The 228,389-nt window shown below is 58.6% G+C and carries 207 protein-coding genes and 4 pseudogenes (2 of these 211 cut by a window edge); 93 read left to right on the top strand and 118 right to left on the bottom strand.

Annotation, left to right across the window (positions count from 1 at the left end):
- The 4 genes from LOY36_RS17325 to LOY36_RS17310 form a co-directional block, all read right to left on the bottom strand.
- On the bottom strand, window positions 1-1,976 hold the 5' portion of the coding sequence (locus LOY36_RS17325) for a hypothetical protein (RefSeq protein ID WP_258669201.1). The gene continues 238 nt to the left of window position 1, outside the view; only the first 1,976 of its 2,214 coding nucleotides appear in the window; its start codon is at window positions 1,974-1,976; its stop codon lies off the left edge, out of view.
- A 41-nt stretch (window positions 1,977-2,017) separates the two neighbouring features.
- Entirely contained in the window at window positions 2,018-3,256 is a 1,239-nt protein-coding gene (wecB, locus tag LOY36_RS17320; protein WP_258674197.1) for a non-hydrolyzing UDP-N-acetylglucosamine 2-epimerase, read from the bottom strand.
- A gap of 711 nt (window positions 3,257-3,967) precedes the next feature.
- Window positions 3,968-4,288 carry an isochorismate lyase gene (locus tag LOY36_RS17315; protein ID WP_258669192.1) on the bottom strand — a complete coding sequence of 107 codons (321 nt, stop codon included), beginning with the start codon at window positions 4,286-4,288 and terminating at the stop codon, window positions 3,968-3,970.
- Between the two features lie 58 nt (window positions 4,289-4,346).
- Window positions 4,347-5,255 carry a LysR family transcriptional regulator gene (locus tag LOY36_RS17310; RefSeq protein WP_258669186.1) on the bottom strand — a complete coding sequence of 303 codons (909 nt, stop codon included), beginning with the start codon at window positions 5,253-5,255 and terminating at the stop codon, window positions 4,347-4,349.
- A gap of 92 nt (window positions 5,256-5,347) precedes the next feature.
- Here LOY36_RS17310 and LOY36_RS17305 point away from each other — a divergent pair, with 92 nt between their 5' ends.
- Window positions 5,348-6,355 carry an aldo/keto reductase gene (locus LOY36_RS17305; RefSeq protein WP_064618683.1) on the top strand — a complete coding sequence of 336 codons (1,008 nt, stop codon included), beginning with the start codon at window positions 5,348-5,350 and terminating at the stop codon, window positions 6,353-6,355.
- 116 nt (window positions 6,356-6,471) lie between these two features.
- Here LOY36_RS17305 and LOY36_RS17300 read toward each other — a convergent pair whose 3' ends face one another.
- The 5 genes from LOY36_RS17300 to LOY36_RS17280 form a co-directional block, all read right to left on the bottom strand.
- Window positions 6,472-9,567, bottom strand: coding sequence for an efflux RND transporter permease subunit (locus LOY36_RS17300; protein ID WP_258669183.1), 3,096 nt, complete (start codon window positions 9,565-9,567; stop codon window positions 6,472-6,474).
- Window positions 9,564-10,676: an efflux RND transporter periplasmic adaptor subunit gene (locus LOY36_RS17295; RefSeq protein WP_258669181.1), complete on the bottom strand. Its 1,113-nt coding sequence runs from the start codon at window positions 10,674-10,676 to the stop codon at window positions 9,564-9,566. The genes LOY36_RS17300 and LOY36_RS17295 overlap by 4 nt, the downstream gene beginning before the upstream one ends.
- Window positions 10,677-10,706: 30 nt before the next feature.
- Complete coding sequence (locus tag LOY36_RS17290) at window positions 10,707-12,212, bottom strand: efflux transporter outer membrane subunit (protein WP_258669179.1); 1,506 nt, start codon at window positions 12,210-12,212, stop codon at window positions 10,707-10,709.
- 117 nt (window positions 12,213-12,329) lie between these two features.
- Complete coding sequence (locus tag LOY36_RS17285) at window positions 12,330-12,545, bottom strand: hypothetical protein (RefSeq protein ID WP_258669177.1); 216 nt, start codon at window positions 12,543-12,545, stop codon at window positions 12,330-12,332.
- A 276-nt stretch (window positions 12,546-12,821) separates the two neighbouring features.
- Window positions 12,822-15,722, bottom strand: coding sequence for an AAA family ATPase (locus LOY36_RS17280; protein WP_258669174.1), 2,901 nt, complete (start codon window positions 15,720-15,722; stop codon window positions 12,822-12,824).
- 232 nt (window positions 15,723-15,954) lie between these two features.
- On the opposite strand from LOY36_RS17280, the gene LOY36_RS17275 reads away from it, so the two are divergent.
- The 7 genes from LOY36_RS17275 to LOY36_RS17245 all read left to right on the top strand — a co-directional run bounded on the left by LOY36_RS17275 (window position 15,955) and on the right by LOY36_RS17245 (window position 24,717).
- Window positions 15,955-17,622 (top strand): bifunctional 3-(3-hydroxy-phenyl)propionate/3-hydroxycinnamic acid hydroxylase, encoded by a 1,668-nt coding sequence (locus tag LOY36_RS17275; protein ID WP_258669171.1) that lies wholly within the window; start codon window positions 15,955-15,957, stop codon window positions 17,620-17,622.
- Window positions 17,623-17,624: 2 nt separating this feature from the next.
- Complete coding sequence (locus LOY36_RS17270; protein ID WP_258669168.1) at window positions 17,625-18,269, top strand: TetR/AcrR family transcriptional regulator; 645 nt, start codon at window positions 17,625-17,627, stop codon at window positions 18,267-18,269.
- A gap of 235 nt (window positions 18,270-18,504) precedes the next feature.
- Window positions 18,505-19,119 carry a TetR/AcrR family transcriptional regulator gene (locus LOY36_RS17265; RefSeq protein WP_019580165.1) on the top strand — a complete coding sequence of 205 codons (615 nt, stop codon included), beginning with the start codon at window positions 18,505-18,507 and terminating at the stop codon, window positions 19,117-19,119.
- A gap of 84 nt (window positions 19,120-19,203) precedes the next feature.
- A complete protein-coding gene (locus LOY36_RS17260) occupies window positions 19,204-20,295 on the top strand; it encodes a VOC family protein (protein ID WP_258669164.1) in 1,092 nt (363 codons plus the stop codon).
- 82 nt (window positions 20,296-20,377) lie between these two features.
- Entirely contained in the window at window positions 20,378-21,334 is a 957-nt protein-coding gene (locus tag LOY36_RS17255; protein ID WP_258669163.1) for a fumarylacetoacetate hydrolase family protein, read from the top strand.
- On the top strand, window positions 21,334-23,235 hold the full coding sequence (locus LOY36_RS17250) for an acyl-CoA synthetase (protein WP_258669160.1): 1,902 nt from the start codon (window positions 21,334-21,336) through the stop codon (window positions 23,233-23,235). Before LOY36_RS17255 ends, LOY36_RS17250 begins: the two co-directional genes overlap by 1 nt.
- Before the next feature lie 162 nt (window positions 23,236-23,397).
- Window positions 23,398-24,717, top strand: coding sequence for an outer membrane protein transport protein (locus LOY36_RS17245; protein WP_258669158.1), 1,320 nt, complete (start codon window positions 23,398-23,400; stop codon window positions 24,715-24,717).
- Between the two features lie 12 nt (window positions 24,718-24,729).
- Here LOY36_RS17245 and LOY36_RS17240 read toward each other — a convergent pair whose 3' ends face one another.
- Together LOY36_RS17240 and LOY36_RS17235 are read right to left on the bottom strand one after the other, a co-directional pair.
- Window positions 24,730-25,041, bottom strand: a complete 312-nt coding sequence (locus LOY36_RS17240) for a hypothetical protein (RefSeq protein ID WP_258669155.1) — start codon at window positions 25,039-25,041, stop codon at window positions 24,730-24,732.
- 160 nt (window positions 25,042-25,201) lie between these two features.
- Window positions 25,202-26,263 (bottom strand): alpha/beta fold hydrolase, encoded by a 1,062-nt coding sequence (locus LOY36_RS17235; protein WP_258669153.1) that lies wholly within the window; start codon window positions 26,261-26,263, stop codon window positions 25,202-25,204.
- Window positions 26,264-26,468: 205 nt separating this feature from the next.
- On the opposite strand from LOY36_RS17235, the gene LOY36_RS17230 reads away from it, so the two are divergent.
- Window positions 26,469-26,933 (top strand): VOC family protein, encoded by a 465-nt coding sequence (locus LOY36_RS17230; protein WP_258669151.1) that lies wholly within the window; start codon window positions 26,469-26,471, stop codon window positions 26,931-26,933.
- Window positions 26,934-27,124: 191 nt separating this feature from the next.
- On the opposite strand, the gene LOY36_RS17225 is transcribed toward LOY36_RS17230, so the two are convergent.
- From LOY36_RS17225 to LOY36_RS17200, 6 genes are all read right to left on the bottom strand, one after another.
- On the bottom strand, window positions 27,125-27,385 hold the full coding sequence (locus tag LOY36_RS17225; RefSeq protein ID WP_258669149.1) for a hypothetical protein: 261 nt from the start codon (window positions 27,383-27,385) through the stop codon (window positions 27,125-27,127).
- Between the two features lie 990 nt (window positions 27,386-28,375).
- Window positions 28,376-28,684: a hypothetical protein gene (locus LOY36_RS17220; protein WP_258669147.1), complete on the bottom strand. Its 309-nt coding sequence runs from the start codon at window positions 28,682-28,684 to the stop codon at window positions 28,376-28,378.
- 54 nt (window positions 28,685-28,738) lie between these two features.
- Window positions 28,739-29,101, bottom strand: a complete 363-nt coding sequence (locus tag LOY36_RS17215; protein WP_258669143.1) for a hypothetical protein — start codon at window positions 29,099-29,101, stop codon at window positions 28,739-28,741.
- A 736-nt stretch (window positions 29,102-29,837) separates the two neighbouring features.
- On the bottom strand, window positions 29,838-30,707 hold the full coding sequence (locus LOY36_RS17210; protein ID WP_258669138.1) for a GyrI-like domain-containing protein: 870 nt from the start codon (window positions 30,705-30,707) through the stop codon (window positions 29,838-29,840).
- Between the two features lie 129 nt (window positions 30,708-30,836).
- The gene (locus tag LOY36_RS17205; RefSeq protein ID WP_258669136.1) at window positions 30,837-31,355 is read right to left on the bottom strand and encodes an isochorismatase family protein; all 519 of its coding nucleotides are present in this window, start codon (window positions 31,353-31,355) and stop codon (window positions 30,837-30,839) included.
- A gap of 315 nt (window positions 31,356-31,670) precedes the next feature.
- Window positions 31,671-33,047, bottom strand: a complete 1,377-nt coding sequence (locus LOY36_RS17200; protein WP_258669133.1) for a hypothetical protein — start codon at window positions 33,045-33,047, stop codon at window positions 31,671-31,673.
- Between the two features lie 349 nt (window positions 33,048-33,396).
- Here LOY36_RS17200 and LOY36_RS17195 point away from each other — a divergent pair, with 349 nt between their 5' ends.
- The 3 genes from LOY36_RS17195 to LOY36_RS17185 all read left to right on the top strand — a co-directional run bounded on the left by LOY36_RS17195 (window position 33,397) and on the right by LOY36_RS17185 (window position 35,684).
- A complete protein-coding gene (locus LOY36_RS17195) occupies window positions 33,397-33,981 on the top strand; it encodes a DUF4157 domain-containing protein (protein ID WP_258669131.1) in 585 nt (194 codons plus the stop codon).
- An 82-nt stretch (window positions 33,982-34,063) separates the two neighbouring features.
- Window positions 34,064-35,191: a saccharopine dehydrogenase family protein gene (locus LOY36_RS17190; RefSeq protein WP_258669125.1), complete on the top strand. Its 1,128-nt coding sequence runs from the start codon at window positions 34,064-34,066 to the stop codon at window positions 35,189-35,191.
- A gap of 1 nt (window position 35,192) precedes the next feature.
- Entirely contained in the window at window positions 35,193-35,684 is a 492-nt protein-coding gene (locus LOY36_RS17185) for a DUF2269 domain-containing protein (RefSeq protein WP_258669114.1), read from the top strand.
- Window positions 35,685-35,698: 14 nt separating this feature from the next.
- On the opposite strand, the gene LOY36_RS17180 is transcribed toward LOY36_RS17185, so the two are convergent.
- Window positions 35,699-36,067 carry a DoxX-like family protein gene (locus LOY36_RS17180; RefSeq protein ID WP_258669112.1) on the bottom strand — a complete coding sequence of 123 codons (369 nt, stop codon included), beginning with the start codon at window positions 36,065-36,067 and terminating at the stop codon, window positions 35,699-35,701.
- Window positions 36,064-36,516 (bottom strand): thiol-disulfide oxidoreductase DCC family protein, encoded by a 453-nt coding sequence (locus LOY36_RS17175; protein ID WP_258669110.1) that lies wholly within the window; start codon window positions 36,514-36,516, stop codon window positions 36,064-36,066. The genes LOY36_RS17180 and LOY36_RS17175 overlap by 4 nt, the downstream gene beginning before the upstream one ends.
- Window positions 36,517-36,656: 140 nt before the next feature.
- On the opposite strand from LOY36_RS17175, the gene LOY36_RS17170 reads away from it, so the two are divergent.
- Window positions 36,657-37,013 (top strand): VOC family protein, encoded by a 357-nt coding sequence (locus LOY36_RS17170; RefSeq protein WP_258669108.1) that lies wholly within the window; start codon window positions 36,657-36,659, stop codon window positions 37,011-37,013.
- 181 nt (window positions 37,014-37,194) lie between these two features.
- The gene (locus LOY36_RS17165) at window positions 37,195-37,902 is read left to right on the top strand and encodes a tRNA (adenine(22)-N(1))-methyltransferase TrmK (RefSeq protein ID WP_309475215.1); all 708 of its coding nucleotides are present in this window, start codon (window positions 37,195-37,197) and stop codon (window positions 37,900-37,902) included.
- A 45-nt stretch (window positions 37,903-37,947) separates the two neighbouring features.
- Here LOY36_RS17165 and tssI read toward each other — a convergent pair whose 3' ends face one another.
- Together tssI and LOY36_RS17155 are read right to left on the bottom strand one after the other, a co-directional pair.
- The gene (gene tssI, locus LOY36_RS17160) at window positions 37,948-39,243 is read right to left on the bottom strand and encodes a type VI secretion system tip protein TssI/VgrG (protein WP_258669103.1); all 1,296 of its coding nucleotides are present in this window, start codon (window positions 39,241-39,243) and stop codon (window positions 37,948-37,950) included.
- Window positions 39,244-39,488: 245 nt separating this feature from the next.
- Complete coding sequence (locus LOY36_RS17155) at window positions 39,489-40,592, bottom strand: polyamine ABC transporter substrate-binding protein (RefSeq protein WP_258669100.1); 1,104 nt, start codon at window positions 40,590-40,592, stop codon at window positions 39,489-39,491.
- Between the two features lie 138 nt (window positions 40,593-40,730).
- Between LOY36_RS17155 and LOY36_RS17150 the strand changes: the two genes are divergently transcribed.
- The gene (locus LOY36_RS17150) at window positions 40,731-41,522 is read left to right on the top strand and encodes a response regulator transcription factor (protein WP_258669097.1); all 792 of its coding nucleotides are present in this window, start codon (window positions 40,731-40,733) and stop codon (window positions 41,520-41,522) included.
- A 123-nt stretch (window positions 41,523-41,645) separates the two neighbouring features.
- Here LOY36_RS17150 and argC read toward each other — a convergent pair whose 3' ends face one another.
- Window positions 41,646-42,575, bottom strand: coding sequence for an N-acetyl-gamma-glutamyl-phosphate reductase (gene argC, locus LOY36_RS17145; protein WP_258669094.1), 930 nt, complete (start codon window positions 42,573-42,575; stop codon window positions 41,646-41,648).
- A 114-nt stretch (window positions 42,576-42,689) separates the two neighbouring features.
- Between argC and LOY36_RS17140 the strand changes: the two genes are divergently transcribed.
- Together LOY36_RS17140 and LOY36_RS17135 are read left to right on the top strand one after the other, a co-directional pair.
- Entirely contained in the window at window positions 42,690-43,574 is an 885-nt protein-coding gene (locus LOY36_RS17140) for a LysR family transcriptional regulator (RefSeq protein ID WP_258669087.1), read from the top strand.
- 129 nt (window positions 43,575-43,703) lie between these two features.
- Window positions 43,704-44,021 (top strand): hypothetical protein, encoded by a 318-nt coding sequence (locus LOY36_RS17135; protein ID WP_009048737.1) that lies wholly within the window; start codon window positions 43,704-43,706, stop codon window positions 44,019-44,021.
- Between the two features lie 121 nt (window positions 44,022-44,142).
- Here the strand turns inward: LOY36_RS17135 and LOY36_RS28985 are convergent.
- From LOY36_RS28985 to LOY36_RS17125, 3 genes and pseudogenes are all read right to left on the bottom strand, one after another.
- Window positions 44,143-44,232: pseudogene (locus LOY36_RS28985) on the bottom strand (twitching motility protein PilT); the annotation flags it as partial.
- 16 nt (window positions 44,233-44,248) lie between these two features.
- Window positions 44,249-44,863: a LysE family translocator gene (locus tag LOY36_RS17130; RefSeq protein ID WP_258669074.1), complete on the bottom strand. Its 615-nt coding sequence runs from the start codon at window positions 44,861-44,863 to the stop codon at window positions 44,249-44,251.
- A gap of 97 nt (window positions 44,864-44,960) precedes the next feature.
- Window positions 44,961-45,821 carry a LysR family transcriptional regulator gene (locus LOY36_RS17125; protein WP_258669072.1) on the bottom strand — a complete coding sequence of 287 codons (861 nt, stop codon included), beginning with the start codon at window positions 45,819-45,821 and terminating at the stop codon, window positions 44,961-44,963.
- A gap of 193 nt (window positions 45,822-46,014) precedes the next feature.
- Here LOY36_RS17125 and LOY36_RS17120 point away from each other — a divergent pair, with 193 nt between their 5' ends.
- Entirely contained in the window at window positions 46,015-47,541 is a 1,527-nt protein-coding gene (locus LOY36_RS17120) for an MFS transporter (protein ID WP_064618602.1), read from the top strand.
- Window positions 47,542-47,629: 88 nt separating this feature from the next.
- Here the strand turns inward: LOY36_RS17120 and LOY36_RS17115 are convergent, their stop codons facing one another.
- The 11 genes from LOY36_RS17115 to LOY36_RS17065 form a co-directional block, all read right to left on the bottom strand.
- Window positions 47,630-48,370, bottom strand: coding sequence for a Mut7-C ubiquitin/RNAse domain-containing protein (locus LOY36_RS17115; protein ID WP_258669069.1), 741 nt, complete (start codon window positions 48,368-48,370; stop codon window positions 47,630-47,632).
- Between the two features lie 125 nt (window positions 48,371-48,495).
- Window positions 48,496-49,260 (bottom strand): ABC transporter ATP-binding protein, encoded by a 765-nt coding sequence (locus LOY36_RS17110; RefSeq protein WP_019580188.1) that lies wholly within the window; start codon window positions 49,258-49,260, stop codon window positions 48,496-48,498.
- Window positions 49,261-49,276: 16 nt separating this feature from the next.
- A complete protein-coding gene (locus LOY36_RS17105) occupies window positions 49,277-49,987 on the bottom strand; it encodes an ABC transporter permease (protein ID WP_258669067.1) in 711 nt (236 codons plus the stop codon).
- Entirely contained in the window at window positions 49,984-50,712 is a 729-nt protein-coding gene (locus LOY36_RS17100) for an ABC transporter permease (RefSeq protein WP_258669065.1), read from the bottom strand. The genes LOY36_RS17105 and LOY36_RS17100 overlap by 4 nt, the downstream gene beginning before the upstream one ends.
- Before the next feature lie 55 nt (window positions 50,713-50,767).
- A complete protein-coding gene (locus tag LOY36_RS17095) occupies window positions 50,768-51,550 on the bottom strand; it encodes a transporter substrate-binding domain-containing protein (protein WP_258669063.1) in 783 nt (260 codons plus the stop codon).
- 429 nt (window positions 51,551-51,979) lie between these two features.
- Window positions 51,980-52,639, bottom strand: a complete 660-nt coding sequence (locus LOY36_RS17090; protein WP_258669060.1) for an aspartate/glutamate racemase family protein — start codon at window positions 52,637-52,639, stop codon at window positions 51,980-51,982.
- Window positions 52,640-52,690: 51 nt separating this feature from the next.
- On the bottom strand, window positions 52,691-53,458 hold the full coding sequence (phnE, locus tag LOY36_RS17085) for a phosphonate ABC transporter, permease protein PhnE (RefSeq protein ID WP_258669057.1): 768 nt from the start codon (window positions 53,456-53,458) through the stop codon (window positions 52,691-52,693).
- Window positions 53,455-54,282 carry a phosphonate ABC transporter, permease protein PhnE gene (phnE, locus tag LOY36_RS17080; protein ID WP_019648577.1) on the bottom strand — a complete coding sequence of 276 codons (828 nt, stop codon included), beginning with the start codon at window positions 54,280-54,282 and terminating at the stop codon, window positions 53,455-53,457. The genes phnE (LOY36_RS17085) and phnE (LOY36_RS17080) overlap by 4 nt, the downstream gene beginning before the upstream one ends.
- A complete protein-coding gene (locus LOY36_RS17075) occupies window positions 54,276-55,073 on the bottom strand; it encodes a phosphonate ABC transporter ATP-binding protein (protein WP_028941348.1) in 798 nt (265 codons plus the stop codon). The genes phnE (LOY36_RS17080) and LOY36_RS17075 overlap by 7 nt, the downstream gene beginning before the upstream one ends.
- Complete coding sequence (locus tag LOY36_RS17070; protein WP_019580195.1) at window positions 55,070-55,921, bottom strand: putative selenate ABC transporter substrate-binding protein; 852 nt, start codon at window positions 55,919-55,921, stop codon at window positions 55,070-55,072. The genes LOY36_RS17075 and LOY36_RS17070 overlap by 4 nt, the downstream gene beginning before the upstream one ends.
- 250 nt (window positions 55,922-56,171) lie before the next feature.
- Window positions 56,172-56,942, bottom strand: coding sequence for a DeoR/GlpR family DNA-binding transcription regulator (locus tag LOY36_RS17065; protein WP_258669053.1), 771 nt, complete (start codon window positions 56,940-56,942; stop codon window positions 56,172-56,174).
- Window positions 56,943-57,212: 270 nt separating this feature from the next.
- Here LOY36_RS17065 and LOY36_RS17060 point away from each other — a divergent pair, with 270 nt between their 5' ends.
- The 3 genes from LOY36_RS17060 to LOY36_RS17050 all read left to right on the top strand — a co-directional run bounded on the left by LOY36_RS17060 (window position 57,213) and on the right by LOY36_RS17050 (window position 60,242).
- Complete coding sequence (locus LOY36_RS17060; protein WP_258669050.1) at window positions 57,213-58,493, top strand: HAD family hydrolase; 1,281 nt, start codon at window positions 57,213-57,215, stop codon at window positions 58,491-58,493.
- A gap of 268 nt (window positions 58,494-58,761) precedes the next feature.
- The gene (locus LOY36_RS17055; protein WP_258669048.1) at window positions 58,762-59,391 is read left to right on the top strand and encodes a hypothetical protein; all 630 of its coding nucleotides are present in this window, start codon (window positions 58,762-58,764) and stop codon (window positions 59,389-59,391) included.
- A 272-nt stretch (window positions 59,392-59,663) separates the two neighbouring features.
- Complete coding sequence (locus tag LOY36_RS17050) at window positions 59,664-60,242, top strand: hypothetical protein (RefSeq protein WP_258669046.1); 579 nt, start codon at window positions 59,664-59,666, stop codon at window positions 60,240-60,242.
- On the opposite strand, the gene LOY36_RS17045 is transcribed toward LOY36_RS17050, so the two are convergent.
- The 7 genes from LOY36_RS17045 to LOY36_RS17015 all read right to left on the bottom strand — a co-directional run bounded on the left by LOY36_RS17045 (window position 60,231) and on the right by LOY36_RS17015 (window position 66,610).
- Window positions 60,231-60,542, bottom strand: coding sequence for a hypothetical protein (locus tag LOY36_RS17045; protein WP_081628191.1), 312 nt, complete (start codon window positions 60,540-60,542; stop codon window positions 60,231-60,233). The two genes, LOY36_RS17050 and LOY36_RS17045, sit on opposite strands and share 12 nt — an antisense overlap.
- A 52-nt stretch (window positions 60,543-60,594) precedes the next feature.
- A complete protein-coding gene (locus LOY36_RS17040; RefSeq protein ID WP_258669044.1) occupies window positions 60,595-61,626 on the bottom strand; it encodes an HlyD family secretion protein in 1,032 nt (343 codons plus the stop codon).
- A 6-nt stretch (window positions 61,627-61,632) separates the two neighbouring features.
- Complete coding sequence (locus LOY36_RS17035; protein WP_258669042.1) at window positions 61,633-63,129, bottom strand: MFS transporter; 1,497 nt, start codon at window positions 63,127-63,129, stop codon at window positions 61,633-61,635.
- Window positions 63,130-63,200: 71 nt separating this feature from the next.
- A complete protein-coding gene (locus LOY36_RS17030; RefSeq protein ID WP_258669041.1) occupies window positions 63,201-64,727 on the bottom strand; it encodes an efflux transporter outer membrane subunit in 1,527 nt (508 codons plus the stop codon).
- Between the two features lie 106 nt (window positions 64,728-64,833).
- Complete coding sequence (locus tag LOY36_RS17025; protein ID WP_019580213.1) at window positions 64,834-65,235, bottom strand: cupin domain-containing protein; 402 nt, start codon at window positions 65,233-65,235, stop codon at window positions 64,834-64,836.
- A gap of 73 nt (window positions 65,236-65,308) precedes the next feature.
- The gene (locus tag LOY36_RS17020) at window positions 65,309-65,788 is read right to left on the bottom strand and encodes a carboxymuconolactone decarboxylase family protein (RefSeq protein WP_258669036.1); all 480 of its coding nucleotides are present in this window, start codon (window positions 65,786-65,788) and stop codon (window positions 65,309-65,311) included.
- A gap of 72 nt (window positions 65,789-65,860) precedes the next feature.
- Complete coding sequence (locus LOY36_RS17015) at window positions 65,861-66,610, bottom strand: SDR family oxidoreductase (RefSeq protein WP_258669033.1); 750 nt, start codon at window positions 66,608-66,610, stop codon at window positions 65,861-65,863.
- A gap of 226 nt (window positions 66,611-66,836) precedes the next feature.
- Here LOY36_RS17015 and LOY36_RS17010 point away from each other — a divergent pair, with 226 nt between their 5' ends.
- Both LOY36_RS17010 and LOY36_RS17005 read left to right on the top strand, forming a co-directional pair.
- The gene (locus tag LOY36_RS17010) at window positions 66,837-68,411 is read left to right on the top strand and encodes a winged helix-turn-helix domain-containing protein (protein WP_258669032.1); all 1,575 of its coding nucleotides are present in this window, start codon (window positions 66,837-66,839) and stop codon (window positions 68,409-68,411) included.
- A gap of 13 nt (window positions 68,412-68,424) precedes the next feature.
- Entirely contained in the window at window positions 68,425-69,858 is a 1,434-nt protein-coding gene (locus LOY36_RS17005; RefSeq protein ID WP_258669031.1) for a mechanosensitive ion channel family protein, read from the top strand.
- 16 nt (window positions 69,859-69,874) lie between these two features.
- Here the strand turns inward: LOY36_RS17005 and LOY36_RS17000 are convergent, their stop codons facing one another.
- Window positions 69,875-70,747: a LysR substrate-binding domain-containing protein gene (locus LOY36_RS17000; protein ID WP_258669030.1), complete on the bottom strand. Its 873-nt coding sequence runs from the start codon at window positions 70,745-70,747 to the stop codon at window positions 69,875-69,877.
- A 135-nt stretch (window positions 70,748-70,882) separates the two neighbouring features.
- Here LOY36_RS17000 and LOY36_RS16995 point away from each other — a divergent pair, with 135 nt between their 5' ends.
- Genes LOY36_RS16995 through LOY36_RS16980 form a run of 4 tightly spaced genes read left to right on the top strand, consistent with a single transcriptional unit; the run spans window position 70,883 to window position 75,101 of the window.
- A complete protein-coding gene (locus LOY36_RS16995) occupies window positions 70,883-71,935 on the top strand; it encodes an agmatine/peptidylarginine deiminase (protein ID WP_258669027.1) in 1,053 nt (350 codons plus the stop codon).
- Between the two features lie 4 nt (window positions 71,936-71,939).
- Window positions 71,940-72,848 (top strand): N-carbamoylputrescine amidase, encoded by a 909-nt coding sequence (gene aguB / locus LOY36_RS16990; RefSeq protein WP_258669026.1) that lies wholly within the window; start codon window positions 71,940-71,942, stop codon window positions 72,846-72,848.
- Between the two features lies 1 nt (window position 72,849).
- Window positions 72,850-73,953 (top strand): extracellular solute-binding protein, encoded by a 1,104-nt coding sequence (locus tag LOY36_RS16985; protein WP_258669025.1) that lies wholly within the window; start codon window positions 72,850-72,852, stop codon window positions 73,951-73,953.
- 23 nt (window positions 73,954-73,976) lie between these two features.
- Window positions 73,977-75,101, top strand: a complete 1,125-nt coding sequence (locus tag LOY36_RS16980) for an agmatine/peptidylarginine deiminase (protein ID WP_258669024.1) — start codon at window positions 73,977-73,979, stop codon at window positions 75,099-75,101.
- 44 nt (window positions 75,102-75,145) lie between these two features.
- On the opposite strand, the gene LOY36_RS16975 is transcribed toward LOY36_RS16980, so the two are convergent.
- Window positions 75,146-75,625 (bottom strand): VOC family protein, encoded by a 480-nt coding sequence (locus LOY36_RS16975; protein ID WP_258669023.1) that lies wholly within the window; start codon window positions 75,623-75,625, stop codon window positions 75,146-75,148.
- Between the two features lie 909 nt (window positions 75,626-76,534).
- Entirely contained in the window at window positions 76,535-77,965 is a 1,431-nt protein-coding gene (locus LOY36_RS16970) for an IS1182 family transposase (protein ID WP_258669020.1), read from the bottom strand.
- A 736-nt stretch (window positions 77,966-78,701) separates the two neighbouring features.
- Here LOY36_RS16970 and LOY36_RS16965 point away from each other — a divergent pair.
- Window positions 78,702-79,106 (top strand): DUF6632 domain-containing protein, encoded by a 405-nt coding sequence (locus tag LOY36_RS16965; protein WP_258669018.1) that lies wholly within the window; start codon window positions 78,702-78,704, stop codon window positions 79,104-79,106.
- A 280-nt stretch (window positions 79,107-79,386) separates the two neighbouring features.
- Window positions 79,387-80,817 carry an IS1182 family transposase gene (locus tag LOY36_RS16960; protein ID WP_258669015.1) on the top strand — a complete coding sequence of 477 codons (1,431 nt, stop codon included), beginning with the start codon at window positions 79,387-79,389 and terminating at the stop codon, window positions 80,815-80,817.
- Window positions 80,818-81,139: 322 nt separating this feature from the next.
- Here the strand turns inward: LOY36_RS16960 and LOY36_RS16955 are convergent, their stop codons facing one another.
- The 4 genes from LOY36_RS16955 to LOY36_RS16940 form a co-directional block, all read right to left on the bottom strand.
- Entirely contained in the window at window positions 81,140-82,153 is a 1,014-nt protein-coding gene (locus LOY36_RS16955) for an alpha/beta hydrolase (protein WP_258669013.1), read from the bottom strand.
- Between the two features lie 32 nt (window positions 82,154-82,185).
- Complete coding sequence (locus LOY36_RS16950; protein WP_258669011.1) at window positions 82,186-82,605, bottom strand: organic hydroperoxide resistance protein; 420 nt, start codon at window positions 82,603-82,605, stop codon at window positions 82,186-82,188.
- A 204-nt stretch (window positions 82,606-82,809) separates the two neighbouring features.
- Window positions 82,810-83,211, bottom strand: coding sequence for a helix-turn-helix domain-containing protein (locus tag LOY36_RS16945; RefSeq protein WP_258669009.1), 402 nt, complete (start codon window positions 83,209-83,211; stop codon window positions 82,810-82,812).
- A gap of 164 nt (window positions 83,212-83,375) precedes the next feature.
- A complete protein-coding gene (locus tag LOY36_RS16940) occupies window positions 83,376-84,062 on the bottom strand; it encodes a hydrolase (protein WP_008020170.1) in 687 nt (228 codons plus the stop codon).
- Window positions 84,063-84,321: 259 nt separating this feature from the next.
- On the opposite strand from LOY36_RS16940, the gene LOY36_RS16935 reads away from it, so the two are divergent.
- Entirely contained in the window at window positions 84,322-84,783 is a 462-nt protein-coding gene (locus LOY36_RS16935) for a RidA family protein (protein WP_258669004.1), read from the top strand.
- Between the two features lie 20 nt (window positions 84,784-84,803).
- Here LOY36_RS16935 and LOY36_RS16930 read toward each other — a convergent pair whose 3' ends face one another.
- Both LOY36_RS16930 and LOY36_RS16925 read right to left on the bottom strand, forming a co-directional pair.
- Window positions 84,804-85,772 carry a LysR family transcriptional regulator gene (locus LOY36_RS16930; RefSeq protein ID WP_008020168.1) on the bottom strand — a complete coding sequence of 323 codons (969 nt, stop codon included), beginning with the start codon at window positions 85,770-85,772 and terminating at the stop codon, window positions 84,804-84,806.
- Window positions 85,773-85,980: 208 nt separating this feature from the next.
- The gene (locus LOY36_RS16925; protein ID WP_258674196.1) at window positions 85,981-86,259 is read right to left on the bottom strand and encodes a helix-turn-helix domain-containing protein; all 279 of its coding nucleotides are present in this window, start codon (window positions 86,257-86,259) and stop codon (window positions 85,981-85,983) included.
- A gap of 134 nt (window positions 86,260-86,393) precedes the next feature.
- Here LOY36_RS16925 and LOY36_RS16920 point away from each other — a divergent pair, with 134 nt between their 5' ends.
- Window positions 86,394-86,945 carry a carboxymuconolactone decarboxylase family protein gene (locus LOY36_RS16920; RefSeq protein ID WP_258668998.1) on the top strand — a complete coding sequence of 184 codons (552 nt, stop codon included), beginning with the start codon at window positions 86,394-86,396 and terminating at the stop codon, window positions 86,943-86,945.
- A gap of 265 nt (window positions 86,946-87,210) precedes the next feature.
- On the opposite strand, the gene LOY36_RS16915 is transcribed toward LOY36_RS16920, so the two are convergent.
- From LOY36_RS16915 to xylA, 4 genes are all read right to left on the bottom strand, one after another.
- Complete coding sequence (locus tag LOY36_RS16915; RefSeq protein ID WP_258668994.1) at window positions 87,211-88,347, bottom strand: sugar ABC transporter permease; 1,137 nt, start codon at window positions 88,345-88,347, stop codon at window positions 87,211-87,213.
- Window positions 88,348-89,904 (bottom strand): D-xylose ABC transporter ATP-binding protein, encoded by a 1,557-nt coding sequence (gene xylG / locus LOY36_RS16910; protein WP_258668991.1) that lies wholly within the window; start codon window positions 89,902-89,904, stop codon window positions 88,348-88,350.
- Between the two features lie 77 nt (window positions 89,905-89,981).
- A complete protein-coding gene (gene xylF / locus LOY36_RS16905) occupies window positions 89,982-90,983 on the bottom strand; it encodes a D-xylose ABC transporter substrate-binding protein (RefSeq protein WP_019648608.1) in 1,002 nt (333 codons plus the stop codon).
- A 142-nt stretch (window positions 90,984-91,125) separates the two neighbouring features.
- Complete coding sequence (xylA, locus tag LOY36_RS16900; RefSeq protein ID WP_258668986.1) at window positions 91,126-92,442, bottom strand: xylose isomerase; 1,317 nt, start codon at window positions 92,440-92,442, stop codon at window positions 91,126-91,128.
- A gap of 175 nt (window positions 92,443-92,617) precedes the next feature.
- Between xylA and LOY36_RS16895 the strand changes: the two genes are divergently transcribed.
- On the top strand, window positions 92,618-93,793 hold the full coding sequence (locus LOY36_RS16895; protein ID WP_086944903.1) for a XylR family transcriptional regulator: 1,176 nt from the start codon (window positions 92,618-92,620) through the stop codon (window positions 93,791-93,793).
- Between the two features lie 68 nt (window positions 93,794-93,861).
- Here LOY36_RS16895 and LOY36_RS16890 read toward each other — a convergent pair whose 3' ends face one another.
- The 3 genes from LOY36_RS16890 to LOY36_RS16880 are packed head-to-tail and all read right to left on the bottom strand — an operon-like array spanning window position 93,862 to window position 95,856.
- Window positions 93,862-94,347: a MaoC family dehydratase gene (locus tag LOY36_RS16890; RefSeq protein WP_258668983.1), complete on the bottom strand. Its 486-nt coding sequence runs from the start codon at window positions 94,345-94,347 to the stop codon at window positions 93,862-93,864.
- A 20-nt stretch (window positions 94,348-94,367) separates the two neighbouring features.
- Window positions 94,368-95,210 carry a 3-methyl-2-oxobutanoate hydroxymethyltransferase gene (gene panB / locus LOY36_RS16885; RefSeq protein WP_258668981.1) on the bottom strand — a complete coding sequence of 281 codons (843 nt, stop codon included), beginning with the start codon at window positions 95,208-95,210 and terminating at the stop codon, window positions 94,368-94,370.
- A gap of 28 nt (window positions 95,211-95,238) precedes the next feature.
- A complete protein-coding gene (locus LOY36_RS16880; RefSeq protein WP_019648612.1) occupies window positions 95,239-95,856 on the bottom strand; it encodes a LysE family translocator in 618 nt (205 codons plus the stop codon).
- A 189-nt stretch (window positions 95,857-96,045) separates the two neighbouring features.
- Between LOY36_RS16880 and LOY36_RS16875 the strand changes: the two genes are divergently transcribed.
- The gene (locus tag LOY36_RS16875; RefSeq protein WP_019648613.1) at window positions 96,046-96,498 is read left to right on the top strand and encodes an Lrp/AsnC family transcriptional regulator; all 453 of its coding nucleotides are present in this window, start codon (window positions 96,046-96,048) and stop codon (window positions 96,496-96,498) included.
- A 164-nt stretch (window positions 96,499-96,662) separates the two neighbouring features.
- Window positions 96,663-97,646, top strand: a complete 984-nt coding sequence (locus LOY36_RS16870; protein WP_258668979.1) for a GlxA family transcriptional regulator — start codon at window positions 96,663-96,665, stop codon at window positions 97,644-97,646.
- An 84-nt stretch (window positions 97,647-97,730) separates the two neighbouring features.
- Here LOY36_RS16870 and LOY36_RS16865 read toward each other — a convergent pair whose 3' ends face one another.
- The 3 genes from LOY36_RS16865 to LOY36_RS16855 all read right to left on the bottom strand — a co-directional run bounded on the left by LOY36_RS16865 (window position 97,731) and on the right by LOY36_RS16855 (window position 100,571).
- Window positions 97,731-98,657, bottom strand: a complete 927-nt coding sequence (locus LOY36_RS16865) for a sugar ABC transporter substrate-binding protein (RefSeq protein ID WP_258668975.1) — start codon at window positions 98,655-98,657, stop codon at window positions 97,731-97,733.
- 106 nt (window positions 98,658-98,763) lie between these two features.
- Window positions 98,764-99,552: a TIM barrel protein gene (locus LOY36_RS16860; protein ID WP_258668972.1), complete on the bottom strand. Its 789-nt coding sequence runs from the start codon at window positions 99,550-99,552 to the stop codon at window positions 98,764-98,766.
- Complete coding sequence (locus tag LOY36_RS16855; protein ID WP_258668970.1) at window positions 99,549-100,571, bottom strand: Gfo/Idh/MocA family oxidoreductase; 1,023 nt, start codon at window positions 100,569-100,571, stop codon at window positions 99,549-99,551. The genes LOY36_RS16860 and LOY36_RS16855 overlap by 4 nt, the downstream gene beginning before the upstream one ends.
- A gap of 194 nt (window positions 100,572-100,765) precedes the next feature.
- Here LOY36_RS16855 and LOY36_RS16850 point away from each other — a divergent pair, with 194 nt between their 5' ends.
- Window positions 100,766-102,781 (top strand): sigma-54-dependent Fis family transcriptional regulator, encoded by a 2,016-nt coding sequence (locus LOY36_RS16850; protein WP_258668968.1) that lies wholly within the window; start codon window positions 100,766-100,768, stop codon window positions 102,779-102,781.
- A 177-nt stretch (window positions 102,782-102,958) separates the two neighbouring features.
- Here the strand turns inward: LOY36_RS16850 and LOY36_RS16845 are convergent, their stop codons facing one another.
- On the bottom strand, window positions 102,959-104,020 hold the full coding sequence (locus tag LOY36_RS16845) for a LacI family DNA-binding transcriptional regulator (protein WP_258668964.1): 1,062 nt from the start codon (window positions 104,018-104,020) through the stop codon (window positions 102,959-102,961).
- A gap of 183 nt (window positions 104,021-104,203) precedes the next feature.
- Between LOY36_RS16845 and LOY36_RS16840 the strand changes: the two genes are divergently transcribed.
- The 4 genes from LOY36_RS16840 to LOY36_RS16825 are packed head-to-tail and all read left to right on the top strand — an operon-like array spanning window position 104,204 to window position 107,780.
- Window positions 104,204-105,316, top strand: coding sequence for a fatty acid desaturase family protein (locus tag LOY36_RS16840; RefSeq protein ID WP_258668962.1), 1,113 nt, complete (start codon window positions 104,204-104,206; stop codon window positions 105,314-105,316).
- Window positions 105,317-105,352: 36 nt separating this feature from the next.
- Window positions 105,353-105,673: a MocE family 2Fe-2S type ferredoxin gene (locus LOY36_RS16835; RefSeq protein ID WP_019648621.1), complete on the top strand. Its 321-nt coding sequence runs from the start codon at window positions 105,353-105,355 to the stop codon at window positions 105,671-105,673.
- Between the two features lie 18 nt (window positions 105,674-105,691).
- Complete coding sequence (locus LOY36_RS16830; protein ID WP_258668960.1) at window positions 105,692-106,933, top strand: NAD(P)/FAD-dependent oxidoreductase; 1,242 nt, start codon at window positions 105,692-105,694, stop codon at window positions 106,931-106,933.
- Window position 106,934: 1 nt separating this feature from the next.
- On the top strand, window positions 106,935-107,780 hold the full coding sequence (locus tag LOY36_RS16825) for a sugar phosphate isomerase/epimerase (protein WP_258668958.1): 846 nt from the start codon (window positions 106,935-106,937) through the stop codon (window positions 107,778-107,780).
- A gap of 9 nt (window positions 107,781-107,789) precedes the next feature.
- Here the strand turns inward: LOY36_RS16825 and LOY36_RS16820 are convergent, their stop codons facing one another.
- Entirely contained in the window at window positions 107,790-109,331 is a 1,542-nt protein-coding gene (locus tag LOY36_RS16820) for a diguanylate cyclase (RefSeq protein ID WP_408981093.1), read from the bottom strand.
- Window positions 109,332-109,457: 126 nt separating this feature from the next.
- On the bottom strand, window positions 109,458-110,696 hold the full coding sequence (locus LOY36_RS16815; protein ID WP_258668957.1) for an SGNH/GDSL hydrolase family protein: 1,239 nt from the start codon (window positions 110,694-110,696) through the stop codon (window positions 109,458-109,460).
- A gap of 109 nt (window positions 110,697-110,805) precedes the next feature.
- Here LOY36_RS16815 and LOY36_RS16810 point away from each other — a divergent pair, with 109 nt between their 5' ends.
- Both LOY36_RS16810 and LOY36_RS16805 read left to right on the top strand, forming a co-directional pair.
- Entirely contained in the window at window positions 110,806-111,711 is a 906-nt protein-coding gene (locus LOY36_RS16810) for a LysR family transcriptional regulator (protein ID WP_258668956.1), read from the top strand.
- A 128-nt stretch (window positions 111,712-111,839) separates the two neighbouring features.
- Entirely contained in the window at window positions 111,840-112,790 is a 951-nt protein-coding gene (locus tag LOY36_RS16805; RefSeq protein ID WP_258674194.1) for a helix-turn-helix domain-containing GNAT family N-acetyltransferase, read from the top strand.
- Here LOY36_RS16805 and mug read toward each other — a convergent pair.
- Window positions 112,702-113,241, bottom strand: a complete 540-nt coding sequence (mug, locus tag LOY36_RS16800; protein ID WP_258668955.1) for a G/U mismatch-specific DNA glycosylase — start codon at window positions 113,239-113,241, stop codon at window positions 112,702-112,704. The two genes, LOY36_RS16805 and mug, sit on opposite strands and share 89 nt — an antisense overlap.
- An 8-nt stretch (window positions 113,242-113,249) precedes the next feature.
- Entirely contained in the window at window positions 113,250-113,876 is a 627-nt protein-coding gene (locus tag LOY36_RS16795) for a TetR/AcrR family transcriptional regulator (protein WP_258668953.1), read from the bottom strand.
- Between the two features lie 260 nt (window positions 113,877-114,136).
- Here LOY36_RS16795 and LOY36_RS16790 point away from each other — a divergent pair, with 260 nt between their 5' ends.
- From LOY36_RS16790 to LOY36_RS16770, 5 genes are all read left to right on the top strand, one after another.
- On the top strand, window positions 114,137-115,264 hold the full coding sequence (locus LOY36_RS16790) for an HlyD family secretion protein (protein WP_018930073.1): 1,128 nt from the start codon (window positions 114,137-114,139) through the stop codon (window positions 115,262-115,264).
- Window positions 115,264-116,748: a DHA2 family efflux MFS transporter permease subunit gene (locus LOY36_RS16785; RefSeq protein ID WP_258668952.1), complete on the top strand. Its 1,485-nt coding sequence runs from the start codon at window positions 115,264-115,266 to the stop codon at window positions 116,746-116,748. Before LOY36_RS16790 ends, LOY36_RS16785 begins: the two co-directional genes overlap by 1 nt.
- 19 nt (window positions 116,749-116,767) lie before the next feature.
- Entirely contained in the window at window positions 116,768-118,258 is a 1,491-nt protein-coding gene (locus LOY36_RS16780; protein WP_258668950.1) for an efflux transporter outer membrane subunit, read from the top strand.
- A 31-nt stretch (window positions 118,259-118,289) separates the two neighbouring features.
- Window positions 118,290-119,240, top strand: coding sequence for an aldo/keto reductase (locus tag LOY36_RS16775; protein ID WP_258668949.1), 951 nt, complete (start codon window positions 118,290-118,292; stop codon window positions 119,238-119,240).
- A gap of 67 nt (window positions 119,241-119,307) precedes the next feature.
- On the top strand, window positions 119,308-120,252 hold the full coding sequence (locus LOY36_RS16770; RefSeq protein ID WP_258668948.1) for a LysR family transcriptional regulator: 945 nt from the start codon (window positions 119,308-119,310) through the stop codon (window positions 120,250-120,252).
- A gap of 52 nt (window positions 120,253-120,304) precedes the next feature.
- Here the strand turns inward: LOY36_RS16770 and LOY36_RS16765 are convergent, their stop codons facing one another.
- The 3 genes from LOY36_RS16765 to LOY36_RS16755 form a co-directional block, all read right to left on the bottom strand.
- Window positions 120,305-120,577 (bottom strand): DUF2790 domain-containing protein, encoded by a 273-nt coding sequence (locus LOY36_RS16765; protein ID WP_258674193.1) that lies wholly within the window; start codon window positions 120,575-120,577, stop codon window positions 120,305-120,307.
- Window positions 120,578-120,847: 270 nt separating this feature from the next.
- The gene (locus tag LOY36_RS16760; protein WP_258668947.1) at window positions 120,848-122,563 is read right to left on the bottom strand and encodes an amidase; all 1,716 of its coding nucleotides are present in this window, start codon (window positions 122,561-122,563) and stop codon (window positions 120,848-120,850) included.
- A 252-nt stretch (window positions 122,564-122,815) separates the two neighbouring features.
- Window positions 122,816-123,514 (bottom strand): hypothetical protein, encoded by a 699-nt coding sequence (locus LOY36_RS16755; RefSeq protein WP_258668945.1) that lies wholly within the window; start codon window positions 123,512-123,514, stop codon window positions 122,816-122,818.
- Window positions 123,515-123,812: 298 nt separating this feature from the next.
- On the opposite strand from LOY36_RS16755, the gene LOY36_RS16750 reads away from it, so the two are divergent.
- The 5 genes from LOY36_RS16750 (at window position 123,813) to LOY36_RS16730 (ending at window position 130,961) form a co-directional block, all read left to right on the top strand.
- Window positions 123,813-124,934 (top strand): AAA family ATPase, encoded by a 1,122-nt coding sequence (locus LOY36_RS16750; RefSeq protein ID WP_258668942.1) that lies wholly within the window; start codon window positions 123,813-123,815, stop codon window positions 124,932-124,934.
- On the top strand, window positions 124,931-125,365 hold the full coding sequence (locus LOY36_RS16745) for a hypothetical protein (protein WP_258668940.1): 435 nt from the start codon (window positions 124,931-124,933) through the stop codon (window positions 125,363-125,365). The genes LOY36_RS16750 and LOY36_RS16745 overlap by 4 nt, the downstream gene beginning before the upstream one ends.
- Window positions 125,365-127,197, top strand: a complete 1,833-nt coding sequence (locus tag LOY36_RS16740; protein WP_258668938.1) for a hypothetical protein — start codon at window positions 125,365-125,367, stop codon at window positions 127,195-127,197. Before LOY36_RS16745 ends, LOY36_RS16740 begins: the two co-directional genes overlap by 1 nt.
- Complete coding sequence (locus LOY36_RS16735; protein WP_258668937.1) at window positions 127,190-130,102, top strand: bpX6 domain-containing protein; 2,913 nt, start codon at window positions 127,190-127,192, stop codon at window positions 130,100-130,102. The genes LOY36_RS16740 and LOY36_RS16735 overlap by 8 nt, the downstream gene beginning before the upstream one ends.
- A 70-nt stretch (window positions 130,103-130,172) precedes the next feature.
- A complete protein-coding gene (locus LOY36_RS16730; RefSeq protein WP_258668936.1) occupies window positions 130,173-130,961 on the top strand; it encodes a nucleotidyltransferase domain-containing protein in 789 nt (262 codons plus the stop codon).
- Between the two features lie 64 nt (window positions 130,962-131,025).
- Here the strand turns inward: LOY36_RS16730 and LOY36_RS16725 are convergent, their stop codons facing one another.
- Window positions 131,026-131,862: an SDR family oxidoreductase gene (locus LOY36_RS16725; RefSeq protein ID WP_258668935.1), complete on the bottom strand. Its 837-nt coding sequence runs from the start codon at window positions 131,860-131,862 to the stop codon at window positions 131,026-131,028.
- An 80-nt stretch (window positions 131,863-131,942) separates the two neighbouring features.
- Between LOY36_RS16725 and LOY36_RS16720 the strand changes: the two genes are divergently transcribed.
- Entirely contained in the window at window positions 131,943-132,836 is an 894-nt protein-coding gene (locus tag LOY36_RS16720; RefSeq protein WP_258668934.1) for a LysR family transcriptional regulator, read from the top strand.
- A gap of 8 nt (window positions 132,837-132,844) precedes the next feature.
- Here the strand turns inward: LOY36_RS16720 and LOY36_RS16715 are convergent, their stop codons facing one another.
- The 13 genes from LOY36_RS16715 to LOY36_RS16655 all read right to left on the bottom strand — a co-directional run bounded on the left by LOY36_RS16715 (window position 132,845) and on the right by LOY36_RS16655 (window position 147,559).
- Window positions 132,845-134,014 (bottom strand): carboxymuconolactone decarboxylase family protein, encoded by a 1,170-nt coding sequence (locus LOY36_RS16715; RefSeq protein ID WP_258668932.1) that lies wholly within the window; start codon window positions 134,012-134,014, stop codon window positions 132,845-132,847.
- 17 nt (window positions 134,015-134,031) lie between these two features.
- On the bottom strand, window positions 134,032-135,084 hold the full coding sequence (locus LOY36_RS16710) for an alpha/beta hydrolase (RefSeq protein WP_258668929.1): 1,053 nt from the start codon (window positions 135,082-135,084) through the stop codon (window positions 134,032-134,034).
- A 63-nt stretch (window positions 135,085-135,147) separates the two neighbouring features.
- On the bottom strand, window positions 135,148-136,242 hold the full coding sequence (locus tag LOY36_RS16705; RefSeq protein ID WP_258668927.1) for an alpha/beta fold hydrolase: 1,095 nt from the start codon (window positions 136,240-136,242) through the stop codon (window positions 135,148-135,150).
- A 163-nt stretch (window positions 136,243-136,405) separates the two neighbouring features.
- Complete coding sequence (locus tag LOY36_RS16700; RefSeq protein ID WP_258668926.1) at window positions 136,406-137,971, bottom strand: amino acid permease; 1,566 nt, start codon at window positions 137,969-137,971, stop codon at window positions 136,406-136,408.
- A gap of 143 nt (window positions 137,972-138,114) precedes the next feature.
- Complete coding sequence (locus LOY36_RS16695; protein WP_258668925.1) at window positions 138,115-139,275, bottom strand: iron-containing alcohol dehydrogenase; 1,161 nt, start codon at window positions 139,273-139,275, stop codon at window positions 138,115-138,117.
- Window positions 139,276-139,278: 3 nt separating this feature from the next.
- The gene (locus LOY36_RS16690; RefSeq protein WP_258668924.1) at window positions 139,279-140,670 is read right to left on the bottom strand and encodes an aldehyde dehydrogenase family protein; all 1,392 of its coding nucleotides are present in this window, start codon (window positions 140,668-140,670) and stop codon (window positions 139,279-139,281) included.
- Between the two features lie 7 nt (window positions 140,671-140,677).
- Entirely contained in the window at window positions 140,678-142,051 is a 1,374-nt protein-coding gene (locus LOY36_RS16685) for a glutamine synthetase family protein (protein ID WP_258668923.1), read from the bottom strand.
- A 434-nt stretch (window positions 142,052-142,485) separates the two neighbouring features.
- Complete coding sequence (locus tag LOY36_RS16680; protein WP_258668922.1) at window positions 142,486-142,848, bottom strand: DUF6124 family protein; 363 nt, start codon at window positions 142,846-142,848, stop codon at window positions 142,486-142,488.
- Window positions 142,849-143,285: 437 nt separating this feature from the next.
- Window positions 143,286-144,962 (bottom strand): MFS transporter, encoded by a 1,677-nt coding sequence (locus LOY36_RS16675; protein WP_258668921.1) that lies wholly within the window; start codon window positions 144,960-144,962, stop codon window positions 143,286-143,288.
- Between the two features lie 225 nt (window positions 144,963-145,187).
- A complete protein-coding gene (locus LOY36_RS16670; protein ID WP_258668919.1) occupies window positions 145,188-145,568 on the bottom strand; it encodes a RidA family protein in 381 nt (126 codons plus the stop codon).
- A gap of 170 nt (window positions 145,569-145,738) precedes the next feature.
- On the bottom strand, window positions 145,739-146,065 hold the full coding sequence (locus tag LOY36_RS16665; RefSeq protein WP_258668917.1) for a hypothetical protein: 327 nt from the start codon (window positions 146,063-146,065) through the stop codon (window positions 145,739-145,741).
- Between the two features lie 64 nt (window positions 146,066-146,129).
- Window positions 146,130-146,429: a hypothetical protein gene (locus tag LOY36_RS16660; protein ID WP_018930089.1), complete on the bottom strand. Its 300-nt coding sequence runs from the start codon at window positions 146,427-146,429 to the stop codon at window positions 146,130-146,132.
- 56 nt (window positions 146,430-146,485) lie between these two features.
- A complete protein-coding gene (locus LOY36_RS16655; RefSeq protein ID WP_258668916.1) occupies window positions 146,486-147,559 on the bottom strand; it encodes a LacI family DNA-binding transcriptional regulator in 1,074 nt (357 codons plus the stop codon).
- A gap of 138 nt (window positions 147,560-147,697) precedes the next feature.
- On the opposite strand from LOY36_RS16655, the gene LOY36_RS16650 reads away from it, so the two are divergent.
- The 4 genes from LOY36_RS16650 (at window position 147,698) to LOY36_RS16635 (ending at window position 151,998) form a co-directional block, all read left to right on the top strand.
- On the top strand, window positions 147,698-148,621 hold the full coding sequence (locus LOY36_RS16650) for a sugar phosphate isomerase/epimerase (RefSeq protein ID WP_258668913.1): 924 nt from the start codon (window positions 147,698-147,700) through the stop codon (window positions 148,619-148,621).
- Window positions 148,622-148,646: 25 nt separating this feature from the next.
- Complete coding sequence (locus LOY36_RS16645) at window positions 148,647-149,816, top strand: Gfo/Idh/MocA family protein (protein ID WP_258668911.1); 1,170 nt, start codon at window positions 148,647-148,649, stop codon at window positions 149,814-149,816.
- Window positions 149,817-150,094: 278 nt separating this feature from the next.
- Window positions 150,095-151,315: a helix-turn-helix domain-containing protein gene (locus LOY36_RS16640; RefSeq protein WP_258668909.1), complete on the top strand. Its 1,221-nt coding sequence runs from the start codon at window positions 150,095-150,097 to the stop codon at window positions 151,313-151,315.
- A gap of 50 nt (window positions 151,316-151,365) precedes the next feature.
- A complete protein-coding gene (locus tag LOY36_RS16635) occupies window positions 151,366-151,998 on the top strand; it encodes a PQQ-binding-like beta-propeller repeat protein (protein WP_064618500.1) in 633 nt (210 codons plus the stop codon).
- An 18-nt stretch (window positions 151,999-152,016) separates the two neighbouring features.
- On the opposite strand, the gene LOY36_RS16630 is transcribed toward LOY36_RS16635, so the two are convergent.
- Entirely contained in the window at window positions 152,017-152,286 is a 270-nt protein-coding gene (locus LOY36_RS16630; RefSeq protein WP_258668908.1) for a hypothetical protein, read from the bottom strand.
- A gap of 281 nt (window positions 152,287-152,567) precedes the next feature.
- On the opposite strand from LOY36_RS16630, the gene LOY36_RS16625 reads away from it, so the two are divergent.
- Both LOY36_RS16625 and LOY36_RS16620 read left to right on the top strand, forming a co-directional pair.
- Window positions 152,568-153,656, top strand: a complete 1,089-nt coding sequence (locus tag LOY36_RS16625; RefSeq protein WP_258668907.1) for a hypothetical protein — start codon at window positions 152,568-152,570, stop codon at window positions 153,654-153,656.
- Window positions 153,657-153,672: 16 nt separating this feature from the next.
- Window positions 153,673-154,026, top strand: a complete 354-nt coding sequence (locus LOY36_RS16620; protein ID WP_018930098.1) for a DUF1428 domain-containing protein — start codon at window positions 153,673-153,675, stop codon at window positions 154,024-154,026.
- 13 nt (window positions 154,027-154,039) lie between these two features.
- Here LOY36_RS16620 and LOY36_RS16615 read toward each other — a convergent pair whose 3' ends face one another.
- The gene (locus tag LOY36_RS16615) at window positions 154,040-154,234 is read right to left on the bottom strand and encodes a hypothetical protein (RefSeq protein ID WP_018930099.1); all 195 of its coding nucleotides are present in this window, start codon (window positions 154,232-154,234) and stop codon (window positions 154,040-154,042) included.
- A 125-nt stretch (window positions 154,235-154,359) separates the two neighbouring features.
- Here LOY36_RS16615 and thpR point away from each other — a divergent pair, with 125 nt between their 5' ends.
- Window positions 154,360-154,899, top strand: coding sequence for an RNA 2',3'-cyclic phosphodiesterase (gene thpR / locus LOY36_RS16610; protein WP_258668906.1), 540 nt, complete (start codon window positions 154,360-154,362; stop codon window positions 154,897-154,899).
- 275 nt (window positions 154,900-155,174) lie between these two features.
- On the opposite strand, the gene LOY36_RS16605 is transcribed toward thpR, so the two are convergent.
- From LOY36_RS16605 to LOY36_RS16585, 5 genes are all read right to left on the bottom strand, one after another.
- A complete protein-coding gene (locus tag LOY36_RS16605; protein ID WP_258668905.1) occupies window positions 155,175-156,272 on the bottom strand; it encodes a polyamine ABC transporter substrate-binding protein in 1,098 nt (365 codons plus the stop codon).
- Between the two features lie 256 nt (window positions 156,273-156,528).
- On the bottom strand, window positions 156,529-157,413 hold the full coding sequence (locus tag LOY36_RS16600; protein ID WP_258668903.1) for an ABC transporter permease subunit: 885 nt from the start codon (window positions 157,411-157,413) through the stop codon (window positions 156,529-156,531).
- Window positions 157,410-158,291 (bottom strand): ABC transporter permease subunit, encoded by an 882-nt coding sequence (locus LOY36_RS16595; RefSeq protein WP_258674192.1) that lies wholly within the window; start codon window positions 158,289-158,291, stop codon window positions 157,410-157,412. Before LOY36_RS16595 ends, LOY36_RS16600 begins: the two co-directional genes overlap by 4 nt.
- A gap of 29 nt (window positions 158,292-158,320) precedes the next feature.
- Complete coding sequence (gene potA / locus LOY36_RS16590) at window positions 158,321-159,463, bottom strand: polyamine ABC transporter ATP-binding protein (protein WP_018930104.1); 1,143 nt, start codon at window positions 159,461-159,463, stop codon at window positions 158,321-158,323.
- Window positions 159,464-159,707: 244 nt separating this feature from the next.
- On the bottom strand, window positions 159,708-160,469 hold the full coding sequence (locus LOY36_RS16585) for a gamma-glutamyl-gamma-aminobutyrate hydrolase family protein (RefSeq protein WP_019580263.1): 762 nt from the start codon (window positions 160,467-160,469) through the stop codon (window positions 159,708-159,710).
- A gap of 279 nt (window positions 160,470-160,748) precedes the next feature.
- Here LOY36_RS16585 and LOY36_RS16580 point away from each other — a divergent pair, with 279 nt between their 5' ends.
- The 4 genes from LOY36_RS16580 (at window position 160,749) to LOY36_RS16565 (ending at window position 166,062) form a co-directional block, all read left to right on the top strand.
- Window positions 160,749-162,125, top strand: a complete 1,377-nt coding sequence (locus LOY36_RS16580; protein WP_007938775.1) for a glutamine synthetase family protein — start codon at window positions 160,749-160,751, stop codon at window positions 162,123-162,125.
- 188 nt (window positions 162,126-162,313) lie between these two features.
- Window positions 162,314-163,804 (top strand): aldehyde dehydrogenase, encoded by a 1,491-nt coding sequence (locus LOY36_RS16575; protein ID WP_258668899.1) that lies wholly within the window; start codon window positions 162,314-162,316, stop codon window positions 163,802-163,804.
- A 52-nt stretch (window positions 163,805-163,856) separates the two neighbouring features.
- Window positions 163,857-165,152 (top strand): FAD-binding oxidoreductase, encoded by a 1,296-nt coding sequence (locus tag LOY36_RS16570; RefSeq protein WP_019648644.1) that lies wholly within the window; start codon window positions 163,857-163,859, stop codon window positions 165,150-165,152.
- A 361-nt stretch (window positions 165,153-165,513) separates the two neighbouring features.
- Entirely contained in the window at window positions 165,514-166,062 is a 549-nt protein-coding gene (locus LOY36_RS16565; RefSeq protein ID WP_008011722.1) for a cupin domain-containing protein, read from the top strand.
- 115 nt (window positions 166,063-166,177) lie between these two features.
- On the opposite strand, the gene LOY36_RS16560 is transcribed toward LOY36_RS16565, so the two are convergent.
- Window positions 166,178-167,995 (bottom strand): di-heme-cytochrome C peroxidase, encoded by a 1,818-nt coding sequence (locus tag LOY36_RS16560; RefSeq protein ID WP_258668898.1) that lies wholly within the window; start codon window positions 167,993-167,995, stop codon window positions 166,178-166,180.
- 387 nt (window positions 167,996-168,382) lie between these two features.
- Here LOY36_RS16560 and LOY36_RS16555 point away from each other — a divergent pair, with 387 nt between their 5' ends.
- The 7 genes from LOY36_RS16555 (at window position 168,383) to LOY36_RS16525 (ending at window position 184,642) form a co-directional block, all read left to right on the top strand.
- Window positions 168,383-170,089 carry a ShlB/FhaC/HecB family hemolysin secretion/activation protein gene (locus tag LOY36_RS16555; RefSeq protein ID WP_258668897.1) on the top strand — a complete coding sequence of 569 codons (1,707 nt, stop codon included), beginning with the start codon at window positions 168,383-168,385 and terminating at the stop codon, window positions 170,087-170,089.
- 24 nt (window positions 170,090-170,113) lie between these two features.
- The gene (locus tag LOY36_RS16550) at window positions 170,114-178,657 is read left to right on the top strand and encodes a filamentous hemagglutinin N-terminal domain-containing protein (protein ID WP_258668896.1); all 8,544 of its coding nucleotides are present in this window, start codon (window positions 170,114-170,116) and stop codon (window positions 178,655-178,657) included.
- 785 nt (window positions 178,658-179,442) lie between these two features.
- A complete protein-coding gene (locus LOY36_RS16545) occupies window positions 179,443-179,925 on the top strand; it encodes a hypothetical protein (protein WP_258668895.1) in 483 nt (160 codons plus the stop codon).
- A gap of 262 nt (window positions 179,926-180,187) precedes the next feature.
- Window positions 180,188-180,832 (top strand): amidase, encoded by a 645-nt coding sequence (locus tag LOY36_RS16540; protein ID WP_258668893.1) that lies wholly within the window; start codon window positions 180,188-180,190, stop codon window positions 180,830-180,832.
- Between the two features lie 310 nt (window positions 180,833-181,142).
- Window positions 181,143-182,138 carry an isocyanide synthase family protein gene (locus LOY36_RS16535; RefSeq protein WP_019648646.1) on the top strand — a complete coding sequence of 332 codons (996 nt, stop codon included), beginning with the start codon at window positions 181,143-181,145 and terminating at the stop codon, window positions 182,136-182,138.
- Entirely contained in the window at window positions 182,138-182,854 is a 717-nt protein-coding gene (locus LOY36_RS16530) for an HAD family hydrolase (protein ID WP_258668892.1), read from the top strand. The genes LOY36_RS16535 and LOY36_RS16530 overlap by 1 nt, the downstream gene beginning before the upstream one ends.
- A 27-nt stretch (window positions 182,855-182,881) precedes the next feature.
- Complete coding sequence (locus tag LOY36_RS16525) at window positions 182,882-184,642, top strand: L-tyrosine/L-tryptophan isonitrile synthase family protein (protein ID WP_258668891.1); 1,761 nt, start codon at window positions 182,882-182,884, stop codon at window positions 184,640-184,642.
- 72 nt (window positions 184,643-184,714) lie between these two features.
- On the opposite strand, the gene LOY36_RS16520 is transcribed toward LOY36_RS16525, so the two are convergent.
- Window positions 184,715-185,008 (bottom strand): fructose-bisphosphate aldolase, encoded by a 294-nt coding sequence (locus LOY36_RS16520; RefSeq protein ID WP_258668890.1) that lies wholly within the window; start codon window positions 185,006-185,008, stop codon window positions 184,715-184,717.
- Window positions 185,009-185,610: 602 nt separating this feature from the next.
- Here LOY36_RS16520 and LOY36_RS16515 point away from each other — a divergent pair.
- Complete coding sequence (locus tag LOY36_RS16515) at window positions 185,611-185,925, top strand: hypothetical protein (protein WP_258668889.1); 315 nt, start codon at window positions 185,611-185,613, stop codon at window positions 185,923-185,925.
- Between the two features lie 114 nt (window positions 185,926-186,039).
- Here LOY36_RS16515 and LOY36_RS29160 read toward each other — a convergent pair whose 3' ends face one another.
- Window positions 186,040-186,807, bottom strand: coding sequence for a methyl-accepting chemotaxis protein (locus tag LOY36_RS29160; protein ID WP_408981127.1), 768 nt, complete (start codon window positions 186,805-186,807; stop codon window positions 186,040-186,042).
- 87 nt (window positions 186,808-186,894) lie between these two features.
- A pseudogene (locus LOY36_RS29155) lies at window positions 186,895-187,980 on the bottom strand (cache domain-containing protein); the annotation flags it as partial.
- A gap of 367 nt (window positions 187,981-188,347) precedes the next feature.
- Between LOY36_RS29155 and LOY36_RS16505 the strand changes: the two are divergent.
- A complete protein-coding gene (locus LOY36_RS16505) occupies window positions 188,348-188,770 on the top strand; it encodes an HD domain-containing protein (RefSeq protein WP_258668885.1) in 423 nt (140 codons plus the stop codon).
- 100 nt (window positions 188,771-188,870) lie between these two features.
- Here LOY36_RS16505 and LOY36_RS16500 read toward each other — a convergent pair whose 3' ends face one another.
- Window positions 188,871-190,286 (bottom strand): cytosine permease, encoded by a 1,416-nt coding sequence (locus LOY36_RS16500; RefSeq protein ID WP_258668884.1) that lies wholly within the window; start codon window positions 190,284-190,286, stop codon window positions 188,871-188,873.
- Window positions 190,287-190,746: 460 nt separating this feature from the next.
- Here LOY36_RS16500 and LOY36_RS16495 point away from each other — a divergent pair, with 460 nt between their 5' ends.
- Window positions 190,747-191,658 (top strand): LysR family transcriptional regulator, encoded by a 912-nt coding sequence (locus LOY36_RS16495; RefSeq protein WP_019648652.1) that lies wholly within the window; start codon window positions 190,747-190,749, stop codon window positions 191,656-191,658.
- 15 nt (window positions 191,659-191,673) lie between these two features.
- Here LOY36_RS16495 and argE read toward each other — a convergent pair whose 3' ends face one another.
- From argE to LOY36_RS16470, 5 genes are all read right to left on the bottom strand, one after another.
- Entirely contained in the window at window positions 191,674-192,825 is a 1,152-nt protein-coding gene (gene argE, locus LOY36_RS16490) for an acetylornithine deacetylase (RefSeq protein ID WP_258668883.1), read from the bottom strand.
- Window positions 192,822-193,499, bottom strand: coding sequence for a DUF1028 domain-containing protein (locus tag LOY36_RS16485; protein ID WP_258668882.1), 678 nt, complete (start codon window positions 193,497-193,499; stop codon window positions 192,822-192,824). Before LOY36_RS16485 ends, argE begins: the two co-directional genes overlap by 4 nt.
- Window positions 193,500-193,592: 93 nt before the next feature.
- Window positions 193,593-194,009 carry a RidA family protein gene (locus LOY36_RS16480; RefSeq protein WP_018930235.1) on the bottom strand — a complete coding sequence of 139 codons (417 nt, stop codon included), beginning with the start codon at window positions 194,007-194,009 and terminating at the stop codon, window positions 193,593-193,595.
- A gap of 24 nt (window positions 194,010-194,033) precedes the next feature.
- Window positions 194,034-195,344 (bottom strand): NAD(P)/FAD-dependent oxidoreductase, encoded by a 1,311-nt coding sequence (locus LOY36_RS16475; RefSeq protein WP_258668881.1) that lies wholly within the window; start codon window positions 195,342-195,344, stop codon window positions 194,034-194,036.
- Between the two features lie 686 nt (window positions 195,345-196,030).
- Complete coding sequence (locus LOY36_RS16470; protein ID WP_258668880.1) at window positions 196,031-196,825, bottom strand: NAD(P)H-dependent oxidoreductase; 795 nt, start codon at window positions 196,823-196,825, stop codon at window positions 196,031-196,033.
- Window positions 196,826-196,910: 85 nt separating this feature from the next.
- Between LOY36_RS16470 and LOY36_RS16465 the strand changes: the two genes are divergently transcribed.
- The 5 genes from LOY36_RS16465 to LOY36_RS16445 all read left to right on the top strand — a co-directional run bounded on the left by LOY36_RS16465 (window position 196,911) and on the right by LOY36_RS16445 (window position 199,809).
- Window positions 196,911-197,804, top strand: coding sequence for a LysR family transcriptional regulator (locus LOY36_RS16465; protein WP_258668878.1), 894 nt, complete (start codon window positions 196,911-196,913; stop codon window positions 197,802-197,804).
- 95 nt (window positions 197,805-197,899) lie between these two features.
- Complete coding sequence (locus tag LOY36_RS16460; RefSeq protein ID WP_258668875.1) at window positions 197,900-198,688, top strand: DeoR/GlpR family DNA-binding transcription regulator; 789 nt, start codon at window positions 197,900-197,902, stop codon at window positions 198,686-198,688.
- Between the two features lie 61 nt (window positions 198,689-198,749).
- A complete protein-coding gene (locus tag LOY36_RS16455) occupies window positions 198,750-198,986 on the top strand; it encodes a hypothetical protein (protein ID WP_019648658.1) in 237 nt (78 codons plus the stop codon).
- A gap of 123 nt (window positions 198,987-199,109) precedes the next feature.
- Window positions 199,110-199,346, top strand: a complete 237-nt coding sequence (locus LOY36_RS16450) for a hypothetical protein (RefSeq protein ID WP_081628196.1) — start codon at window positions 199,110-199,112, stop codon at window positions 199,344-199,346.
- A 64-nt stretch (window positions 199,347-199,410) separates the two neighbouring features.
- Window positions 199,411-199,809, top strand: a complete 399-nt coding sequence (locus LOY36_RS16445) for a DUF5329 domain-containing protein (RefSeq protein ID WP_258668873.1) — start codon at window positions 199,411-199,413, stop codon at window positions 199,807-199,809.
- Between the two features lie 70 nt (window positions 199,810-199,879).
- On the opposite strand, the gene LOY36_RS16440 is transcribed toward LOY36_RS16445, so the two are convergent.
- Entirely contained in the window at window positions 199,880-200,731 is an 852-nt protein-coding gene (locus tag LOY36_RS16440; protein ID WP_258668869.1) for a CAP domain-containing protein, read from the bottom strand.
- Between the two features lie 182 nt (window positions 200,732-200,913).
- Between LOY36_RS16440 and LOY36_RS16435 the strand changes: the two genes are divergently transcribed.
- Complete coding sequence (locus LOY36_RS16435; RefSeq protein ID WP_138867799.1) at window positions 200,914-201,534, top strand: cell wall hydrolase; 621 nt, start codon at window positions 200,914-200,916, stop codon at window positions 201,532-201,534.
- 35 nt (window positions 201,535-201,569) lie between these two features.
- Here LOY36_RS16435 and LOY36_RS16430 read toward each other — a convergent pair whose 3' ends face one another.
- Window positions 201,570-202,916: a PAS domain S-box protein gene (locus LOY36_RS16430; RefSeq protein ID WP_258668868.1), complete on the bottom strand. Its 1,347-nt coding sequence runs from the start codon at window positions 202,914-202,916 to the stop codon at window positions 201,570-201,572.
- Window positions 202,917-203,433: 517 nt separating this feature from the next.
- Between LOY36_RS16430 and LOY36_RS16425 the strand changes: the two genes are divergently transcribed.
- Window positions 203,434-205,335, top strand: coding sequence for a potassium transporter Kup (locus LOY36_RS16425; protein WP_258668867.1), 1,902 nt, complete (start codon window positions 203,434-203,436; stop codon window positions 205,333-205,335).
- Window positions 205,336-205,392: 57 nt separating this feature from the next.
- On the opposite strand, the gene LOY36_RS16420 is transcribed toward LOY36_RS16425, so the two are convergent.
- The gene (locus tag LOY36_RS16420; protein ID WP_007904567.1) at window positions 205,393-205,977 is read right to left on the bottom strand and encodes an isochorismatase family protein; all 585 of its coding nucleotides are present in this window, start codon (window positions 205,975-205,977) and stop codon (window positions 205,393-205,395) included.
- A 110-nt stretch (window positions 205,978-206,087) separates the two neighbouring features.
- On the opposite strand from LOY36_RS16420, the gene LOY36_RS16415 reads away from it, so the two are divergent.
- The gene (locus LOY36_RS16415; protein WP_258668864.1) at window positions 206,088-206,969 is read left to right on the top strand and encodes a LysR family transcriptional regulator; all 882 of its coding nucleotides are present in this window, start codon (window positions 206,088-206,090) and stop codon (window positions 206,967-206,969) included.
- A 173-nt stretch (window positions 206,970-207,142) separates the two neighbouring features.
- Here the strand turns inward: LOY36_RS16415 and LOY36_RS16410 are convergent, their stop codons facing one another.
- The gene (locus LOY36_RS16410; protein WP_258668863.1) at window positions 207,143-207,403 is read right to left on the bottom strand and encodes a DUF6429 family protein; all 261 of its coding nucleotides are present in this window, start codon (window positions 207,401-207,403) and stop codon (window positions 207,143-207,145) included.
- A 260-nt stretch (window positions 207,404-207,663) separates the two neighbouring features.
- Between LOY36_RS16410 and LOY36_RS16405 the strand changes: the two genes are divergently transcribed.
- Together LOY36_RS16405 and LOY36_RS16400 are read left to right on the top strand one after the other, a co-directional pair.
- Complete coding sequence (locus LOY36_RS16405; protein ID WP_258668862.1) at window positions 207,664-208,278, top strand: hypothetical protein; 615 nt, start codon at window positions 207,664-207,666, stop codon at window positions 208,276-208,278.
- Between the two features lie 285 nt (window positions 208,279-208,563).
- Complete coding sequence (locus LOY36_RS16400) at window positions 208,564-209,613, top strand: alpha/beta fold hydrolase (RefSeq protein WP_258668861.1); 1,050 nt, start codon at window positions 208,564-208,566, stop codon at window positions 209,611-209,613.
- Window positions 209,614-209,748: 135 nt separating this feature from the next.
- Here the strand turns inward: LOY36_RS16400 and LOY36_RS16395 are convergent, their stop codons facing one another.
- Complete coding sequence (locus tag LOY36_RS16395) at window positions 209,749-209,910, bottom strand: DUF2986 domain-containing protein (RefSeq protein WP_018930247.1); 162 nt, start codon at window positions 209,908-209,910, stop codon at window positions 209,749-209,751.
- A 228-nt stretch (window positions 209,911-210,138) separates the two neighbouring features.
- On the opposite strand from LOY36_RS16395, the gene LOY36_RS16390 reads away from it, so the two are divergent.
- Complete coding sequence (locus LOY36_RS16390; RefSeq protein ID WP_019648671.1) at window positions 210,139-210,864, top strand: tetratricopeptide repeat protein; 726 nt, start codon at window positions 210,139-210,141, stop codon at window positions 210,862-210,864.
- A gap of 87 nt (window positions 210,865-210,951) precedes the next feature.
- Here LOY36_RS16390 and LOY36_RS16385 read toward each other — a convergent pair whose 3' ends face one another.
- Window positions 210,952-211,350, bottom strand: coding sequence for a hypothetical protein (locus LOY36_RS16385; RefSeq protein WP_081628219.1), 399 nt, complete (start codon window positions 211,348-211,350; stop codon window positions 210,952-210,954).
- A 367-nt stretch (window positions 211,351-211,717) separates the two neighbouring features.
- Between LOY36_RS16385 and LOY36_RS16380 the strand changes: the two genes are divergently transcribed.
- Window positions 211,718-212,623 (top strand): hypothetical protein, encoded by a 906-nt coding sequence (locus tag LOY36_RS16380; protein ID WP_258668860.1) that lies wholly within the window; start codon window positions 211,718-211,720, stop codon window positions 212,621-212,623.
- Window positions 212,624-212,715: 92 nt separating this feature from the next.
- Here the strand turns inward: LOY36_RS16380 and gfa are convergent, their stop codons facing one another.
- The gene (gene gfa / locus LOY36_RS16375) at window positions 212,716-213,294 is read right to left on the bottom strand and encodes an S-(hydroxymethyl)glutathione synthase (RefSeq protein ID WP_258668858.1); all 579 of its coding nucleotides are present in this window, start codon (window positions 213,292-213,294) and stop codon (window positions 212,716-212,718) included.
- A gap of 301 nt (window positions 213,295-213,595) precedes the next feature.
- On the opposite strand from gfa, the gene LOY36_RS16370 reads away from it, so the two are divergent.
- The gene (locus LOY36_RS16370) at window positions 213,596-214,174 is read left to right on the top strand and encodes a DUF4337 domain-containing protein (protein WP_018930261.1); all 579 of its coding nucleotides are present in this window, start codon (window positions 213,596-213,598) and stop codon (window positions 214,172-214,174) included.
- Between the two features lie 308 nt (window positions 214,175-214,482).
- Here LOY36_RS16370 and LOY36_RS16365 read toward each other — a convergent pair whose 3' ends face one another.
- Window positions 214,483-215,484, bottom strand: coding sequence for an AraC family transcriptional regulator (locus LOY36_RS16365; protein WP_019648676.1), 1,002 nt, complete (start codon window positions 215,482-215,484; stop codon window positions 214,483-214,485).
- 359 nt (window positions 215,485-215,843) lie between these two features.
- Here LOY36_RS16365 and LOY36_RS16360 point away from each other — a divergent pair, with 359 nt between their 5' ends.
- The 4 genes from LOY36_RS16360 to LOY36_RS16345 all read left to right on the top strand — a co-directional run bounded on the left by LOY36_RS16360 (window position 215,844) and on the right by LOY36_RS16345 (window position 220,062).
- The gene (locus LOY36_RS16360) at window positions 215,844-216,656 is read left to right on the top strand and encodes an SDR family NAD(P)-dependent oxidoreductase (RefSeq protein WP_258668857.1); all 813 of its coding nucleotides are present in this window, start codon (window positions 215,844-215,846) and stop codon (window positions 216,654-216,656) included.
- Between the two features lie 60 nt (window positions 216,657-216,716).
- Window positions 216,717-217,013, top strand: a complete 297-nt coding sequence (locus LOY36_RS16355; RefSeq protein WP_258668856.1) for a YciI family protein — start codon at window positions 216,717-216,719, stop codon at window positions 217,011-217,013.
- Window positions 217,014-217,120: 107 nt separating this feature from the next.
- Entirely contained in the window at window positions 217,121-217,894 is a 774-nt protein-coding gene (locus LOY36_RS16350) for an SDR family oxidoreductase (RefSeq protein ID WP_019648679.1), read from the top strand.
- A gap of 308 nt (window positions 217,895-218,202) precedes the next feature.
- Complete coding sequence (locus LOY36_RS16345; RefSeq protein ID WP_258668848.1) at window positions 218,203-220,062, top strand: ABC transporter ATP-binding protein; 1,860 nt, start codon at window positions 218,203-218,205, stop codon at window positions 220,060-220,062.
- A 22-nt stretch (window positions 220,063-220,084) separates the two neighbouring features.
- Here the strand turns inward: LOY36_RS16345 and LOY36_RS16340 are convergent.
- From LOY36_RS16340 to LOY36_RS16305, 8 genes and pseudogenes are all read right to left on the bottom strand, one after another.
- Window positions 220,085-220,204: pseudogene (locus LOY36_RS16340) on the bottom strand (cysteine hydrolase); the annotation flags it as partial.
- 263 nt (window positions 220,205-220,467) lie between these two features.
- The gene (locus LOY36_RS16335) at window positions 220,468-221,397 is read right to left on the bottom strand and encodes a hypothetical protein (protein WP_258668846.1); all 930 of its coding nucleotides are present in this window, start codon (window positions 221,395-221,397) and stop codon (window positions 220,468-220,470) included.
- A gap of 622 nt (window positions 221,398-222,019) precedes the next feature.
- Window positions 222,020-222,220 carry a WYL domain-containing protein gene (locus LOY36_RS16330; RefSeq protein ID WP_258674191.1) on the bottom strand — a complete coding sequence of 67 codons (201 nt, stop codon included), beginning with the start codon at window positions 222,218-222,220 and terminating at the stop codon, window positions 222,020-222,022.
- Complete coding sequence (locus tag LOY36_RS16325; RefSeq protein ID WP_258668844.1) at window positions 222,145-222,732, bottom strand: YafY family protein; 588 nt, start codon at window positions 222,730-222,732, stop codon at window positions 222,145-222,147. Before LOY36_RS16325 ends, LOY36_RS16330 begins: the two co-directional genes overlap by 76 nt.
- A 159-nt stretch (window positions 222,733-222,891) precedes the next feature.
- Window positions 222,892-223,745, bottom strand: a protein-coding gene (locus tag LOY36_RS16320; RefSeq protein ID WP_258668842.1) for an IS5 family transposase whose coding sequence is annotated in 2 segments (ribosomal slippage) — window positions 222,892-223,397 and window positions 223,397-223,745 — 855 coding nt in all. Because the reading frame shifts where the segments join, the coding sequence is not laid out codon by codon here.
- Between the two features lie 69 nt (window positions 223,746-223,814).
- A pseudogene (locus LOY36_RS16315) lies at window positions 223,815-223,916 on the bottom strand (cysteine hydrolase); the annotation flags it as partial.
- 307 nt (window positions 223,917-224,223) lie between these two features.
- Window positions 224,224-224,649 (bottom strand): N-acetyltransferase, encoded by a 426-nt coding sequence (locus LOY36_RS16310; protein ID WP_258668841.1) that lies wholly within the window; start codon window positions 224,647-224,649, stop codon window positions 224,224-224,226.
- A 47-nt stretch (window positions 224,650-224,696) separates the two neighbouring features.
- Window positions 224,697-225,551: a LysR substrate-binding domain-containing protein gene (locus tag LOY36_RS16305; RefSeq protein WP_258668840.1), complete on the bottom strand. Its 855-nt coding sequence runs from the start codon at window positions 225,549-225,551 to the stop codon at window positions 224,697-224,699.
- Between the two features lie 103 nt (window positions 225,552-225,654).
- On the opposite strand from LOY36_RS16305, the gene LOY36_RS16300 reads away from it, so the two are divergent.
- Window positions 225,655-226,296: an FMN-dependent NADH-azoreductase gene (locus LOY36_RS16300; RefSeq protein WP_258668839.1), complete on the top strand. Its 642-nt coding sequence runs from the start codon at window positions 225,655-225,657 to the stop codon at window positions 226,294-226,296.
- 20 nt (window positions 226,297-226,316) lie between these two features.
- Here the strand turns inward: LOY36_RS16300 and LOY36_RS16295 are convergent, their stop codons facing one another.
- Window positions 226,317-226,784, bottom strand: a complete 468-nt coding sequence (locus tag LOY36_RS16295) for an Lrp/AsnC family transcriptional regulator (RefSeq protein ID WP_258668837.1) — start codon at window positions 226,782-226,784, stop codon at window positions 226,317-226,319.
- A 139-nt stretch (window positions 226,785-226,923) separates the two neighbouring features.
- On the opposite strand from LOY36_RS16295, the gene LOY36_RS16290 reads away from it, so the two are divergent.
- Complete coding sequence (locus LOY36_RS16290; RefSeq protein WP_258668836.1) at window positions 226,924-228,189, top strand: Zn-dependent hydrolase; 1,266 nt, start codon at window positions 226,924-226,926, stop codon at window positions 228,187-228,189.
- 74 nt (window positions 228,190-228,263) lie between these two features.
- Window positions 228,264-228,389 carry the 5' portion of a diaminopropionate ammonia-lyase gene (locus LOY36_RS16285; RefSeq protein ID WP_258668835.1) on the top strand. The gene runs 1,089 nt beyond the window's last position, so the window shows 126 of its 1,215 coding nt (coding positions 1-126); the start codon lies at window positions 228,264-228,266; its stop codon lies beyond the right edge, outside the window.

The raw sequence follows: 228,389 nt of genomic DNA, 5'->3' as shown, positions 1-228,389 counted from the left end.
GGGGCGTCGGTGCCCAGTGTGCGATAGACCAGACCGTGCTGGCCGCCGCTTTCCACGGCTTGCAACGAAGCCAGGTGGTTGAGGGGATGCACGTCGAGCAACACCTGATCCTTGTGATTGATACGCAGGCGGCCCTGCTCGTCGACCTGCACCGACTCTTTACTGTCCTTGATCGGCAACTCGAAGGCCAGGAAGGCTTTGTCTGGCGTGACTGAGACTTTCGGGTCTGCGCTGATATTCAATTGCGCACGCAGCGGCGAAACACCGGCGGCGTCAGCCACCGAAATCACCTGCGGCAAACTGCTTGCCGGGTGTTCGAGGTAGGCCTGCGGCACGAGGATCTGCGCGTTCACGGCAAAGCGTGCAGCCATGCCGGAAAAGTCATCATCCAGCGCAGTCTTTTCCAACACGATATGGCTGGTCGGCAGCACCGAGACCGGGAAGGCTTGTGGCGTTTCGAGGCAGCGATCACTGACCGGCTGGCGCTGGAACGACACACGCAGCACGTTGGTCGAGCCCACGGCGTAACGTGGTATCCGCGCTTCAATGCGTTGCTTTTCTCCGTTGGCCACGAGCTGTTGTGCGCCAATCAGATAATCGTTGAGAAACAGCGAGGCCACCGGCGCGGTGTCCGAGGCGCCGGGTGCGGCGGACACATCGATCACCGCCTTCACCGGCAGACGTCCGTCGTAGGCCACGCTGCCCAGAGGGAACGAGGTGCTCCAGTCGGATTTGGCCAGCACGTCGATCGCGCCGGGTTTGCCGCCCAGGCGCGACAAGGCCACACGGCCGTCGGCGCTCAATGGCAACTGTGCTTCGCTGACGGTCAATTGGCGGCTGCGTGCCAGTGTGTTCCAGGCCGAGCTGAACAAGGCCAAGGCCTTGCCGGTCGCTTGCGGCGCGATCGTCAGCACTGGGCGTGTCCCCAGCAATGCCAGTCGCACATTGTCCGTGCCGGTGGCGGCCAGGCCTGCATTGATATGCCGTACACGCCATTGCGCGAAGGCGCTGGCTGCGGTGGCGTCGAGACCTTGAATCTGACTTTGCAGCGCATCCAGAGACTCATTGACGGCCTTGAGCAGTTGCGGGTCGTTGATGGCCAGATCCGCCTGGACGTTCGGGGTTTGCCCCAACATCAGCAGCGCGCCGATTTGCGCCGGGTTCTCCAGGACGTGCGGGCCTTTGCCGTTGAGGCTGGCGAACGCTGGAATAGTTTGCAGTTCGGCCGGGATGCGCAGGCCGGTCAGGTCAACGCTGTCCTGTACGGCGGGAAAGGGCAGGATGTGGCTGTGCTTGCCGATCCGTTCCAGTGCCACGCCCAGACGCCAGGCGGCGTCGTAGCTTTCGGCGGATAAGGTGCCCGGCGCAACCATGATCCCCGGTTTGCCAGGTAATGCCGTCCAGGCCGCACCAACGTCCTGTAACTGGCTGGCGTCGTAGCTGTAGTTGAGGCGGGTGTCCGGTTCGATACGCAATACGTTGCCGATGGCGCGTTCGTCTTCGCACAACACGCGGGACACGATCGACGACCAGGCAATACCCAGGCGCACCGAACCGCTGTCACGCGCGGTCTTGTCCACGCCCAGCGTGGCGCTGGCGTCACCTTGAGCTTCGCTGAGCCCTTCGGCGCGCACCGGATAACCGTCCAGCGACAGCAGCAAGGTGTTACGGCCGCCTTCGCCGTTGAGGTAGCTGGCGTCGAAATTCAGCGTGGCATCGGTCAGTGGTACACCCGCCGGCACGGGTAAATACAATTCGCGCCGGGCATCGGTGGAACCCAGGATGATGGGGGCGTCGATCCCCAGATCGCTCAAGCGGATCTCACGCTCCTGCCGAGTGTCGGCGTTGAGTCGGTTGATCGCCTGGGTGAGCGGGCTGTCCGCGGCCAAGGCGAAGGTCGGCATGAGCGCGAGCAGGCTCACGCCACAGGCAAGGGCGCTGAGCGCACCCGTATGGATGGCAACGGAAGACTTCATTCAGGTAGATCTCGAGCTGATAAGGGGAGGAGCGGTTCGGTTTAGAGAGAGGTGAAAGCCGGGTAATTTTCCTCGGGCACAGGCACCGCTGTCGGGTAATGCAGGAACTTGGGCAATGACTGCCGAGCGACGACGAACTCATCGACCGGACGCCCCATCAGCGCGTCGACGATGCGCGCGCTGGCGCTGCCATCGCCGTATGGGTTGGCCGCCTGGGAGCATCGACGCCACAGCAACTCGTCATCGAACAACGCGTTGACACTCGCGATGATCGAGTCCGGCGAGGTCCCGACCAGGCGCACAGTGCCCGCCGCGACCGCTTCGGGGCGCTCGGTAACGTCACGCATGACCAGCACGGGTTTACCCAGTGAGGGGGCTTCTTCCTGCACACCACCGGAGTCGGTGAGGATCACGTGTGCCCGTTGCATCAGTCGCACGAAAGCCAGGTAGTCCAGTGGCTTGATCAGGTGCACATTGGGCAGGTCGCCCAACTGCTCGGTGACCGGGCCCATGACATTGGGGTTCAAGTGCACCGGATAGACGATCTGGATGTCGGCACGCCGGGCCAAATGGCTCAGGGCCTTGCAGATGTCGAGGAAGCCTTCGCCGAAGTTTTCCCGACGATGCCCGGTGACCAGCAATACCTTGCGGCCGGGTTGCAGGAACGAGAATTGCTCATCCAGGCCTGCACGCAGGTCAGCGTCCTGTTCGATGCGCTGCGCGGTCATCTGCAAAGCGTCGATCACCGTATTGCCGGTCACGAAAGAGCGCCCCTGCAAGTGCTCGTCGAGCAGGTTTTTTTGCGACTCGTGGGTCGGCGCAAACAGCATGTCTGCACCCAGGTCGATGCAGCGACGATTCATTTCTTCCGGCCACGGGCTGTAGATGTCACCGGTACGCAGGCCGGCTTCCACATGGCCGACCGGGATGCGTCGATGGAACGCAGCCATCGCGGCCACCATGGCCGAGGTGGTGTCGCCATGTACCAGCACCCGGTCCGGGTGGGCCATTTCCAGCACGGGATCAATCGCCTCGTAAAGCGCCGCGGTCAGCGAATTGAGCGTCTGGCGCGGCGTCATCACATCGAGGGTGTAATCGGCCTTGAGGTTGAACAGATCCAGCACCTGTTTAAGCATGCTTTGATGTTGGCCGGTGATGCATATCTGCGAATGAATGCCAGGTTCCGCAGCGAGGGCTTTGACTAAAGGCGCCATCTTGATGGCTTCAGGACGGGTACCGAAGATCGAAAGGACTTTAAGCCTTGAATGATGGCGGACGATGATGCCTTCCTCGCGCAGTTCTAGTGCGCAACACAAAAGCTGCCCCAAGTTATATTGAAACTTGAGCCACGCTAGCGTTATTTGAGTTTAGTAAAGGCCGGGATAGTCAGCGTGAGCGCTGATGTTCACTTCATGTGAGAGGGGACGTCGCCTGGAAACCCGGAAGCTGCCGGATTATTAGCATCAAAGGTGAATATTTTAAAGCGTTATGTGTGGGTTTTTATTTAATTATAAAGTTTGAAACTTTTATATTCGTGGTCGGTCACTTATGGTTTTTAATGATTTTATGAGGTTTTTATTTAAGTATTATTTAGGATTTATATTGTTGATTTGTATGGCTATTTTATATTCTTACTCCGTTCGTCAGTGCGTATGAATTGTTCATGGGTTGTAACGGTCGCGTCGGCGCTGTTAAGGGTCTGTCTCTCTGAAGAATGGTGGTTGTAGCGGTCACTTAAATGACGCCTGAATATTGTCGCGATGCAGTAGGGTAATAAGTTTTTGTGAAAGGGTAAATAACGTATTAATAGGGGATGATGTTTGAAGAAAGTGTTCGTCAGTGTAATTGGCCTGTATTTCAACAGAGTCAGCCGATAGCAGTTCCTTTGCCATCAGCGATTTCTGTGAGTCGAGCGCAAGTCCGCTCCAGGCCTATCGCAGCCTGTCATGGCTGACAAAAATAGACCTTGGCGGACAGTCAGGACACTAGCGTCAGGCTTCGGATTGATGAGCCGCCCAGTGTTTCATCTCTTCGGCAATGAAGTGGTTCACCAGGTCGCTGTACATCTTCTCGATGGCATCCGGGCTCAGGCCCTCGGCTTCGGCCCATTCGCGTCGTGTTGCCAGCATGGCCTTGAAACGCTCCGGAGCGCGCACCGAAGTCACCGAGGTCTTGAACTTCGAGGCGGCCAGCACGTAGTGAAAACGCTTGCCCAGCAGCTTGATAACGGCCTGATCAAGGGTGTCGATTTCGCGTCGGATATCTTCCATGCCTGCACACTCTGCGGGCTGCAACTGATTGATGACTTCCATGTAGGTGACTCCGTTTGTTGGAAAAAATCGTGGGTTCAAAGTTCTGATTTGACGACGGCTACTCAGCCTCGCGAGCTCGGCCCGCTCTGATAAATTCGATGAGCGCTTTCAAGGTCGGTGGCACATGCCGCCGGCTGGAATAATAAAGAAAGAATCGGCTTGGCGGTGCTTTCCACTCCTGGAGTATTTCTCTGAGATGCCCGTTCCGGAGATCGTCGCGCACCAGCTCCTCGTAGACATAGGCAATACCAGCGCCATCTTTCGCTGCCTGGATCATCAGCGCATCATCTTCCAGAATCAGCGGGCCGGTGACGGACAACCGTATCGGTTGACCGTCGGCTTGATACTCCCAAGCGTAAAGTTTTCCACTGGGAAAACGCCTGGCAATGCACGCATGGTCGAGCAAGTCGCGGGGGACGTGCGCGGTTCCCTTCGCGGCCAGATAGGCGTCCGCAGCGACGGTCACGAACGATTGAGGTGCGCCGACAGGGACTGCGATCATGTCACCGGCCAGGCTTTCACCGAAGCGGACTCCAGCGTCAAATCCCTCATTGACGATATCGGTCAATCCATCATCGGTGATCAGGTCCAACTGAATACGTGGATACCTGGCCACGAAGGGCGCGAGCACTTTCGCAAACACAATGCGAGCCGCCGGGCGCGCCACGTTGAGGCGAAGTTTGCCAGCGGGCACTTCCTGCATTGAGGTCAATTGCGCCAATGCATCGTTAACCTGGTGCAGGCTCGGGACCAGCGTCGCCAATAGCTGCTGGCCGGCCTCGGTCGGGGTCACGCTACGAGTGGTTCGGTTCAGCAGTCTGATGCCCAAACGTGCTTCCAGCGCTCGCATTGCGTGACTCAACGCGGAAGCTGAAACGCCACGCTCGTCGGCGGCTTTGCGAAAGCTGCGATGGCGAGCGACGGCGGCAAAGGCGTCGAGTTCAGAGAGATCGGGGTGATAACTCATGAGTTTTATTCAGTAGTTCAAATACGATTACCTATCTTATCGTCATGAGACCTCTGCCGGATACTTCCTCCATCATTGGTGGAGAGCTCGCTATGCAAAACAATCGTCTTGGATCATCGGATTTTCTGATTTCGCCGATTGGCCTGGGAACCTGGGCAATCGCCGGCACCGGCTGGGAGTACAGTTGGGGAGCGCAGGATGACAAGGACAGCCTGGGCGCACTTGAATATGCCGTCGAACGCGGCGTGAACTGGATTGACACCGCTGCGGTTTATGGCTTGGGCCATGCAGAGCAATTGGTGGGGCAATTGCTGCGGCGGGTGCCGGCGTCACGGCGTCCTTTGGTGTTCACCAAAGGCAGTTTGGTCTGGGACCCGGTCACGAAGAAGATTTCGCATTCACTGGCCCCTCAATCCTTGCTCGCCGAGATCGACGCAAGCTTGCGCCGGCTTCAAGTCGAGACGATCGATCTTTATCAGATCCACTGGCCTGCTTTTCCTGCCGACGCCAGCAGTGAAGGCATTGAAGTGGCGCTTTCGGCTTTGGCCGCCGCGCGCGATCAAGGAAAGATCCGCGCGATCGGTGTATCGAATTTCGATGTCGCTCAACTCAAGCGGGCGCAGGCGGTGACGGAGATCGTTTCGCTCCAGCCGCCGTACTCGGCCTTGATGCGGGACATCGAGCAGGACGTTCTGCCATTCTGCGAGCAGGCCGGGATGGGTGTGCTTGCCTATTCCACACTTCAATCAGGGCTACTGTCCGGCAGCATGACGCGCGAACGCATTTCGCAACTACCCGAAGACGATTGGCGCAAGGCCCGAAGTGCTGATTTCCAGGAACCCCGTTTGAGTGCGAACCTGGCATTGGTTGACGTCATGGCACGTATTGGAGAAAGGCACGGGGTGAGCGCTGCTGCGGTCGCCATCGCCTGGGTACTTCGCAAACCGGTCGTGACGGGCGCCATTGTCGGAGCCCGCCATCGCGCACAAGTAGACGGGCTGATTGCAGCCCTGGAGTTGCGCCTCAGCGCTGCGGAAATCGATGAAATTCGACCGTTCCTGCCGGCGGGCATGGGAACGAATGTCCCTGGTGCCGCCTGACACTATTGAGCGGAGGGTGAGGGTTCGCTCCTGCATATTGAATGCAGGCATTCGATGGGTAGCAGAACGGTCGATCAAGATCGCAATGCTACCCATCACATGGGCGGGGGCACTCGTCACTCAGAAGCGAGCGCGGCATCCCCCAGTTCCTGCCGGGGGTCAGCGGCCGTCTGGCGATCCACCTTGAACCATGCGGCGTACAACGCCGGGACGAAGAAGATCGTCAGTAGCGTCGCCACGGTAAGGCCGCCCATGATCGCAATTGCCATTGGTCCCCAGAACACACTGCGCGTCAGCGGAATCATTGCAAGCACGGTGGCCAACGCCGTCAGCATCACCGGACGGGCCCGGTGAATGGCGGCATCCAGCACGGCATTCCACGGGTCGCGCCCTTCGGCGATCTCGGTTTGCACCTGGTCGATCAGGATCACCGAATTGCGCATGATCATGCCACCCAGTGCGATGATGCCCAGGATCGCGACGAAGCCCAGCGGCGACTGGAACACCAGCAGCGCCGGCACCACACCGATCAAGCCCAGCGGCGCGGTCAGCACCACCATCCACATGCGAGAGAAGTTCTGCAGTTGCAGCATAAGCAGCAGCAAGATGCTGATCATCATCAGCGGGGCCACCGCCAGCAGCGCCTTGTTGGCCTTGTCGCTTTCTTCCACCGCGCCACCCACGTCGATGCGGTAGCCCGACGGCAGCTTCGCTTCGATCTCCTTGAGCAACGGCTGGATCTCCTGCGTCACCGATACACCTTGCTCGCCATCCTTCACGTCGGCACGCACCGTGATCGCCATGTCGCGGTTGCGGCGCCACAGCACCGGCTCTTCCAGTTCAGAGCGCACCTGTGCGACTTGCGACAGTGGCACCACCGTGCCCTGGCGCGTATAGAGGTTGATGTCTTTGAGTGTGTCGAGGTTCAAGCGCTCCTCAGGCACGGCGCGGGCCACGATGTCGATCAGGTCCTCGTGCTCACGCAGCTGCGACAGGGTTGCGCCGTTCATCACGGTCTGGGTCGCCAGCGACACGTCGGCCGGCGTGAGGCCCAGCGCGCTCGCCTTGTCCTGATCAAGCTGCACTTTCAGCGTACGCACCGGGTCGTTCCAGTCGAGCTGGAGGTCACGCACCTTCGGGTTGGACGCCACCACCTTCTCTACATTGCGAGCGATCCGGCGCACCACCTGGGTATCGGGGCCTACGACGCGGAACTGCACCGGGTAGCCGACAGGCGGCCCCAACTCGAGCCGGGTCACCCGCACCCACGCCTGCGGGAATTGTTGGTCGGTCGAGGTCATCAGCCGTGCACGGACTCGCTCGCGTGCATCCAGGTCCTTGGTCATCACAACGAACTGGGCAAATCCAGGATTCGGCAACTCGGGGTTGAGCGAGAGATAGAAGCGCGGTGCGCCGGCGCCGGTGTAGGCAGTATAGAAACGCACGTCTTCGTCCTTCGCCAGGATTTCCTCCATGTGCTTGACCTGCTCGGTCGTCGCGGCGAACGAGGAGCCTTCCTTGACGCGCAGGTCAATCACCAGTTCAGGGCGCGAGCTGTTGGGGAAGAATTGCTGCGGCACTAGCTTGATACAGGCCAGCGCCAGCACCAGGGCGCCAAACGTCGCACCGATGACCGCCCAGCGGTGCTCGATGGCGGCGTCGATCAGGCGGCGCAGGCTGCGGTAGAACTTCGTGTCATACAAATCACCGTGCTGGTGCTTGCCCAAATCGTTGGGCAGCATCTTCACTGCCAAGTACGGTGTGAAGATGCCGGAGCAGATCCACGAGAACAGCACCGCGGCACCGACGATCCAGAAAATGCCTCCGGCGTACTCGCCGGTGGTGGATTTCGAGAGGCCGATCGGCAGGAAGCCCACGACGGTGATGAGTGCGCCGGTCAGGCGCGGCATGGCGGTGGACTGATAGGAGAAGGCGGCCGCCTTCACGCGGTCCATGCCGGTTTCCATCTTCGCCACCATCATCTCGATGGCGATGATGGCGTCATCCACCAGCAGCCCCAACGCGATAATCAGCGAGCCGAGTGAGATACGTTCGAGGTTCCAGCCCATCGCCAGCATCACCAGCGCCACGCCGCCCAGCACCAGCGGCACCGTGGTCGCGACCACGAGGCCGGCGCGCCAGCCCAGGCTGGCCAGGCTCACCGCGATCACGATGATCAGCGCCTCGGCCAGCGCATGACCGAAGTCCAGGATGGCGTCCTTCACCGTGGTGGGCTGGTCGGCCACCAGCTCCAGCTCCACGCCGTGTGGAAGTTCGGACTGGATCTTGGCGACTGCCGTATTCATCGCCTTGCCAAGGTCCACGATGTTGCCGTCGCTGGTCATCGTGATACCGAGCATCAGCACTGGCTGGCCGTTGTGGCGTACCGTGTAGGTGGGCGGATCTTCGAAGCCACGGGTAACGGTCGCAATGTCGCCGAGCTTGATCAGTCGACCGCCCGCAGTGATGGGCACGTTGCGGATAGCTTCTTCACTGGCGAATTGGCCGCTTACGCGCACCATCACGCGGTCGCCTCGGGTGTCGATCTGGCCTGCGGGCAACAGGGCGTTCTGGCTCTTGAGGCTTTCGGCGATGGCCAGCGGAGTAATGCCCAGCGCTGCCAGGCGCTCGTGCGAGAACTCGACGTAGACACGCTTGGCCTGTTTGCCGATGAGGTCGATCTTCTTGACCATCGGCACCTTCAGCATCTGGCGCTTGATGTCTTCGGCCGCGTCCGACAGGTCGGCGTGACCGATGCCGTCGCCCTTGACGGCGTACATCAGGCCATACACGTCGCCGTACTCGTCGTTTACGATCGGCCCGATCACGCCGTCAGGCAGCTCGAGGCTCAGGTCGTTGAGTTTTTTACGCGCCTGATACCAGGCCTCGCGCTGGTCAGCCTTGGAGGTGCCGCCGCGCACGGTGAGCGTCATGCCCGCGTAGCCTTGGCGTGCATAGGTGACCACCTTCTCGAAGTTGTCGATCTGCTCGAATTTCTTCTCCATGCGGTTAAGGACCTGATCCTGCATCTGCTGGGCGGTAGCGCCCGGCCAGATGACCATGGTGGTCATGGAGGGCACGGAAAAATTCGGGTCCTCGAGCTGACCGAGCCGGGTGAAGCTGAAGGCACCGGCCACCGCGACGAGGATGAGCATGAACAGGACGATGGCGCGGTGACGCAGCGCCCAGTCGGTGAGGTTGAAGTTGTTCATCGGGCGGCCTGCTGCGTGGTGTTCGCATCAACAATCGACGCGCCGGGAAGCGCGACTTTCAGTCCGGAGGACATCTTCTGCACCCCGGCGGTGACGACCAGTGCGCCGGCCTGCGGTCCGGAGACGAGCACCTCGTCATTGCGATAGCCCCACACCGCCACCTGCACCAGTTCAACGATGCCCGCCGGACCCTTGCCCTCGGGCGTGACCACCCACAGCGCTGGCTGGGCGCCGATTTGTGTCAGTGCCGTGGCTGGCACCGCCGCCACGGAGACATTTGTCATCATCCGCTCGGCGGTAACCGTGGCAGTGGCGCCCAGTGGCAGCGCCTGCACCGGCTTGAGCCGCGCGCGATAGGTGCGCGTCTGCGCCGCAGCCTGCGGCGACAGTTCACGCAGGGTGACATCGAAGACTTCGTTCGGCGCACTGGTCAGCGAAGCCTTGAAACGCGCCTCCTTGAAGACCGACAGCTGATCCTCGGGCACATCGATGACGATCTCGGATTCATCCGGATTCGCAACCGAGACGACCGGTTGACCCTCCGCCACGACCTGTCCCGCCTCAAAGCGCACAGCTGTGACGACACCGCTACGCGAGGCGCGCAGCACGGTGTATTTGAGCCGGTTGCGCGCGAGTTCGAGCTTTCGTGCCTCGGCCTCGGCGGTCGCATGCGCGGTTTGGGCGTTGGTCTGCGCGCGCTCGTCATCCGCTGCACTGACCGAGCCGTCAGCCTTCAGCGCGGTCAGGCGCTGGCGGTCCGAATCGGCCTGGTGCGTCTGCTCGACGGCAACCGTCCATTGTTGTCGCGACGCGTCTTCAGCGAGGCGGTAGTCGCTGTCATCCAGCACAGCCAGGATGTCGCCGTCGTGCACATACTGGCCGACATCGACCTTGCGCTGGGCGACCTTGCCGCCCACGCGGAAGGCCTGGTCGACTTCGTGCCGCGACTGTACGGTGCCGACATAGCGACTGATATCGCGGGCATTGTCGTAGCTGATTTCAGCGGTGCGAACCGGTCGTGGTGCCTGCACGGTGGGTTGCTCCGGGCTGCACGCGGACAGCATGACGGCTACGGCCAGGGCGCCGGCCGCAGTAAGGGAGGTTTTCAAGGCGGTTCCTCTTTGGAAAACGACAGATTCTTAGGAAAGTGGTGGCCGGTCGGCTTCGATGGTTGCGGTGGGAGTAGCGGGGTGTTCGAACACCTGCCAGCCTCCGCCCAAAGCCTTGTAGAGCTGCACGCTGTCGAGCAGCAGGCGGGTGTTGCTTTCGTTGGCGTTCAGGCGAGCCGCCAGACGCGCTCGCTGTGAATCCAGCAGCGGCAGCAGATCGATCTGCCCGCGGTTATAGAGCGACTGGGCGCGGTTCTGCGCAGACTCCGCGGATGCGGCGGCCAATTGCAGCGACCCGGAGCGGCGCCGTTCCTGCGCCAGCGTGACGAGGGCGTTCTCCACATCTTCGAGCGCTTTTACGATGCCGTCTTCGGCACGCAGCACTGCCTCTTGTTGAGCACTTTCGGCAGCCTCGTTGATCGCTTGCGTGCGCCCGGCGTTGAAGATCGGCATCGCCAGCAGGCCCGCCACGTTGGTGAAGCGCGCAGCGCCGAGACTCGCGCCGTTCAGGGTCAGGCCCTGTTGGCCGAAGGACGCGCCGAGGAAGAGCCGCGGGAACCACTCGGCCGCGGCCTGCTGACGGCGCGCGTTGGCTGCGTCGAGCTGCGCCATCAGCGCCAGTACGTCAGGTCGGCGTTGCAACAGTTCGGCCGGCTGGCCCGGCTTGGCTTCGGGCACCGCCGCATCGCCGTTCGAGGGCTGGATGTTCGCGGTATTGAAGGACTGATCGGCGATCAACACCGCGATACGATGGCGCGATATAGCCGCCAGCGTTTCCAGCGGCGGAATCTGTGCCCGCGCCGACAAGGCGTCGGTCTGCGCGCGCTCGACGTCGAAGGCGGATGCCAGCCCCACCTGCTGGCGCGCGGTGACCAGACGCAGCGTCTCGTCCTGCATCGCCGAGATGGCGCGCAGGGTCGCGACCTGGCGCTGCGCGCCGACCAGTGTGAAGTAGTTGCTGACGACGTCACTCATCACCAGCAGGCGCACGCCGCGCATGCTGTGCTCCGCAGCCAGCGCATCGGCGTCGGCCGCTGCTGCACCAGCGCGCAGACGCCCGCTCAGGTCGAGCTCCCACGAGACGTCCAGGCCCACACTGGTGGTCTTGGTATCCGGATAACCCTGTTTCGTGGCCGAGTTGTAGCCGCTGCTGCGATCGCTGCCGGAGGCGGATGCGCCAACGCTCGGGAACAGCCAGGAACGGCTGACCGTTTCGCCGGCACGCGCGGCGCGCAGACGCTCGGCGGCAATCTTGACGTCGCGGTTCTCGCGCGCTGCCCGGCGCACCAGATCTGTCAGCATCGGGTCGTGGTAGACCTCCCACCACGCTGCCTCGGGTTCCATCTCGGAGGCCGTGCTCGCGGCGTAGTTGCTCGGCAGGTCGACCGACGGCTTGACGACTGGCGTGGAGCAACCGGCCAGGGCAAGGGCGATCGAAGTGGAAAGGGCGGCCGCTACAACGGCGAGCCCGGTCCGTTGCAAGGTCGTCCGACCGGTGTGGAGGGACAGTGGAAAGGAAACTGGAAGTCGCGGCATCGCATTGGACTCGTGTAGATTCGAGGTGGCATCAGCGTAGGGCCCGGTGTGTGCGAAGTCGTCAGCGAAGCGTCGCCGTTCGGTCGCCATATCGAGTGTTGATTCAGGTTGGAGGTGTCATTCGCTGTCGGCATCTGCCGCGTGCTCGCCGGTCGCTGACGCGAGGTCGGAGTCAATCGACTCCAGCAACGCTTCGGCGGACGAAAACTCGCTTTGACGCCCGGTGACCAGGTTTTCGAGGCGGCCCACGAGCGCCCCGGGCGTGGCGTCGCTACGCAGCTTCACGACATATGAGCGGCGGTTCGGGTACTTGGATTCAGGGTTCAGGCTCATTGCAGACCAGGGGATCAGAAAGTTCGACGACAGCGTAGGCCGTCCCCCTGGTCGAGTCGTAAGCGAAAGGTCGTACTTCGGTCGGGACCACTGCAGCCCTTGTGGGAGCCTGCCTCTGTGGCGAGGGGGCTTGCCCCCGTTCGACTGCGAAGCAGTCGTAAAACCGGTCGCCGCTTTCTAACTCAAAATCGCGGTGACTGGATTCGGGTGCGCTTCGCGCCCCAACGGGGGCAAGCCCCCTCGCCACACACGCTCGCTCCCACAGGTTTTGCGTCTTTAATTCACGGGCTTTGCAGCCTGAAGCAGCGAGCGCGCACGTTTCACCAGCTCGGTTCCATCGGTTTCGGGCAATTGCTCAACCAGCGCCGCCAGGACCTGGCGGTCCTCGGCAGCCGCGTCGTGGTGCTCGCACAACTCGACCAGCGCGAGCAGCTCCAGCCCCGGTGCCGCCTGGGCGCGCGCTTCCTCAATTGCCCGCCGCGCTGCGGTGTTGCCGGCATCGAGCCGGCCCTGCATCCGCGCAATCGCTGCCTCCAGCAGCAACAGTTGCGGCAGGTACACGCGCTCGCCCAGTTCTTCCCCCACTCGCAGTGCTTCCTGTAGCTCGACTTGCGCAGCGTTTAAATCACCCGCCAGCAGCAGCGCCTCGGCGGCGTAGCCGAGCACTTCGCTGGCACCGGAGCGCATGCCGAGTCCGGTGTGTTCGTCGTAGGCTTCGCGGATGCTGCGGTAGCCGTCACGTGGAGCGCCATTGCGCGCCTCGGCCCAGCCGCGCCACCAGCGACAAGCCGTGCGCCCCAGTGCCAGCGAATACTCGTCGACCAGCGCCTGCATGTCGTCAGCCAGCGCTGCCACCCGCACAGGGTTGCCCATCCGCACCTCGATCAACACCTCTTGCCAGGTGGCGACCAGCCAGGTCATGGGCTGGCGAAGCGCCTGTGCGCGGGTTCGCGCCTGCTGCATGTGGTCCCGGCCTTGCACAACAAGACCGGAGCGCACGAGTTCTATGGCCAACATACCGTGCAGCATGACCTGAGGATCGGCCGCAAAGATTTCGTTCGCCCCGATATCCAGCGGCTCGGCGATTGCAAGCGCGCGCTCCAGCCATTGGCGGGTCTCTTGTGTACGCCCCTGAAGATGATGCACCTCGCCCTGTACGATGCATGCCACCAGCATGAGTGTTGAATCATTCGCCTCGCACGAGAGGGTTTCGGCGCGTTCTGCTACCGCCAGCGCCTGCGCATAGTCGCCGCGCAGCCCGAGCAGATAGCCGAAGCCGTGCAGCAGGCGCCCGCGCATCGGATGTTCGGGTAGCTCCGCTAGCCGCGTGTACGCGCGTTCGAACGCGTTCCTGGCTTCGTTGCCGACACCGAGCGTATGGAACGCCGATACGCCCTGCAGCGTCGCCAGGGTAATTTCGAGCGTATCGCGCTCGATCCCTTCCGGTGCTTGCCGCAGCAGGACCAGCGCGCGCTCGGTGAGACCGATGCACAAGGCCGGGCTGAAGTGCAGCAGCGCGGCTTCCGCGGCTTCGGCGTAATAACGCAGCGCGATCATCGGCTGCCGAGCCCGGTCGAAGTGTGTCGCCAGTTCCGAGGCCGCCACCGGCACGCCGGCCATGCGTTCGTGTTCGAGCGCAGCGCCAACCTGGTGATGAAGGTGGGTGCGCAACGAGCGCGGCGTGCGGTCGTACAGTACCTGGCGGAAGAGGGCATGGCGGAACGAGTAGGGCAGCTCCGCCATTTCATCAGGTTCGGCGACCCGCGACCGCGTGAGCCACATCTGCTCACGCACCAGTTCCTCGCAGGTGTCGACCACGCAAGCGAGATCGCGCTCGAGGGCCAGCGAAACCGTCTCGACCCGAAATTCGACGCCGCAGACTGCTGCCGCCGAGAGCAGCGCACGCTGCTCGTGCCCGAGCCTGGTGATGTAGTGATCAATGATGGCCGCGAGGTTTTCGGGAACCGCCATTCCCGCCAGTCGGGCTTCGATGGTGGCGTCGTCGTCCGCAGGGTCCATCACTTCACTGATGACTGACGACACGAACAGCGGCACACCGTCGGTGCGCTCGTGCAGGGCACGCACGAAGGATTCATCGCGCGCCAGCGACGTCGAACGTAGCGCGACATAGTCAGCGACTTCGGTTTCCGAGAACGGATCGAGCACCACTTCCTCGCACAGACGTTGTTGGCGCAGTTCGTGGCGCAATGAGTTAAGCGGATGTTCGAGCGCTACCACCTCGGCGACACGGAAGCTCGACAGCCACATAAGCCGCGCGCGGCCACGTCGCCGCGCCACATAGTCGATGAGCTGGACCGTTGCCCGATCGCTCCAGTGCAGGTCTTCGGTCACCAGCAGCAGCGGTCGCTGCTCCGTGTAGCGGTCCAACAGTTCGCCCATTTCTCGCAGCATGCGATCCGGGCCGATGCCGGCAAGCTCGCGCCGCAACGCGTCTCGCTCTTGCGCTGTGCTCAGCCACGGCAGTTGCAGCAGCCAGGTCGGCGCCACGGTGCGCAGCAGTGCCGGCAGGGCAGGGTCGCTGCGGCACAGATCGGCCAACGCCTCCAGCACCGGCAGGTACGGTTCGCCGGGGCCGTAATGCTCCACGCAGTGGCCGCGGGCACAGGCGATGCCGCCTAGGCTCGCGAGGAAATGCTCGATCAACGTGGTCTTGCCAATCCCAGGTTCTCCGGCCAGCCAAACCACTGCACGCTGCCCGCCGCAAGCCCGCTCCCATACCCGCTGCAGTCTTGAGAGTTTGTCGGTGCGACCAATGAATGGTGTCGACGGATAGGCAACAACCGCCGGCACCGTCGTGGATGCAGACGGTATCGAAGGGGCAGGGGATGGCCCGGCGATGAACCGATAGCCGCGCCGCGACACCGTCTCGATGAAGCGGGGCTGCCTGGGGTCGTCGCCCAGCACCTTGCGCAGATCGCTGATGGCCGTCTTCAACACTGAATCGCTGACAAACCGATGTCCCCACACTTCATCCAGCAAAGCATCTTTGGTCACCAGCGATCCCGGCTGGCGTGCAAGTGCACAAAGCAGCATGAAGGGCGTTGGCGCCAACGCCACGGCTTCTCCATTACGAGACAAGCAGGCGTTGGTTTCGTCGAGTTCGAACTCGACGAAGCGGAGCTGGACCGGGTTCGGATGGGACTGCGGACGTGCCACGTTGGATTCCTGAGAACTGAAACAGAGTTATGCGCCGTGAGGCATGGCACGTGGTCACTCCAATAACAACGCTGATCGGCTCGGAAGCCAAGCCTCGTCGGTCGGAAACTGGTGCCGGAAAATTAATGACGAGAATTTCAATATTGAAAAATGTTTCAATTTTACATACCTTCACCTTGCCTGACGATGAGACCTGCGTGTCTCACGACTTCAATCACAACAAGGGCTCGAGATGAACAACAACAAGAAAGGTTCCGAATTGCCTTCCACCGCTGTCGACGTGCTGGTTGTCGGTAACGGTCCGGTAGGGGCGACAATCGCGGCGTTGCTCGGCCGCTATGGTGTAAAGACGCTGGTATTGGACAAGTCCCATGAGGTCCTGCTGATGCCCCGCGCCATTGCCCTGGACAACGAGGCGCTTCGCATCCTGCAACTCGCCGGATTGTCGGAGGATGCTTTCGAGAAGATCGTTATCCCTGAAGTGAAGATGCATTCCCCGGTCCTCGGGCAATTCAGTCGGGCCAATACCGCAGGGTGCATCGACGGTCATCCCAAACTGGTGACGTTCTATCAACCCGACCTTGAACATGCGATGCGCAACCAGGTCTCCCGACTGAAGACAGTGACCAGCCTGGGTGGATTCGAGCTTGAGAATCTGGTCGAGGAGTCGGAGGGTGTCGTGGCCTCCGTACGGGACCAGGATGGCCATGTGCATTCCGTTCGCGCCCGATACCTGATAGGTGCCGATGGTGCAAGTTCCAGGGTCAGGGCGTTGATTGGCCAGGAATTCGAAGGACAAACCTATGCAGAGGATTGGCTGATTGTCGATACCAGGAACCGGCATCAATCAGCGATTGATCACGTTGAATTTATCTGTGATCCACGGCGCCCGACACCGCACATGCCAGCTCCTGGCGGAAGGGAACGTTGGGAGTTCATGCTGCACCCCGGCGAATCCCGGGAAGAGCTGGAAAGCCCGGAAAGCCCGGAAAGCATCGCCCGGCTGATCGCGCCATGGATCAATCCGCAGGAGCTGGAAATCGAGCGCAAGGCGGTGTATCGATTCCACGCGCGCTGCTGCAACCGATTCAGCAAGGGGCGAGTCTTCCTTGCAGGGGATGCGGCCCACATCACCCCGCCCTTTGTCGGGCAAGGTCTCGTCGCAGGACTTCGAGATGGCGCCAACCTAGCCTGGAAACTGGCCTGGGTCCTTCACGGGCAAGCCGCGCCTTCAATACTCGATACCTATGACATGGAGCGTCGTCCCCATGCCCAGGCGATGATCAATCTGGCGAAACTCATGGGCCGCCTGGTGATGCCGAGAAACAAGGTCGCCGCTTTCTTCATCCACGGCATGATGCGCACGCTGGCGTTGACGCCCGCGTCCAGAAAATACTTCGAACAGCTGGACATCAAGTCGAAGAACATCTTCAAGCAGGGTCTGTTCATGCAGCATCGTCGTGGCGACAAACTGGTTCGTGGCAGTCTGTTTCCCCAGGCCTGGGTGCGCAACACGCAACAGCGGATCCAGCTGAGTGACGATGCGCTGGGACATAACCTGACCCTGGTCGGGTTCGGTGTTGACCCGTTATCACTGCTGAGCACTGCTCAAGTCTTTTCCTGGATCAAGATGGGCGGTCACTTCTTGCAGATCGGGCCCTGCGGTCAGCGCTCCGACAGCGGTTGCGACTTCATCGAAGACCTGAACCATGAGATCCTGCCGCTGGCTGGCAAAGGCACGCTCGTTGCGATTCGCCCCGACCGTATCATCATGCACCACGCTCCCGGCACAGAGGCAGACAGTCTGGTTCGAGAGTGCCAGATCCTGATGGCCAGCGTCGATTCCACTGCCGATAGCGTTTCCATTACCATCAACGAGCCCCCTCGATTAAGAGCGTGAAGATGCCGTCCCCCACTTTTCCTTCAGAAGAAACTGCGCAAGAACCTCTCACTCGAGGTCACAAGAAGCGTGAACGCACCCGTCGCGGCCTGGTGGACGCGGCATTGCGTCTTGTTGCGCGCAAGGAGGTGGGGGAGATTGCACTGCTCGAGGTCGCCGCAGAGGCTGCGGTATCCAACGGCACCATCTACAACTATTTTCGAACGCGCGACGAAGTGCTCGAGGCGGTTGGCATCGCCATGGCGTCCGAGTTCTCCGATGCCATTTCCGCCTTGAGCTCGGACGTGCATTGCGGCGCACAGCGGCTTTCGATCGGCGTGCGCATGTTCGTCCGTCGGGCTGCCTACGACCATCAATGGGCTAACGCACTGCTGCGCATCATCCATTCCGATCAGGCCATGCGTTCGCGCTTGGCTGACCATGTGCTGGGCGACCTGCGTGACGGTCTGCGCGCGGGCACTTTCGCTTACGAGGACGAAGGGGGCGCCCTGGACATGGTCGTATCGTGCACAACCGGAGCCATGCGCTCGGTTGTCGAGGGGCGTGCGGCGGCAGAGCACGATCTGCTGGTCGCCGAGATGATTCTCAAGGCGCTGGGCGTAACACCGGCCAGAGCCAAGAAAATCGCCGGTAAGCCGCTACCTTAGCCCCTGATGTCATTCTCGATTCGCCAGGCCTTCTGCTGAACATTCATGTTCATTTTTGTTGGTGAATAGAACTCCAAATCTTTTCGTGGACCTTGAAAAAACATTCGAGGAATCCGTTTTTATGCGGCATAGAACGGTTTTCCTGGATGGATTCGTTCTTGATTCAAAAAACCTTGTTGACTGCGACTGAACACGAGTGTTCAATTGAGCCATAAGGTAATTTTGGAGAGAGAACGTGGAATCCCTGAATCCGACACAGCGCCGCATTCATCAAGCCGCTTTCCGCCTGTTCGCTGAAAGAGGTACCTCCCAGGTGAACATCCTTGACCTCGCACAAGAGGCAGGAGTAGCGCGCGGAACGATCTACAGCAACATCGACAGCATGGAAAACCTGTTCGAGGCAGTTGCCAGCCATCTCGCCAGGGAGATGCATGAGCGCGTCAACAAGAGCTTCGACGCTCTCACCGATCCGGCTCAGCGTCTTGCCAATGGCATTCGACTCTTCATTCGTCGCGCTCATGAGGACTCCCATTGGGGGGCGTTTATCCATAAGTTCGCCATGAGCAATGCTTCGTTGCGCGAAATGTTCAGCAGCCAGGCGACTACCGATCTTCTGAGTGGACTTGCCAGTGGGCGGTACACGTTTGCGCAGGAGCAATTGCTCTCAGTTTTGACGCTGATATCGAGCAGTGTGCTGGGCTCGATTTTCCTGGTGCTGGAAGGGCATAGAACGTGGCGCGAATCGGGCTCTGACACGGCCGAGCTGGTGCTGCGGGCATTGGGTGTGGCACCAGAGGAGGCTCGTGCGCTGGCGACTACAGAGCTGCCAACACTTCCTTCTCTCGACTAGTTCGTAAGCCGATTCAACTAAACGCCTCTGGATTTTCAGGGGCGCGGGGACGGCTTTACCCTAAAAACCCGGAAAACAAGAACAATGAACAACAAAAACCAATTGCACCGGTTGGCAACGCAACAACCCGCCCGGCATCCGCAGCCGACGGTGAAGGCCCAGGGGCTGACTCACCTGATCTTTCAGCGGCCGGACTTGAACGAGGCGGCGCGGTTTTTGACCGATTTCGGCCTGACAGTCAGTCAGCAGGACGCCGATACGCTTTATCTGCGCGCCACTGATCCCACTGCATACTGTTACCGAGTCCATCGTGCAGAACAGGCACGTTTTGTCGGGTTCGGATTGGCAGTCCAGTCGCTCAAGGATCTGCAGAAACTGACGCGAATCCCGGGCGCGTCAGCGGTCGAGAAATCGGAACATCCGGGTGGGGGGTATTACGTCAGACTGACCGATCCTTCCGGTTTCATCGTGGAAGCTGTTTGTGAGCAGATTCCAGGTAAAACGCTGGTACACAGAGCGCCTCTTGCCTGGAATCTGGCGCACGAGCAACCGCGAGTCAACGCCACGCAGCGTCCGCCGATCGCTCCCCCTGAAGTACTCAGACTCGGTCACATCGTCATCGAAGTGGCCGACTACCAGGCGACCTGTGCCTGGTATACCAAGCATTTCGGGTTCATTCCCAGCGATGTGCAGGTGCTCCCCGATGGCACACCTATCGTCACTTTCATGCGCCTTGACCTCGGTGAAGTTCCCGCCGCTCACCATACGCTCGCGATAGCACAAGGGTTCATGGCCACCTATAGCCATAGCGCCTATGAAGTTGTCGATGCCGATGCGGTGGGAATGGGGCAGCGCGTCCTGCGCGAGCGCGGTTGGGAGCACTCATGGGGCATTGGCCGGCACATTCTGGGCAGTCAGATCTTCGATTACTGGCAAGACCCTTGGGGCGATAAGCACGAGCATTACTGCGACGGGGATGTGTTCACGGCCGCACAGCCTACGGGTATTCATCCCGTAAGCCCCGAGGCAATGGCGCAGTGGGGGCAGCGCATGCCCAAGAGCTTTACAAAACCCAGGATGAGTTTGAGCAAGCTGCGTGCGCTGATCCGGAATCTGCGACGCAGCCCCGACCTGACCCTTCGCAAGCTGGTAACACTCATGCGGATGTTCGGGTAGGGCTGCCAGCCTTTCCACAGAACAACACCACAGATCTCGCGCCGCCGCGGGCGGGACAAACGCTGCTCCAGGAGTACCTTCAATGTCTGCTGTACACGTAGTCCGCTTTGAATTTCAGAACGGTATCCACTGGGGCGTGCTACGCCAGGGCCGTATCACGGTTGTCCCCGGTGTTTTTGAAACCACCGGTGATTTCATTCGCCAGAACAGCCTCGACGACCTTGCTCAAATAAAAGGTACGGAGCTTGCGGAGGGCGAAGTGAAACTGCTGTCGCCGATCACCCGTAACCAGCAGTTCGTCTGCCAGGGCGCCAATTACCGTCAGCACATGATCGAGTCGGGCATGGACCCGGATGCGAAGAAATTCAACATGATCTTCACCAAGGCGACCAGTTGCCTGGTGGCGGCGGACAGCGACCTGATCAAGCCGCGCACCGTGCGCTTCCTTGATTACGAGATCGAACTGGGGCTGGTGATGAAACGCGCGATCACCGGCGCTGTGGCTGTTACCGACGCCAATCTGCATGAGTTCATCGCAGGCGTCGTCATCGTCAATGACTACTCGGCTCGTGACATTCAGATTCCTCAGATGCAGTTCTACAAGGGCAAGAGCTTCCGCACATTTGGCCCGGTCGGCCCGTATCTCTGCCTTCTGGATGCCAAGAGCATGCCTTACCTCAAGGCATTGCAGTTGCGCCTGACGGTCAACGACCAGGTGCGCCAGAACGACAGCACGGCCAACCTGGTTTACGGCCCCGCCGAAACCCTTACCGAACTCTCCGCCGTGCAAGACCTCGCCGTTGGAGACCTGATTGCCACCGGTACGCCCGCCGGCTGTGCACTGACCGTTCCTTCGCCTGCCAAACAGCGGATTGCGGCCCTGATGCCAGAAGCTGCCAAGTGGAAGCTGTTCCTCAAGGCGCAGGAAAGCCGGATGCAGTATCTCAAGCCAGGTGACGTGGTCGAGGCGCGCATTCGCAGCGCTGATGGTGTGATCGACCTCGGCGTGCAACGTAACCGAGTCGTGGAGGAAGCCTGATGACAGTGCAGACCCTGAGTGACATCGAAAGTCTCGAACAAGTCCCCTTGTCGGAGCGTGGCCTGGCATCCAGCACCTATGAAGCGCTGCGGCAGGCCGCCAAGTGCACCCCTCGGGCGCCGGCGCTGAGCTTCTTCGCCAATGCCGCCGATTTCAAGCGCACCTGCGAGTGGAACTACTCCCAGCTCTTCGCGGATATCACCCGCGCGGCGAATGCCTTCCATGACCTGGGCATCAAACCGGGTGAGGTGCTTGCCTTCATCCTGCCCAACCTGCCGGAAACCCATTTCACCATATGGGGCGGGGAGGCGGCTGGCATCGTCATGGCGATCAATCCTCTGCTCGAGGCCAAGCAGATGGCCGGCTTGCTGAATGCCGCGAAGGCCTCCGTGGTGGTGACGCTCGCACCGACTCCGGGTAGCGATCTGTGGCCAAAACTGGCTTCGCAGCTGGATCAGTTGCCCGCGGTCAGGTCTGTCGTTTGGGTCAGCATGGAGCCCTATGTCGCCGAACCGGTGCGCGGGATCCTGCAAGCCATGGCACTGAAGGAGCGAGACTTACACAGCGGTATCGCGATCCACGATTGGCTATCGTTGATGAATACTCAGCCGCACACACACCTGATTAGCGGTCGACAAATCCGCCAGGATGAGTGCTCTTCCTACATCTGTACGGGTGGTACCACCGGGCTCCCCAAGATCGCTGCGCGAACCCATGGCTCGGAAGTATTCAATGCATGGGCCATGGCCGCTCACATGCAACCTCGCACGAGTGGCCAGGTTATCTTTTGTGGCCTGCCGCTGTTTCATGTCAATGGACAAATGGTGACGGGACTAATGCCTTGGACCCAAGGCGACCATGTGATCCTCGGGACGCCTCAAGGGTATCGTGGCGAGGGGGTGATCCCGCGATTCTGGGAGATGGTCGAGCACTTCGGTATCAACTTCTTTTCCGGCGTGCCAACGGTCTATGCCGCACTTCTGCAAAATGAATGGCAGGGTCGCGACCTGTCCAGTCTTCGCTACGCAATGTGTGGCGCGGCGCCCATGCCGGCTGAGCTTCTGCGAGAGTTCGAGCGCCGGACCGGGTTAAAGATCCTTGAAGGTTACGGTCTTACCGAGGGCGCCTGCGTTTCCTCAATCAATCCGCCCCATGGCGAGCGCCGCATCGGTTCCATCGGGATACGGATCGCCTACCAGAATATGCGCGCGGTCGTGCTCAATGACGCGGGTGAATACCTGCGCGATGCCAACGTGGATGAAATCGGGCTCATCACGATCAGTGGTCCGAACCTCTTCGATGGCTATCTGGAGGAGCGTCATAACCAGGGCCTCTGGATCGATATCGACGGTCAGCGCTGGCTGAATACGGGTGATCTGGGTCGCCAGGATGCGCAGGGTTACTTTTGGCTAACCGGGCGCAAGAAGGAGTTGATCATTCGCGGCGGCCACAACATCGATCCCAAGCAAATCGAAGAGGTTCTGCAGGCGCATCCCGCCGTCGCCCTGGCCGCTGCAATCGGCAGCCCCGACGTCTACTCGGGGGAGGTGCCGGTGGCCTACGTTCAGTTGCGCCCCGGGCAAGTTTGCAAGGCCGAAGAATTGGAGGCGTTCGCCCATCTCCACATCAGTGAGCGGGCCGCCGTTCCCAAGCGCATTGAAATCCTCGAAGCATTGCCACTGACGGCCGTGGGCAAGATATTCAAACCTGCTTTGCAGCAGCGGGAGATTGCCAGAGTCGTCCAGCAGGAAGCGGGGCGCCTGGGGCTTGCGGATATTGCTGTCGAGGTCGTGCAGGACACTCGTCGTGGGCCTGTCGCCTGCATCCGGGCCGGAGCCGACCAGGAAATCCTGGCGCCGCTCTTGGGACACTACAGCTTCCAGATCGAGTGGCTTACTTGAGTCTCTGATTCGCATCTGTCAGTCCAGCAGCCATGCCCTGGCGCTGTTCCGCCAGGGTCTTTTACACAACTTCGATTCAACTCCAACCGGTGCTGAAAAGTTCACAGGAAGGCGAAGCCTTGCCTGCGTGCAATCAACAAAAACAATAAACAGAGGTGGAAAATGAAACTGAATAGCCGTGTGATTCCGTGTCTTTCTGTTCAGCGAAAGTGTGCTGTCTGGATTAAGTTCGCCAGTGCCATGGCACTGCTCAGCGCCTCGACCATTGCCGGCGCCAATGGCATTGGTCTCAACGAACAAAGTGCAAGCAGTGCGGGAACTGCTTATGCGGGACGGTCGTCATCGGCGCTGGACGCCAGCACCATTTACGGAAACCCCGCAGGCCTGACCAAGTTGCGGCGCAGTGAGATTTCCGGCGGGGCCGCAATCGTCTCGGTGAGCGACGACATCAGTGATGCACAGAGCAGTGCCACAGGAACGAACAAGGGGGATTCGGTTCCTTTGGGGGTCGTGCCCTTCGCCTATCTGTCGACACCGCTTGATGATCGTTTTTCGATGGGGCTGGGCCTGTATGCGCCGAGTGGTCTGATCAATGACTACGAGAGCACTTTTCAGGGTCGTTACCATGGTTCCTACAGCACGACCAAGGAGATAACCCTGCAGCCCACACTGGCCTATCGGATCAATGATTACGTGTCCATTGGTGGCGGACCGACCCTGAACCATTTCGATGCAAAGCTTCAGAATTACATGGCAACCGGCGCCTTGAACAACGGCCAGGACACTCTGGTCACCATCAAGGGCGATGACACGGCCATTGGCTACAACGTCGGCCTCCTGGTTGACTTTAGCGAGGCCACCCGTTGGGGGATTACTTATCACTCGAAAGTGAGCTATCACCTCAAAGGGCATACCGAGGTTTCCGGCTCCCCGAGCGTTATCCCGCTGGACGGAAACTATGACACCCGGATAGATCTGACGATGCCCGAAAAAGTGGATACGTCCATCACCCATCATTTCAATAGTCGCTGGACCGGATACCTGGGGACCACCTGGACGCGTTGGAGCCGGATCCAGAAGGTCGAGGCAATCAACAGTGGTGTTTCCGCCATGGGCCAGGCTGCCGGCCTGGGGAATGTGGCCGAACAAATGAACTGGCACGACACATGGTCCACCGCGGTTGGCGCCTCCTATCAATTGAACCCGCAATGGCTGATACGCGCAGGCTATGCCTATGACCCGGCGCCTGTTGGAAATGCCGATCGCAGCGTGCGTGTTCCGGTCGGCAATCGCCAGGCGGTGACCTTGGGCGGCGCTTATTTGCCGAATCCCGATCTGACGATCGACTTTGCCTATGGTTATCTCTGGGATTCAAAAGCCTCCGTAACACACTCGAACGACTCCGGTCTTCAACCGGAATACAGTGCCCATTACAAAAACAGTGCGAATGGAATTTCAGTGCAGGCAACGTATCGGTACTAATTGCCGCTCCTATCAGTTTTTGCACTCCGCCATCACCACATGACAGGTCGTCGGCGTGCCACCGGATTGGCCGGCATAGCGTATGCAATTATCCATGGACTTTTGGCGAGCCATGTCCAGGGTCGAGCCCCAGGCCAGGCCGCCCTCGCCAGCAGTGGGTAGCGCTTTTGCATAGCAACTTGAGCTTGCGCTTGAGTCTGTACTTGAGGCCGAGTAGCGGGCCGTGGAAGTTTTGCCCGCACAGCCCGCGGTCAGGGCCAGGTTGATGGCGAGCAGGGAAGGGAGGATCCATGACGAGCATTGGCGTGCTGTTTTGCCGATCATCCCGTTTCCCCTGTATCAAGAGGCTGGAGGCGTGTTTGTGGTCGTGTTCTATTTAGATTAGACGGTGTTGCGCCTGCCTTGGTTAAAACGGCTCGTTAAATAAAACGAGCCGTTGCTGTGAAGGTGTTCATCGGGGCAAGTGCATGGATTTCAGATCACCTCAAAGGTGATCCGCATCAATCACAGCCTTGGCGAACGCCTGCGGATCTTCCTGCGGCAGGTTGTGGCCGATGCCGCCGCTGATCAGCCGGAACTCGTATTTGCCGGTGAAGCGCTTGGCGTAATCCTCGGGGGCCGGGTGCGGCGCACCGTTGGCATCGCCTTCAAGGGTGATGGTCGGCACGCTGATGGAAGGCGCCGTGGCCAGTTTCTGCTCCAGCGCTTCGTATCGGCTCTCGCCCTGGACCAGGCCCAGGCGCCAGCGGTAGTTGAACACGGTGATGTCGACATGGTCGGGATTTTCCAGCGCCTTGGCGCTGCGGTCGAAAGTGGCGTCGTCGAACGCCCATTTCGGCGAAGCCAGTTGCCATATCAACTTGGCGAAGTCGTGGGTGTTTTTCTCGTACCCGGCGCGACCGCGATCGGTGGCGAAGTAAAACTGATACCACCACTGCAATTCAGCCTTGGGTGGCAGCGGGTTCTTGCCGGCCGCCTGATTGCCGATCAGATACCCGCTGACCGAGACCAGCGCCTTGACCCGTTCTGGCCACAGCGCCGAGACGATGTCGGCCGAGCGTGCGCCCCAATCGTAACCACCGAGCACGGCTTGTTTGATCTTCAGCGCATCCATGAAGTCGATGACGTCACTGGCCAGCGCAGCCGGTTGGCCATTGCGAACGGTTTTATCGGACAGAAAATGCGTATCGCCATAGCCACGCGCATACGGCATCAGCACTCGATAGCCCTTCGCGGCAAGCAACGGGGCGACCTCGTCATAGCTGTGAATGTCGTACGGCCAGCCGTGCAGAAGAATCACCACTGGCCCATTAGCCGGGCCTGTTTCGGCGTATGCCACGTCCAGCAGGCCGGCGTTGACATGCTTGAGCGGGCCGAACGGGGAGGGTGTTGCATGAGTGGCGCCAGCATCGATCGCGGTTGGCTGCGCGGCGGTCGTTTGTGCGTGGGCCGCGCCGAGAATACCGAACAGGGTAAACGCGAGGATCGATGAACCGAGCAGGCGGTGGCGGGTTTTGCCGGTTTTGTTCTGCAGTGCCATCTTCATGTGATATCTCCGTTGCAAGCCGTTGGCCAGGGGTTCTGGCTGATCCCCTCGAAACCTTGCTTGCATTTGAACGCGGCGACGTATCTGGCCTGTGTCGAATCGCAGGCCAAGTGAAAAGCCATGTATCGAGAGGCTAATCAGACACACTGTGATACATAGGGAGAGATCTCGGTATCAAATCGCATATCTGAAGAAGGTGGGGCCATTGAAATTAAAGTTCAGCCACGTTGATGTTCTCGTCAAAGACCTCGAGGAAGCGTGCAGGTATTACGCCCGTGTCTTCAGCGCCAGAATTTCAAAGACACTTGATTGGCAGCGCGACGGTTTGCATGTGCGCTATGCGATCGTCATGTTTGGTACGGAGCGCCTTATGCTGGTGCAACCGTTTACCGGAAATCTCAAGGCTCTGATGGACGCCAACGGCGAAGGCACCATCTACCGGCACTGCTATTCCACACCGGACATCGAGGCAGCCTACGACGAATTGATCGACGCAGGCGTCCAGCCGGAAGATGAAAACGGCAAGCCGCTGTCTCGCGATAACCTCCAGACGCCAAGTGGGACACGCATACTCTGGTTACCGAAACGCTTCGGGCATTTTTCTATTGAGTTGCTTGAAGAGAAAGAGCTGGAGGCATTTATCAAGGATGCATTTGCCGAGGAGGGCTGAGGGAGGGCGCTCGGCATTGCCACGCTGACTAGCCGATTGGTCCAGGCTCTACGTGGTCACTGCGAGCGGATGTCGAGACTGACCCCCATAAACCGTGGCGCTAAGGAAGAGCGTGGGCCATCGACTGTCGTAGAGTGAAATTTTGCTGGTTAGCGCCATGGTGCTTCTTCATTGTGTCCACTGGCAACAAACTATGGTCGCTTGCTCCCGACAAAATAAAAAACAGCGCTGAGCAGGAAAAACACTATGCCAGCGATGATCAAACCGTACAAAAAGTAATGCTCATGGGACGTTAGATATACAACCGAACCGTGCGTATCCAGCGGGTAGGTTTTTCCACTTTGAAGATCCGGCGTTCTCAGTCCGTGAGCATCAAAGTAATTCCAGGCAAAAAATGAAGAAAACCAAAAGCCTAAGGCCAGTACTCCCACGACGCATTTAAGTGCATTCATTCTCTCGCCTCCCAGATTTTGTATCGCCAGATTGCCTCTGATTACAGATTGATCTTGTGAGCCGCTATCGGTATATCCCTCTCCTTCGGTGGTTTCGTCTTTTAATTACAGTGTAGAAGATAAAGAAGATGGACGCAGCGTGCTCGATGGAGAATGCAATAAAGAAAAAGTTGTCAGTCATTGGGTGCGGCATAGAAGTGATTATTGTGTAAGCTTCCATTTGTCCGAATGTCACTGCGAAAATGGTCGCAATAGATACGGCTCCTCCTATTAATCTTTTCAGAAAATTGTCACGTAATCGCCGCAATGAACTCACATACCAAAGCAAAACGCCCCACTGAACAAAGGCAAATGGCAGGATTGCCAGCCTTCCGATAAATAAGTGTTCGCTTCCGTCGGTCATTTTTACACCCTGACTTTGATGGCTCACTTTCGCCCGCTAGCACCGCACCAATTGCGGGCAAGCCAATGGCCGGGCCGGACATGCTTTCTGATCTGGAAGCTCGCCGGGGTGGGGTATTTCCATGCAGATGCCAAGAGTGATCTCCATCTGTGTGTATTTTTTTTATAAGTTATTTATCAGTCCCCATGTTAAGAAAAAAGACATTAGAAGAGCTAATGCGCCAACTGATCTAAGAATATATAGATAATTGCTTGACCTGATCAGGCTCTTGAATGGGTAATTTTTTGATGCGCCTGCCCGGTCAATCAACTTGATTATAATGCCTTGCGTTTTCTCAGAAAAAAACAAGCACATTATTCCCAGTAAGCACATTGATATAATAAAAACTAACAGCCCAATACTCTTCATTCTCACCATCCTGATCCAATCTTCCATGCAGCCTGGAAGGAGTAGTTGTAATTAGCACCTAGTTGTGGAGAAACGAATCCAAACCCTGATGCGGACCCATTACCTAGTGACCACGAATCAGAAACGCCCCCCCAGCAGCCAGCGGTAGCGTTAATTCCATTTCCCGACAAGCGACGCCCTTACACACCACCACCAAAAAAAATAAAAACCGTAAAAATAGCGATGAATTGAATCGGTATAAAAACAATCAACAACCAGTTCGGCAGCTTTTTTGAGAAGGTCAGCATTAAAGCGCTAATAAGAACTGATGCGGCTGGAAATAATACATAAAGCTTAAGTTGGCCGGAATTGGGGTAGCCAACGGCTTTTTGTGGTGCAATTCCAGAATACAGCTCAATGCCAATAAAAAAAACAATGCATGTCAATAACAAGACAATAGTTAATGCAATACGGAGTCCTACTTTGCTCCTTTTTTCTAGTTGACTCATGGTCCAGTTCCTGCACTAGGATTAAGCGCGTTTCAAAGAGCAGTACATGGCCAGTTATGGCGATGCCCAATAAGCTTTCTTAACTACTCGGCCACCTTCATCCAGTTCTACCGACCATGCTTCTATATCAAAGGATAAACGGTTTTCAAACCATAGTCGCTCAACGCAAGGATGTTGACAGTGGTGCGATGCGTAGCGGGTAAATAAAGTGCTTGGTTTTTCTACATGAGAAGGGATCCCGAGTCGGTTGATAACAACCCCTTGTGTATCGCCAATATTGATTGCTTCAAAAGCTATGCTTTTCTGTTTTGAAATAAATATGCATGATGTGACGTATGATGTTGTGGCGAGTAGTAGCATCCAAAGCAGTATTTTTTTGATAGTGGTTTTTGGTGCGCTGCCTTTAATAGTATTCATCATTTTCTCTTCGCATCATTGCCCGCTGTACTTGGGGAGTGCATACAGTACAGGTCCATGAATCGGGCCACCTTGGGGGATGAAAAAGGTGGTTGTGCCTAGTATTGACTGTACATCTCGAGCAGTACCTCCGGGAAATGGAATGTCATCAGCCATAACCATGCCGGCAGGCAGGCAACAACACTAGGCACATGCTCAGGCAGTGCACTCTGCGCATGCTCAATTACTGGTACGTAGCGGGCTGAAATAGGGAGCCAGGATGCGAGGGGAGGTAGGGGAGAAAAGCAGAATGTTTTATATCAATACATTGGTGAATACTCAGCATTTGCTGCCGAGACTTTAGACCTGAAGCCACCATAAGCACCTCCCTGTGAACCGGAGCCATTGGGCTCGTCGTACACGTCGTATGCACAGCGGTTGGAACACTTGTGTGTTCACGATGGGGTCTTCATTCCATGACCTTGGGGGAGATCGAACGTCCGCGATCCCGAGCATCCAGCACGAGATGACAGTAGTACAGGGTTTGAAAACTTGCCAATGGGACTGGAAAGCGACCGGTCAGGATGGCTTTCTGCAGTCGAGGATTTCGCGGGTTTGCGCTTTCCCCTCGTTGACTTTGTCGCGAAGCGTTAACAGGCCCTGGGTTACGGGCAAAGAAGCTGTCGTCGTTGATGCGGATGCCAACCCTGAGCGGACACTCGTCAATGTCCGTCAGGGTCGAAAGCTGCTTGCTCCGCTATTGAAGCGGAATATACACGTCAGTTTGCCATTGATCCTGCGGCGTCTCGGGATAGACGCTCAGGTAATTGAAGAACAACGGGTGGTCACGGAGTTCCTCGCCACTGGCAGGAAGCCAATCGCGGTAAATCGGATAGATCGTTTCGCCGATGTGATCCGGTGACCCCGTATGTCGCACCACGACGCAGCGACCGCCAGGAATGACGATCTCGCGTACGCCGAACTCATTCGGCGCCACAGCCTCGTGAATCTCGCCGCAGATGGCGAAGCGGAATGCTTGTGCAGGTGTCGTGTCGGGGTTGCCATAGGGAATGCCAAAGCTGCGACTCGATGCCACCGGCGACTGTCCGCTCTGCATGCGCCACTCGATGAACTTGCGCACGCTCTCATTGACTAGCCCGGGTGGTCCGCAGTGCTCAAGCGCTGCGACCCTGACTTCTGGGAATTCCACGATTCGTACTTGCATGATGATAGTCCTGGAAAAATGAGGGATTGCGAATACCGCATTCCAGACCTGCCAGTTCGGTTCCTTCCTGAACGCACTCGGGGTCATACCGAACGCCCGCCTGAACGCCCTGCAAAATGCCTCGGGGCTTTCAAAGCCGGCACCGAGTGCCGCGTCCAGTACCGAGTGATCAGCGAGGGAGGCCAGGCGATGTGCCGCGCGTCGTAGCCGCATCAGTTGCACATAACGTGAGACCGGCACACCTGCGAACGCGCTGAATTGTCGATGGAAGTGAAACACCGAAAAGTTCGCCACATGACTCAACGTCTTCACCGACAAGTCACCTTCAAGATTGGCATCGATGTAGGCGAGTACGGCGTTGAAGCGTTTTGTGTAGGCGAAGTTGCTCGGCATGTCAGACACTGGGAAAAGGCTCCTGGAAGTACGGTCGGCAATAGAATCGACTATAACGGTGTAAACGCGCCTAGCCGCGTTTGCTCAAGGTACGTTTTGGGTTGGCCGATGCGGTTTCTTCCACGGCGATGTAAACGGTTAAAAATGCCAGTCCTCAGCGCGAACGACGCGACAGAATGGACCCGCCAGGGTCGCATTGTGATGAGCGATGATATGTTCGGCCTTCAACTCAGGGGTATCGGTGCAGGTATGACCATCGGCGATCAGTACTGCATCGAATCCAAGATCGCGTGCGGCGCGGCAGGTGCTGTCGACACAATACTGGGTCTTCATTCCGGCAATAACCACACCTTGAGATCCACAAGCCTTTAGCCGATCGGCCAGGTCAGTCATGGCGAAAGCGTTGGGTCGGTTTTTTTCGAAGATTACTTCGTCGCCTTGTAGCAGCAGTTCCTGTACCAGTTGCGCCAACGGGCTTGCAGGTTCGATTGGCGAGCCAGGTGGGCCGACGTGGCGAGCAAGGAAAATTGGCGCGCCAGCCGTGCGGGCCTTGCTCAACAGGTTATTCAAAGTGTTCAGCAGCGCTTCGCCAGCCCATGGTTTATCCGGACCATGAAACAATCCAACCTGCATATCGAGAATCAACAGTGCGTACATAGTGCTTTCCTTGCGTTTGGACCAGCGACACAAGGGCAAAAGAAAAGGCCCTGTCCATCGCTGGCGGGCCTTTGAAGTTCGTGCGTTATTGGCTCACGACACCTCTCACGACCCGCCTTGGGCGGTCGTGGTCGTGGTGGTCGAGGCAATGCGTGGCTGATTCATAAAGTGGACAGTATCTGCACGGTATCTGGTTGGCAAGGGGGCGTGACCTGCGTGGCGGTTACTGCTTGTATTGATCGTTGAGGTCCGTTTCTAGTCGGTGACGTCTGTTGCGAAGGGCTGCAATCGACCCAATACGCCCGTGATTGCGCATTATTCTGCCGCCCTGAGTGTGTTGATCTGGACTATGAGTTTAGAAATATCGGCGGTTTCCACGAACAGATCATAGGCCTCTAGATAGAGGTATTCGTTACTTGTCTGCAGGGCATTATTGGTGACGCAAGTAACCTTGCGGGCCATGCCTTGCAGTGAGGCGACTGTATGTGTGGCGGGAAGGGATTCGCCTACCGAACACTCAAATTTCTGCACGAATGGTTTGCCGGTGCTCTGAGTGAAGTGTTTGCTGTAAGTGACAACACTCCCAGGTTTGAGTTTTTGCCAATCACCATCCAGGTCGATGTTCGTGAGGGTGCTTTGCTGGTCGGTTTTGCCAGCGAGCTCAGTGCTGCTCGTCGCGGCGAGTTCGATCAGCCCACGCCAGCGTAGGCTTACACGCTGGCTGCCCAGTGCTCCCGTCGCTTGCTCGCGCCATATGCCGCGGGCCGGGCCCGATTGCAAATACAAGTCCATTGGATGGTCGTTGACCACGGCGCGCGGCACGAGCGGAGAGCTAGCGTTGTAGGTGAATTGCAGATGGTTGAGCGTGTGGGTCGGTTGTCCCAGGGGTAGGGCGCTGACCTGTGTCAACAATGTCGCCGGTAGCTCCGGTGTACGCATGTCCGGCGGCAATTTTTGCCGAGTGACTGGCGTGGCGAGTTTCGCCAGGTTGGTGGGCTCGGCGCACACGGCGCCAATTAGCCGGGCACGTTGTTCAGTGTCCAATGCACTGTCGATTGGCTTAACGGGCGGCGGCAGCAAAATCTGATCGCCTAAACGATAAGCCTGGCGAGTGCTGGCCTGGCGGGTTGCACAGTCCACCTCGACACGCTCGAACTGGCGGTCGTAGGGCTTTCCTTCGCTTTCGTCCAGACGGGTGCGCCTGAAGTCGATGCCCGCCCAGATCGAGCGTCGGGAATTCACGATGCCCAGGGTGCCAGGGTCCAATAACAAAAGGTCTTCGCTGTCACCGGGAAGCTGCTTCCAAACGCTGTCTCGGAGCGCTTGGCACATCTGCTGAGCGATGTTCCGCGCCTTGTCTGCTGGCAGAACATAGGGACTGCTCCACCTCTTTGCCTGTCGATAATCCATCGCCAATGTCAACGAACCGCAGGTCGCGAAAAGCCGGGCCCGGGTAGCTGGCTCGGTGCCTTCAGCCGGTACGTCAACCGTCAGCACGGCAGTTTGGTCGAGTCTGAAAGTGCTATCCAACGGCAGCGGCCGGGATTGTACTCGGGTCGCCATGGCTCGATTTTGCGCCTCCTGCTCGGCAGCCTCGCGCTTATAGTAGTTGGCCATCCCGTTGCCTTGCAGGGCACAACCCGCCAGGGTCACAGCGATGGCAACACCCGCCAGGCGAAATAGAAGATTCACTGCAAACAGCTCCTTGGCGCACCCGTAATTCATCGTGATAGCGGATGCATCTTGTGAGGGGATCGAGGTTTTGACATTGTTGCGACGTGGTCGAGACAATGTCCGTGGTAGTCGAAGGCCAAGAAATATCGAGGGGAGACGGTCCTTCGTCGGTATCTGAGTATCGAGTTCATCTGATCGGCTTGACCATCAAAACCTTTAGGACGGGGAGAGGGCGAGGCTCGAGAGAGGCTTCTCCGGGCGGGCAGCAAACGACCCCAAGCATCCATCGAAAAGAGACCCGACAGGGATACGCTAAAGTTATGCGGGTCGTCGATTGTCCGCCCTGCTTCCGTCCCTGGAGGGTCCGATGCCGCCCATCATTACATGCTTGGTGGCGCTGTCTGTTCTTGGCCTGACTCCTGTAGTGCAAGCCCAGACTAACGCCTGCCCACCTGGCGAGAAACAAGTGTGCCTGAACGGCTGCATCTGCCTGCCAGATTTGGGGCAGATGCCTGATGGCGTCTACCAGGTCGCGGCACCTGCCTTGGCGCTGTGGCTGACCCAGGCACGCGCTGAAGCAGCCAGCGCCGAGATCCAACCCATTCCACCGCACATCCGGGAGCAACTGCTGCGCTGGTACGACCCCAGCGTCCTCGATGCCGCGCACTACAAAGTGAGCGACAACGGCCAATTCAGCGCCGCCACTTCCATGCTGCAAAACCCCGACGTCGGTGCCGTGACGCTGATCGACATCATCCTCTTCCGGGACACTCAAACCGCAGAACAGGACATCGCGCTCTGGGCTCACGAACTGAAGCACGTGCAGCAGTTTCGGGAATGGGGGGTAGAAGGATTTGCCCAGCGCTATACACAAGATTTCAACGCTGTGGAGGCGCCGGCTTATGCCATACAGGCTGAGGTTCGACGGTCGGTGCGGGGAGAGGCTCACTGAAGGGTAGCGAAGCCGCCTGACATAACAGGCATAAAGCAGTCATTATTGGCTGAAAGCAGCCTGTCAGTTAGGGAAGAGTTGAATGGTGTTCAGGGTGATGGTGGTCGGTGGCTACGGAAACTTCGGTAGCATCGTTTGCAGGCATTTGGCGGTGATGCCAGATGTGGAACTGGTGATCTCGGGCCGCGATCCACACAAGTTGCAGCGCAAAGTCGATGAGTTGAAGAGCCAATCGGGCACTGTCGCCGAAAGTTGGTGCGGCAATGCCATGGGCACTGAGTTCAAATCCGTTTTGCGCTCGATGGACATCCAGTTGGTTATCCATACCGGCGGCCCGTTTCAGGGGCAATCCTATGCGGTCGCCGAGAGCTGCATCGAGGCTGGCGTGAACTACTGCGACCTGTCTGACTGCCGAACCTTCGTCAACGGCGTTGGCGTACTCGATGCCTTGGCGAAACAGGCAGGAGTGGCGATCCTCAGTGGCTGCAGTTCGGTGCCGACGCTATCGTCAGCCATCATCGATCAGCAGCGCTATCGCTTCAGTCGTATCGACTCGATCGAGCATGGCATTTCCTCTTCGGCGAAGATGCCGGGATTGTCGACTGTCGAAGGCGTACTCGCCTACGCAGGTAAACCGATCAGGCAACTCAAGAATGGCAAGGTGCATGAAGTGTCGGGTTGGCAGGATCTGACGCTGCGCAAGATGCCGCGTCTGGGCACTCGCGTGCTGGCCAACGTTGATGTGCCGGACATGGATATTTTCGCCAGCCGCTATGGCGCGCAAACCCTGAGCTTCAAGGCCGGCGCGGGCTTGAAGCTGGGTGGTGTCGCCAACTATCTGCTGGCTCAGGCGTTGAAGATCGGGCTGGTTCGCGACCATGCCCTTTGGGCCGCCAGACTGCATCGGCTGGGGACCCGGTTTGAACGTTTCGGCGATGGCAAAAGCGCGATGTACATCGACGTTCAGGGCAGGGGAGTTGACGGGAAACCGCTGGCCATGACGGTGCAACTGACGGCCATGAATGACAAGGGGCCGCAAATCCCAAGCTGCGCATCTGTAGCCTTGGCCGCAAAAATGGCCCAGGGGTATGTGCCGCAACCCGGTGCCAGGGCTTGCGTGGGCGAAATTACCGTCGATGATTACATGGCAGCGATCAACGATCCGGACAATTTGAGCCTGTCCGTGCAGTTCTCTGGCGGGCCCCGCTGACATGCTCTATCTGTGCTTGAAGTACCTCCACGTCATTGCCGCGATTTTCCTGTTCGGATTCGGCATGGGCTCCTACCTCTACCTGATCGCCGCCAGCCGCACGGCCAACCCTCAAGTGATCGCGCATGTGGCCCGAATGGTCGTGCGCTTCGACACCTGGATTACCACGCCGGCAGGCTTTGTACAGATCATCACGGGTTACCTGCTGATGAGGCTCGCCGGACTTCCCATGACCACGGAGTGGGTGCTGACTTCGTTGATTATCTTCTTCTGCGTGGGTTCGCTTTGGCTGCCGGTACTGGTGTTGCAGAAGCGGCTGTACCTGATGGCGTCGTGCGCAGTTGAGGCCGGAAGCGGACTCGATGATGAATACCGATCCGTGTACAAAAAATGGTGGTGGATGGGGGTAGTCGGATTTGTCGGGATGTTTGTGATTGTGCTGATGATGGTGACGAAGATGACGCCGGTGCAACTGGTTGGGCTATTGGGATAGCAGGATCGGCTGGCTCAAGTCTTGGTGTTCCAGGCCACTGCGCACAGGGTAAGTCCCGCCACATTCAACGAGACTGGATTGAAGGCCTCCTTGAGCATTGATGGATTGAAAATTGCTACATCCAGCAGCAGGCCAAACAGCGCCGTCGCGGCGACGGCAAGAGGCCAGGCACTGCGCGGCGCGATCAGTATCCATAAGGCCAGCGCAATTTCTGCGACCCCGGCAATATTGGCGAACAGCTCAACCTGAGTGATCCCGTGAGACTGGATCATTGTTCGCTCGCCAGGGCTCAGCCACAGCAACTTGGGAATCAGACCGTGGTAGCCAAACATGAACGCCAGCCCCCCACGGGCGATCCAGTTAATACGTGTGAGGGTGTTCATAGGGGCGCTTTCAAAAAGCGCTGTTCATGATCAGGATCCGGCAACAGGCACGTGTCGTATTTCCCGAAGAGCCGATAACGATTAAGCGCAATGCGGTCGTATGCCCAATCTCGAAGCATGCGAGGGAAGATGCGCAACAGGTTCACTGGGCGCCAGAGTGCGGGTAACTGGGCGATGACTTCGAAAAATGCATCCGAACGCTCCCAGTAGTGTCGGTCGCGGATCACCGCCATGGTGTCGAATTGATCCACGGGTAAACCTGCCCACGCGAGCAGGACTTGTCCCTCGGGGGACTGAACCGCCGCTAACCGCACGCGCTGCTGGCGGTCATGGCGAATCAAGAACCTCGCCCAACCATTGCACAGCTTGCAGACACCGTCGAACAAGACCACCGTCTCTCCTGGTTTGAGCAGCGGCGCGGGTGAGGGGCGGATTTTCGAGGTGGGCATAAGCGTGGATCCAAGGGAACCTGATTATCCCGGATCATAACCGCGTGCCAGCGTTAAAGTCTGCATTTCGCCGAAGGGGGCTGCTCCTTGCCGACAGCTGCAATATCATTGTTCCTTTGAAATCAGCCAAGGAGGCATCCATGAGTGTGCGTGGTAAAGACCGGCAGATCGACAATATTGAATTTAATGTTGACGACATTGCCCGCAGCAAAGCTTTCTACGGCAGTGCGTTCGGCTGGACATTCATCGACTACGGCCCGACCTATACGGAATTCAGTGATGGCCGCCTTACCGGTGGCTTCACTACGGGAGAGCCGGTTCGACCTGGTGGCCCTTTGATCATTTTGTATTCGGATGATCTCGATGAGGCGCAGCAACGCCTCAGAGCCTTGGGCGCTGTTATCACCCGCGAAATATTCTCGTTCCCTGGTGGAAGCAGATTCCACTTCATTGATCCGGATGGCTATGAACTGGCCGTTTGGACAACTCAGCAGTAGGGCTCAGGTCGGCCCAAAGCGGTCCATTACCAGGGGTCGCTTTGGGCCGATACTCAAGCGGTAGGTGCGGGTCGAGCCATGACCCTGGTCGCATAAATTTGAAATGCACAGCGTTGCTCGCCAGAATCGCGGGCCGATCCGGTCAAAGGTGCCGGACGCTCGTGGTGAAAAGGGGCAGCAGTTGAACCAACAGACATTGTCCATGCGCCTGGAACGCGTGGCGGCACATGTGCCAGCAGGTGCGCGCCTGGCCGATATCGGCTCGGATCACGGCTACCTGCCTGTGGCATTGATGCGCCGTGGCGCCATCGTGGCGGCGGTGGCCGGAGAGCTGGCATTGACGCCATTTCGCTCGGCCGAACGCACCGTGCGCGAGAACGACCTGGACCAGTGGATCACCGTGCGCCTGGCCAATGGCCTGACGGCAATCGAGCCGGGAGACGGGATCACGGCAATCAGCATCTGCGGCATGGGCGGCGAGACGATCCGCGACATCCTCGACAGCGGCAAGGCACGTCTGAGCGGCCAGGAGCGGCTGATCCTTCAACCCAACGGCGGCGAGCAGCCACTGCGCCAATGGCTGATGGAAAATGGTTACTGCATCCTCTGCGAGGAAGTGCTGCGGGAAAACCGCTTCGACTACGAAATCATCGTCGCCGAGCGCACCGGGCCGGTGATGTACACCGCCGAGGAGCTGTATTTCGGTCCGCTGCAGATGCGGGCACGCAGCTCGGCATTCCTGATCAAGTGGCAGCGCCTGTTGCGCGAGAAGCAGCGGACCCTGAGCAACTTCGCCAAGGCGCGGCAGGCCGTGCCCGAGGAGAAGGTGCAGGACGTCGCCCGGCAGGCCCGGTGGATCACCGACCTGCTGGCTTGTGCCCTTGACTAAGTAATTATTTCAACCTGACTGTTGCTGCCCTTATAGGGTTTGCGGTTAGCGGCAGCACAGGCAACCGCTGATCAGCGGTTGGTCGGGGTCGTTTTCGAGAAATGTAACCATGACTTCCATGCCCGTTCGGGGGGGCGTCATTTCACAACTCCAATTGGAGGTCCCCCTCAGCCAACAACAACTCTTGTCGTCAAATCTACCTTCGCGGTCCCAGGGGAACTTGACCTTGACCCTTCCGAGGCGCCTATCACCCTGGATCTCCTCGTCTTCCAGAGCGATGACCACAGCGGTGTGGTTGCTTGGTGCCTGAGGTTTCTTGTGAGCCAAAGGCGGACGATAGGACACCTCCCACGGAAGAACGATAAAGCGGTTGCGGTAACCCTGATGAAAGTCATCCTCGTTGTCTGTGCTGCCACTGGCGACGTTCTCGCTCAATACCTGTGGTTGCTTGCCTTCGTGGATGACCTGAGTCAGTAACCATAGGTCGTTCCATTCCTGGCGCGGGTGGCCAGAGATCTTCAGAACATGGCCACTGACTAACCGGGTCTGGTCACCTTGCCCTTCAGCTTGACGATAAGCCGCGTGGCGGCGCTCCATAGCACGCAGACTTATCTGCTTGCCGTGCTCATGGCTTGTGAAAGGCTTCAGCTTGTTATCGTTTTCCATGCCTGGCTGTTGCTCGTTTCTCCCCAGGCGTAGGTTGAAGCGCTTGATCAGTGGCTCGTTGGCCACTCTATCGCTCTCTTGTCCATAAGCAGTGGGTTGCCCAATCCTGGGAAAAACTGCCTGATCATCGCCAAAGACCAGCACGTGGCCTTGGGCGCTGTGTTGGAAGTGGAAGTGGATACCTTCTTCTTCGCACAAGCGCTGAATAAAGTGCAAATCCGTTTCATCGTACTGGGTACAGTAGTCACGCTCGGGGTAGGTCGACCCCAGATGAAACCGATAAGCCTCACCCACAATCCCGTGTTCTTCCAGTATCAAGGCGACGATTTTCGGCACCGAGAACTGTTGATAGATCCTCTGGTTGATGCGGTGGCGCAAGTAGGACAGGTGCGGTACGAGGGCCAGATTGTAGCGTGTCAAACGCTGATCCTTACCGCTTTGGGCGATGTGATAAACCCGTCCGTGGATGCCGTTGCCCTTCGTGTCGAAGGTCAGAAAAGCCTCTACGTCGAAGAGGCTTTCGAGATCCAGGTCAGACCGCTCGCTAACAAGCTCCACGTTGAAGAGGTAAGGCCTGCTGATCGCCTCATCTCCGGTGAATGCGAGTACTTGAAAATCGTGCGCAAAACCGTCGATGGTCAAACTGAAAGGCGTCTGATTGGCTGGGCTGAACATCCACTGTTCTCTTCTTGCATAAGGTGTTGAATCGGCGCTGTCGCAGATGTCAATGTCAGGAAGCCGGGTAAGCCCAGCTCAGGGCAAGAGCCTATAACAGGCACTAACCCACTAATTTGGCGCCCCTGTATATCGGCGTTTGCGTCTTACTTTCCGGACATAATTAGCCTCAGCCTGCTGCTCACAGCATGTCCGCGTATAAAACAAAGACATGCATGGAGCAACAGGTGACAAATCAAGTCAGATTACACACCACTCTTCACTTTGGTCCAAATCCGTGTGCGGATTCGCTCCAGCTTCAATGGCAATGGCTCAAGTGGGATAAGTGTGGCAACAGTCTTTTTGTCTGGATAAATCCAGGGGTTGTCTCGCAACTTCTGTTCGACAAACTCAGCGGCATCTTTGTTAGCGTTAGGGTAGAGAGTGTGGTTTGAGGTCTTGGCAATAATTTCTGGCCGCAACATGTAATTAATAAACGCCATGCCTTCCTTTGGGTGGGGCGCGTCTTTTAGAAGAACCAGATTTTCCGACCAGACCAGCGCTCCTTCGCGAGGAAGGCTGTAGGTAATCTTGCGTCCAGTGTTGGTCTTCTCGTTTATGGCCTGCGCAGCAAGGGCACCATTAGCCCATCCCACGACTGCACAAATATTGCCGTCAGCCAGGTCAGCGTCAATTCGGGAGGAGTCGAAATAGAGGACGTAGGGACGGATTTTTAACAGTAGGGCTTGAGCTTTCTGGTAATCATCCGGGTTCCTGCTGTTGCTGGGGAGCCCAAGGTAATGCAAAGCAATCGAAATGATCTCACTTGGAGAGTCAAGCATTGCCACACCACACGACTGGAGCTTGCTGATGTTTTCTTCTTTGAAGATCAAATCCCAGCTATTCACCGGAGCATTATCACCCAATGCCGCTTTGACTTTGTCAACGTCATAGCCAATGCCGGTAGTGCCCCATAGATAGGGCACGGCGTAGCGATTACCAGGATCATTGACCGCGACCTGGGACAAGATATCAGGATCGATATGGGACAAATTACTCAGTTGATTACGATCCAGCGGCTGAAGTACTCCCGCCTGGATCAGGCTTGGCAACACATTGGAGGTGGCCACAACCACGTCATACCCCGTGCGCCCAGCCATTACCTTGCTCTGCATGATTTCGGCGCTGTCGAAAGCATCCATATGCACTCTGGTGCCGGTTGCCTGCTCAAACTCCTTTGGGGTCTCCGGTGCGAGAAGCCCGAACCAGTTGTATAGATACACCCCAGGCTCTACAGCCCCCACTGATGTGCTCATCCCAGCACAGAGAAGCGAGGCCGAAAAAAGGGTTCGCAAACGTGATTTTCTCATGCAACATCCTTGTCAAGACGATGTGCCCTCATGGCCATCGTAAGTCCTGCTAGCGAATATACCGGGCGTTACCGAATAGTAAATACCTACGAATACTTATCTCTGACCTACGAATCCCTAACCCTAAAGGGGTAGAAAATGCCGTTCGACCTTCATAGCCTGGCTTGGCACCGATCGATTGGGAAGCTGATCATGCAGTTGAACCGTCCAGAATTCTGGAGTTCGCTTGTTCGTATATTAAACGAATACGTGCAAATCGATAATTGGGTTGTATTGATCTTTAGCAATCAACAAGTGCAAGTTGTAAGTCTTCCTGAGGTCGCGGATGTCGAAGAGGTAGACGCGTTCATTCATCGCTATGTGAAGGGGCTTTACCTGCTGGATCCATTTTATATAGCTAATCGAGAAAACCCCCAGAGCGGTTTCTTTCATTTGCTGGATATTGCGCCGGAATACTTTCTTGAAACTGAGTATTATCATCAATATTTTGCACAATATATCTCTGTGGATGAGGCTCAGTACAACGTTCAGCTCGACGCCGATAGAACGTTATGCATTTCCGTGGGTAGCAAAGTCCGTTTTAATCAAGAGCAAATAACGATGCTTGATATTATCAAGCCGTGGGTGACTGCATTAATGCATCAGCGCATGTGTTTTGAAATTGATGTAGAGAAAAATCTCACTGAACCACCTCTATGGCCAGAAACGATTACCCAGCTTGGCACGCAAATAACAGCGCGCGAAAGCGATGTGCTCAGATTGTTGCTCAGTGGCTTCTCTAATAAAGAGATAGCCGGAAAGCTTTCCCTCTCGGTGGAAACGATAAAGGTTCATCGCCGTAACATTTATGCAAAATTAAATATCAAGTCGCAGTCCGAGCTGTTTGCTCGATTTTTTATGCCAAAACAAGATGTTTTCTCTACAAGTTGAAGTCGGTGTTTTAGTCTGGGTATTACCGTTAAATGGGCTCACGGCTTCAGGTGCGAACCTGGCCTGACCTCTAATCCTGGCTCGGGATGAGGGCATCACGCTAATTCGCGCGGGTAATCGGAGTCATGTTCCTGCAAGCATCAGATCCAGATTCTGCACTGCTGCTCCAGCGGCTCCCTTCCCAAGATTGTCAAATACCGCAGCCAACAAAACCTGCCCCGTCTCATCATTCTCAAACACTGACAATCGCAAATCATCAGTCCCGTTAAGTGCTTGAGGATCAAGGTACGTCAACCCTTTAGCCTCCTGCATCGACATCACCTGTACATGGCTCGCATCGACGTAGTGCCGCATCAGACACGCATGCAACTGCACCGCACTCACACCTGGCGCCAACAACCGGGTTTGCAAGGGGATGGTCAGTACGATCCCCTGCCGAAAAGCGCCATAGGCCGGCACAAACATCGGCGGCTCCGTCAGACCGCTTTGCTGCTGAATCTCCGGAATATGTTTGTGTGCCAGCCCCAGCCCATAGACCTGAAACGCCGACGCCTGTGCTGCGCCTTCTCCCTCATGCTCTTCCACCCCGACACGTCCTTTCCCGGAATAACCCGACACGGCATGAATGTTCATCGGGTAATCCTTGGGCAGTAATCCGGCCTCCAGTAAAGGGCGCAGCAACCCTATCGCCCCCGTTGGATAGCAACCGGGATTGCTGACCCGTCGTGCGGCGGCGATGCGTTGGCTCTGCTGCGGATTCATCTGCGCGAAACCATAGGTCCAGTCTGGATGGGTGCGGTGCGCCGAACTCGCATCGATCACCCGAACGGCGGGGTTTTCAATGGTCGCTACTGCGTCGCGCGCGGCTTGGTCGGGCAAGCAGAGAATCGCGATGTCGCAGTTATTGATGGCTTCGGCGCGACGTTGCGGATCCTTGCGATATTCGCGGCTGAGCGTGATAAGCCGCAGATCGCTCCGGTTGGGTAGGCGTTGATGGATTTGCAACCCGGTGGTGCCTTGGTCGCCATCGATGAATACAAGGGGACTTGCCATGGAATGCTCTCGGACGTTGGAAATCAGGAGTTCCAATCTTCAGTGAGGCGCTAAGATAGGAAAAGTTGAATTTATAAACGATGAAATTCAGTTTTTCTGAACGAGGAGTCACTCATGCGCGAAATCAGCCTGGACCGTCTGCGCACGCTGGTGGCGATTGCCGACCTGGGTTCGTTTGCCGAGGCGGCCCGTGTGCTGCACTTGGCGCCGCCCACGGTCAGTTTGCATATCGCCGACCTGGAGGCGCGCGTGGGCGGCAAGCTGTTGTCGCGCACGCGTGGGCGCGTTCAGCCTTCGGCGATTGGGAACACACTGGTGGAACGTGCGCGGCGCCTGTTGGCGGATGCGGAGCAAGCGCTTGAGAACGTGGAACGTCAGGTACAGGGATTAGCCGGGCGTGTGCGGCTAGGCGCCTCCACGGGGGCCATCGCACAGTTGATGCCGCACGCTTTGGAGACGTTGAGCCAACGCCATCCCGCTATCGATGTGCAGGTCGCGGTGCTCACGTCGCAGGAGACTTTGAAGAAGCTTGCCGAGGGCGCTTTGGAGATCGGTTTGGTCGCGCTGCCGCAGTCCCCGGTGAAGGGCTTGCGGATCGAGCCATGGCGACGGGACCCGGTTATGGCCTTCCTGCCGGCTCGCTGGGAATCCCCGGAGGTTGTGACCCCCGACTGGCTGTCCACTCAGCCATTGATTCTGAATGACAACACCACTCGTCTTTCGCGTTTGACTGCGGAGTGGTTCGCCAGTGGTGGGCCGCAGCCTGCGCCGCGTATTCAACTGAACTACAACGATGCGATCAAAAGCCTGGTGGCGGCTGGCTATGGTGCGACGTTGTTGCCGCATGAAGCCTCCACGCCATTGCCCGATACCAGGATCGTCATGCGGCCATTAAAGCCCTTATTGTGGCGGCAACTGGGTATTGCCCACCGTAGTCGAGACATCGAACGGCCTACGCAACATGTGCTGGATGTGCTGTGGGAATTGAGTGCGGGGTAGGGGATTTTGTCAGAGGAGGGACAGCTTCTGGCCGGTTCCGGCCTGTCTCGACCGCAATAAAACGGCAAAAAAGCAGATGCTTGATTATGAAGCAGTTAAATCCAAAATTTTTACTAAAAGAAAATGTACATGAAGAAGCTAAGTAATGATTTCAGTGGAGCACTCCGAACGTTTGCATACTTCATGGCAAGTGGAAGCCATTACATGCTTGAAAACGTTGAGTACCTCGACATTTATGGCTCTGAGCCGAGTGCAATTGAGATGGTTTTCGCGATATTCGCGAACGTGATAGAGATGGACAGTGAAGGCAACGTGCTCAATTTCACCTACGCCCAAAGGAGAGCGACTGACTACTTAAGGTCATACTGCGACCCATCTTTCAAAGTAACGCCACCTCTTGAAGACTGGGAAACTGAGCTCTATGGGCCGCCCTCACTCGGACGCTAAGAAATGGCGTTAGCTCGCAGACACGAGGAACCGGAAAGGGTCGAAAGTATCTAGCCGAATGGCTGCTTTTGGCCGTTATCTACCTGATGCAAAAGCCAGTTTTCCCTGACAACGCAGCCGGCTATCGGTCCTGCAGAGGTGCCAGCAGTGCCGCGCCAGTGCGAACCTCCCAGTAAATCCGTTGGCGGGCGTCGCAGCGCAGGAAGTGCGAATCAATCGTGGGATTGCTAAACCAACTGGCGGACCCCCAGAGACAAAATCAAACCGCCGCACAGTCGATCGATAGCTTTTTTCCTCCCTTGATACGCGGACGCAATCTTGGGTTGCGAAAGAGTGATTGCAACCATTCCATACCAGGTCATTGAAATCACCACGACAACTGCCAGCATCGACAAAAACGTGCCTGGTGAAACGTGGGCGGGGGCTGCTGCTGAAAAAACAGCGGCATAGAAGGCCATGGACTTGGGGTTGCCGATGTTGGTAACCACCCCCTGAATGAAGGACTGCCGGCAACTACCGGCGACGGAATCATTTAGCGGGCCAAGCGCATTCTTCCCCGCGTTGATCAGCAGTCGGAATCCGAACCACATCAGGTAGGCGGCGCCCAGAACTTTTACAACAAGCGCAGCCCAAGGGAGCGCAGCAAATACAACCCCGAGACCTGCAATTGCACAGGTGGACCAGAACAAATTGACCAGTACGATGCCTGCTACCAAGGCCAGAGCTTCTGACCGTGTAGCAGCTACCGCTTTATGGACCACTGCAACGAAATTTGGCCCAGGGATAACGACACCGGCCAGGTAGACCAAAAAGACCGTCAAAACGGCGGAACCATCAATCATGTGTTTCCTCGCGAGTCCTGTGGACGGTGTTCATTACGCAAATGAGTGTTCTAAGAGCAGGGCACTTACCTGAAATGCCAATGGTAGTCAGTTTGTTCTAGATCGATGGCAACTCAGACATCTCCACCAGCAGTTGTCCAAATGCATTGGCCGCGGGCGTCTTTCCCGTGACACTCCATATCAGTCTGAAATCAGCATCCAGCAGCGGTGGCAGGCCATGTTGGCCGTCAATGACCACCATGCCAGGCTCTAGATCGCCCAGCGGTAGAGCGGTGACGGCAAGTCCCGCCAATACCGCCGCTCTCAGTCCTTGTTGACTTGGAGAGGTAAAGGCGACCCGCCAATCTACGGTGGAACTCTCCAACGCATCTACGGCCACCTGGCGGTGCAAGCAGGGTGCTGGGGCAAACGCCAGTGGCAAAGGGGCATCGCCGGTAAATTCGAAATTCTGCGCAGCGGCCCAGACAAACCGGGTTTCGCGCAGCACGGTACCGCCGGCCTGGCTGCCCGGCAATGCCATGACCACGGCCAGATCGAGCCCGTCGGCATCAACCAGTGCGCGCAGATCGAGGTAGGTGCCGACGGTTACATCCAGGCGTACGGCGGGAAATTGTCTGGCGAACCGAGTCAGTAACGGCGGCAGGCCGTCGCCGATAAAGTTTTCTGGCACACCGAAGCGCACGGCCCCGAATACCGACGACGCTTCGAAACGTCGGGAGAGGGCGTCTTGTGCTCTGAGGATTTGTTCGGCATGGCGCAGAAAATCTTCACCATCTTCCGTCAGTGTCAAACGTCGGGTAGTGCGTACCAATAGCGTGGTACCGACCTGTTCTTCCAAACGCCGGATCTGATGACTGATCGCTGACTGGCTCAAATGCAGCCGCTCTGCGGCACGAGTGAAACTACCGGTGTCCTTGATCGCGAAAAAAGCACGCAACAGAGCTGGGTCGAAGTCCATTAAGTCAACTCATGACGAATATTAATAAAACCTACGAAATTAAATCATTTCTGTCATTTTTTAATTGCTTCCAGAATGCGGCCGGTCACTTGGACTTGTGCCGGGTGACGCTGGCGAGGCTATCGCGTCTCTACTCCTGACGGCGTTCAGAGCGGTCTTGCCAGTGCCCATCAACTTGATCTGGAAGATCACGATGCAGTTCTCTTCTTCGCAAAAGGATATTTTCACCATCGCCGCCGTGTGCCTGGCGTCGCTGATGTTCGGCTTGGAAATCTCGAGCGTGCCGGCAATCCTGCCGACTCTTGAATCGGTTCTGCACAGCGATTTCAAAGATATGCAGTGGATCATGAATGCCTACACCATCGCCTGCACCACGGTGCTGATGGCCACCGGCACATTGGCGGATCGGTATGGGCGCAAGCGAGTGTTTGTCATCAGCCTGGTGCTTTTCGGCATTACCTCACTGGGCTGTGGATGGGCACAAAGCGCCAGTGTGTTGATCGCAAACCGTTTCCTGCAAGGTATGTCCGGTGGTGCCATGCTGATCTGTCAGGTGGCCGTGCTGTCTCACCGGTTCCAGTCGGGAGTTGCGCGCGGAAAAGCGTTCAGTGCCTGGGGAATCGTGTTCGGTATCGGTTTGGGGTTTGGCCCGATAATCGGCGCCGTTATCGTGGCGTTGTCGAGTTGGGAATGGGTGTTTCTGGTGCATGCGCCCATTGCCGTGCTCGCGCTGGTGCTGGTGATCGCCGGTGTCGATGAGTCACGTGATCCGCAGCGTCGCAGGCTGGATGTGTTGGGCATTATTTCGCTGTCACTGGCAGTGTTTGGCCTTTCCTGGTTCATCACCCAGGGCGCGGGGGAGGGTTTCTCCAGCGGTTCGGCCATCACTTGTCTGGTTGTGGCAATGCTCAGCTTTATCGTCTTTGTCGTTGCGCAGCGACGCTATGTCGATCCGATGTTCGACTTCTCGGTATTGCGCATCCGTCGCTTCTCGGGTGCCTTGCTAGGGTCGGCAGGCATGAACTTCAGCTTCTGGCCGTTCATGATTTACCTGCCGCTGTACTTTCAAAATAGCCTGGGCTACGCCAGTGTCGGCACCGGTCTGGCACTGCTGGCCTATACGCTGCCGACGCTGGTTGTTCCCCCGTTAGGTGAACGGCTGGCGCTGCGCTATCGACCTGACGTGGTGATTCCCGCAGGTTTGTTCACCATAGGATTGGGGTTCCTGCTGATGAAATGGGGCAGCAGTGTCGCGCACGCCAGCTGGCTGACGATGCTTCCAGGCTGTCTGATCGCCGGAATCGGACTGGGGCTGACCAATACACCTGTGACCAATACCACCACCGGATCGGTGCCCAGTGAACGTGCCGGCATGGCATCGGGCATCGATATCAGCGCTCGCATGATCAGCCTTGCAATCAATATCGCGCTGATGGGATTCATCTTGGTGGAAGGTATCCTGTCTTCCCTGCGCAACCAGTTGTCTGGCTCGCCCGATGATGGGCAACTGAGATGGCTGGCGGAGAATATTTCGGCCGGCAACTCTGCCGTGTTGGTGCCGACTGGCCAAGGGATCACGATTCCGGTCGATGTCGCCAACGCAGCTTTGGCGCATGGGTTTGGCTGGGTGATGCTGTATGGCGGTATTGCTGCATGGGTGCTGGTGGTGGCAAGTTACCTGGTCTTTCGTTCGAGCAAAGCCGTTCATTCTCAGCGCTGACTGTCATTCGAAGGACTGCTTCTGGCCGTTATCCATCTGATGCAAAAGCCAGTTGTCCCTGACCATGCAACCGAGCCGATGCGCTCGACTATCGGTCCAGTAGAGGTGCCAACAGCGCACACATGCCGCGCCAGTGCGAGCCCTCCCAGTAAATCCGTTGGCAGGCATCGCAGCGCAGGAAGTGCGAATAGAGGACGCCAACGCGTGGCGGCACTTGCGGCCGGGCCAGTTCCGGGCTGATCTCGTGCAGCGGCAGGTTGCAATGGAGGCACAGGCTGAATGGCCGTGCGCTACGCGCCAGGTCGAGGCGCTCGTACAATTCGCGCAGCTGCAGCGACGGTTTCAGGGCATGCACGTAACAGCCGTGGCTGATGATCCGCCGCTTGAGCAGTTCGCGGTCGCGGGTTAGCACGATGCGTCCTTGCTGCGCGGCGATTTCGGCGATCTCGGCATCGTCGAAGCCATTGTCGTAGAGGGTGTCGAAGCCGCTCATGCGCAGCAGGCTGGCCAGCCCGCCAAGGTGCGCATCAGCAACGAAGCGCAGCACCCGTAAAGGTTGTGCACGAACCTTGAGCAACGGACTGATGTCCAGCGTTTCGAACTTGGGATACACCGCCAACCGGTCACCGTCGAAGATCACCCGCTCGAAGCCCACCGACTCGCCGTTGAGCAGCACCATCTCGACTTCGGTGTGCGGTATCCCGAGCGCCTCGATCATGTGCTTGACCGTCGCCCCTCGCGCGCACTCGCAAGTGAAGGACTGCCGCCGTCGCTCGGCCGGCAGGAAATCGTTGAGCTCCTCGTAGAAGCGGAAAGTTGCACGGGTCATGCTGAACAGTATGGCAGGGCTGCAGGAAGAATGAGTCCAGCTGCTCGGCAGAGGGCAGGAGGGATGGACTATCAGGTTGAGCCAGCGCCTTCGAGCGACCCTGCGATCGCTCGAAGGCGCTCCGGTTACTTCAGGTTGCCGCTGAGGAATTGCTGCAGGCGCTCGCTCTTGGGGTTGCCCAATACGTCCTCGGGCGCACCTTGCTCTTCGACCCGCCCCTGGTGCAGGAACAGCACCTGGTTCGACACTTTGCGCGCAAAGCTCATTTCGTGGGTCACCATGATCATGGTGCGGCCTTCTTCGGCCAGACCCTGGATCACCTTGAGCACTTCGCCCACCAACTCCGGGTCCAGGGCCGACGTCGGCTCGTCGAACAGCATGATTTCCGGTTCCATGCTCAGGGCACGGGCAATGGCAACCCGTTGCTGCTGACCACCCGAGAGAAACGCCGGGTATTGATCAGCAACCCGTGCCGGCAAACCGACCTTGTCCAGGTAGCGCCGGGCGCGATCCTCTGCGTCCTTCTTGCTGACACCCAGCACCCGGCGTGGAGCCATGGTGATGTTTTCCAGCACCGTCATGTGGCTCCACAGATTGAAGTGCTGGAACACCATCGCCAGGCGAGTGCGGATGCGTTGCAGTTCGTTGGCGTCGGCCACGCGCATGCCGTGGCGGTCATGGACCATTCGAATCGGCTGGTTGTCCAGACTCATGGCACCGTCGTTGGGTGTTTCCAGGAAGTTGATGCAACGTAGAAAGGTGCTCTTGCCCGAACCACTGGCGCCGATCAGGCTGATCACATCGCCGGTCTTGGCGTTCAGCGAAACGCCCTTGAGGACTTCATGGTTGCCGTAACTTTTGTGCAGGTTTTCAACGGTCAGTTTGTACATGAACAAGCATCCTGAATTAGTGAGCCGGGCCGAGGAAGGACAACCAACGGCGTTCAGCCAGGCGGAACAGACCGACCAGGGAGAAAGTGACTGCCAGGTAGATCAACGCGGCGAGGCCGAACGACTGGAAGGTCAGGAAGGTCGCCGAGTTGGCGTCCCGCGCGACTTTCAGGATGTCCGGGATGGTCGCGGTGAAGGCCACGGTGGTCGAGTGCAGCATCAGAATCACTTCGTTGCTGTAGTAAGGCAGCGAGCGACGCAGGGCGGACGGCATGATCACGTAGGTGTACAGCTTCCAGCCGGTCAGCCCGTAGGCTTTGGCCGCTTCGACTTCACCGTGGTTCATGCTGCGAATCGCCCCGGCGAAGATCTCCGTGGTGTAGGCGCAGGTGTTCAGGGCGAAGGCGAGGATGGTGCAGTTCATCGCATCGCGAAAGAACGCATCCAGTACTGGCTGAGCCCGCACCGCGGCCAGGCTGTAAATGCCGGTGTAACAGATCAGCAGCTGAATATAGAGCGGCGTACCGCGAAACAGGTAGGTGTAGAACTGCACCGGCCAGCGCACCCAGACATTGCTTGAGACCCGGGCGATCGACAGCGGGATCGACATCACAAAACCGATGAAGATCGAAGCACTGAGCAGCCAGAGGGTCATGGCCAGTCCGGTGATGTGATTACCGTCCTGGAACAGAAAAGGTTTCCAGTATTCCTGCAGTAGCTCGATCATCGAACGGCCTCCCGGGTGCCTGCGGCGTAGAAGTTTTCCATCCGGCGCAAGACGTAGTTCGAAACGGTGGTGATCACCAGATAGATCAAGGCGGCCAGAATCAGGAAGAAGAACAGCTGATAGGTGCTCTTGCCCGCGTCCTGGGCCACCTTGACCAGATCGGCCAGGCCGATGATCGACACCAGCGCGGTGGCCTTGAGGATCACCATCCAGTTATTACCGATGCCCGGCAGGGCAAAACGCATCATTTGCGGGAACACCACCAGGCGAAAGCGCTGAGCGCGGGTCAGGCCGTAGGCGGTAGCCGCTTCCATCTGACCTCGCGGTACGGCAAGGATGGCGCCACGGAAGGTTTCGGTGAAATAAGCCCCGTAGATGAAACCCAGAGTAATGACCCCGGCGCTAAAGGGGTTGATCTCGATGTATTCCCATTCCATGAAGTCGGTAAACAAGGACAGCCAGGTTTGCAGGCTGTAGAAGATCAACAGCATCAGCACCAGGTCCGGCACCCCGCGAATCAGCGTGGTGTAGGCCTGCGCAGGGACGCGCAGCAGTGCCGATTTCGAAAGCTTGGCGCTGGCGCCGATCAGGCCCAGGCCAACGCTCACCAGCAAGCACAGAAAGGATAATTTGACAGTCATCCAGGAGCCTTGCAGCAACAACGGGCCGAAACCCTGAAGGCTAAAGTCTGACAGCCCAAGAATCTGCAATAGGTTTTCTAGCATTGAGCAGCCCTACGTCAATCAAAAAAGAGCCCATCCGGAAATGGGCGCAGGGTCATTATTTGCCGCTGTAGAGATTCAGATCGCCAAAGTGCTTCTGCTGGACAGCCGCATAGGTGCCATTGTCGTGCAGTGCCTTGATACCTTTGTTCAGCAAGGCCTGGAGCTCGGCGTTGCCTTTGACTAGACCCACGGCGGTCTTGGCTGGAAGCAGGGGATTTTCGACCGGCTCGCTGACTTGGAAGTCGGCGCCTGGTGGCGATTTCAGGAAGCCCAGTTCGGCTTGCAGCATGTCCTGGATCGAGGCATCGAGGCGTCCGGAGATCAAGTCAGCGTACACCTGGTCCTGGTTGGCGTAGGCCTGTGTCTCTACCCCGGCCTTGTCCAGCACGGCCTTGGCGTAGGCTTCCTGGATGGTGCCTTGCTCGTAACCGACTTTCTTGCCCTTGAGGGAGGCCGGATCGGTGCCGATGGCCGCGCCTTTCTTGAATACCAGCGCGGTCGGGCCAGAGAACAGCTCGTTCGAGAAATCGATGACTTTCTCACGCGCCGGCGTGACGGTCATGGAAGAGATCACGCCATCGAACTTGTTGGCCTTGAGGCCGGGAATCATGCCGTCGAAGTCGCTTTCAACCCACTTGCACTTGACCTTCAGCTCCGCGCAGATCGCGTTGCCCAGGTCGATGTCGAAGCCCACCAGGCCGCCGTCGGCGGCCTTGGATTCGAACGGCGCATATGAGGGGTCGACGCCAAAGCGCAACTCCTTGTACTCCTTGGCCAGCGCAGAACCGGCAGCCACACACAAAGCCAATGCAGAAAGAGTGAGAAATGCTTTTTTCATTATTTTATTCCCAGGGACCATCGAAAGCGCTTGTGCCGCAAGAGCGCGTGTACTGCGTTGCGAAATGTCCTATGCACACGCAAGTACTTGTACAGACAAGCATATGCAATCACCCGGCCAATTCGCCGATTGGGCGTTTGAGAAAACGCGTACAGCGCTCTGGGATGGGCTTGGCAGGCAGGTGAGCGCAGGGGGTGAGGCAGCCTGTGAGGCTGTTACCCAAGCAAGTTTTTACGCCCGGCTGGGGTATGCGGTAACAAATTGTGAGAGGGGTCCCGACTTCCTGGCTCAATCCTTGATGTGAACAAAAAAATCCCGGAAACATTTTCTGTTTCCGGGATTTTTCGTTGTTACGCAGGGGAGATGCGGTGATCCCGTCGGCCGTGTTGGCGCGCGGGCGATTTATTCATTTTATGTTTTGCACAAGCATCACGCTTCCAGAAGGCTACGAAGTTTCAAGATGGCACTGTCGGGCGTGGTCAGAACGGGGAGGCCGCTTGCCTGACTTGCCTGTTGCGCAGCACGGGCCATGGAAAATTGCGCGAAGCACAGCAGTTCGCCGTTTGTGACCGTACGAGCCATATCCGTAATCAATTGGTCATGACGATCGGCGTTACCCTTGCGCAATTCGTCGAATGCCTCAGGGCAGACATGTGCAGAGAGTTCGCTCGCTACGCCTTGTTGCCGCGCGAAGCTTTGAAACTCCTCGGTCATGGAAGTGATTGCCAGAGGGAATGTCGACAGGATGGAGATTTTCCGGCTTCGTTGAATGGCCTCCTCGATCATGGCTTCGTTCGGTTTGAGGATCGGGATACTCAGGGAGCGTTTACACAAATCAATGGCATCGCCGAATGCCGAGCAGGTAAACAAAATGGCATCTGCGCCTGACTCAGCGGCATAAGTGGCGAGCTTCAAAAACCGTTGGCTCATCGCCGGAGTGAGTTCACCGGCGTCTGCCAGATCGCGGGAAAGAGAGTCTTCCAGCAGATTCGCCAATCTGGCCTCAGGCCAAAGCCGAGAGAAGGCCTCGGTTATCGGCGCGATGGACAGAGGCGTGGCATGGATCAAATAGATGAGCGGTGCAGGCATGACGTTTCCCAGGGCTGTAGGGGGGCAGATATATCCGTTCCGCGAAAACACTCAGGCCTTGACCCAACGCTGACGGCTCCAGCTGCTCAATGTATCGACAGCCAATACCAGTAACAACATCGCCAGGATAACCGTGCTGGCTTGAGCTTCCTGAAACAGGCTGAGGCTGACATAGAGCATTTGCCCCAAACCACCGGCGCCGACGAAGCCGAGCACACTGGCCATGCGGATGTTGTTTTCCCAGCGGTACAGGATGTACGCCAGTAGCTGTGGCAACAGGTTGGGCAGGGTGCCGTAACAGAAAGCCCATACGGCATTGGCGCCCTGCAGGCGGATCGCGTCGGCCGGTTCCGGAGGGGTGTTTTCCAGTGCTTCGGCGAACAACCGGCCGAGCACGCCGGTGGTGTGCAGGGCCAAGGCCAGGGTGCCGGCGTTGGGGCCGAGCCCGGCGGCCAGGACCATCAGTGCGGCCCATACCAGTTCCGGCACCGCGCGCAAGGCGTTGAGCACCAGGCGTGACGCGCTCTGCAAAGGCCAGCCGTAGCGCCCGGCTGCGGGCAATGCCAATAACAGGCCGAACACCGCCGCGAGCAGGGTGCCAAGGGCCGACATGGCCAGGGTTTCCAGGGCGCCGTGGCCGATGGCTTGTAGATGGCTCGAGCTCAGGTCCGGGCTGAGAAAACGCTGGGCATAAGCGCCCATCTGCTTCAGGTTGCCGGCGCCGCCGAGCTCTCCGAGGTCGATGCCCAGGTAGTTGAACGAGGCGATGACCGCTGCGCCGATGCACAGAAGCAGTGCCAGGTTGAACAGGCGATTCATGTCAGCCTCCAGCGCAGCAGGCGGCTGAGTTGATCGGCGAGCAGCACCAGGACGAGGAACGTCAGTAACAGACTGGCCACTTCACCGCCGGCGAACATACGCAACGACAAATCCATTTGCTGGCCCAGGCCGCCGGCACCGACGAAGCCCATCACCACCGAGGCGCGGATTGCGCATTCCCAGCGGTACACCGTGTACGACAGCAGTTCCGCAGCGACATTGGGCAGGATTCCGTAGCAAAAGGCAGCAAGCCGTCCACTGCCGGACTGCAGTAGCGCGTGTACCGGGCGCTGGTCGACCGACTCGAAAATTTCCGCGTAGACCTTGCCCAACATGCCGCTGTAGGTGATGGCAATGGCCAGTACTCCGGCAGTCGGGCCGAGGCCGACGGCGCGCACGAACAGCAAGGCCCAGACGATTTCCGGCACGCTGCGCAGGAAGATCAGTAAACCGCGTATGGGCCAACGCAGCAGTTGGCCCCAATAGCTCGGGTGGCCAGCGCGGGAGGCGGCAGACAGCGACAGAGCACGACTGGCGAGCAGGCCGGCGGGAACAGCCAACAGCAACGCCAGGGCCATGCCGGCCGTGGCGATGGCCAGGGTCTGCAGGGTGGCCTGCAACAACAACTGGATGAACTCGTCGCCATGGGCCGGTGGCCAGAAGGCGGATACAAACCGGCCCATCTCGCTCTGACTATCACTCGCCGCCAGTACACGGAGGTCCAACTCGCTGAAGCGGATGCCGGGCCACAGCAAGGCAAGGGCCAGCAGGGTGAGCAGCAGACGGGGCAGGGCGGCCGGATCGCGGGTGTCAGACGTCAGCATCGGGGGATCTGCACACTCAAGGGAGCCGGAGGAATCGGCGAGGATTGCAACTGCTCATTGGCGTAGAGCTTGTCGAGCAGCTCGCGATCGACGGCGCTGGCCGCAAGGTCGAACAGGATCTGTCCATCACGCAAGCCGATGATGCGCGAAAAGTGCGCCAGGGCGAGGTCCACCGCGTGCAGGCTGGCGACCAGGGTGACGTTCTGCTCCCGGGCATGGCGGCACAGCACCGAAAGCGTGTGCTGGGCCAACACCGGGTCCATGGCCGATACCGGCTCATCGGCCAGCAACACCTCGGGCGCTTGATATAACACGCGGGCAATGCCTACGCGCTGTAGCTGTCCACCGGACAGTTGCTGGCAATGCGCGAACAACTTGTCACTCAGATCCAGCCTGGCCAATGCCGCGCGTGCGCCCGGAACATCCAGCGGATGCAGCAGGTTCAGCAGGCTCTTGCCCAGACCCCACTGACCCAGCTTGCCGGCCAGCACCGCGGTGACCACGCGTTGGCGCGGGGGCAGGGGAGGCGCCTGATGGATAAGGCCGATGCGCGCGCGCAGCCGCTGGCGTTGACGGGCAGAAAGCTGCCAGACACGCTCGCCGAGCACCTGCAGCTCGCCGTTGCCCGGTCGCAGGGCGGTGGCCAGCAGGTTGAGCAGGCTCGACTTACCCGCGCCGGACGGGCCGATGATCGCGACCTGTTCGCGTGCACCGATGTGCAGATCCACGCCACGCAGCGCCTGGACACCGTTGGCGTGGGTAAGGCTGACCTGGGTCAGATGCAATGTCATTTGAGCAGTTCGGCGGCGCGTGCGGCTTCCTCGATACCCTTGTAGTTCTCAGGCTTGGTTTCGATGAAGCGGCTGGCGGCCTGCAGGTCCAGAATCTCCTTGTCTTTCGGGTTCGCCGGATCGAGTGCAAGGAAGGCTGCCTTTATCTTGGCTGCCAGTGCCGGGTCGAGGGTTCCGCGCACCGTCCAGTTGTAGTCGAAGTACGCTGGGGTGGTCGAAAACACTTTGACCTTGGTGGTATCGACCTTGCCGGCAGCGACAAGTTTTTCCCACACGCTGGCGTTGAGCACCCCGGCGTCGACCTTGCCGGCCTGGACCCAGGCAACGGTGGCGTCATGGGCGCCGGAGTAGCCCACGCGGCTAAAGTACGTTTCCGGCTTGATGCCTTCCTTGAGCATGAAATAGCGCGGCATCAGACTGCCGGAAGTGGAGGACACCGAGCCGAAGGCAAAGGTCTTGCCCTTGAGATCGGCGAGGGACTTGACGGCTGGGTCGGCGGTGATGAATTTGCTGGTGAATTGGGCGTCCTGTTCGCGCTGCACCAACGGAATGGCATTGCCGGTTTTCAGGCGTGCCTGCACGAACGTGAAGCCGCCTAGCCAGGCCAGATCGATGCGATCGGTAGCCAGCGCCTCGACCACCGCCGGATAGTCGCTGACAGGTACGAACTCGACCTTCATGCCTAATTGTTGTTCCAGATAGGCGCCAAGCGGCTTGAACTTGCGCAGCAGTTCGGTAGGGGCCTCATCGGGAATCGCGCTGACTTTCAGGGTCTCGGCGGCTTGCGCCAGCAGGGTGCAAAAAGACAAGGACAAGCCGACGGCCAGTGCCAGGGTACGCTTGAGCATGGAAGATCTCCGGTGCATTTACGGAAGAATGTCGAGGCGCCTGGCACAAGGTGATTGCTGCGTGGCGCTTTGTGAGGGTAGCCGAAATGGAGCGAAATTGACTGCTTTTGGGCTATTGCTGTTTATTGCGAAGGGCGGCATACGGCCCATCGCGGACGTTGGCAGGATCCCGAATCGGCTGTGGATTCAACCGGTCGACGCACTAGAGCATCACGCTGCGTCAATGCCTGTTGCAACCGCCGAGCCACTGCTACGCCAGGACAATACGTTTGAGCTTGGCGTTCAGTGCGGCGAACGCCGCTTCGGTACTGGCCTTGTGGTTGGTGATAAGCACGTCGATGCGTTCTGGCGGGCAGAAAGCGACGCGGCTCTCCACGCCGATCTTGCTGTAGTCGGCGAGGATGACCACGCCTTCGGCATTGTCGGCCATGGCGCGCGCCACTTCGGCTTCGCGGTGGTCGTAGTTGCTGGCACCGCGCTGGGCGTCGATGCCGACGGGCGATAACAGCGCGAGGTCGGCCCGATAGCGGCCAATTTCCGCCACCGTGGTGCCGCCAACCGTAGCGGGAGCACGGTCGGCGAGCGAACCGCCCAGTACGATCACCTCGTTGTGCTGGCCGCCTGGCACAGCGGGATTACGCAATTGCAGCGCCACGTTGAACGAGTTGGTGATCACGGTCAGCCCTCCCAGCTTGGCCAGCTCTTCGGCGAGGATGACGGTGGTGGTGCCCGCGTCGATAAACACAGTCTGTCCGTGCGACAGCAGACTGACCGCTGCGCGCGCGAGGTCACGCTTGAATTTGACGTTGATGTTCGCCCGCTCGGCGATGGGCGCTTCGTCCTCAACGCGGATGGCGCCGCCGTGTATCCGCTTCAACTCCCCCTGTTCTTCCAGAGCGACCAGGTCGCGTCGCACCGTCTCGCGTGAAACGTTCAGCTCCGTGACGATGCGGTCGGTGGTGACGCGCTGCAAAGTCGATAGTAGTGCTCGGATCCGCTGGTAACGCTCTTCTTGCCACATACCGGGTGTCCCTGCTGTTCGAGTCGCTGTCCGAGCACGCATTGTGGAGGGGCGTCAGTCGCTGTCAAGTTTGGCGCGGCCTCATGATCATTGGGCTGGCGCAGCCTGCGCGTCATATTTGTGCGATGTTAAGGCATTATTGTTTTTTTGTGTATTTGGAGCTAGCCTCGTGGCCGGGCGGTTTCTTCCCCTCGTCCGCATTTCGAAACACGCTTTCGCTTTCGCCATCGCCTCGGTTGCAACCTCTCATCTAGAAGTAGGAGCTATGCCATGCAGCGTCGCCAGTTTCTGAACACCCTCGCCACCGTTTCCGTTGTCAGTCCGCTGTTGTTGTCATCCCGCATAACGCAAGCCGCCACGCCCCCGGCCACACCAAGTGCGCTGGACCCGGCGCGCTGGTCGCCGCTCAACCAAAAGCGTCTGCAGGCGGTGATCGATGAGCACGGCGTCAAGAGCGCGTCCTACCGCCCTGACCAGCGCCCGTACGCGGTGTTCGACTGGGACAACACCTGCATCATGAACGACTGTGAAGAAGCGCTGCTGGTCTACCAGATCAATCATCTGCAGTACAAGCTGACGCCCGATGAGTTCGCTGAGGTGGTGCGTCAGGACGTGCCGAACGGCGCGTTCATGAAGGACTACACCACGGTGGACGGCAAGCCGGTCAAGATGGAAGACATCGCCAGCGACGTGGAAGCGGATTACCGCTGGTTGCACGCCAACTACAAGGGACTCGCCGGCGACAAGAGCCTGGAAGAGATTCAGGCCAGCGAGCAGTACAAGGATTTTCTCGCCAAGCTCTACTTTATGTACGACGCGATCTGCGACAGTTACCCGGTGGAGATCGGCTATAAGTGGATTCTGTATTTCTACAAGAACATGACCACGGCTGAGTTGCAGGCGATGGCCGAGGCTTCCAACAACTACGCCATCGGCGACGCGCTGCGCAAGGTCAAGTACGAGAGCTCACGCACGTTGCCGGGCAAGGCCGGGGTGGTGGCGGATACGCACTTTCATGGCATCCGCATCCATGAGGAAATCCGCGGCCTGATGCACACGCTGCGCGCCAACGGCATCGACGTCTATGTCAGCACCGCCTCGATCGACGATGTGGTACGCGTGTTCGCGGGCAATCCTCATTACGGATACGGCGTGCCGCCTGAGAACGTGATCGGCCTGCGCATGGCGATGGAAGGCGGCAAGTACACCACTCGTTATCAGCCGGACTGGCACTTCAACTACGGGCCGGGCAAGACCGTCGGCATCAAGAACGTGCTGGTTAAACAGAAGGGCTATGGCCCGGTGTTGGTGGCTGGCGACAGCGATGGCGATGCCTGGATGTTGCGCGACTTCAACGATACGGCGGTGGGGGTGATCGTCAACCGCATGAAGAAGGGCGAGATCGGCGCCGACAGCCAGCAGGCCGCTACCCAGTTGGGCACCCCGAACGCCCGCTTCATCCTGCAGGGGCGCAACGAGCACACTGGCCTGATGATTCCAGACGAGAAATCGCTCAAGTACGGTAAAGACGAGCTTAAGCTGCTGGCTTGATGGCACTGGCTCGCGGGTGGCCGGCGGCCATCCGCGAGCCGCAGTGCAACTCGCCTTGTACCTGCGGGAATGATGATTCTGCGTCGGAAAGTCGATACCACTACCGGCCCGAGTGAGTCAGTCGTATCGAGTCAAAATTGTGAGTGGCCCTGGAATTACGAGGCGCGCCCCACGGACCGCTTTTGGCCGTTTGCAGCCGGTCGCGAAGGGCAGAAATTCATCGCGTTCACTAAGATCTGAGGTGTTGGTAGTCAAACGGAGGCGCGCAATGAATCGGTCATCGCTATTTTTCGGATCGTTCAGCATCGCCTTTAGCGCGACAGCCGCTGTTCCACCGCCCATGGGCCCATTCGATGTGATCGAATGGCCGGCCACTCTGAAGGAGGCCCCTTCGCAAGGCGCTACACTTGGGGCGTTCGTCATTCAATTCGAGAAAACAACGCTAGCGCAGGTGATGAGCGAAGCTTCCGTTGGCACCCTCGCACATCGAGGCGATGCAGGTGCAAGTGTGTATTGGTTGTGCTTCACCCAGCCAAGTGTCGGCGTGCGGATATGGATCATCTCGAATGCCGAGATGGGCGGGGACAGCCACTATGTGACCAGTGTCGTCGCCGAAAAACTCAAGACTGCACAGCCGAGCAGTGACTGTCCTGCGTTACCGGCACCGTTGCATCCTGTGTCATTTGCCAATCACCTATGGCCAGGTTCTACAGATATAGATATTCAAAGAGTGCTCGGGATGCCTTCACATCAGAATGGCGCATGGCGGACTTTCGACTTCCAGGGCAGAAAGCAAGGCAAGTGCGAAGGCGGATACGACGTGTATAACTGGCTGTGGACCCGGTCGGACAACGGGCGCATCAACAGGATTGATGCGGGTCAAATAACTAGCTGCTAGTCGCACTTTTGATACCGCTTCTGATCAGAGGCAGCTTCACGTAGTGAGGCAGTCAGACAACGGATATGGCCACCTTGAACGGCCGCCTATGAGCTAGAGGCAGGATGAATAAGCCAGGCATATTGCGCAAGCAGTGCCGCAATCAAACCGATGTATGCGGGTGACGGACTTATGAAATAGTGCTTTGTAAAGGCGTACGGGCTCATGTGTCATAGTCATGTGAACCCCGCATGAGGCGGCTCTCAACCCAGTATGGATGCGACGGACACACAATGAACACTGCTCAACTATCGATTCGACAGTACATCAAAGCCAAGGACGGCAACCGTCCACATTTGTTAGACCAGGCCTTTGCGCCGGACGCGATCCTGGACATGGTCGTGCGCACCGGATCCATCTCGTTTCCACCCCACGTCGAAGGCCTTGGGCCTATCGGTGATGTGCTGGTCAGGCGGTTCGGCCAGACCTTCGAAAACGTCTATACCTTCTGCCTGGGACACCCACCTGAACCGCAGGCCAAAACATTTCAGTGCAAATGGCTGGTCGGCATGTCCGACAAGCACTCCGGCGACGCCCGGGTCGGTTGCGGTCTGTATGAATGGCAGTTCAGCCCCGAGTCGGGGCTTGTCCAGAGGCTCACTATCACCATCGAGCACATGAAAACCCTGCCAGCGACTGATCTGCACTGCATCATGGAGTGGCTATCGCATCTGGATTACCCATGGTGCTGCCCGCAAGCGTTAGTGAGCAATGCTCCAGACATAGACTCGCTTGAAGAGGTGATCCAGTACGTTACGGCCAATATTCCAACTCGCTCCTCGCCGGTGGACGGGGCGTCGCTATCTCAATAGTCGCTCAACCTGTGCCAACTCCCAGGTGCTCAGCAAACTGACCGGGTCAGTGCCGTAACGCCAGGCCTGGAGCGTGCCTTCGCGACCGTCCGGACTTCGGCAGTGTTGGCAGTGGTGCAAGCGGTTGCCGTCGAAGTCGAGGGTCAGACGCCAGCCTTCGATATCGACCTGTACCTGACCGGGTTCACTCGGTTCGTGGAGGCGCCGCAACGGGAGGACTTCCAGGGCGGCGTCTCGCAGGCGTTGGCAGACTTCGCGGGCGGTGAGGGCGGGTATCGGGGTTAGGCTCTGCAAGGTCATTCTCATTCTTGGGAGTAGCTTTTGGAGCATTGTAAGACACGCCGGCGTCATATCACCGGATACGGATTTTCGGTGTCACGGACATGCCGACTCGCAGCTTCGCCGCCGCGGGCTGATCGGGATCGATGCGAATGCGTACAGGCAAGCGCTGGACGATTTTCGTGAAGTTGCCAGTGGCGTTGTGTGGCGCAATGGCGGAGTAGGTGACTCCGCTGGCCGGTCCCAGGCTGTCCACCGTTCCTTGCAGCGTCTCGCCGGGCAAGGCATCCACCTCGATATCCACGGCTTGACCCTTTTGTACGCGCGCCAGTTGCGTCTCCCTGTAGTTGGCCGTGACATAGACGGCATCGAGCGGAACAATCGCCAGCAAGGGTTTCCCTGCATTGACGAAGGCGCCGATACGTACCGATTTCTGCCCGATCGTGCCGCCGATCGGCGCAGTGATGCGGGTATAGGAAAGTTTCAGCTCTGCGGTGCCTTGTGCGGCTTGCGCGTGGGCAAGAGCCGCCCTGGCTTTCTCCAGATCAGCTTTCAGGATATCCACTTGCTGCCGAGCGGCCTGTAAACCCGCCTGGCTCGTTTCCCCACGGGCCTGTTGAATGCTCAGTTGCGCTTCGGCCTGTTGCCGCGCTTGCACCGTTCCCGAGCCGTCGGTGGCCAGGTTGCGATAACGGGTCTGATTGACGCTGGCCAGCTTGAGCGCAGCATCATCTGCGGCAACGGCCGCTTGGGCCTGGCGGATGGCGGTTTCCTGCTGAATCAGGTGCGCTTGCAGGCTGGCGATGCCGGCCCGGGCACTGGCGACCTCGGCCTTCGCCGCGTTCAGGGCCGCAACGAAATCACGGTCGTCAATGATCGCAAGCAGATCGCCTTTCTTGACCAGCTGGTTGTCTTCGACCATCACTGAGTCGACCGTTCCCGACACCTGCGGTGCGACCGTGGTGAAGTCGGCGTGGACGTAGGCATCATCCGTGGACTGGGTCGATGCGCTGGATTCGGGGCGATTGAGATAGAGAACACCGCCGATCGTCACTGCAAGCAGTAGCACCGCGCTGATGATCCTGGCTTTCTTTGGCAAGGCCATGATGGGTTATCCGTGTGAGGAAGATGAAGAAGAGGAAGAGGGCGAGGCCACACGCACGTCGGGTGCGGGGATGTAGGTCAGCCGCAGCACCAGAGGAATCAATACCAGCGCCAGAATGCCCAGCACGCGATAGGCGTCGGCGATCGACAGCACCTGCGACTGCTGTCCGATGAGGTCCATCAATTGGGACGGCTCAAGCGCCAGGGCGTTATCTGCCAGGGCTGCATGGTCCAGCAGCATTTCCCCATGGAAACGACCGCGCACGGTCATCAGCTGTCCGACCACTGCCGCACCGGCCAGTGAACCGAAGGCGCGCAGGGTGTTGATGGTGCCGGACACATAAGGTCCTTCGGGGGGCTGCACAACGCTGGTGACCAGAAACAGCATCGATACCACCGCCATTGGCTGGCCGAACGCTTGCAGCGTTTGCACCACGACGAACTGCTCGCGGTTCCAGTCGGAGGTCAATTGCGCGCCGTAAAAGCATGCCAGTGCGATCAACAACAACCCCAACGTGAACACGATGCGCGCATCGACCCGCTTCTGATACAGCAGCAGCGCCACGACTGGCCCCAGGACCAATTGCGGCAAGGCGACGATCAAACCGATCGATGCCATTTGCAAGGGCCGGTAGTTCTGCAAAGGGCCGAGATAACTGGCCGGCAAGAGTGAGCTGGACATCAGCACCACCAACAGGCAGACGAACAGAATGCAGCCCAGCCCCAGGTTGCGGCGTCCGAGAATCTGCAGTTTGATGAACGGTGAGGGGTGATACCACTCGGTCAGCAGGTAGACGGCCAGCAGGGCCAGCCCGGCCACCAGCGATAAGGTGATCAAGGGCGAATGAAACCAGTCCAGCCGTACGCCTTGATCCAATGCAACGGTGATCAAGCCGAGCGCGGGCACACCGCAGGCCATGCCGGACCAATTGGCCTGCCCAAAGCGTGCGATCTGGATGGGCTCCCGAGGCAGTCCCCATCCGACCAACAATCCGGCGATGAGGGTCAGGGGAATGATCTGCCAGTACACCCAGCGCCAGTCAAACAGCCCATCCGTCCAGTACCCGGCCAGCCAGATCGAGAGATTGGGCGCGAAGGTCGCGGTCATCGCATACAACGCCAGCCCATACAGCCGGATGGGCGGTGGCAGGAATTTCAGCGCCGCCATCATCAGCAGCGGAATCGTCGTGCCGCAGGCAATGCCTTGCACAAACCGCAAGGTCAGCAGCAGGTTCAGATCGTGGATGAAGGGCAGGATCACCGCCAACAGCGCACAACTGCCGAGCATCCACAGTTCGAAGCGACGCAGCGTAAGCGTAATGGCGAACCACGCCGCAAAGGGCATGGCAATCAATTCCCCGGCACTGTACGCCGTGGTCAGCCAGGAGGCATCGTCGAGGCCAAAACCGAGTGCACCGCGTACATCGGCCAACGCCAATGCGCCGACGCGGGTGTTCAAACCCGCCATCATGGCTGCGATGAAAATCCCGACGAGACCTGCCATTGGGCGTATCGAGGGATTGGCCACGGGCGTTGTGGTAGCAGGGACGTGCGCTGGCGACAATGCGACTCCGTTCATTGGTCGGCCTTCGAAGGTGAAACGACCGGAGACGCGAGGGCAACCGATGAAGGTGCCGTCGGATGATCGATACCAGCCTGCGGGTCCCAACCGCCACCCAGCGACTTGTAGAGGTTGACCACGGTGAGCGTGGCGTTGGTCGCGCTGTCGTTGAGACTGGTTTGGCTGGCAAGCACATTGAGCTGCGCCGTCAGTACGCTCAGATAGTCCGTAGCACCTTGCTGATAGCCGCGTTCGGCAGACTGCAGTGCTTGCTTGTTCTGTTCATACGAATCCAGCAATTCAGCGTGCCGGCGTTGTTGTGCCGCCCAGGCATCCAGGGCGTTGTCCACTTCATGCCAGGCTCGCAATACCGTTTGCCGATAAGCCAGCGCGGCGGTTTTTTGCCGTGATTCGTTCAGGGCCAGACGCTGCATCAACCGTCCCCCCTGGAAGATCGGAAGGTAAACCGTCGGGCCTACGGAAAAGAAGCGCGAGTCCCAACTCGCGAGATCGCTGCTTTCAAAAGCTTCCACACCGACTTTTCCTTTCAAACCGATGCGTGGGTAGAAATCAGCCTTGGCCACACCGATGGCGGCTGTCGCGGCATGCAGTTGCGCTTCGGCACGCAGAATGTCGGGTCGCCGGTGAGCCAATTCCGAAGAGACACCGACCGGTACGCGGGTCGGCAGCGAAGGCAAGGGCATGGCGTCACGCAGTTGCGCATCGAGTGCGCGAGGCGGTTCTCCCAACAACAACGCCAACGCATTCATCAGGGCGTTGCGACGCTGGATCAGTTCGGGGACCAAGGCCTTGATCGTCGCCAATTGCGCGCGAGCGGACGAGGTTTCGAAGCGCGTAGCGACGCCGTTGCGCTCGCGGCTTTCGGCCAGGCCGAGGGTGCGTTCGGCAATCCTCAGATTTTGCTGCGCAATGTCCAGTTGTGCCTGCGTTCCGCGCAACTGCAAATAGGTGCGCGCCACTTCGGCGGACAAAGCCACCCGTGCCGCTTCGCGGTCATACACCGTGGCTTCCAGGGTCGCCGCAGCACCTTCGCGCGTGCGCTGGGCTCGGCCCCACAGATCGAGTTCCCAACTGGCATCGAATCCAAGTTGCCAGAAATTATCGGGGGCAGTAGGCGCTCCCAGGGCGGCGAACTTGCCATGTTCGCTGAGCCCCTCACGCGCGTAGCTGGCGTTGGCTGCTACGCTGGGCAGCAACTGCGAGGAGGCAATGCCCAGTTGTGCCCGGCTTTGTTCAATGCGTTCGGAGGCTATTTGCAGATCGAGGTTGTCAGCCTGCGCACGTGATTGCAGCTCGGCGAGCACGGCGTCGTTGAACAACAACCACCACTGGGAGGGCACTGCGGCGTCGGAAGTCAGGGCGGCGTTTGGGTAGTCCTGTCTGGGCGCTAGCACCGTTTGGTGAAGACCGTTTTCAGGCTTCACGAAGTCGGGGCCGACCATGCAGCCGGCCAGCGAAACTGCGCCTAGGGTTGCGATTGCGCACTGCCGAAATTGTGAAAGCAGCCGTTGAGAAGTCATTGCAGCGTCCTGTCGAGGAAGGGATCGCCCCAGGCCGATATCGGATGATGTCGGCCGAGCAGGGCGTCACCGAGCACGCAGCTGGCCGCGTGTGCGGGCGGTGCTGTCAGTGCACCGGAGTAAAAATGGGCTTGCTCTTGTCCTTCAACAGGACGACCAGAAACTTGGCGGGTTTGGTGAGACTGGCGTTGCGCCCGACCGTGTGGACGTCGTCCGGGCCTTCGTAGAAGGTCTGGCCCGGTGTCAGCGTGACGGATTCGCCGCCGCGCACGCCCATCACAATCGAACCCTCCAGCACATAGATGAATCCGTGTGCATTGTGCCGATGCACGGGATCGCCTCCACCCGGTGGAAACTCCACCGTGATCATCACCGCTTCCTTGCCGGGATAGTCCGCCAGTGCTTTGGTCATCAGCGGTGTTACCTGCGCCGGTGGCAATGCCTCCTGTGCGCCGGCGGTGCCGGTGGTCAACAGGAGCCCTATGGCGAAGGTTCTGAAAATGGACATGGCGTGTTCCTCGTTGTCGATTAGTAGATGGCGCAGCACCCTGGCGGGGCTGCGCCTGTGTGCCGATGCCTGATCAGGACAGGCCGGACTTGTCTACGCCGAATGCCTTGTCGTACGAGCCGGGCACGACCTGGAAGCCCACGTTGATGCGATTCCAGGCGTTGATCGACATGATCAGGAAGGTCAGGTCCGATATCTCCTTCTCGGACAGTTGTATACGAACACGCTCATAGAGCTCATCAGGCACGCCATGGGCGGGAATCTGGGTGAGGATTTCGGTCCATGCCAAGGCCGCGCGTTCGCGTGGGCTGAACAGCGTTGACTCACGCCAGATGGCGACATGGTGCATCCTGAGCGGCCGCTCGCCATGGATCGTGGCTTCCTTCACGTGCATGTCCACGCAGAAGGCGCAGCCGTTGAGTTGCGATGCCCTGATATCCACGAGATCGCGCAGCGACTCCTCGATGGCGCATTGCTTGAAGGCAAGGCTGAACTCGACGAACTTCTTGAACAGCTCGGGGGATTGCTTCTGGTAATCGATGCGCTGGGTCATGGTGAATCCTCTGTGTGAGAAATACGTAGGTGGAGATTCGATAGCGTCCTGCCTGGCTGACTGGCGCGGTCCTTAAGCCGATGTGCGGCTGAGCCAGTTCAGGAAGCGTGTCGGACCGATGTGCGCGTCGTCGCCCGCGACCAGGGATCGATCATTCAACTCATCGCCGAAGTAGCGCGCATGCACGTCGGCGATGACCTGCCGCTTGTCGTGGTGCGCGGCAAGAAACTTGCGTGCCAGTTCGTCGAGAGGAAAGCGATCGGGGCCGCCCACCTCGACGATGCCATTGACCGGTGCCCCGACCGCAAGATCGGCCAGCACCGCCGAGACGTCATCCGATGCGATGGGCTGGATAAGGGCAGGCGAGAGGCGAATCGTGTCGCCGTCGGCACCCGAATTGACAATGCCTTCGATGAACTCGAAGAACTGCGTCGAACGCAGGATGGTGTAGGGGATCTTCGACACCTTGATCAACGCTTCCTGGGCGACTTTTGCCCGGAAGTAACCGCTTTGCGGAAGACGATCGGGGCCTACGACAGAGAGCGCGACATGGTGCTCCACCCCAGCGGCCGCTTCGGCTGCAAGCAGGTTTCGACCGGACGTTTGAAAGAACTCCATGACGGCCCGGTCTTCAAATGAGGGGGAGTTCGCCACATCGACGACGACCTGGGCACCGGCAAGCGCTTCGGCCAGCCCCTCGCCGGTGAGGGTGTTCACGCCCGTACGTGGCGAGGCCGCCACCGTCTCGTGTCCATAGAGACGTAGCCTGCTGACAATGTTCGACCCGATCAGTCCGCTACCGCCAATAACGACAATTTTCATGTCCCGCTCCTCGGTTGGGTGTCGATCAAATTCGTTGCAGTGATCGATGTAGGGAGCATGCTCGCCAGCCGGGCGCGATACTTTGTCGAAGCCTTGGGTTTCCATTGAATTTGGCTTGGCTATTTGTCCAGGAACCCGTGTTATAAATCACGTCACCTGGTCGCCAATCGTCGGCCGGTAACCACGGGCATGTGCCCGGCGCGTGAGTACGGGACAGGAGCCCTGAATGCTATTGGTGTTTGATGACTGCGTGCTCGACCTGGACCGGCGCGAACTCCTTCGGGCCTCCCAGGTCGTTGCCACTGCGCCCCAGGTTTTCGACCTGCTGGTTTACCTGGCGCAGAACCGCGAGCACGTCGTTAGCCGGGACGACCTGATCAATGCGATATGGACTGGCCGAATCGTCTCGGAGTCGACCCTGGCCAGCCACATCAATGCGGTGCGCAAGGCGGTCGGTGACAACGGTCAGCAGCAGCGTGTGATTCGAACGGTGGCCCGCAAGGGATTCCGGTTCGTCGCCGACGTCAAGTCGCTGGATTGCGTTGGCCTTCCAGGCACCGAATCCGCCCCCTCGGTTCAAGCCTCTGCATCCGAGCCGGCGCTGCCAGCCAAACCGTCCATCGCGGTTTTGCCGTTCGTGAACTTGAGCGGGGACGAAGAGCAGGACTACCTGGCCGACGGCGTGGTAGGGGACATCATCGCGGCGCTGTCGCAGTATCGCTGGCTGTTTGTCGTCGCGCGCAACTCGAGCTTTACCTACAAGACCCGTACGGTGGACGTGAAACAAGTCGGTCGCGAACTGGGCGTTCGCTATGTGCTGGAGGGCAGTTGGCGCAAAGCCAACAATCGCGTGCGCATCACCGCCCAGCTGATCGATGCGACAACCGGGGCTCACCATTGGGCGGGTCGTTTCGAAGGTGTGCTGGGAGACATCTTCGAACTGCAGGACCAGATCACCGAAAGCGTGGTTGGTGCGATCGCGCCAGAGCTTGAGCGGGCGGAGATCGAACGTGCGAGGCACACGCCCACCGAAAGCCTCGACGCCTACGATTACTATCTGCGCGCAATGGCCAAGCTTCATCATGGCACCCGGGAGGCCATCGACCAGGCGCTGCCGCTCTTCCATAGGGCCATAGAGTTCGACCCGGATTTTGCATCGGCCTATGCGATGGCGGCCTGGTGTCATAGTTGGCGCAAAGCCAATCGCTGGATGACTGATCACCCGCGGGAGGTCGCGGAGGGTATCCGACTTGCTCGCCGGGCAGTGGAGTTGGACAAGGGCGATGCGGTCGCTCTCACCAGAAGCGGCCATACGCTTGGCTATCTTGCCGGCGACCTGCGGGGTGGCATTGCATTGCTGGACAAGGCACTCGTGCTCAATCCGAACCTCGCCGCCGCGTGGTTCCTCGGCGCGTTCCTCAGGCTCTGGCACGGCGAAACCGATGCAGCCATCGAGTACTTTACGCACGCCATGCGGTTCAGTCCCCTCGACCCGGAGCTGTACAGAATGCAAGCCGGAATGGCAGTCGCGAATCTCTTCGTGGGGCGCTTCGATACGGCGTCGTCATGGGCGGAGAAAGCACTTCGGGATTTGCCAGGTTTTCTGTTGGCCGTCGCCATCCTCGCAGCGAGCCATGCGCTTGCCGGACGGATGGCCGAAGCGCAGCGTGCGATGGACCATTTGCGTAAGCTCGATCCTGCGTTGTGCCTCAGCAATATCTCTGATTGGCTACCGATCCACCGGCCGGAGAATCTCGCCACACTGGTGGACGGTCTACGCAAAGCGGGACTGCCGGAATAAAGGAGAATCATCCATGTTCACGTTCTTGCAGGCTCACCCCTTGATCTGCGCCGCCACCCTGATAGTGATTGAACTGGCGCTCTGGCAGTTCATTGGTGCCTCGCGGCGCAACCTGCGGATGTGTGTGCGCGTCGGTATTTTTGTGCTGTTCTGCTGGGTCATGCTGTCTGTCGGTATCAGCCCCTTGCAGCCACCACTCTGGCCGGAGGATCCAGTACTGAACCTGATCGCCACGGTGTTGGGCATCAGCTGGTGGCTGTTTGCGGCCAGAGTACTGACCGTGATCCTGGGCAATGGCCTGATCTCTCGCGCCGGTCACAATGCTCGATTTCTCTACGATCTGATGGGGGCGTTGATTTTCCTGATCGGCATTGTCGGCGCCGCGGCCTATGTCTTGCAGCTGCCGGTCAAGGGCTTGCTGGCAACTTCCGGGGCGATGGCGGTCATTATCGGTCTGGCGGTGCAAAGCACATTGAGCGATCTGTTTTCAGGCATCGTGATCAACACCACCAAGCCTTACCAACTGGATGACCAGGTTTCCATTGATGGCACCCAGGGAAAGGTCGTTGAGATTGACTGGCGCTCGACGCATCTGATCACCGAGATGGGCGGCATGGCGGTGGTCCCCAACTCTCTGGCAGCGAAAGCGCGAATTATCAATTTCAGTCGTCCCGGAAATGTGCACGGGGTCAGTGTGATCATTGCAGTACCCAGCAGCGTGCGTCCGCGTCGCGTCATTGATGCCCTGGAAAAAACCTTGCGTGGGACTCAGGCTTTGTTGCCCGGGTTGTCCGCTAAAGTTTCGGTAAAGAGCTCTCATCTTGAGTACACCGAGTACGAACTCAAGGGCTATATAGCGTCGGATCAGAACAAGACCGAAGTGTGCAACCTGATGTTCGACCTCGCCCACCGTCACCTCGAAGCGGCGGGTGTCTCCTGGGATGCCGGTCAGGAAAACCAACCCTGGAACCGTCAACGCCAGTTGCTCGAGGACGTGCGTATTTTCCGCTCGCTGAGCAGCGATGAGCGTGAACGGCTCGCCAGTGACATGACCCCGGTGGACTATCAGGCTGATGAGGTGATTCTGGCTATCGGTGAGGTTGCCGATTGCCTGATGGTCATCAGTACCGGGGTGGTCTCCGTCTCGATTCACGACGGCGAAAAACTGATTGAAGCGATGCGTATGGGGCCGGGGGAGGTCATGGGCGAAGAGGGGATTCTCGCCGCAGGTCCTTCGCGAGCGGAGTTTCGCAGTATCACCAGTGGCCGACTTTTCAGGATTGAAAAAACCACGCTCGAAAACCAGTTGGAACACCTCAGCGATTTGAAGTCTGCCCTGAGCACTCTACAAGACAAGCGCCTGGAAATCCGTCAGGCCGTGGTCATGCAAAAGCCCGTAGAGATCAAGAAAAGCGGGTTGTTGCACTGGTTGCTGCAACGGAAGTGAAAATCGCCGCCAGTCGTCAGACTGTCGGACTTGCAACCTCCAGATTATTCAGCAGCCACTCGCTGAAGCTTCGCGCCAGCACATTGTTTTCACTGTCGCGATGGGTCAGCAAGGCCCAGTTCGGGCCGCGAATGGTTTGCTCCACCAAAGGTTGCAACAGCCCGTTGGCGCGCGCCTGCCGACTCAGTAATTGGCTGACCAGGGCGATACCGAGCCCCGAGCACGCGGCATCCAGCAGCAGGCCGGGGTCGGAGAAATTCAGCCCCTGATCTTTCTGGCCGACATCGATGCCGGCTTCTACTGCCCAGTGACTCCAGTCCATTTCTCGCTCGCCATGAAGGGTGGTGCGTTGCTCGCGTGGCACCGCCAACAGGCTCGGATGACAAGCCGGGTAGAGGCGGTCTGCGTGCAGCACCTTGAAGCTGCATTCGGCTTGAGAACTGATGTCGTCACGCACGGCGAGGTCGATGGTCTGGCTGATCATGTCCGGGACTTCATCGGTACTGAAAATCCACAGATCGACTTCCGGATGTTGACGGCGAAAATCCCCCAGGCGCGGCAGCAGCCAATGACGGGCGAACGCCGGAGTGGTGTTGAGCACCAGTTGATTGGGTTTCTGATACTGCCCAAGCCGGCGTATGCCGACGGCCAGTTGTTGCAACAGCGCCTGGGTGGTACTGAGCAGATCGTGACCCGCATCGGTCAGGCTGACGCTGCGGCCACTGCGAAAGAACAAGGGCTGTTCAAGGTACGCCTCAAGGCTGCGGATTTGCTGACTGATTGCCGATTGGGTGAGGTTCAGTTCGGCAGCAGCCTTGTGAAAACTGCCCAGCCGGGCAGCGGCTTCAAAGCCGCGAAGGGTGCTGAGAGGCGGCCAGTGCTTGAGCATACTGATAAGTTCCTCTAATCATTTATCTACAAAATCCATCGTTTGTTTGCCCGTTTTTACAGCCGTAGCATGCATGCCAAGACCGCCAAGGCAGTTTTAGTGAACACAATAACTTAACTAAAAGGGCTTTTTGTCATGCAGCAGAATGAAATTCGAAACAGTGGTTGGTGGATGCCGGCAGAGTGGGCCCGGCACGCCGCGACCTGGATGGTCTGGCCGCACAACAAGGCACTCTGGGAGTCGGGTTGGGGCGTCACATTGGCGCTGGTGCAAGAGGACTTTGCTCGTGTGGCCAACGCCATCGCCCGTTTCGAACCGGTGAAAATGGTCGTCGACCCATCTGCTGTCGCCAGTGCCCAAGCGTTGTGTGGGCCCAACATCGAATTGATTGAATTGGCGGTGAACGACAGTTGGTGTCGAGACTCCGGTCCAAGTTTCGTCTGCCACCCGCAACAAGGGTTGGGCGGTGTGAGCTGGCGCTTCAACGCGTGGGGCGGCAAGTCGGCCCATGATCTGGATGAAAGCCTGGCGCGCCGCGCACTCAATCACCAAGGCGTGCAATGCTTCGGCACACCCCTGAGTAACGAAGGCGGTGCCATTCATGTGGACGGCGAGGGCACGTTGATCACCACCGAATCTGTATTGCTCAACGCCAATCGCAACCCGGGCATGAGTAAGGCGCAGATGGAGGAAATCTTCACGCGTCTGCTGGGGGTGAAGAAGACCATCTGGCTGCCAGGTGATCCGGATCATGTAACCGGCGACATGACCGACGGCCATGTCGATGGCGTGTGCGCTTTCGCCCGCCCTGGTGTGCTACTGGTGGACGCCACTCACGACAAGCACTCGGTGTACGCCGAGGTGGTACGGGAAAACCGTCGTGCTTTGGAGCTGGCAACAGACGCCCAGGGCCGACAGTTTGAGCTGATCGAGTTGTATGAAGCGAGTGATGCCGTGGACACCGACGCCGAAGTGTTCTGTGCCTCCTACACCAACTTCTACATCGCCAACAACGCCATCATCATGCCGGCCTACGGCATCGATGCCGACCATGCGGCCGCGAAAGTGTTGGCTCAGGCTTTCCCCGAGCGCGAAGTGGTACCGGTGCGGATCAATCATCTGGCGCATGGCGGCGGCGGTGTGCACTGCATCACCCAGCAACAGCCCGCCTGGCCACTGGAGGGTTGATGTCATGACTTTGTTGACGATTGCCACTACTCAGATGCCATGCACCTGGGACTTGCAACACAACCTCGATCAGGCTGAACAGTTGGTGCGTGAGGCGGCGGCCAGGGGCGCCCAGGTCATCCTGCTGCAGGAACTGTTTGCCACACCGTATTTTTGTATCGAGCAAAATCACCAACACCTGGCGCTGGCCGAAGAATATCGAGACAGCCATGTACTCAAGCGCTTTGCCGCACTGGCCAGGGAGTTGGGGGTGGTGCTGCCGCTGAACTGGTTCGAGAAGGCGGGCAATGCGTACTTCAATTCCTTGAGCGTGGCCGATGCCGATGGGCGCTTGTTGGGTGTGTATCGCAAGACCCACATTCCCAACGCCATCGGTTATCAGGAGAAGGAATACTTCAGCCCCGGCGATACCGGTTTCCGTGTCTGGGACACGGCGTTTGGGCGCATCGGTGTGGGCATCTGCTGGGATCAGTGGTTCCCCGAGACCGCACGCTGCCTGGCGTTGATGGGCGCGCAAGTCTTGTTGTTTCCCACCGCCATTGGCTCTGAACCTGGCTGCGCAGCCCTGGATTCACGGGACCACTGGCAAATGACCATGCGCGGTCATGCGGCTGCCAACATCCTTCCGGTCGTGGCGGCCAATCGTGTCGGCCGAGAAGTGGCGACCACCGATCCGACCCTGCAGATGAGCTTCTACGGCTCGTCCTTTATCTGCAACCACAAGGGCAAATTGCTCGCCGAGGCCGACCGTGACAGCACCGGTGTGCTGGTGCACAGCCTGGACTTGACCGCGATGGGCGAAGAACGCCAGAGCTGGGGCATCTACCGCGACCGTCGCCCGGAGATGTACGGGGCGCTGTTAAGCCAGGACGGTCGTCACATCCATGCACGCTGGAATACTCAGGGGATTTGACATGCGCATTTGCAAAAAGCTGTTGATCGGCACCCTGGGATTGGCACTTGGCGGTGTCATGCCATCGCTGCACGCCGAGGAAAAAAACTTAAGGCTGTACAACTGGGCCGACTATTTCGCCGAGGACACCCTGACCCGATTCACCGCCGAAACCGGGATCAAAGTGATCTACGACGTCATGGATGGCAGTGAGACGCTGGAAGCCAAGATGCTCGCCGGTGGAAGCGGTTATGACCTGATCTTCCCCGGTGATACCGTTGCCGAACGCTTGATGCGCGCCGGCAGTCTGCTGCCGCTGGACCACTCAAAGCTCGCAGCTCTGGATGACATCGAACCCGGCTTGCAGAAGCTGCGTACCCATTATGTGCATTCGAGCCAGGCCACGGTTCCGTATACCTGGGGCACCATCGGCCTGACCTACAATGCCGAGCAGGTCAAACAGCGCATGCCGGATGCCCCGGTCAACAGCCTGGACATGCTGTTCAAACCGGAACTGGCCGCCAGGTTTGCCGATTGCGGTATCTCGATAATCGATTCGCCCGATGAAGTGTTGGCGGTGGTGCTCAATTACCTGGGCCGGGAGCCACGCAGCGCAAAGCCTGAGGACCTGGCCGCAGCGAGTGAGTTGCTGCTCAAGCTACGGCCATACATTCGCAAGTTCCAGTCGCAGCCGGTGACCGATCTGGTCAACGGCAACTTGTGCCTGTCGCTGGGTTACAGCGGGGACATGACCCAGGCGCAGCGGACGGCGGATACCGCGGGCAAGAAAACCACGTTCCAATACCGCATTCCCCGGGAAGGCACTACGGTGTGGATGGACACCATGGCGATTCCGGTTGACGCCAAACATCCGGAGTACGCCTATGCGTTTATCAACTTCGTCATGCGCCCGGAGAATATGGCCGCGATCAGTAACTTCACCGGCTACCCCACCTCCAACGCCAAGGCACGTCCGAGCGTCGACGCAATCATGCGCAACAACCCGGATATTTATCTCGACGAGGCCGCGTACGAACGGCTGATCCCTGGCAAGGACATTCCCCAGCCCGATATGCGGGCGCGCATGCGAACCTGGACCAAGTTCAAGACGGCCACCGTGAAATGAGTACATATTCCAAGGATCAACCCATGTCGACTCGTCGCGAGTTCATTAAGCAGGCTTCGATCGTTGCCGGTTTGGGCGCTGTCGCGTCCCTCGGACTGGGCCTGACACCTTTGCGCGTGCAAGCAGCCACTCAGGGCCGTTGGCGTATGCCCGATGAGGCCGACAAACACCAGCGCGCCTTCGTCGCTTTTGGCGCGCAGAAGGCTATCTGGAAAGATTTCACCCCTTATGTACAAGAAGCCATTGGCCTGATCGCGAGCACCATTGCCCGATATGAACCGGTGACGGTGTTTTGTCGCGAGCGCGAGCGGGATCTGGCCGAAGAACACTGCGGCACGGTCAATATCACTTACGTCACCACCGAACTCGACGATATCTGGATGCGTGATACCGGGGCCAACTTTGTCATCGACGGGGAGGGCGGGCTCGGCGCTGTGGATTTCAACTTCAATGGCTGGGGCAATAAACAGCGACATGCCGAGGATGCACAGTTGGCCGCTTTGGTTGCCCGCACCGTGGATGCCCGCCACATGCGCAGCGAGTTGGTGGGAGAGGGCGGTGGTATCGAAGTCGATGGTCACGGAACGGGGATCATGACCGAAAGCAGCTGGATCAATAGCAACCGCAACCCCGACTGGAGCAAGGCCGAGGTCGAACAAGAACTGAAAGCCCGTCTGGGCTTGCGCAAAATCATCTGGCTGCCGGGCATCAAGGGCAAGGACATCACTGACGCCCACGTCGATTTCTACGCCCGCTTCGTCAAGCCAGGCGTGGTGATCGCCAATCTCGACAACGACCCTGAGTCATACGACCACAACGTGACACTGGCCCACCTGGAAATTCTCAAACAGGCCACGGATGCCGACGGCCGCAAGCTGCAGGTGCACACAGTGTCGCCACCGCTCAATCCACGAAAGAGTCAGTTCAGTCGCAACAACCCGGACTTTGCCGCCGGCTACATCAACTACTTCGTCATCAACGGGGCGATCATTGCGCCCGAGTTCGGTGACCGGGCGGCCGATACCAAGGCCTTTGATCTATTGTCTGAACTCTATCCGGAACGTGAGGTGGTACAGCTCAACATCGACGCGATCGCCGCCGGTGGTGGCGGTATCCACTGTGTGACCAGTCACCAACCGCAGGCTTAGTCTGAACCCGCGCGTCGGCATGCCCTCGCATCCGCCGGCGCTGGTTAACGCTTCAGAGCTGCTTCGATTGCTGCGATGTCGATCTTGCCCATCCCCATCATGGCGTCGAACGCGCGCTTGGCCGCCGCTCGATCCGGATTGGCTATCGCGGCGGTCAGGATCCGTGGCGTGATCTGCCACGACAGCCCCCACTTGTCCTGGCACCAGCCGCATACATTTTCCTGACCGCCGTTGCCGACAATCGCGTTCCACAAACGGTCGGTTTCGGCCTGGTCGTCGGTCGCCACCTGGAACGAGAAAGCCTCGTTGTGCTTGACTCCCGGCCCGCCGTTCAGCCCGAGACAAGGGATGCCCATCACCGTGAACTCCACCGTCAGGACATCACCCTGTTTGCCCGCCGGATAGTCGCCAGGCGCGCGAAGGACCGCTCCCACCGCGCTGTCCGGGAACGTCTCGGCGTAGAACGTCGCAGCGTCCAGCGCAGTGCCGTCATACCAGAGACAAATCGTGTTCTTGCTGATCATCTTGGTTCTCCAGGGGATGGGGCAGACAGGTGCATTCTAGCAGTGCAGGCGACTGGGCTAATTCGGCAGCTTGTGTACCGTGGAGCGGGCCTTTGCAATGGGTTGGCCAAAAGCGGTCAGTCACATAGGACGTGTGGCGAAATACGCGCTAAACACCGTAATAGGGTTTCTCAAAAGATCAACGCTTTATTCCGCGAACAGCATTCCGACAATCCAATAACAAGTCATCCCGGAAGGGATTGATTTCCAGCAACTCCATTAGACTCACCAGCTCTTCAGCAGCAGTTCTGATCGGCCACCATTCGTCATGATCAAATATGAACCAATCATCACAGTGAAATGAAGCCTCAGTAAGGCTATCGCATAGCTTCCAGATGCCTTGTAGCCGTGTTCTGGTCTCCGTCGGTAACGCGTTGCCGCAGATTGAAAGAACCTCGTTCAACGGCAGTATCATTTCGGACCAGGCTTCACATGCCGGACAGTATGGGATTGCGTTACGCTGCGAGTCCGGGGTCAGTGCCAGGAATTGAAGGGCAGGGATTGCCTAACACACGGCGAGAACTCGCCTGTACTCATCCTGGCCGTACCACTCCCACAGTGTTGTTGAGAACCCCATCATCAGACTCCATAGAATCAATCCAGCCGAACTGCCCGCACTGGGAAGACATAACTCTATCAGTCAGTTCTTGCTTAGGTCGAACGACTGCTAAGGGGTGTGGATTCAACCCGTGGACGCAACAGGCAGCAACCGGCCCAGAGTGTGTAAAAACGCTCTGACCTCATTGTCTTGGAACATCGACCTTTGTTGGTTGAGCGATCGCACGGTCAATGCGGCGGGTCGCATCGGTCGCGACCTAGAACACGTCAATGCTGTTTTTACCGCCTCTGGGATGGGTCAAATCAGCCTTTTTATGCCAACAACGCCTTCATCAAACCGTGAGCGCCGATGATTTTCATGACCCGTTTCAAATTGTAGACGAGCACATTCAAGCTCATCTCTGTACTCACCCCGGCCAGCTTTCGCGTCAGGAAGTGCGTTGCACCCATCCACTGTTTGAGCGTCCCGAAGGGATGCTCAACAGTCCGTTTTCGGATTCGCATCATCTCCGGCGCGCTGCTCAACCGGCCCTGCATTTCTTCAAGTATTGCTTCATGCTCCCAGCGTCGGACTCGCCGTTCCGTGCTCGGTGTACATTGCGATTTCAAGGCACAGCCTTGGCATTTCGAACTCCAGTAACGATGCATCTTCAGGCCTTTTTCAACGCTAGAAAAACGCCAAATCAATGCCTCTCCAGCCGGACAAATGTATTTGTTCTTTGCCACGTCATAGATGAAGGCATCGTTATTGAAGCGCCCGTCAGCCTTGGCTCCAGAGGTCATCGGCTTGGGCACATAGGCGGTGATACCTGCATCGTAACAAGCCAGGATTTCTTCGCTTTTGAAGTAACCTCGGTCAGCCACTACCAACAACGTCTCTGACGCCATCGCCTCGCGGGCCTGCTTGGCCATCGAGCTGAGTTGATCGCGGTCGGAACCGACGTTGGTCACCTCATGCGCAACGATCAGATGGTGCTGAGTATCGACCGCTGTCTGCACGTTGTAGCCAACGATTCCCGTGCCGCGCGTCATCATGGAGCGGGCGTCTGGATCGGTCAGTGAGACCTGTTTATCCGGCGATTCGTTGAGCTGGATTTCAATCGCTTGAAGCTCCTTCATTTGAATGTTCAGCTTGGCGATTTTCTCTTCCAGCCGCACCGCACTGGGCTCGGAAGCTGTAGGTTCTTGCCGATCGGCAGTATCGAGTGCCGCCAGGTAACGGTTGATGCTCGATTCAATTTCTTCCATTCGCCGCTTCAGTTTGGCGCTGGTGAAATTGCGGTCGCGGTTGTTGACTGCTTTGAATTTACTACCATCGATGGCGACCAGATTTTCTCCAAGCAGTCCCAACTGCTGACACAGCACAACGAACTGGCGACAGACGCCTCGTATGGCCTTGCTGTTGTCTTTTCGGAAGTTCGCGATGGTCTTGAAGTCCGGCATCAAACGCCCGGTCAACCACATCAGCTCAATGTTGCGTTGAGCTTCTCGTTCCAGCCGCCGGCTCGACTGAATGCGGTTGAGGTAGCCGTAGATGTAGATCTTCAGCAGGATTGCAGGGTGGTAAGCAGGCCGGCCTGTGTCAGCAGGAATAGCACCGTCAAAACCCAGATTGACCAGGTCGAGTTCATCGACGAATACGTCGACTACGCGTACCGGATTGGTATCGTTGACGTAGTCGTCGAGGCTTTCGGGAAGTAAGGTGCCTTGGCCTCGATGTTCACCATGGATGAAGCGCTTCATGGGCGATCCCTGCGATGAAATCCTCAGAAATCATAGCAGGACTAACCGCGGTGTTTTGCTCAGACATTGATGCGTTTTTCGACCGCCTGTAGTTGTCTTACCGGGTCCCAACCACTCGGCGACGCTTGAGCTTTGCTCCACCAAAGCATTCCTTTAGAGATCCATAATTTCCGCAAATCAGCATGAGCAGATGTCGCGTCATCGTAGCCAAACTGCGTACCGCAGGACGGGCACATGCCAAACGAAGAGCAACCAACCTCGTCGTATGGAGGCTCTTTAAGCCCGGCGTATCCACAAACCGGACAAAGATATGAAACGTTGCCTGCAATCATCCAACCCCCAGATTTCTAGCCTCTAGCCCACGTTGTCGCCGTGCCTGCTGATCTCCGGAATCTTATACTGAATCTGAGCAACTGATGTCTGACCTAGGCTGAGTAGGACAAAACATTCCGGAGTGGAAGCGGCTAAGGGTTTTTACACTCTCTGGGCCAAAAGCAGCCGGTGGACGGAGCGATTGCTAATGAGTAGCTATGCTTGGTCTACTGCCGGAACTGATTGAGCAGATTGGGCTTTCCATCCATGGTGTATAAACCCCTTCAGCGGTCACCCGACTGTCACAATGCCCGGTCTAGTCAGGGTTAGACGACAGAACAAGGAATGTTATCCACCAAGCCCGTGAAGGTGTTATCACCCCACTTGGGGTCAATTTAGAGTTAGGCCCAAAGAGGAGTCCGCCATGACCGTAGTCGATCGCCTCAGGTATTTGCGCGTCGTTCTAGTTTTGGCTGGCCTCGCGTGCCTTGCTCTCTACCCACTTATGTTGTTCTGGCCATCCGGCTGGGCCTGGCACGTCGGTCACTCGGACTACCCGATGATGATCGTTGGCATCTACGCCACACTTGGCGTGTTCTTGATCCTGGCCGCACGTGATCCATTGGCCAATCTAAGCCTAATCTGGTTCACCGTGTGGTCTAGCGCCCTACACGGAGGAATCATGGCCGTCCAGGCGTTCACCCAGCCGGGGCAAATGGGGCATTTGGCAGGTGACGTGCCGGCGCTCTTCATCGTGGCGGTTGTCTTGGCCATCTTGACGCCCCGCTCGCAATTGGCCGCTCGGCCCCGGACACACAATGGGGCCTAAGAGCAGGTTTGACTGTCAGGATCGGGACGAAAATCGCGTTTCTACGAAAATTTTTGGTCTGTTTGATCAACCAAGCGCCGACAAATTTTACGTAGCAACGCAGTCTTCAAGACTGTGCCCGCGTTTTTTCACAGCCTGGGGCGTTTTCTGCCTGTCACGACTGAACAGTTTGGGCCGTTTTCAGTCGGTCGCGGGCAGGCTGAAAACGGCCCAGAGTGTGTAAAAACGCCTTCGCGAACACTTGCTATGATTTCTGAGGATTTCATCGCAGGGATCGCCCATGAAGCGCTTCATCCAAGGTGAACATCGAGGCCAAGGCACCTTACTTCCCGAGAGCCTCGACGACTACGTCAGCGATACCAATCCGGTGCGCGTAGTCGACGTCTTTGTCGACGAACTCGACCTGGTCAATCTGGGTTTTGACGGTGCCATTCCAGCCGATACTGGCCGGCCTGCTTACCACCCCGCGATATTGCTAAAGATCTACATCTACGGCTATCTCAACCGCATCCAGTCGAGCCGACGTTTGGAGCGAGAAGCTCAACGCAACGTCGAGCTGATGTGGTTGACCGGTCGTTTGATGCCGGACTTCAAGACCATCGCCAACTTCCGAAAAGACAACAGCAAAGCCATCCGAGGCGTCTGTCGCCAGTTCGTCGTGCTGTGTCAGCAGTTGGGACTATTCGGAGAAAATCTGGTCGCCGTCGATGGCAGTAAATTCAAAGCAGTCAACAACCGCGACCGCAATTTCACCAGCGCCAAACTGAAACGGCGAATGGAAGAAATTGAATCGAGTATCAACCGTTATCTAGCGGCACTCGATGCTGCCGATCGGCAAGAACCAACAGCTTCCGAGCCCAGCGCGGTGCGACTGGAAGAGAAAATCGCCAAGCTAAAAACGCAAATGAAAGAGCTTCAGGCGATCGAAATCCAGCTCAATGAATCGCCGGATAAACAGGTCTCACTGACCGATCCAGATGCCCGCTCCATGATGACGCGCGGCGCGGGAATCGTCGGCTACAACGTGCAGACTGCGGTCGATACTCAGCACCATTTGATCGTTGCTCACGAGGTGACTAACGTCGGTTCCGACCGCGACCAACTCAGCTCGATGGCCAAGCAGGCCCGCGAGGCGATGGCGTCAGATACGTTGTCGGTAGTGGCTGACCGAGGTTACTTCAAAAGCGAACAAATCCTGGCTTGTCACGATGCAGGCATCACCGCCTATGTGCCCAAGCCGATGACCTCCGGAGCCAAGGCTGACGGGCGCTTCAATAACGATGCCTTCATCTATGACGCGGCAAAAAACGAATACATTTGCCCGGCTGGAGAAGCGCTGATCTGGCACTATTCCTACGTTGAAAAAGGCCTGAAGTTGCATCGTTACTGGAGTTCGAAATGCCAGGGCTGCGCGTTGAAATCGCAGTGCACACCGAGCACGGAACGACGAGTTCGACGCTGGGAGCATGAAACCGTATTGGAGGAAATGCAGCTTCGGCTGAGCAAAGCCTCGGAGATGATGCGAGTCCGAAAACGGACGGTTGAGCATCCCTTCGGGACGCTCAAACAATGGATGGGTGCGACGCACTTCCTGACCCGAAAGCTGGCCGGGGTGAGTGCGGAGATGAGTTTGAATGTGCTCGCCTACAACATGAAACGGGTCATGAAAATCATCGGTACCCATCACTTGATGAAGGCGTTAACGGCATAAAAGCCGGCCTGTTTTTTACTTCTCCCAATGATCTGGAGCATTGCCGGGACCGGTTTAGCTCATCAGTAAGGCATCGTGCCCTTGATCAGGCTGCGAAGCGGGACTGCCTCTCAGCCTTGAAGATCGAAACGGGATCTAGCGTTTTTACACACTCTGGACCAAAAGCTGCCCTTCCAGAAGGAGCGCTTACGACCCATAGGTGCCCTTGGCGGAGGGCTGCTAACGCTACACCGGGAACGAAAAAGCCCGCTGTTTTAGCGGGTTTTTCGTTTCCGGCGGTGATTACCAGTTCATGGCATACATCTCCGGTCTTGAGTGGGGGTCACTTCAAATGAACTTTCAGCTCTTCGCAAGCCTGCAGCATCGCAGAGCGTACCGCCGGAACCTGGCTGACCACGTTCAGCAAGCCGTAGTCATGGATCATGCCGTTGTAACGCACCGCAGTGACCGGCACGCCGGCTTGGTCCAGTTTGCGAGCGTAGGCTTCCCCTTCGTCACGCAGCACATCGGCACTCGCGGTCTGGACCAGCGCTGGCGGCAGGCCTTTCAACTGCTCAGTGGTAGCGCGCAACGGCGAGGCGTAGATCTCGGCACGTTGCTTAGGGTCGGTGGTGTAGTTGTCCCAGAACCACTTCATCATGTTCTTGGTGAGGAAGTGCCCCTCGGCGTACTGGTTGTACGACGCTGTCTCGAAGTTGGCGTCGGTCACTGGCCACAGCAGCACCTGGTACTTAATGGCCGGGGTACCTTTATCCTTGGCCATCAGGCTGACCACGGCTGCCATGTTGCCGCCGACGCTGTTGCCTGCTACCGCCAGGCGCTTACCGTCGACATTGATTTCCTTGCCGTGCTCGGCCACCCATTTGGTTGCCCCGTAGGCCTGGTTGATCGCCGTCGGGTAGTGCGCTTCAGGGGACGGGGTGTAATTGACGAACACCGCCACTGCCCCGGACCCGACGACCAGATCGCGCACCAGGCGCTCATGGGTCGGGAAGTCGCCGAGCACCCAGCCACCGCCGTGGAAGTACATGAACACAGGCAAGGCCCCCTTCACACCCGCCGGACGCACGATGGTCAAGCTGATGTCCTGGCCGTCGACGGTGATGGTCTTCTCGCTGACATCCACCTTGGGCAGTGTCAGTTTTACCCCGGCCTGAGCGCCGGTCAGTACCGCGCGGGCGTCCTTCGGCGAAAGCTGCTCGATGGGTTTACCACTGCCTGAGTTCAATGCATCGAGGAATGCCTGGGTGTTGTGTTCGACGCCAGAGTCAGCGAATGCGTTACCGATCGACAAGGCAAGGAGCGAGCCAACGAGTGTTTTGGTCAAAACGTTCATTTCATATCTCCTGTTTCTGGTGAGGCGGGAAGTTAGACGGTGACGTGCAGACGGACATCGACGTTGCCACGGGTTGCGTTGGAGTACGGGCACACTTGGTGGGCCGCCTCCACCAACGCTTGTGCATCGGCTTGCTCCAGGCCTGGCAGGTTGATGTTCAGGTCGATATCCAGGCCAAAGCCGCCTGGGATCTGGCCAATGCCGACCCGCGCAGTGATCGAGGCGTCGGCTGGAATGCTGCGTTTGCTCTGGCTGGCGACGAACTTCAGTGCACCGATGAAGCAGGCCGAGTAACCAGCGGCGAACAGTTGCTCAGGGTTGGTGGCATCATCACCGGCACCGCCCAATTCCTTCGGAGTGGCCAGTTTCACGTCGAGGTTCTTGTCGCTGGAGATGGCTCGGCCATCACGACCACCGGTTGCGGTTGCGACTGCGGTGTAGAGAACTTTCATGGCTTTCCTCACTTTTGAATGTCTTCGGGGATTCTGTTAGCGATTTAAATGTTTGCGTTATAACGATGCGCAATAAATTGCCGCTAAAAAATTTAGCGCGCAAACTTTTTAAAAAATCGTCTGTAGCTGTAACAAATTGATTTTCAAGGGGGTTACACCTCAATCTGCTTGGGCTCGCCCGCGCGTTGATGATGCCTTACCGTCTCAAGCAACGACCGGAATCGGGCAGATTGCTTGTTGCTGCCAAGCCTTCGGTGTCATGCCTTCAGCCTTCACGAATGTACGGCAGAAGTGAGATTGATCGCTGAAGCCGCATTCCAGCGCGATCTCTGTGAGCAACTTCGTGGAAGCCTTCAATAACTCTCTGCTCTTCATGACCCGCTGTTCACGCAGCCATCGCTGCGGGGACATCCGGGTGCTTGCCTTGAACCTGCGTGAGAAATGACTACGCGACAATGCGCAAGCTTCGGCTAGTTCAGTCACTGAAATGCCGGTATCCAGCCTGTCCAGCATCAGTTGTTTGGCAGTTCTTATCTGCCAGGATTTGAGCTGCCCTGTCGAAGCCAGTGTGAGAGTCGCCAGCACGGTAGATTTGTCCTTGTTCATACACATCCATTAATCCAGGTAACAGGATGCGAGTGCCTGACTCGAACAGCGCTGGGCATTGGAAATCCTCAGAGGTTCCAGGCCAGGCTCGTTGACTCGGTTCAGTCGACTGCGCACCCTTCGCAAGTCTGTGAACAGCCCCCAGGGCAGGGGCTGGCGATGGCTCAGACAGATGCAGCGACAGGCGCCAAGGTGGGGCCATGCTGAACGCGCTCAGGCGCCTTGTGCACCATGGTGTAGGCGTAGTCGACGCCCATGCCATATGCACCAGAATGTTCCTTTACCAGTTCCATTACGGCGTCGTAGGTGTCGCGGTTCTTCCAGTCCCGTTGCCATTCCAGCAGCACCTGCTGCCAGGTCACCGGTACCACGCCGGCCTGGATCATGCGCTGCATGGCGTAATCGTGGGCTTCTTTGGTGGTGCCGCCGGAGGCGTCTGCAACCATATAGATTTCATAGCCGGCATCGTTCATTGCCGACAGGGCGAAGGTGGCATTGCATACCTCGGTCCACAAGCCGGAGACGATGATCTTGTTGCGACCATTTCTCTTGAGTGCGTCGCGTACCTTCTGATCATCCCAGGAATTCATGGAGGTGCGCTCCAGCAGCGGGGCGTCCGGGAACACAGCGAGTAGCTCGGGGTAGGTGTGACCTGAGAAGCTTTCTGTCTCAACCGTGGTGAAGGTGGTGGGGACATTAAAAATCTTCGCTGCCTTGGCCAAGGCAACGGTATTGTTTTTCAGCGTTTGCCGGTCAATGCTCTGAACGCCGAAGGCCATCTGTGGCTGCTGATCGATGAAGATCAGTTGGCTATTCAGCGGAGTCAGGACTTCAGTTTTAGGATTGCTCATTTTTGTTTCCTTTCGGCTTGATGATGTTCAATCGCACAAGTCTCGGGGCCCGCACTTTGCAGGCATTACCGTAGCTACGAGTGCGCTCCTCAGCGTCATTGCTTGAGGACGAGCAAAAGATAACGAAACAAGGCGCCTTTCGGTGGCGCATTTTTGCGCTCCTGTCGGCTCATTTATGAGCCATAAAATGCGCGATCGCGCTGCTAGCATTCGCCTACCCATTCGGATCAAGCCGGTCCCTCATGTGCAGGAGAATGCAATGACAGCTTCACAACCGTTCAACAAGCAGACCGCCTACTGGGGCGTTTCCTGGGAGGAGGCGTATGGCTATCCGCAGGCACGGCGGGTAGGAAACGAGATCTACGTATCAGGTCAATTCAACCATGACGAGGCAGGTAATCTGGTAGCCCCGGCGCCGCTGAACGCCGACGGTAAGCCCAGTGATTTCTCTTCGATGGGAGAGCAGATGCGGGTCTCTTACGACAACATTTCGAAGCTGCTCGCCTTGTATGGCGCAACTATGCAAGATGTTGTCGAGGAAACGCTTTATGTGCTGGACATGGACGCTGCGTTCGCGGTGGTCGGCAAAGTGCGCAAGGCGGCCTATGGCACTGAGCGGCCTCAGTGCGCGAGCAATATCATTGGGGTGTCGAGACTTGCCCAGCGTCCGCAGCTGATTGAGATCGTGTGCAAGGCCGTGATTGGCGCCCGAGACATCTGAGCTGCACTCCCGGTCTCGATTTAGGTGACCGGGAGTATCAATTGCCCCTCGACCAAGGGCTTTTGACTGGCCACGGCAGCGGCGCAGAAGGTCATGAATGCTTTGACTCGCCACGATTTTCGAATGTCCTGGTGAGTCAGCAGCCACAACTCATCCTGAAGCTCTGGCACCACCGGGCCGGCGCGTACCAACCCTGGGGTTATGTCGCCCAACATGCAGGGAAGGAATCCAAATCCCAGACCCGCCGCGATTGCAGCGCTTGCTGCTGCAACAGAATCGGTGCGGTACGCTATGCGCTCAGCAGCGACTCTGCTTTCGACATAGCTTGTCGCCTTCAAACCGCAGAGCGCTGAGGAGTATGACACCCATGCCTGGCCCTCTTCGAAAAGGGGCAAGGCAGTCATCTGCTTGGCACAGCAGTAAGGTGCCCAGGCAATGTTCGCCAGTTTACGACCCACCAGGCTTTCTGCAGGTTTTCTCGTCGCTCGAATCGCGATATCCGATTCATCCCGGGCGAGGCTAAGGGTTTCATTGCCCACCAGCACCTCGATGGAGATCCCCTCGTTCAGGGCCTTGAAGTCCGCGATGATGGGGGTGAAGAAGTACAGCAGCAGCGAGTCGCTGGTGGTAATTCGAAGTTTCCCGAGGGGGCCTTGGCCTGAACGTGAAACACGCCGCGTGACGCTGACGATATCCAGCTCCACTCGCTCGGCGAGTGCTCGCAATTCAGCACCTTCGGCGGTGAGCAGATACCCTGATTTGCGGTGATCGAACAGCGCGATGCCGAGCGTTCGCTCAACTTGAGCAACTCGGCGCGAAACGGTGGATACATTGATGCCAAGCTTCTTGGCCGTAGCCGAACGATTGCCGCAATCACTGAGCGTCTTGATGATGCGCAAGTCGTCCCACGAGAGCTGATTGACAGCCTCACCTACGTCCCACTTCGTCCCGTCAGGGGCAGCCGGAGCTTTTCCAGTTGGCGATTTCACACAGTTCGTTCCAGATGCAAAGGTGCTGATGATACGAGAAGGGGTTGGGTGAAGCAGCCACATTGTTCCGGCGATTGGTTGAAAACTGTTATGCCGACTGGCTGCCATGGGTCGTTTTCTGCCGGTCGTGACTGACTGAAATCGACCCGAAGCAATCACTCGGCAAGAACGGTTTCTGGCCCGAAGAGGCCCGGCGCGCTGTATGTACCTATTCTCGGCTGTGCTTGGCGCCCGCCCATCTTTCGGCGAAACGGAAGAGAGGAATAAAAACGTCATTTAGCTCTCTCCCTAACTTGCTGAGGGAGTAGCCATCCTTATCTAGGCAGATAAGGCCTGCTTCACGCAATTCATGGATTCTGGCTTGCAAGACCGTCGGTGAAATCTCCCCAGCCGCACTCCTTAAGGCCCTGGAACTCAGCGCCCCGTCGCGAAGCTCCCACAGTATCCGCATTGCCCACCGCCGCCCAAGAAGGTCGAGTAGCGCCATGATTGGACGCTTTTTGCTGCTTATTGACACTGCGAATTGCTGCTCATTGACCATGCGAATTGACCTTGCCTTGCTATTAATTCAGTAGCGATTATCGGTTTTCGCTACACATTCGATAGCATGGAGGATACACGATGTCTCGAATCACCCCGCTGGAAAAGCCATACCCCGATGAGCTTCAAGCGTTCTTTGATCGACTACTTGGGCCGAATGTCCCTCCTCTCGTCCTCTTCACCACCATCGCGAGTAGTGAGCGCGCTTGGCGTAAGTTTCGTGGTGGTTCGTTGCTCGACGGGGAATTGCTCACACTCCGCCAACGGGAGCTGGTTATTGATAGGACTTGTGCCCGTACCGGCTGCGAGTACGAATGGGGCGTCCATATTCTTGGGTTTTCTCAGGCCGCCGGGCTTAGCAAGGAGCAGATCGCAGGCACACTGGAATACCCGCTCCAGTGCGATAAATGGCAAGACGACGAGATTGCATTGATGGAGACAGTAGATGCACTGCATGACCGCGCGACGCTTACCGACGAGGAGTTTGCCAAGCTGCGTGAGCACTTCGACAGCAATCAGATTCTAGAAGTCCTGATGCTCGCAGGCTTCTACCGTACCGTCTCGTACATTGCCAATGGCCTCAAGTTGCCGTTGGAGGCAATGGCCGCCCGATTCAGCCAGTTTCAAAGCTGACGGAGCCTGGATCCGAGTCATCTGGGAACGGCGCTAGTGCTGATCATTGGCGCAGCGTCACCCGGTGTCCGCTTGCATTGTGGTGGTTGTCTAGTCGATATCAGCCGGTTTCGACAGGCAGCTAATGGCCGCTGCCCGTCGCAAGAGGAAGCCTTCAACCCAAATCTGCCGGCTACTGACTCTCATCGGTGACTGTGCGTTACGACCGTCACGACTGGCATCTCGCCAGAAGCAGACGGTCGTGAATGACTTCATCCGCAGCGGATCACCGTCGTCCGGTCCGGGTGCTCACATCTACCCACACGGCCAACACCAGAATGCTGCCCTTGACGATCATCTGCCAATAACTGTCGACGTCGAGCATGGACATGCCGTTGTCCAGGCTGGTGATGACCAGCGCGCCGAGGAGGGCGCCGTAGACAGTACCGGAGCCACCGCGCATGGAGGTGCCGCCGATGAAGCAGGCGGCGATGGCGTCGAGTTCGTCCATGCTGCCGGCCGAGGGTGAACCGGCGGCAAGACGCGCGGTGTTGACCACGCCGGCGAGCGCGCACATCACGCCCATGATCCCGAAAATCCACAGCTTCACGGCCTGTACGTTGATACCGGACAGGCGCGTGGCCTCCATGTTGCTGCCCACGGAATAGACGCGTCGGCCGAAGACGGTCTGACTGGTCACGTAGCTGAACCCGCCCAGCAGGATCAGCAGAAGCAGGACCGGCACGGGAATGCCGTCATAGCTGTTGAGGGTCTGGACGAAGCCGGCCAGCACCGCGCCGATCAGCAGCACGCGTACGACGTCACGCACCAGTGAATGTGCCGCCAGGCCGTGAAGGGCGCGATTGCGCCGTTGTTTCCAGGTCAGGAACAACGTCAGTGCGAACAGCAGAACGCCCAGGCCCGTGCCGATCGTGTGTGGCAAATAACCCTGGCCAATGTAGACGAACTCCGGCGACACCGGGGCGATGGTCGTGCCGCCGGTAATCCCCAGCAAAATGCCTCGGAAAGCCAGCATACCCCCCAGCCCCACGATGAAAGACGGAATGCGCAGGTAGGCGGCCATGTAGCCGTTGGCGAGGCCGATCAGCAGTCCGCACAGGACGACAAGGCTCAGGTTCGCCAGCAGCGGTATGTGGTAGATAACGTCGAGAATCGCCGCGACGCCACCGAGCAGGCCCAGCAATGAGCCGACCGACAAATCGATCTCGCCGCTGATGATGACCAGCACCATACCGCAGGCGAGAATCCCGGTAATGGACATCTGGCGCAGCAGATTGGAGAGGTTGCGTGGTGTCAGGAATCCGCCCTCGGTCTGCCAGCTGAAGAACAGCCAGATAAACGCCACGGCAAACACCAGCGCGAGCATCTTGTAGCGGGTGAAGAGTTGTTTGACCTGATTCATTTACGCGGATTTCCGATCTTTATTGTTATGCCTGTCAGGCTGGCTGAGTGCGGCGGCGAGCACCTGTTCCTGAGTGAGTTCATGGTTGATGAAGTCGCCCTGCAACCGGCCTTCGCCGATCACCAGTACGCGGTCGGAAACGCCGAGCACTTCGGCCAGCTCCGAAGACACCATGATGATCGACACGCCTTCGGCCGCCAGCGCGCCCATCAACTTGTAGATCTCGTACTTGGCGCCGACATCCACACCTCGGGTGGGCTCATCGAGAATCAGCACCCGGGGTTTGGTCAGCAGCATCTTCGCCAATACGGCTTTTTGTTGATTGCCGCCGGACAGACTGGTGATCGGCAGGAACGGGCTCGCGGTCTTGAGGTGCAGGCGCGAAATTTCTCGATCGATGCAGCCCAGTTCGGCTTCGGCATCGATGCGGGTCAGCTTCGAGTAACTGTCCAGCACGGCCAGGGTGATGTTCTGGCCGACTCCCAGGTCTGGAATGATGCCCTGGCGCTTGCGGTCCTCGGGCACCAGGCACAGGCCGGCACGGATTGATTTGAGCGGCGTGCGGGTGTCGATGAGTTGGCCATCCAGCCAGACTTCGCCTTCGTGGCGACCGGGGTAGGCGCCGAACAGCGCGGTCACCAGTTCGGTGCGGCCTGCACCGACCAGCCCGGCGATGCCGAGGATTTCCCCGCGTTTGAGGCTGAACGAAATATCGTCGACCCGTTTGCGCCTGGGGTTGTCGACGTCGTAGCAGGTGATGTGGCGGGCTTCGAAAATCACCTCGCCAATGTCGTGTGGCTCGGTGGGGTAGAGGTTGCTCATTTCCCGTCCGACCATCTGGGTGATGATCTGTGGAATATCCATGTCCGCCATGGCGGTCGTGGCGATGTGTTTGCCGTCGCGGATCACCGAAATGGTGTCGCACACAGCGGCCACTTCATCGAGCTTGTGGGAGATGTAGACACAGGCAACACCCTTGGCCTTGAGGTCGCGGATGATGTCCAGCAACACTTCGATTTCCGAACGGGTCAGGGCCGATGAAGGCTCGTCGAGGATTAGCAGGCGCGCGCGCTTGTTCAGTGCCTTGGCGATTTCCACCAGTTGCTGATAGCCGCCGCCGTACTGCGAAACAGGCAGCGATACGTTCATGTCCGGCACTTTCAGTTCACGCATCAGGGCTTCGGCGCGGTGGATCATCGCCGGGTAATTCATCCGCCCACCAGGCAGCGTCAGTTCATGGCCCATGAAAATGTTCTCGGCCACCGACAGGTCGGGAACCAGCGTCAGCTCCTGGTGAATGATGACGATACCGGCGGCTTCCGTTTCGCTGATCGATTGCGCCTTGAGCGGTTGACCGTCCCAGAGGATTTCACCGTCCCAGGTGCCATGGGGGTACACCGCGGAAAGGATCTTCATCAGCGTGGACTTGCCGGCGCCATTCTCGCCGCACAGCCCGACGCACTCACCCGGCTTGACCTTGATGTCGATGCCATTGAGCGCTTTGACACCGTCGAAGGTTTTGACGATACCGTTCATTTGCAGCAGATAGTCGGACATGGCAGAGACTCATAAGCGGCACGTACGAGGCTGGTCCCGCAGGAGCGAGCTCCTGCGGGGGCATTACGGAGTGATGATCACTTTCCGGCAATCTGCGCCTTGGTGTAGAACCCGTCCTGTTCCAGCAGGTCGATGTTGTCCTTGGTCAACGGAGTCGGAGTGAGCAGGATGGTGTCGACTTTTTTGCTGCCGTTGTCGTACTGCGAGCTGTAGGCGGGTTTCTCGTTACGCGCCAGTTGCACCGAGAGCTTGGCGGCTTCGGAGGCGATGAGTTTCAGCGGCTTGTACACGGTCATGGTTTGAGTGCCAGCGATCACTCGCTTGACCGCTGCGAGGTCCGCGTCCTGCCCCGAAATCGGCACCTTGCCGGCCAGTTGCTGAGCGGCCAGGGCCTGGATGGCGCCGCCTGCCGTGGCGTCGTTGGAGGCGACGATTCCATCGATTTTGTTGGCGTTACGGGTCAAGGCGTTTTCAACAATGCTCAGCGCTTCGGTAGGGTTCCATTCCTTCACCCATTGTTGGCCGACGATCTTGATATCACCTTTGTCGATGGCCGGTTGCAGCACTTTCATCTGACCTTCGCGCAGGACTTTTGCGTTGTTGTCGGTGGGCGCACCACCGAGCAGGAAGTAATTGCCCTTGGGCGCTGCGTGCAGCACGCCGCTGGCCTGCATCTCGCCGACCTTTTCGTTATCGAAGGAAATGTAGGCGTCGATATCCGCGTTGAGTATCAGACGGTCATAGGACACGACCTTGATTCCGGCTTTCTTCGCTTCGGCCACTGCATTGGTCAGGACCGTGGCGTTGAACGGCACGATGACGATCACATCGACGCCACGGGAAATGAGGTTTTCGATTTGCGAAATCTGCTTTTGCTCGTTGGCATCGGCCGACTGTACGAAGACCTTGGCGTCCATTTTCTCCGCCGCCGCAACGAAGTAATCGCGGTCACGTGACCAGCGTTCCAACCGCAGATCATCAATGGAGAAACCGATTTTCGGATGGGCAGCATCGGCCATCACCGGCAGCGACAGCAGAGCCAGGGCGCTGGCAAATAGCGCGCGTTTTACGTTCTTCATGGTGGTGCGTCCTTTTATTTTTGTTTGAAAGACACGGCCTGACGATGAGTATCGGGCTGGGAGAACTGTAGAGAATCGGCAGACGCAACGGACTACAGATTTGTCGCGCAAATGTCACAGCGCCCGCAGTCACCGTTGGCGATCAGCGATAGATAAACCGGTTGACGACGTTTTCGAGCATCTCCTGCCTGCCGCTGACGGCCTGCGGATTCAGCTCGTTGGCGAAAGCGTGTTCGGCCAATGACTGGAGGTTGAACTCACCCGCCAGCACCGCCTGCCCGAACGGCTGCTGCCAGCCGGCGTAGCGTTGATCCTTGAACAGCTGAAGCTGGTCGTTCTGCACCATGGCGGCTGCCCGCTCCAGGGATTGGGCGAGGACGTCCATTGCGCCGACGTGACCATGGAACAGATCGATTTCATCGAGGCTCTGGCGGCGAACCTTGGAGTCGAAGTTGAACCCGCCATTCTTGAACCCGCCGGCCTTGAGAATTTCATAGGTGACCAGGGTCATTTCTTCGACGCTGTTGGGGAATTGATCGGTGTCCCAGCCGTTTTGCGGATCACCGCGGTTGGCGTCGATGCTGCCGAAAATCCCCAGCGAGACGGCCGTCGCAATCTCGTGATGAAAGCTATGACCGGCCAGGGTCGCGTGGTTGGCCTCGATGTTGACCTTGATTTCCTTTTCCAGGCCGAACTGCTGGAGAAAGCCAAACACGGTGGCGCTGTCGTAATCGTATTGGTGCTTGGTCGGCTCCTGCGGCTTGGGTTCGATCAGCAGGTCGCCTTTGAAACCGATCTTGTGCTTGTGCTCGACCACCATGCGCATGAAGCGGCCCAGTTGTTCGCGTTCACGTTTCAAGTCGGTGTTGAGCAGGGTTTCGTAGCCTTCGCGACCGCCCCACAACACGTAGTTGGACCCTTTCAGGCGTTGGGTCGCGTTCATGGCGCTGAATACCTGGGCAGCAGCGCAGGCGAACACTTCAGGGTCCGGGTTGCTGGCGGCGCCTGCGGCAAAGCGCGGGTTGCTGAAGCAGTTGGCAGTTCCCCACAGCAGCTTGATCCCGGTTTCTTCCTGGTGTCGCTCCAGGTGATCAATCATTTGCGCGAAGTGGTTGCGGTACTCCTTCAGCGAATTGCCTTCCGGGGCGACATCCGTGTCATGGAAGCAGTAATAGTCGATACCTAATTTGGAGAAGAACTCGAACGCGGCTGCCGCCTTGCCAATGGCCAGCTCCATCGGGTCGCCGGCGTGTTGCCACGGGCGCTTGAAAGTACCTGCACCGAACACATCCGAACCCGGCCAGACGAAGGTGTGCCAGTAACAGGCGGCCATGCGCAGGTGTTCGCGCATGGGTTTGCCGAGGATGATTTTGTCGGCGTCGTAGTGACGGAAGGCGAGGGGAGAATCGCTGGCAGGGCCTTCGTAGCGGATCCGGTCGACATCGGGGAAGTACGGCATTGGCAATGTCCTTGTTGTTCTTGGGCGTGTCTCGATACTAACAACGGCCCCGTGCCTGCTGATTATGAAAATCACCAACAGCGGGTGCGATTTTGCGTATTGAGATTCGCCGTCTGCACGCCTAGTCTGTGCAAACCGCCTCCGTGACAAGGGGCCCGGAACAAGCCTGAAAACAATGAAAACCGTACCGCCTGTTCACCGCATCGCACTGTTGTTCAACGGGAGCAAGATCTATGACCGCGGCATCATCAGCGGCATCGGCAACTACCTGAGCAGCACCCGCGCGTCCTGGGACCTGTTCCTGGAAGAGGATTTTCTCTGCCGGTTGAAAGGGATCGAGCGCTGGCAAGGTGACGGAATCATTGCCGACTTCGACGATCCGCTGATTGGTGAGGCGTTGGCCGACATCAAGCTGCCCGTGGTGGCGGTGGGTGGTTCTTATCAGGATGAACGGGCCTATCCCAAAGGGATCCCGTACGTCGCTACCGACAATAACGCACTGATCACACTGGCTTACACGCACTTGATCGAGGCAGGGCTGCAGCGTTTTGCCTGCTTCAGCCTGCCTGAAGCGCAGGCGAATCGTTGGGCTCAGGAGCGGGAAAAATCCTTTCGACGACTGATGCAACGTGACGGCTTGCACGCCGAGGTCTATCGCGGCATGGGTACCAGCGCACCGCTCTGGGACAGCGCCGTCGAACAATTGATCGCCTGGCTCCAAAGCCTGCCCAAGCCCATTGGCATCATCGCCGTCAGTGACGCCCGCGCCCGGCAGTTGCTGCAAGCCTGCCTGACCGCCGGAATCGCCGTACCGGAGCAGGTGGCGTTGATCGGCATCGACAACGACCCCCTGACACGCAGCCTGACCCGGGTCCCCCTGAGCTCGGTCATCCAGGGCACCGAAACCATGGGCCGCACCGCCGCGCAACTACTGCATCAGATGCTGCACGGCAAGCCGTCCACGGGCACGCACATCCTGATCCCACCTGATGCGATCAACGTGCAGGTGTCGAGTTTGCACCAACCTTTGGGCAACCCCTACGTCATGCAAGCGCTGCTGTTTATCCGCCAATATGCCTGCCAGGGCATCAAGACGGCGCAGGTGGCGGCTTATGTCGGCGTGTCGCGCTCATCGCTGGAGTCGCACTTTCGCACTGTGCGAGGCTGCAGCGTGCACGACGAGATTCTGCGCTTCAAACTGGCGGCGGCCACCAGCGGGCTGGAAAATACCGACACAGCGATTGCGGACGTTGCCCGTAATTGCGGTTTCAAATCCGCACAATATCTACACACGGTGTTTCGTCGCGAGTTTGGATGTACGCCCCGTGAATACCAGCAGGGCGCGAGATAGCGATGCTGGGTGCAATTGGTCGATTGTTGTGTGGTGCATCGACCGGTTGAATCCACAACCCATGGCAATCATCCATCAGAACGCACCACCGCGTTTGTAGGATCACCCTCGGCCAGCATCTGCCTCATGATTTCCCGCTCCCTCGGGCCAGGCAAAACACCGCTGGTTACTCCCTCCAGCACAGTAATACCGTCCTCGTTGGTCATCGTGATAACCGCCGTCGCACGACCTTTTTCATCCACGTCCTTGATGAGCCAATGGCAGGTGACGGTGTCCCCAGGATAAACGGGGTGCTTGAAGTGGAACGTCATCGCCGAGGCCAGCCAGCCAATCTGGCCGCCGATTTCAGTCATCAGGCTGGCCGTCAGCAAGCCATGGGAGACCGGTGCCTTGAAGTGTCGCGCTTGCGCGAAATGCGTATCGAAATGCACTGGATTGTAGTCGCGGGAGATCTGCGCAAAGCGCTGGATGTCTTCCTGCGAGAAGCGGCGGGAGAGGGTGAAGCTATCGCCTGTCTGGAGCCCTTCGGCTGCACGCTGTCTGAAGCTTTTCATTAAAGCGCTTTCTCCTTCGACTAAAAAGAATGCTCGGTCCCTGGAAAGTCGCCTGCTTGCACATCGCCGGCGAAGTCGCGGGCGGCACCGAGCAGCACGCCTCGCAGGTCGGCGTATTGTTTGACGAACCTGGGCAGAGGTCCGGTGCGCAATCCCGCCATGTCCTGCCACACCAATACTTGAGCGTCACAACCGTTGCCGGCACCGATGCCGACGGTAGGAATGGCGACGGCGGCGGTGATCTGTGCAGCGACCTCTGCGGGCACCATTTCAATGAGCAGCGCGAAGGCGCCGGCAGCCTCGAAGGCTCGGGCACTGTCGATCAGTCGCTGCGCATCGTCACCTCGCCCTTGAACACGGTAGCCGCCCAGTTGATGTTCGGCTTGCGGGGTAAAGCCGATGTGAGCCATCACTGGAATTCCCGAGCGCGTGAGTTTCTCGACCTGCGGCAGCATCTCGATGTCTCCCTCGATTTTCACCGCATGGGCGCCGCCTTCCTTCATGAAACGCACGGCGGTGTGGAAACACTGCTCGGCCGAAGCCTGGTAGGAGCCGAAGGGCAGATCGGCAATCACCAACGGCCTGCGGGTTGATCGGGTGACGGCGCGTACCAGTGGAATCAGCTCGTCAACCGTGACTGGGAGCGTGGATTCATGGCCGTAGACGTTGTTGGATGCCGAGTCGCCCACCAGCAGAACAGGAATGCCGGCTTCTTCGAAAATCGTGGCTGTGTACATGTCGTAAGCGGTCAGCATCGCCCACTTCCGGCCACGTACTTTCATCTGTTGCAGATGAGGAATCCGGATGCGTGCTTGCATATTCGACACTTCGTTGTTGCCATAAGGCGAGAGCGTTTCACTCATTATCTTTTCCTCCGAGATGAAATAACGGTCAGCGCAAGATCTGCTCGATCAACAACAGCACCGCGATGATGATCATGATCGCTCCCGAGAGCCGACTGACCACTTGAGCCGCAACGGGACGTGCCTGCAACACGACTCGAGAGCCGAACCCCACCAGCAAATAAACCACGCCACAACTGAACGCATGGAGCAGGCCTAACGCGATGATCTGCATCGGCACCGGCCAGGAGGCCGTCGGGTCAGTGAATTGAGGCAGTAACGCCAGGAACAGCAGAAAGACCTTGGGGTTGAGGCCGCTCACGCAAACCCCTTTAAAGGTCCAGCGCGCCCAGGAGCCGGATTGCTGGGTTTGCCCCGCGCGAGGAACCGAAGGATGCAGGAGCATGTTGATGCCCAGCCAAAGCAGATACGCAGCCCCGCCTACAGTGAGCACTGAAAGGGCAACGGGGTTGCTCGCAACAAGTCCGCCGACGCCGGCCGCCACGACCAGCGTGGCAACCAAATGCCCGATCAGCAGCCCGGCCACGGCGGGCATCACCACACGCCCGAATAACCCCGCCGATATGGCATACGCCCAATCTGCCCCCGGTGTAATCACGAACAAAAACGACACGGCCCAGAAAGCAGCGAAAACACTAGGGGTCATGATCGCCACCTTCTGATTTCAACGGTTTTTTGCATTTCTCTATCTCGCAGACAGGGAGGGGCGACCGACTTGTTTCCAAGTGCGGACGACCAACAGCGCTAAAGTTCGCGAAAAAGAATAATTGAAACCGGCTAGAATATTTTCCCTATTATTCCAACGCAGATACTGGTTTGAGGGAGATTCTTCTATATGGACCGAATTGATCTGAAAATTCTTGCCGAGCTTCAGGCCGACGGGCGCCTGTCGGTGACTGAATTGGCAGAGCGGGTCGGTCTCAGCCTGTCCCCCTGCCATCGTCGAGTGCGTGCTCTGGAAGAATCAGGCGTGATCCTGGGCTATCGCGCACAACTCGCCCCCAGTGCACTTGGCCTTAACTTTTCGGCAATGGTGTTTGCGACGCTTCGCGAGGGCGATCACCGGGCGGTTGAAGCATTCGAGGTCGCGCTTCAGGAGATACCCCAGATCGTGGAGGCGCAAAGGCTTTTTGGAGAGCCCGATTACTTGCTCCACGTCGTCACCCGGGATCTGCCGGCTTTCCAGCAGCTTTATGATGAACGCCTCTCCACGCTGCCCAACGTCCAGCGCCTGACATCCACCCTGGTGATGAAACGGGTCATTCAGGACCGTTCCCTTCCTCTGTGATTTGAACCTGTCTGTTGGGTGGTGCCGGATCGGCTTTCAACTGGCTTGATCGGTCGCATAATGGTGCTAGGGCTTTTTGCGCTTCTACAGTTAGCATTAGGCTTTATCTACGCAGTAACCGAGTGGGTCGAACATTGATCGAACGACGTCAATTCAGCGGAGGCATGAAGGGGAAAAATCTCCGCTATCTGAATGAAAACCCTGATGAGCTTGCTCGAATGACCCGGGCAGGCTTTGTGCTGCTCGAGCATTTCTCGCTGCCTGCGTTCACCCAGGCACTGGACACCATTGTCACCGCGAATCTTCTACGACCCAGGCTGTTCTCTTCGCGAACGTTCGGCTTGAACGACGGCGAGGTCATCAGCGATCTGGGCCTGGTCATCCGGCCGGATGCACGTCTGGATGCTTCAGCCATTCACGACTTGGATCTGCTGGTGATTTGTGGCGGCTACAGGACAGAGCTCAAGGCTGATGATGAGTTCATCAGCCTGTTGCGAATGGCGGCGAACCAGGGTATCTGCCTGGCCGGGTTGTGGAATGGCGCATGGTTTCTGGGCAGCGCAGGTTTGCTCGATGGGTATCGTTGCGCCATTCACCCCGAACATCGCCCCGCACTCGCGGAAATCTCCAAGGCGACGCAAGTCACCAGTGAACCCTATGTCATTGATCGCGACCGCCTCACCGCGTCCAGCCCCTCGGGTGCATTTCATATGGCGCTGGACTGGATCAAGGGCCTGCACGATAAAGCCCTCGTCGAGGGGATCGAGGACATTCTGGCGTTCGAGGAGTCTCGCTATCGGCGCATCAAACCGGCCGAAAATATCTGTGTGAGCGCGCCCTTGCGCGAGGTGGTCAAGCTGATGGACGCCAACCTCGAAGAGCCTCTGGAGCTGGAGCAACTGGCGGCCTATGCCGGCCGTTCCCGACGGCAACTGGAACGCTTGTTCAAGGAGCAACTCGGTACAACGCCGCAGCGGTATTACATGGAACTGCGGATCACCGAAGCACGGCGACTGCTCCAGCACACCGAACTGTCCCAGGTCGACGTGTTGGTGGCTTGTGGCTTCGTGTCGCCGAGCCATTTCAGCAAGTGCTATAGCTCGTACTTCGGGTACAGACCTTCCAAGGAAAAGCGGCTCGTTAAATAAAGGCTTTCCTTCACCTCTGCGCACCTGACTTCCGGCCCGATTGCTGCCCCGTCCCGCAGGGCAGCCATCGATCGGCTTTTGACGCTATTTGTAATGCTGCTCAAACATCGCCACTTGATCCGGCGTGATCAGCTGAAAGGGTACCCAGACATCCGCTTCGACCGGCTCGCCCTTGATCATCTTGATGGCCGCTTGTACCGCGCTGGTCGCCTGGGCCTTGGGGTCTTGAAAGACGGAGGCGACCAGCATCCCGCGCTTGATCGCCGCCAGGCCGTCGGGCAGGCCATCGATGCCGACAATCGCAATTTCGCCCTTGGCTTTGCCGGCTTGCTGCAGTGCCATGGCCGCGCCGATGGCCATCTCGTCGTTGTTGGCGACGATGGCGTCGAAGCCAGTGCCAGCCAACAGCCAGTTGCTGGTCAGGTCCATGCCTTTGTTGCGCTGCCACTCGGCACTTTGCTGTTCGATGATTCTGATCCCGGGGTAGTCCTTGAGCACCTGTTTGACCCCTTCGGTGCGGTCGTGCGTGGAGTTCTGTGCCAGGTCGCCCATGATGATCGCGATGTTGCCTTTGCCCCCCAGCTTGTCGGCCAGGTAGCGCATTTGCAGTTGCCCGGCCTCGATGTCATTGGACGCCACCGTGACCACGCCTTTGGGCAGCACGCGTTCGTCCGGGTGGCGGTTGACGTAGACCAGCGGAATCTTCGCCTCGACAGCGGCGCGGGTCATGTTGGCGGTGGCGGCGGTGTCCACGGGCAGGACGATGACGGCATCCACCTTTTGACCGAGAAAGCCCTGAATCTGATTGAGCTGGCGAACCACATCACCCTGGGCATCCTCGAACTGGATCTGGACGTTCTCCTTCCTGGCGGCATTTTCCAGGCCGCTGCGCACATAGGTCATGAAGTTGTCGTCAACCCTGGCAATGCTGACGCCGATGCGATAGTCGGCGGCGGCCCATTGGCTGACGAGTAATAACAGCGTGGCAAAGAATAGTGTGCAGCGACGCATGATGGTTTTCCTTTTGTTGTTATGAGATGAGCCAGTCAGTTAAGCCGTAATGCGACCCGTAGCAGCAGCCTCGCAAGCTCGACAGCTGCTACAAAGAGAGCGGCATTCAATCCAGCGTGAAGGCTTGCCGAAAACGCTCAAGTGCCACTTCGCTGTCACCGCTGGCCCAGCCCTCGAGCCCGACGACCCCGGTGTATCCCATGCGGAACAAGGCCTTGGCAATGGTCGGATAATGGATTTCACCGGTGCCGGGCTCCATGCGACCGGGGACATCGGCCACCTGGATTTCGCCGATGGCGCTGCCGGCGCGCTGGATCAGTTCGATCAGGTTTCCTTCGCCGATCTGGGCGTGATAGAGGTCCAGGTTCATCTTCAAATGCGGGCTACCCACGGCCTCGATCAGCGCCAGGGTATCGTCGGCGCGAGCGAAGGGCGTGCCGGGGTGGTCCACTTCGGTATTGAGGTTTTCCAGCAAGAACACTCGGCCCGCGTCTTCGCCCAGGCGAGCGATTTTTTCCAAGGTCTTGCAGGCGCTCAACCACATGCGTCCGGTGGTGTGGGCCATGGGTTTGACCGGCAAGCCTTTATCGCCCAGGCCGGTGCCATGCAGGTTGAGGCTAGGGCAATTCAGTTGGGCGGCGACGGCCAGCGATTCCCGTGCGCTGTCGAGCAGATGCTGGATGCCTTCGGCGTCGGTCAGGTTGCCTGAGATGTAGCCGGTCATCGAGGTGAAGTCAGCGCCGGTGGCGACCAGAGCCGGGATGTCTTTCTGGGTCCAGTCCCAAATTTCGGCGCTGAAACCCAGCGCGTGAATCCGTTTGACGCGTTCGGTGAACGGCAGGTCGAGGAACACCATCTCGGCACTGATCGCCAGTTTGAACGGGATGAAACTCATGAACGGGCTCCTTGCACGCGCACTGCTTTGCCCTGTTGGACGGACTCGATACACGCGCGGGCAATGGCCAGTGCCGCTCGGGCATCTTCACCGCTGGCCAGTGGTTTTTCACCGGTGCGCAGGCAGTCGACAAAGTGATTGAGCTCGGCCACATAGGCATCCCGCAACAGGTCGGTGTCCATGCGTTGGGTGTCGGCCTGGATGCCATTAGCCAAGTAGCGCAGCAGGTCTGAGTCATTGACGCTGCCCATGGTCAGCATGCCGGCGCTGCCGAACACTTCCCCTCGAACATCGTAGCCATAAACGGCCTGGAAATTGGCCTCGGCCGTGGCGATGGCGCCGTTGTCGAAACGGATCGTGACCACGGCGGTGTCTAGAAACCCTTTGCTCTTGTAGTCCGGTGCAATCAGCGCATCGGCCATGACATAAACCTCGACCGCTTCGGTGCCGGGATTGAGGTAGCGCAGGGTATCGAAGTCATGGATCAGGGTTTCGAGAAAAATCACCCACTGCGGCGAAGCGGCGGGATTGTTCAGTGCCGGGTCGCGAGTCAGCGAGCGCAGCAGTTGCGGCGTACCGATACGGCCGGCGACCACGTCCAGATGGGCGGTGCGGAAGCTTTTGGCAAAACGACGATTGAAGCCAACCTGCAGCGGCACGCGGGCATCGGTGGCTGCGGCGATGGCGCGGTCGGCCTCGTCCAGGGTGATGGCCATGGGTTTTTCACAGAACACCCCTTTGCCGGCCCGTGCCGCGCTGATTACCAGTTCGGCATGGCTGCGGGCCGGGGCGGCGATCAGGACGCCGTCAATTTCCGGGTCATCGAGCAGTTGCTGTGGATCGGTATAGACCTTCTGCACACCCAACTCTGCCGCCAACCGAGCGGCCTGGCCGGGTGTCGGGTCGGCGATGGCGGCCAGGCAGGCACCGGGAATGTGCCGGGCGGCCGTCTGACCGTGAAAGCTGCCCATGCGGCCGGCGCCGATGAGGCCCAGGCGGATGATCTTGGACGTACTCATGAATTGACTCCCTTTTATTGTTGTTCAGTGACTCGGCCGCAGGAATGTCCTCGGCTGGCATAACCCTTTGAGCAAGTGCTGTGCCAGTATTTAAGTCATTGATATTTAAGGGGTAAATCAATACTTTTTGAAAGAAGTGTTCATTCTCAGGACATGTCTACACTGACATGTCTAAAACATGAACATGGAAGCGGATGTCGATGATGGTCAACCCACAGGTAACAGCCTTCAGCGCGCAAGACCTCGATTACATCACCGCTCTCGGCCCTGCGTCGTTGAACGAAGGCTCGATCGCCGCGCTGGAACAGGCCTGGCTGGCGTGTCTGAACGGGCGTACCGATCGACCTGCCGGGGTCAGGCCGGTGATTTGGGATTCCTGGCGGCGCAGCGTCGGCATGGGCCTCGATCCTGAGGATGGCGAATATCGATTTGTTGCTCCTGCGGTTCTGGCCGCGACGCTGGCGGCCAATCGCACGTTGATTGCAGCGGCAGCGCAGGTCATGGGGGGATTGCTGGCCTACAACCCCAGGGGCCATATCAACCTGACCGATGCTCAAGGCACGACCCTGTACTTCTGCGGCCTGGACCTCACGCCGGTGGGCAGCCGGTTGCTGGAGTCGGTGCAGGGCACCAACTGCACGGGGCTGGCGCTTGCCGAGGACCGATTGGTGTATGTGCTGGCCGAGGAAAACTTCGCCAGCGGCTTGCGTCGACGGCGCATGCACTGCGCCGCCGCGCCGATCAGGGATGCGCAGGGCAGGACGCTCGCCATGCTGACCCTGACCGCTGAGCCGGGCTGGTTTCATTTTCATACGCTGGGCACCGTCCAGGCCGCGGCCGAAGCGGTCTCGCGGCAGATGGCGCTGCAAGCCCTGCTAGAAGAACAGCAAACCGTGCTTGAAGTGCTCAACGAGGGACTCGTGGTGCTGGATGAGCAGGGCTGCATCAAGGCGCTCAACCGTTATGCCCGGCAATTGTTCCGCGTGGGCCAGGATCTGCTCGGCAGCCCGTTCCAGCGTCTGGGGCAAAGCGAACTGACCGATGAAATATTACTGCGCGGCGGGGAAGGTCTACGGGATCTGGATTGTACGTTTGAGCTCCATGATCGCAGTCAGTTGGCGTGTCTGGTGTCGGTATGCCCATTGGAGCAGGGTGGGCGGATCGTTTCGTTGCGTGAGAACCGGCGCATCCGCGAAATTACGCGCCGGGTCATCGGCACTCAAGCCAGCTACACCTTCGAGACCATTCAAGGTAATTCGCGAGCGATACAAGACGCCTTGCACCTGGGACGGATCGCCAGTCGCAGTGAATCGACCACGCTGATTCTGGGTGAGAGCGGTACCGGCAAGGAGCTGTTCGCCCAGGCGATCCATAACGCCAGCGAGCGTTGCGACGGTCCTTTCGTGGCGGTCAATTGCGGAGCCATTCCGCGCGATCTGGTGCAAAGCGAACTGTTTGGTCATGTCGAGGGCGCCTTCACCGGATCGGCTCGCGGCGGATCTGCCGGGAAGTTCGAATTGGCCGATGGCGGCACGATCTTCCTCGACGAAATCGGCGACATGTCTTTCGATGCCCAGGTCAGTCTGCTACGGGTCTTGCAGGAAGGCGAGGTGACGCGCGTGGGGGCGAAAAAATCGCAGCAGGTGGATGTGCGCATCATCGCCGCCACCCACCGCAACCTGAGCCAGGCGGTGGCCGATGGCGCTTTCCGTGAGGATCTTTACTACCGGCTCAACGTCCTGAACCTGACGGTTCCGCCGCTGCGGATGCGCCGGGAAGATGTGCCCTTGCTGGCGCGATATTTTCTCGGTCGTTGCGCGCGGTCATTGCGCAAATCGGTGCAGGGCATCTCGCCAGAGGCGCTGGATATTCTTTCGGCCTACAGCTGGCCGGGTAATGTTCGGGAGCTTGAAAACACCATCGAGCGCGCAACCAATCTGGCGATGACCGAGATGATCCAGCCGGGTGATCTGCCACTTGAAATCAAGCAAAGGCTGCGGCCATCGGTGCCGGGAAGTGTGCCCGAACTCCGGGCTGCGCTGGACCTTGGCACCCATGAAATGAACGCGATCATCGCCGCCCTCAAGGATGCCCGAGGCAACATCCGCCTGGCCGCCCGGCAACTGAACGTTTCTCGTGGCGGGCTGTACAACAAGATGAATCGGTTCGGGCTGAGCGCCGATGCTTTTCGTGCGAGCACCGACCTCTGATGGGTAATGCTGTTCACTTAAGCCGTAATGCGATCTGTAGCAGCTGCCGAGCTTGCGAGGCTGCGTTCGGCTGCGCAGCAGTCGTAAAACCAGAACTCGCGGTGTGTCAGGCATACCGCGTCAGCTGGATTCACGACTGCTGCGCAGCCGAACGCAGCCTCGCAGGCTCGACAGCTGCTACCAGCGAACGCAGCTTCTAGCGTTCTCTGAGGTAATGATCTGCAACGGAATATGCACCCGATGCCGGAGCGGATCGAAGTCCGGCGTGGTCTGCAACTCGACCAGCAAGTCGATCAGCGCGGCCGCCAGCAAACGCGGCTGTGAGTCGATGACCAGGTCGATCAACCCTTGATCCAGGGCTTGTCGCGACAGCTCGGTCGACTCCTGCAGGATGCAACACAGCGACGGCCGTTTTGGTAGCTGTGACAGGGCCCGGATGATGCCGTCGCCGCCACCGCCGACCACGCACAGCCCCCGCAAATCGGCATGGCGGGCGATGAGTTCCAGCGTCGCCTCTTCGGTGACATCGCAGTTGTCCAGGTTGATCACCGCTTCGAGTAGCCGCAACCCCGGTGCGCGCTCCGCCAGGTAACTGCGCAGCCCCTCGACCCGAGCCTGATGACCAAGAAAACGATGGCCGCCGAGCAATACGCCGACGCTGCCTTTGCGTGCACCGCAGGTGTGAGCCAGCAGCCAACCCATGGTGCGCCCGACCTCATGATTATCCTGACCGATGTAAGGTTCTTCTGCCGCCTCGTGGATGTCGGACAGCAGGGCGATCACCGGTACGCCCGCCGCTCTGATCTGCGCGATGGCGGCATTGATCTGCGGGTGAGCGAAGCTGACCACCGCCAGGCCATCACACTGCACGGCCAGTTGTTCGATCTGGGCAATGATCGCGCTGGGTGTGCGATCGAAGACGTATTCGAACTGGCAGCTCAGATTGGCGCCGGCCTGACGCTGCGCTGCCTCGGTGATGGCGGTGGCAACGTTGGCATAGAACGCCTGGGCGGTACCGAGCAACAGGATGCCGAATCGATAGCTGGGACGACGTTCGCGAATGCGCTGGCCGATCAGCCGGGCGGCGAAATAACCGACGGCTTCGGCGGCCTGGAACACCTGCTCGGCGGTGGCCGGGTTGACCGGAGCCCGGGCATTGAGCACCCGGTCCACGGTGGCGACACTCAAGCGAGCGTGCTCGGCAACGGTGGCGATGGTGGGGCGTTTTTTGTTGTTCATGGTGGGCCCTTGAGTCGCTTTGATAGAAAACTATCAAGCTGCAATGGGCCTGGATGATAGCTTGATAGGGAATGTATTCAAGGGATTGAGGGTGGTTTGTGCGCTCTCTATATTTTCTCCAGCGATGCCATCCCGCATCGAAAGCAAGTGCTTAAAACCATCAAGCTTGCGGAGAACAATAAAATGCCCGAACACAACGCAGCCTTTGAAAAAACCGATAAACCCGTGCCAAGGGATTATCGATTGACCGGTCCCGAAGCCGCCCGAGCGGCGCAAAAAGGTTTGGTATCGGCAACGTGGTACCAATCGCCCATCTCCCGCAAACGCATGAAAGAATTGATGCAGCGTCGCGATGGCCCGGCCCTGCGTGATACCGCCATCTGGCTGTCGGCGATGGTCGTCACCGGCTTCGGTGGCTACTGGTTCTGGGGCTCCTGGGCCTGTGTTCCGTTCTTCTTCGTCTATGGGCTGCTCTACGGCACGGCGTCCAATGCCCGTTGGCACGAAACGGGTCACGGTACGGCGTTCAAGACCCGCTGGATGAATGATGCGGTCTACCAGCTGTCGAGCTTCATGTTCATGTTCGAACCCCAGGTCTGGCGCTGGAGCCATGCACGGCATCACACCGACACCATTATCGTCGGTCGCGATCCGGAAATCGTCGAGCCGCGTCCACCGAGTCTGATCATGATGGTGCTGAGTCTGTTCAGAATGCCTTACGCGTTGAAGACGATGGGGTCAGTTTGCCGGCATGCAGTCGGGCGTATGGGTGAAGAAGAGCAGACCTTCATCCCCGAATCCGAATGGCCCAAAGTGGCGCGAGACGCACGCGTCTGGCTGGTCATCTATGGGCTTACCGTGGGCACGGCGCTTTTTCTGCAGAGCTGGTTGCCGCTGATGTTTATCGGTCTGCCGACCCTCTATGGCGGTTGGTTGTCCTACCTGTTCGGCCTTTCGCAGCATGTCGGCCTGGCGGAAGACGTACTCGATCACCGCAGCAACTGCCGCACGATTTACATGAACCGACTGCTGCGCTTCATGTACCTCGACATGAACTATCACCTGGAACATCACATGTATCCGATGGTGCCTTTTCATGCGCTGGCGCAGCTTCACGAAGAGATCCGCCGCGACTGCCCGCCGCCTTACGGCAGCCTGTCCGAGGCCTTCAAGGAAATCATCCCGACTATCTGGAAACAGCGCAAAGACCCGAGCTACTTCGTCTGTCGTCCTTTGCCACAACGCGCAGCATCGGCCGCCACCGTCCAGGCAGAACCTGAAGTAACGCCGGCCTGACACCCTCCTGTCTGTACCACTACCAGAGAAAATGCCATGACCGATCAATGGATCGATGTATGTGCCGTGGGCGATATCAACGAAGAAGATGTCATTCGTTTCGATCATGGCCCGCACACCTATGCCGTCTACCGCTCCGCCGACAGCGAGTTTTTCGCCACGGCGGGCCTGTGCACCCACGAGTCCATTCACCTCGCCGATGGCCTGGTGATGGAGCACGTCATCGAGTGCCCCAAGCACAACGGGCGTTTCGACTACCGCTCCGGCAAAGCCCTCGGCGCACCGGTGTGCGTCAACCTCAAGACCTATGAAGTCCGGGTCGAGGCGGGGCGTGTGTTGCTCGCCATCACGGTTTAACTGCACGGAGTCTGTGCCATGAGTCCTGCCAATGCTCCACTGGTCATTGTTGGCGCCGGGCATGCCGGTGGCCGCGCGGCCCTGACCCTGCGCGACGAAGGTTATAGCGGTCGCCTGATCCTGATAGGTGACGAGTTTCACCCGCCCTATGAACGTCCGCCGCTGTCCAAAGGGTTGCTGCAGGGCACGGTCGATCTGGCGGGCTACAGCCTGTGCGATAGCGCTCGGCTCGCTGAACTGGACATCGAACACCTGGCCGGCAACCCGGTAAAAGGCCTGGACCCGCACCAGCATCGTCTGCAATTGGCCGACGGCAGCTGGTTGCATTACGCCCGATTGTTGCTGGCGACGGGAGGGCGCTCGCGCAGGCTTGCTTGTGTGCCCGAGCATCTGCGCAATGTGCTTTATCTGCGTAGCCATGACGAGGCGCTGACACTGCGCAATTCGTTGCGGCCCGACACCCGACTGGTGATCATCGGCGGCGGCTTCATCGGCCTCGAAGTCGCAGCCACCGCCCGAGCCTTGGGTTGTACGGTGACCTTGCTCGAAGCCGGGCCGCGTCTGGCGGGGCGGGTGTTGCCGGAACGGTTGTCCAGCGTTCTGTTGGAACTGCATCGCAGCCAGGGTGTGGATGTCCGACTCAACGTGGCGATCGAGGCGGTGCAGGGCACTACTCATGTTGAATCGGTGCAACTGGTCGATGGCCAACTGCTGCCCTGTGACCTGGTGGTGGTGGGCATCGGCATGCAGCCCAACACTGAGTTGGCCATGGCCGCCGGGCTTGAGGTCGGCCAGGGCATCCGTGTCGATGCGCAACTGCGCACCAGCGCGCCGGACATCTTTGCGGCGGGGGATGTCTGTGAATTTCGGCTGCACCCACAAGGGGGGTTCCAGCGTCAGGAAACCTGGCGCAACGCCGAAACCCAGGGCCGCCACGCCGCCCTGAATCTGTTGGGCGGCGAGTTGCCTTTCGAGGTCGTTCCCGGTTTCTGGTCCGATCAATACGACTGGGGATTACAGACCGTAGGCGTGATTGCAAACACGGAACCCACGGTAAGCCGGACAACCCCGGGCGGCGGTTTCCTGCTGTTCTACCTCGATGCCGAGCAGCGTTTGCAAGGTGCTTGCGGCTGGGGCCAGGGCAATAGCGTCGCCAAGGACATCAAGCTGTGCGAACGACTGATCGCTTCGCATAACCCCCTCTCGGTAGAGGCTCTGGCCGACGCCGAGGTATCGCTTAAACAACTGCTGAGGAACTGACATGCGCGAATTCCTGGTCTTCCAGTCCCTTTGGGCCATGCAAGATCACCGTGGCCAATGCGAGCTTGCGCTGGAAGCGCAACTGGAGAAAATCGTCGCCGCCGGTTTCGACGGAATCACCGACCATTTCTGGGTGGCGAACCATGCCGCACGCCTGCATGCAGCCGCCAAGGCGCAGGGCCTGCAAATCGAAGGACAGGTGTTCCCCCGCACCGTGGATGATCTGGCGGCAGCGATCGACGTCGCGTCCCGCTACGGCTGCCACCATCTCACGCTGCAAGCCGACGTCCGGCCACGCACGCTGGCGCAAGCCATCAAGTTGATCGAGGGGTGGCAGCGACTGGCAGAGCAGGTGGACTTTCCGATCCTGCTGGAAACCCACCGTTATCGCCTCACCAGTGATCTGTTGTTCACCCTCGACATTCTCGCGCAAATGCCCGATCTCAAACTGTTGGCCGACTTGTCCCACTATGTCGTGGGCCGCGAACTGCCAGAGCCGGCTGCGGCCGAGGACGACGAACAGATCCAGACCATCCTGCGCAATAGTTGGGGTTTTCATGGTCGTGTCGCCAACAGCGAACAGGTCCAGGTGCCTCTGAGTTTTGCCCAGCATCGACCCTGGCTGGAGCGTTTCCTGGGCTGGTGGCGCTATGGGATCGAGGACTGGCTGGCCCGACCGGACACACCCGCCAGCCTGTCCTTCACCTGTGAACTCGGCCCGCCACCCTATGCCATCACGGGGGCCGACGGACGCGACATCACCGACCGCTGGGTCGAGGCGTTGATGTTGAAGGAATTGATGCGCGAGGTCTGGGATGACTGCCGGGAACGGTCTTGCGCATCCTGACTTAAAGCCTTATCCGGCCTCGATCAAAGACAAACAGGCGGTCTGATTCCGGCCTGAGCGTTTCGCCAGGTACAGTGCCGAGTCCGCCTGTGTCAGCAGGTGCTTATATTCGGCAGCCTCCGGCACGCAGGTATAAACCCCTAAACTGACGGTCACACTCTTGGCCAGGTTGCCATCGTGTGCAATAGCAAGGTTCAGCACCGCGAGCCTGATGTCTTCGGCAATGGAGTAGGCACCTTCGGCATCTGTATCAGGTAGTAATACCGCAAACTCTTCGCCACCGTACCGCGCGGCTAAATCGGATGGCCTGTGAATGCATTGCGCGATTGCCTGCGCAACGGAAGCGATGCAATGGTCGCCGGCAATATGCCCGTATTGATCATTGAAGCTTTTGAAATAATCAATATCGAGCATTATCAAACTGATCTGAGAGTGATGTCTTACCGCGCGAAGCCATTCCTGCTGCAAGCTGTTTTCGAGGTGGCGTCGGTTTGCAAGTCCGGTGAGCGCATCCTGTAATACCAGTTTTTCCAGGGCTGCCCGGGTCTGCTTCAAATGATTTTCTACCGAGACGCCGTAACGTATTTTCTTGATGAGCAAGAGGCCGACAAGAAGGTTGACCAGCAGCACTGCGCCAATCATCAATGCCATCTTGATTGTTCCGGTTTTCCACTCGGCAAAAATGGCTTCCCGTGAATTGGCGGCAGCGACGACCAATGGATATTTTTGAAGAAGCCTGTAGCCGAAGAGTCGATCAACGCCGTCGATAATCGATTTGATCATGACGGTATCAGCCGGAGACTTGGGTAAATAGATGGAAAATATTTCCCCTTTGGCTAGCGACGCACCGATGAACTCTTCAGCAAAAGGCCGCCTGGCGATTATCGTTCCGTCGGGAAGGGCCAGGAAAATTGCGCCTTTGCGGTCAATGGAGAACGTTGAGAAGAACTTATCAAAGTAGGCCATTTTGATCGTGGCCAGCGCGACACCCTTAAAATGGCCTTCGCTATCGTTGACTCGTCGGGAGAACGGAATAATCCATTCGCCGGTCGTGCGGCTGCGTATGGCCCGGCCGATTCTAGGCGACAGGGTTACGTTGTTTTTGTGAAAGATGAAGTAGTCACGATCGGCATTATTGGGGGCTTCAGGTTTCGAATCGAACGAAGTCAGGACCCAGTTGCCGTTTTCATCATAGTAAAAAAGGCCGTGCAACTGCTCGGTGGTAAAGACTCTGCGCTTAAGCAGTTTTTGCGTTTTATCGAGCTGTTGGGCACTTGGGTTGTCTTTTATTCTGTCGATCAGTTCATCCAGGATCAGGTTGGCTTCATCAAACGTGTCAGTCGCTTGTTGGGCCATCGACCACGTCAAATTGCCTGACACCAGTTTTGCTTGCGAGAGTTCATAGGCTTTACTTTGGGCGGCTTGAAGCCAGTAAATACTCAGTATCGAGAGGGTGACTAAAGCCATGAACACGACGGAGATCGCTGTTGCCGGCAGTCTTCTCGGCTGCAAAGGGGAGTGGCGGGTATTGTCTTCGGAGCGGCTTTCCACAAAACCCCCTAGGATGAATTTCTACTACATTATCTGTTGAACTGCGCAGGTGCCAACAGTTCATGCAATTCTCGAACTTGGGGCAATTCAAGCTCCATATGGTTTTTCGCGTTTTGTTTCAAACGACTAGATCAGCGTTTTCAGGTCGATATCCTCGGCCATCGCCTTGTTGCCGGCATCGCCGGGATGCAAGTGGTCGCCGGAGTCGATAGTCGGCAGTAAGCGACTTGGGTGTTCAGGGTCGCGGGTCATTAGATCGAAGTCGATCACGGCATCGAATGCGTGGCTGCTACGTATCCAGTCATTAATGGCCTGGCGCAGTTGTTCTTTCTCGGCGCTGTGATAATTCTTCACGCTCGTTCCATCCAGGGCGCCTTCGACCGGCATCAGGGTTGTTCCAATGATGCGAATGTTGTTCAGGCGCGCTTGATCGATCAGTTGCCGATAGCCCGCAATCAACTGTTCCTTGGCTGGCAGGCGTTCGTTCGGAGCGAAGGAGGAGCCCGGCCAACTGATGTCATTGATGCCGAGCATCACAATCACCGTTTTTACTCCGGGCTTGCCCAGCACATCGCGCTTGAAACGCGCCAGTGCACTGACACCCATGCCATCTTCGAGCAGGCGAGCCCCGGATATCCCAGCGTTGAGCACCGCGAGCCTCTGCGCGGCCAAGCGTTGAGCGAGGAAGTCCGGCCAGCGTCGATTGCTGTCCAGGGTCGAGCCATTGCCATCGGTAATCGAGTCGCCGAGCACCACCAAGGCACGGGTGTCGACCGGTGCATCCACCAGGATGTCGCTGAGAAACAGCCGCGCCTCCACCCGCTCGCTGCCTTCCAGTCGCTGAGCGTCGACATGTTTGCCAGGGGTGATAAATGCGGTTTGTTTGCCATCCCAGTGGAAGGTCGTCAACGGCGTGTGCTGCGGCAGATAAAGAGAGATCGCAAGCTCACTGAGCGCCGGCACTGCCAGATCTATCGGATCACTGATCCGCGTTTCACCCGCGGCGAGGGTGACCTGTTCCTGATCACTGAACTTCAGCGTGTGCCCGGAGCCTGCGCGAATCTGATCGACGCCCTCAACGAAGGCGATACGCGCGGCACCGATGACCAGCGGTTGCTTGCCATATTCGTTGGAAACCACCACCCGCACCCGGCTTCCGCCGCTGCTGATGCGCACCCTCTGGTGAAGGGTGCTGTCGGTCAGCGCTTCAGGAATTCGCGTGGGCAGCGGCAGTTCGTTGCCCCAGGTGGGTTGAGGGCTGGCCATCCAGGTGGTGACCCAATTTTCCGCCGCCATGACAGGGCTTGCGGCAAGCAGGGCAGTCAAGGCGAGAGGCAACGGTATTCTCGAGTGAAAGGCTTTCATCCAGGTATCTCCTTGGGCGGTAATGATTCAAGGAGGCCAGATTGGTCTATTCAAAATGCGTGTGGTAGAAGGAGGAACTGCATACAGCTCATTCCAGAATCGAATGCCCATGGACAGTCTTAAAGCGATGCACTGTTTTGTCCGCGCCATTGAGCTCGGAAGCCTGTCATCTGCCGCGCGTGAGTTAGGCAGCACTCAGCCCACCGTCAGCAAACTGGTTGCTGCCCTGGAAAAGCAATTGGGAGCCCGTCTGCTGATTCGTGGCACCACCGGGTTGACGCCTACCGAACAGGGAAAGCGTTTCTACGAGCGTGCCAAAGGCGTGCTGGAAGAGTACGGCGAGGCCGTTGCGGATGTGCGTGGTCTGACCGAACGCCCCGAAGGTTTTCTGCGCGTCAACGTTCCGGTCAGCCTCGGTGTGTTGCGGTTGAATGCGTTGCTGTTGTCGTTCATGGCGCAGTACCCGGCCATTGAAGTGGAGCTGATCCTCAATGATCGTTTCGTCGATCTCACTGAGGAAAACGTCGACCTGGCCCTGCGCCTGGGGGGCAGCCTGCCGCCGAATGCCGTTGCCCGACGCATAGCGACTTCACCGCGCTATCTGGTGGCCGCACCGGAATACCTGCGCAACCATTCCCCATTGAAAAGCCCGGCGGACTTGAGCGAACACAACTTCCTGCGTTTTGCGTGGTTGACCGCGGGCGACCGTCTGGAGCTCAACGGCCCCCATGGTGAGCAGGTCAGTGTCACGACTCAGGGGCGCTATCGAACCAACAGCTCATTGGCCATTCGCGACGGTCTTCTGCAGGGCGCGGGGCTGTGTATCACGCCGGCCTGGCTGGTCAGCGACCTGCTTGAAAGCGGGCAGTTGATCCGGGTGCTGCCCGACTGGAGCGGCCCACCGAACGACGCTTTTCTGATCTATCCCGAACGCCGCTACCGCCCACTGCGCACGCGTTTATTGATGCAGTATCTGGCCGAACGGGTAGGGCAGTTGCCTGGTTTCATGTCTTGATGGAGCACTCTTGATTTGACGGGTATTTGGTTGTGCTATACAACTAAATACACATTTTGTTCGAGGTGCTCCCCGTGACCCATTCCCAATCAGACCTGATTAACCAAGTCCGCTCGGCGTCGCGTCTCATGGTGCGCGAGTTGGGGTTCATGCAAACCACGCTGGCGGCAACGGACTATTCGCCTTCGTTTGTTCACACGATCGTGGAGATTGGGGATCGTGGTTCGCTGACGGCGGGAGAGCTTGTGGAGCTTCTCGGCCTGGAAAAATCCACCGTGAGCCGGATGGTGCGTAAGCTCATTGAGGCCGGTGAGATCGAAGAAATTCCACACGAGGAGGATGCGCGCTCCAAGAAGCTGCGACTCACGGTGCAGGGCAAGAAAACCCTGCGAGCCATTGATTCGTTCGCCAGGCAACAGGTGGACGCTGCCTTGGTTTATCTGACGAATGAGCAACAACAAGCGGTGAGTGAGGGCATCGCCAACTATGCCGGTGCCCTGCAAGCCCATCGACTCGGTACAGCGCCGCAGCCCCCCGCGCAGCTGGATATCGCTCGGGGCTACCGGCCCGGAATCATCGGCCGCATGGTGCAAATGCATGCCGACTACTACGCACGGCATTCGAATTTCGGCCAGCCGTTCGAAAGCCTGGTTGCATCGGCCATGGCGGAGTTGATGGGGCGTTTGCACAATCCACGCAACGAAGTCTGGGTGGCTCTGGATGGCGAGCGAATTGTCGGTTCCATCGCGATCGACGGTGAAGGCGAGGGCGGCGAAGCGATTCTGCGCTGTTTCATTCTGGATGACTCGGCGCGAGGCAAGGGCGCAGGCAAACGCTTGCTGGCTGAAGCCATGAAATTCTGTGACGAACAGGGCTTTTGCGCGACGCGGTTGTGGACATTCAAAGGCCTGGATGTGGCTCGCAAACTGTATGAAGACTTTGGCTTCAAGTTGGAACAGGAGCAGGAGGGCCAGCAGTGGGGCGCAACGGTTATCGAACAGTGTTTTGTTCGACCTGGCCCGGTTGCTGGGCCGCTAAATGGAGTTGGCGATACGCATCCACCAATTGATCTTGCGTGAATGCGCGATTTCGCCCGCTGGGATTGGGCAGGACCCAGACCGAGGTATCACCAAAAGTTTTTGACTGAAGCCCCCACGCAATTTCCCGTTGACCGGACAACGCGCTGTACGCAGCTTTGCCGAGAAACGCCACAAAGCGTGGCGCATAGCGTGCGATCTTTTGTTCAAAATCCGCGGCGGCAGCGGTGAACTCATGCACGGATAGCTGATCGGCTCGCGCTGTAGGCCGTTCAACCACTGCGGTTAATCCACATTGATATTGCAAGATCATCCGGTCGTTTTCCGGGCGCACCTCTGTAGGCGTAAAACCGGCGAGATGGAGTGTGCGCCAGAAGCGATTGCCTCGACCCGCAAAATGATGGCCCTGGGCGGCGGCAGTCACGCCCGGATTAATGCCACAAAAAATCACCGCAAGCCGTTCGGTGAGAATGTCTTCGAGTCCTTCACCCACCCTACACCTCACACACCACAAATCACGTTGACCGCATTGCGGGCAAGCTCCGTCAATTCCGCGCGGGATTTGCCCGCCCGCGCCCGTATCGAAATGCTATGCAACAGGGATGACGCGAGTACGGCGAGGGCGGCTGGGTCGACATCGTCTTTCAACTCACCGGCGCTGACTGCCGCGCGCAGACGCGTTTCGAGATCGGCATCGAGCCGGCTGAGCCGGTCCGCAAGAACCTCTCGTATTGCAGAATCCTCGACGGCTTCGGTCGTCGCCGTGCCGATCGCAAAGCAGCCACGCGGTTGCCCCTCGCCCGAGAAGTAGATCGACAACTGTCCCTCATAGAAGCCCATTAGCGCCTGCTCCAAAGTCAGGTCTTTGTCCGTAAGCGCTTCCTGCATGGCAGCGGAGGCAGACTCCCAATACTGTTCAAGCGCCTTGATGTAGAGCGCGTGCTTGTCACCGAATGCCGCATAGAGGCTTGGGCGATTCATGCCGGCCGCAGTGGCGATGCTGTCCAGGGAAGCGCCGGAATATCCGGTGTTCCAGAAAACCCCAAGCGCCTGTTGCAGCGCTGTCTGCGGGTCATATGCGCGGGGGCGGCCTCGGCCTTTGCCCTCTGTAATCTTTTTTTGTGCCATGTCGTACAAAATCCTTGTGTGGGGATGGGCTGCTCTATATTCTTACACCATCGCACAAAATTAAGGAACCAGAAGTTCCTGAACGTCAGGTTTGTTGTAGCTGAGCTCGAACTGGGTGTTGCGGCGACGAAACCGGTGCGGCGGAGCGATCCTCCCTGACCGTGCACGGGTTTGCTTTCTCACAGCAATTTTTGCCATCAGGGCCGCAGGCGATTCTCGCAGGTGCTGGCCCGATTTCCCGGTTAAAGGTGTATTCGATCATGACTAAACAGTTCGACATCCCGGCTACGCAGACCTTCGAGCACGCAAGGCCTGACGCGCCCATCAAAAAACCGTTCAAGCAGAAATTTCGGCCCTTGTTGATTGTCGGTTTGCCGGTGCTCTTCGCCGCGCTGGGCTATGCCCGCTATCAAGCAGGCGAGGCGTTCATTTCGACCGATAACGCCTACGCCCGAGTGGCGAAGGCGTCGATCAACGCGCGTATTTCCGGACAAGTCGTCGAAATCGCTGTCGAGGACAACCAACCGGTTCACAAAGGCCAGATGCTGTTTCGGATCGACCCCAAACCGTTTCAGATCGCAGTTGACCGTGCGCAAGCACAGCTGAGCGTGGCGCGGCTGCGCATCGATGGGCTCAAGGCCGGTTACCGGCAGCAGCAGGCTGAACTGCAATCGGCCAAAGAGTCGGCTGATTTCGATCAGCGCGAGTTTGCCCGCAAAAAAGCGCTGGTCGCTACCGAGTTTGTCTCGCGGGCGATTTACGAGCGCGCCGACACCGACCTTAAAGTGGCCCGGCAACGCATCGCCTCGATCGAGCAACAGATCGCCAGCACGGTTGTCGCGTTGAACGGTAATCCAGATATCGAAGCCGATAACCACCCGACGGTTCGTGAGGCGAGGGCGCAACTGGACGAGGCGCAACTCTACCTCTCGTACACGACGGTGTATGCGCCAGACGATGGCATCGTGGCCAAGGTCGACGATTTGCAGGTTGGCAACTATGTCAGCAACGGTGCACCGGCTTTTGCGCTGCTGTCCGATCGGCAGATTTGGGTCGAGGCCAACTTCCGCGAAACGCAGGTGACCCACATGCGTCCAGGCCAGGAAGCAACCATCAGCATCGACACCTATCCCGATCACGTTTTCAAAGCCCACGTGACCAGCATGAGCCCCGGTGCCGGATCGGACTTCGCCTTGCTGCCGCCTGAAAATGCCACCGGCAACTGGGTCAAGGTTGTCCAGCGGGTACCGGTGCGCCTTGAACTCGACGAGGCCGACCCTGCGTTTCCGCTTTTTTCGGGCACCAGCGCCACGGTCAAGGTCGATACCGGGTATCACACGCCGTGGTGGCATCCGCTCAAGGCGCTGTTAACCGCAGGTAACTTCTGATGAACGCCAATTCTATCGGGCCTCAAGGTGCGGGAACATTGAGGTTCGCCGCGCTGCTCGCGACCTATATGCAGTCGGCGAACCTGCCGTTGCCGAATGCGGTACTCAGGTTTATCCAAGGCAGCCTGTCGATGACCGACGACCAGGCAGGCTGGGTATTCACCTCGTACCTCGCGGCGAGCGCAATCACTATGCCGGTAGCGCAGTGGCTGGCCGAGCGTTATGGCTTGAAGCGGGTTTATCAGGCCGCGCTGGCCTTCTTCGTTCTTGGCTTGCTGCTCGCAACGGTTGCGACGACTCCGCTGGAGTTCGTCGGTGCGCGAATTATCCAAGGCCTGGCGAGTGGCGTGCTGGCGCCGCTGTCGATGGCGATTTCAATGGAGACGTTGCCACTGGAGAAGCGTGCGAAATTTGGCGCGACATGGACGGCAATCGTGCTCTTCGGAATCGTCAGCGGCCCGAGCATCGGTGGTTGGGTCAGCGAGCATTTTGGCTGGCGGCCGATCTTCTACATCAGCCTTCCGTTGTCGGCATTCATCTTCCTGGTGATGGCGCTTTTGCTTGCCGAGAAGAAGGCCGAGCAACTTCCGTCGTTCGATTTCTTCGGCTTCGGTAGCTTCACGCTGGCGTTGATCAGCCTGCAAATGTTGCTCGACCGCGGCGAACGCCTGGACTGGTTTACCTCGACCGAAATCTGGCTGGAGGCGGCGGGCTGCGCGTTGGGGGTGTACCTGTTCGCCGTGCATCTGTTGAGCAAGAAGGTGCATTTCCTCAACAAGCGTCTGTTCAAGGACCGCAACTTCGTACTGTCGACGATTATCTTTTTCGCCGTGGGTTTCGTGCTGTTGTCGACCATGGCACTGACGTCGCCGATGCTGGACGAGATCCTCGGCTACCCACCCGATGCGACAGGTTCGCTGACGATACCGCGCGGTGTGGGGCTGGTAGGGGCATTCCTGCTGATGGGTCGTGTTCCCGAGCGTTTCGACCGTCGGTTGTTCGTGGCGATTGGCGTGGCCGTGGTGATTTACGCCAACTGGCTGATGCTCGGTTATTCGCCGTTGATGGACTGGTCGCCGGTGGCGATTGCCGGGGCGATCCAGGGGATTGGCATCGGCATCTTGATGCCGTCGCTCACCAAGATCGCGTTCAGCACACTCGACCCCAAGTTACGCCCGGAAGGCACCGGTTTTTTCAATCTGTCGCGTGTTTACGGAAGCACCTTCGGTGTTGCGATTGTGCAGATTTTCTTCTTCAACAATACGCAAGCGATGCACCTGGCACTGGTCAGCCATCTGACGCCTTATCGCGCCGCTGCGCATGCCGCGCCGATGTCCCTGCAAGCACTGGCGGGGCTCAACGAAATGATCACCGGCCAGGCGGCTTTCATCGCGGTGATCGACCAATTCAAGCTGTTGATGGTGGCGATGCTGGTGGTCAGTCCACTGGTTGTCTTTCTTCGCAAGCCCGTTCCGACCAACTAGTTTTCGTGGAGTTTGCCCAATGAAATCCAATGCGCGCTTCATCAACAGACAGACGTTCAACACCACGTTCGGTGCGGTGTCGGTTCTTGCGTTCCTGACGGCCTGCACCGTCGGCCCCGACTATCAAATGCAGCCACCGAGCCTGTCGCAGCACTACGACCAACAGGCCGAGCAGCGTCTCGGCCAGGGCGGCAACCAGCCTGGCGGGCAACACATCAACCTTGGCCAAAAGGTCAGCGGCGACTGGTGGACGGCCTTCCATTCGCAGAAGCTCGACCAGGTTGTGCGTCGCGCCATCGAGGGCAATCTTGAGCTCGTGGCGGCGGATGCAACGATCCGGCAAGCGGCGTCGTCCGTCGCGGCGGCGGAGGGTGCGCTTTATCCGCAGGTCGATTTTGGCGCCCAGGCGGGGCGTCAGCGGGTACACAACGCTAAAGAGCCTTCGATCTCCAATTTCTACGCGATCGGGTCGCGGGTCGGTTTCGACCTTGATGCGTTTGGCGGCAACAAGCGGCGGGTCGAGCAGCAGCAAGCGTTTACCGATCTTCAGAAGCATCGATACGAAGCGGCGTACCTGACCCTGACGGGGAATGTCGCCAGCCAGGCATTGTTGGTGGCGTCTGCGAACGCGCAGATGGCAGCCGTCGAAAAGCTGCTTGCCAATGACGCCAAGAACCTCGACCTGGTGCGCAGGGCACATGCCAGCGGCGTCACCACGCAGATCGACGTTTCGCTGGCCGAGACCCGGCTCGCCCAGGACCGCACACTGTTGCCGCCCCTCGCTCAGCAGCGTGATGCCGCGCGCCATGCGCTGTCGATTCTCACCGGTAAAGGCCCTGGCGACTGGATCGCGCCGGACTTCGATTTTGCCGAATTCGTATTGCCGGCCAACGTGCCGGTGAGTGTGCCTTCGGAACTGGCACACGGCCGACCGGACGTCCTGCAAGCAGAGGCGGAACTGCACATGGCCAGCGCGGCAGTCGGTGTCGCGACTGCGAACCTCTATCCCCATGTAACGCTGTCCGCCTCGCTGGTACAGGCCGCTTCCGGCAATGGCGGTGCCGCGCTCTGGGGTTTGGCTGCAGGGTTGGCGGGGCCGATCTTCGACGGCGGAACGCTCAAGGCTGAACGTCAGGCTGCCGTCGACGGCTACAAGGCGACGCTCGCCGGCTATCAGCAGACGGTCATTCAGTCGTTCGGCCAGGTCGCGGACTCGTTGCAGGCGATCAACCATGACGCCGAGCAAAACCAGGCGCAGGAAGACGCGTTACGCGCTGCAGAAACCAGTTTTCGGTTGAACCAGCAAGCCTACGCGCAAGGCGAGAACAGCATTCTCCAGGTGCTGGAAGCGGAACGTGCCTACGAGCAAGCGTTGCTGGGGCAAATCCGGGTGAAGACCGCGCAGTATCTCGACACGGTGCAACTGTATGTAGCCCTCGGCGGTAATTCCGTCGGCGCGTTTGAGCAACGGATTGCCAGTCGCGAAGCACAGAACCCTTCGTATCAATAACGGCTACGGCCCCGAGCATTGGAGTCAAGAGATGTCTTACGAAGCTTTTCACGATGCACTTCGCGATACCCGGTTTGCGCTGAACCACGGTTCAGGTGAGATGCCGGCCGTTGGGTTCGGCACGCTGTTCAGTGATCTCAGCGTCACCACACAAGCGGTCAAGGACGCCTTGGAAGCGGGCTTTCGCCATTTCGACTGCGCAGAGCGCTATCGCAATGAGGAGAGTGTCGGCGTTGCGATCAAAGAGGTGCTGGAGGCGGGCAAGATCCGCCGGGAGGACGTGTTCATTACCACTAAACTGTGGAACACCAACCATCGTCCCGAGCGAGTCAAACCTGCCTTCGAGGCCAGCTGCCGCCGCCTCCAAGTGGACTCTATCGACTGCTACCTGATCCATACGCCGTTTGCCTTTCAACCCGGTGAGAATCAGGACTCGAGAGACGAACAGGGTCGCGTCATCTACGACTCCGGCGTGACACTGATCGAGACCTGGAGAGCACTCGAACGCCTGGTGGATGAAGGCCGCTGCAAGTCGATCGGCTTGTCTGATATCACGCTGGAAACGTTAAAAGAGATTGTGGCAGTGGCCCGGATCAAACCTGCCGTGGTGCAGGTCGAGTCCCACCCTTATCTGCCGGAATGGGAACTGCTTGAGTTCTGCAAACAGCATGGAATCGTCCTTCTGGCGTTCGCGCCACTGGGCCATGGCATGGAGCCGAAAGTGTTGGAGGAATCGGTGATTACAGGGATCGCCAAGCGCTTGCAGAAGACTCCGGCTCAAGTGGCATTGGCCTGGTCTGTACAGCGGGGCGTTGCTTTTTTGACCACGTCCGCTACACCAAGTCATATCAAGGAAAACCTGGATATTTCCACCCTGCCGCATAGGGCGATGCTTGAGATCAAGGAAGATATTACGACCAGGGTACGATTCAACTCGGTCGTGGAAACCGGTGTGCCTGGATTTATTCCACGGAAGAAGTGACACACGACGAGGAGGGCGGTCTTCTGTAAGGCCGCCCTCTGTTATCCACGCCCTTGAGGTGAAAACGATGGACGTTTTCCAAACCATGCGGTTTTTCATGGCTGTTGCTCAGAGCGGCAGTTTTACGGCGGCAGCCGAGCTATTGGACACCACGACAACCAACGTCTCCAAAGCCGTTTCCAGTCTGGAGGCCAGGCTTCAAACCCGCCTGATTAACCGCACCACCCGACGCCTGGCGTTGACCGAAGCGGGTGTGCGCTACTTGCAACGATGCGAGAAAATTCTGGATGAGGTACGTGAAGCCGAGGAGGAAGCGGGAACCGCTCACACCCGGCCCGTGGGCAGGCTGAAAATTCACGCCATGTCAGCCATCGGTAATCACTACGTGATCGATGCCATTGCCAAATACAGAGAGACTCATCCCTCGGTCATGTTTGATTTGACGCTGACCAATCGGCTACCTGACTTGCTCGAGGAAGGGTATGACATGTCGATTGTTTTAGCGCGGGATCTGCCCGATTCGGGGTTTGTCGCTCAGCGGCTTGGCATCACTTACAGCATTCTCTGCGCCTCGCCAGCTTATCTGAAGAAACGCGGAATCCCGGACTCTCCGGGTTCTCTTGGTACACATGATTGCTTGAGGATTGTTAATACGGTAATGCCGGTTGAACACTGGGCATTTGAGGGGCCTGAAGGTGCGGAGTCAATCAACGTCCCATTGTCTCCTTTTCATATCAATACGGCTGATGGAATGACTGTCGCGATAACAAACGGGATGGGCATCGGTATTCAGCCGATTGCTTCTGCGGTCAATGGCCTCAGGGCCGGCACGTTAGTGCGCGTGCTGCCGGAGTATCGGCTTGAAGAGTTGAATCTATTTGCAATCTACCCATCACGAAAATTCGTGGATGCGAAGACAAAGACTTGGGTGGAGTTTCTTAAACATCACATCCCGGGCATGTTGGCATCCGATGAAAAAATCGTAGGTTCGGGAAAAAATATCAGTTATTGAGTGGGTTGCACCGCAGGCATGGAGTGTCGACCCTCCATCGTCCGCACGGTACTCAACCGTTTGAACATCCAGTGCCCATCACTTGATATTGCATGACATGCCGTTGATTGTGAGAGTCTTCATAGGTCATTTGCACCGGAACCGGTTTGCACTCGTCCGGAATCTCTGAGAGGTAAATGACTTTCTTAATGTCGAGCTTCGTTTCGTACGTGTAGATCTCAACAGGTGCTTTACTGGTCGCGTTAGTTGAATGGCCATCGTCTGCAAAGGCGTGTGCGCCTATACCGGCAAGTGCCAGAAGCACCGCAATCTTTAAAATTTTCATTTTATTCACCGTATCGTCCTAGGTTGACTCTGCGTCCGAGATGATCGTAAAGGTCATATCGGATTTGCGAGTTGCTACCTCGTGAGCGAGTGGATACTTACTCCATTTGCTCACTGGGTAGAGACGATGTTAGGTGTTTGAACTTCTTTCAAATAGCAGCCGACTGGACAAACACTGTTGCCGGAATTCGCATGAATGGCCCAAAGATCGCAGGCTCCTACAGGGCATGGGTACGGGTGTACTCAACCTCTGCAGGAACCTGCGATCTTTCTATTTTTGGCTACCCGACAAGGGTGGGGTGCGCGGTGGGATCAAGCGTTTCGTCCCCGTCGACTCGAACGCCGAAGCCAGGCGAAGCAGCGTTGAATCGTCATAGGCGCGACCGGCAAATGTCAGCCCGACGGGCATGCCGATATCCGGCATGACACCCATCGGCACCGTGACCGTTGGGACGCCCAGGTGGCGGATGGCGAGATTGCCGTTGGCAACCCATACCCCGTTACTCCACGCGATATCGGCAGACGCCGGATCGACATCGGCATTCGCCGGCCCAACGTCGGCTACCGTCGGGAAAATCACCGCGTCGAGCCCCAGCCGATCCATCCATTCCTCCAGATCGATTCGACGGGTCTGTTCCAGCCCGCGCAATCCATCCGGCAGCGTGTCGATCTGATCCCACGGCGTAATACCGCGTTCGGCCATCCGCACGTACTCGTCCATGCCCGCGGCAAGATCGCCCTCGCGGTTGGGCAGCGTCCCCGGGTCGTGGGGGAAAATCAGCGGCCCGTTCACGTCGATCAGGCGATTGAGTTTTGGATCGCCGTTGGCTCGCAGAAAATCATCGAACGCCCAAGCCGTCAGATCCCACAACTCATGGTGCAGGAACTCTTTGGATACCAGGCCCCGGTTAAACACCGTCGGCGCGCCAGGACGATCGCCCTCGCAATTGGAAACCAGCGGGAAATCGACCTCGAGCACTTCAGCACCGGCCGCTTCGAGTGCCTTGCGCGCCTGCTCCCAGAGCCCGATCACGGAAGGGCGGGTGTTGATGCGCTGGCCCGTCGGCCCACCGATGCCAGGCGCATCGCTGGTGCCCGCGTCGGGATCGGCGTTGATGTACATGCGAGGCACGCCGAAGCGCTTTCCTTTGAGCGCATCGCTTTTCGCGGCCAGCGATCCGTAGGAAGCGGGGCGCACCGAAGCGACACTCGGAATTGGCACCCAAGGTTGCATCCGCCACAGATCACCGCGTGTGTCGGGATCATCGGCCACCACCACATCGAGCACTTCGAGCAAGTCCGCCATTGTCCGGGCAAACGGCACCACCACGTCCATGGTCGGCGTCAACGGCCAGTTGCCGCGCACCGAGATCACCCCGCGCGAAGGCGTATAAGCACACAAGCCATTGTTTGAAGCAGGGCCACGTCCGCTCGACCAGGTTTCTTCTGCCAGGCCAAATGCCGAAAAACTGGCGGCGGTTGCCGTACCGGCGCCGTTCGATGAGCCCGAAGCGAAAGGGGCGGTGAGGTAGTCGGCGTTGTACGGACTCTCCGCACGGCCATACACCCCGCGCTGCATGCCGCCATTGGCCATCGGCGGCATATTGGTCTTGCCCAGGCAGATCGCCCCGGCGGCGCGAAGCCGTTCGATGGTGAACGCATCGCGATGAGCGATCAGGTTAGCGAAGGCGGGACTTCCAGAGGCGGCGGTCAGCCCCTTCACCAGATAACTGTCCTTGGCCGTGTAGGGGATGCCATCGAGCGGCCCCAGCGTCTCGCCCCTGGCCCGACGAGCATCGGACGCCTGCGCTTCGTTGAGCGCATCGGGGTTGCGCACCACCACCGCGTTGAGGGCGGTGGGCGTATCGGCGCCGTCGTAGGCGTCGATCCGGGCGAGATAAGCCTGCACAAGCTCAACCGCCGTGGTCCGGCCGGATTCGAGCGCGGCACGCAGCTCGGCAATGGAAACCTCGGTCACCTCGATCATGCTGTTACCACCGGCCCGGTAAGGACATCACTTCTCTCAAAACGGGTACTCGAATGGCGTTCACCAACACTCGTCACCCCAACTTTTACAACGTGTACGCAGGTCATTATCAGCGCCTCGAATATTGCTCACCGGTGAGAAGGATAACTGAAGTCCGCTTCTTTCATGGAGCCTTGATGCTGTCCTGCGGGGCAGAGTTGATGGTTGAGCGCTTGGGGGCCGATAGCCGATCCGTCTACTTCAATCTGCTGGTCAGGTTGCAAGATAAGCGGCCTGTGAATCATGAAGCGGGCGCGCAATGTTGAGTGCCTGTTTGATTGCCCGTAGTTCCGACCATGTCAGTCGTCTCCTGCCAAATTCGTAGAAGGTGCCACCTGGGTCAATGTGAACCGAGAAAAGCCCGATTATCTCTTCGTTAGCCATCTCGACGATCAATTCCATATGGACTTCGTGCGGGGTACTCGCCGTTAGATAGGTGAACCCTTCAACAACGGCACTCCCACACCAACTCACTTCATCCCACGCCAGGAAAGGTCCTTGTGCACTTCCAATCGTTGACAAATGCCAGGACGTTGCGTCTTCCTGAAGAGCTTGAAGTACCGTCAGAAATCGCTCGCTGGAAAGGATGTCGAGTTCATACTTGCGCTTTCCATAATGAGGATGCGTGGCTTCTACTGGCGGCTCTGACGCTTGAGCCGCGCCGACTACGTTCGCATTCAAGAGGTGGCTTAGTGCAATTTCTGAAGGTTGGTCACTCCAGCCATTCAGGTTGGAAGCGGGAGGGAACCAAATGAGCAGTATGGTGTCGCCGGGCAGTAAACTGTCCGTGTTATCAAAGAACGCGAATGTGTTTTTGCCCACTGTTGGCAAAATGTCTTTCAGGTTGATTACCGGAGCGCTGTAATCAACGCCAAGATCCTCGGACCAGAACAATGGGCAGTAGGTTTTCATCTGTGAAAGCATCTGTTGTTAAGCCCCGTCACTCGACCATTGGATTCTTGGCCATTGGATAATAACGGGTCGCTCTTATTCAGCAATGGCGGGTTTTGGGCCTGAAAGCTGCCGGTCACCAATGGGCACTATCGACCCAAGTCAACCTTCAGAGCAGATCATCGCAGGTGTTGTTTATGCAAACGAAGGACGCCCGCATGGAAAACGCTGAAAAATTGCTGCACCTGTCTCCGGTTGACTTGTGACAGAGTGTTTCAGTCAGGCAACATGCACGGCTCTTGTTCCAGGGAAGATGCCCATGATTGCTGCATTGCAGAGCGCCGCTGCGCAAATTCGCCAGGCCGTTCGTGTCGCCACTGAAGGCTTGGTGGGGCGCGAGCAGTTGGCTGAGCTGATTGTTCTGGCCGCGGTTGCCCAGGAGCACATTTTGGTGATCGGTCCGCCGGGTACAGCCAAAAGTGCGGTGGTGCGGCGAGTTGCACAATCGATGGGGGGGCGCTACTTCGAATACTTGCTGGGTCGTTTTACCGAACCTTCTGAACTGTTCGGCGCGGTAGACCTGAAAAAGTTGCGTGAAGGTACGGTGGAAACCGATGTCAGCGGCATGCTTCCGGAAGCCGATATCGTGTTTCTCGACGAAGTTTTCCTGGGGTCTACGGCAATCCTCAACACGCTGCTGGGGGTGCTTAACGAACGACGCTTCCGTCGAGGTCATACTCAGATCCAGTGCCCGCTGCGGGTCTGCGTCGGGGCGGCCAATGGTCTACCGGACGACGAAGCCCTGGCGGCATTCGGTGATCGATTCCTATTGCACCTGTTTGTCGAGTCGGTGCCGGATAATCAGCTGGAAGCAATGTTGGCGGGGGGATGGCAGTCCGAGCAACGGCCGGTTCAGCAGTTGCTCGGCTTGAGTCAGCTAGACACCCTCGGTCAGGCTTTGAAACAGGTTGACCTTACTCTGGTTCGTCCCTCATTGGCCCAGGCCATTCGCCGTCTGCGGGAGGCCGGTATCCAGTTGTCGGATCGACGCATTGTCAAATCCCAACGGCTGATCGCTGCTGCCGCCTTGCTTGGTGGGCGTCTTGAAGCCAGCGACGCGGATCTGTGGCCGCTGTTGTATGTATTACCGACCAAAGAAACCCAGCAGCATGGCCGCGAGGTGCTGCGTGAAATCTTTGCACAGTCCAGCAACAGCCATTTGTTCAGTGCCGTGGAGGAGGCGACCTTGCAGCCAATGTCGCGGCTCAATCGTCTGCTGGAAACGGCCGAGGAGTACCTGACTCGTACCGAACCGCCAGCCAGCCCCTTACTGGAAGGTCTGCTGCGGGAGATCGACGCCAACTTCAATAGCCAGACCATGCCGGCGCGGTTGCAGGAAGTGCGTGGGCAAATGACCCGTCTGTTGACGCCCACTGTATGAGTGTCTCAGCAAAGGGCTGGGCCTGGCGGCCTCGGCTAGCGCCTGCCGAACCGCAGGCCGCTGTGGCCTGGGGCGATGCCGCCCGGCGCCTGCATGCACGGTTGCTGCTGATACCCGCAGAACAGGGAACGCGCCTGCAAGTCACCGCCAATCGCGACGCGATGGTGGTGTCGGGTGCTGCCAGCGATCTGCCCTGGGTTGACGGTGTGGAATACGCCGCAACGGATGAACGTGCACCAGGGTTATGGCTGCCCACCAGTTGGGAGCCCGATGTACCGACTGATCTGGTGGGGCAGGCGTTGTCGACGGGGTTTTCACGCTCACCATTGTTGCTGTGGCGCGACCCGCCGGCGGTGATTCCCCTTGATCGACAACTTCCAGTGACTGCGCAGCATCTGCAGCGAATCGCTGCCTATTGGGCGGAGCGCTGATGCAGTTGCCCGAATCCCTGCACCCCTGGCGGCAATGGCTGGAATGGTTTGTCCCCGAGCAATTGCCGCTGTTCGCCGACCTGTTGGGCCGTCTCAACCCGATGCTGGGTCCATTACGCGGGCTGCAACAGGGTGGTGTTCCCGAGCCCGATGGCCTGGGCGATCTGCAACGCCATGGCCCCTATGAGCGACTGTTGTCCAGCGAATGGTTGCTGGCCGACGAAGTGCCCGACGAGTTCATGCGCCGGGCGGCGGTGGGCGAGCACATGTTCCTCGCTCCGCAATATCGCGCCCATCAGGCGAACCGCTTGATTGTCGTCTTGCTGGATGCCGGCCCCTTGCAATTGGGCGCAGCTCGCCTGGTTCACCTCGCTTTATTGATGTTGCTTGCGCGGCGCGCCCAGGAGGCCGGGGCCGAGTTGCGCTGGGGCATCCTGCAAAGCGTGCCTCGGCTCCATGAGCTCGACACCTCGGCGCAACTCAAGTGCCTGCTCAACGCCCGCACCTATGAGGTGGTTGGCGAGGAACACTGGCAGGCCTGGCGCGTCTGGCTGGCCGAGCAGCAACCCAATGTCGGGGAGTGCTGGATTGTTGGTCAGCGTTTACCCAAGACTGACAACCAGTCCTGCACTCACCGGGTTCAGGTGCATCGCAGTCTTGACGGGCAGAGCCTGTCCTTTGAGTTGCAGGCCACGACCACCCGCCGTGTATCGCTGCCGATGCCTGACGAGCGTTTGGCCTTGCAGTTGCTTAAAGGCCAGTTTGACGGTGAGGTGGTGGTCGCTCCACCGCTTAAAGGCAGTGTGCCGCGTGTCTCCCTGACCTTGCTGCCAGTGATTGCCAGCGCGGGCACTCATGTCGCGATGAAAATGCTCGACGAGCAAGGCATGGTGGTGATCAAGCTGCCGGCAGCCAATCAGAAAAAGCCGCTGGAGATTCGCCGCCACCTCTGGAAGGCGGGACAGGTTCCACTGACCGTCACTTTCATGCACAGCACGCTTGGCGCGGTGTTGAGCGATCAGTGGCAACTGTCATTCTGGAATATGCCTGGGCTGAAAGCCGTTGATAAGCCAGACCCCAAAGAGTTGAAACTCCCGCCCGGCACGGGCACGTTCCAGCCCGTGGCCTGGTTGCGCAACAGCACGACAGGTCGTCTGTTTCTGCTGGATACCCAAGGTCACCTGGCATTTTGGGCGGTGGAAACCGGTAGGTCTCCCGCACGACCGAAGACCGGGCAAACCCACCGCTTGACGGACGGGGTGGTGGGTCTGGCCAAGGTCACCAAGGAAAGGGTGGCTTATGTGCGCAATGATGGCGGTCGGTTGTATGCCCATTCGGTCGACGCCTACGGAACCGTATCGCCCGCCCATGTGATTGGCGTCGCCGAAGGTGTAAGCCAGGTGCTGTTTGCCGCCAGTTCACGGTGGCGCGGTTCTTTCGGTGGCTGTGCGTTGCTCTCTGTCGAGAATGGCCGCGAGACCTGGCGGGTCATCTCGGCCACTGATTGCCCGGTGCAGATGGAACGAATTGATCTGGCCGGAGGCTGGAAGGGCCTGGGTTTACTGCTGCAAGAGGGTGATGATCACTATTGCCTGGTATTGCTCAGTCCCAATCAGCAATCTATCGCCCTGTATTGCGACGGGGAACAGGAGGTATTGTTTACGACGTCCCATGCCATGACTAAGGTCAGCTTCTGCCCCCTCAGTGGTCTGGTCGCGGCCTTGACCAGCGCCCGAGAGTTGCTGGTGTACTCGGTTCCTCTGCGCACCCAGCGCCTGCAAGTGTTTTGTAATGAGATACCGGAAAAACTCAAGGAAGGCGCCAATGCTTGAACATGCCGCAGCATTGATTCGCCGTCCGGTGCTGACCGGCCATCAGCAGATTGAAGGGTTGTGGTTTACATGCGAGCGCTATAACGAGGGCGAGCGCGCACGATTGATCCTCAACCAGTGGCAAACCGGCGCCAGCGTCTACCGTTTCGCCGACGGCGACTTGCTGCGCTTTCGCCAGCCAGTATCGGTTCAGTGCGAAGCGCTGCTCGGGTGGCCGCTGATCCGTCAGGGCCGTGCCTTGTGCTCCGCGCTGCTGGCCCCGCAGGAGATGCGCAGCTTGCCCGCAGCCGATGTCTGGCTGGTACGTGGCAGCCATGTCAGCGCCTTGCAACTGCGCGATGCCACGCCGCTTTCACCGGGGCAGTGGATCGACGTCAGCGGTTACACCTTGTTGGACACCTATGACTGTCACAGCACACTGCCGGAGCCGGTGCTTGAACCTCTGGCTGTGTCATCCGATGTTCGGGAGATCCTTGGCGGTAAGCTGCGGCCGGTCAGCCCTGAGCGGGAAGGGGTGATGCAGGCGCTGCTGGAACGCCAGCGCAATGCGCCAAAAACCATACCCCGTCAAACCAGCACTCCAAAGGACAGTGGCTGGAAGAATACTGAAGACTCATCAATGCCGTGGTTCAAACTCGGCGTCAGCGTTGTATTGTTGGCGGCTGTGTTCTGGATGGGCTCCCACGACAGAAAACAAGGTGTGCACACGCAGCCTCCGAGTCCGGAAACGGCTGTGTCGTTTGATGTCAACACTGTGCTACTGGGGACGTTGATCAGCGCGGTGCTGATTACGATGTTATTGATGGGCGTACGCAACGTCTTGCCTGGCGCAACGTCTGGGCAACGTGCGGCACCACGAACTCCGGCCCAGCCGCCGCTCGCACCGCGTGCCACACCGGTCAAACACAAGCCTGCCGCCTGGCGTCGCTGGTTGACGCGTCTGACCCTCCATTCACGCCTGTCCGCGCTGTATGGCAAGCATCAGGCCGCGTACATGCGTCGCATGTTGGAGATGTTCGAGAGCGGTGACCTGGAAGAAGCCCTGCGCCACGCCATTCCGCTGGGCAGCGAGCAAAGCAGCGGTGAACAGGCGTTCGGTACACCACAACGGCGTCAGGAACTGACGATCAATCAGCACTTGGGACCCAGTCGCTCGATAATGTTCGAGGAAGGTCTGGAAGCCCGACTCAAGCAAATCTACCGACAGACGTTCGAACGCCTGGACCGCGAGGGCCGTATCGAAGAGGCGGTGTTTGTTCTGGCCGAATTGCTCAAGGTGCGCCAGGAATCCCTCGATTATCTGGAAAAACACGGCCGTCACCAGCAAGCAGCTGACCTTGCCCTGGCGTGGGACATGCCCGCAGCGATGATCGTGCGTCTGCTGTGCCTGGCAGACAACTGGCAGCGTGCGTTGCTGGTGGCCCGTCGTGACAATGCCTTTGGTGACGCGGTGGTGATGCTTCAGGAGAAGTGGCCAGAGAGCGCCGACCGTTTGCGTCTGGAATGGGCCGAAGCCTTGACCGGCAAGGGGCTCTGGCTGCAAGCCGTGGATGTGATCTGGAGCCTGCCTGCCGAGCGCGAGCGGGCCGCGCAATGGTTGCTCAATGCCGAAGCCGCCGGCGGACGTCTGGCCATCGGTGCGCTGGTCAAACGGGCGATTTTATTGCCCGATACCCTGGTGGCCTACGGGACTTGGGTCGAGCAGCTACGGGACGACCCCCAGCGCTTCATAGAGCGCGCCGCCTTGGCCGAAGCATTGTTGCAGCACAAGACGCAGGCCGGTGCATTGGCTTGGCTCACCCGCGCCACGGTACACGCCATCATTGCCGATCAGGCCTGTGGCCACGGGCGGTTGACCCAGAATCAGCTGCAAGCGCTGGTCAAAATGAGCAAGGACAAACTGCTGCAAGCCGACCTGCCGAGCCAGTCGCTGGTGCGTCCCGCCGTGCGGTCCCTTGACGACGTCGTCACGACTCTTGAATGGTCGGCGCCAGCGATGGGCAGTCGGGCCATTTTCGATGCGGTGCCGCTGGAAGATGCACGGTACTTGCTGGCCCTGGGTGAGGCTGGGGCAGTGGTCATCGACGCAACTGGCAAGACGCTCTTTCATTTCCCGGTGCCTGCGCAGTCGATCGTCCTGGCCCATAGCCGGCAGATGGCGCTGGTTCTGTCCCGACGCGACGACGTGTGGCGAATCAGCAAACTGGACCTGGTCAACCGCACCGCGACGGATCTGGGCGTGCTGATGCTGGATGTGTTCGCCAAGTCATTCGATGGTACGGCGTGGACTATCGGCCGCGGGCATCAGTTGCGAGTGGTTGACGTTGACCGCGGGTTTGAAACTCTGTGGCATGTCAGTGATTTGCCCGGTCGGATTCTGAGTTTGAAGGACGATTCGCAAGGTGAGTACCTATGGTTGTCTGACCCTCAGCATGGCAGCCAGCTTTGGCACTATCGCCTGCCTGATCGCCGGCTGGTCAGTCGTGAGCCGACGCCGGCGAGGATTCACGAGGATGGCTTCCAGCTGTTCAGCGCATCCAGCGAGGTCGCTGAATTCCGGATCAAGCCCGAGAGAGAGGACGACCCCATTCTTGTGCTGGAGCAGAGCGGCAATCGCAAGGGCTACCGTTTGTTCGACTGTGTTGAAGGGTTGGCCTATGAGGATCCGGTACGTCTGTTTCTGTGCGACCACTGGCTGTTGATTGGCTATGTCGTCTCCGACCAGGACACCCGCTGGCAATTCATCTACCGCAGCAGTGACCGCCTCTGCGCTGCGCTGCAATGGCCGCTGCACGATGTGCAAGCACGATGCCTGGGCGCCGACTGGTTGCTGTTCGACCACCAGGGCAGGCTGAGCCACATCAATGTCGATGATGCTTGCCAGTGCAACATGTCCCTCAACTGACCCGTCACTGGACAGTCCACCCCCGTATGAGTAGCGTGCAATCCAAATATCATCTGGTTAGAGATAGTTCATGGTTTCTATGGCTGTTCAGGAAGAGGTTCGAGGTCGTCTTCGCCGTGCTGAGGACGAGCATGAAGCGAAAGTGCTTTTAGCCGTTGAATCAGGTAGTCGCGCTTGGGGATTTGCCTCTCCCAATAGTGACTACGACGCACGATTCATTTATGTAAATAAACCTGAGTGGTATCTCTCGGTCGGCCTTGAGGAACAGCGCGACGTCATTGAGTATCCGATCATTGACGACATGGACATCAATGGTTGGGATCTGCGCAAGGCACTGAGGCTATTCTGGAAGTCCAATCCAGGCTTTGTGGAGTGGATACAGTCCACCATCATTTACGAGCACTCAGGATCTTTTCACGAGCGGGTCAAGGAGTTACTGCCGCAGGTGTACTCGGTCGAGAGTGGCATCTACCATTATCGCAGCATGGCCAAAACCAACTACAGGGGGTATTTGCAGGCCTCCCAAGTACCGCTGAAAAAGTATTTTTACGTACTGCGTCCCTTGTTATCGGTGCGGTGGCTGGAGCAGTTTGAGACGCCAGCTCCCATCGAGTTTGACAAACTACGTGGCGTCATCGAAGGAGAGCCCGAACTCCAGCAAGCCATCGATGACTTGCTCGCGATCAAACGCGCGTCTCCAGAGATGGGGCTATCGCCCCAGATCATACCCATCCAGCAATTCATTGAGCGTGAGCTGTATCGACTTGAAACCATCAAGCCGACCCGTAGCGAGCGCAAAGAGGTAGAGCCGTTACTTTCCGAACTGTTTCGTTCTGTGCTGAAAGAAACGTGGGGATGAGTCGGACAGCCCGGGCACCAGAATCAGGTTTCGGACGGGGGAGCGGCCCAGTGCTTCACCCCTGTCACTCGGGAGCCAAATCGCCGTACCAGTAAGCCGCCGTGACGCCGCCATCCATCAGAAAATCGCTGCCGGTAATGAACGTGCCCTCAGGCCCCATCAGCAGCGCGCCCACGGCACCCACCTCATCCGGTGTGCCGCCGCGTCCTGCCGCGCTCAGTTCGATCATGCGTCGGTAGCCCTCACCGCGTGGGCCGCTCAATTCGTCCCGCGCCAGAGGTGTAAAGATGATGCCGGGGCTGATCGTATTGACCCGCGCGCCGCGTTTACCCCAGCGCACCGCTTCAGCCATGACTCGCAACGAGTTGCCACGCTTGGAGATCTGGTAGGCGTTCAACGGATCGGTGACTTGATCGGCTTGCAGCATTGGAAGCGCGAGCAAGTCGTCCGCCGGGGTGGTTGCCAGCGCTTTGTTTTGTTCGGCGCTCAACGCGGGTAAGCGGTGGCCGGATTGTGAGGCGATCACGATCGCGGAGCCGCCTTCGGCGATGACGTTGCCGAACTCCTCAAGCACGACTGCCGTGCCATATAAATCAACTCGCAAAATGGTGGCCGCCGGCGCTTGAGAGGGTGAAACCCCCGCGGCGTGGATGACACCGGTGATATCGCCAATGGCCGTCGCGGTCTGCACCAGCGCCTGCACCGATTCACGAGAAGAGACGTCTACGATGGCTGTGGTGACTTCGAACCCTGCCTCAAACAAGACCTTTGCCGCCGCGTCGGCGTTCTCCTGCCGCAGATCCGCCAGCACAACGTGCTTACCGGCACTGACTCTACGGGCAATGGCCTGACCGATTGAGCCGGCACCAATAACGACAGTCACCTTCGTAAGATTTTTCATGGGTCTATCTCTCATCAGGTTGAAATGGACTAAACCGGTTGATGGCATAATCGTCGCGGGTTCATAACCAGGGCGTATAAATGACCACTGAAAGCTACGACCAACTCGCGATCTTCGCGGCCGTGGCACAGGAGCGCAGCTTTACCCGCGCTGCAGCCAGGCTCGGCATGTCGCAGCCCGCGTTGAGCCGGGCCATGCGTCAGCTGGAGGAACGACTGGGCGTCAGGTTGCTTGCGCGCACCACTCGAAGCGTTTCCCCCACGGAAGCGGGTGAACATCTGCTGCAGGTAATCGCTCCCAGGTTCGAAGAAATCAACAGCGAGTTGGCACTGCTCAGCGAGTTCCGCGACAAGCCGGCAGGCAAACTGCGTATCACGGCCGGCGAGCATTCCGCGATCACGATCCTGCAACCGGTGCTCGCGAAGCTGCTGCCCGACAATCCCGATCTCAACATTGAGATCATTGTGGACTACGGCCTGACCGACATCGTGGCGGAAGGCTTCGATGCCGGTGTCCGCCTGGGTGAGCAGGTCGCCAAGGACATGATCGCGGTGCGCATCGGCCCCGACATGCGGATGGCGGTTGTCGGCTCCCCGGAGTATTTCTCCCGTCACCCGAGGCCAAAAGTCCCGAGCGATCTGATGCAGCACAACTGCATCAACCTGCGCATGCCGACTTACGGCGGCATCTTCTCCTGGGAGTTCGAGAAGAAGGGGCAAGCACTGAAAGTGCGCGTCGAGGGTCAACTGGTGTTCAACAACATCGCCATGCGCCTGGATGCCGCTCTCAAGGGGCTGGGGCTGGCCTACATGCCGGAAGACCTGGTGCAGACACATGTCGCGCAGGGGCGGTTGATTCGCGTACTGGCGGACTGGTGCGAACCGTTTTCGGGGTACCACCTCTACTATCCAAGCCGTCGCCAGAGTTCTCCCGCCTTTACGTTGTTGCGAGATGCCCTGCGCTACGCGGGTTGATTCCTGACTCATGGCTGTCCGGCGGTTCTAGCCAACGCCTCGCGGGCACGCTGGGCGGCATCGGCATCGCCGTGATCGGCCAGCACCTGGATCAGCTGACGCAATTGCGCAGCGCTCAGGCCGACCCTCATGCTGGCGGCCATGTGCGAGCGCAGTTGCGGCTCCGCGCCGGGCGTGGCGGCCAGTGCTCCGACGGTGGCCAGCTCGCGACTTTGCCAGTCCAGGTTATCGCGCTCGAAAATGTCGCCGAACAAATGCGCCTGCAGGTACTGGTTGATAACGGGGGCGAAGTCGAACAGCGGGCCCTGGACGGGCGCGCCCGCAATGCGCGTCTGGTTAGCCTTGCCCACCGCCAGCAATTCATCGCCGCTGGGAATCACCCCAGCGGGCTCGTGTCCCGGGGCATCGTGGATGCCGCGTTGTTTGCGTTCCTCCAGCACCTTCATCAGCTCGCCGATGGCGTTGAGGCTGCGCGGAAAGCCGACGTAGGCATAGAGTTGCACCAGGATTTCCTTCGCCTCGTTGACGGTCAGGCCCGCGTCAAGCCCTTGGTTCAAGGCGGCATTGAGTCTGGGCATGTTGCTCGTGGCCATGAACGCCGCAATCAACGGGATGGACTGCTGCCTGGCGGACAGCACCTCGGAAACGGGTAGTTCGGCGGACATTGCTTGCGGCTTCACCGGACTTTGCGCATTGGATGGGTCATCGGTGACTTTCTCCAGCCATTGCACGCTTTTACCATCCACCACGCCGGTTACGGCCAAATGGGTCATGGCGCTCGTCGGTGCAGCACCATGCCAATGCTTGACGCCCGGAGGGCAGACGATCACGTCGCCCGGATGGATTTCCTGTACGGGCTTGCCCCATTCCTGTGTCAGCCCCACGCCGGAAACCACTACCAATCGCTGTCCTGCGGGATGGGTGTGCCAGGCCGAGCGCGCGCCCGGCTCGAAGGTGACATAGGCGCCGGATGCATTGATTTCGCCGCTGGCGGGAAACAACGGATCGACGCGCACCCGCCCGGAGAAGTAATCCGCCGGTCCCGTTGCCGAAGCCTGTGTGCCGGCGCGGATGATCTGCTGGGCGGCCAAGGATTCGCCGGCAGTGTCCGGTTGGCTGGCCGCGCTGGCGAAGGGCGTCGCGGCGCACACTGCGATCCCGAAAAGGGTTTTGTTCATGATGACGGGTCCTCAGGTCAGAGTGTTCTGGCGTAAAACGCAGTCAACTTGCCCATTGCCGCGTCCACATACGCGGGCACCCAATAGGTTTCGATGTGGGTTGCGCCATCGATCTTGAACAACGCCTTGTCCTTCGTGCCGGTAGCCTTGGCGAACGCATCCTCGGTCATGTACAGGCTGTCAGCCTTGCTGCCGGCGATCATCAGCAGCGGCTGCCGGATCAGTTCAATCTGGTCGGTGGCGTCGAAGCGCATCAAGTCCAGCAAGCTGCTCATGGTGTACTTGAAGGTCGAGTTGGGATGCGCATGCGTCTTCCAGTAATACTCGTAACCCTGGCGATACAGATCGAACGGCAATTTGGCGATCTGCTCATCCGTCAGGTTGGCATCCCCGGCATAGAGAATTTCCCCGCCAGCCGCTTCCTGGGCTCGGGCAGCGGAAGCCTGCTCCAGACGTTGCTGGACAGTGTCCAGTTGCGAATCGTTGTAGCCATTGCGACGAACCCGTCCGGAGTTGAACATGCTCACCGTTGCAATCGACTTGAATCGCTTGTCGGTTTTCGCCGCGGCCAGCGAGTAGCCGCCACCACCGCAGATGCCGAGCAAGCCCAGATGCGCACTGTCGACGCCTGGATAGCGGGCGATGAAGTCCGCCATGCCATGGATGTCCTCGATGCGGTAGGCGGGTTTGTCGACGTTGCGCGGCTGACCGCCACTGGCCCCTTGATACGCCGCATCCGCAGCGATCGTGATGTAACCCTGTTCCGCCAATCGCTGGGCATACAGACCGGCGACCTGTTCCTTCACCCCGCCATTGGGATGCGCCACGACGACAGCGTGGTATTTTTTCCCCGAGTCATAGTTCGCGGGGGTGTAAACGTTGGCGGCAATGTCCAGGCCGTTGAGCGTGTACGTGACCGGGTGAATGTTGACCTTGCCCGGTTCGTTCTTGGTAATCGCGCCGCCGTAGGTCAACGTGAAAGGATTCTGCTTGTAGTCCGCGGCCTCAACCTCGGCTGCCGAAATCCCGACCATGGCGGCGAGGAGGGTGGCCTTTATCGTTGTTCGCATCGTATGAGTACTCCTGCTGTTTCCTGTTTCTGAAGGGCACGGCAGCCATCGCCGTGCTCGTAGTCAATCCAGATGTTTCTCTGCAAGGAATTTCGAAACCAGATCCGCGATCTCGACGTTGTTGAGGTCCGAGAACGGGAAGTGGCTATTGCCCTTGATCCCGATCTCCGGCAAATGGATGAGCGTTACGTCACCGCCATGGCGATTCACCGTATCGCGCCACAGGCGTGCCATCTCGAGCCGGGCGCGCCAGCTGTCTTGTGCCGGTAAACGAACCGGTTTGGCGGGGATGTTGTCGCCATAGAAGATGACGATGGGGATGCGGGTCAGCGCTTCGAACTGCGTCGTCGATACGACATGGGCGATGAGTGTGTCGAACGCGCTGGGAATCGGCGCGGGAACCTCTCCCTCTGGAAACACGAAGCTGCTGCCCGGTTCGAACGCCACGATGGCCCGCACGTTATGGCTCTTGATCGCCGTCAGCCAACCGGGCCCGCCACCTTGCGAGTGGGTGAACAGGATGGCGGGGCCGGTTTTATCCAGCAGGGCAGATACGCCATCGGACACGACCTCAATGTCGTAGGGGCCGGTGTTGGGCGTCATCGAACGGAAGAATTGCTCCTGCGCTTCCTGCCCATGCGGAAACTGGCTGCCCTCGAAAGTGTCGGGCCACAGACCGATGCGGAACTGGTTGAACCACATCTGCTCGTCGGCAACCGGTTTGATTGTCGTTTCAACCAGGCTGCGGCCCGCATCGCCACGCCGTGGCTGGTCGATCAGATACGTTGCGAAGCGGCGACGCAGAAAGATGTTCTGGAACCCTTCACGTCCATCGGCCGTGGTCTCCCAAGACTTCGCGGACTGTCCGGCGCCGTGCCACATGACAATTGGCAGCGGGCGAGCGTCAACCGGGACCTGGTAGAACGCATACACATGGTCGCCGTGATAACTCTGGCCGTCGGGTTTCATGGGGTGGTAGGGATCGAAAACGCCCGGCTGAGCGATCAGCCCACCGCCGGCAATCAGGCTTCCCTGATCCTTGATGACCAGCGGGCTGCGATCATCCGCACCAGCGACCGCACCGGTGCACAGAGCGAAACAAAGGGTGCCCGCCCGAGCTGCTGCGGGCATGCATTTGCGGAGGATGTCTGGGGTCATGGATGGCTCTCGATTTGAAATCGCAGAGCAGCAACTTACCCTTGGGCTATTGATTGATAAATGGTGCTAATCGTATAGGACTGATATCAAAATCACATAAGTGTGGTGTGTACCAAAAAAAAGCGAGGTGCTCAGCACCCCGCTTTTTTTGGGGCTGTCGGGCTCAGCTCCCAGCCTGTTTATTCAACGCCTCCTCAGCCGCGGCGATTTCTGCCTGGCGCTTGATGATCATCTCGCCCACGGGCGGGCCCTGGAAGCGTCGTTTTTCGAAGCTGAACCAGATGATTGCCGTCAGAATCAGAAAACCGATGGTGATGTACAACGCCCAATCGTTCGGCGGCTGGATGCCGATGACGAAGATCAGCACCATTGAGAGGACCGAGAGGATGGCGAACAACGAGTACAGCGCGCGCCCCATATTCCACGGTCCCATGTGCGGCCACTTCGAGGTCCCGTAGGTAAACAGGCCCAGCACGATGGGAATGATGAACGAGAAGAACAGGAAGATCACCGTGCAGGAAACCACGATCGTGTACACCGGTGTTTCTCCGATCGACACCAGCGACGATCCCCAGACGAACAGCACCGCAAGGGTGGCACCGGTCCAGATCGCCGCCACCGGGCTGCGATGGCTCGGCGAGACCGTGGCCAGTGCTTTGGAGAAGGGCAGGCCGCCGTCGCGGGAGAACGCGAAGATCATGCGTGAGACCGAGGTCACGGTCGCCAGCCCGCAGAGGAACTGCGAGATGAAAATCGCCACGTAAAGCGCCATTTTGATCGCCGGGTTCACCTGGGTGTCCATCGCCCAGAAGAACACATTCCAACCCTGCTTCGCCGCTTCATCCATGTTCGGCAACATCAGTACAAACGAGCAGAGCATGATCCAGCCGAACAGCAACGACCAGGCCACCGACGAGACCATCCCGATCGGCACCGACACGGCCGCCTTGTGGGTCTCTTCAGACGTATGAGCGGAGGCGTCATAGCCGGTGATGGTGTAGATCGGCAAGAGCAGGCCGAGCATGAAAATCCAGCCGTTCGACACCTGTGGCCAGACAGCGCCGCCGGCCGCGCCGGAGTAGTTGCTGAAAGTCACCAACCGGACGAATTCATAGCTGGGGGCGGCGATCAGGCAGACGATGGTCAACGCGGTTGCCGTGGCAAAGATCAGATAGCCCGAGAAGTCGGTGAGCTTGGCGGTCAGGCCGATGCCGAAGTGATTACACAAGGCCTGGATGCCGGTCAGGATCGCCAGGAAAACGATCCGTGTGGGGATCGTGTCTTGCATGCCCAGGGCCGGTCCGAAGGCGCCGAAAAAGAAGTAATAAGTGCCGACGTTGATCGCACCGAGCACCGTGATCAGCCCCAACAGATTGAACCAGGCCGTCAACCAGCCGGTGAAGCGGTTACCGAGAATCGAGCCCCAGTGATAGAGGCCGCCGGCGGTGGGGTAGGCCGAGGAAATCTGCGCCATGGCCAAGGCGAAAACCCCGGAGATCAGGCAGCCCAGTGGCCAGCCGATACCGATGGCCGCGCCGCCTGCACCCGAGGTGCCCTGTGCCAGCGAGTTGATGCCACCCGAGAGGATGCAGATGATCGAAAAGGAAATGGCGAAGTTGGAGAAAACACCCATGCGTCGCGAGAGTTGCTGGGCATAGCCCATGCTGTGCAACACCTTGAGGTCGTCGTCTTGTGGCGCAGTGGCGCCGGGTTGGCTTACAGGACTCATAATGTGTGCCTTGTCAGGTTTGATACACATCCATCCGCGTAGTGCGTTGCCGAATGGGACTGTCTTCAACCCCCTGTCGTACTGCTCCTGCGTCTAATGGATAAAACCAATCCATGCCCCGTGGCCATAGATGGACGACCGTTCTAAAGACGGCCGTGATAAGCCGCTTCGAATATTTCTGCCGCGCCATTTCGTGTCAATGGCAGCGGATTACCGCCGGCGCAGGGGTCGACAATCGCCATGTCGGCAATCAGGTCGGCTTGCTGATCATCCACCCCCAGCTCCACCAGCGTATGCGGCACGCCAATGTCCTTGCGCAGCTTGAGGACAAAGGCCATAAAGCTGTCGAAGCCCGGGGAGGGCAGGCGCAGGTACGCCGCCAGACGGGTGATGCGCTCCTCGATGGCCGGGCGATTGAACTTCAGTACATAGGGCATGAAGGTGGCATTGGTCATGCCGTGGTGGGTGTCGTACAGGGCGCCCACCGGATGCGAGAGGGCGTGCATTCCTCCCAGGCCTTTCTGGAACGCGGTGGCGCCCATCGCCGCAGCCGCGAGCATTTGCGCGCGCGCGTCGAGGTCGGAAGGGGTGTGTACCGCCCGCACCAGGGCATTGGCCACCAGGCGCATGCCTTCCACCGCGATACCTTCGGCCATGGGATGAAAACCGGGGGCGCAGTACGATTCCAGGCAATGGGAAAACGCGTCCATGCCGGTGCCGGCGGTGACCTTGGCCGGCATGCCGACGGTGAGGGCGGGGTCGCTGATGACTACACGCGGCATCATCTTCGGGTGGAAAATGATGCGTTTGGTGTGTGTGCGCTCGTCGATGATCACCGCCGCACGACCCACTTCGGAACCAGTGCCCGCAGTGGTCGGCACCGCGATGATCGGGGCGATGCTGCTTTCGTCGGCGCGTGTCCAGTAGTCGCCGATGTCTTCGAAATCCCACACCGGTCGGGTCTGGCCGCTCATGAACGCGATGAGCTTGCCCATGTCCAGGCCACTGCCACCGCCGAACGCCACCATGCCGTCATGGTTGCCGTCGCGCCAGGCGTCGAGCCCACCCGCGAGGTTAGCTTCAACCGGATTGGGTTTGAGGTCGCAGAACAGCGCGACACCGAAGCCGGCGGCGCGCAAGGATTCCAGCGCCGCTGTGGTGATCGGCGCACGTGCCAGGCCGCTGTCGGTGACCAGCAACGGTCGCTGGATACCTTGGCTGCGACAGACCTCGGCCAGCTCGGCGATGCGGCCGACACCGAAGCGGATGCTCGTGGGGTAGTTCCAGTTCGCGGTCAGGCTCATGGCTCAGATCTCGTGGCGCAAGTGGAAGGATTTGGCTCGGGTCAGGTGCTCATAGCCCAGGCGCGACAGCGTTACGCCGCGCCCGCTGTTCTTCACCCCGGTCCAGGCCAGGGCCGGGTCCAGGTAATCGCAGCGGTTCATGAACACGGTGCCGGTGGCGATCTCGTTGCCGATGCGTTCGGCGGCGGTCAGGTCTTGCGTCCAGATCGAGGCGCTGAGCCCGAACTCGCTGTCGTTCATCAAGGCGATGGCTTCGTCGTCGCTGGCCACCGGCATGATGCCCACCACCGGGCCGAAGCTTTCCTCGCGCATCACCGCCATTTGATGGGTGACGTCCACCAACACCTGCGGCGCGAGGTAGGCGCTGCCCGGCGTGTCGGCGGCAAAGTCCTTTGGATCGATCAGCGCCCTGGCCCCGTGTGCCAGCGCATCGGCGATCTGCTTGCGAACGAACTCTGCGGCGCTCGGTGTGACCAGCGGCCCGAGGGTGGTGGCTTCGTCCAGCGGGTTGCCCAGCACGTATTGGCGGGTCAGGGCAGCGAAGCGCTCGACAAAGGCCGGGTAGATTTTTTCATCGACATAAATACGTTCGACGGCGCAGCAGCTCTGCCCGGAGTTGAAGAAGCTGCCGTCCACCAGGTTTTCCACCGCATGCTCAAGGTTTGCGTCTGCACGGACATAGGCCGGGTCTTTGCCGCCAAGCTCCAGCCCCACGCCGAGGAAACCTCCAACGGCTGCGTGTTCCATGGCCTCGCCGCCGCTGACAGAACCGGTGAAGTTTACCTGCTGCACCCGTCCAGAGGTAATGATCGCCGCCGCATAGACATGACTGAGCAGCAGGTTATGGAACAGCCCTTCGGGCAGCTGGGCGCGACGAAAGGCTTCGGCGAAACGCTCCCCGACCAGCAGCGTTTGCGTGGCGTGTTTGAGGATCACGCTGTTGCCCGCCATCAGCGCCGGGATGATCGTATTCACCGCCGTCAGGTAGGGGTAATTCCATGGTGCGACGACCAGTACCGTACCCAGCGGCTCGCGTTTGATATAGCGCTGAAAACCCGCGACAGGCGCGGGTTCCAACGCTGCCAACGCTTCAGGCGCAATGGCAATCATGTGCCGGGCACGTTCTTCGAAGCCGCGCAGCTCACCGGCACCGAAGCGTACCGGGCGACCCATTTGCCAGGCCAGTTCCGGCACGATCTCATCCTTCATCGCCAGCATCGCGTCCACGGCAGCGCTGCAAAACGCGGCGCGTTCGCTCAGTGGTCGGCGTTTCCATTGCGCCTGGGCGGTTTCGGCCGCCGTCAGGGCTTGCTCGATCTGTACCGCATCGGCACGGCGGCGTTCGGCATAGACCCGGCCATCGACCGGGGAGATGAGTTGAACGGTCTCAGTCATGGCGTGCTCAATAGCGCTCGAAGCCGCGCTGCAGTTCCCAGTCGGTTATCCGCCGGTCGTACTCTTTCTGCTCCCATTCGGCGGTGTGTACGTAGTGGTCGATCACTTCATCGCCGAACGCCTCGCGCAACATGCTCGACGCCTTGAGGGCGGCGCAGGCCTCGCGCAGGGTCTTCGACACTTCAGGCAAATGCTCATCGACGTAGGCATCGCCCTCGAACGGCGGTGCGAGTTCAAGCTTCTCGTCGATACCGGCCAGGCCTGCGGCGATCAACGCGGCGAAGGCCAGATAGGGGTTTAGGTCGGCACCGCCGATGCGGCATTCGATGCGGATGGCCTTGCTGCCTTCGGCGCACAACCGAAAGCCTGCGGTGCGATTGTCCCGGCTCCAGACCGCCCGCGTCGGCGCGAAGGTGCCGGCCTGAAAGCGCTTGTACGAATTGATGTAGGGCGCAAGAAAACAGGTGACGTCGTTGGCGTATTTGAGCTGCCCGGCCACCCACGAGCGCATCAGCTTCGACATGCCGAATTCGGCCTTGGGATCGAAGAACAGCGACTTCTTGCCGTTCTTGTCCCACAGCGAATTGTGGATATGGCTGCTGGAACCGGCGGCGTCATAGCGCCACTTGGCCATGAACGTGATCGCCTTGCCTTGCAGTTGCGCGATCTCTTTGCAGGCGTGCTTGATGATGACGTGGTGGTCGGCCATGGTCATGGCGTCGGCATAACGGATGTTGATCTCTTCCTGGCCCGGCCCCCATTCGCCCTTGGAGTTTTCCACGGGAATACCGGATGCCTGCAGGTGTTTGCGAATCGCCCGCAGCACCGGTTCTTCGCGGGTGGTCTGTAGGATGTTGTAATCCTCAATGTAATGGCCGGCGGTCTTCGGCTGGTGATAGTTGCGCTCGTGGATCGCCTCATAGCTCTCATCGAACAGATAGAACTCCAGCTCAGAGGCAAACATGCCGGTATAGCCGCGCTCGCGCAGGCGCTCGACCTGTTTTTTCAGGATCGCTCGCGGGCTGTGGGGCAGGTCTTTTCTATGGTGATGATCGAGCACATCGCAGAGCACCAGCGCCGTGCATTCCAGCCATGGCACGCGACGCAAGGTGGACATATCGGGTTTGAGCACAAAGTCGCCATAGCCTTTGCTCCAACTGGCAGCGGCGTATCCCGGCACCGGCTCCATGTCGATGTCGTCGGCCAGCAGGTAATTGCAGCAGTGGGTTTCTTCGTGGCCGCTGTCGATGAAAAATTCGACCTGGAAACGCTTGCCGACCAATCGCCCCTGCATATCGACCATGCACACCAGCACGGTATCGATCTCGCCGGCGGCAGCGGCGCGTTTAAGTGCTTCGAAACTGAGAAGGGGCTCGGTCATCGCGTCAGTCCTGCATGAATGATCTGGACCTGTCTGAAATAGCTGTTGCAGACGCTCTCCAGAAAAAACCAAAACCTGCAGACGCGAGCATCGTGAGCAATGAGCTGTTGAAAGCTTAGCCTACTGGTGGTGTGCGCAAGTTTTGGTGAGCGGGGCTTGATGATTCATGCTGTTCACTTAGGCAATTTCAGTCGCGACGCGTTCTTTGTAGCAGCTGCCGAAGGCTGCGTTTGGCTGTAGCAGCTGTCGAGCTTGCGAGGCTGCGTTCGGCTGCGAAGCAGTCGTCAAACCAGACATTTCGGTACGTCAGGCAGGCCGCGTCTGCCGGATTCACGACTGCTGCGCAGCCGAACGCAGGCTTCGCCAGCTGCTACAGATCGCTTCCCCAATCTGGTGTGGCGAGGAGCAAATCCCCTCGCCACCGGTTGCGTTAGTTATTCCTTCGGTTCGACGTGATCCAGTGCCTGGTTCACCGCCAGTTCACCGAGCATGACCACTTGCGCAATGCCCAGCAGGGTTTTGCGATGTGAGGTCTCCAGCAGCGCCGCGAAATTGTTGAGCATTTCGGTGGCCGAGCCGAGTGTTTCACTGGCGTTGGCCAGCAGGGCTTCGGTGTTGTACTTCGGGTTGGCCAAGTACATGGGTTCGGGTTCGTTGGTGGAGGCCATGATCTGAGCGGCCGGGTTGAGGTAGTGGTCGAGGGCACGCTCGGCGGCTTCGTGGAATTTTTTTGAGTCGGGGGATTCGTAGGGGGACGTTGGGTCTGTGACCGGCGGATTGGGCGTAGGTTTGAACATGGATGAAACTCCTGATACGAGTTTATTTAAATGGGAGCCATCACGTTCGCTACCAAACGAATTAGGGTGATGGCCATACGCGGGTTGGTAGACCGGTCGTATCAGGAACCCGGCGCCCTCGAAAGGGCCCCGCGCATGGCCACCATAATAGGTGACGCCGTGCGCCGTGATACGAACGGGCTACCAAACCCGATCACTGTTTTTCAGTGACCGGGAAACGATAAAACCCGAGCCCAAAGCGCACAAGCCGGCGGATTCTGGCGTAGTCGTAGGCAACGACGCAAGGCGTTGTAGCCTTGATGAAGTAACACCGGGTGTCTTTAAACAGGCAGCTTAAACACCGTCGGTGTAGGCGGTGATTCGCCCCGTCAGAAACGGACTGACGGGGCGTTTTTATTGCGTGGGGTGCAAATCCATCGCTGCTCGACCCTGAACGCTTACGTGTGATGAATCTCCCGATCCTTGGTTTCCGGCAGGAAGAAAGTGCCGAGAATGGCCGTCATCACGGCGATGACGATCGGGTACCACAGCCCGTAGTAGATATCACCCGTGGCCGCGACCATGGCGAACGCCACCGTGGGCAGAAAGCCGCCGAACCAGCCATTGCCGATGTGGTAGGGCAGCGACATCGAGGTGTAGCGGATGCGCGCCGGGAATAGCTCCACCAGCCAGGCAGCGATCGGGCCGTAGACCATGGTCACGTAGATCACCAGGATGGTCAGGAGCAGCAGCACCATCGGGTAGTTGGTCTTGGCCGGGTCGGCCTTCTCGGGGTAGCCGGCGTCCTTGAGGGCGGTGCCGAGGGTGGCGACGAAGGCATCATTGTGGGTCTTGAAGTCAGCGGCCGGCATGCCGGTGCCTTCGAAACTCGGGATGACCTTGTCACCGATGCGCACCTGCGCGACGGCGCCAGGCGCGGCTTTCTCGTTTTTGTAGGGGATGGCCTTCTTCGCCAGCACAGTCTTGGCGAGGTCACAGGAACTGGTGAATTTGGCCTTGCCCACCGGGTCGAACTGGAACGAGCACTGGCCGGGATCGGCGACCACCGTGACCGGATTCTTCGCCTGCGCGGCAAACACGTCGGGGTTACCGAACTCGGTCAACGCATGGAAGATCGGGAAGTAGGTCACGGCTGCGAGGATGCACCCGGCCATGATGATGCCCTTGCGGCCGATGCGGTCGGACAGGCTGCCGAACAGGATGAAGAACGGCGTGCCGATCAGCAGCGAGCCGGCAATCAAAAAGTTGGCGGTCTGCGGGTCAATCTTCAGCGTCTGCAGCAGGAAGAACAGCGCGTAGAACTGCCCGGTGTACCAGACGACGGCCTGGCCAGCCGTGCCGCCGAGCAAAGCCATGATCACAATCTTGAGGTTGTCCCAGCGGGCGAAGGATTCGGTCAGCGGTGCCTTGGAAGACTTGCCTTCTTCTTTCATCTTCTTGAACACCGGCGACTCGGCGAGTTGCAAGCGAATGTAGACCGAGACGATCAGCAGCAGGATCGACACCAGGAAGGGAATCCGCCAGCCCCAGGCCTCGAAGGCTTCGGTGCCGAGGAGGGTGCGGCAGGCGAGGATCACCAGCAACGACAGAAACAGGCCGAGGGTCGCGGTGGTCTGGATCCACGAAGTGAAGTAGCCACGCTTGCCTTTGGGCGCATGCTCGGCCACGTAAGTCGCCGCGCCACCATACTCACCACCCAGGGCCAGACCTTGCATCAGGCGCAGGCTGATCAGGATGACCGGTGCCGCCACGCCGATGGTCTCGTAGCCGGGCAGAAAACCCACGACGGCGGTGGAGACACCCATGATCACAATGGTGATGAGAAAGGTGTGCTTGCGCCCGATCATGTCGCCCAGTCGGCCGAACACGATGGCGCCGAAGGGCCGCACGGCGAAACCCGCGGCGAACGCGAGCAGCGCAAAGATGAAGGAGGTTGTTTCATTGACGCCCGCGAAGAAGTGCTTGGCGATGATCGCCGCGAGGGAGCCGTAAAGATAGAAGTCATACCACTCGAACACGGTGCCCAGGGACGAGGCGAAAATAACCTTGCGTTCCTCCTTGGTGATCCCTCGGTTGGGCGTGCTGCCCGTGGCTGTAGTGTCAATCGCGGCCATGAGTCTTCTCCGTCTTGCTCTTGTTGAAGGCCGGAGTACCTCATCAATTTTGCCGCACCCAGGCCCTAGGGCTGATGTCGTCGGATTACCAATTGCACGAATAATGGAAACAGGCTGACGGCCTCGCATTGCTGCATGGTTTCTTGAAGCATAATCGGCTTCGCGCAGATATCCACTCGCCAACGTGCCCGGCGATGGCCACTCCCACCGGGCACGTTCGCGGATTTAGCCCTTGGCCGCCATCGCGGTGACTTCCACGCGCATGCCTTCGACCGCCAACGCGGCCACGCCAACAGCGGCGCGAACCGGCCAGGGTTTGGCGAAGAAACGCTTGTAGACCTCGTTGAACGCGGCGCGGTCGGCCATGTCGGTGAGGTAGATAGTCAGATGCAGCACCCGGTCCATGGAACTGCCGGCGTTCTCCAGCGCGACCTTGAGCGCCTGCAGAGTGCACTCGCTTTGCAGGGTGATGTCGCCCAGCTCCAGGCTGCCGTCGGCGCGGGTAGGAATTTGAGTGGAGACCAGCAGGCCGCCGAAACCGGCGACGTCGGAGGAGATGGATTCCGCGTCGGGATCGGGGAGGAACGTGATGTCGTGGTTTGCCATGGGGATCTCTTGTTTGTGGGGGTGAAGGGGCGCCGGGGTATTCAATGATGCAGCGCCTTTTTTGCGCGGCCAGTTTACAGCCTCATCGTTGGGCCGTTAGTGAATCAGCTCGAAAACTCGGAAGGCAAGCAGGCGGGTGCTCCCTACGGCATGCCTGCCGCCCAACGTAGTTAGCTGGGCGAAGTGATTTTCAATGTCGCAATAACATCTTTTGGTTTGCGCTTATAACAGCGAACCATGTGATCACAGTAATCGCCGACCGTGTAAATGGTCAGGTTGCCAGAACTTATAGTCTTGAACGTCTCTCTGTCGCACACATCAAGAATGTCACCTTCAATTGCATCATATTCATTTCTCCTGAATAGACCGGAAGAACGGGTGGCTTTCAAATCTTCCCCAAATACGTCTTCTTCATTAAGAAGTTCCACGGAAATGTTGAAGAGACTCGCAATTCTCTGTAAGGCAAATTTACGAACGATTTCATCTGAGTCGCTCATGATGCACGCTCATCTTATTGCTTCAATAAACACGGTCGCCTGGTAAATAGCGCATGGCTCCAAGTCATGCTCCACGAGTGTTTAAAATTATAAATAGTGAAAGTGCTAATACAAAAATAGCTGTGACTGTGGCATAGCAAAGACCAAAGCCGATTTTGATGAGGCGTATTTCATCTGCCAGGGCTTTATAGCCGATAAAACCTCCAAGCAATGCAGAGGTGGCGATTCCGATGACTAGAATGTAGTAGGTCTTATAGGTGGGTGCAAATGCCGGGATGACAACTGCATACGATCCGCTTATCAGGGTGGTGAATATGATAATAATTTTTATTGCCGAAATAATGCTGTTTTTTGTCATGCTCATTTTTTGTTTTTCTCCTGACAAAGCACCTCGGAATGTTCTAGGCCTGCTGCCGACCACTAAACACTTTCAGCCACATCAATCTGCAACGAAAGCATGAACTTCGCTGCGCTGTCCGACGCTGGATCTATCACGGCATTCACCATGGCCCTGACCGCCATTTGCGCCAGCGCCTCGACAGGGTGTGACAGCACGGCTTGAACGATGCCGTCACGCAGGGCTGCCCGGGTGATGGGGGTCAGGTCGTGGCACACCACGACGGGTAGCGCGATGTGCTGGGCTTTCAGTTCGCGCAAGGCGTTGATGACCCCCTCGATACCGCCACCTGCCACATACAGGCCGACAAGGTCGGGTTGGCTGGTGAGCAGGTCGAGCGTGCCGGCATAGGCGAATTCCTCGTCCTCCAGAGTCAGGCGCGTAGCCAGCAATTCCCAGTCCTGGGGTTGTTCCGACAGGAAGGAGCGAAAACTCATTTCACACAGTTCCTGGCACTGAAAGCGCTGGGTGCCGACCATCACGGCCACTGGCCCCGGTTGCGCTGCCAAGTGCTTGATGAACCAGCCGGCGGTGCGGCCCATGGCACGGTTGTCGACGCCGACATAACCGGCGCCGGCCGAGGCGCTCAGCTCGGACACCAGGGCGACCACAGGAATACCGGCCGCTCGCAATTGCGCCATGGCCTCGCGCACGGCCGGATGGTCGGCGGCCACCACGCCCAGGGCATCGACTTCGCCCTGCAACTTGAGGATGCGTTCTGCGGTGGCGGCCGGGGCCAGGTCGTCGATGTAGTGGATCATCACCCGAACCTGGGCCCGCACACTGGCCGTCGCCGCCTCGGCCAGGGCCTTGGCCAGCCCTTGATAAAACGCCACTCCACGCTTTTGCAGCAGAAACCCCAAGCGCACGGTCGGGCGCTGCTGCAGCACTCGTTGTTCGATCACATTACGCCCGTAGAAGCCCAGTCGGGCGGCGGCCTCGGCAATGCGTTGCGCGGTATCGGCGCGCACATTGGCCCGCAGATTCATCACCCGGTCCACGGTGGACAGGCTCACCCCGGCGGCCAAGGCCACGTCTTCCATGGTTGCACGACGACCGAGCGGGTTGCCGGCTTCTGACAAAGAATGTTCTGACATGAAATGAAAGCCTATCTGAAACTTTTGACGGGTTTTGACAGGTATCGCTCAGGGACTATAGCAGCCGTGCATCTGCCCACCTTAGGATTTCTTCCAGCGAAACATCGCTACCCATAACAATAATTTCCGGAGCCTGACATGACCCTCCACATCTCCACCGCGCCTTGTTGCTGGGGCGTCGACGACGTCAACAATCCTCATCTGCCGGCGTGGCAACAGGTTCTTGGCGAAGCGGCGCAAGCGGGGTATCGCGGCATCGAATTGGGGCCATACGGTTACCTGCCACTGGACGCCGACGCGGTGGGTTCGGTGCTGGTCGAACACGGCCTGCACGTGGTGGCCGGTACGATATTCGACAATCTGGTCGACCCCGCCAACCTGTCCAGCCTGCTGAATCAAACCCGCAATATCTGCGCATTGCTCAAGCAGTTGCCGGCGATTTCACTGGAGCCGGGGCAACGTTTCGCCATGCCGTGTCTGGTGGTTATCGATTGGGGGCATGAGGAGCGTGACTACGCCGCTGGCCACTCTGACCGCGCACCGCGCCTGGCGCCCGATGCCTGGCGGGGCATGATGGCCCATATCCGCGCCATCGCCGAGTTGGCGTGGACGGAATTCGGTGTGCGCACGGTGATTCATCCGCACGCCGGGGGCTACATCGAGTTCGCCGATGAGCTGGCCCGACTGGTCGAAGACATCCCCTACGAAGTGGCTGGCCTGTGTCTGGACACCGGCCATCTGTATTACGCCGGTATGGACCCGGTGCAGACCCTGCGCCAGTACGCGGACCGCGTGGATTACCTGCATTTCAAAGACATCGATCAAGCCGTGTTCGATCAAGTGCTGGGCGAACACATCACCTTCTTCGCTGCGTGCGCAAGAGGCGTGATGTGCCCGATCGGCCAGGGTGTCATCGACTACGGCGCCTTGCGCGAGCTGATCACCGAGATCGGTTACCAGGGTTACATCACGGTCGAGCAAGAACGTGATCCACGTAACGCCCACGGCAGTCTGCGCGACGTGGCTGCCAGCCGAGCCTACCTGTCCCGGGCGGGTTTCTGATTTCTCTCATGCGAAGGACTTTTCGATGATCAATGGCAGCAAGCGAATTCCTCAACCAATCCGCTGGGCGATGGTGGGCGGCGGGCGTGACAGTCAGATCGGCTACATCCATCGTTCGGCGGCCCTGCGTGACCAGTCGTTTGCACTGGTGGCCGGCGCCTTCGACCTGGACCCGCAACGCGGTCGGGACTTTGGTGTGCAACTGGGTGTCGACCCCGAGCGGTGTTATGCCGACTATCGCAGCCTGATTGAAGGGGAAGCGGGGCGGGCGGATGGCATCCAGGCCATATCCGTGGCGACGCCCAATGGCACTCACTTTGAAATCACCAAGGCCGCTCTGGAAGCTGGGCTGCATGTGGTCTGTGAAAAACCGCTGTGCTTCACCCTTGAGCAAGCGCAAACCCTGCGCGAAATCGCGTTGTCGCGAAACCGGGTGGTGGGGGTGACCTACGGCTACGCCGGGCACCAGTTGATCGAGCAAGCGCGGGAAATGATCGCCCGTGGCGAGCTGGGTGAGGTGCGCATGGTGCACATGCAGTTTGCCCATGGCTTCCACTGTGAGGCGGTCGAGGCGCAGAGCGAGGCGACCAAATGGCGAGTCGATCCGCGCCTCGCCGGCCCCAGTTATGTGCTGGGCGACGTCGGCACTCACCCACTGTACCTGTCGGAAGTCATGCTGCCCGAGCTCAAGATCAAACGGCTTTTGTGCACCTGTCAAAGCTTTGTCAAAAGCCGCGCGCCGCTGGAGGACAACGCCTACACACTGATGGAATACGAAGGCGGGGCCATGGGCAGTGTGTGGTCGAGCGCGGTGAACGCCGGCTCCATGCATGGCCAGAAGATTCGCGTGATCGGCTCCAGGGCCAGCCTTGAATGGTGGGACGAGCGGCCGAACCAGTTGTCATTCGAAGTCCAGGGCAAACCCGCCCAGGTGTTGGAGCGCGGGATGGGCTATCTGCATCCCCATGCGTTGCTTGATGACCGGATCGGTGCCGGGCACCCGGAAGGGCTGTTCGATGCATGGGCCAACCTCTATTACCGTTTCGCCCTGGCCATGGACGCCGCCAACCGTGGTGATCATGAGCAACTGGCAACGCTGCGTTATCCAGACATCAATGCCGGTGTCGAAGGCGTGCGCTGGGTCGAGCGCTGCGTCCATTCTGCGGACCTGGGTGGGGTGTGGGTCGATTACTGAGTAACGGACGCACTCTCAGTAGCAGCTGCCGAGCCTGCGAGGCTGCGTTCGGCTGCGTTCGGCTGCGTAGCAGTCGTGAAATCAGATATCGCGGTGTGTCAGGAAAACCTTGTATACAGGGTTTGCGACGGCTTCGCCGCCGAACGCAGCCTCGCAGGCTCGGCAGCTGCTACAGAGAGTGAGCGGTACCCCTGGCAGATCGGCGTGCGGCTGAGCAGTCGTGAGATAGACTGATCAGCGGACATCGGACGTAGGGGGTGACAGGTGGCGCGATTCACATGGACTCGCTGATCACCGCAGCAGCGCGTGCGCTCGCGGCGGGTGATCCGCTCGGCGCGCTGAACCGCATCGCCTTGCGTGACGATGCGCCCGCGCTCGCCCTTCGAGGCATCGCGATGGCGCAACTGGGTGACCTTGTGCGGGCGAAGGCGCTGGTGCGAAGTGCCGCGCGGGCGTTCGGTGCGAAGGAGGCCTTGGCCCGCGCGCGGTGTGTCGTCGCCGAGGCCGAGATCGCGCTCGCCTCCCGTGACCTGAACTGGCCGGTGAAGGCGCTCGATGCCGCGCGGGCGACGCTTCAGGCACACGGCGATTGGGTCAACGCCGCCCATGCACGCTATCTCGAGATTCGCCGCTTGCTGCTGATCGGGCATCTCGACGAGGCCGAGCAACGTCTCGCCGAACTCGATCCCACGCCATTACTGCCCGCGTCGAGGGCCGCTTACGAACTGGTTCTGGCGGGCATCGCGATGCGTCGTCTGCAAACGAAAGCGGCGCGCGCGGCACTTGAATGGGCCGGGCATGCCGCGCAGCACGCGGGCATCCCGGCACTGATCGCTGAGGTCGAAAGCGCCTCGCGCATCCTCGACACACCGGCGGCACGGCTGATTATCGGTGGCCAGGAGCGGTCGCTGTTGCTCGATGAGATTGAAGCGTTATTGGCATCCCCCACGCTGGTGGTGGACGCTTGTCGATATGTGGTGCGCGACGCAGGCTCGGAGGTTTCACTCGCCCGGCGTCCGGTGCTGTTTGCGCTCGCCCGGGCGCTGGGCGAAGCATGGCCCGCCGACGTGCCGAGGGAAACGCTGATTGCGCGAGCCTTTCGGATGAAGCACGCGGATGAGTCCCATCGTGCGCGATTGCGCGTCGAACTCGGGCGGCTGCGCGGGGCGCTGCACCTGATCGCCGACGTGGTCGCGACCCCGCGAGGGTTTGCGCTGGTGCCACGGCTTGCGCCTGACGTCGTGGTGCTGGCGCGGCCTGTCGAAGAGCAGCATGCGACGCTGCTCGCCTTTCTCGCTGACGGCGAGTCGTGGTCGAGTTCGGCCCTGGCGTTGGCGCTCGGCGCCAGTCAGCGCACCGTGCAACGAGCCCTCGACACGCTGGCGGCGACCGGCAAGGTGCAGTCGTTCGGTCATGGCCGGGCTCGTCGCTGGATGTTCCCGCCGGTACCCGGATTCGCGACGGGATTGTTACTCACGGCGTTGCTGCCCAGTGATTAGCATCCTCTTCACAAACCCAGTGAACGCAGTCAGTAAACGAGGAGCAAGAGATGAAACATTCAACGGCTGAAATCATCCGCGAATACGGGCCTTTTCCGGGCATCGACCACGTGCATGGCGTCACCCATGACGGTCAACGTGTTTGGTTTGCCTCCGGCGACAAACTCAACGCCCTGGACCCGGCCAGCGGCAAAACCCTGAAATCGATCGATGTCGCCGCCCACGCGGGCACCGCTTTCGACGGCCAGCACCTGTTTCAGATCGCCGAGGATCGCATCCAGAAAATCGACCCGCAGACTGGCCGCGTGCTCTCCACCATCCCCGCGCCCGGTGGCGGTGGTGACTCCGGGCTGGCGTGGGCCGAAGGCACGCTCTGGGTCGGTGAGTATCGCGAGCGCAAGATCCATCAGGTCGACCCCCAGACCGGAGCGGTGCTGCGCACCCTCGAATCCAACCGCTTCGTCACCGGGGTGACCTGGGTCGAGGGCGATCTGTGGCACGGCACCTGGGAAGGTGACGAGAGCGAGCTGCGACGAGTCGATCCGGCCACGGGCGAGGTGTTGGAGAGCGTCCAGATGCCGGCTGGCGTCGGCGTGTCGGGGCTTGAGTTTGATGGACACGACCGGTTTTTCTGCGGCGGTGGCAACAGCGGGAAGGTGAGGGCTGTGCGCCGGCCTGAATGACAGGCTGCACCCAGCCTGTCAGAAGGTGAACGCTTGCGCCGAGCGTGACGGACGCTGAGTCATCTCGGTCTCCAGCAGATGCTCAACCAGCACATCATTCAAAAAGCGGAACTGATCGTTGAGCCCGACCACTTCGTTACTGAAGTGGTGGGTGGCCGCTGGCATCAGCAAGGTTTCGAATTGCTTGTCGAACACCAGCGCGACGGCTTTGCGAGAGACGACCTGTTGCGAATAGTAGTTGCTGCCGAACACCGGAAAGCTGAACGCAAGGCTGACGGGATAAATCATGATGGGCCCCTCCGATGCGGGGTTTACGTGGTAATGAGTTGATGCTGCACCAGGCGGTTTTTTTGCGGAAGGCATTCGCGGCGATGGTGAGTATCAACGTGGATGATGGTGGCGTTCTTCGGTGGTCTTGCGGGCCTCTTCGCGAGCCTGCTCGCGAAGGCTTTTTTCAGGGCGCAACCACGCTTCCTGACGGACGGCCCCCGGCCCCGATCTATACTCAAATCAACATGCTTTTACGCGTCGAACGCTCCGTTCGACGCAGACTGTAGGACACTGCGATCTTGAACCTGCGTTCGCTGATCGTCGCTGTGTTGGTGGTACTGGCGGGATGCGTCACGTCTGCGCGTGCCCCGATAGCCGTGGCGCCGGTGGTAGTTTCCCAGAGCACCTGGCAGCAGGTGGACCAGGAAATTGTCGCGGCTTCGCAGCAGGCCACCGAACAGGCCAGGGTATACGCCCGCGGGTCCATGGAACATTGGCGCACGCGGGTTTACGAACAGACCGAAGAAGTCTTCATCCCGTGGTTCAGCAGCTACTGGACCCAGGAATGGCTGTCGTTAAAGGTCAGCTGGTACACCATCAACGCCGGGGGCGAACAAGATGCCTCGGCCAAACGCCTGGCGGCCTATCTGTTGGAACAATATCACCAGAAAGTGCTGGACCCGGTAGCGGTGGAGATCGATCCCGACGAGATCCTCGGGCAGGCGACGGCGTTTTACGTGCAAGCTCTCGGCCAGCAACTTCAGGTCATCTCCCAGCGTCATGGCGTGCCAATGGCGCAGCTCAATGAGCGTATCCGCAAAATTCCGGCGATTTCGCTGGGCCCACCGCCCGCCCGTGACGCGTCGCTGTATCAGGTGGTGCACAGTGAACCTCTGACTAAATTGCCGGCCTACGCGGCGTTGATCGACAAGATCCACGCGGCAGGCGGTGAGAAGGGTATTGCCTCGACGGACGCCGGCATGACGCCGGTGGCCAAACGCGCAAGTAAGCGGATGGAAGCCGAAATGGCCCCACGAGGCGCGGCCGGTGCCGTGGCGGCAGCAGCGGGGAAACTGGCCGGGGCGGTGATTTCCCTGGGAGTGGCGGGGGTGCGTGCGGTTATTCAAGCCAACGACCGACCCGATAGCGAGGCGCTGATCCGCAGCAGCCTGGGCGACTCATTCGACAAGGCGTGGCTGAAGCTGGTGCAAAACCCTACCACCGGTGTCATGGCCGGAACGCTGTACATGGCCGGGCAAATCGAAGGCAGCCTGGCCCAGCCCGTTGCACAACCTCTTGCACAGCCCGTCGAACCGTCGGTCGGCTTGGGTGCGGGATCTGTCGATTGGAGCCACGCTGGATCGACTACCCAGCAGATCAACCCATAACCCGAGGAGAACGATCATGGCTTACGTTGATGGCTTCGTCGCAGCAGTACCCAAGGCCAACCGCGAAAAGTTCAAGAAACACGCGGAGTCCGCCGCCGCAATTTTCAAGGAAAACGGCGCGCTCAGCCTCGCTGAATGCTGGGGCGACGACGTGCCTGATGGCAAAGTGACGTCGTTTCCCATGGCGGTCAAACTCAAGGAAGACGAGACCGTGGTGTTTTCCTGGATCGTCTGGCCGGACAAGGCCACCCGTGACGCCGGTATGGCGAAACTGATGAGCGATCCGCGGATGCAACCAGACGTCAATCCGATGCCGTTCGACGGCCAGCGGGCGATTTTTGGCGGTTTCGAAATGCTCGTCAAAGCCTGAAGAGGCGGCAGGATCACTCCGGCGTCGGGGTGATCCTGCAGCTTTTACGATTGCGAATTTCGCTGTCCGACGGCCGCTCCTTGATGAACTCGAAGCGCGGCTCGCCTTCGTTGTAATGAACCAGCCAGCCCCATTCCAGCTCGGACTCATCCTGGCCGGGCTTCGGTGGCACGGCCCACCACGGCTCTTTGCTGATGACCTGACGCATGGCGTCCTCCCGCCGATTCGGTTGCTTCAACTATAACGCGCATACCGACAGGTGCCAGAAATGCACTTGCTGACGTGGTATCCCTTTGTAAAATCAGAGGGTCCCCGAGCATTGAGGTGCCCGACATGAGCGATGAAACCCGCGAGCCGTTCAAACGGCTGTTTTTCGCCCTGAACTGCGCCCCCGAACAACGCCGGGCCATCGCCCAATGGCGCAGCGCACTGGGGCTCAACGTCGGGCGCCCGGTGCCGGCGGAAAACTTTCATCTGACCCTGCTGTTTCTCGGCACGGTGGGCATGGCGCAAATAGCGGGTATCTGCAAGGCCGCCGCCAATATCCGCACGTCCGGCGTGCCGTTGACGGTGGTGCTGGATCGGCTGGACGTCTGGCGTCGCTCCGGGGTGTTGCTGCTGGCGCCCGCGCAGGCGGCACCGGAGTTGCTACGCCTGGTGTATGCGCTGGAGCAGGCCATGCTGCCGTTCGGTTTTGAAGACACCCATCGGGAATTCCGCCCGCATTTGACCTTGATGCGCGACTACCGGGCACCGGTCCCCGAATCCGCGACGCCGCCCGAGTTTTACCTGCGCGCCGATCGCTTCAGCCTGTTCGAGTCCCATAAAGGCCGATACATAGCGCTGGCCGAGTGGCCACTGGTCTCTGCCTAAACGAACACAAAAAAAGGCGCCCGAGGGCGCCCGAAACTCACCTTAACCGACGAAGCCAGGTGAGGCCGTTCATCAGAGAGGAGTGCAGCGGTGGTAAGGCGCTGCGTGAACGGAAAAGGATCGCTTTCGCGAATGAATTCGCCCCCCCCCCGTAGGAGCTGCCGAAGGCTGCGATCGTTTGATTTTCAGCGGTCTCGAAAAGATCAAGATCAAAAGATCGCAGCCTTCGGCAGCTCCTACAAAGGCAGGGCAGATTTGCGGTGCCGGTGTGTGGGTTATTTCCCCAACTTCACCCGCGTCCAGCCCCGAGTCATGATCCGCTGGGTGGCAATCGGCATGTCAGGAATGGCATACAACGTCGCCATCACCGCTTGCGGCGGATACGACCCCGGGTCGTCGCGGATCGCTTCATCCACCAACGGCGTGGCCGCTGCGTTGGCGTTGCTGTAGCCGATGCTGTTGGTGACTTCGGCGATGATGTCCGGGCGCATCAGGAAGTTCATGAACAGGTAGGCGTTGTCGACGTTGGCGGCATCCCGGGGAATGGCGACCATGTCGTAAAAACTGCCGGCGCCTTCTTTCGGGATGCTGTACTCGATCTTGACCTTGTCGCCGGCTTCCTGGGCGCGGGCCTTGGCTTGCAGCACGTCGCCGGAGTAACCGACGGCGACGCAGATGTTGCCGTTGGCCAGGTCGGAGATGTATTTCGACGAATGAAAGTAGGCCACCGACGGCCGGATCTTCATGAACAGCGCTTCGGCTTCGGCGATTTGCGCCTTGTCCCGGGAGTTCACCGGGTAGCCCAGATAGTGCAGGGCAGCCGGAAGCATTTCCGTCGGCGAATCAAGGAAGCTGATGCCACAAGCCTTGAGCTTGGCGGCGTTTTCCGGTTTGAACAGCAAGTCCCAGGAATTCACCGGCGCATTGGTGCCGAGCACTTCCTTGACCTTGGCCGGGTTGTAGCCGATGCCGATCGAACCCCACATGTACGGGAAGGCGTGGCTGTTATCCGGGTCGCTGGCCGAAGCATTTTTCAGCAGCACCGGGTTGAGGTTTTTCCAGTTCGGCAGTTTTGACTTGTCGAGTTCCTGATAGACCCCAGCCTTGATCTGCTTGGCCAGGAAACTGTTGGACGGCACCACGATGTCATAGCCCGATTTTCCCGCCAGCAGCCGTGCCTCAAGGGTTTCGTTACTGTCGAACACATCGTAGGTCACGCGGATACCGGTCTCGTCCTCGAACTTCTTGACGGTGTCCGGGGCGATGTAATCCGACCAGTTGTAGACGCGCAGAACCTTGTCATTGGCCTGGGCGCCAGCGGTCATTGCGCCCAATAAGGACAGTGTCAGCAGAGTCCTGCCAAACATTTTCATCGGTACAACTCCATTCTTTTTATTCAAATCACATAAAGCAAAAATGCGGTGAACACAAAGCCAGTGGCGAGGGGAGCTTGCCGTGGCGAGGGGGCTTGCCCCCGTTGGGCCGCGAAGCGGCCCCCAAACCTGTAAACGAGGTGTATCAGGCACACTGAATTCGCTGGTTTACGACTGCTTCGCAGCCGAACGGGGGCAAGCCCCCTCGCCACAACAAGCTCGCTCGCCACAGGTCAGTGCTCACTTGACAGTGGCGCTAAGCCGTTGCTTCTGCCATTTGCTTTTTCGGTTGTTGCCAGGACTCGCTCGCAGTCTGGTCCATCGCTTCCTGAATCGCTCGTTTGCGGGTGGCTTCGGCCCTGCGGCTGAAATACCAGACCATGAACGTGACGATCGACACCGCCAGCAGAATCAGACTGGCCACGGCATTGATCTCAGGCTTCACGCCCAGGCGCACCGCCGAGAACACTTCCATCGGCAGGGTCGTGGAGCCTGGCCCCGACACAAAGCTCGCCAACACCAAATCATCCAGCGACAAGGCAAACGACATCATGCCGCCGGCCGCCAGTGACGGCGCGATCATTGGAATGGTGATCAGGAAGAACACCTTGAGCGGCCGTGCGCCGAGGTCCATGGCGGCTTCTTCGATCGACAAGTCCAGCTCACGCAAGCGCGCCGATACCACCACCGCCACATACGCTGCGCAGAACGTGGTGTGAGCGATCCAGATGGTGACGATGCCGCGTTCCTGCGGCCAGCCGATCATCTGCGCCATGGCCACGAACAGCAGCAACAGCGACAGACCGGTGATCACTTCCGGCATCACCAGCGGCGCCGTCACCAGGCCGCCGAACAGCGTACGGCCCTTGAAGCGGGTGACGCGGGTCAGCACGAACGCCGCCAATGTGCCGAGCGCCACCGCCGCAATCGCGGTGTAGCAGGCGATTTCCAGCGAGCGCACCACCGAGCCCATCAGTTGCGTGTTGTCGAGCAGGCCGACGTACCATTTCACCGACCAGCCGCCCCACACCGTCACCAGTTTCGAGGCGTTGAACGAGTAGATCACCAGAATCAGCATCGGCAGGTAGATAAACGACAGGCCGAGCACCAGCATCAATCGTGAAAATCCGAAACGGTTCATCCCCGTCCCTCCATCTCTTTGGCCTGGCTACGGTTGAACAGCAGAATCGGCACAATCAGGATCGCCAGCATCACCACCGCCAGGGCGGACGCCACCGGCCAGTCGCGGTTGTTGAAGAACTCCTGCCACAGCACGCGGCCGATCATCAGGGTTTCCGGGCCACCCAACAGTTCCGGAATCACGAACTCACCCACCACCGGAATGAACACCAGCATGCAGCCGGCGATGATCCCGTTCTTAGCCAGCGGCACCGTGATTTTCCAGAAGTTGTTGAAGTTGCTCGAACCCAGGTCCGACGCGGCTTCCAGCAGGCTGCCATCGTGCTTCACCAGGTTGGCGTACAGCGGCAGCACCATGAACGGCAGGTACGCGTAAACCACCCCGATGTACACGGCGGTGTTGGTGTTGAGGATCTCGATCGGTTGCGACGTGAGCCCGGTCCACATCAGGAACGCGTTGAGCAAACCGTTGTTGCTGAGGATGCCCATCCACGCATACACGCGGATCAGGATCGCGGTCCAGGTCGGCATCATGATCAACAGCAGCAAGACGTTTTGCGCTTCCTTGCTGGCCTTGGTGATCGCATAAGCCATCGGGAAACCGATCACCAGGCACATCAGCGTGCTTAAAAACGCGACCTTCAACGAGCCGAAGTAAGCCGAGATGTACAACTCATCTGCGGTCAGCAGCGAGTAGTTGCCGAGGTTCAGCAGCAGCTGGAATTTCTGTTCGGCGAAGGTATAAATCTCGGAGTAGGGCGGAATAGCCAGGGCTGCTTCCGAGAAGCTGATCTTCATCACCAGGAAGAACGGCAGCAGGAAAAACAGGCACAGCCACAGGAATGGAATGCCGATGACCATTTTGCGGCCACTGGGCACCAGGCGCAGGAACTGCTGATTGAAGGTTCTCATGAGCGCAGTACCACGCCGCTGTCGTCTTCCCACCACACGTAGACCTGATCGTCCCAGGTCGGTCGTGCGCCACGGCGTTCGGCGTTGGCCATGAACGACTGGACGATCTTGCCGCCGGGCAGCTCCACATAAAACACCGAGTGGCCACCGAGGTAGGCGATGTCATGCACCTTGCCTTCGGACCAGTTGTAGCGGGTCTCGGGCTTGAGGGTGCTGACCAGCATTTTTTCCGGGCGGATGGCGTAGGTGATCGACTTGTCCTGCACCGAGGTACTCACGCCGTGGCCGACGTAAATCTTCTGCGCAAGGTCCGGGCTGTGGATGATCGCGTGACCTTCCAGGTCTTCCACAACGGTGCCGTCGAAGGCGTTCACGTTGCCGATGAACTCGCAGACCATGCGGCTGACCGGTGCTTCATAGATGTCGACCGGGCTGCCGATCTGGGCGATCCAGCCCAGGTGCATGATCGCGATGCGCTCGGCCATGGTCATGGCTTCTTCCTGATCGTGGGTCACCATCACGCAGGTCACGCCGACGCGCTCGATGATTTCCACCAGTTCCAGTTGCATCTGTGAGCGCAGCTTTTTATCCAGTGCGCCCATCGGTTCATCGAGCAGCAACAGCTTCGGTCGCTTGGCCAACGAACGCGCCAGTGCCACACGCTGACGCTGACCGCCGGACAACTGATGCGGCTTGCGTTTGGCGTATTGGGTCATGTGCACCAGGCGCAGCATTTCTTCGACACGGGCGTCGATTTCGCTGGCGGGCAAACGGTCCTGCTTGAGGCCGAAGGCGATGTTCTGCGCCACCGTCATGTGCGGGAACAGCGCATAGGACTGGAACATCATGTTGATCGGCCGTTCGTAGGGCGGCATGTCAGTGATGTCGACCCCGTCGAGCAGAATCCGCCCTTCGGTCGGGCGCTCGAAGCCGGCGAGCATGCGCAGCAGCGTCGATTTGCCCGAGCCGGAGCCACCGAGCAAGGCGAAGATTTCGCCCTGATGGATCTCCAGGGACACATCGTCCACGGCGGTGGTTTCGTCGAATTTCTTGGTGACGCGGTCGACTTTCACCAGCACCTTTTTCGGTGCCTGGTGACCATCAAGAGCCTTCCTGTAGATGCTGGAGGCGTTTGCCATATGAAACTCCCAACAGGTTTCAGTCGTCGGGCCAACACGGCCTGACTTAAGAGTGGATTGCAAACCCGGGCCGGGCGATGCCATTGAATTCAACGCTTACCGCTCGGGCTTATTCGGCACCGCCGTCCTGGCTGCCTGGTCGTACTTGTTGTTATTGCGGTTCATCTATTACGTGAGCCACCGGCGCGCAAAGGCACGCCCGCCAGACTCACGGGGGCAGTCAATCGATTGGTAATGTCTGAAGTCAGCGCGTATTGCGCAGCGCCGCCCGTTGTCGGCACGCCTCGCCAAACGCCTGGAAAATACTCAAGTAAGGGGGATTCGAAAGCACCTGCCATTCCGGGTGCCACTGCACACCGACGGCGAAGGTTTTGCTGTGCTCGACGGAGATCGCCTCGATCAAACCGTCCGGCGCGATCGCCTCAGCGCGCAGGCCGGGTGCGAGTCGGTCGATGCCCTGGCTGTGAATCGAATTGACCTGGAATACCTGCGGCAGGTCCAGTGCTTCGAACACGCCGCCCGGTTGCACATTCACTGCATGGGCCGGTGCGTATTGCACCGCCAAATCCGGACTGTCCGCTTCCCGGTGATCGAGCATGCCGGGCAGTTCGTGCACCTTCTGATGCAGGCTGCCGCCGAATGCCACGTTCATTTCCTGAAAGCCCCGGCAGATGCCGAGCACCGGAACACCGGCGGCAATCGCTGCGCGTAATAAGGGGAGGGTGGTGGCGTCCCGTTGCGGATCGTGATCCGTACCGGGAGCGCTGGCCGGGCCTTGATAGTGGAAGGGCTCCACATTCGACGGCGAGCCGGTCAGCAACAGACCGTCGAGCTGCGCGAGCAGCGCATCGGTTTCGGTCAGATCGCCTAGGGAGGGAATGACCACGGGCAGCCCCAAAGCCGCGACGCTGACAGCACGCAAGTACTTGTCGCCGCTGACGTGGTAGGGGTGCAGGCCAATCTGTTTGACGCACGCAGTAACGCCGATCAATGGCTTGAATGCCATTTTTATCACCTCGAAGTTTCACACTTGAACGAGCTTTTCCGGAGCTTAGCCTTGTTGATTTTAATTAACAACTCTCATGTAAAAAATTCTAAACGCCGATCGTCCGGTGCTGAGGATCTACGCGGTGCGCAAGCCTGATCTGGCACTCTGGTGCCCAAAAATGGCCAGAAAATAAAGGCTGAAAGGCCAGGTGTTCGCTATTGACTTCACTTTGCCGTTCGGGTTGACTGGCTCTCGCAAGTGAAGTGAACATAATAATTAACAGCTAATAGGTGCATCATGTCGGTCCCTCTGCGTGCCGTTCAACTCAACGAAGCAAACGCATTCCTTAAGCAACATCCTGAGGTTTTGTACGTCGACCTTCTGATTGCGGATATGAACGGCGTGGTGCGCGGCAAGCGCATCGAGCGCACCAGTCTCCACAAGGTCTACGAAAAAGGCATCAACCTGCCGGCCTCTCTATTTGCTCTGGATATCAATGGCTCGACGGTGGAAAGCACCGGCCTGGGTCTGGACATTGGCGACTCGGATCGCATCTGCTATCCCATCGCCGATACCCTCAGCATCGAGCCTTGGCAGAAGCGTCCGACCGCGCAGTTGCTGATGACCATGCACGAGCTCGAAGGCCAGCCGTTCTTCGCCGACCCGCGCGAAGTGCTGCGTCAGGTGGTAAGCAAGTTCGATGACATGGGTCTGACCATTTGCGCGGCGTTCGAACTGGAGTTCTACCTGATCGACCAGGACAACGTGAACGGTCGTCCGCAGTCGCCACGCTCGCCGGTGTCGGGCAAGCGTCCGCACTCGACGCAGGTGTACCTGATCGACGATCTGGACGAATACGTCGACTGCCTGCAAGACATTCTCGAAGGCGCGAAAGAGCAGGGCATCCCGGCTGACGCCATCGTCAAGGAAAGCGCCCCGGCGCAGTTCGAAGTCAACCTGCATCACGTATCCGACCCTATAAAGGCTTGCGACTACGCGGTGCTGCTCAAGCGTCTGGTGAAGAACATCGCCTACGACCACGAGATGGACACCACGTTTATGGCCAAGCCATATCCGGGTCAGGCGGGCAACGGTTTGCACGTGCACATTTCGATTCTCGACAAACAAGGCAACAACATCTTCGCCAGCGAGGATCCCGAGCAGAACGCCGCGCTGCGACATGCGATCGGCGGTGTGCTCGAGACCCTGCCCGCGCAGATGGCGTTCCTCTGCCCGAACGTCAACTCGTACCGTCGTTTCGGCGCGCAGTTCTACGTACCGAACTCGCCAAGCTGGGGCATCGATAACCGTACCGTGGCGGTGCGCGTACCCACCGGTTCGGCGGATGCCGTGCGCATCGAGCATCGTGTCGCCGGCGCCGATGCCAACCCGTACCTGCTGATGGCCTCGGTATTGGCTGGCATTCACCACGGCCTGACCAACGAAATCGAGCCGGGCGCCCCGGTGGAAGGCAATAGCTACGAGCAGAACGAGCAAAGCCTGCCGAACAACCTGCGCGATGCATTGCGCGAACTGGACGACAGCGAAGTCATGGCGCGCTACATCGACCCGCTCTACATCGACGTGTTCGTGGCGTGCAAGGAAAGCGAGCTGGCCGAGTTCGAGAACTCCATTTCAGACCTTGAGTACAACTGGTATCTGCATACGGTTTAACGGGGGCTGACACTAAACCTGTGGCGAGGGAGCTTGCTCCCGCTGGGTCGCGAAGCGACCCCTCCTTCTACCTGAAAAGAAGGGGACTGCTGCGCAGTCCAGCGGGAGCAAGCTCCCTCGCCACAGGTTACTCATCGCTTGCCCATCGGTTAACACGATCACTTATTTCTCTGCGTAGAGTCACAACCATGACAAACACTCGCAGCGACTGGGAGCAACGCTTCCAGTCCTTGACACTAGAAGGCCGCGCATTCATCGACGGCCAATACTGCCCGGCACTCAGTGGCGACACCTTCGAATGCATCAGCCCGGTCGACGGCCGCTTTCTGGCGAACATCGCCAGCACCGACGAAGCCGACGCCAATGCGGCAGTTGCCGTCGCGCGCCGTGCATTTGAATCCGGCATCTGGGCGCGGTTGGAGCCCGCAGAACGCAAGCGCATCTTGATTCGCTTCGCGGACTTGATCCTGGCCAACCGGGAAGAGCTGGCGCTGCTGGAAACCCTCGACATGGGTAAACCGATCAGCGATTCCATGGCCATCGACATTCCAGCGGCCGCCAACGCGATCCGCTGGAGCGCCGAAGCCATCGACAAAATCTACGACGAAGTTGCCGCTACACCGCACGACCAATTGGGCCTGATCACCCGCGAACCGGCAGGCGTGGTCGCCGCGATCGTGCCGTGGAACTTCCCGCTGATCATGGCCAGCTGGAAGTTTGCTCCGGCCCTGGCGGCGGGCAACTCGTTCATCCTCAAGCCTTCGGAAAAATCACCACTGACGGCGATCCGCATCGCGCAACTGGCCCTCGACGCCGGCATTCCCAAGGGCGTGTTCAACGTGTTGCCGGGCTTCGGTCACACCGTCGGCAAGGCGTTGGCGTTGCACATGGACGTCGACGTGCTGGCCTTCACTGGCTCCACCGCGATTGCCAAGCAACTGATGATCTACGCCGGGCAAAGCAACATGAAACGCGTCTGGCTCGAGGCGGGCGGCAAGAGCCCGAACGTGGTGTTCGCCGACGCGCCGGACTTGCGCGCAGCGGCTCGGGCAGCGGCCAGTGCGATTGCCTTCAACCAGGGCGAAGTCTGCACCGCCGGCTCGCGCCTGCTGGTGGAGCGCTCGATTCGCGAGCAGTTCATTCCGTTGCTGGTGGAAGCGCTGCAAGCCTGGAAACCGGGGCATGCGCTCGACCCTGAAACCACCGTCGGCGCCGTCGTCGATCAGCGCCAATTGGACAATGTGCTGCGCTACATCCAGGTCGGCAAAGACCAGGGCGCGCAACTGATTGCTGGCGGCAATCGCACCCTTGAAGGCACCGGAGGCCTGTACGTGGAGCCAGCGATTTTCGACGGCGTGACCAATGCCATGACCATCGCCCGGGAAGAAATCTTCGGTCCGGTGCTGTCGCTGATCACCTTTGACACCGCTGAAGAAGCGCTGCAGATCGCCAACGACAGCATCTTCGGCCTCGCCGCCGGCGTCTGGACCAGCAACCTCAGCAAGGCGCACACCTTCGCTCGCGGCTTGCGCGCCGGCAGTGTCTGGGTCAACCAGTACGACGGCGGCGACATGACCGCGCCGTTCGGTGGGTTCAAGCAGTCGGGTAACGGTCGGGACAAATCGCTGCACGCGTTCGACAAATACACCGAACTCAAAGCGACCTGGATCAAGCTCTGACACCTTTACAGCGGCGGTCGCCGGCGCATGTCGGCGGCCCTCGGAGAAATGTATGAAACACAGCTCTACACAAAATCATGTAAACAGCTACTACGCCGCAACCCGCAACCAGACTGGCGATTACCCGGTTCTTGAAGAGCTGGTGGAATGCGACGTCTGCGTGATCGGCGCTGGCTACACCGGTCTGTCCTCGGCGCTGTTCCTCAGCGAAGCGGGCTACAGCGTAACGGTACTGGAAGCCGCCAAAGTCGGCTTCGGCGCCAGCGGTCGCAACGGCGGCCAACTGGTCAACTCCTACAGCCGCGACGTCGATGTGATCGAAGAGCGCTACGGCGACAAAACCGCCGAAGTGCTCGGCAGCATGATCTTTGAAGGCGCCGACATCATCCGTTCGCGCATCAAGGAATACGACATCAAATGCGACTACCGCCCTGGCGGCATCTTCGCAGCGCTGAACAAGAAGCAGCTCAATGGCCTGGCCGAGCAGAAGCGTAACTGGGAACGCTACGGCAACAACAACCTGAAAATGCTCGACGCCTCGGACATCCAGCGCGAAGTCGGTTGCGACAACTACGTCGGCGGACTGCTGGACATGCAGGGCGGCCACATCCACCCGCTGAACCTGGCCCTCGGCGAAGCCGCCGCGATCATTCGCCTGGGCGGCAAAATCTACGAACAATCCGCCGCCGTGGACATCTCCTACGGCGAGCCAATCACCGTGCGCACCGCCAAAGGCGTGGTGCGGGCCAAGTACCTGCTGATCGCCGGCAACGCCTACCTACCACAAGACCTCGACAACCGCGTGACCCGCAAAAGCATGCCTTGCGGTTCGCAAATCGTCGTCACCGAGCCGTTGTCGGAGAAGGTCGCCCGCAGCCTGATCACCAATAACTACTGCGTCGAAGACTGCAATTACCTGCTCGACTACTACCGCCTCACCGCCGACAACCGCCTGCTGTACGGCGGCGGCGTGGTCTACGGCGCCCGCGAGCCGGACGACATCGAACAACTGATCCGCCCGAAAATCCTCAAGACCTTCCCGCAACTCAAGGACGTGAAAATCGACTACCGCTGGACCGGCAATTTCCTGCTGACCATGTCCCGTATGCCGCAATTCGGCCGCATCGAGAAAAACGCCTACTACATGCAAGGCTACAGCGGCCACGGTGTCACTTGCTCGCACCTGGCCGGCAAACTGATCTCGGAAATGATCCGCGGCGACGCCGAACGCTTCGACGCCTTCGCCTCCCTGCCACACATGCCGATGCTCGGCGGCCGCACCTTCCAGGCCCCACTCACCGCCATGGGCGCGGCGTATTACGCCTTGCGAGACCGCTTCGGCATCTAGGTTGAACCTGCCGGCGGTCTCCGCCGGCCAAGGCTACGCATCACCCCTGTGGCGAGGGAGCTTGCTCCCGCTGGGGCGCGAAGCGGCCCCGCTTTTTGCCATTGATGCAATCCATGCGGGACAAACCTTCGTGGCCGAGGGGGCAAGCCCCCTCGCCACAGTTTCGACACCAGAACTGACTGACATCAGAAGCCGACAGCTTTTTTGCCAGCCGTTTATCGAACCTGCTGAGCAACACCCACAAACGTGATTTAATACCCGCCTTCCACGGTTCCGGGACGGGAAACGGCGTAATCCGCGGCCACCAGTCGCCCGCCACCCACCCCCATTACCCCTTAAGTAGTTCTCACATAAGGCTGTCATGGACACGGGCTCACGACTCAAATTAGTACGCGAAAGCTACAAACTGTCCCAGCGCGAGCTGGCCCGGCGTAGCGGCGTCACCAATGCCACCATCTCCCTGATCGAACAGAATCGCGTCAGTCCCTCCGTCAGCTCCCTCAAAAAACTGCTCGAAGGCATCCCCATGTCTTTGGCGGACTTCTTCACCTTCGACCAACCGCCACGCGAGCATCAGTATGTGTTTCGCGCCAATGAACAGCCGGACCTCGGGCGTCATGGGCTGCGGTTGTTGCTGATTGGCGCTTCGGTGCCGAGTCGGCAGATGCGGCTGTTGCGCGAGCAATACGCGCCTGGGGCGAGTTCGGGGGAAGAGCCGATTGTGCATGCTGAGGGGGAGGAGTGTGGGCTCGTAACTCGCGGCACGGTTGAGTTGACGGTGGATGGGCAGATTAGTGTGTTGAATGCCGGGGATGGATATTACTTCCCGACGACGTTGCCGCATCGGTTTCGCAATATTGGGGCGGATGAGGCAGAAATCATCAGCGCCAACACCCCGGCTAACTTCTGATACCTGAAGCAAACATTAAATCTGTACAGGCCTCCGGCGGGGCGACCAATACTTTCGGTCGCCCCTACCAGCAATTACCACTCCATACCTCAAGTGAGAGCGTCTGCGACGCCGTTCAAAGTGACTTCAAGTAGTCGAGAAGTTGTGACCTTTGGACATCACTGAGGCTGCCCACGCCATAGTCATGCCCGGCGTTGCTATTGCCATCAAGCTTGGTGTCGAAAAGAAACCAGTTCTTGTCCGATTTCTCGGTCTTGAATCCAACCCGTTTGTTATCGAACTCATTGGTCCCTGTGTAAAAACTCGACGGGCGCTGATGGGGTGGCAGCAGAAGGTCATTCAGGCTCGGTACAGAGCCGTTATGCAAATAGGGAGCTGTGGCCCAGATGCCGGTGAGGGGTCTTGCTTTATAGGCGAGAAGAGGAACGGTTGAACTGGCACGGTAGCAGTTGTATAGCCGTAGTGCTTTCTCATCCAAACGACTGAACAAGGCACGCTCCTTGAAGCCAGGGACTTTTTGAGGTTTGGTATCTATTCCAAGCAATCCATCGAAAGCCAGTTCGGCGACATCGCGCCCTTTACCCAGTAATGTCTCCAGGACGGTCACACCCAGCATGTTGTAGAGAAGGTCATTTGACTTGATGGGTCCTGATTTATCGACTTTGGAATAACCCGCCAACACTCCAGAATCCGCTTTAAATTGATAGGCATTGCACGCCATCCAGGGATCCGTGCCAATGGTCGAGTCTTTTGGGCTCTGGGCATTGAAATTGTCATTCGCGGAGATTGGAATCATGACCGCTTTGATGGGCGTGGCGAGATTGTTTCTATCAAGGGGGGCATGGCAGCCGGCACAATTTTCCGTAAATAATTTGGCGCCAGGCGTGAGGTCTTTTGGCAACTGCCCAGGCCACCGCGGAGGCTTCAGGGTATAAAGAGAACGTTCTAGAACATCCAGATTTTTCACGTTCACACTGGAGACAAACCCTGCCTTGGCCGCGGATTCTTTAACCGGGCGAATGTCGGCGAACACACCGATGGCCTCTCCTGCATTACGCCCCAGACCTCCGACATCGAGGCCTTCGCCCGTGAACGAGAAGAGTTTTGCTTTACTGACCATTCCGTTCCATTGGAGAACGTTGTGTTGAGGCGTATTCCAGAGAAATGGATAACTCACCGGCGCATCAGAGGGGTTAGGGGTAGGCGGTTTCGCTTGGGTGACTTGACTGATTTTGTTGAGAATGTGGCCCACTGCATCAAGGCGACCTGGGCCATATTGCAGATCTGTGGCATTCAATGTCTCGTTTTGGGCATAAAACGCATTCAAGCTATCCAGGGATTTTTTCAACCGTTGGCGATTCCCTTTCGACAGGTCATCACCCAGGACACTCTTTGCAAAGCGCTCAAATTTTTCAGGATCGGAAGCCGTTTTGCTTAAGGCCTCTCTAAAATATTTAAAGAAATTTTGAAAGTCGGCGTTCGTTGGCCCGCCATGGATCACAAGATTCTGCTCTTCAAATTTGATCTGAGCCGTGTGACAAGCAGAACAGTTCATCCCCACCCACGGCTCTCTCGACCCTTGTCCAAAAAACCAGCGGAGTTTAGTGAAAGACAGCTTGCTGTCGTGGCTATCATCCAAAACGAAACCCATCGGCAACGTAAAGCGCTTACCGTTATAAGACGGACGATAAGGCGTGTAACCGTAGGCGGAGATCGTTTTGTCACTCATGAACTTCTCCTCTGAACCAGGCTCTTCCAATGCAAGCGCCCAGGAGAGAGGGAGAATTCTCGATCCTTGTGAAAGTTCAAGCCAATTGGACTGGGTGGTGTCACTCCATCCCTGATCCAGAATGTCGGCAGCCTGAGCCATTGAATGAGCGCCGAAAAACAACAATGCAGCGCAGGCAAACGGGGGGGCTTTTAACTTGTTCATCAGATTCCCTTCTATTTGTAATTCCTGTTGAGACCCATCACGTTGGTAGCCAATAGCTACCAGCCATGAGTGTAGCCACAAAAAATATAGCTCTTTAATTTTGTTCCATGCCCCGTACCCGGACAGAGCCCGGGTTGTTCATTACGTAAAAAAGACCTTGCCGTTTGGCACTCCGCTTTTTCTCTGCGGACTACAGCGCCTTGGTGTTGTGAGCATTTTTCTACACCACATCAGGAAACGTCCTGCGCTCTCGTCGGAAGCGCCCGATTTAGCCATTACAAGTCATCCCTTAACCTCCTCGAATGAATCCGTTCATTGACGTCAAAATAGTGGCCATCTAATATCGCGCCACTATTGTGCTATCAGTCTCCATTCGAGGGATCGAACATGTACCCACCCGCCCTCGTGGCGAGGTTGTGCCTGGCTTTGCTGTGCCTTTCTCCGCTGAATCTTGCTCACGCCGCCCCCACCCCCGGTGAAACCGATCTGATCCGCGAACGTCAGGATCGCTTGCTCGACGAGCAGCGTCGGCGTCTCGAGGAGCTCAAGGAATTACCCGGCAAGGCAGCCAAACCCGCGCCTCCGACGGCCCCGGCCGACGCCCGTTGTTTCCCCATCAAGGACATCGAGCTCAAAGGCGCCGACAGTCTTTCGGACGGCGAGAAAAATCACCTGCTCAAGCCTTACATCGGCCAGTGCCTGGGCGTTACACAGCTCAACGAGTTGCTGAAAGTCATCACCGATCTGTACATCGAGAAAGGCCTGGTCACCAGCCGGGCCTACTTGCCGCAGCAGGATTTGTCCGCCGGGCATTTGAAGGTGCTGGTGGTCGAGGGCCGGCTCGAAGGGTTGAAGGGCGCGGAGGGCAGCCAGCTGTCGGACCGTGAACTGGCCATGGCTTTTCCCGGCAAGAGCGGGGAGCTGGTCAATCTGCGGGAAATCGAGCAGATGGTGGATCAGCTCAACCGCTTGCCGTCGAATCAGGCGCAGATGGAGTTGTCGCCGGGCAAGAACGTCGGTGGCAGCGAGGTGCTGGTCAAGAACACCCCGCAGAAGCCGTGGCGTGTCGGGTTGTCGCGCAGTAACGACGGCCAGCGCAGCACCGGCGAGCAGCAGTGGGGCACGACGTTCGATTGGGACAGCCCGCTGGGCCTGGCCGATCAGTTGATGCTGCGCGGCGGTCACGATGCGATGAGCGATCACCAGCACACCTCCAACAACGCGATGCTCAATTACAGCGTGCCGTGGGGCTGGTGGAACTTCAGTTACACCTACAGCCAGAGCGAGTACCGCTCGCAAGCCCAGGCCAACGGTTTCAACTTCAAGCAGACCGGCGACAGCGAAAACCATCAGTTGCGCGCCGAGCGGGTGATCCATCGCGACGCCCTGAGCAAGACCTCCCTCAGCACCGGTCTCTCGTACCTGCGCACCAACAACTTCATCGAAGACAGCAAGCTCAAGCTGAGCAGCAACCGCATCAGCGAAGCGCAGTTCGGCATCAACCACGGTCGGCGGGTCGGCAGTGCCTTCGTCAACCTCGACCTGGGCATGCAACAAGGCATCGGCGCGTTCGACGTCCAGGGTAACGGTGATCCGGGCCCCGGCGAGCCGAACGCGCGTTACCGCAAATACACCGCCACTGCGAGTTATCTGCAGCCGTTCAAGCTGTGGGGCGAGTCCTTCAGTTTCAGCAGCCTGATGACCGGCCAGCGCAGTGAAGACGTGCTGTTCAGCCCGCAGCGCACCAGCCTTGGCGGGCAGTCGTCGATTCGCGGTTACAAGGACCAGTCCTTGTCCGGTGACAGCGGCGGCTACTGGCGCAACGACCTGCGCTGGAGCCGTCCGGTAACCCTGGAATGGCTGCGCCCGGTGTTCGCCGAGTACGGCACCAGCCTGGGTTACGACCAGGGCGTGATCCGTGGCGACCGCTACAACGGCGATCAGCACGGGCGCATGTCCAGCGACTCCGTGGAGCTGTTTGCCCGGGGTCAGCATGTGGCCGCCAGCGTGACTTTTGCCCATTCCCTGGAACGCCCTGACGTGCTGACCGAGCGCGAAGCGCCGATCTATTTCCGCGTGGATTTCTTCCTCTAAATACGCCTCTTCGAGAACACTGACATGGACGTTCGCCATTACGCCTTCCTCGCTAACCAGCCCTCGGCTGCGGTCAAAAACCGCGAGCACTTCTGGGGCATGCCCAAGCGCGGGTTGGCGTTCCTGTTGGCCAACGTCATGTTCTGGCAGCCGATGTGGGCCCAGGCCGACGGGATCGTGGTGGCCACGCCCGGCACCAGCCTCGGCCAGGCGGGCAATGGCGTGCCGATCGTCCAGATCGCCACGCCCAACGGCACGGGTCTGTCGCATAACCAGTTTCACGATTACAACGTCGGCACCCAGGGCGTCATCCTCAACAACGTCGCCAACCAGACCGGCGCCACCCAGTTGGGCGGGATCATCGTCGGCAACCCGAACCTGACCAACGGGATCGCGGCGCAAACCATCCTCAACGAAGTGGTCGGCGGCAGTCCCAGCCAGTTGCGCGGCTACACCGAAGTGGCGGGTCAGTCGGCGCGGGTCATCGTCGCCAACCCCTACGGCATCAGCTGCAACGGCTGCGGCTTCATCAACACCCCGCGCGTGACCCTGACCACCGGCAAACCGGTGCTGGACAACGGTCGTCTCGATCGCTTCCAGGTCGATCAGGGCAGCGTCACCATCGACGGCGCCGGGCTGAACGCCAACAACGTCGATCGCTTCGAAATCATCACCCGCAGCGCGAAGATCAACGCCGAGATTCAGGCGAAAAACCTGACCATCATTGCTGGTCGCAACGACGTCAACGCCGACAGCCTCAACGCCACCGCCCGTGCCGATGACGGCAGCGCCAAACCACAACTGGCGATCGACTCTTCCGCGTTGGGCGGCATGTACGCCGGGGCGATCAAACTGGTGGGCACCGAAGCCGGGGTCGGGGTGAAACTCGACGGCAACCTGGCCGCCAGCGGTGGTGATATCCAGCTCGACGCCAACGGCCATCTCAGCCTGGCGCAGACTTCTGCGGCGGGGGCCGTGAACGTCAAAGCCGCCAGCCTCGATGCGCGTGGCCCGGTCTACGCCGGCACCGTCGTCAACGTGCAAACCCAAGGCAACCTGAGCAACCAGCAAACCCTTGCCGCGCGGGACAGCATCGCGCTGACGGCCGGTGGTGTGCTGACCAACAACGGCATCATCGAAGCCGGGGTCAACGCTGATACCAGTCGTAATGCCAATGGCGATGTGAACCTGAATGCGCAGAACTTCAACAACACCGGCAAGAGCGTGGTGGCCAGCCGCAACCTGACGGTCAATACCAGTCAGACCCTGAACAATCAGGGCGGCACGTTGAGCGCTGCGCAAACCGCCAACATCACCGTCGGGACTTTGGACAACCAGAACAATGGCCGGGTGTTGAGCAGCGGCAATCTCAATCTCACGGCTAATCAGGTCCTCAACAGCAACGGTCTGATCACCAGTACCGGTAATCTCAGCGCCACCCTCGGCCACCTGAACAACCGCACTGGCGAACTCTCGAGCCTGGCCACCGCGACGCTGCGCATGGGCACTCTGGATAACGTGGCAGGGCTGGTGAACGCCGGTCAGGCTTTGAGCATCACCGCCACGGGGGCGGTGAACAATCAGGGCGGCAAACTGACCAGCCTCGACAGCTTGAGCCTCAACGCTGGCACGGTCGATAACAGCAGCAAGGGCCAGATCGCCAGCAACCAGGCCCTGACGGTCAGTGTCAGCAGCCTCGACCAACACGATGGCGGGCAACTCACCAGCGGCACGTCGCTGACCCTGGACCTGAATCACGGCGAGCTGAATAACCAGAACGGTTTGATCAATGCCCCGGCACTGGTGCTGAAAAACCTCGCCCAGGTGAACAACCGCAACGGCGAAATATCCAGTGCCCAGGCGTTCACGCTGGCGGCCGACAGCCTCGACAACAGCAACGGCAAACTGCTCGGCAATCAGGCCGTGACCCTGCGCGTGCAGCAGGCGCTGACCAACATCAAAGGCTTGATCGCGGCGGCAAGCGTCGATGTACAGGCCGGTAGCCTGAACAACAACGGCGGCACCCTGACCAGTCGCGCCGGCCTCGAACTCAGGGTTAACGGCCAGCTCGACAATCAGGATCAAGGACTGATCAACGCTACCCAAAACCTGAACATCAACACGGCGAGTTTGAACAACCAGAACGGCGGCTCGTTGCTCGGCAGCGCCATTGCCATCGACTTCAGCGGCGCCATGGGTGACCTGAACAACGCCAATGGCCTGATCACCACCACCGGTCAACTGAGCATCCGCAACCTGCGGGACTTGAACAACCGTGGCGGTGAACTCTCCAGCAGCCAAAGTTACATGCTGACGGGCCGTAACCTGGACAACAGCGACGGCAAACTCATCAGCCGTCAGCAACTGGACCTCACCGCCGATGCCACCACTAACCTCAATGGTCTGATTTCCGGCTGGCAAAGCCTGAGCCTTCTGGGCGGCAGCCTCGACAACCGCAATCAAGGCACCTTGTCGAGCCGCGACGGTGACGTGCTGGTGGACCTCACCGGCGCTGTGCGTAACAGCAACGCCGGTGCTCTGGTCAGTAACGGCACGTTGAAGGTCACGGCGGCCAGCCTCGACAACAGCGACAACGGCATTCTTTCCAGTGCCGGTGCGCAAACCTTCGTCATTGCCGGAACACTGAATAACGCCCAGGGCGGTTTGATCGACAGCGGCGCCGCTCTGGATATTCAGGCCCAAACCCTCAGCAACGCCAATGCAACCATCAATGCCCAGCAGGACATCAGCTTCACCGGCACCGATCTGAACAATAGCGCCGGTACCTTGGCGGGCAAGGGCGCGATCACCCTCGATCTGCTCGGCACCCTGACCAATACCAGCGGCAAACTGGCGAGCAATGGCCCGCTGGTGATTCAGCGCGCGGTGCAGGTCGACAACCAGGGCGGCCAGTTGGCCAGCCAGGGTTTGCTGAGCCTGTTGACCGGTGGCCTCGATAACCGCAATGGCGGCACTGTCGCGGCCAGTGAATTGTTGACGATCACGGCCAGTGGCGTCGTACAGAACAGCGCCAACGGTCAGATCTTCAGCAGTAACGCCGGCCTGACGCTCAATGCCGCCAGCCTCGATAACGCCAAGGGCACCCTGCAAAGCCAGGGCGACTTGACGGTGAAAACCAGCGGCGCCATCGATAACCAGAGCGGGCGCATCGTCGCCAAGGGCGGCAACCTCGACATCACCGCCGCCAGCCTCGACAGCCGCGGCGGTGTGCTCTCCAGTCTGCAAGGCGCCTTCAGCAGCCAGATCACCGGTGTACTGCGCAACGGCTATGACCTGAACAACAACCGTCAGGGCGGGATCATTCAGGCCCAGAGCCTGAACCTCAAGGCATTGGCCGGCCTCGACAACTACGGCGGGCGGATCACTGCGCAAACCGGTGATGCCATCGTCGACACCGGTACCAACGGCAACTTCGACAACCGCAATGGCGGTCTCTACGCCAAGGGCCGGGTCAGCGTCACCGGCAATAACTTCGACAACAGCGGCGACAACGACGGGCAGATCGGCGGGCAACAGATCGACCTGAGCCTGCGCGGCGCATTGAACAACCGCTTGGGCATCATCGAAAGTGAAAGCACGCTGACCATCACCGCCGCCAGCCTCGACAACCAGACCGGTCAGCTGCGCGCGCTAGGCGCCAATGGTAAAACCGCGTTCGCCATCGGGGGCCTGTTCGACAACCGCAACGGCCGTGTGGAATCCGCCAACAATGACCTGAGCCTCGGCGCCGGTGGTCTGTTGAACGTCGGCGGCAACGTGCTGCACGTCGGCACCGGCCTTTTCGACATCGCCACCGGTCAACTGGGCAGCGCTGGCGGCAACTTCGTCACCCGTGGTGGCCTGACTCTGGCCGCCGCCAGCTGGACCAACAGCAGCGTGATCCAGGCTGATCGCCTGACCGTCAATATCAACAGCCTCAACCAGACGGCCAGCGGTCAGTTGCTGGCGGTCAGCACACTGACCGGTAGCGGCGGTAACTGGAATAACGATGGCTTGATCGCGAGTGACGACAGCCTGAGCCTGACGCTCGGTGGCACGTACTCGGGCAATGGCCGGGTCAGCAGCCTGGGAACGTTTGGCCTCAGCGCTGCACAACTGAACCTCAATGCAGCATCGAGCCTCGCCGGTGGCGGCAACACAACCATTTCCGTGGGTGGACAGCTCAGCAACGCCGGTCGCCTGACATCGGCTGCCGACCTGACCCTGACGGCCGGCAGCGTAAACAACACCGGCACCGTGGGCGCCGGCAAGAACCTGACGTTGACCACAGGCGCGTTGCTCAACGACCGCGGCTTGATCTTCAGTGGCGCAGACATGCAGCTCCTGAGCCCCAGCTTCACTAACCGCTACGGGCAGGTCTACAGCCTGGGCAGTACGCTCATCGCCAGGGACAAAAACAAGACCAAGGCTGATCTGCTGGATAACAGGTCTGGAGGGATTGAGAGTACCGGCGACCTGACGATCGCGGCCACGACGGTTAACAACGTCATGGATGTGTTGCAGTACACCGAGCATGAGAAAAGTGTCGCGACCATCACTCAATTGTCATGCGCACTGATCTCGTATGGGTGTGATGACCGTGGCGGTGGCCGCATCAACGCTCTTTGGGAAATTGCAGAAACCGATCGCCTGAAGGTCACGCTTCATTCTGAAGCCGCCTCGATCAACAGCGGCGCGAACCTGACGATTAACGCCGGCGAAGTGAACAACATCAGCAGCAACGTTACGGCTGCCGGGAATTTAACGATCACGGCGTCGACGATCAACAACAAGGGTGTGCAAGAGCAGGACATCGAAACCACCCGGCGATTCGTGAGCTGGGTCAACGAAACCGCTTCGGCCATCAACATGGCTGACCTCTTCACCCAACGAAACAATCCGACCCCTTCGGCCACTGTCGAACAGGACTTGAGCAACTTTCTGGCCTGGATGGGCGAAACACTGCCAACCAGCAGTCGCACCATCAACGGTGAGTCCCTGGATGCCATCATCCAGGCCGGCGCAAATGTCACCCTCAATGCCACCCAGAACATCAACAACAGCGTGGTTCGCCCGTTCTATGCCTATGTGGCGGCAGGTCATACCAAGGCTGACACGGGAGTAGGCAGTGGCTACTCGACGCCGATCCAGATCAACCAGCAACTTGCTCCCGACCTGGCCCAGCAGCAAGTCAACCCGCTCACGCTTCCCGGCTTCAGCCTGCCCAGCAGCCAGAACGGCCTATTCCGTCTGAGCCAGGAAGGCAGCACCAACCCGACCGCCACCGGCCCACAAAGCTGGACCCTCACCGGCGCCGGCGTCACCTCGTCCACCAGTGCGCCGGTCACCCTCAACCGCGTCCAAGGTCTGCCAAGCAACGCCGGCAAATCCCAGCCGCACAAATACCTGATCGAAACCAACCCGGTCCTCACCGACCTCAAGCAATTCATGAGTTCGGACTACCTGCTGTCCGGCCTGGGCTACAAACCCGACCAGAGCGCCAAGCGCCTGGGTGATGGGCTCTACGAGCAGAAACTGGTCCAGCAAGCCGTGCTCGCCCGCACCGGTCAACGCTTCATCGACGGCCAGACCTCGGACGAAGCGCTCTACAAGTACCTGATGAACAACGCCATCGCCAGTAAGGACGCGTTGAACCTCAGCCTCGGCGTAACCCTCACTTCACAGCAAGTCGCGGCCCTGACCCACGACATCGTCTGGCTCGAAGAACACGAAGTGAACGGCGAAAAAGTCCTGGTGCCGGTGCTGTACCTGGCCAACGCTAACAACCGCCTGGCGGCCAACGGCGCGCTGATCCAGGGCCACGACGTGACCCTGATCGCCGACAAGGACCTGCACAACGCCGGCACCCTGCGCGCCAGCCAGAACCTGGATGCGACGGCCAAGAAAGATTTGGTGAGCAGCGGGTTGGTGGAGGCGGGGGAACGGTTGAACTTGCTCGCCACCAATAATTTAACCAACAAGGCGGGGGGGATCATTGCCGGGCGGGACGTGACGCTCAAGGCCACGAACGGCGACGTCGTCAACGAGCGCACGGTGACCTCCCACGACAGCAGCGTCGGCGACTACAGCCATGCGCGTGACTTCGTGGACAGCGCCGCCCGCATCGAGGCCGCGAACAAACTGGTGATCAACGCCGGGCGCGACGTCCTCAATAGCGGCGGTGTGCTGAAAAGCGGTGGCGACATGACCATCGATGCCAAGCGCGACGTCAGCATCACCGCCGTGGAAGAGCGCAAGTCCGAAAGCCGTACCGACTTCCTTGACTCAAGCCTCACCCAGCACGGTGCCAGCGTCAGCGCGGGCGGTAGCCTGACGGTCAACTCCGGCGGCGACGTGACCGTGGTGGCGAGCAAGCTCGACGCCAAGGGCGACGTGACGATCGACGCCAAGGGCGACCTGCTGTTCGCCACCGCCGCCGACGAACAACACAGCTACTTCAAGGACAAAAAGGAAACCCGCCAGGAAGACCACGTCAGCCAGATCGGCACCACGCTGGAGGCCGGCGGCAAACTCACCCTCAAGTCCGGCAAGGACATGACCCTGATCGCCAGCGACATCAGCGCCGGCAAAGAAGCCTACCTGCACGCCGACGGCGACCTGCAACTGCTGGCCGCGCAGGACAGTGATTACTCGCTGTACGACATGAAGAAAAAGGGCAGCTTCGGCAGCCTGAAAACCCAGCGCGATGAGGTCACCGACCTCGTCCATGTGGGCACCAAAATCAAGTCCGGCGGCGACCTGACGTTGTCCAGCCGCGGCGATCAGCGCTATCAGGCGGCCTCGCTTGAAAGTGCCAATAACATCACGCTCGACAGCGGCGGTGCGATTGTCTTCGAAGCGGTGAAGGATCTGCATGACGAGAGCCATATCAAGAGCGATAGCAACGCCGCGTGGATGTCCTCGAAAGGCAAGGGCAACACCGACGAGACATTGCGCCAGACCCAGATGATTGCCAAAGGCAACATCACGATCAAGGCGGTGGAAGGTCTGCGAATCGACCTCAAAGAGGTGAATCAGCAAAGCGTCAGTCAGACCATTGATGCGATGGTCAAAGCCGACCCGCAACTGGCCTGGCTGAAGCAAGCCGAAGCACGGGGCGATGTGGACTGGAAGTTGGTCAAGGAAATCCACGAGTCGTTCAAGTATGAAACCTCGGGGCTTGGGCCTGCTTCTCAGATGATCATTGCGATCGTCATGGCGGCTTTTGTCGGCCCTGCGGCACTGAGTGCTTTTGCCGGTATGGGGACCATCGGAGCCGCAGGCCTTGCTGCAGTGGCTTCTGGTGCGGCAACGAATGCGGCCACCAGCTTTATCAACAATGGTGGGAATCTTGGAGCGGTGTTCCAGGACGTGACGTCCTCGGAAGCGCTCAAAGGGTATGTGATTTCGGGTGTGACGGCTGGTGTAACAGCTGGGTTTTTTAAAGACATTCTGAAAACAACGATTACAGGCAAGGTAGACCTCAGCAGCCTGGAAGGGATTGGGCGGTTTGGCGTTAATCAGGTGTTGCAAGGCGGGACGTCCGCGTTGCTGGGCAAGGCGCTGGGGGAAGACGTCAACGTTAGTGATGTGTTGAAAACTGCCTTGTTCAACACATTGGCGGCAGCCAGCTTCAACGCCGTGGGCGATTACACCAAAGGCGTGTTTGACGATGGTTCTGCAACTAAAGTCGTCATTCATGCCATGGTGGGTGGGCTGCTCTCAGAGGTAACAGGTGGTGATTTTGCAACCGGAGCCTTGGCGGCGGGTGCGAATGAAGCGCTCATCGTCGACCTGAATAAATTGGTCGGTGGTAATCCTGATCTGCTCTCGATGGCGTCGCAGATCGTGGGGGTGTTAGCGGCGTCGACGCAAGGGGGAGACGCAGATGCTTTGCAAACTGGGGCTTGGGTGGCGGATAACGCTACGAAGTACAATTTTGATATGCACTTGCCGCCAGGTTTGACTGAGTATGCACAAGCGGCAAGCTCTCTCGCCGAATACATGCAAAGCCAGGGAGCGTCACCTGAAGACATTGCCCAAGTACAACGAGCACTCGTTGAAGGGCAGGGCTTTGATGGTGTCCAGCCTGCGAATGAGTTTGTCAAGGCGTGGGGCCAGTTCGTGGCCGGGGAGCTAACCGGTTTAGGATTAGCAGCTATACTCGGGAGGGCCGGTTCTTGGTTTGCAAAAGGCACGTTGAACACATCCTTGCTTGATGAGTTAACTGCTAATGGTGTGAAATTTACCCCAGAGAATGTCATCGCAACGACTCGCAGTTCTAGCGGGAAAGTTGTATTCCTAGAGACCGGAAACTCAAAAGCTGGGTTGCAGCACATCATTGAGGAGCATGGTAGCCAATTCGCTCAGATGGGTGTGTCAGAGGCTCAGATTCCGGGAGTAGTGATGAGGGCGGTTTCTGAGGGTAAGCTCGTTGGTTATCAAGGCTCTGGAGTTGGGCGCCCGATTTATGAGTTAAATATTAACGGTCAGACGCAGCGAATAGCTGTGACTGTTGGTGATAACGGCTTCGTTGTCGGTGCAAATCCAAGGGGGAGCGTTAAGTGAAATGTATAAAATTAATGGCGGATTATCAGTGTTATCCGATTTGGAATATGTCCCCCGGCGAATATGGGGACATGGCTCCTTGTGAGCTTCCGATCTCTAAAGAGCTTCAGGAGCGTCTGTTAAAGTGGGCCGCCATTTATGATGAAACACTGGATGTTGATTATCCGCCGAACTCCGGGTTCAAGAGTGAGGAGTTGGAGCGTGAGTTTAAGTTGGAGGGGGAGCGATTAGTTATAAGTTTGAGGGGTGAGCTCGGGCCAGAATTTTCTGTGTCTCTTAAAATTTAGTTGGTGCAAAAGAGGCAGATAGTGTCACACCTCATGCGGTTGATGATATTCGGTTCTCGCAAAATAGCGTCTCATTCAATAAAGCTGGCCGAGTAACGGGTACAAATTACACATACGACGATTTAGTCCAAAGCATGCGGACTAATGGTTGGAAAGGTGATCCAGTTGACGTTGTTAAAATGCCTGATGGCAAGCTGACTAGCATGGATAACACTCGAATCGCCGCAGCCAGAGAGGCAGGGATCGATGTTAAAGCTAGCGTTCGTGGATTTGATGAGCCATTGACGCCAGCTATCCAAGAGGCTAGAGGGTGGCAGAACTTTAATACTTGGGGAGCGAAAGCGGGGACAGACCACATTTATCGAGGGGCTGGATAATGCTCCTTCAATTTAATCGTGGTCTGTCCCCGATTTCTCGTTCGTTGCCGGACGGGACGGTCAGAGTTCAGTCTCCCTCAACGAAATCCCCACCAAGACCTGCTACGTTGGATGAAATTTCATGATAAAGATCAATACAGTTAAGCCGTTTAGTGGTTTGAATAAGTATGAGCTATGGCGATCCCAGTGGGCGGATAAAAGTGGCATTGATATATTTTCTTACGTGAGTGATATGTGTAGTCCTGAGGATTCATTGTTGTTTTGTCGGCTATTATTTCCTGATTTTGTCGTCGTGGGTGAAGCTGTTATTCTAGAAAATAAGTATGATGCTGATGTTTTTTTATCTTGGGTGAAGAATTTTGATGGTGATATTAGTGCGGTCGAGAGAATGTTGAATCACACTCATCTATATGATGTTTTTGCAGGCTGTACTGATAAGGTGGATGATGCTGTCTTTGAGCAGTTGTGCGAAATTGTCGCATTATCTTGGCGTTTGGTTTTAAAGGATAAGTTTCCGGAGAGGTTGTTTTCTGTTGAAGTCTCCAATTCTGATCAGGACTACGGTCCTGTTGTTACTTTTTTTCAAGTTATTAAGCAGGCGTGAGAGGGTTAGGGAGGGATTATTTGTTTGACTTTGTGCTGTGGTCAGAAAATAAATCTGCCCAATTTTTTGAGGGGGATAAGTATTAACTCTTCGGTGCCTAGGTGAGCTTTAAGAGTTTGAGTCTTCCGGGTATGGATGGGATTGTTGGAGGATGTGGTATTTTTCCAGTTAGAATCAGAGGCAGTAATGATTCGGAGAGTTTAAGTCTGGAGTTGTAGGCGGGGCACTTTGCCATTCATCAGAGCTGTGCAAGAGTCAGTATATGGATATCAAGAAAAAAACACTCATCACCGCCTTCTCTCTACTCACCGCCTGCAGCATCAAACCACTGGAACCCTACATCGAACCCGCGTCGGACGTTCCGACGGCGAAGCTTCGGGTGATTACCAATGGTTATGTGCGTGGCAATGCATACACGGGGTGTAGCGCGGATACCAAGGTGTTGGCGAAGGCGGGTCGTTTTTTCGGTGAGCATCAGCCTAGCGTGAACTACCCACAGATGCCTCTCGTGCCACAGCAACTGAATATGGTTGCGCGCTTCGCACCGAAAATGCCGGAGTATCTGGGGGCGACGAGAATGGCTGAGGGGGCCTACACCGAGATGGCCCCTGAATACCTTGTCCCTGCGGGCAAACCTTTTTTGTTGGAGCGTTTGAAGCTTTTCGCCGGTAGTTACGGCAGTACGTATCAGACCTGCCCCGAAGCCACGCGGCTTTTTGTCTTTGAAGAAAACAAGAGCTATGAAGCCGATATCGGCCTTGTTTATCGGCCCGCCGCTGAGGGTAACGGACAGGCAATATGTGCGTTTAGTGTGTATGAGGTGGTCCCGTCCGGGAAATCTAGTCGTCCATTGTCGAACGTACTCAATTTTGAGCCTCCCGCTGATTCTAACTGTGGTCGGCACTGACCAGATTGTCAGGCTAACGAGAAAAGGGGGCGGTGTCCCATCCTGAACAAGGTTCACACCTTCCGATCTGTTTTTCAGGAGAGCGCAATGGAATCAGGACCAGGCACACTTGTGTGGCCGCAGTATGGCCTTGCCAGCCTGGACGTTGCATGAGCCTGTGTGAGGGTTTTTCGGTGATTTTGGTGCCGTAATATTCCGGATTGCCACGATTGACAGCCCTCACAACTTGTAGGAATTTAGCCGCCCGCAGGTAAGGGATATCTGCTGATGGCCAAAAGATGGCCGTTGTTCACAACACAAAGGATTGTCTATGCAAGGTTCAAACACCGTTGCTCAACAGGTGTGCGGTCAGCTGGTGCACGAGCATCAGAACACCCCACACATGAACATTGCCGAGCAAATCCTCGAATGTCTGTTTCGCCGTCGTAGCCTCGCCCCGGGGCAGGATCACGAACTGTCGTCGCAGGTGCTGGAACCCCATCTGACCAAGGTCATGCAGGCGGTCGAGAGCGGTCGCAAGATTGAAATGGTCTTGCCAGCCTTTCCCGGCAAATCGCCCAGCCGCAAGAAAACCCTGAGTCATCTGCCCGATCTTGCTGAACATCATGCTATCGATGAGTTAAACCGCCTGTGCACAGAGATCCAGGAGATCTACGCACCGGGCGCGCTGATTCATATTTGTTCCGATGGCTATGTGTTCTCTGACTTGGTGCATGTTCCCGATTCCGACGTCAAGGCCTACACCGACGCTATCCAGCACTACGCCGAGCAGCACTACCGCGGTACGTTTGCCCATTTCGATCTCCGGGATGCCTACCCTCAGCTGGATTGTCTGGACGCCATGCGTGAAGAGATGATGATCGAGCACGGTCAGTCATTGATCTTGTTGCAGCAGCGCTTCAAGGATGATCCGCACATGATGTTGATGTACTGCGGCATCCATCGCTTTCTTTCCGAGGATTACTCGGGACTGAAAGTATTCGCTGGCATGAGCCTCAACGCAGTGAAGAAGGTCGCCAAGCCGGCCTCGCAGCGGGTGATCCAGCGCAGTGAAGCCTGGGGTGCGCTGTTACAGGCGCGTTACCCGCATTGCCTGCGCCTGTCGATTCACCCGCAGCTGGCGGTCTCGACGAAGATCGGTATCCGGTTGGTGCCAACCAGTGACCTGTGGCGTACGCCCTGGCATTCGGTGGCCATCAAGCGACGGGGTGTGGTCACGCTCGAAAAACGCAGCAATGTCGATGAGCGCTATCACCGCCTGGTGTTCCGCAAGGGGCGTCCTTGTCATTACGCCAGTGCTCAATGATGACGTCTCGGTTACGGGTCGAAGCCGTACTCTTCGATTTGGACGGGACTCTGGTCGACACCTTGCCCGACATCACCTGGTGCTTGAACCAAGTGCTGCTCGAACACGGTTGCCCGGCGCTGACCTCGGAAACAGTGCGGGGGTATATCGGCGGCGGCACCACGGCGATGAGCGAGCGGGTCGCCGCGCAGTTTGGCATAGTCGATGCGGTCGCCTTGCACCAGCGCTATGTGGCGCTCTATCAGCACAACCTGGTTCAATTTTCCCGTCCATTCAGCGGTGTCTTGGAATTGCTCGAAGGCTGCCGACAGTTACAGCTACCGCTGGCTATCGTGACCAACAAGGCCGAGGAAATGGCGTTGCAGGTTTCCACAACGTTGCTGCCGCAGAATGCTTTCGGGCCAATTCTGGGACATCGCGCAGGCAGGTCGCTCAAACCGCAACCGGAGGTGGCATGGGAAGCCGCCCGGCGGTTGTCGGTTGATCCGCAACGCTGCTTGTTCGTCGGTGACACGGAGATCGATCTGCAAACGGCCCGTGCTGCAGGCATGTATTCGGCGGCAGTCACTTGGGGCTATGGCCTGACACCAGACTTGCAGGCCCAGGCCCCGAACTTGTGCTGTGAACACCCGGCCGAATTGCTGCGCATTTTGCAGCAAGCCTGCGGGGCTGCGCATGCGTTCACCGAGCATGGCGACACCGTCAAATCCTATTGATACACACACCCTCAAGGAAATTGTTCTATGGAACATAGAGACGCCTGGATCGCTGCCGTCAGCGATTTGCTGGCCGGTTATCTGCTCAAAGGCACGGATGATTGTTTCGACACACAAGGCAGGGCGCATCTGGCGCTTCGATTGGGGCACTGCTTCGATCAGGGCCTGCCAGTGCGTCTGGTTTTGCCAGGCTTTCCCTGCAAGTCGCCAAACGCCAGCGACCAGACCTTCGGCGTGCTGCCGGACTACGGCGAGGTCATGGCCATCGAGCGCCTCGACCAACTCGGCCAAGCCATTGCCGCGTTGCACGCACCGGGCTGCGTGGTGTCGATCCTCAGCGACGGCACGACCTTCAATGACATCGTCGGCGTGGCCGACGACGTTCGCGCCGCCTACAACCGGGCGTTGCGTGAACTGTGCACCACCCACACGATTGAGTGGGTCAGCATGGAAGACCTGTTTCCCCAGGCCCAAAGTGCCGAGTCGGTTCGCGCCAGCCTGATCAAGCAGGCCCGTTTGCCGTGGAAAAACCTTGGTGAACTGATCGAGCAGAGCCGCGACGATGAATCCCTCAGCCGGGCGCATGACGACCTCTGCAGTCACCTCTACAACGACCTGCGTCTGTGCCGCGAAGACGGGCAGAGCGAGGACGAGTACCTGCAACAAATCAACTTCAAAGCCTACCAAATGATGTATCGCGGGCAGGCATTGAACGCGGCAGTGGACCGTTTCTTTGGCGATGACATTCGCTTGTCGGTCCATCAATACAGCAATGCCGGCCCCAAATTCACCTTCGGCCTGGCCGAAGGACTCAAGCGTGTGTACAGCCCCTGGCACGCCGTGCCGGTGTGCAACCTCGACGGCAGCCAGACCCTTCGCACCCGTGCTCAGGTCGACCTGGACCACCATGTGCTGATCACCTATGAGGGGCGGCCATGGCTCTACCATCAAACAGAAAACCCGCAGGCCCAAGGCTTCGAGTACGAACTGCAAAAACTTCCGCTGTTTGGCCTGGTGGTGCGAGACCCGTTGGGGCTGGGTTTCGAACGACTCTCCACCGGCCTGCTGGAAGCACTGGTGGAAACCTTCGGTTTCGTCTGCCTCAAAGGCTGCCGCTTCGATGACCAGGACAGCTTTGCTCGCAGCTGCGAACGTTTCGGCACGCTCTACGAATGGGCCTTCGGTGCCGTTCACGTGGTCAAGCCTGCGGACAAACCCCAAGGCGTGGTGCACTCGCTGGAGAAAACACCGTTGCACTGGGACCTGAACATGCTGCCCGACAGCGATGCGCAAGTTCAACGCAACCCGAAATTCTGCGCCAGCAAATTCATGCTGTACTGCAAGACCGCGCCGCAGCCGGGCGAGGGCCAGACCACCATCGTCGACAGCCGCAACGTACTGCGCAAGGTCGGGCAGCAAGTCGCCCGACAATGGCTGGGCGTGAACATCACCTACTACACCAAAATGACCTACTTCGGCGGCTCGCCACGCATGTACAGCCTGGTGGATCACCACCCCCGCAGCGGCGAGCTCATCCTGCGTTACCAAGAGGGCACCGACTCGACATTTCAGACCTTGAGCCAGTCTGTGCAGGACCATGACGAGCAGGCTCAGCAGGCGTTGCTGGAACAGGTCAATGCGCTGGTTTATGACCCGGAGTGTCTGATTGCTCATCAATGGAGTGAGGGTGATCTGGTGCTGATCGACAACTATCGGACGCTGCATGGGCGGCTGCCGATGTCGGCGGGTTCTTCGTCGCGGGAGTTGTGGCGGGTGCAGGTTTACTGATTGTTGTTGTCAGAGTCGGAGCAGGAAGCAGAAAAACCGCAGTAATGCGGTTTTTCTACGACTGAAATTAAGTCACTGACCCTTGGGCGTATCAAACCCACGCTGCTCAATCACCCGAAACACATCGCTCACATCCTGAACCATGATCCGGGCGATGTTGGTGACGGTGTTGATGTCGTGTTCGGCGTAGTCGGGGAGGCTGGTGCAGGCCATGAGGTTGAGGTATTTGAGGACGGCGTTGAGGCGTTCGCTGAGGCAACTGTGGAGTTCGCGTATCGGAGCGTCGGCGTCGATGAGGAGGACGGGGTGGTCGGTGGCGAAGTGGGACATTGGGGAGTAGTGGCGGAGCGGGGTATTCGTGCTCATAAGTAAATCTTCCTCGTATCTGTAAGAAGAACTACTGCCGTTCGCTGCGAAACGAATGGGTGGTAGCTATGTGCGGGTTCGCAGACCGAGGATACGAGGAACCCGGCAGACCCGAAGATCTCCCACACACAGCCACCATAAACGGAGTACGGGCGCGTTTGTGCGACCGTTGCTGGTTTTGGGGTGCAAGGTTACTACACGTATCGTCAGGGCTGCGAAACCCTATCGCTGAATTCGCTCAGCGACAGACCCACTCTAGGCAGTGATTTTGGTAGCCGCAACCGGGCTGTAGGACCACACGCGGTCACTGTGGCGAGGGGGCTTGCCCCCGTTCGGTGGCGCAGCCGCCGCAAAACCGGGCGTTGCGGTGTGTCTGAGGAAACGGGCTAGCAGGGTTTGGGGCTGCTTCGCAGCCCAACGGGGGCAAGCCCCCTCGCCACAAAGGGCAGATTCCTACACGTTTTGCAGACTTCAAAATCCTGGCCGCGCGCTCATCGAACGATCAGGCGCGGGATATTCGGCGGTGAGGTCGCTTGCTTCCGCTCAGCGCCGCCGCCGTCGTAGACTGAAAGCCAATGGCAAATCAAGGATGGAACGCGCCCATGATCGAAATCGGCAGCCGCAACAACGCTCCCACGCCGCAGCACAAAACCCAGGACATTTACCTCTTCCACATCGACCTTTCCCGGCCGGACGCGCCTTTTTGTTTCGAACAGTCCATCGGTGGTGGTCATTGCGAGCAGGGCGGGGCGGCGTGGTTGGCGGTGTCGGCGCTTGAGGCTTGGCCGGGTGAGTGGCGTCTGCATTTGCAGAAGTCCGGCTGTGGCTGGGTCGCTGAGCTGGTGGATGGTCATCCGGGCGTCGATCAGGCGACGCTGGTGTCAATGATTCTCAAAAAAGGTGACCAAAAAAGGTGACAGATCTATTTGATAAATAGACCTGTCACCTTTTCTTCCACTATCAGCTGAAACCCATCAAGGCACTCATCCAACGGAGTCCCCATCGGTTGGCCACTACAAACCACAATACCCCTACGACTTGAAACGCCCCACCAGCCCGTTCAGTTCATCCGAGAGGTGCGACAGCCGGCCTGAGTCTTCTTGCGCGGAGTTGGCCAGGCTTTCGACCAGCCGTGCTTCGTCGTAGATCTGCTGGATATGTCGATTGATCTCTTCGGCCACACTGTGCTGTTCTTCCGCCGCTGCCGATATCTGCAGGTTCTGATCCCGGATTTCATTGACCGACAACTGGATGCCTTCAAAGCTGTCACGTGCGTTCTCGATCGAGGACACGCTGGCACGCGACAGGTCCAGGCAACTTTCCATCTTCTGCGAAACTTCCTGGGTCTTGCTGCCGAGCGTGTTGAGCAACTGGTCGATTTCCCCGGTGGAGTCGGACGTGCGCTTGGCCAGGGCTCGGACCTCATCCGCGACCACGGCAAAACCCCGGCCCTGGTCACCCGCCCTGGCGGCCTCGATCGCCGCGTTCAGTGCCAGCAGATTGGTCTGCTCGGCGATGGCGCGGATGGTGCCCAGAATCTGGTTGATGCTGCGGCTGCCTTCTTCCAGCTCCACCATGGCCTGGGAAGACTCGGTCAAGCGACGACCCAGGCGGTTGACGTTCTGGGTGGTCAATTCGATCTGCTGTTTGCCTTCGGCCACACGGTGGTGTCCGTTCTCGGCGGAGTCGGCTGCGGTGCTGCACGAACGGGCCACTTCGTTGGCGGTAGCGACCATTTCGTTGAATGCCGTGGACACCAACTCCACCGCTTCACGCTGACGACCGGCCGCCTGATTCATGTTATTGGCCACCTCGCTGTTGACGCGCGAGGCATCCTGCAGGTTGGTCGATGCGGCGCCGATACGTTGTATCAACTGGCGTATCGCGGCGAGAAACTTGTTGAACCAGCCTGCCAGTTCTGCAGTTTCGTCCTTGCCCTGCACCTCGAGATCGCGGCGCAGATCACCTTCGCCTTCGGCAATCGATTGCAACCCGGTGCTGACCTGGCCGATAGGCTTGACGATCACCCTGGCGAACGCCGCAGCGAGCAGCGCAAAGAACAGCACCAGCACAACCACGATAACCGCCGTCAGGTAGGTCATGCGAGTGGCCGCGGCCATGACTTCGCTGTACTCGATCAAACCAACGTAACGCCAACCAAGGCCGGGCGATGTCCAGACATTGGCCATGTACCTGACCCCGTTGATTTGCACCTCGGTGGAGCCCTGCGCGGTGGCAGCCAGTTTGGCGTAGGGCTCGCCCAGGTCCTTGAGCTGCTTGAAGCTGTGCCCGGCGTCACGCGGGTCGACCAGCACGGTGCCGTCCTCGATCAACATCACGTAGCCGCTTTCGCCGAGCTTGATGCTTTTGACCAGTTCGGTGAGGTTTTTCAGCGAAACGCTCACGACCAATACACCCTTGGCGTTTCCAGCGTCATCGAGCAGTGCCCTGGCGCTGCCGACCAGCGCCACAGCGTCCTTGTCATAGTAGTAAGCGGGGGTTCGTACCGTTTTGCCGGGGCTAGCCATGGCGGCTTTGTACCAAGGGCGCAAACGCGGGTCGTAGTTCGACAGCTGCGGGTCGTCCGGCCATTTCGCGTAGCTGCCATCTTCCAGGCCGATGGAAAGGATGGCGGCGGCCGGGTGCATCGCGCCATAACGGGCGAACGCATCAATGACATGCCGGGCGGCCGGTGGCAGAGGCAGGCTGGCGGCATCGGCGGCCTGATAGTGTTTTAGGCCTGCGATCGATGTGTATACAGGGTCGGTGGCCATTTGATCGACATTTTGCTGCGTGCCGTCGAAAAACTGCCGCATATTGCCGTCGATCTGGCGTATTTCACGGGTGCTGCCATCGAGAAACTGATCGACCGCCTGAGCCCGTATATTCAGCACCGATATCACCGCCACCAGGCTCACCGGAATGAAGGCGACCAATACAAAGGCAAGGACGAGCTTGTTTTTTATTTTCATTATGACGATCACCATCCGAGGAAGTGCGGTGCAAATAGCCGGATCACACGGATGAGTGGCGATTTGCTGTTTAGTCTTTTTCGGCTGGTTTGGTGGAATCTTTACGGTTTATTCGTGCACAAAAAAAGTAAAAAATGTTCTCAATCTTAAGGCTGGGCAAGAGGCTTCTATCTTCGTGCTTCAGCGTTGGTGAGCTGAGCTCTGGATCAGCTCAAACCAGCTCACCAAGATGGGCTAACAGGGTTTGGGGCCGCTTCGCAGCCCACCGGGAGCAAGCTCCCTCGCCACAACGAGCAGATTCCTACATATTTTGCAGACTTCAAAATCCTGGCCGCGACGTTACGGCATTTAACCCGAGGAGAATCCCATGAGTCAGACACTGGAGCGCGCCATTGCCATCGCCGCCGCGGCGCATGAGGGGCAGGTGGACAAGGGCGGGGCGCCTTACATCCTGCATCCGCTGAAAGTCATGCTGCGGGTGAACACGCTGGAAGAGCGCATCGTCGCGGTGTTACATGACGTGGTCGAGGACTGCGGCATCGGCCTCGACGATCTGCGCAAGGAAGGTTTCAGTGAAGCGGTGCTGACGGCGATTGCGTCGGTGACCAAGGCGCCGGGTGAGTCCTACGAGGCGTTCGTCGAGCGCGCGGCGCAGAACCCGATCGGGCGGGTGGTGAAGCTGGCGGATCTGGAAGAGAACAGCGACTTGTCGCGGATTGCCCAGCCGTCCTGGGAGGATCTGGAGCGCGTTGAGAAGTATCGGCGGGCGATGGGGGTGTTGCGTTCGTAGCGGGTGTTGGTAACGCGTTGCGGATGTTCCACAGCAAGAACGGCTTGCCGGCGATGGTGCTTTTGAAGGCCTCATCGCGGGCAAACCTCATCCCACAGGGTTACAGACTGTTGGCCAGTTTTCCGGTAGACAGCCGACGTCTGTAAGCCGTGTCACGATTCGCCAACCACCAGTACAACGGCGAAGTCACCAACAACCCCACCACCCAGGACAAATCTGCCCCATTGATGTGCGCCGAGATCGGCCCGACATACAGCGGCGTGTTCATGAACGGAATCTGCACCGCAATCCCGATCGCATACGCCAACAACGCCTGCGGGTTGTACCGGCCATAGATCCCGCCATCGACCTGGAAGATCGAATCGATGTCGTACTGACCTTTGTGAATGGCGTAGAAGTCGATCAGGTTGATCGCGGTCCAGGGCACCAGCACCACGAGCAACACCAACACCATGTCGACGAAGTGGCCGATGAAGTCGGCTGATGCACCGACGGCGGCGAAGCAGCAGGCGGCGAGGACGATGACCGAGAGGATGGCGCGGCTCTTGGCGGTGGGGATCCAGCGGTAGGCGAAGGTTTGCACCAGGGTGATCAGCGACAGCACGGCGCCATAGAGGTTGAGGGCGTTGTGGCTGATGACGCTGAGCAGGAACAGCACAAGCATCAGTGGGCCGATGGAGCCGGTGGCGAGTTTGACCGCGTCCATGGTGTCCATGCCGACGGGGGTGGCGAGGACTGCGACGGCGCCGAAGATGAACGACAGGCTGGAGCCGAGTGCCGAGCCGAGGTAAGTGGTCCAGAAAGTAGCGGCGACGGGCACGTCTTCCGGCAGGTAGCGCGAGTAGTCGGACACGTAAGGGGCGAAGGCGATTTGCCAGAGCGCGGCCAACGATACGGTGGCCAGCCAACCGGAAATATTGAAGCTGCCGCGGGTAAGGAAGTCGGCGGTTTGCACGTGGGTGAGGATGTAGCCGAAGCCCAGCACAATGCCGACGCCCAGCACCCAGGTGCCGATGCGGTTGAGCACGTGGATGAAGCGATAGCCGATGATGCCGATGATGCCCGACCCGAGCGCGCCGATGACGATGCCCACTGGCACCGGCACGCTGTCGACCACGCCGTGCAGGGACTTGCCGGCGAGGACGATGTTGGAGGCGAAGAAGCCGATGTACATGATGCCGGCGATCAGCACCACCAGCAGGGCGCCGAGGGAGCCGAACTGAGCGCGGCTCTGGATCATTTGTGGAATGCCCATCTGCGGGCCTTGCGCCGAGTGCAGGGCCATCAGCACGCCGCCGACCAGGTGGCCGACCAGAATGGCGACGATGCCCCACACCAGGTTCAGCTGGAACAATTGCACGCCGAGGGCGCCGGTGACGATGGGTAGCGGCGCGATGTTGCCGCCGAACCAGAGGGTGAACAGGTCTCTTACCTTTCCGTGGCGATCTTCCGGGGGGACGTATCCAATCGTGTGTTTTTCGATGAGCGGAGCGGAGGGTGTTGCTGCGGTGGACATGGTGAACTCCAAGGCAAGGATGAGTACGTGGACGTACTTCGGTGAGCGCCGCGCGAGCGACGCTTTTCTTGTTGGAGCGATGATGTGCAATGCGTCGGGATAGATAAATTAGTAAGTTTGTTGCTTCAAACCTTAAAAAATATATGCCCGGGGTTTTGATGTGTCGGGTATGTTCAGCCTTGATCCTGAGCGTCCTTGGATACTCCGTAATGCCTGGTTTTGTTACCTGTGGCGAGGGGGCTTGCCCCCGCTCGGCTGCGAAGCAGTCGTAAAACCGCTGCATGCGGTGCACCTGATACACCATGGTTGCAGGTTTTGGGGCCGCTTCGCGACCCAACGGGGGCAAGCCCCCTCGCCACAGAGTTGTGCATCGACTGATCCCGCAGGCTTCGCCAGCTCTTACAGTAATTGTGTTCCGCGGAAGTTTTTTGATTTTGATGTGTTGTGTCTGGAGGTCCCCATGGCCGCTTACAACCTGCGACAGCTCAAGTATTTCGTCACCACCGCCGACTGCGGCAGCGTGGCGGAGGCTTCGCGCAAGCTTTATATCGCGCAGCCGTCGGTGTCGACGGCGATCAAGCACCTTGAAGAAAGTTTTGGCGTGCAGCTGTTTATCCGGCATCACGCCCAGGGTGTTTCGCTGACGCCGAGCGGGTCGCGGTTTTATCGCAAGGCGCTGGAGCTGCTGCGGGTCGCGCATGAGTTTGAGCAGAACGCGCTGGCGGACAACGACGTGGTCGCGGGGCAAATCGATATTGGCTGTTTTGAAACGGTGGCGCCGCTGTACCTGCCGCGTTTGATCGCTGGTTTCAAGGAGCGTTGGCCAGGTGTGGAGATCCGTATTCGCGATGGCGAGCAGCAGGAACTGGTGCAGGCACTGACCGCCGGCAGCATCGACCTGGCGATGCTGTTCGAACACGATCTGGACAGCACGATTGAGACAGTGCCGCTGATGCCGCCGCAACAGCCCTACGCCTTGTTGCCGGCGGATCACCGCTTCGCGCAACAGGCGAAAGTGTCGCTGAATGACCTGGTGCTGGAGCCGATGATATTGCTGGACGTGGTGCCGAGCCGGACCTACTTCGTGAGCATTTTTGAAGAGCGTGGGCTGACGCCGCACATCGTGTTCAGCTCACCTTCGATCGAGATGGTGCGAGGGATGGTCGGGCGCGGTTTTGGTTTTTCGATTCTGGTCACCAAACCGTTTTCCGAATACACCTATGACGGGCAGAAAGTCGTGTGCATACCGCTGGCCGAAACCGTGACCGGTTCGGGTCTGTCGGCGGCATGGTTGAGAAGGTCGCAGCTGACCAAACCGGTACAGCTATTCGTGGATTACTGCCAGGAAGAACTGGCCCGACTGTATACCTGAGCGTCGGGCCAATCATCAGCGGCTGATTGATAACAGCATCCGTTGCAGCATTTGGTCGCAGCCGTTCAGTTGTTCGAGGCTGACAAATTCGTCCGGCTTATGACCCTGATCCATGCTGCCCGGACCGCACACCACTGTCGCAATACCCGCCGCGTCAAACAGACCGCCCTCGGTGCCGAACGCCACCGTACCGAACTCCCGAGAACCGGAAAAAGCCGCGATCAGCTCAGCGGCTTTGCTGTGCGCATCGGTCGCCAAACCGGGATAGGCCGACAACTCACTGAAGCGGATTTCACTCTGATCACTCACGGCGCGCATGCGCGGTAGCACTTGTTGCTCGGCGTAGGTCTGCAATTCCTGCGCAACGAGGCCAGGGTCTTGTGAGGGCAGGGCGCGGATTTCAAAGTCGAAGCGGCAATCGGCGGGGACGATGTTCAAAGCCTTGCCGCCGGAGATGACGCCGGTTTGCACGGTGCTGAACGGCGGATCGAAACGGGCGTCGTGATGTTCCGGTGCCTTGAGCCTTTGACCTATTCGCCCCAGTTCGCCGATCAGTTCGGCGGCGTATTCAATCGCATTGACCCCGAGTGGCGCGTACGCCGAATGGCAGGCTTCGCCATGAATGTCGCAGCGCATCGCCAGCTTGCCCTTGTGGCCGAGCACCGGTTTGAGCTCGGTCGGTTCGCCGATGATGCAGAGCATCGGTTTGACCGGGCGCTGTTCGAGGGCTTTCAAAAGCGAACGAACGCCGAGACAGCCGACTTCCTCATCGTAGGACAGCGCGATGTGCACCGGCAGTCGTAGCGAGGCCTTCACCAGCGACGGCACCAGGGCGAGTACGCAGGCAATGTAGCCTTTCATGTCCGCGGTGCCGCGACCGTACAGCTTGCCGTCGCGCTCGGTGAGCTGGAACGGCGCAACCGTCCACGGCTGGCCGTCGACGGGCACCACATCGGTGTGCCCCGACAACACGATGCCCGGCTGATCCGCCGGGCCGATGGTGGCGAACAGATTGGCCTTGCTGCGCTCGTCGTTGTAGACCAGCTCGCAAGGCACATCGAAGCGGGCGAGGTAGTCGCGGACGAACTCGATCAGCTGCAGATTTGATTCGCGGCTGGTGGTGTCGAACGCCACCAAGGCTTCAAGCAAATCGCGGCTGTTGCTCATCGGTCGTCTCCGGCGACACCGTAGCCAGGGGATTTATCGGGGGCGAGGGCGCGGTCGATGTAGTCCTTGACCTGTGGGCGATAGGCGTCCCACAACTGCTGCAATTTGCCTATCGGATCTTCATCAGCCCAATCGACCCGCAGGTTGATGATCGGCCAGGTCAGTTCGCCGACCACTACAACGGCAGCCGAATGCACCGGCCCGGCTTCACCGCCTGCGACCACCGCCGCTTTCATCGCGGTGAGCAAGCGATCGGTCAGTTGGCCCTCGCCATGTTCGTACGCCTCGACCATGGCCTCGATCACGGCTCGGTCCGCGAGCATGTTGCCGGCGGCCACGCATTGCTCGCCAGACACGGCGTTGTGGTTGCCCAGGGTTTCTGAGCCGCTGAAATGCGCGGTGCGACCGAGGTGGTCGATCGCCGTGATTTGTCGGTATTGGCTGTAGCCGTTGCGGGTCAATGCCTTGTCCAGAGCCTCGACAGGTGAGAGGCCTTGTTCCATGAGGGCGAGGGTTTCCGGGCCGAGGGATGGCAGGGTGATATTTTGTGTGGAGACCGCGCCGACACCGGGCAATAGCCAGGGGCAGCGGGCGCCGACGGCGATGCTTGAGGAACTGATTGCAATGCCGAACTGACCGGTTTCGGGGCAACGGGCGGCGATGGAGAAGGTCATGGTTTTGCTCCTTGTTCGGGCTTGGAGAAATAGGTTGTCTGTCTCGACGCCATCGCGGGCAAGCCCGCGATGGCCGCGACTCGGTCTACCTGCTTACTCAGGAATCACCGCAATCACATCAATCTCCATCAGCCACTGCGGCTGCCCCAGTGCCGACACCACTAACCCGGTGGAAATCGGAAACACCCCTTTGAGCCACTTGCCCACTTCCCGATAAACCGGCTCGCGGTAACGCGGGTCAATCAGGTAAGTGGTGGTTTTGACGATGTGGCTGAGGTCGCTGCCAGCTTCCTCCAGCAACTGTTTGACGTTGCGCATGGCTTGCTCGGTTTGCGCACGCGGGTCGCCGAGGCCCACCAGGTTGCCTTCGAAATCGGTGCCGACCTGGCCGCGAACATAAACGGTGTTGCCGGCCCGCACCGCTTGGCACAGGTCATTGTCCAGGCTCTGGTTCGGGTAGGTTTCCTTGGTGTTGAACATGCGAATACGGGTATGGGTTGGCGTGGACATCTGAGGCTCCTGAAGAACTATTCGTTAAGCGCTGACGGTGGTTTTATGCGCGAGGGGGGCGGTTTCAGCTTCGCGTTGCAGGGCATCGCGGTAGTCGTGGTATGAGCGCTGGATGGCGATCTGATCAGCCACGTACTTGGCGTCGTGCCAAACACCCCAGATGAACGAAGAGCCGCGACGCGATTGCCACGGCAGGCCGAGGAAATACACCCCAGGCTCGCTCGACACTCCGCGCTGATGCTGCGGCTTGCCGTTGTCGTCGAAAGCGTCGACCTTCAGCCAGCTGTAATCCGTGGCAAAGCCAGTGGCCCAGATGATCGAAGTCACGCCAGCCTTGGCCAGGTCGAGTTCAAGAATCGGGTTGGCGACGCAATCCGGATCCGGGAAGGTATGCCGCGCCTCAGGTTCTTCCGGCAAGTCCAGGCCATTGCGCTCGACGTAGGCGTCGGCGGCATTGAGCAGCGCCAGATAGTTCTCATCGCCGCGTGCCAGGTTGTCGGCAAGGTTGGGCTGGAACGTCGCCACGCTGCCATTGAACGATTGGGTCAGACCCACCAGCGTCATTCCGCGATGGGCCAGCCCACGGAAGTCCACCGTGCGGCCGCCATGCGCGCCGCTCACCGCGATGGTCACGTGTTCCCGGCCGGGTTTCATCGCGGCCTGATCCCACTCGCCGAGCACGCCCAGCCACCAGCAGAAATCACGGTTGCGATAGGCGCGAGGAGGGCGATCGTGCGCACCCACCGAGAGGTAAACCTGCTTGCCGGCACTCTGTAATTCATCGGCGATCTGCACCCCGGACGAGCCGGCGCCCACCACCAGCACAGCGCCCTCTGGCAGTTGCTGCGGGTTGCGGTATTCGGCGGAGTGGATCTGGGTGAATGGCTGATCTTTCGGCGCGATCGGCGGAATAACCGGGCGCTGGAAAGGTCCGGTGGCGGCCACTACGCGGTTGGCCTCGATCACGCCTTCGGAGGTTTCAATGGTGAAGCCTGGACGACCGACATTGCGCTCGACTTTCTTCACGTCCACGCCGGTGCGGATGGGGGCGTTGAACTTCTTCGCGTAGGCTTCGAAATAGTCGGCCACCCGCTCTTTCGGGGCAAAGCCGTCAGGGCTGAGATCGTCGAACTCAAGGCCCGGAAACCGATCGTGCCAGGCCGGGCCGTTGGCCACCAGCGAATCCCAACGGCCGGTGCGCCAGCGCTCGGCGATGCGGCTGCGCTCGAGCACCAGGTGAGGCACGCCGAGTTTGCTCAGGTGTTCACTCATGGCCACGCCAGCCTGACCGGCGCCCACAATCAGCGTATCTATTTTTGTTTTTTCAGTGGTCATCTCTATACCCATCGAAGTTGGAATCAGGTCGGTTGTGGCCTGCCATTTCTTGGGTCAAGACTAGGGATCACCCCTGGATCGGTAAAATATTATAAAGCTGGCATTTGAATACAAATTACCGATCTAGCGTCTGCGATCTTCTGGCGGTGTTGGAGGCAGCTCGGAAGTTCGTCTCGCGGCGTTAGTATTTTTCCATTTACCCATCATGCCCCTTGAAAACAATTAGTCTAAAAACTCCGGCCCAGGCTTCGAATGGTTTGCTATTCTGAGGTTGTAGGTGAAGACGCAGACTGATGCGCAAAGGGATAGCGAGGAGGCGTGGGGCGCGCTCCCAAGGGTACACGGTTAGAAAGATCTCCGCGCTGAGATCCAGCCCTTATGCCGTGTGAGGCAGAACAGCCTAAAGCTAAAAATCCTGTTCTGTGAGAGGCCCGATAAACCTTGTAAGCCAGAGACCAGCGCTGGCCACCTACATCGATTTCCAAAGCCCGCCTTGTGCGGGCTTTTTCGTGTTTGCTGTAGCAGCTGCCGAGCTTGCGAGGCTGCGTTCGGCTGCGAAGCAGTCGTGAATCCGGCTGACGCGGTCTGCCTGACACACCGCGAGTTCTGGTTTGACGACTGCTGCGCAGCCGAACGCAGCCTCGCAAGCTCGACAGCTGCTACGGCGAACGCAGCCTCGCAAGCTGCTACAACGAGTGTGTCGCCTGACTGACGTGAGCCGCAAAGCCCGACTGATCCGCAGCAACTTCATCGCGTAACGTGAGTTGCGGAATGTCATACGCCCCTGAATTTTGCGCCCGGAAAGCAATCGGCGCGGTTTCCCACAGGTCATCCAGCCGTTGGCCGAGCGCCTCACAAGTTGCTGAAAATCTCACCTCATCCATTCGGCCGGTCCGATAGATCACGAACGGTGGCAGCACGTCGAAGCCGGGGTAGAACAGTACGCCGTGCTGGATCGGGAATAGCACATCGTCGATCGGCCCGTTGATGCCCCGTGGGCTGTAATGAGATTCCCAGCCACCCGTGGTGACGATCAACATCGCCCGTTTGCCCGCCAGCGTGCCTTCCCCGTAACGGTCGCCCCAACGCGCATCGGAGTGTTCCCCTACGCCATAGGCAAAACCATAGGCATAGACGCGTTCCACCCAGCCTTTGAGGATCGCCGGCATCGAGAACCACCACAGCGGAAACTGCAGGATGACGGTATCGGCCCAGAGCAGTTTTTTCTGTTCGAGAACGATGTCCTGGCGTTGCCGGCCTTCTTTGAAGGCACGCTTGGAGTCTTGCGACGGATCGAACCGTGCGTCGGCAGGCCGGCCGAAACTGTCATCGGCGTCCAGCGAGGCTTTCCAGTCCATCGCATACAAATCGGAAACCTGTACCTGGTGGCCGGCAGCTTCCAGGCGTTTGACGGCAAAGTCCTTGAGCGAACCGTTTAACGATTTGGGTTCGGGATGGGCGTAAACGAGCAGAACATTCATGGCTGGGTCTCCGTTGTCAGAAGCCAGCAGAATCAGGCCTTACCCGGTATATTGGAAATGAATAACCAATATGCCAGGTATTGTCATGAGTAATCTGCGACGTCTGGACATCAACCTGCTGCTGACGCTTGATGTCCTGCTCTCGGAACACAACGTGACCCGTGCGGCGCAACGTCTGAATTTGTCGCAACCGTCGGTGAGCGTTCATCTCGCTAAATTGAGGGATATTTTCAACGATCCGCTGTTACTGCCGGGGCCACGGGGCATGCGGCCCACGGCTCGGGCGGATGGGTTGCGCGAGCCGTTGCGCCAGGCCCTGGAAGCCCTGGAGCGCGCGGTGTCGCCCGCCAGCCCTTTCAACCCGGCCGAGGCACGGCAGACGTGGAATGTCATGGCGTCGGACTACGGCGAGTCGACCATCGTCTTGCCTGCGTTGGCCGGGCTGCGTTCGGCGGCACCCGGCACGCGTTTGGCGGTGTTTGACCTGATGCCGTCACAGCTGGCCAAACAAGCGGAGCAGGGGGCAATCGACCTGGCGTTTCATACCACCGAGGATGCTCCCCTCGGTTTACGGCGTCGAACGTTGTTTACCGAACACTATGTGTTGGTGGGGCGTGCCGGCCATCCGCTGTTGAGAAAGCGACCGACACTCGCGCAGTTCTGCGAACTCGACCACGTCATCGTATCCCGGGATGGCGGAGGCTTTCAGGGTGTCACCGATCAGGCGCTTTCCCATCTGGGCATGACGCGCCGAGTGGTGCTTTCGCTCCCCCATTTTCTGTTTGTCCCGTCGGTGGTGGAGAGCACCGACATGGTCGCGATGCTGCCAGCTCGCCTGGTTCGCGATACGCACGCTTTGACCATGGTCGAGCCCCCGCTTGAAGTCCCGGGTTACGAGATGTCGATGCTCTGGCCCGAGCGCTGTCACCGCGACCCTGGGCATCAATGGTTGCGTGAGTTCATCGTGAGTGCCTTGTGATGGGTATCAATCAAACACAATCCCTTGTGGGAGCGCCTTGTGTTCATTGAGGTGTTTGGCTAATCTCGCACAAACACGCAAAAACAGGCATAACCATGCACGCCGAGCATTCCTCCGCAGAGCTCCCCCAACTTCGCCGCCAAAAAATCCTGCTGATCCTCGAACGTGATGGCAAGGTCATGGCTTCCGAGCTGAGCCAGCATTTCGCCGTGTCCGAAGACACCATTCGCCGGGACCTGTCGGAGCTGGCCAGTGCCGGGCTGGTGCAGCGGGTGCACGGCGGGGCGTTGCCACGGCCCAAGGACACGGGCAAGGATTACTTCACCCGGGTCAGCGAAACCGATGAGGTGAAAACCCGGTTGGCGCAACTTGCCGCGCGCCGGGTCAAAGACGGCCAGATCGTGATGTTCGATTCCGGGAGCACCACGCTGCAGATCGCACGCTCGCTAGCCGCTGACATTGTCATCACCGCTGTCACCGCGTCGCCGATGATCGCGATCACGTTGGCCGAATACAAAGGCATCACGGTGATCGTCGCCGGTGGTCAGCTCAACCCTGCGACGATGTCTTCCAGCGGGCATGAAACCCTGCGGTTGATCGAGAGCATCAAGGCCGACCTGGTGTTCACCGGGGTCTGTGCCATTCATCCGGAAGTCGGCCTCAGCTCGCTGCATTTCGATGAAGTGCCGGTGAAGCAGGCGATGCTCGCCAGCGCCTCCCATGTGATTGCCGTGACCACCGCGGACAAACTGGGGGCAGTGGAGCCCTTCGTGGTTGCGCCTTGTGCCCGTGTGCATACGCTGATCACCGAGCGCCACGTGGCCTCGGGCAATCTCGAGGATTATCAAAGACTGGGGATCGAGGTGGTGCAGGCAGACGCCTGAGCGTCATCGCGCCCGGCGCTGCATGGGTTACGCTGATAGCAACGACGGGAGGAATGCAGTCATGACTGAGCGCCACATGATCCACTCGGAAACGCTGTCGAACGGATGCACGATTGAGGTTAAAGCCGAGATATTGAGAGACGGTTCGCTGAAGATGTTCATGGGGGTCTATTGGCCGGATGGCTCGGCCATCGTTGAGGACAAACACCCCTCGCCGCATCTGCTGGACATGGAAGCGGCGATGGAGTGGGCCATCGAAAAAGCCAAAACCATCGGTAACAGCCAGAGAACGCTGTAAGGCCCGGTGATAACGGAATCATTGACCGGCTTGAGGGTCGTAATTATGGGTTTGAACGCACTGCGATCGATTCGCCGCTAGCGTCACCTCATCCCCGTAGTTCTGACCTTTTAGGACATTAAAATGAAGCGCACCGCGATAATGACCCTGGCCATTGCAAGTACTCTCCTGCTGGGAGGTTGCTTTCCTTACTGGGAAGAGGGAGACAGGTACGATCGGGATCACCGTGAATACCGTCGCGACCATGATCGTGGCTATTATTACCGTGATGATCGAGGGTATGACCGGGATTACGATCGTCGTGATGATCGCCGTCGGCACCGCGACCGTGGCAACGATGATAACCAGGGCGACGATTGACGCTTGATCGCCTGACTTCAGAGTGGGGTGATAACCGCTCTGAACCTCCTCCTGAGGAATAACCATGCGAAGGCTGACTGGGTATGTTGCTGCGCCTCTCACTCAATGGCTGATCGCAGCAGGTATCGGCCTGACTGCCGTGGTGTTCAATGCACAGGCACAAATCCCACCTAAAGCCACTCAAGAAATAAACAGCTTGCTGGACTTTGTCGAGCACAGTGAATGCCGGTTTGTGCGCAACGGCAGCGAATACGCTGGCCCTCAAGCCCGGGCGCATTTGGAGAAGAAGCTGGAGTACCTTGAAGAGCAGGAGAGGGTGAACAGCGCAGAAGACTTCATTGAACTGGCGGCCACCCAAAGCAGCATGAGTGGCCGCGCCTATGAAGTGCACTGTCCGGCAGGCATACAACCGGCCAGCCTCTGGTTGAAGACCGAGCTACAGCGGCAACGGCAACTTCACTGATGGTCTTGTCGGGCGCTAGCGCAGTAGATGCACCGCCAAAATGGCGATTCCTTTTTCCGATGGCGACTCTTCACGGCGTGCCAAACATCGCCGTCCAGTAAATGCCTGCGTCACTCTTCGGGTCCACCGCGTAGGCTGCACCCAGTTCGCGAAATTGTGGGTTCATCAGGTTGGCGCAATGCCCCGGGCTGGCCAGCCAGCCATCGACCACCTTGCGCACCGTGTCCTGCCCGGCGGCGATGTTCTCACCGACCTGTTGGCCGGCGTAACCCGCCAGTTCAGCCCGATCACCCGGCGTGCGGCCGTCGCGGTCCTTGTGATCGAAAAAGTTATGGTTGGCCATGGCCCGGCTGTGGCCCTCGGCGGCTGACCCGAGCGTGGCGTTCCAGGCCAGCGGTGTGGTGGCGGTGAAGGATTGGGCACCGCACTGGCGCGCTTGCGTGCGGGCGCTGTTCATCGCTTCAAGGAGTTTCTGTCCCTCCGCCTGCCAGTCGCCCAAGCGCCCGGTCAACAGGGGGCGTGCCAGCACGATGCGCCATTCACGGCCCTCCCGGCTGACGCCGATATCGACAAATTGCGGGTCCAGCACCACCCGGCAGAAGCTCTCCTGAATCGCCTTCATCGCGGCGGGCGCATCACGCGGGCCGGACAAGCTGATCGCCTGCACGTTAACCATCGGATATGCCGCGCGGGCCAATGCCTGCTGCAGGTCGCCGATGCTGTTGGCGGACAGCACCAGACGCGGATCGCTGGCCAGCGGTGGTAACTCCGAAGACGCCTGTCCGGCACAGCGCTGTACCTGGCTGCGGTAAACGTTGATCGACTCCACCAGCTGTTGTTCATCGGCCGCCGACGCGATGACGCTGAACACCAACCCGAATGACAACACGCCAAGATGCAAAACGGATGACAGGCTGCGCATGAAAATCTCCCTTGAACGATCTGTGCCCATGATGCGCGATGTCCCCCCTCCCGATGCAATGCCTTTTCGCGCCCAAATGCAGTTTATTGCCTGCCTGTTGGATTGAATTGCGGCTACTACAATCAACCCAGGTCTGCGATCGTTTCATTGCTCACGAAGGTTTCAATCAGAAGGGTCGGAACATGCGATTCAAAGGGGTAGCCACCTGCTTCGCAATCATCCTTCTGTGCGGCCAGGTGTGGGCGACCGACCAGGAGCAAAAAAAGGAAGTGGCCGAAGAAAAGGCGCAGGTCCTGGAACAGAAAGCGGCAGAGAAGGGTAGCGAAGCTCCGGTGCCCAAATCCGAGGTCATCACCCCCTCCGAAGCGCAGGCGGTCGATCCGGCGGGCACGGCGCCGCTGGAGGATGCCATAACGTGCCTTGCACGCAGTATCTACTGGGAAGCCAAAGGGGTGACTGCTGCCGACATGGAAGGCGTCGCCAGCGTGGTCATGAACCGGCTCGGTCACGAAGGTTTTCCGGATACGGTGTGCGCCGTGGTCAAGCAAGGTTCCGAAAAGCATGCCTGCCAGTTTTCCTGGTGGTGCGACGGGCGTGCGGATCAGGTAAAGGAAGACGACGAATATGCCATCGCCAAGGAGATCGCGCGCAAGGCACTCAACAAGCAACTTACGGACCGCACCCACGGTGCCTTGTATTTCCACGACAGAACGGTGAAACCCGACTGGGCGAAGCAGTACATCAAGACGGGCGAGACCCGGAAGTTTCTGTTCTATAAACCTGGTGGCGGGACGGCAAAGTAGGTGCGAATCGCTTCGCACCATCTGGAGTCAACCCTCTACTGGCCGCTTATGCTACGGGTGGGAAACGCTACGGTGATGGTCAGCCCCTCGCGCTTCCAGTCACGGCGGATTTCGCCGTGAAGCTGGCCATGCACGGTCGCTTTGGCGAGAAGGGTGCCGAACCCGGTGCTGTCGGGCTCCCGGTCAATGAGCGGGCCATTCCTTTCGCTCCAGACCACGGTGAATACCTCCTCACTCTCTCTACAGGCAATATCCAAAAGCCCTTCAGGCAAAGAGAGCGCCCCATATTTCGCGGCGTTGGTTGCAAACTCATGCAACAGCAAAGCGAAGCTGGTGACTGATGCACCGTCAATCGTTATGTCAGGGCCGGTCACGACGGCGCGTGACTGGCTGTTATCCCCGCTATCGGCATAAGGCGCGAGAATGGTTTGTATGAGGGCATGCAATGTCGTTGGCTGCTCGTTACTCAAACCGTGCGGTATGGTCAGGGTATGGGCTCGCGCCAATGCGTTCAGCCGTGCGCAAACGGCGGAGGCGAGTTCACCGGGGGTCGTTGCCGAACGGGCGCTCAGTGAGACCACGCTGTTCGCCAGGGTAAACAGGTTTTTCACCCGGTGATCCATCTCTCTGATGAGCAGGCTCTTTTGTTCTTCCGCCTGTCGTCGCTCGGTGATATCGCGAGCGATTTTGGCCGCGCCGACAATACGGCCTTGCCGATTTCTGATGGGGGAGACGGCAAGAGAGATCTCGACCAGGCTGCCGTCTTTGCGCCGCCGGAGGGTTTCATAGTGTTCGATGCGCTCGCCTCGACGGATGCGCGCCAAAATGCCGGGTTCCTCATCCCGCCGATCCAGGGGGATGAGCATGTCAATGGGTTGGCCGACCGCTTCCTCGGCCGTGTAACCGAAGAGTCGCTGGGCGCCAGCGTTCCAGTTGGTAATCGTGCCGTTCAGGTCTTTGGCGATGATCGCGTCGGCGGACGATTCGACCAGCGCGTCATGGATCAGCGCGGCCTCGTCGGCGACGGTCTGGTCGGTCAGATCGATCAGCATGTTAACGGCGCCTATCAGGCCGCCTTCTGCATCGAATATCGGCGAGGGGCACGCCAGAAAACGAACGCGTGTGCCATCCGGACGTTCGGCGATGGCTTCAAGCCCTCTGACAGGACGCTGTTCCTTCAATGCCATGGACATGGGGCATTCATCGTGGGGCAGCGGCGTGCCGTCAGGCCAATAGAGCTTCCAGGAGCCGCAAAAGGTGCTCTCCCCAAGCGCCGGGGTCACTCCCCACAGCGCCACCGCTGCACGGTTGTAAAAGGTGATCAGACCCTTGGCATCGGTGGTGTAGATGGCCTCGGGCAGTGCCTCAAGGACATCGCTCAACCCCAGGTCGTGAAGGGACGGGGAGGTTTGCTCGCTACCTTCTGAGGGTGCACAGGTAGGTCCAATAGCGGTGTCGCCCTCATGGACAGGCCCTTGGCTCATTCGCAAACTCCATGCTGGTGGTGCCTTGGCACTCGATTCAGGTGATTCGGGGTGAAATACAGGATATAGCGATGTGGCGAGGTCCCGGAAAGAACCTTGCCTCTAATTAAGGACTATTTTTGGTCGCGCACAACAAGCTTGATCGAAATTCGCTCGCTGCTGCCCGTACATTTTTACGCTTTCTTTACGGTAGGTGTTTTCCCTTGCGAGGATACTTGCCGCGTTTTTTTGATCGTCGACAGGCCTGCAAACTCTCCAGGTCGCCTGAACGAACGGCATGACACCCATGGACTAATCTCATTATCAGGCCGTGGGGTTTCATGGCTGAGTTCCAATGTTTGCCCGGTAGCCCCGCAAACCCTCTTGCTCGAAGGTGGCATGCCATTTATTTCCTTCAATCTCAGAGAAGCTACCCGTGAGCGAAACAGCGATCCCCGCCCATGAAAACTCCCACGCCAAAACATCAGGAGTGGGCTTGCTCGTCGCCGCGGTCGGCGTGGTTTATGGGGACATTGGTACCAGCCCGCTTTACACACTCAAGGAAGTGTTCGCCGGCCACTATGGCGTCCAGGCCAATCAGGACGGTGTACTGGGCATTCTGTCGTTGATTTTCTGGTCGCTGATCTGGGTCGTCTCGATCAAGTACGTGCTGTTTATCCTGCGCGCCAACAACCAGGGCGAGGGCGGCATCATGGCCTTGACGGCACTGGCACGCCGGGCCTCGGCGCCGTATCCGAAAATGAGCCGGAACCTGGTGCTGCTCGGGCTGTTTGGCGCGGCACTGTTTTACGGGGACAGCATGATCACCCCGGCCATTTCGGTGCTCTCCGCGGTTGAAGGTCTGCAACTTGCGTTCGAGGGCATCGGGCATTGGGTCGTTCCGCTGTCCGTTATCGTTCTGGTAGCACTGTTCCTGATCCAGAAACATGGCACGGCGCGTATCGGCATCCTGTTCGGCCCGGTCATGGTGCTGTGGTTCGTGGTGTTGGGCATTCTCGGTACATACGGCATTCTGCAACGCCCGGAAGTGCTGCAAGCGCTCAATCCTGTTTGGGCGGTGCGATTCTTCGTGGTTCATCCGGGTATTGGCATCGCCATTCTGGGCGCCGTGGTATTGGCATTGACCGGTGCTGAAGCGCTGTATGCCGACATGGGCCATTTCGGTCGCAAACCGATTGCCCGTGCCTGGTTCATGCTGGTGCTGCCTGGCCTGGTGCTCAATTACTTTGGTCAGGGTGCGTTGATCCTCGGGAGCCCGGAAGCGGTACGCAACCCATTCTATCTATTGGCACCCGACTGGGCGCTGCTGCCGATGGTCGCGTTGTCGACGCTGGCCACCATCATCGCGTCCCAGGCGGTAATTTCCGGGGCGTTCTCACTGACTCGCCAGGCCATTCAGCTGGGTTACGTGCCGCGTATGTTTATCCAGCACACCTCCAGTCAGGAGCAGGGGCAGATTTACATCGGCCTCGTGAACTGGGCGCTGATGGTCGGCGTCGTGTTGCTGGTCATCGGCTTCGAGTCGTCCAGTGCGCTGGCGGCGGCGTATGGCGTGGCGGTGACGGGGACCATGTTGATCACGACTATCCTGTCCTCGGCCGTGGTCTTGCTGCTGTGGAAAACACCGCGCTGGCTGGCGATTCCGATGCTGTTGGGTTTTCTCGTGGTCGACAGCCTGTACTTCGCCGCCAACATATCGAAGATCTTCCAGGGCGGTGCGTTCCCGGTAATCGCCGGTATTGCCCTGTTCATTTTGATGACCACCTGGAAGCGCGGCCGCAAGATCATTGTCGAGCGACTGGACGAAACCGCTCTGCCGCTGCCGTTGTTCATCAGCAGCATCGGCGCGCAACCACCCCATCGAGTGCAAGGTACCGCGGTATTTCTGACGGCCAGATCCGATGCAGTTCCCCATGCGCTGTTGCACAACCTGTTGCACAACCAGGTGCTGCACGAGCAGGTGGTGTTGCTCACCGTGGTGTCTGAAGACCGTCCGCGTGTGCCTGCGGATCAGCGGTTCGAGATCGAGTCTTTTGGCGAAGGGTTCTTCCGGGTCAGTCTGCACTTCGGCTTTATAGAGGAGCCCGATGTGCCGCTGGCGTTGAGTCTGTGCCATTTGAAAGAGCTGGATTTCAGTCCGATGCGCACCACCTATTTCCTCAGCCGCGAGACGGTCGTCCCGACCAAGCGTATCGGCATGGCCCGTTGGCGCGAGACCCTGTTCGCGTTCTTGCTGAAGAACGCCAACAGCAACCTCAAATACTTCAATTTGCCGCTCAATCGTGTGATTGAGCTGGGTACGCAGGTTGAGATGTAGCGACTCATCCCTGTGGGAGCGGCGGTGCGCTGCTCCCACAGGTATTGCACCCAATCTTTAGCCTTGAAGTGCTTCCATCAACACTTGCACCAACTGCCCACCTTGCGGCGTAGCCCAGCTTCCGGCGAGTTCTGCAATCAGCTGGTTGGTGGTGGTCAGCGTCACGCCGCCTTTATCCATCCGCCGCAGGGCGATGTCATCGGCCATCACACTCGGTGAACCGCCACCGTCGGCCACTACCTGAACGTCATAGCCTTCACGCACCAGACTCAGCGCCGGATAAACCGTGCAGACGTCATTGGTGACTCCGGCAATGATCAGCTTTTTACGGCCCGTGGCTTTGACGGCGGCGGCGAAGTTTTCATCGTCCATAGCGTTGACGATGCCCAGGCGTTTGACGCGGGAAGCGAACTCGGCAGGCAGGATCTGCTCCAGTTCACTCAGCAGAGGCCCCTGTGCGTACTCTTCCATGCTGGAAGTCAGCACCACCGGCAATTTCAGAATGCTGGCCGCTTTGGCGAGCATCAGCGCGTTGCGTTTCAGTTCTTCGAACGGGATGGATTTCACCCAGCCCATCGTTCCCACCTGGTGATCGATCAACAGCAGGGCGGCATTGTCGGCACTGAATTTTTCATACGTCATGATGATTCTCCTGGCAGTAGGGGGGCGGCATGGGACTATCATTGATCAATCCGAATCCGGGATAAACCGGGTAAAATTGAAATGACTGATCCACTGATGGAGCAATAGCCTTGGAGTTTCTCAACGACATGGCGCTGTTCGTCGAGGTTGTGAAGGCGCGAAGTTTCCGCCGCGCGGCCGAGGCGATGGGCATGCCGAACTCGACGCTGTCGCGCCGGATAAGCGGCCTCGAGAAAGAAATCGGGCTCAGGCTTTTGCATCGCACCACGCGCAAGATCGAGCTGACCGAAGCGGGGCAGTTGTACTTCGAACGCTGCAAACGCATCGTCGAAGAAGCCAGGCTTGCGCACGAGCAGCTCGGCGAAATGCTGGCCCACCCCAGCGGTGTACTGCGGGCCTCTTTGCCGGTGGATTTCGCCAATATCTACCTGGCACCGCTGATAGCGGAGTTTGCCCGGCTGTATCCCGGCATCAGCTTCGAGTTCGATCTGACCCCGCGTCAGGTCGACCTGGTGAGTGAGCCGATTGATGTGGTCATCCGCATGGGTGAACCCGCGAGTTCGAACCTGATCGCCCGCAAGCTCGCCAGTTTGCGCCGCGGTCTTTACGCCTCACCCCGTTATCTCGAACAGTACGGCGATCCCGTCCAGCCCTCGGACCTGACTCATCACCAATGCCTGCGTCTGCGCGGAACCCGTGCTGAGCGCTGGATACTTTCCAGCAGTGAAGGGCAGGAGGAGGTTGAGGTGGGCGGTCGATTTGAACTCAACAGCGTGGGAATGATTCGACGTCTGGCGACGCTGGATCTGGGAGTCGCGTTACTGGCCGAAGGCATCGTTGCGCAAGACCTCGCCGATGGCACGCTGCGCAGAGTCTTGCCGCAGTGGCAGGCTTCGCCCGTCTCGGTTTATGCCCTCACCGAGACGCGACTGTTACCGGCGAAAACCCAACGGTTTATCGAGTTTCTGCGTGAGAAATTGCAGGATGCTTAGTGGGTGGTGAGTGCCTTTTCACTAGGCAAGATACGCGGGAACGCGGACGTTCAGCCTTCTCTCTAAAAGACCGCGAACGGAACGAAAAGAGGACGGATTTATTTGAGAGAAATAAATCCGTCCCCTTTTTTGCGCTTTTTTCGAGGGGCACCTAGGGTTGCCGCAGCATGAAGTCAGGTATCCGAGTCGGATACGTGCCCCACTTGAGTTCTTACCTCAAACAACCGGTCGGCTATCTGCCGACCTTGCTCCAGCCCTTCGGCCGTCAACCAAATCGATTTGTTCTTGTTCACCGGATTACTGATGAAACCTTGTTCATGCAATCGGTTCATGGTCTCGAAGTCGAACCCTTTCCAGGCATTGCCGTTGTCAAAACTGAAGGTTGCCAACAGGGCAAGCACGGCTTCTTCAATCAGTTTGTCGTCATATTCCATGATCGTTGCTCCGCTCGTATTCAACAGGTCTCATCGAGTTCATGTTCATTAAGCGATCCGTGAACCCCACACTTTAACGGTTGGGGCCTATGTTGAAAAAGAGGGCGAGTCTCAAAAGAGACTTCTCCATTCTCTCCCTAGCGGACGGGCAACGATTTTACCTACTTACATTCAAGCTTCAGCCAGAGCCGCCGACAATGGCTGTTTACATTTTTAAATTCGACTAACGGCTCCCGCCTGTACTCAATGGACGACCCCCGATGCTCAAATGCTTACTACCACTTGCTGTTGTCTTGTCCCTGGCTGGCTGCTCAAGCAATTCGCAAAACCAATACATCGATCAGGTCCAGTCCAGCAATACACCAATCGCTCATTCATTCCAGGAAGCCATTCACCAGGCACCGGTCACTCCTCTGCCGATCAATCGTGACCTGTTTCCGGTGCGATGGGAGATCAGCCCAGCAGAGCCACGCATTGTCATGGGGACGCAGCAAGGCAACTACCGACTGTTCAACTTCCGTTTGCTCAAGGGCCAGACCTACGTGATCAACGTCAGCTCAATGTGCAACAACATGTGCATGGGGTTTGCGAAAAGTGCTCTGAAACCCAAAGCAGTGGTGCTCGATGCACAAGGTAATATCGTGGCTGATAATTTGGTCGGCCCCAATGCGCTGGCAATTGAATGGTCCGGCGTCGCGCCCGCCGATGGCACTTACTTTTTGCTGATCGCTGCGGATAACCGCGCCCCGGGGGAGCAGGTTTCAATCATCAATACACCGATAGCAGGCTACCCAGGAGTGAATATGCCGATAGGTATGACAAGTGCGCCGTTCGGTAAAGTCATCGCTTATGTCGAATTTCCAAACGAGCCATAAGAGGGGGCATGGGCCAATTCTTTCAGGTGTATGCCAAAGGGTTGGCCTTGAATCGCTATTGGTTCCTGGCATCAGGAAAGACACGCGGAAAAGCGGGCATTCAGCCTTCTCACTAAAGGCCGCGAACAGAGTTAACGATGAAATTCATGCCCGTGGATTCGATTGTGGGCTTTAATGTCCGTGCTCACTATGCAGCCACGTTAGCTTCGACTTCGTACGAAGGTGGATTCGCCTGACGGCGGGTTCAGGCTGCCATGTATTTGTCTAATCAAGGAAGAAACGACATTGAAAATAGCTTTCGGCGTCCTGCTGTTCACCTGGCTGACTTCTATCGCACTCGCTGACGAGAACCCTGTCGGCTTCCAATCTTCCACACTGGCGGACTCGCACAATGACCGCTCACTGGAGATGGTCGTTTGGTACCCCAGTGCGACTACCGCCGCCACGCAGTTGATCGGCGATGATGTGGTGTTTGTCGGTGCTTCTGCCGTTCGTAACGCGCCGCCCGCTGCTGGCAAGCATCCATTGTTGGTGCTCTCCCACGGGTACAGGGGGAACTGGAGCAACCAGATCTGGCTTGCCAGTGCTCTGGCCCATAGGGGTTACATCGTCGCCGCGATCAATCACCCTGGCACCACCACTCATGACCGTAGCCCTCAAGCGGCGGCGCAGTTATGGCAGCGGCCCGTTGATGTGCGTCGAGCCATTGATAGCGTCACGACTCAACCTGAAAAATTCGGCTTGGTCGCCAATGACCGAATTGCAGTAGTGGGCCATTCACTCGGTGGCATGACCGCCTTGGAGATCGCCGGTGCTCGTTTCGATCCAGACCGCTTCGCCCATGACTGCAAAGCCCACCCGCAGCTAGCAAGTTGCACCGTCTATGGAAAGATAAACCCTGCAAGTACCTCAGAATCAAAGGCCGCGTTGGCCGCCGATTTGCGCGATAAACGCGTCACTGCCGTGGTTACATTGGACATTGGCCTTTCACGGGGCATGACCGATGAAAGCCTGGCGGCGCTGCCGGTACCAACGCTGGTGATCGCTGCCGGCGTACCGTCGCACGACCTTCCTGCTGAACTGGAGTCTGCCAACCTGGCCAAACGCTTGCCTGCGGCGTCAAGCCGTTACGTCGAAATCAGCGACGCAAGCCATTTCAGCTTCTTGTCGATGTGCAAACCTGGCGCGCAGAAACTGCTCGAAGACGATGTACCAGGCGATGGCATTATTTGCCTGGATGGCGACGGCGGTCGCTCACGTGGGGTGATTCAACAGCAGATCACATCGCTGATAGCAGAATTTCTTCAGTCATCCTACAAAGAAGAAAGTTTATAAACTCGTGCTAAGGGAACTGCTGCAGCTCAACAAAAAACCGCTGTAGCAGTTTTAACGTCCGCGCAATCTGTCAGATCGGTTGGGCAGGGAAGTGGGCTCTGGGGCGGAAGCGGTCGGTCGTGAAGGCTACGTAGATCAGCTCTCAGCGCAAGTGATTGAGTCCTGACCGGCTTCAGCCGCCAGCTTCAATCGGTCAGCTTTACTAATGTATTTAGTCTTGCTTTTCGGTGCCAGTTTGGCGCTGGCCTTTTTGGCGTTAGCCTTTAATAACTGATTTATTTTTTTACGACGATTCATATTTTCTGCTCGGTTTGTCAGTGCTTGAATGATACCAGCTTAAAATTTCAGGTAAAAATTGATACCGGTGCGGCGGCCTGCGAATTCCACTCCGTCCGCAATGGCCATTGCGGCGGGAACTTCAGGGTACCGGCCATGTCAATGGGGGCCCTGTGTCGCAGATGCCGAGCAGTGCTGGTGGCCTGTTTTACGACAGTGCCGTCCGAGATCAGCCGAGTCCGCCCCCTGATGCCAACCAAGATTTTTCTGCCGAGTCTCCTCCTGGCGTTCTGCGTCGTCACGTCGCTTTGTTCGGTTGCTGCCGAGCGAAGGGCGCCCTCGCAAAGCAACAGCGCATCAACCACCCTGATCGAAACCGCCTCGCGGCAGTATGGAGATGGCCAGTTGGACCAAGCCGCTGCCACGCTGGAGCGTGCCCTGCATATCCAGCCAAACAATCCCGCGACGCTGCATTATCTCGGTGTGTTGCGTCTTCAGCAGGGGCAGTACCAGCAGGCTGAAACGTTGGCGGTGCGCTCGAACATGAGAGTCGGTAGCAACGCAGCGTTACGCAACCGCAACTTCCAATTGATCCAGGCGGCGCAGCAGGCCAACGCATCGAGCACCTCACCCAACGCCAAAGAAGAGGACCAGGTTGCAGTACAGAAGGGGCTCGAAGAGGAGGCCCAAAGGCTCCGCGAAGCAGAAATGGCCGCTACTGAACAAGCCGCTCCGGATACTGGGCGCGATGCTGGCAACTTCGCTCGCGCAATGCCCGAAGGAGAATTGCAATCGGCTTCCGCCGAGCCAGCGCCCGCGTACGATGGAGTTGAGATTCCCCGCGGCCATTGGCCGCCTCCGGGTAAATGCCGAATCTGGTTTCCTGATCGCCCGCCCGGGCATCAGCCCCCACCCGGCAAATGCAAGAAGCTGCGGCATCGGGTTCCGTCGGGAGCCTACCTGGTGCGCGGTTGAGTTTCCGAGTGGCCTTCTGGCTGGTCGGCGACGGTCCAGCTACGACCGTCGCGTTGAATGGTCAGACTTCCGTCTCGTGGCGTCGCACTAGCGACGATAGTAGCGGTGATCGTCCTCGTAGCGGTGCCGCATGGGCCGATCATCGTGGCGCTCCCAATAACGATGGCGTTCAGCTTCTCGACGGGCTTGCTCTCTGCGCCACTGTTCTCTACGCCATTCGTCTCGGCGCCAATCGTCTCTACGATCGTGCCAACGGCCGTCATGCCAGTATCGGTCGTCATGGGCCAGCAAGGGGCCTGGCTGTTTGCCAGCCATACTGGCCAAGGTTGGCCAAGGGTTGCCGGCGGCCTCGACCGGAGCCTGAACGGCTGCCACTTCAGTTGTGAAAACAGGGGTTGAGGTCTTCATTTGTGTTGCCGATGCGGAGCCCACTGCCGCGAACGCGAACAGGCCGAAGAGCACCATCCGTGGGTCATGGAATTTCATGAGCGAAGACAACCTCTGATTGACAATGGACGTGTGGCCATCTGACTGCGGGAAGCCTGCGAGGTCGCGCTTACCGAGGATGTGCCTGTCCACATAGACCGATAAAAAGAGAAAAGTTCTAGGATAGCGCTGCTTAAATAGCCGGCGACCTAATTGTTCGGTCTCTTTGAGGTTTGCTATCTGGTGTCGGCTTCTGGTTGTTAACTGCCTGCCAAGAACTGTCATAAGCGTCCCATTCATGGCTTGACGGTCGCTTGTTGCTCACGTTCCCAGGGCCTGATCCGCGCTTTTTCGCCTCACCTGCCACTTTCGCCACACTCGGCGTGGATCTAAAGTCAGGGGGCGCATCCTCAGGGGACTTCCAGTCATGTACAGCTCGCTTGCCATACCGAGCACCGCTCGCCAATTGCATGACCGGATCTATGCTGGCGAGATCATTCGCTTCACTGACCTGCAGCCCATGAAGGCCCTGGTGGAATATACGCGTGCGTTCCTCGAAGACGCGCTGCATCCCTGGTCGCCGCAACAGATCCATCGCCATTTGAGCCACCCTGAGCAGACTGAGCGCTTTGCGAAAATTCAGAACGACTTCGCAGGCTCGGCTGAGGTCCGGCGGCGCTGGCAGGACGTCGTGCAAAGTCTTGGCATCGCCCCCGATACCCTGGCGTGCGATCGCCTGCATTTGCGTTTTCAGCCACATTGCGAGCCAGAGCAGTCGACACCGCGTGCCCGCACGACGGCCACCATCGCGTTTCACCGCGATACCTGGGGGTCGAATATCTATGCACAAACCAACTGGTGGGCGCCCATCTATCCCATCGCGGCAGGGCGTACCGTCGCCTTGTATCCAGGCCTCTGGCGGCGGCCGCTGGGTAATTCGAGCGCAGATTTCGACATGCGCGCCATTCTGCAGCGATCCCATCGAGACGGCCGCAATGCCGTGGATGCCGACGAAGCCATTCCACATCTGTTGGAAGCGATCGACCCGCAGGAGGGGATTGCCGTCGATATCGCTCCGGGGAGCCTGATCGCTTTTTCCGGGGCTCATGCCCATGCCGGCGTTGGCAATAGTACCGGGCTGACACGCATCTCTTTCGAGACCCGATCAATACTGATCGCCGACCTGTTGGCCGGATTGGGAGCGCCCAATGTCGATGGTCACGCGCCGTGGAAGACTATTGGACTGTTTCGCCGAATGAACGATGCGCAACGCCTGAACGAGATCCTTGGCTGCGGCTTTATCGAGCCTTATCTGCGGTCAGCAGAGCCCTGACGCTGGCGCCGGTAGTCGTTTGGGGAAAGACCGGTGTGCTTGCGGTGAAGCCATTGCCGCGGTCCGGAAAAGAAACCGCGGCGACCGACCGATCAGGCGGCGGGGAGCAGGCCTTTCTGTCTGGCGACATGAGTCGCCATGGCGTCCATCAACTCCGGGGACAGGCAGTCATAGGGTTCCAGGCCGATCGAGCGCAAGCGCTCGCGGATAGCCTTCATTTGCGCTGGCGGTGTGCCGGTTTCGATGATGGAGGACACGAACGCCGCGAATCCCGGCGCAGCCCATCCGCTCTGTGGCGAAAGCTCGGTGTGGACGAAGTCCAGGCCATAAAACGCATGGTCCTTGTTCTCGATGCGCCCAAAGAGATGGGCGTGACACTGCTTGCAGGCGTGGCGTTGGATGGTGGCGGATTCGTCGACAATCTCCAGTTTTTCGCCGTGGGCAATGACGCTGACCTTATCTCGAGGCACCACGGCGATAACGGCGAATGTCGCGTTTTTGGGTTTCCAGCATTTGCTGCAGCCGCACGCGTGGTTATGCAGAGTTTGTGCGTCGATCTTGATCTCGACCTTGTCGGTCGCACACAGGCATTGCAGGGTGCCACCTGTGAAATTCGCGGCGGCGGGTTGGATACCATTGTCCAGTGAAGGGTGAAGTTGCAAGGTGCTCATGCTGGCGTCTCCGTTTCAGGGTGTCGGACAAAAGTCCCTGGGGCCGTGCCCCAGACCCGGTAATTCATCGGAACTCGATGACGGCGCGGATCGATTTGTCTTCATGCATCAGATCGAACCGCGGCGGATTTCGAAAAGGACACAGTGCATAAACGAGTGACCTCCTTCGGTGCGACCGGTTGGTTACCCAGATCAAGAATAGTCTGCAACGGACCACTGGCTGCCAGTCAATTGTGTCCAAAGAATCAGGGACAATTCATAATGCTGTCCATCTCCACTAACACCTCCAAGATCGACACCCATGCCTGAAGAGTTCGAAGTCCCCAGCCCACACGAGCAACACATTGAGCACACCACCCATCATGCGCATGCACAAGGCGACAGCTTTGCCAGCAAGATTGCGGTGATGACAGCCATCATGGCGACCGTCGGCGCCCTGATGAGCTATCAGGCCGGCTCAACGGAGAATGAGGCGGCCATGGACAAAAACAACGCCGCTATCCAGAAAACCGAAGCCGCCAACGAGTGGAATTATTACCAGGCCAAGTCCAGCCGGCAGAACCTGTCGGATCTGGCAAGCCATCTCCCAGGGCTGGATTCCGCCCATTATGTTGCTGAGGCGCGGCGGTACGGGGAACAGAAGGAGGAGGCGCGCAAGAAGGCTGAAGCATTCGAACAACGGGCAAGAGAGTGGGACGAGAAGTCAGAGCAGGCGTTGCATCAGCATCACCGCTGGGCCCAGGCAATGACAGCGATTCAAATAGCAATTTCACTGGCGGCCATTACCTTGCTGACGCGTAAGGAATGGCTCAAGCGGCTCTCGTTTGGGGCCGCGGGTGTTGGCGTCATGCTGGGTTCGCTGGCTTGGCTGCATATCTGAGCGAGGTGCTCAGAAGTTCACCTGTCGAATGCGACCGCTACTGGTCGATTTCTGCCCTTCACGAACGGCAGAAATCGGCCGATTCTGTTGAAAAAGTCGGATTGCCCAAAACGCTCGAATATTGATGGGCGAAAACACCTCTTTTGCACACTGCTACGTGAAATCCGAGTCCTGAACCTTCTGCTCAAAACACAGATTTCAATCTCAGGCGCGTACTTTTCTGCCGTGGAATCCGAAGCCGAGTTTTTCAACAGAATCGGCCATAAGCGGACGCTCCCGAGTGTCTATATAATCGGCGGATCCCCCTCCTATTCGACTGAACTATCAACCAAGGGATGGCTGGAATTATCCATTTGAGCCCTCACCTTGCGTGGCGTACTGCCTGTCCACGATTGAAATGCGCGAGCAAAAGAGTTGGAGTCCTCGAACCCCAAAAGAAACGATATCTCCGCGCTCGACATAGCGGTATTGCGCAGGTAATGGCGTGCCAAGGAGTCGCGCAAAGTATCCAGTGTCTGCTGGAACGTAGTCCCTTCGTCACGCAGTCTACGCTGAAGTGTGCGGGTGCTGACCCCTAGTTTTTTACTGATTTCCTTCATCGATACAGCGCCCGCCGGTAAAGACTCAAGCAGCGTACTGCGTACTCGTTCTACCATTCCAGATGTCCTGTCCAGGTCGGACAAACGCTGTCGTAGACTGGGCTCAAAGAACAACCACATCTTATGGTTTTCTGTCAAAAAAGGGCGCTCGACGTCCGCTGCTGCAAATACCACGCTGGCTTTTGGCGCATCAGTTACGGGAACGCCGAAGTAGGCTTGGTACGCATTCAAGTCCGGGCCAAGGGTTGACGGCGATGGCCAGTTCACCTGCAACGGCTGCACAGCGCTACGTGTCGCCAACCTTGCCAGTTGAACAAAGAAGACGAGCTTGAATGCTAAAAACACAGTAGGTGGCTCGGAGGCGTCTAAAAAATCCATAGTGACGGTGGTATGCGAATTAGTACGCACAACCAGAATCACCATGGGCGCGATTAGCCTCACATACTTGGCGATCCGGTCGAGGGCACTGCCCATATTGGCACTGCACAGCGCGGCAAAAAGCTCCGGGTCAAACCAGTCTGACGACATGACCTGAGCAATTTGCAAGGGAGCGGGCAAATCGGCGTTTACAGATTTGGCTTCAGCTTCAATAGCCTCCCAAAGCTTGAAGAAGTTTGCCGAGTCCAGGCGAACGTTCTGTCGCGTAAACAAATCGCCTGGTAATTGTGCGCGACGCAAAACGGGAGCAGTTGCCAGTCCCGCATCTTGCATCAATACCCGCCATCCTGGCCAAACTGAATAGTCCAAAGCTGAGCTGCGCTTACCGATCATGGGAAATGTACTGCACTCATGGGGAGATTTATTTTCAATTTTAGGGCTCAGTTTAGGTCGCCAATCGCGCCACGACAACGGCGGATTGCGCCAGAAATACCAGGAAAAAATTGGCGCCTTTCGAGGTCAAGTTGGCGCGTTAGGCGAGTGCCAACCGTTCATTAGGCGAGCAATGTATGCCTATCTGAGATGTTGAACTGCCCGATCTCGATGATCGCATCGTTATCGAGAAAATACAGAACAAAGCATCTTCTAGATCAAGACGTGTTTTGGGCTTTTCCTCCACTAATGGTAGTCATATGAAAAAGACAGTTTTAATCACCGGTGCCTCATCGGGATTCGGCTTGATGCTTGCCACCAGTCTTCACCAGCAAGGCTTTAACGTCGTTGGCACGAGTCGCAATCCGGAAAAATATTCCAGCACAGTCCCATTCAAATTACTGCGTCTGGATATTGACGACGATATTTCCATTCAGTCGTTTATCGATGAGCTGTTTAAAAACATCAAAGCTTTGGATGTGTTAGTTAACAACGCCGGGTATATGGTGACCGGCATTGCAGAGGAAACACCTGTAGAAGTAGGTCGTCAGCAATTTGAGACAAATTTCTGGGGCACAGTCAAGATTACAAATGCGGTGTTGCCGCAATTGCGTAAACAGAAAAGTGGCCAGATCATCACTATCAGTTCAATGGTGGGATTAATAGGCCCACCTAATCTTTCTTACTATTCGGCATCAAAGCACGCCGTGGAAGGTTACTTCAAATCTCTGCGCTTTGAGTTGAAACAATTCAATATCAACGTCAGCGTGGTTGAACCAGGTTGGTTTAAAACAAATCTGGGGCTGAATGCTCTCTCGGTAACGGATAACAAGATATCTGACTACGACCTTTACCGTAAAAAAGTGAACCTGGTCACCCAAAAGGGGATAGATGAAGCAGAATCTCCGCACGCCGTTGTGAACGCCATCACCAAGCTTATTGATACGAAAGAGCCTAAGTTCAGTAATCCTGTGGCGAAGATGTCTGGCATGATTTTGTTTCTTCAGAGCTACCTGCCCAAAATATTTGAAAATGCAATATTCAAAAGCATTGCATCAGGTAAGAAGTTATAGGAGGCATATGCAGCTCTGCTTTTGTCGATTCATATGCGCTTAGCTAGCGAGAACTAACTTATGAAATATTATCTTTGTAAGTACATCCCGCCACGTGCGGACTTTCTGGCAACAATGACTGTCGAGGAGCGTCAGTGGATGACTCAACATGGCAGTTATCTGAACGAGCTTCTTGAACAGGGAGTGGTCGTTGCCCACGGCCCGGTGATTGATCCCGGTGGCAGCTACGGTGTTTCGCTGTATCAAATTGAGGATGATCGGGATATTGCAGCAATCACATCGCAAGACCCTATCGTAAAGAACGGATTTGGGCACTACGAACATTACGCGATGCTTCATTTGAAAGCGCGCGGGTGAGTTGTGAATTACCACGTCGCTGAACTGTTTTATCGAAGTTATTAACTTTACACTCAGCTGTGCTGTCGCCAGTTGATTTACAAATGCCGACAACAGGAAATACAGACATGACAACTGCACTTATCACTGGCGCATCGAGTGGCATTGGTTCTGTTTATGCCCGCAGGTTTGCCGCTCGTGGTCATGACCTTGTTCTCGTCGCGCGCGCGACCGACAAGCTCAACATTCTTGCCACTGAGTTACATGACCAACATGGTGTTTCCATCGAAGTCATTACTGCTGATTTGACTGACAGCGTTCAAATCGAGCCCGTACTTCAACGGCTGCGCTCAGAACCGCCGATTGATATTCTCGTCAATAATGCAGGGGCCGCATTAATGGGAGATTTTGCCACGGCCGACTCCGCCGACATGTACAAGTTACTGCGACTGAACGTCCTTGCCCCAACCTTACTGACGTCAGCCGTCATTGGAGGGATGGTGCAACGTGGCAGCGGTTCGATCATCAATATCGCGTCAGTGCTGGCGCTTCTGCCTGAATACTCCCACGGCATCTACGCGGCCACAAAGTCCTATGTACTGACGCTTTCGCAGAGCCTCGCGGCAGAAGTCACGTCGAAGGGCGTGTACGTTCAAGCCGTACTGCCTGCAGCTACGCGTACAGAAATTTACGAACGTGCGGGTGGCGACATCAGCAAGGTGCCCGACGTCATGGATGTTGATGATCTTGTGGATGCGGCACTGGTAGGTTTTGATCGTAAGGAGTTGGTCACCATTCCACCTGTGCCTGACGTTGCGGCATGGGAAGCTTTCGAGCGTGAACGCGGGCTCTTGGCACAAGGTTTCAGCAACGCCCAACCCGCAGCACGCTACCGCTCTTAAAAAGTGTGGTGACGCCGAGCGAATGTGTTGTCATCAACCAGCCTCGAAGGTCACTCCTTAACCTTCGAGACGGTGTCACCGTGTCTGCTGATCATTGCCCTTCGATGAACGTCCGGTCTTGGCCAGTTCCCTTCGATACCGGCCATTTATCGCTGCCGACCGGATCTCTGGCGAAGTATAAGAAGCCGCCCCCGGCAGCCCAATCCTCAGAGCGACCTGCCTAAGCGCCATACCTCTAACTTCGCAACCCCCTCAAAGCAACCGTTCAATGGCAGAATCTCCTCAACTTGATCGTTTTGGAGAACACCATGCTTCGTGCGTTTGAACGAAGGCTCGACCCTTTTCCTCCTGACGAGGTACCACCGCCACCCGACGGTCTGGCTCGCTTCCTGTGGGCCTGTACGCGGGGTGCTCGCGGTTACATTCTGGTGTTTGCGCTGCTCAGTGCCGGTGTGTCGATTTACGAAGCCTGGTTGTTTTCCTTCCTCGGGCAGGTCGTGGACCTGCTCTCGACCTGGCAAGCAGGCAGTGAAGCGGCTGCGCAGGAAAGTCGCGTGTTGTGGGGCATGGGCATCGTCATGGTGACCAGCGTCGGGCTAGTCGCGTTGCGCACTATGGTGCAGCACCAGATATTGGCGATTAACTTGCCGTTGCGGCTGCGCTGGGACTTCCATCGCTTGATGCTGCGGCAAAGCCTTTCGTTTTTTTCCGATGAGTTTTCCGGCCGGGTCACTACCAAGGTGATGCAGACTGCGCTGGCGGTGCGCGACATGCTATTCACCCTGATCGAGATCGCCCCCGGGATCGGGGTGTATTTCATCGCGATCATCGCACTGGCCGGCGGTTTCGCCCTGAAACTGATGCTGCCTTTCATTGCCTGGGTCGTGTTGTTCGGGCTGGCCATGTGGTACTTCGTGCCCCGCCTGGGGAAAGTCGGGCAGGAACAGGCCAATGCGCGGTCGATGATGACCGGGCGTATCTCGGATGCCTACACGAACATCACGACGGTGAAGCTGTTCTCCCACTCCAATCGTGAAGCGCATTTCGCGCGTGCAGCGATGGAGGATTTCAAACAAACCGGCTTTCGCCAGATGCGCCTGGTCAGCCAGTTCGAGATCGTCAACCAGGCATTGGTGGTGGCATTGATCATGGCAGCAGGGGGTTATGCCCTGTGGCTATGGCACCAGGGTGAGGTCGGCGCAGGTGCCGTGGCGGCCATCACCGCCATGGCGTTGCGTATCAATGGCATGTCGCACTGGATCATGTGGCAAATGACCTCGCTGTTCGAGAGCATAGGCACCGTGCAGGATGGCATGGCAACCCTTACCCGCGGCCCAAAGGTGCAGGATGCGCCGGACGCTGGCGTCCTGGTGACCTCCGGTGGGGCGGTCACCTTCGATAAGGTGAGCTTCAACTACAGTGGCGAACGCCAGGTGCTCGATGGCCTGAGCCTGCACATCCGTCCGGGCGAAAAAATCGGTCTGGTTGGCCGCTCTGGCGCTGGCAAATCCACGCTTATCAACTTGCTGCTGCGCTTTTATGACGTCGACAGCGGGGAGATTCGCATCGATGGCCAAAACATCGCACAAGTGACGCAAGACAGCCTGCGCGGCGCCATCGGCATGGTCACGCAGGATACCTCCCTGCTGCACCGTTCCATTCGCGACAACATCGCCTACGGCCGCCCCGATGCAACCGACGCGCAAATCCGCAGCGCCGCGGCCAATGCCCAGGCCGACGAGTTCATCAGCCAACTGAGCGACCGGCAAGGCCATACCGGTTACGACACCCTTGTGGGTGAGCGCGGCATCAAGCTGTCGGGCGGCCAGCGCCAACGCGTCGCGATTGCCCGGGTGATGCTCAAGAACGCCCCGATCCTGCTTCTTGACGAGGCCACCAGCGCACTGGACTCGGAAGTCGAAGTGGCCATACAGGAAAGCCTCGATGAAATGATGCAGGGCAAGACTGTGATCGCCATCGCCCATCGACTGTCCACCATTGCGGCCATGGACCGGCTCATCGTCATGGACGGCGGACGCATCATCGAACAGGGCACCCACACCGAATTGCTCGGGAAGAACGGGATTTATGCGCGGCTGTGGCAGCATCAAAGCGGCGGGTTTCTGGGTGAGGATCAGGACGTTGTCGAGGCTATGGATCAGGTGTGAGCGTGAAGAGGGTGCAGCAGGCCAGTTGCGTCAACGGATTTCCAGACTCGATAGGGGAATCAGGTGGACCGACGTGACGAGCAAGGAAAATTGGCGCACCTGCACGCCGGGCTTTACTCAACAGGTTATTCAGCGTGTCTAGGCTCTGTACGAAAAGTCTTGAGACGAAGGTCAGGCAAGGCGAAAACAGCCGAGGAACGGCCGGGGTCGCGCTCGACTGTACTGGAGTACATGAGCATTCCGAGGCTGTTTTCAACGCAGCATGAGCGAGTATCAAGGCTTTTCGTACAGAGCCTAGAAACCCGGGCAATCTCGCGGACGGCTGCCCAGCGGACAGGTTCCCGAAGAACAGCGACCGGATGCCAGCATCCGGTCGCTGTCGTGAAGGGTTACGCTAGGCAGGCATCAAGCACTTTTAGTTTTGTAATATTCGTCGGAGCGCACCCATTTCCCGAGGTCTACCTTCCTCCAGTCGGGTGTGACCGCACTGGATAGCGCCCCTGGGCCCGTCCGTGATGTATCGATGGTTTCTATGTCGGAAAACGAAGCCGTGTCGCGCCGACCTTCATAGACAGTGCTTCTCAGCACAAACGTCCCGTTCTTCTCATCGATGCTTTCCAAGATGCCTTGAACAGCCAGAGGGTTCCCACCTCCGGTCTTTGTCTTACGCCAAACGAGCAGGTACTGGTTGAGTGACTGCTTGAGCTCGGCCGCCACCTGAGCACGGGTGACGTACTCATTGACATAAGCATCACAGGCTTCCCTGACGGGGCTGGTGATATTTATGATCTGCCGCTCCTTGTTGTAGTAATCCTGATAGGGATCCAGCCCGACCTCTTCGGAGGCATAGATAGAGCTCTGGCTTGCGAGGTGGTCGTAGGCGTCGGCGTAGGCCATTTCGGCGGCGGCAGCATCGGCAATGGAGTCGCTGCTGTTTTTGCCGGGTGCCACTTTGGCTGCGTCGTCGGCTACGGATTTGATGGCATCAGTGAGGAGGTTGTTACCTGCATTCTGGGCCTCACGGTGGGCGGCATGGGCTTGCTCGTAGGCGGTATAGGCCGCTTCAAGAGTTTCGTTATCTGCGTTCGCTTCATGGGCAGCTTCGAGTGCCTTGCGGGCTTTGTCGAAGGCGACTATCGGCGCGCCCTGGTCGAGAGCGACGGTAAACACCCCCCAGACCAGTGCATACACCTGGGCATCCCGCAGCGCCCGCGCCACATCAGGGTCTGTAGCGCTGTCCTTTTTTTCGGTGATGGTAGAGAGGCGATTCTTTACCGCGTCGTAGGTTTTGCAGTCGCGAATACTTGAAAGCAACGTATCCAGTTCTGTAGCCATAAAAACGGACTCCTTGTCCGATCAAATTGGAAAGACGCTGACACATCTGTGTGCCAGCCTGTCCATGTATAGGCCACCTTTTGAGAGGCCGCCACCTCCAATATGTTTTTTTCTTACAATGACTTACAGCTGATTGAGCGGTAGATGTAGATGCGCAATTCAAGTCCCTGCCGCCGAGCAGTGGGCTCGGAAAAACCTTGCAGGCAATTGAACGATACCTGGCGACAAAGGCATCGGTGTCGCTTGCCTGCTCGGACAGTCCGTCGGGGTCAGCTCATCTCTGGAACGAGGTGGCTCATGAACGTCAGGTTTTCAATAGCGTGCATGTACCCAGAGAATCTGGGATCTCCATCGTTGAATGCCTTTGCCACTTTTTGTGCGTTCTCAAGACTGTCCCACATGGCTAAGTCCGCGAAGATTCGGTCGTCGCCCATAGGGCAGTAAGCGCGGTACTCGATCAAACCCGGGAAGCTCTTTAACGTTTCACGAAGCCCGGCGCGGAGCGTGGGCACTTGCGCAACGCATTCCTGTTTGACCTGGAAAATGGCTAGTTCGAGTACATGAGGGGAGCACTGCATAGGGATGACCTTCTGTGTGTTAGGAAGTCCCTATTGTCAGTGCCTCATACTGACAGCGTAGTGTCAGTCGTGGTGATCGCTTTCCACTGGCTTGCCTGGTGCTTCATATACGCTTGGAGATCAAGGGCAGGATTGCCGGGTGAGGGTTGTTGGGCAATGGCGATGGTGGCTATGCGATCGACCCGGAAATCGCGGTAAGCCGCCTTGGTACTGCACCAACTTCCAACCGTCCACTTTCCCCCCAGTAAAAAAGGCCAAGAGGGGAAATGAGACGTTGCGAAACCACACCTTCCAAACTGGTATACGTTATCTTCAGCGCCTGAGCATTTTCGATGGCATTTCGAAGGGTTGCCAGATGGCCACGCGTCGCGGACGGTGTGGTTCCAAGCGCCCTGATTTTTGCCGTGCTGGGGTCAACCTTGTGATGGACCATGGACGCTGAGATTTTGCTCAACAACATCCTTGCAGCAGCACTTAGATCGTTATCGGCAGAAGCTGAAAGCATTTCCATCCCGAGTATCAATGCATCCAGTTCGAGCCTGTTCAACGTTAAAGGCGGCATCTCAAAATCGGCATCCAAGGCATACCCCACGCCAGCGGTACCATAGATTGGGATTCCGCTGAAGGAGAGGTCGTCGATGTATCGATAGATTGAGCGAACGGAAACGCCAATTCGGCTAGCCAGTCGTTCAGCGGAGATTGGCTGATGGACACGAATCAGATTGACCAACTGAAATAAGCGATCAGCTTTACGCATCAGGTGCGCTCAACTGACAGCCCTTTGCAAGCTCAAAGGCCTGCCCTACGCCCTTTCGGGCCACCAGGGCATTATGTTCCGTCAGTGGAAATGGCATCCATAAACTCCTGTTATCGGCCTCTTCCTACATGCAAACTAACCGCTTCGGGTGACATTTTCCTAGGGTTTGTAAGAAAAGTAATGTCGCAAACACCGCACGGCACAGGCCAATGAGACCATCGCGGCAAAACTTTTCGCGAGCTTGTCGAAGCGCGTAACGATGCGGCGATTCTCCATCAACCATCCGAACATGCGCTCGATGATGTTGCGCTGTCGGTATTTGGGGCGATCAAACAGCCTGGGCAAACCCGGTCGAGGCTTGCGCTTCATGCTTCGCAACGGGATCATTGGCTGCATCCGATAACGATCGCAGTAACGGCGCAAGGCCTCGGCGTCATAGCCCTTGTCGGCCAGCAGCCATCGACAGCGTTTGCGGGGACGGCCGCGCAGACTGGGGATGTAAGCCTCATCCAGCAGCGGTTGGGCATAGGCGATATCGCTGGCCTGCCCGCCTGAAAGTAGGAAGTGCAAAGGCACGCCATTGGCATCACACAGCATGTGAATCTTTGTCGTCAGGCCGCCCCGGCTGCGTCCAAGCGCGTGGTCTTTCGGTTCTTCAGGCCCCCTTTTTTCCCGGCGCCTGATGAGGCTCGGGTTGCACGCACAGCAGTGGAATCGATCATCCAGGTGTCCAGGTCGATCAAGCCTTGCTCGTTGAGTCTGATATGGAGGCGTTTGAGCAATTGATAGAAGACGCCGCGGTTGCGCCAATCACGAAAGCGCTGATAAACCGTCGACCAGGGCCCGAAGCGCTCCGGCATGTCTCGCCAAGCGGCGCCTGAGCAGAGCACCCATAGGATGCCATTGAGCATCAAGCGATTATCTACCCTTGGGCGGCCACCGCGCCGGGCTTCGATGAAGAGGTCTGCAACCAATTCCCAGGCTGCGTCGGGGAGTTCATACCGTTTGACCATCGTGGGCTCCTGCCTTTGATGGACGCGGACTCTACTGAATCCCGACGCATACGGGGTTCAAATGAGTTTCAGCTGATTTCGTACAGAGCCTAGCAGCGCTTCGCCAGCCCCCGGTTTATCCGGACCATGAAACAACCCAACCTGCATATCGAGAATCAGCAGTGCATACATAATGCTTTTCCTTGCGTTTGGACCAGCGACACAAGGGCAAAAGAAAAGGCCCTATCCATCACTGGCGGGCCTTTGAAGTTCGTGTGTTATTGGCTCACGACACCTCTCACGACCCGCCTCTGGCGGTCGTGGTAGTCGTGGTCAAGGCAATTCGTGGCTGATTCATGAAGCTGACAGTAGCTGCACGGCACCGGGTTGGCAAATGAGCGCATGAAGGTGAAGACTGATTCACGATCGTTAAGGTTCGCGTTTGGCCGATAGCCGTCCACGACGAAGCGCAACTATCGGCCCTGGATCGAAAACGCGGTCAGCACAACGACTTCTGGTAATAGAGCCGGGTATGTCCCGGTGGATAGTCTGCCAGGCGTCCGAATTCGGAGTAACCAAGTTTTTGATAAAAACCGGGAGCCTGAAAGCTGAAGGTCTCCAGCCAGATACCAATGCAGTGTTTTTTCTGCGCAACTTCTTCGGCCATGCGCATTAGCCGTTCTCCGATGCCCTGACCACGCATTGACTCGGGAACGCTGACTAGATCGATGAGCAGCCATCGATAAGAGATCTTGCCGTACAGCCCACCAATAACTTCGTTACTGTCAGCGTCTCGTAGCAACAGAGCAAAAGTTTCATAGGCGTCGTCTCCACCGTTGGCCAGGTTATGGGCCAGCAATGGGGTCAAAATGCCTAGTCGCTCTGCTTCTGTCGCATTTTCCGAAAGCTGGATTTCTACAGACATGGCGCTCTCCCTGAGCAGTGAGTAATTGGGTCAACAAGGTATGATTCTTAAGTCCTGCGCGTGGAGCAATACTCCACAATGAGTTGAGTGACCGCTACCACAATCGCCTGATCCGCTTCAGGAGCGCTAAACAACCGAAACTGCGCATCGGGCAAGTCCGGCAACCCTTGTTCTGCGCCAAGAACCGCCAACCCTTGCCCCAACTGGCTGACTGGCATGGGTGCTACTGCGAAGCCAGCCAGTGCCGCTGCTCGCAATCCGGCCGCGCTGCTGCACAACATCGCCGTTCGTTGGGCGATCCCTGCCCGAGCCAGCTGCGTCAGGGCTACCTCGCGATAAGGGCACGGCTCGGGGAACAGGGCCAGCGGCAACGGCGTCGGTAACTGGGTGACGGGTTGCGCCGACCAGGCCCACACCAGCGGTTCTTGCCACAGCAGCAGCCCCGTGTCGCTGGTTTCGCACAGAGAACCGATGACCAGTTCCAGATGCCCTTGTTTCATCGAGGCCAGCAACGTGCCCGGAATGCCCACCTGCACGTCGATCTCCATCCCCGGGTACTGCGCCGCGAAATCCTGAAAAGTCCGCATTAATCGCGATTCGACAAAGTCTTCGGATACCCCGATCCGCAGTCGCCCGTGAAACGGCGTGCGTGTCAGTTCTGCCCAGGCATCACGGTTCAGCGCGAGGATGGTGCGTGCATAAGCCACCAGGCGTTCGCCATCGGGCGTCAGTTGCTGGGAACGGGTAGTACGCCTCAACAGGGGTTTACCAATCTGTTCTTCCAGTCGCCGCACATGCCCACTGACCGCAGACTGGGTCAGGTGCAGCTTCTCGGCTGCACGGCTGAAGCCTTCTTCATCGACGACCGTGACAAATGTCTTGAGCAGCAGAGCATCGAACATAGTTTAATCTGTGATTAATAGATGATTTATTTGCGATTTATATTCTAAATAAAACTATGTTGCAATGTTCATCGCCCCCATCTCCCACTACCCGAGGCGTGCCATGACTACTCTTCTGCATATCGAATGTTCCCCGCGCAAACAGCGCTCGGCCTCCCTTGAAGTCGCCCGCAGCTTCATTGCACGCTATCAGGAAAACACCCCGGACACCGAAATCATCACCCTCGACCTTTGGAACATGGCGTTGCCGGAATTCAATGATCTGGCCATGGAGGCCAAATACGCCGGACTCAATGGCACGTCCTTGACCCCGGGGCAAGAAGACGCCTGGAACACCTTGAAGGATCTGGCCGCGCATTTGCACAGCGCTGATGTGCTGGTGATGTCCGTTCCGCTGTGGAATTTCAGCATCCCGTACAAACTCAAGCACTTTATCGACCTGGTATCGCAGAAAGACATCCTGTTCAGCTTCGATCCAGAGCGCGGTCTGGAAGGCATGCTGCACGACAAAACCGCCGTGGTGATGTACGCCCGTGGCCTGGATTTTTCGGCGCAATCGATCACGCCGGCAGAGCGCTTCGACTTCCAGAAGCCCTATGTGGAAGCCTGGCTGAAATTTATTGGTGTGACGGATGTGCACTCGGTGATTGTGGAGAAAACCATCCTGGGGGAAGACGTTGACCTCGGCGCGCGTGAGGTCGCAACTCAGCAGGCCAGGGGACTGGCGGATAGTCTTGGTCGCTGACGCTTCCACTGCACCGTAAGTTATTCAACGCCCAATGGGATATTCAAACCCAGCTTCACGGTGCTCATCGAAACAAGGGTTTTGAAGCGTTTGACGTTATTGTTCTCAAAGAACAACTCGCGGGTCAGGTCGGTGTATTGCTGCATGCTCCGGACCGCGAAGATCAGCACAAAGTCCCACTCGCCAGCGACGTAGTAACACTGCTGCACTTGAGGGCACGCGGCAAAGCTTTGCTTCATGGCATCCAGCAAATCTATGCGCTCGCTCTCGACCTCGACCTCAGCAATGATCGTCAGCGGATGCCCCATGGCCGCTGGCTCGATCACCGCGATGGTCTTCTTGATAACGCCCTCGTCATTCAGGCGTTTCAGACGGCGGTTGACTGCCGCGGAAGACAACGAAACCCGCTTGCCCAGCTCAATCTGAGAGAGCGTTGCGTCTTGCTGTATTTCAATCAGCAACTTGATGTCGAACTCGTCGAGGGTCATTTCTGCATCCTGGTAATTTTATTTCGATTAAGCGCCAATATTTGCAACAGAAGTGCGCGGGCGATCCGGAAATATCAATTTGTGGAGCATCTCATTGAATTAATATTTACGAAAGAATCCCGCCTCACGGAGAAGTTTAATGAGTGTTGCAAGCGCCAATGACGGATTAAACCTGGACGGGCCAAAGCTCCTGGAGCAACTCGCGACGCTGGGCCAGATCGGTGTTGACCTCAAGGACGGAGGGCGTACCCGAATTGCGCTGACTGATGCCGAGAGGGAGGGCCGTGATCAGCTCGTCTGCTGGATGAATGAGTTGGGCCTGGACGTCAAAGTCGATCGCATCGGCAATGTGTTTGGAACCCTCCGCTCAAGCACCGATGACGGCACAGAGGCGCCTTTCATGATGGGCTCGCACATCGACACCGTGACAAACGCCGGCGCTTTGGATGGGTGTTATGGAGTGCTCGCGGGGCTTGCCGTCATTCGTGCTTTCCGTGCCGCGGGCGTAACGCCTGAGCGCTCAATCACGGTCGGCGCGTTCACCAATGAAGAGGGTGTGCGTTATCAGCCGGACATGATGGGCTCGCTGGTTTTTGCCGGTGGCATGAGTGTCGACGAAGCGCTCAACACCATCGGGACGGACGGAACCCGTCTTGGCGATGAGCTCTCTCGTATTGGTTACGCTGGGGATATGGAGCCAGGCGCGCTGATTCCGCACGAATATGTGGAGCTTCACATTGAACAGGGGCCGATCCTGGAAGCCGAGTCAACGCTGATCGGTGTGGTCGAAAATCTCCAGGGGATTTCGTGGCAGCAGGTGACGATTCAGGGCAACGCCAACCACGCGGGCACCACCCCCACTCATTTGCGTCACGATGCCGGTTATTGCGCAAGCGCGGTGGTGAATCACTTGCGCGAGATCGCCAGTGAGTCGGGTGGTACTACCTTGGCGACCGTTGGCTGCATGCAATTTGAACCCAATGTCATTAACGTCATTCCTCGCAAATCGACGTTTACGGTCGACCTGCGTGATCCCGACGAGGCTCGTTTGCAAGCGGCTGAGACACGTTTATCCCGGTTCCTCGCCAACATCGCAGAGCGTGAGGGCGTACGGGTTTCCACCGAGCAGCTGGTGAGATTTCAGCCGGTCGTGTTCGACTCCGAATTGGCGCAGGTCATCGAAGACAGCGCCAGGCGTTTCGGCTTCACCCATAGACGCATGACTTCCGGGGCAGGGCATGATGCTCAGATGATCGCGCGCGTTGCGCCATCCGCGATGATCTTTGTGCCAAGCAAGGGCGGCATCAGCCATAACCCTCGGGAGCACACCGATGATGATCAACTGATCAAGGGCGCTCAGGTACTGCTGGACGTGGTTGTTCGACGACTCGCTACCACCCGATAACTTTTCCGCTGAAACACAGCGCCTGGGTTTCAAGACCCGGCGGTGGTATCTCTTTGCCTGACATTGGAGGTTTTATGCTTTTTTCCAACCCGAACGCCACACACGAAGCGTACCCAGAGTCACTTCAACACATCATGAGCATCAAGCAGGCTGAAGAGAGTCGTCGCTGGCTTTCGACATGGGATCAACTCAGCGTTACA

Origin of the sequence: Pseudomonas sp. B21-019 (assembly GCF_024749225.1) — a bacterium.
Lineage (GTDB): Bacteria > Pseudomonadota > Gammaproteobacteria > Pseudomonadales > Pseudomonadaceae > Aquipseudomonas.
This window is presented reverse-complemented; position numbering and strand designations above follow the sequence as displayed.

What these genes read in the sequence shown, in the direction of transcription:
- LOY36_RS17315 (WP_258669192.1), bottom strand. Translation starts at nt 4,288, where the DNA reads ATGGAAGTCATCAATCAGTTGCAGCCCGCAGAGTGTGCAGGCATGGAA.
- LOY36_RS17310 (WP_258669186.1), bottom strand. Translation starts at nt 5,255, where the DNA reads ATGAGTTATCACCCCGATCTCTCTGAACTCGACGCCTTTGCCGCCGTC.
- LOY36_RS17305 (WP_064618683.1), top strand. Translation starts at nt 5,348, where the DNA reads ATGCAAAACAATCGTCTTGGATCATCGGATTTTCTGATTTCGCCGATT.
- LOY36_RS17300 (WP_258669183.1), bottom strand. Translation starts at nt 9,567, where the DNA reads ATGAACAACTTCAACCTCACCGACTGGGCGCTGCGTCACCGCGCCATC.
- LOY36_RS17290 (WP_258669179.1), bottom strand. Translation starts at nt 12,212, where the DNA reads ATGCCGCGACTTCCAGTTTCCTTTCCACTGTCCCTCCACACCGGTCGG.
- LOY36_RS17285 (WP_258669177.1), bottom strand. Translation starts at nt 12,545, where the DNA reads ATGAGCCTGAACCCTGAATCCAAGTACCCGAACCGCCGCTCATATGTC.
- LOY36_RS17275 (WP_258669171.1), top strand. Translation starts at nt 15,955, where the DNA reads ATGAACAACAACAAGAAAGGTTCCGAATTGCCTTCCACCGCTGTCGAC.
- LOY36_RS17270 (WP_258669168.1), top strand. Translation starts at nt 17,625, where the DNA reads ATGCCGTCCCCCACTTTTCCTTCAGAAGAAACTGCGCAAGAACCTCTC.
- LOY36_RS17260 (WP_258669164.1), top strand. Translation starts at nt 19,204, where the DNA reads ATGAACAACAAAAACCAATTGCACCGGTTGGCAACGCAACAACCCGCC.
- LOY36_RS17255 (WP_258669163.1), top strand. Translation starts at nt 20,378, where the DNA reads ATGTCTGCTGTACACGTAGTCCGCTTTGAATTTCAGAACGGTATCCAC.
- LOY36_RS17250 (WP_258669160.1), top strand. Translation starts at nt 21,334, where the DNA reads ATGACAGTGCAGACCCTGAGTGACATCGAAAGTCTCGAACAAGTCCCC.
- LOY36_RS17245 (WP_258669158.1), top strand. Translation starts at nt 23,398, where the DNA reads ATGAAACTGAATAGCCGTGTGATTCCGTGTCTTTCTGTTCAGCGAAAG.
- LOY36_RS17240 (WP_258669155.1), bottom strand. Translation starts at nt 25,041, where the DNA reads ATGATCGGCAAAACAGCACGCCAATGCTCGTCATGGATCCTCCCTTCC.
- LOY36_RS17235 (WP_258669153.1), bottom strand. Translation starts at nt 26,263, where the DNA reads ATGAAGATGGCACTGCAGAACAAAACCGGCAAAACCCGCCACCGCCTG.
- LOY36_RS17225 (WP_258669149.1), bottom strand. Translation starts at nt 27,385, where the DNA reads ATGAATGCACTTAAATGCGTCGTGGGAGTACTGGCCTTAGGCTTTTGG.
- LOY36_RS17220 (WP_258669147.1), bottom strand. Translation starts at nt 28,684, where the DNA reads ATGAGTCAACTAGAAAAAAGGAGCAAAGTAGGACTCCGTATTGCATTA.
- LOY36_RS17215 (WP_258669143.1), bottom strand. Translation starts at nt 29,101, where the DNA reads ATGAATACTATTAAAGGCAGCGCACCAAAAACCACTATCAAAAAAATA.
- LOY36_RS17205 (WP_258669136.1), bottom strand. Translation starts at nt 31,355, where the DNA reads ATGTACGCACTGTTGATTCTCGATATGCAGGTTGGATTGTTTCATGGT.
- LOY36_RS17195 (WP_258669131.1), top strand. Translation starts at nt 33,397, where the DNA reads ATGCCGCCCATCATTACATGCTTGGTGGCGCTGTCTGTTCTTGGCCTG.
- LOY36_RS17190 (WP_258669125.1), top strand. Translation starts at nt 34,064, where the DNA reads ATGGTGTTCAGGGTGATGGTGGTCGGTGGCTACGGAAACTTCGGTAGC.
- LOY36_RS17185 (WP_258669114.1), top strand. Translation starts at nt 35,193, where the DNA reads ATGCTCTATCTGTGCTTGAAGTACCTCCACGTCATTGCCGCGATTTTC.
- LOY36_RS17180 (WP_258669112.1), bottom strand. Translation starts at nt 36,067, where the DNA reads ATGAACACCCTCACACGTATTAACTGGATCGCCCGTGGGGGGCTGGCG.
- LOY36_RS17175 (WP_258669110.1), bottom strand. Translation starts at nt 36,516, where the DNA reads ATGCCCACCTCGAAAATCCGCCCCTCACCCGCGCCGCTGCTCAAACCA.
- LOY36_RS17170 (WP_258669108.1), top strand. Translation starts at nt 36,657, where the DNA reads ATGAGTGTGCGTGGTAAAGACCGGCAGATCGACAATATTGAATTTAAT.
- tssI (WP_258669103.1), bottom strand. Translation starts at nt 39,243, where the DNA reads ATGTTCAGCCCAGCCAATCAGACGCCTTTCAGTTTGACCATCGACGGT.
- LOY36_RS17155 (WP_258669100.1), bottom strand. Translation starts at nt 40,592, where the DNA reads ATGAGAAAATCACGTTTGCGAACCCTTTTTTCGGCCTCGCTTCTCTGT.
- LOY36_RS17150 (WP_258669097.1), top strand. Translation starts at nt 40,731, where the DNA reads ATGCCGTTCGACCTTCATAGCCTGGCTTGGCACCGATCGATTGGGAAG.
- argC (WP_258669094.1), bottom strand. Translation starts at nt 42,575, where the DNA reads ATGGCAAGTCCCCTTGTATTCATCGATGGCGACCAAGGCACCACCGGG.
- LOY36_RS17140 (WP_258669087.1), top strand. Translation starts at nt 42,690, where the DNA reads ATGCGCGAAATCAGCCTGGACCGTCTGCGCACGCTGGTGGCGATTGCC.
- LOY36_RS17135 (WP_009048737.1), top strand. Translation starts at nt 43,704, where the DNA reads ATGAAGAAGCTAAGTAATGATTTCAGTGGAGCACTCCGAACGTTTGCA.
- LOY36_RS17130 (WP_258669074.1), bottom strand. Translation starts at nt 44,863, where the DNA reads ATGATTGATGGTTCCGCCGTTTTGACGGTCTTTTTGGTCTACCTGGCC.
- LOY36_RS17125 (WP_258669072.1), bottom strand. Translation starts at nt 45,821, where the DNA reads ATGGACTTCGACCCAGCTCTGTTGCGTGCTTTTTTCGCGATCAAGGAC.
- LOY36_RS17120 (WP_064618602.1), top strand. Translation starts at nt 46,015, where the DNA reads ATGCAGTTCTCTTCTTCGCAAAAGGATATTTTCACCATCGCCGCCGTG.
- LOY36_RS17115 (WP_258669069.1), bottom strand. Translation starts at nt 48,370, where the DNA reads ATGACCCGTGCAACTTTCCGCTTCTACGAGGAGCTCAACGATTTCCTG.
- LOY36_RS17110 (WP_019580188.1), bottom strand. Translation starts at nt 49,260, where the DNA reads ATGTACAAACTGACCGTTGAAAACCTGCACAAAAGTTACGGCAACCAT.
- LOY36_RS17105 (WP_258669067.1), bottom strand. Translation starts at nt 49,987, where the DNA reads ATGATCGAGCTACTGCAGGAATACTGGAAACCTTTTCTGTTCCAGGAC.
- LOY36_RS17100 (WP_258669065.1), bottom strand. Translation starts at nt 50,712, where the DNA reads ATGCTAGAAAACCTATTGCAGATTCTTGGGCTGTCAGACTTTAGCCTT.
- LOY36_RS17095 (WP_258669063.1), bottom strand. Translation starts at nt 51,550, where the DNA reads ATGAAAAAAGCATTTCTCACTCTTTCTGCATTGGCTTTGTGTGTGGCT.
- LOY36_RS17090 (WP_258669060.1), bottom strand. Translation starts at nt 52,639, where the DNA reads ATGCCTGCACCGCTCATCTATTTGATCCATGCCACGCCTCTGTCCATC.
- phnE (WP_258669057.1), bottom strand. Translation starts at nt 53,458, where the DNA reads ATGAATCGCCTGTTCAACCTGGCACTGCTTCTGTGCATCGGCGCAGCG.
- phnE (WP_019648577.1), bottom strand. Translation starts at nt 54,282, where the DNA reads ATGCTGACGTCTGACACCCGCGATCCGGCCGCCCTGCCCCGTCTGCTG.
- LOY36_RS17075 (WP_028941348.1), bottom strand. Translation starts at nt 55,073, where the DNA reads ATGACATTGCATCTGACCCAGGTCAGCCTTACCCACGCCAACGGTGTC.
- LOY36_RS17070 (WP_019580195.1), bottom strand. Translation starts at nt 55,921, where the DNA reads ATGCTCAAGCGTACCCTGGCACTGGCCGTCGGCTTGTCCTTGTCTTTT.
- LOY36_RS17065 (WP_258669053.1), bottom strand. Translation starts at nt 56,942, where the DNA reads ATGTGGCAAGAAGAGCGTTACCAGCGGATCCGAGCACTACTATCGACT.
- LOY36_RS17060 (WP_258669050.1), top strand. Translation starts at nt 57,213, where the DNA reads ATGCAGCGTCGCCAGTTTCTGAACACCCTCGCCACCGTTTCCGTTGTC.
- LOY36_RS17055 (WP_258669048.1), top strand. Translation starts at nt 58,762, where the DNA reads ATGAATCGGTCATCGCTATTTTTCGGATCGTTCAGCATCGCCTTTAGC.
- LOY36_RS17050 (WP_258669046.1), top strand. Translation starts at nt 59,664, where the DNA reads ATGAACACTGCTCAACTATCGATTCGACAGTACATCAAAGCCAAGGAC.
- LOY36_RS17045 (WP_081628191.1), bottom strand. Translation starts at nt 60,542, where the DNA reads ATGACCTTGCAGAGCCTAACCCCGATACCCGCCCTCACCGCCCGCGAA.
- LOY36_RS17040 (WP_258669044.1), bottom strand. Translation starts at nt 61,626, where the DNA reads ATGGCCTTGCCAAAGAAAGCCAGGATCATCAGCGCGGTGCTACTGCTT.
- LOY36_RS17035 (WP_258669042.1), bottom strand. Translation starts at nt 63,129, where the DNA reads ATGGCAGGTCTCGTCGGGATTTTCATCGCAGCCATGATGGCGGGTTTG.
- LOY36_RS17030 (WP_258669041.1), bottom strand. Translation starts at nt 64,727, where the DNA reads ATGACTTCTCAACGGCTGCTTTCACAATTTCGGCAGTGCGCAATCGCA.
- LOY36_RS17025 (WP_019580213.1), bottom strand. Translation starts at nt 65,235, where the DNA reads ATGTCCATTTTCAGAACCTTCGCCATAGGGCTCCTGTTGACCACCGGC.
- LOY36_RS17020 (WP_258669036.1), bottom strand. Translation starts at nt 65,788, where the DNA reads ATGACCCAGCGCATCGATTACCAGAAGCAATCCCCCGAGCTGTTCAAG.
- LOY36_RS17015 (WP_258669033.1), bottom strand. Translation starts at nt 66,610, where the DNA reads ATGAAAATTGTCGTTATTGGCGGTAGCGGACTGATCGGGTCGAACATT.
- LOY36_RS17010 (WP_258669032.1), top strand. Translation starts at nt 66,837, where the DNA reads ATGCTATTGGTGTTTGATGACTGCGTGCTCGACCTGGACCGGCGCGAA.
- LOY36_RS17005 (WP_258669031.1), top strand. Translation starts at nt 68,425, where the DNA reads ATGTTCACGTTCTTGCAGGCTCACCCCTTGATCTGCGCCGCCACCCTG.
- LOY36_RS17000 (WP_258669030.1), bottom strand. Translation starts at nt 70,747, where the DNA reads ATGCTCAAGCACTGGCCGCCTCTCAGCACCCTTCGCGGCTTTGAAGCC.
- LOY36_RS16995 (WP_258669027.1), top strand. Translation starts at nt 70,883, where the DNA reads ATGCAGCAGAATGAAATTCGAAACAGTGGTTGGTGGATGCCGGCAGAG.
- aguB (WP_258669026.1), top strand. Translation starts at nt 71,940, where the DNA reads ATGACTTTGTTGACGATTGCCACTACTCAGATGCCATGCACCTGGGAC.
- LOY36_RS16985 (WP_258669025.1), top strand. Translation starts at nt 72,850, where the DNA reads ATGCGCATTTGCAAAAAGCTGTTGATCGGCACCCTGGGATTGGCACTT.
- LOY36_RS16980 (WP_258669024.1), top strand. Translation starts at nt 73,977, where the DNA reads ATGTCGACTCGTCGCGAGTTCATTAAGCAGGCTTCGATCGTTGCCGGT.
- LOY36_RS16975 (WP_258669023.1), bottom strand. Translation starts at nt 75,625, where the DNA reads ATGATCAGCAAGAACACGATTTGTCTCTGGTATGACGGCACTGCGCTG.
- LOY36_RS16970 (WP_258669020.1), bottom strand. Translation starts at nt 77,965, where the DNA reads ATGAAGCGCTTCATCCATGGTGAACATCGAGGCCAAGGCACCTTACTT.
- LOY36_RS16965 (WP_258669018.1), top strand. Translation starts at nt 78,702, where the DNA reads ATGACCGTAGTCGATCGCCTCAGGTATTTGCGCGTCGTTCTAGTTTTG.
- LOY36_RS16960 (WP_258669015.1), top strand. Translation starts at nt 79,387, where the DNA reads ATGAAGCGCTTCATCCAAGGTGAACATCGAGGCCAAGGCACCTTACTT.
- LOY36_RS16955 (WP_258669013.1), bottom strand. Translation starts at nt 82,153, where the DNA reads ATGAACGTTTTGACCAAAACACTCGTTGGCTCGCTCCTTGCCTTGTCG.
- LOY36_RS16950 (WP_258669011.1), bottom strand. Translation starts at nt 82,605, where the DNA reads ATGAAAGTTCTCTACACCGCAGTCGCAACCGCAACCGGTGGTCGTGAT.
- LOY36_RS16945 (WP_258669009.1), bottom strand. Translation starts at nt 83,211, where the DNA reads ATGAACAAGGACAAATCTACCGTGCTGGCGACTCTCACACTGGCTTCG.
- LOY36_RS16940 (WP_008020170.1), bottom strand. Translation starts at nt 84,062, where the DNA reads ATGAGCAATCCTAAAACTGAAGTCCTGACTCCGCTGAATAGCCAACTG.
- LOY36_RS16935 (WP_258669004.1), top strand. Translation starts at nt 84,322, where the DNA reads ATGACAGCTTCACAACCGTTCAACAAGCAGACCGCCTACTGGGGCGTT.
- LOY36_RS16925 (WP_258674196.1), bottom strand. Translation starts at nt 86,259, where the DNA reads ATGGCGCTACTCGACCTTCTTGGGCGGCGGTGGGCAATGCGGATACTG.
- LOY36_RS16920 (WP_258668998.1), top strand. Translation starts at nt 86,394, where the DNA reads ATGTCTCGAATCACCCCGCTGGAAAAGCCATACCCCGATGAGCTTCAA.
- LOY36_RS16915 (WP_258668994.1), bottom strand. Translation starts at nt 88,347, where the DNA reads ATGAATCAGGTCAAACAACTCTTCACCCGCTACAAGATGCTCGCGCTG.
- xylG (WP_258668991.1), bottom strand. Translation starts at nt 89,904, where the DNA reads ATGTCCGACTATCTGCTGCAAATGAACGGTATCGTCAAAACCTTCGAC.
- xylF (WP_019648608.1), bottom strand. Translation starts at nt 90,983, where the DNA reads ATGAAGAACGTAAAACGCGCGCTATTTGCCAGCGCCCTGGCTCTGCTG.
- xylA (WP_258668986.1), bottom strand. Translation starts at nt 92,442, where the DNA reads ATGCCGTACTTCCCCGATGTCGACCGGATCCGCTACGAAGGCCCTGCC.
- LOY36_RS16895 (WP_086944903.1), top strand. Translation starts at nt 92,618, where the DNA reads ATGAAAACCGTACCGCCTGTTCACCGCATCGCACTGTTGTTCAACGGG.
- LOY36_RS16890 (WP_258668983.1), bottom strand. Translation starts at nt 94,347, where the DNA reads ATGAAAAGCTTCAGACAGCGTGCAGCCGAAGGGCTCCAGACAGGCGAT.
- panB (WP_258668981.1), bottom strand. Translation starts at nt 95,210, where the DNA reads ATGAGTGAAACGCTCTCGCCTTATGGCAACAACGAAGTGTCGAATATG.
- LOY36_RS16880 (WP_019648612.1), bottom strand. Translation starts at nt 95,856, where the DNA reads ATGACCCCTAGTGTTTTCGCTGCTTTCTGGGCCGTGTCGTTTTTGTTC.
- LOY36_RS16875 (WP_019648613.1), top strand. Translation starts at nt 96,046, where the DNA reads ATGGACCGAATTGATCTGAAAATTCTTGCCGAGCTTCAGGCCGACGGG.
- LOY36_RS16870 (WP_258668979.1), top strand. Translation starts at nt 96,663, where the DNA reads ATGAAGGGGAAAAATCTCCGCTATCTGAATGAAAACCCTGATGAGCTT.
- LOY36_RS16865 (WP_258668975.1), bottom strand. Translation starts at nt 98,657, where the DNA reads ATGCGTCGCTGCACACTATTCTTTGCCACGCTGTTATTACTCGTCAGC.
- LOY36_RS16860 (WP_258668972.1), bottom strand. Translation starts at nt 99,552, where the DNA reads ATGAGTTTCATCCCGTTCAAACTGGCGATCAGTGCCGAGATGGTGTTC.
- LOY36_RS16855 (WP_258668970.1), bottom strand. Translation starts at nt 100,571, where the DNA reads ATGAGTACGTCCAAGATCATCCGCCTGGGCCTCATCGGCGCCGGCCGC.
- LOY36_RS16850 (WP_258668968.1), top strand. Translation starts at nt 100,766, where the DNA reads ATGTCGATGATGGTCAACCCACAGGTAACAGCCTTCAGCGCGCAAGAC.
- LOY36_RS16845 (WP_258668964.1), bottom strand. Translation starts at nt 104,020, where the DNA reads ATGAACAACAAAAAACGCCCCACCATCGCCACCGTTGCCGAGCACGCT.
- LOY36_RS16840 (WP_258668962.1), top strand. Translation starts at nt 104,204, where the DNA reads ATGCCCGAACACAACGCAGCCTTTGAAAAAACCGATAAACCCGTGCCA.
- LOY36_RS16835 (WP_019648621.1), top strand. Translation starts at nt 105,353, where the DNA reads ATGACCGATCAATGGATCGATGTATGTGCCGTGGGCGATATCAACGAA.
- LOY36_RS16830 (WP_258668960.1), top strand. Translation starts at nt 105,692, where the DNA reads ATGAGTCCTGCCAATGCTCCACTGGTCATTGTTGGCGCCGGGCATGCC.
- LOY36_RS16825 (WP_258668958.1), top strand. Translation starts at nt 106,935, where the DNA reads ATGCGCGAATTCCTGGTCTTCCAGTCCCTTTGGGCCATGCAAGATCAC.
- LOY36_RS16815 (WP_258668957.1), bottom strand. Translation starts at nt 110,696, where the DNA reads ATGAAAGCCTTTCACTCGAGAATACCGTTGCCTCTCGCCTTGACTGCC.
- LOY36_RS16810 (WP_258668956.1), top strand. Translation starts at nt 110,806, where the DNA reads ATGGACAGTCTTAAAGCGATGCACTGTTTTGTCCGCGCCATTGAGCTC.
- LOY36_RS16805 (WP_258674194.1), top strand. Translation starts at nt 111,840, where the DNA reads ATGGTGCGCGAGTTGGGGTTCATGCAAACCACGCTGGCGGCAACGGAC.
- LOY36_RS16795 (WP_258668953.1), bottom strand. Translation starts at nt 113,876, where the DNA reads ATGGCACAAAAAAAGATTACAGAGGGCAAAGGCCGAGGCCGCCCCCGC.
- LOY36_RS16790 (WP_018930073.1), top strand. Translation starts at nt 114,137, where the DNA reads ATGACTAAACAGTTCGACATCCCGGCTACGCAGACCTTCGAGCACGCA.
- LOY36_RS16785 (WP_258668952.1), top strand. Translation starts at nt 115,264, where the DNA reads ATGAACGCCAATTCTATCGGGCCTCAAGGTGCGGGAACATTGAGGTTC.
- LOY36_RS16780 (WP_258668950.1), top strand. Translation starts at nt 116,768, where the DNA reads ATGAAATCCAATGCGCGCTTCATCAACAGACAGACGTTCAACACCACG.
- LOY36_RS16775 (WP_258668949.1), top strand. Translation starts at nt 118,290, where the DNA reads ATGTCTTACGAAGCTTTTCACGATGCACTTCGCGATACCCGGTTTGCG.
- LOY36_RS16770 (WP_258668948.1), top strand. Translation starts at nt 119,308, where the DNA reads ATGGACGTTTTCCAAACCATGCGGTTTTTCATGGCTGTTGCTCAGAGC.
- LOY36_RS16765 (WP_258674193.1), bottom strand. Translation starts at nt 120,577, where the DNA reads ATGAAAATTTTAAAGATTGCGGTGCTTCTGGCACTTGCCGGTATAGGC.
- LOY36_RS16760 (WP_258668947.1), bottom strand. Translation starts at nt 122,563, where the DNA reads ATGATCGAGGTGACCGAGGTTTCCATTGCCGAGCTGCGTGCCGCGCTC.
- LOY36_RS16755 (WP_258668945.1), bottom strand. Translation starts at nt 123,514, where the DNA reads ATGAAAACCTACTGCCCATTGTTCTGGTCCGAGGATCTTGGCGTTGAT.
- LOY36_RS16750 (WP_258668942.1), top strand. Translation starts at nt 123,813, where the DNA reads ATGATTGCTGCATTGCAGAGCGCCGCTGCGCAAATTCGCCAGGCCGTT.
- LOY36_RS16745 (WP_258668940.1), top strand. Translation starts at nt 124,931, where the DNA reads ATGAGTGTCTCAGCAAAGGGCTGGGCCTGGCGGCCTCGGCTAGCGCCT.
- LOY36_RS16740 (WP_258668938.1), top strand. Translation starts at nt 125,365, where the DNA reads ATGCAGTTGCCCGAATCCCTGCACCCCTGGCGGCAATGGCTGGAATGG.
- LOY36_RS16735 (WP_258668937.1), top strand. Translation starts at nt 127,190, where the DNA reads ATGCTTGAACATGCCGCAGCATTGATTCGCCGTCCGGTGCTGACCGGC.
- LOY36_RS16730 (WP_258668936.1), top strand. Translation starts at nt 130,173, where the DNA reads ATGGTTTCTATGGCTGTTCAGGAAGAGGTTCGAGGTCGTCTTCGCCGT.
- LOY36_RS16725 (WP_258668935.1), bottom strand. Translation starts at nt 131,862, where the DNA reads ATGAAAAATCTTACGAAGGTGACTGTCGTTATTGGTGCCGGCTCAATC.
- LOY36_RS16720 (WP_258668934.1), top strand. Translation starts at nt 131,943, where the DNA reads ATGACCACTGAAAGCTACGACCAACTCGCGATCTTCGCGGCCGTGGCA.
- LOY36_RS16715 (WP_258668932.1), bottom strand. Translation starts at nt 134,014, where the DNA reads ATGAACAAAACCCTTTTCGGGATCGCAGTGTGCGCCGCGACGCCCTTC.
- LOY36_RS16710 (WP_258668929.1), bottom strand. Translation starts at nt 135,084, where the DNA reads ATGCGAACAACGATAAAGGCCACCCTCCTCGCCGCCATGGTCGGGATT.
- LOY36_RS16705 (WP_258668927.1), bottom strand. Translation starts at nt 136,242, where the DNA reads ATGACCCCAGACATCCTCCGCAAATGCATGCCCGCAGCAGCTCGGGCG.
- LOY36_RS16700 (WP_258668926.1), bottom strand. Translation starts at nt 137,971, where the DNA reads ATGAGTCCTGTAAGCCAACCCGGCGCCACTGCGCCACAAGACGACGAC.
- LOY36_RS16695 (WP_258668925.1), bottom strand. Translation starts at nt 139,275, where the DNA reads ATGAGCCTGACCGCGAACTGGAACTACCCCACGAGCATCCGCTTCGGT.
- LOY36_RS16690 (WP_258668924.1), bottom strand. Translation starts at nt 140,670, where the DNA reads ATGACTGAGACCGTTCAACTCATCTCCCCGGTCGATGGCCGGGTCTAT.
- LOY36_RS16685 (WP_258668923.1), bottom strand. Translation starts at nt 142,051, where the DNA reads ATGACCGAGCCCCTTCTCAGTTTCGAAGCACTTAAACGCGCCGCTGCC.
- LOY36_RS16680 (WP_258668922.1), bottom strand. Translation starts at nt 142,848, where the DNA reads ATGTTCAAACCTACGCCCAATCCGCCGGTCACAGACCCAACGTCCCCC.
- LOY36_RS16675 (WP_258668921.1), bottom strand. Translation starts at nt 144,962, where the DNA reads ATGGCCGCGATTGACACTACAGCCACGGGCAGCACGCCCAACCGAGGG.
- LOY36_RS16670 (WP_258668919.1), bottom strand. Translation starts at nt 145,568, where the DNA reads ATGGCAAACCACGACATCACGTTCCTCCCCGATCCCGACGCGGAATCC.
- LOY36_RS16665 (WP_258668917.1), bottom strand. Translation starts at nt 146,065, where the DNA reads ATGAGCGACTCAGATGAAATCGTTCGTAAATTTGCCTTACAGAGAATT.
- LOY36_RS16660 (WP_018930089.1), bottom strand. Translation starts at nt 146,429, where the DNA reads ATGAGCATGACAAAAAACAGCATTATTTCGGCAATAAAAATTATTATC.
- LOY36_RS16655 (WP_258668916.1), bottom strand. Translation starts at nt 147,559, where the DNA reads ATGTCAGAACATTCTTTGTCAGAAGCCGGCAACCCGCTCGGTCGTCGT.
- LOY36_RS16650 (WP_258668913.1), top strand. Translation starts at nt 147,698, where the DNA reads ATGACCCTCCACATCTCCACCGCGCCTTGTTGCTGGGGCGTCGACGAC.
- LOY36_RS16645 (WP_258668911.1), top strand. Translation starts at nt 148,647, where the DNA reads ATGATCAATGGCAGCAAGCGAATTCCTCAACCAATCCGCTGGGCGATG.
- LOY36_RS16640 (WP_258668909.1), top strand. Translation starts at nt 150,095, where the DNA reads ATGGACTCGCTGATCACCGCAGCAGCGCGTGCGCTCGCGGCGGGTGAT.
- LOY36_RS16635 (WP_064618500.1), top strand. Translation starts at nt 151,366, where the DNA reads ATGAAACATTCAACGGCTGAAATCATCCGCGAATACGGGCCTTTTCCG.
- LOY36_RS16630 (WP_258668908.1), bottom strand. Translation starts at nt 152,286, where the DNA reads ATGATTTATCCCGTCAGCCTTGCGTTCAGCTTTCCGGTGTTCGGCAGC.
- LOY36_RS16620 (WP_018930098.1), top strand. Translation starts at nt 153,673, where the DNA reads ATGGCTTACGTTGATGGCTTCGTCGCAGCAGTACCCAAGGCCAACCGC.
- LOY36_RS16615 (WP_018930099.1), bottom strand. Translation starts at nt 154,234, where the DNA reads ATGCGTCAGGTCATCAGCAAAGAGCCGTGGTGGGCCGTGCCACCGAAG.
- thpR (WP_258668906.1), top strand. Translation starts at nt 154,360, where the DNA reads ATGAGCGATGAAACCCGCGAGCCGTTCAAACGGCTGTTTTTCGCCCTG.
- LOY36_RS16605 (WP_258668905.1), bottom strand. Translation starts at nt 156,272, where the DNA reads ATGAAAATGTTTGGCAGGACTCTGCTGACACTGTCCTTATTGGGCGCA.
- LOY36_RS16600 (WP_258668903.1), bottom strand. Translation starts at nt 157,413, where the DNA reads ATGAACCGTTTCGGATTTTCACGATTGATGCTGGTGCTCGGCCTGTCG.
- potA (WP_018930104.1), bottom strand. Translation starts at nt 159,463, where the DNA reads ATGGCAAACGCCTCCAGCATCTACAGGAAGGCTCTTGATGGTCACCAG.
- LOY36_RS16585 (WP_019580263.1), bottom strand. Translation starts at nt 160,469, where the DNA reads ATGGCATTCAAGCCATTGATCGGCGTTACTGCGTGCGTCAAACAGATT.
- LOY36_RS16580 (WP_007938775.1), top strand. Translation starts at nt 160,749, where the DNA reads ATGTCGGTCCCTCTGCGTGCCGTTCAACTCAACGAAGCAAACGCATTC.
- LOY36_RS16575 (WP_258668899.1), top strand. Translation starts at nt 162,314, where the DNA reads ATGACAAACACTCGCAGCGACTGGGAGCAACGCTTCCAGTCCTTGACA.
- LOY36_RS16570 (WP_019648644.1), top strand. Translation starts at nt 163,857, where the DNA reads ATGAAACACAGCTCTACACAAAATCATGTAAACAGCTACTACGCCGCA.
- LOY36_RS16565 (WP_008011722.1), top strand. Translation starts at nt 165,514, where the DNA reads ATGGACACGGGCTCACGACTCAAATTAGTACGCGAAAGCTACAAACTG.
- LOY36_RS16560 (WP_258668898.1), bottom strand. Translation starts at nt 167,995, where the DNA reads ATGAACAAGTTAAAAGCCCCCCCGTTTGCCTGCGCTGCATTGTTGTTT.
- LOY36_RS16555 (WP_258668897.1), top strand. Translation starts at nt 168,383, where the DNA reads ATGTACCCACCCGCCCTCGTGGCGAGGTTGTGCCTGGCTTTGCTGTGC.
- LOY36_RS16550 (WP_258668896.1), top strand. Translation starts at nt 170,114, where the DNA reads ATGGACGTTCGCCATTACGCCTTCCTCGCTAACCAGCCCTCGGCTGCG.
- LOY36_RS16545 (WP_258668895.1), top strand. Translation starts at nt 179,443, where the DNA reads ATGATAAAGATCAATACAGTTAAGCCGTTTAGTGGTTTGAATAAGTAT.
- LOY36_RS16540 (WP_258668893.1), top strand. Translation starts at nt 180,188, where the DNA reads ATGGATATCAAGAAAAAAACACTCATCACCGCCTTCTCTCTACTCACC.
- LOY36_RS16535 (WP_019648646.1), top strand. Translation starts at nt 181,143, where the DNA reads ATGCAAGGTTCAAACACCGTTGCTCAACAGGTGTGCGGTCAGCTGGTG.
- LOY36_RS16530 (WP_258668892.1), top strand. Translation starts at nt 182,138, where the DNA reads ATGACGTCTCGGTTACGGGTCGAAGCCGTACTCTTCGATTTGGACGGG.
- LOY36_RS16525 (WP_258668891.1), top strand. Translation starts at nt 182,882, where the DNA reads ATGGAACATAGAGACGCCTGGATCGCTGCCGTCAGCGATTTGCTGGCC.
- LOY36_RS16520 (WP_258668890.1), bottom strand. Translation starts at nt 185,008, where the DNA reads ATGAGCACGAATACCCCGCTCCGCCACTACTCCCCAATGTCCCACTTC.
- LOY36_RS16515 (WP_258668889.1), top strand. Translation starts at nt 185,611, where the DNA reads ATGATCGAAATCGGCAGCCGCAACAACGCTCCCACGCCGCAGCACAAA.
- LOY36_RS29160 (WP_408981127.1), bottom strand. Translation starts at nt 186,807, where the DNA reads ATGAATCAGGCGGCCGGTCGTCAGCGTGAAGCGGTGGAGTTGGTGTCC.
- LOY36_RS16505 (WP_258668885.1), top strand. Translation starts at nt 188,348, where the DNA reads ATGAGTCAGACACTGGAGCGCGCCATTGCCATCGCCGCCGCGGCGCAT.
- LOY36_RS16500 (WP_258668884.1), bottom strand. Translation starts at nt 190,286, where the DNA reads ATGTCCACCGCAGCAACACCCTCCGCTCCGCTCATCGAAAAACACACG.
- LOY36_RS16495 (WP_019648652.1), top strand. Translation starts at nt 190,747, where the DNA reads ATGGCCGCTTACAACCTGCGACAGCTCAAGTATTTCGTCACCACCGCC.
- argE (WP_258668883.1), bottom strand. Translation starts at nt 192,825, where the DNA reads ATGAGCAACAGCCGCGATTTGCTTGAAGCCTTGGTGGCGTTCGACACC.
- LOY36_RS16485 (WP_258668882.1), bottom strand. Translation starts at nt 193,499, where the DNA reads ATGACCTTCTCCATCGCCGCCCGTTGCCCCGAAACCGGTCAGTTCGGC.
- LOY36_RS16480 (WP_018930235.1), bottom strand. Translation starts at nt 194,009, where the DNA reads ATGTCCACGCCAACCCATACCCGTATTCGCATGTTCAACACCAAGGAA.
- LOY36_RS16475 (WP_258668881.1), bottom strand. Translation starts at nt 195,344, where the DNA reads ATGACCACTGAAAAAACAAAAATAGATACGCTGATTGTGGGCGCCGGT.
- LOY36_RS16470 (WP_258668880.1), bottom strand. Translation starts at nt 196,825, where the DNA reads ATGAATGTTCTGCTCGTTTACGCCCATCCCGAACCCAAATCGTTAAAC.
- LOY36_RS16465 (WP_258668878.1), top strand. Translation starts at nt 196,911, where the DNA reads ATGAGTAATCTGCGACGTCTGGACATCAACCTGCTGCTGACGCTTGAT.
- LOY36_RS16460 (WP_258668875.1), top strand. Translation starts at nt 197,900, where the DNA reads ATGCACGCCGAGCATTCCTCCGCAGAGCTCCCCCAACTTCGCCGCCAA.
- LOY36_RS16455 (WP_019648658.1), top strand. Translation starts at nt 198,750, where the DNA reads ATGACTGAGCGCCACATGATCCACTCGGAAACGCTGTCGAACGGATGC.
- LOY36_RS16450 (WP_081628196.1), top strand. Translation starts at nt 199,110, where the DNA reads ATGAAGCGCACCGCGATAATGACCCTGGCCATTGCAAGTACTCTCCTG.
- LOY36_RS16445 (WP_258668873.1), top strand. Translation starts at nt 199,411, where the DNA reads ATGCGAAGGCTGACTGGGTATGTTGCTGCGCCTCTCACTCAATGGCTG.
- LOY36_RS16440 (WP_258668869.1), bottom strand. Translation starts at nt 200,731, where the DNA reads ATGCGCAGCCTGTCATCCGTTTTGCATCTTGGCGTGTTGTCATTCGGG.
- LOY36_RS16435 (WP_138867799.1), top strand. Translation starts at nt 200,914, where the DNA reads ATGCGATTCAAAGGGGTAGCCACCTGCTTCGCAATCATCCTTCTGTGC.
- LOY36_RS16420 (WP_007904567.1), bottom strand. Translation starts at nt 205,977, where the DNA reads ATGACGTATGAAAAATTCAGTGCCGACAATGCCGCCCTGCTGTTGATC.
- LOY36_RS16410 (WP_258668863.1), bottom strand. Translation starts at nt 207,403, where the DNA reads ATGGAATATGACGACAAACTGATTGAAGAAGCCGTGCTTGCCCTGTTG.
- LOY36_RS16405 (WP_258668862.1), top strand. Translation starts at nt 207,664, where the DNA reads ATGCTCAAATGCTTACTACCACTTGCTGTTGTCTTGTCCCTGGCTGGC.
- LOY36_RS16395 (WP_018930247.1), bottom strand. Translation starts at nt 209,910, where the DNA reads ATGAATCGTCGTAAAAAAATAAATCAGTTATTAAAGGCTAACGCCAAA.
- LOY36_RS16390 (WP_019648671.1), top strand. Translation starts at nt 210,139, where the DNA reads ATGCCAACCAAGATTTTTCTGCCGAGTCTCCTCCTGGCGTTCTGCGTC.
- LOY36_RS16385 (WP_081628219.1), bottom strand. Translation starts at nt 211,350, where the DNA reads ATGAAATTCCATGACCCACGGATGGTGCTCTTCGGCCTGTTCGCGTTC.
- LOY36_RS16380 (WP_258668860.1), top strand. Translation starts at nt 211,718, where the DNA reads ATGTACAGCTCGCTTGCCATACCGAGCACCGCTCGCCAATTGCATGAC.
- gfa (WP_258668858.1), bottom strand. Translation starts at nt 213,294, where the DNA reads ATGAGCACCTTGCAACTTCACCCTTCACTGGACAATGGTATCCAACCC.
- LOY36_RS16370 (WP_018930261.1), top strand. Translation starts at nt 213,596, where the DNA reads ATGCCTGAAGAGTTCGAAGTCCCCAGCCCACACGAGCAACACATTGAG.
- LOY36_RS16365 (WP_019648676.1), bottom strand. Translation starts at nt 215,484, where the DNA reads ATGCAAGATGCGGGACTGGCAACTGCTCCCGTTTTGCGTCGCGCACAA.
- LOY36_RS16360 (WP_258668857.1), top strand. Translation starts at nt 215,844, where the DNA reads ATGAAAAAGACAGTTTTAATCACCGGTGCCTCATCGGGATTCGGCTTG.
- LOY36_RS16355 (WP_258668856.1), top strand. Translation starts at nt 216,717, where the DNA reads ATGAAATATTATCTTTGTAAGTACATCCCGCCACGTGCGGACTTTCTG.
- LOY36_RS16350 (WP_019648679.1), top strand. Translation starts at nt 217,121, where the DNA reads ATGACAACTGCACTTATCACTGGCGCATCGAGTGGCATTGGTTCTGTT.
- LOY36_RS16345 (WP_258668848.1), top strand. Translation starts at nt 218,203, where the DNA reads ATGCTTCGTGCGTTTGAACGAAGGCTCGACCCTTTTCCTCCTGACGAG.
- LOY36_RS16335 (WP_258668846.1), bottom strand. Translation starts at nt 221,397, where the DNA reads ATGGCTACAGAACTGGATACGTTGCTTTCAAGTATTCGCGACTGCAAA.
- LOY36_RS16325 (WP_258668844.1), bottom strand. Translation starts at nt 222,732, where the DNA reads ATGCGTAAAGCTGATCGCTTATTTCAGTTGGTCAATCTGATTCGTGTC.
- LOY36_RS16310 (WP_258668841.1), bottom strand. Translation starts at nt 224,649, where the DNA reads ATGTCTGTAGAAATCCAGCTTTCGGAAAATGCGACAGAAGCAGAGCGA.
- LOY36_RS16305 (WP_258668840.1), bottom strand. Translation starts at nt 225,551, where the DNA reads ATGTTCGATGCTCTGCTGCTCAAGACATTTGTCACGGTCGTCGATGAA.
- LOY36_RS16300 (WP_258668839.1), top strand. Translation starts at nt 225,655, where the DNA reads ATGACTACTCTTCTGCATATCGAATGTTCCCCGCGCAAACAGCGCTCG.
- LOY36_RS16295 (WP_258668837.1), bottom strand. Translation starts at nt 226,784, where the DNA reads ATGACCCTCGACGAGTTCGACATCAAGTTGCTGATTGAAATACAGCAA.
- LOY36_RS16290 (WP_258668836.1), top strand. Translation starts at nt 226,924, where the DNA reads ATGAGTGTTGCAAGCGCCAATGACGGATTAAACCTGGACGGGCCAAAG.